212 protein-coding genes, 3 tRNA genes and 1 other RNA gene (2 of these 216 running past the window's edge) are annotated in these 230686 nt (G+C 74.2%); 121 read left to right on the forward strand and 95 right to left on the reverse strand.

Annotated elements, in window-relative coordinates; genetic code table 11:
• Both PIR53_03360 and PIR53_03365 read left to right on the forward strand, forming a co-directional pair.
• Nucleotides 1-453, forward strand: the end of a protein-coding gene (locus PIR53_03360) for a DUF4118 domain-containing protein (GenBank protein WZH53037.1). 2067 nt of this gene lie to the left of the window's left edge; the window shows 453 of its 2520 coding nt (coding positions 2068-2520); its start codon lies beyond the left edge, outside the window; its stop codon occupies nt 451-453.
• A complete protein-coding gene (locus tag PIR53_03365) occupies nt 450-1157 on the forward strand; it encodes a response regulator (protein WZH53038.1) in 708 nt (235 codons plus the stop codon). The genes PIR53_03360 and PIR53_03365 overlap by 4 nt, the downstream gene beginning before the upstream one ends.
• A gap of 13 nt (nt 1158-1170) precedes the next feature.
• Here the strand turns inward: PIR53_03365 and fdhD are convergent, their stop codons facing one another.
• Nucleotides 1171-2016, reverse strand: a complete 846-nt coding sequence (gene fdhD / locus PIR53_03370) for a formate dehydrogenase accessory sulfurtransferase FdhD (protein WZH53039.1) — start codon at nt 2014-2016, stop codon at nt 1171-1173.
• A gap of 100 nt (nt 2017-2116) precedes the next feature.
• Between fdhD and PIR53_03375 the strand changes: the two genes are divergently transcribed.
• Genes PIR53_03375 through PIR53_03385 form a run of 3 tightly spaced genes read left to right on the forward strand, consistent with a single transcriptional unit; the run spans nt 2117 to nt 3512 of the window.
• Nucleotides 2117-2455: a metalloregulator ArsR/SmtB family transcription factor gene (locus PIR53_03375; GenBank protein WZH53040.1), complete on the forward strand. Its 339-nt coding sequence runs from the start codon at nt 2117-2119 to the stop codon at nt 2453-2455.
• Entirely contained in the window at nt 2452-2952 is a 501-nt protein-coding gene (locus PIR53_03380; GenBank protein WZH53041.1) for an SRPBCC family protein, read from the forward strand. The genes PIR53_03375 and PIR53_03380 overlap by 4 nt, the downstream gene beginning before the upstream one ends.
• Nucleotides 2949-3512, forward strand: a complete 564-nt coding sequence (locus PIR53_03385) for a TIGR03086 family metal-binding protein (GenBank protein WZH53042.1) — start codon at nt 2949-2951, stop codon at nt 3510-3512. Before PIR53_03380 ends, PIR53_03385 begins: the two co-directional genes overlap by 4 nt.
• A gap of 21 nt (nt 3513-3533) precedes the next feature.
• Here the strand turns inward: PIR53_03385 and PIR53_03390 are convergent, their stop codons facing one another.
• The 3 genes from PIR53_03390 to PIR53_03400 are packed head-to-tail and all read right to left on the reverse strand — an operon-like array spanning nt 3534 to nt 7434.
• Nucleotides 3534-4175 (reverse strand): acetoacetate decarboxylase family protein, encoded by a 642-nt coding sequence (locus PIR53_03390; protein WZH53043.1) that lies wholly within the window; start codon nt 4173-4175, stop codon nt 3534-3536.
• Nucleotides 4172-5905 (reverse strand): GMC family oxidoreductase, encoded by a 1734-nt coding sequence (locus PIR53_03395; GenBank protein WZH53044.1) that lies wholly within the window; start codon nt 5903-5905, stop codon nt 4172-4174. The genes PIR53_03390 and PIR53_03395 overlap by 4 nt, the downstream gene beginning before the upstream one ends.
• Entirely contained in the window at nt 5902-7434 is a 1533-nt protein-coding gene (locus PIR53_03400; protein ID WZH53045.1) for an NAD(P)/FAD-dependent oxidoreductase, read from the reverse strand. The genes PIR53_03395 and PIR53_03400 overlap by 4 nt, the downstream gene beginning before the upstream one ends.
• Before the next feature lie 70 nt (nt 7435-7504).
• Between PIR53_03400 and PIR53_03405 the strand changes: the two genes are divergently transcribed.
• From PIR53_03405 to PIR53_03415, 3 genes are read left to right on the forward strand one after another with little or no spacing between them, the layout of a single operon-like run.
• Complete coding sequence (locus PIR53_03405) at nt 7505-8491, forward strand: AraC family transcriptional regulator ligand-binding domain-containing protein (GenBank protein ID WZH53046.1); 987 nt, start codon at nt 7505-7507, stop codon at nt 8489-8491.
• A gap of 5 nt (nt 8492-8496) precedes the next feature.
• Nucleotides 8497-9513, forward strand: a complete 1017-nt coding sequence (locus PIR53_03410) for an aldo/keto reductase family protein (protein WZH53047.1) — start codon at nt 8497-8499, stop codon at nt 9511-9513.
• A 5-nt stretch (nt 9514-9518) separates the two neighbouring features.
• Entirely contained in the window at nt 9519-10556 is a 1038-nt protein-coding gene (locus PIR53_03415; protein WZH53048.1) for a TAXI family TRAP transporter solute-binding subunit, read from the forward strand.
• Here the strand turns inward: PIR53_03415 and PIR53_03420 are convergent.
• The 3 genes from PIR53_03420 to PIR53_03430 form a co-directional block, all read right to left on the reverse strand.
• A complete protein-coding gene (locus tag PIR53_03420) occupies nt 10486-11880 on the reverse strand; it encodes a HAMP domain-containing sensor histidine kinase (protein WZH53049.1) in 1395 nt (464 codons plus the stop codon). The two genes, PIR53_03415 and PIR53_03420, sit on opposite strands and share 71 nt — an antisense overlap.
• Nucleotides 11877-12590 carry a response regulator transcription factor gene (locus PIR53_03425; GenBank protein WZH53050.1) on the reverse strand — a complete coding sequence of 238 codons (714 nt, stop codon included), beginning with the start codon at nt 12588-12590 and terminating at the stop codon, nt 11877-11879. Before PIR53_03425 ends, PIR53_03420 begins: the two co-directional genes overlap by 4 nt.
• 133 nt (nt 12591-12723) lie before the next feature.
• The gene (locus tag PIR53_03430) at nt 12724-14073 is read right to left on the reverse strand and encodes an MFS transporter (protein ID WZH53051.1); all 1350 of its coding nucleotides are present in this window, start codon (nt 14071-14073) and stop codon (nt 12724-12726) included.
• A gap of 342 nt (nt 14074-14415) precedes the next feature.
• Here PIR53_03430 and leuS point away from each other — a divergent pair, with 342 nt between their 5' ends.
• From leuS to holA, 5 genes are all read left to right on the forward strand, one after another.
• Entirely contained in the window at nt 14416-16914 is a 2499-nt protein-coding gene (gene leuS / locus PIR53_03435; protein WZH53052.1) for a leucine--tRNA ligase, read from the forward strand.
• 1 nt (nt 16915) lies between these two features.
• Complete coding sequence (locus PIR53_03440; protein ID WZH53053.1) at nt 16916-17782, forward strand: DegV family protein; 867 nt, start codon at nt 16916-16918, stop codon at nt 17780-17782.
• Between the two features lie 120 nt (nt 17783-17902).
• Nucleotides 17903-19030: a ComEA family DNA-binding protein gene (locus PIR53_03445; GenBank protein ID WZH53054.1), complete on the forward strand. Its 1128-nt coding sequence runs from the start codon at nt 17903-17905 to the stop codon at nt 19028-19030.
• 1 nt (nt 19031) lies between these two features.
• Nucleotides 19032-21452, forward strand: coding sequence for a ComEC/Rec2 family competence protein (locus tag PIR53_03450; GenBank protein WZH53055.1), 2421 nt, complete (start codon nt 19032-19034; stop codon nt 21450-21452).
• Nucleotides 21453-21494: 42 nt separating this feature from the next.
• Entirely contained in the window at nt 21495-22511 is a 1017-nt protein-coding gene (gene holA / locus PIR53_03455) for a DNA polymerase III subunit delta (protein ID WZH53056.1), read from the forward strand.
• A gap of 91 nt (nt 22512-22602) precedes the next feature.
• Here the strand turns inward: holA and rpsT are convergent, their stop codons facing one another.
• Nucleotides 22603-22863 (reverse strand): 30S ribosomal protein S20, encoded by a 261-nt coding sequence (gene rpsT / locus PIR53_03460; protein WZH53057.1) that lies wholly within the window; start codon nt 22861-22863, stop codon nt 22603-22605.
• Nucleotides 22864-23059: 196 nt separating this feature from the next.
• Here rpsT and lepA point away from each other — a divergent pair, with 196 nt between their 5' ends.
• Nucleotides 23060-24952 carry a translation elongation factor 4 gene (gene lepA / locus PIR53_03465; GenBank protein ID WZH53058.1) on the forward strand — a complete coding sequence of 631 codons (1893 nt, stop codon included), beginning with the start codon at nt 23060-23062 and terminating at the stop codon, nt 24950-24952.
• Nucleotides 24953-24956: 4 nt separating this feature from the next.
• On the opposite strand, the gene PIR53_03470 is transcribed toward lepA, so the two are convergent.
• Nucleotides 24957-25571, reverse strand: coding sequence for a TIGR03086 family metal-binding protein (locus tag PIR53_03470; protein WZH53059.1), 615 nt, complete (start codon nt 25569-25571; stop codon nt 24957-24959).
• Between the two features lie 51 nt (nt 25572-25622).
• Here PIR53_03470 and PIR53_03475 point away from each other — a divergent pair, with 51 nt between their 5' ends.
• Together PIR53_03475 and PIR53_03480 are read left to right on the forward strand one after the other, a co-directional pair.
• Nucleotides 25623-26474 (forward strand): AraC family transcriptional regulator, encoded by an 852-nt coding sequence (locus PIR53_03475; GenBank protein ID WZH53060.1) that lies wholly within the window; start codon nt 25623-25625, stop codon nt 26472-26474.
• Nucleotides 26471-27382, forward strand: coding sequence for an aminoglycoside phosphotransferase family protein (locus PIR53_03480; protein ID WZH53061.1), 912 nt, complete (start codon nt 26471-26473; stop codon nt 27380-27382). Before PIR53_03475 ends, PIR53_03480 begins: the two co-directional genes overlap by 4 nt.
• A 27-nt stretch (nt 27383-27409) precedes the next feature.
• On the opposite strand, the gene PIR53_03485 is transcribed toward PIR53_03480, so the two are convergent.
• Both PIR53_03485 and PIR53_03490 read right to left on the reverse strand, forming a co-directional pair.
• A complete protein-coding gene (locus PIR53_03485) occupies nt 27410-27718 on the reverse strand; it encodes a transcriptional regulator (GenBank protein ID WZH53062.1) in 309 nt (102 codons plus the stop codon).
• Nucleotides 27715-28197: a hypothetical protein gene (locus PIR53_03490; GenBank protein ID WZH53063.1), complete on the reverse strand. Its 483-nt coding sequence runs from the start codon at nt 28195-28197 to the stop codon at nt 27715-27717. Before PIR53_03490 ends, PIR53_03485 begins: the two co-directional genes overlap by 4 nt.
• A gap of 190 nt (nt 28198-28387) precedes the next feature.
• Here PIR53_03490 and PIR53_03495 point away from each other — a divergent pair, with 190 nt between their 5' ends.
• The 3 genes from PIR53_03495 to hemW all read left to right on the forward strand — a co-directional run bounded on the left by PIR53_03495 (nt 28388) and on the right by hemW (nt 32479).
• Nucleotides 28388-30208: a long-chain fatty acid--CoA ligase gene (locus PIR53_03495; protein WZH53064.1), complete on the forward strand. Its 1821-nt coding sequence runs from the start codon at nt 28388-28390 to the stop codon at nt 30206-30208.
• 100 nt (nt 30209-30308) lie between these two features.
• Entirely contained in the window at nt 30309-31220 is a 912-nt protein-coding gene (locus PIR53_03500) for a 3,4-dioxygenase subunit beta (protein WZH53065.1), read from the forward strand.
• 23 nt (nt 31221-31243) lie between these two features.
• Nucleotides 31244-32479, forward strand: a complete 1236-nt coding sequence (hemW, locus tag PIR53_03505; protein ID WZH53066.1) for a radical SAM family heme chaperone HemW — start codon at nt 31244-31246, stop codon at nt 32477-32479.
• A 34-nt stretch (nt 32480-32513) separates the two neighbouring features.
• Here the strand turns inward: hemW and PIR53_03510 are convergent, their stop codons facing one another.
• The 3 genes from PIR53_03510 to PIR53_03520 form a co-directional block, all read right to left on the reverse strand.
• Complete coding sequence (locus tag PIR53_03510) at nt 32514-33368, reverse strand: DUF3097 domain-containing protein (protein ID WZH53067.1); 855 nt, start codon at nt 33366-33368, stop codon at nt 32514-32516.
• A 70-nt stretch (nt 33369-33438) separates the two neighbouring features.
• On the reverse strand, nt 33439-34299 hold the full coding sequence (locus PIR53_03515) for an MBL fold metallo-hydrolase (protein ID WZH53068.1): 861 nt from the start codon (nt 34297-34299) through the stop codon (nt 33439-33441).
• A 36-nt stretch (nt 34300-34335) separates the two neighbouring features.
• The gene (locus PIR53_03520; protein WZH53069.1) at nt 34336-35037 is read right to left on the reverse strand and encodes a hypothetical protein; all 702 of its coding nucleotides are present in this window, start codon (nt 35035-35037) and stop codon (nt 34336-34338) included.
• A gap of 147 nt (nt 35038-35184) precedes the next feature.
• On the opposite strand from PIR53_03520, the gene hrcA reads away from it, so the two are divergent.
• The 3 genes from hrcA to PIR53_03535 all read left to right on the forward strand — a co-directional run bounded on the left by hrcA (nt 35185) and on the right by PIR53_03535 (nt 38249).
• Nucleotides 35185-36231, forward strand: a complete 1047-nt coding sequence (gene hrcA, locus PIR53_03525; GenBank protein WZH53070.1) for a heat-inducible transcriptional repressor HrcA — start codon at nt 35185-35187, stop codon at nt 36229-36231.
• A 76-nt stretch (nt 36232-36307) separates the two neighbouring features.
• A complete protein-coding gene (gene dnaJ, locus PIR53_03530; GenBank protein ID WZH53071.1) occupies nt 36308-37492 on the forward strand; it encodes a molecular chaperone DnaJ in 1185 nt (394 codons plus the stop codon).
• Between the two features lie 10 nt (nt 37493-37502).
• A complete protein-coding gene (locus PIR53_03535) occupies nt 37503-38249 on the forward strand; it encodes a 16S rRNA (uracil(1498)-N(3))-methyltransferase (protein ID WZH53072.1) in 747 nt (248 codons plus the stop codon).
• Nucleotides 38250-38277: 28 nt separating this feature from the next.
• Here PIR53_03535 and PIR53_03540 read toward each other — a convergent pair whose 3' ends face one another.
• On the reverse strand, nt 38278-39177 hold the full coding sequence (locus PIR53_03540; protein ID WZH53073.1) for a Gmad2 immunoglobulin-like domain-containing protein: 900 nt from the start codon (nt 39175-39177) through the stop codon (nt 38278-38280).
• 139 nt (nt 39178-39316) lie between these two features.
• Between PIR53_03540 and PIR53_03545 the strand changes: the two genes are divergently transcribed.
• From PIR53_03545 to era, 9 genes are all read left to right on the forward strand, one after another.
• On the forward strand, nt 39317-39655 hold the full coding sequence (locus tag PIR53_03545) for a histidine triad nucleotide-binding protein (protein WZH53074.1): 339 nt from the start codon (nt 39317-39319) through the stop codon (nt 39653-39655).
• Nucleotides 39656-39753: 98 nt separating this feature from the next.
• Nucleotides 39754-40812: a PhoH family protein gene (locus PIR53_03550; protein ID WZH53075.1), complete on the forward strand. Its 1059-nt coding sequence runs from the start codon at nt 39754-39756 to the stop codon at nt 40810-40812.
• Entirely contained in the window at nt 40809-41264 is a 456-nt protein-coding gene (ybeY, locus tag PIR53_03555; protein ID WZH53076.1) for an rRNA maturation RNase YbeY, read from the forward strand. The genes PIR53_03550 and ybeY overlap by 4 nt, the downstream gene beginning before the upstream one ends.
• Nucleotides 41265-41278: 14 nt before the next feature.
• Complete coding sequence (locus PIR53_03560) at nt 41279-42574, forward strand: hemolysin family protein (GenBank protein ID WZH53077.1); 1296 nt, start codon at nt 41279-41281, stop codon at nt 42572-42574.
• Nucleotides 42571-42945 carry a cytidine deaminase gene (locus PIR53_03565; GenBank protein WZH53078.1) on the forward strand — a complete coding sequence of 125 codons (375 nt, stop codon included), beginning with the start codon at nt 42571-42573 and terminating at the stop codon, nt 42943-42945. Before PIR53_03560 ends, PIR53_03565 begins: the two co-directional genes overlap by 4 nt.
• A 103-nt stretch (nt 42946-43048) precedes the next feature.
• Complete coding sequence (locus PIR53_03570; protein WZH53079.1) at nt 43049-44452, forward strand: FAD-binding oxidoreductase; 1404 nt, start codon at nt 43049-43051, stop codon at nt 44450-44452.
• Nucleotides 44449-45738, forward strand: a complete 1290-nt coding sequence (locus PIR53_03575; protein ID WZH53080.1) for a class I SAM-dependent methyltransferase — start codon at nt 44449-44451, stop codon at nt 45736-45738. Before PIR53_03570 ends, PIR53_03575 begins: the two co-directional genes overlap by 4 nt.
• Before the next feature lie 14 nt (nt 45739-45752).
• Nucleotides 45753-46580, forward strand: a complete 828-nt coding sequence (locus PIR53_03580) for a siderophore-interacting protein (protein ID WZH53081.1) — start codon at nt 45753-45755, stop codon at nt 46578-46580.
• Nucleotides 46577-47512 (forward strand): GTPase Era, encoded by a 936-nt coding sequence (gene era / locus PIR53_03585; GenBank protein ID WZH53082.1) that lies wholly within the window; start codon nt 46577-46579, stop codon nt 47510-47512. The genes PIR53_03580 and era overlap by 4 nt, the downstream gene beginning before the upstream one ends.
• A gap of 25 nt (nt 47513-47537) precedes the next feature.
• Here era and PIR53_03590 read toward each other — a convergent pair whose 3' ends face one another.
• The 6 genes from PIR53_03590 to PIR53_03615 all read right to left on the reverse strand — a co-directional run bounded on the left by PIR53_03590 (nt 47538) and on the right by PIR53_03615 (nt 52174).
• Entirely contained in the window at nt 47538-48389 is an 852-nt protein-coding gene (locus PIR53_03590; GenBank protein WZH53083.1) for a septum formation family protein, read from the reverse strand.
• Nucleotides 48386-49201: a septum formation family protein gene (locus PIR53_03595; protein ID WZH53084.1), complete on the reverse strand. Its 816-nt coding sequence runs from the start codon at nt 49199-49201 to the stop codon at nt 48386-48388. The genes PIR53_03590 and PIR53_03595 overlap by 4 nt, the downstream gene beginning before the upstream one ends.
• 43 nt (nt 49202-49244) lie before the next feature.
• Complete coding sequence (locus tag PIR53_03600) at nt 49245-49754, reverse strand: flavodoxin family protein (GenBank protein WZH53085.1); 510 nt, start codon at nt 49752-49754, stop codon at nt 49245-49247.
• A gap of 25 nt (nt 49755-49779) precedes the next feature.
• On the reverse strand, nt 49780-51288 hold the full coding sequence (locus tag PIR53_03605) for a DUF222 domain-containing protein (GenBank protein ID WZH53086.1): 1509 nt from the start codon (nt 51286-51288) through the stop codon (nt 49780-49782).
• 206 nt (nt 51289-51494) lie between these two features.
• Entirely contained in the window at nt 51495-51941 is a 447-nt protein-coding gene (locus PIR53_03610; protein WZH53087.1) for a hypothetical protein, read from the reverse strand.
• Nucleotides 51938-52174 (reverse strand): hypothetical protein, encoded by a 237-nt coding sequence (locus PIR53_03615; protein WZH53088.1) that lies wholly within the window; start codon nt 52172-52174, stop codon nt 51938-51940. Before PIR53_03615 ends, PIR53_03610 begins: the two co-directional genes overlap by 4 nt.
• A gap of 53 nt (nt 52175-52227) precedes the next feature.
• Between PIR53_03615 and PIR53_03620 the strand changes: the two genes are divergently transcribed.
• Both PIR53_03620 and leuA read left to right on the forward strand, forming a co-directional pair.
• Nucleotides 52228-52437: a hypothetical protein gene (locus PIR53_03620; protein ID WZH53089.1), complete on the forward strand. Its 210-nt coding sequence runs from the start codon at nt 52228-52230 to the stop codon at nt 52435-52437.
• Nucleotides 52438-52592: 155 nt separating this feature from the next.
• Complete coding sequence (leuA, locus tag PIR53_03625) at nt 52593-54296, forward strand: 2-isopropylmalate synthase (GenBank protein WZH53090.1); 1704 nt, start codon at nt 52593-52595, stop codon at nt 54294-54296.
• On the opposite strand, the gene PIR53_03630 is transcribed toward leuA, so the two are convergent.
• Genes PIR53_03630 through PIR53_03640 form a run of 3 tightly spaced genes read right to left on the reverse strand, consistent with a single transcriptional unit; the run spans nt 54283 to nt 57738 of the window.
• Nucleotides 54283-55386, reverse strand: coding sequence for a phosphatase PAP2 family protein (locus PIR53_03630; GenBank protein ID WZH53091.1), 1104 nt, complete (start codon nt 55384-55386; stop codon nt 54283-54285). The genes leuA and PIR53_03630 overlap by 14 nt on opposite strands.
• Nucleotides 55386-56930, reverse strand: a complete 1545-nt coding sequence (locus PIR53_03635; protein ID WZH53092.1) for a hypothetical protein — start codon at nt 56928-56930, stop codon at nt 55386-55388. Before PIR53_03635 ends, PIR53_03630 begins: the two co-directional genes overlap by 1 nt.
• A gap of 49 nt (nt 56931-56979) precedes the next feature.
• A complete protein-coding gene (locus PIR53_03640; GenBank protein ID WZH53093.1) occupies nt 56980-57738 on the reverse strand; it encodes an ion transporter in 759 nt (252 codons plus the stop codon).
• Nucleotides 57739-57790: 52 nt separating this feature from the next.
• Here PIR53_03640 and recO point away from each other — a divergent pair, with 52 nt between their 5' ends.
• Nucleotides 57791-58552: a DNA repair protein RecO gene (recO, locus tag PIR53_03645; protein WZH53094.1), complete on the forward strand. Its 762-nt coding sequence runs from the start codon at nt 57791-57793 to the stop codon at nt 58550-58552.
• A gap of 3 nt (nt 58553-58555) precedes the next feature.
• Here the strand turns inward: recO and PIR53_03650 are convergent, their stop codons facing one another.
• Nucleotides 58556-59068 (reverse strand): MarR family transcriptional regulator, encoded by a 513-nt coding sequence (locus PIR53_03650; protein ID WZH53095.1) that lies wholly within the window; start codon nt 59066-59068, stop codon nt 58556-58558.
• A gap of 13 nt (nt 59069-59081) precedes the next feature.
• Between PIR53_03650 and PIR53_03655 the strand changes: the two genes are divergently transcribed.
• Nucleotides 59082-59882: an isoprenyl transferase gene (locus PIR53_03655; GenBank protein ID WZH53096.1), complete on the forward strand. Its 801-nt coding sequence runs from the start codon at nt 59082-59084 to the stop codon at nt 59880-59882.
• 35 nt (nt 59883-59917) lie between these two features.
• On the opposite strand, the gene PIR53_03660 is transcribed toward PIR53_03655, so the two are convergent.
• Genes PIR53_03660 through PIR53_03675 form a run of 4 tightly spaced genes read right to left on the reverse strand, consistent with a single transcriptional unit; the run spans nt 59918 to nt 63187 of the window.
• Nucleotides 59918-60334: a Fur family transcriptional regulator gene (locus PIR53_03660; protein WZH53097.1), complete on the reverse strand. Its 417-nt coding sequence runs from the start codon at nt 60332-60334 to the stop codon at nt 59918-59920.
• Nucleotides 60331-61176, reverse strand: a complete 846-nt coding sequence (locus tag PIR53_03665) for a metal ABC transporter permease (GenBank protein ID WZH53098.1) — start codon at nt 61174-61176, stop codon at nt 60331-60333. Before PIR53_03665 ends, PIR53_03660 begins: the two co-directional genes overlap by 4 nt.
• Entirely contained in the window at nt 61173-62099 is a 927-nt protein-coding gene (locus PIR53_03670) for an ABC transporter ATP-binding protein (protein WZH53099.1), read from the reverse strand. The genes PIR53_03665 and PIR53_03670 overlap by 4 nt, the downstream gene beginning before the upstream one ends.
• Complete coding sequence (locus tag PIR53_03675; GenBank protein ID WZH53100.1) at nt 62096-63187, reverse strand: metal ABC transporter substrate-binding protein; 1092 nt, start codon at nt 63185-63187, stop codon at nt 62096-62098. The genes PIR53_03670 and PIR53_03675 overlap by 4 nt, the downstream gene beginning before the upstream one ends.
• A gap of 158 nt (nt 63188-63345) precedes the next feature.
• Between PIR53_03675 and PIR53_03680 the strand changes: the two genes are divergently transcribed.
• The 7 genes from PIR53_03680 (at nt 63346) to PIR53_03710 (ending at nt 71763) form a co-directional block, all read left to right on the forward strand.
• Nucleotides 63346-64743: a glycine--tRNA ligase gene (locus PIR53_03680; GenBank protein WZH53101.1), complete on the forward strand. Its 1398-nt coding sequence runs from the start codon at nt 63346-63348 to the stop codon at nt 64741-64743.
• Nucleotides 64744-64785: 42 nt separating this feature from the next.
• The gene (locus tag PIR53_03685; protein ID WZH53102.1) at nt 64786-65433 is read left to right on the forward strand and encodes a hypothetical protein; all 648 of its coding nucleotides are present in this window, start codon (nt 64786-64788) and stop codon (nt 65431-65433) included.
• 66 nt (nt 65434-65499) lie between these two features.
• Nucleotides 65500-66669, forward strand: a complete 1170-nt coding sequence (gene dusB / locus PIR53_03690; GenBank protein WZH53103.1) for a tRNA dihydrouridine synthase DusB — start codon at nt 65500-65502, stop codon at nt 66667-66669.
• A gap of 183 nt (nt 66670-66852) precedes the next feature.
• Entirely contained in the window at nt 66853-67971 is a 1119-nt protein-coding gene (locus tag PIR53_03695; GenBank protein WZH53104.1) for a hypothetical protein, read from the forward strand.
• A gap of 61 nt (nt 67972-68032) precedes the next feature.
• Nucleotides 68033-69373: a deoxyguanosinetriphosphate triphosphohydrolase gene (locus PIR53_03700; protein WZH53105.1), complete on the forward strand. Its 1341-nt coding sequence runs from the start codon at nt 68033-68035 to the stop codon at nt 69371-69373.
• 10 nt (nt 69374-69383) lie between these two features.
• Nucleotides 69384-71267, forward strand: coding sequence for a DNA primase (gene dnaG, locus PIR53_03705; protein WZH53106.1), 1884 nt, complete (start codon nt 69384-69386; stop codon nt 71265-71267).
• A gap of 7 nt (nt 71268-71274) precedes the next feature.
• Entirely contained in the window at nt 71275-71763 is a 489-nt protein-coding gene (locus PIR53_03710; GenBank protein WZH53107.1) for a hypothetical protein, read from the forward strand.
• A gap of 54 nt (nt 71764-71817) precedes the next feature.
• Here the strand turns inward: PIR53_03710 and PIR53_03715 are convergent, their stop codons facing one another.
• Nucleotides 71818-72576, reverse strand: coding sequence for a PIG-L family deacetylase (locus PIR53_03715; protein ID WZH53108.1), 759 nt, complete (start codon nt 72574-72576; stop codon nt 71818-71820).
• 73 nt (nt 72577-72649) lie between these two features.
• On the opposite strand from PIR53_03715, the gene PIR53_03720 reads away from it, so the two are divergent.
• The 3 genes from PIR53_03720 to PIR53_03730 all read left to right on the forward strand — a co-directional run bounded on the left by PIR53_03720 (nt 72650) and on the right by PIR53_03730 (nt 73961).
• Nucleotides 72650-72725, forward strand: a tRNA-Asn gene (locus PIR53_03720).
• A gap of 112 nt (nt 72726-72837) precedes the next feature.
• The gene (locus PIR53_03725; protein WZH53109.1) at nt 72838-73860 is read left to right on the forward strand and encodes a GNAT family N-acetyltransferase; all 1023 of its coding nucleotides are present in this window, start codon (nt 72838-72840) and stop codon (nt 73858-73860) included.
• Between the two features lie 27 nt (nt 73861-73887).
• Nucleotides 73888-73961 (forward strand) — tRNA-Ile (locus PIR53_03730).
• Nucleotides 73962-73979: 18 nt separating this feature from the next.
• Here the strand turns inward: PIR53_03730 and PIR53_03735 are convergent.
• The 7 genes from PIR53_03735 to PIR53_03765 form a co-directional block, all read right to left on the reverse strand.
• Nucleotides 73980-74219, reverse strand: coding sequence for a DUF3072 domain-containing protein (locus PIR53_03735; GenBank protein WZH53110.1), 240 nt, complete (start codon nt 74217-74219; stop codon nt 73980-73982).
• 130 nt (nt 74220-74349) lie between these two features.
• Nucleotides 74350-77595: a response regulator gene (locus PIR53_03740; GenBank protein WZH53111.1), complete on the reverse strand. Its 3246-nt coding sequence runs from the start codon at nt 77593-77595 to the stop codon at nt 74350-74352.
• An 85-nt stretch (nt 77596-77680) separates the two neighbouring features.
• A complete protein-coding gene (locus PIR53_03745; protein WZH53112.1) occupies nt 77681-79000 on the reverse strand; it encodes an acyltransferase family protein in 1320 nt (439 codons plus the stop codon).
• Nucleotides 79001-79044: 44 nt separating this feature from the next.
• A complete protein-coding gene (locus tag PIR53_03750) occupies nt 79045-80841 on the reverse strand; it encodes an IucA/IucC family protein (protein WZH53113.1) in 1797 nt (598 codons plus the stop codon).
• The gene (locus PIR53_03755; protein ID WZH53114.1) at nt 80838-81380 is read right to left on the reverse strand and encodes a GNAT family N-acetyltransferase; all 543 of its coding nucleotides are present in this window, start codon (nt 81378-81380) and stop codon (nt 80838-80840) included. Before PIR53_03755 ends, PIR53_03750 begins: the two co-directional genes overlap by 4 nt.
• The gene (locus tag PIR53_03760; protein ID WZH53115.1) at nt 81377-82711 is read right to left on the reverse strand and encodes a SidA/IucD/PvdA family monooxygenase; all 1335 of its coding nucleotides are present in this window, start codon (nt 82709-82711) and stop codon (nt 81377-81379) included. The genes PIR53_03755 and PIR53_03760 overlap by 4 nt, the downstream gene beginning before the upstream one ends.
• Nucleotides 82711-84252, reverse strand: coding sequence for an aminotransferase class V-fold PLP-dependent enzyme (locus PIR53_03765; protein ID WZH53116.1), 1542 nt, complete (start codon nt 84250-84252; stop codon nt 82711-82713). The genes PIR53_03760 and PIR53_03765 overlap by 1 nt, the downstream gene beginning before the upstream one ends.
• Before the next feature lie 236 nt (nt 84253-84488).
• Between PIR53_03765 and PIR53_03770 the strand changes: the two genes are divergently transcribed.
• Complete coding sequence (locus PIR53_03770) at nt 84489-85007, forward strand: DUF3145 domain-containing protein (GenBank protein WZH53117.1); 519 nt, start codon at nt 84489-84491, stop codon at nt 85005-85007.
• A gap of 91 nt (nt 85008-85098) precedes the next feature.
• Here PIR53_03770 and PIR53_03775 read toward each other — a convergent pair whose 3' ends face one another.
• The 6 genes from PIR53_03775 to PIR53_03800 all read right to left on the reverse strand — a co-directional run bounded on the left by PIR53_03775 (nt 85099) and on the right by PIR53_03800 (nt 91780).
• Nucleotides 85099-86568 carry a carboxyl transferase domain-containing protein gene (locus PIR53_03775; GenBank protein ID WZH53118.1) on the reverse strand — a complete coding sequence of 490 codons (1470 nt, stop codon included), beginning with the start codon at nt 86566-86568 and terminating at the stop codon, nt 85099-85101.
• Nucleotides 86568-87815 (reverse strand): beta-ketoacyl-ACP synthase II, encoded by a 1248-nt coding sequence (locus PIR53_03780; protein WZH53119.1) that lies wholly within the window; start codon nt 87813-87815, stop codon nt 86568-86570. Before PIR53_03780 ends, PIR53_03775 begins: the two co-directional genes overlap by 1 nt.
• Nucleotides 87816-87867: 52 nt before the next feature.
• On the reverse strand, nt 87868-88113 hold the full coding sequence (locus tag PIR53_03785; protein WZH53120.1) for an acyl carrier protein: 246 nt from the start codon (nt 88111-88113) through the stop codon (nt 87868-87870).
• Between the two features lie 105 nt (nt 88114-88218).
• Nucleotides 88219-89229, reverse strand: a complete 1011-nt coding sequence (locus PIR53_03790) for a ketoacyl-ACP synthase III (GenBank protein ID WZH53121.1) — start codon at nt 89227-89229, stop codon at nt 88219-88221.
• Nucleotides 89229-90413, reverse strand: a complete 1185-nt coding sequence (locus PIR53_03795; protein ID WZH53122.1) for an acyltransferase domain-containing protein — start codon at nt 90411-90413, stop codon at nt 89229-89231. Before PIR53_03795 ends, PIR53_03790 begins: the two co-directional genes overlap by 1 nt.
• Before the next feature lie 92 nt (nt 90414-90505).
• Nucleotides 90506-91780: a helix-turn-helix domain-containing protein gene (locus tag PIR53_03800; protein WZH53123.1), complete on the reverse strand. Its 1275-nt coding sequence runs from the start codon at nt 91778-91780 to the stop codon at nt 90506-90508.
• A gap of 114 nt (nt 91781-91894) precedes the next feature.
• Between PIR53_03800 and PIR53_03805 the strand changes: the two genes are divergently transcribed.
• Together PIR53_03805 and PIR53_03810 are read left to right on the forward strand one after the other, a co-directional pair.
• Nucleotides 91895-92914, forward strand: coding sequence for an alpha/beta fold hydrolase (locus tag PIR53_03805; protein ID WZH53124.1), 1020 nt, complete (start codon nt 91895-91897; stop codon nt 92912-92914).
• A 157-nt stretch (nt 92915-93071) separates the two neighbouring features.
• On the forward strand, nt 93072-93812 hold the full coding sequence (locus PIR53_03810; GenBank protein WZH53125.1) for a hypothetical protein: 741 nt from the start codon (nt 93072-93074) through the stop codon (nt 93810-93812).
• A gap of 84 nt (nt 93813-93896) precedes the next feature.
• Here PIR53_03810 and PIR53_03815 read toward each other — a convergent pair whose 3' ends face one another.
• The 6 genes from PIR53_03815 to aceE form a co-directional block, all read right to left on the reverse strand.
• Nucleotides 93897-94430 carry a sigma-70 family RNA polymerase sigma factor gene (locus tag PIR53_03815; GenBank protein WZH53126.1) on the reverse strand — a complete coding sequence of 178 codons (534 nt, stop codon included), beginning with the start codon at nt 94428-94430 and terminating at the stop codon, nt 93897-93899.
• A 70-nt stretch (nt 94431-94500) separates the two neighbouring features.
• Nucleotides 94501-96846: an Hsp70 family protein gene (locus PIR53_03820; GenBank protein WZH53127.1), complete on the reverse strand. Its 2346-nt coding sequence runs from the start codon at nt 96844-96846 to the stop codon at nt 94501-94503.
• A 57-nt stretch (nt 96847-96903) separates the two neighbouring features.
• Nucleotides 96904-98337 (reverse strand): dynamin family protein, encoded by a 1434-nt coding sequence (locus PIR53_03825; protein ID WZH53128.1) that lies wholly within the window; start codon nt 98335-98337, stop codon nt 96904-96906.
• Nucleotides 98334-98777, reverse strand: coding sequence for a hypothetical protein (locus PIR53_03830; protein WZH53129.1), 444 nt, complete (start codon nt 98775-98777; stop codon nt 98334-98336). The genes PIR53_03825 and PIR53_03830 overlap by 4 nt, the downstream gene beginning before the upstream one ends.
• Nucleotides 98774-100678 carry a dynamin family protein gene (locus tag PIR53_03835; protein ID WZH53130.1) on the reverse strand — a complete coding sequence of 635 codons (1905 nt, stop codon included), beginning with the start codon at nt 100676-100678 and terminating at the stop codon, nt 98774-98776. The genes PIR53_03830 and PIR53_03835 overlap by 4 nt, the downstream gene beginning before the upstream one ends.
• A 94-nt stretch (nt 100679-100772) precedes the next feature.
• On the reverse strand, nt 100773-103574 hold the full coding sequence (gene aceE, locus PIR53_03840; protein WZH53131.1) for a pyruvate dehydrogenase (acetyl-transferring), homodimeric type: 2802 nt from the start codon (nt 103572-103574) through the stop codon (nt 100773-100775).
• 235 nt (nt 103575-103809) lie between these two features.
• Here aceE and PIR53_03845 point away from each other — a divergent pair, with 235 nt between their 5' ends.
• From PIR53_03845 to PIR53_03865, 5 genes are all read left to right on the forward strand, one after another.
• Nucleotides 103810-104250, forward strand: a complete 441-nt coding sequence (locus tag PIR53_03845; GenBank protein WZH53132.1) for a DUF3052 domain-containing protein — start codon at nt 103810-103812, stop codon at nt 104248-104250.
• A gap of 122 nt (nt 104251-104372) precedes the next feature.
• Complete coding sequence (locus PIR53_03850) at nt 104373-106004, forward strand: AMP-binding protein (protein ID WZH53133.1); 1632 nt, start codon at nt 104373-104375, stop codon at nt 106002-106004.
• 67 nt (nt 106005-106071) lie between these two features.
• On the forward strand, nt 106072-106617 hold the full coding sequence (locus PIR53_03855) for a peroxiredoxin (protein ID WZH53134.1): 546 nt from the start codon (nt 106072-106074) through the stop codon (nt 106615-106617).
• 247 nt (nt 106618-106864) lie between these two features.
• A tRNA-Val gene (locus tag PIR53_03860) sits at nt 106865-106938 on the forward strand.
• Between the two features lie 119 nt (nt 106939-107057).
• A complete protein-coding gene (locus PIR53_03865) occupies nt 107058-107513 on the forward strand; it encodes a hypothetical protein (protein WZH53135.1) in 456 nt (151 codons plus the stop codon).
• Between the two features lie 70 nt (nt 107514-107583).
• Here the strand turns inward: PIR53_03865 and PIR53_03870 are convergent, their stop codons facing one another.
• The 3 genes from PIR53_03870 to PIR53_03880 are packed head-to-tail and all read right to left on the reverse strand — an operon-like array spanning nt 107584 to nt 110134.
• Complete coding sequence (locus tag PIR53_03870; GenBank protein ID WZH53136.1) at nt 107584-108258, reverse strand: response regulator transcription factor; 675 nt, start codon at nt 108256-108258, stop codon at nt 107584-107586.
• The gene (locus PIR53_03875) at nt 108243-109703 is read right to left on the reverse strand and encodes a HAMP domain-containing sensor histidine kinase (protein ID WZH53137.1); all 1461 of its coding nucleotides are present in this window, start codon (nt 109701-109703) and stop codon (nt 108243-108245) included. The genes PIR53_03870 and PIR53_03875 overlap by 16 nt, the downstream gene beginning before the upstream one ends.
• Before the next feature lie 50 nt (nt 109704-109753).
• Nucleotides 109754-110134, reverse strand: coding sequence for a hypothetical protein (locus PIR53_03880; GenBank protein ID WZH53138.1), 381 nt, complete (start codon nt 110132-110134; stop codon nt 109754-109756).
• Between the two features lie 172 nt (nt 110135-110306).
• Here PIR53_03880 and PIR53_03885 point away from each other — a divergent pair, with 172 nt between their 5' ends.
• The 4 genes from PIR53_03885 to PIR53_03900 are packed head-to-tail and all read left to right on the forward strand — an operon-like array spanning nt 110307 to nt 115009.
• Complete coding sequence (locus PIR53_03885; protein ID WZH53139.1) at nt 110307-111836, forward strand: AMP-binding protein; 1530 nt, start codon at nt 110307-110309, stop codon at nt 111834-111836.
• Between the two features lie 16 nt (nt 111837-111852).
• Nucleotides 111853-113010: a Nif3-like dinuclear metal center hexameric protein gene (locus tag PIR53_03890; protein WZH53140.1), complete on the forward strand. Its 1158-nt coding sequence runs from the start codon at nt 111853-111855 to the stop codon at nt 113008-113010.
• Nucleotides 113007-113753, forward strand: a complete 747-nt coding sequence (locus PIR53_03895) for a C4-type zinc ribbon domain-containing protein (GenBank protein ID WZH53141.1) — start codon at nt 113007-113009, stop codon at nt 113751-113753. The genes PIR53_03890 and PIR53_03895 overlap by 4 nt, the downstream gene beginning before the upstream one ends.
• On the forward strand, nt 113750-115009 hold the full coding sequence (locus PIR53_03900) for a bifunctional RNase H/acid phosphatase (protein WZH53142.1): 1260 nt from the start codon (nt 113750-113752) through the stop codon (nt 115007-115009). The genes PIR53_03895 and PIR53_03900 overlap by 4 nt, the downstream gene beginning before the upstream one ends.
• A gap of 5 nt (nt 115010-115014) precedes the next feature.
• On the opposite strand, the gene yaaA is transcribed toward PIR53_03900, so the two are convergent.
• Nucleotides 115015-115791, reverse strand: coding sequence for a peroxide stress protein YaaA (gene yaaA / locus PIR53_03905; protein WZH53143.1), 777 nt, complete (start codon nt 115789-115791; stop codon nt 115015-115017).
• Between the two features lie 97 nt (nt 115792-115888).
• Between yaaA and PIR53_03910 the strand changes: the two genes are divergently transcribed.
• The 3 genes from PIR53_03910 (at nt 115889) to PIR53_03920 (ending at nt 117385) form a co-directional block, all read left to right on the forward strand.
• A complete protein-coding gene (locus PIR53_03910) occupies nt 115889-116320 on the forward strand; it encodes a hypothetical protein (protein WZH53144.1) in 432 nt (143 codons plus the stop codon).
• A 59-nt stretch (nt 116321-116379) separates the two neighbouring features.
• Nucleotides 116380-117030 (forward strand): hypothetical protein, encoded by a 651-nt coding sequence (locus tag PIR53_03915; protein ID WZH53145.1) that lies wholly within the window; start codon nt 116380-116382, stop codon nt 117028-117030.
• An 82-nt stretch (nt 117031-117112) separates the two neighbouring features.
• Nucleotides 117113-117385: a Rho termination factor N-terminal domain-containing protein gene (locus tag PIR53_03920; GenBank protein ID WZH53146.1), complete on the forward strand. Its 273-nt coding sequence runs from the start codon at nt 117113-117115 to the stop codon at nt 117383-117385.
• 10 nt (nt 117386-117395) lie between these two features.
• Here PIR53_03920 and PIR53_03925 read toward each other — a convergent pair whose 3' ends face one another.
• From PIR53_03925 to PIR53_03950, 6 genes are read right to left on the reverse strand one after another with little or no spacing between them, the layout of a single operon-like run.
• The gene (locus PIR53_03925; protein ID WZH53147.1) at nt 117396-118055 is read right to left on the reverse strand and encodes a response regulator transcription factor; all 660 of its coding nucleotides are present in this window, start codon (nt 118053-118055) and stop codon (nt 117396-117398) included.
• Complete coding sequence (locus PIR53_03930) at nt 118052-119353, reverse strand: histidine kinase (protein ID WZH53148.1); 1302 nt, start codon at nt 119351-119353, stop codon at nt 118052-118054. The genes PIR53_03925 and PIR53_03930 overlap by 4 nt, the downstream gene beginning before the upstream one ends.
• Nucleotides 119350-120384 carry an acyltransferase gene (locus PIR53_03935; GenBank protein WZH53149.1) on the reverse strand — a complete coding sequence of 345 codons (1035 nt, stop codon included), beginning with the start codon at nt 120382-120384 and terminating at the stop codon, nt 119350-119352. Before PIR53_03935 ends, PIR53_03930 begins: the two co-directional genes overlap by 4 nt.
• Nucleotides 120381-121391 carry a D-alanine--D-alanine ligase gene (locus PIR53_03940; GenBank protein ID WZH53150.1) on the reverse strand — a complete coding sequence of 337 codons (1011 nt, stop codon included), beginning with the start codon at nt 121389-121391 and terminating at the stop codon, nt 120381-120383. Before PIR53_03940 ends, PIR53_03935 begins: the two co-directional genes overlap by 4 nt.
• Nucleotides 121388-122623, reverse strand: a complete 1236-nt coding sequence (gene alr / locus PIR53_03945) for an alanine racemase (protein ID WZH53151.1) — start codon at nt 122621-122623, stop codon at nt 121388-121390. The genes PIR53_03940 and alr overlap by 4 nt, the downstream gene beginning before the upstream one ends.
• Entirely contained in the window at nt 122620-123273 is a 654-nt protein-coding gene (locus PIR53_03950) for a M15 family metallopeptidase (GenBank protein ID WZH53152.1), read from the reverse strand. Before PIR53_03950 ends, alr begins: the two co-directional genes overlap by 4 nt.
• A 103-nt stretch (nt 123274-123376) precedes the next feature.
• Between PIR53_03950 and PIR53_03955 the strand changes: the two genes are divergently transcribed.
• Nucleotides 123377-124009, forward strand: a complete 633-nt coding sequence (locus tag PIR53_03955) for a phosphoribosylanthranilate isomerase (protein ID WZH53153.1) — start codon at nt 123377-123379, stop codon at nt 124007-124009.
• A gap of 4 nt (nt 124010-124013) precedes the next feature.
• Here PIR53_03955 and PIR53_03960 read toward each other — a convergent pair whose 3' ends face one another.
• The 3 genes from PIR53_03960 to PIR53_03970 form a co-directional block, all read right to left on the reverse strand.
• Nucleotides 124014-124700 (reverse strand): methyltransferase domain-containing protein, encoded by a 687-nt coding sequence (locus tag PIR53_03960; GenBank protein WZH53154.1) that lies wholly within the window; start codon nt 124698-124700, stop codon nt 124014-124016.
• 74 nt (nt 124701-124774) lie between these two features.
• Nucleotides 124775-125554, reverse strand: coding sequence for an MBL fold metallo-hydrolase (locus PIR53_03965; protein ID WZH53155.1), 780 nt, complete (start codon nt 125552-125554; stop codon nt 124775-124777).
• 47 nt (nt 125555-125601) lie between these two features.
• Nucleotides 125602-126369, reverse strand: coding sequence for an ABC transporter permease (locus PIR53_03970; GenBank protein WZH53156.1), 768 nt, complete (start codon nt 126367-126369; stop codon nt 125602-125604).
• Nucleotides 126370-126455: 86 nt separating this feature from the next.
• Here PIR53_03970 and PIR53_03975 point away from each other — a divergent pair, with 86 nt between their 5' ends.
• Nucleotides 126456-127466, forward strand: a complete 1011-nt coding sequence (locus tag PIR53_03975; GenBank protein WZH53157.1) for a nitronate monooxygenase — start codon at nt 126456-126458, stop codon at nt 127464-127466.
• Between the two features lie 66 nt (nt 127467-127532).
• On the opposite strand, the gene PIR53_03980 is transcribed toward PIR53_03975, so the two are convergent.
• The 5 genes from PIR53_03980 to rnpB all read right to left on the reverse strand — a co-directional run bounded on the left by PIR53_03980 (nt 127533) and on the right by rnpB (nt 131916).
• Complete coding sequence (locus PIR53_03980; GenBank protein ID WZH53158.1) at nt 127533-129029, reverse strand: DUF222 domain-containing protein; 1497 nt, start codon at nt 129027-129029, stop codon at nt 127533-127535.
• Between the two features lie 62 nt (nt 129030-129091).
• Nucleotides 129092-129511: a PPOX class F420-dependent oxidoreductase gene (locus tag PIR53_03985; GenBank protein ID WZH53159.1), complete on the reverse strand. Its 420-nt coding sequence runs from the start codon at nt 129509-129511 to the stop codon at nt 129092-129094.
• A 55-nt stretch (nt 129512-129566) separates the two neighbouring features.
• On the reverse strand, nt 129567-130364 hold the full coding sequence (locus PIR53_03990; GenBank protein ID WZH53160.1) for a hypothetical protein: 798 nt from the start codon (nt 130362-130364) through the stop codon (nt 129567-129569).
• A gap of 328 nt (nt 130365-130692) precedes the next feature.
• The gene (locus PIR53_03995) at nt 130693-131097 is read right to left on the reverse strand and encodes a PPOX class F420-dependent oxidoreductase (GenBank protein ID WZH53161.1); all 405 of its coding nucleotides are present in this window, start codon (nt 131095-131097) and stop codon (nt 130693-130695) included.
• Between the two features lie 409 nt (nt 131098-131506).
• Nucleotides 131507-131916: RNase P RNA component class A (gene rnpB, locus PIR53_04000), an RNA gene on the reverse strand.
• Between the two features lie 77 nt (nt 131917-131993).
• Between rnpB and PIR53_04005 the strand changes: the two genes are divergently transcribed.
• Nucleotides 131994-132455 carry a tetratricopeptide repeat protein gene (locus tag PIR53_04005; GenBank protein WZH53162.1) on the forward strand — a complete coding sequence of 154 codons (462 nt, stop codon included), beginning with the start codon at nt 131994-131996 and terminating at the stop codon, nt 132453-132455.
• A 49-nt stretch (nt 132456-132504) separates the two neighbouring features.
• On the opposite strand, the gene PIR53_04010 is transcribed toward PIR53_04005, so the two are convergent.
• The 5 genes from PIR53_04010 to PIR53_04030 all read right to left on the reverse strand — a co-directional run bounded on the left by PIR53_04010 (nt 132505) and on the right by PIR53_04030 (nt 137284).
• Nucleotides 132505-133344, reverse strand: a complete 840-nt coding sequence (locus tag PIR53_04010) for a transglutaminase family protein (protein WZH54395.1) — start codon at nt 133342-133344, stop codon at nt 132505-132507.
• Nucleotides 133345-133346: 2 nt separating this feature from the next.
• Entirely contained in the window at nt 133347-134282 is a 936-nt protein-coding gene (locus tag PIR53_04015; GenBank protein WZH53163.1) for an alpha-E domain-containing protein, read from the reverse strand.
• Complete coding sequence (locus PIR53_04020) at nt 134276-135895, reverse strand: circularly permuted type 2 ATP-grasp protein (GenBank protein ID WZH53164.1); 1620 nt, start codon at nt 135893-135895, stop codon at nt 134276-134278. Before PIR53_04020 ends, PIR53_04015 begins: the two co-directional genes overlap by 7 nt.
• A gap of 69 nt (nt 135896-135964) precedes the next feature.
• Nucleotides 135965-136819 carry a type I methionyl aminopeptidase gene (gene map / locus PIR53_04025; GenBank protein WZH53165.1) on the reverse strand — a complete coding sequence of 285 codons (855 nt, stop codon included), beginning with the start codon at nt 136817-136819 and terminating at the stop codon, nt 135965-135967.
• 42 nt (nt 136820-136861) lie between these two features.
• The gene (locus PIR53_04030) at nt 136862-137284 is read right to left on the reverse strand and encodes an SRPBCC family protein (protein WZH53166.1); all 423 of its coding nucleotides are present in this window, start codon (nt 137282-137284) and stop codon (nt 136862-136864) included.
• Nucleotides 137285-137341: 57 nt separating this feature from the next.
• Between PIR53_04030 and PIR53_04035 the strand changes: the two genes are divergently transcribed.
• Nucleotides 137342-137533, forward strand: coding sequence for a hypothetical protein (locus PIR53_04035; GenBank protein WZH53167.1), 192 nt, complete (start codon nt 137342-137344; stop codon nt 137531-137533).
• Nucleotides 137534-137591: 58 nt separating this feature from the next.
• Here PIR53_04035 and panB read toward each other — a convergent pair whose 3' ends face one another.
• On the reverse strand, nt 137592-138449 hold the full coding sequence (gene panB / locus PIR53_04040; GenBank protein WZH53168.1) for a 3-methyl-2-oxobutanoate hydroxymethyltransferase: 858 nt from the start codon (nt 138447-138449) through the stop codon (nt 137592-137594).
• A gap of 141 nt (nt 138450-138590) precedes the next feature.
• Between panB and PIR53_04045 the strand changes: the two genes are divergently transcribed.
• The 12 genes from PIR53_04045 to PIR53_04100 all read left to right on the forward strand — a co-directional run bounded on the left by PIR53_04045 (nt 138591) and on the right by PIR53_04100 (nt 157721).
• Entirely contained in the window at nt 138591-138845 is a 255-nt protein-coding gene (locus PIR53_04045; GenBank protein ID WZH53169.1) for a hypothetical protein, read from the forward strand.
• Between the two features lie 99 nt (nt 138846-138944).
• Entirely contained in the window at nt 138945-139154 is a 210-nt protein-coding gene (locus tag PIR53_04050; GenBank protein ID WZH53170.1) for a heavy-metal-associated domain-containing protein, read from the forward strand.
• A complete protein-coding gene (locus PIR53_04055; GenBank protein ID WZH53171.1) occupies nt 139154-140146 on the forward strand; it encodes a heavy-metal-associated domain-containing protein in 993 nt (330 codons plus the stop codon). The genes PIR53_04050 and PIR53_04055 overlap by 1 nt, the downstream gene beginning before the upstream one ends.
• Nucleotides 140130-142448: a heavy metal translocating P-type ATPase gene (locus PIR53_04060; GenBank protein WZH53172.1), complete on the forward strand. Its 2319-nt coding sequence runs from the start codon at nt 140130-140132 to the stop codon at nt 142446-142448. Before PIR53_04055 ends, PIR53_04060 begins: the two co-directional genes overlap by 17 nt.
• A complete protein-coding gene (locus tag PIR53_04065; GenBank protein WZH53173.1) occupies nt 142445-142762 on the forward strand; it encodes a metal-sensitive transcriptional regulator in 318 nt (105 codons plus the stop codon). Before PIR53_04060 ends, PIR53_04065 begins: the two co-directional genes overlap by 4 nt.
• A 46-nt stretch (nt 142763-142808) precedes the next feature.
• Complete coding sequence (locus PIR53_04070) at nt 142809-144884, forward strand: NAD(+) synthase (protein WZH53174.1); 2076 nt, start codon at nt 142809-142811, stop codon at nt 144882-144884.
• A 9-nt stretch (nt 144885-144893) separates the two neighbouring features.
• Nucleotides 144894-146231, forward strand: a complete 1338-nt coding sequence (locus tag PIR53_04075) for a glutamine synthetase family protein (protein ID WZH53175.1) — start codon at nt 144894-144896, stop codon at nt 146229-146231.
• Nucleotides 146232-147002 (forward strand): type 1 glutamine amidotransferase, encoded by a 771-nt coding sequence (locus PIR53_04080; protein WZH53176.1) that lies wholly within the window; start codon nt 146232-146234, stop codon nt 147000-147002. It begins immediately after the preceding gene.
• Nucleotide 147003: 1 nt separating this feature from the next.
• A complete protein-coding gene (locus tag PIR53_04085; protein WZH53177.1) occupies nt 147004-150036 on the forward strand; it encodes a bifunctional [glutamine synthetase] adenylyltransferase/[glutamine synthetase]-adenylyl-L-tyrosine phosphorylase in 3033 nt (1010 codons plus the stop codon).
• On the forward strand, nt 150020-152824 hold the full coding sequence (locus PIR53_04090) for a DEAD/DEAH box helicase family protein (protein ID WZH53178.1): 2805 nt from the start codon (nt 150020-150022) through the stop codon (nt 152822-152824). The genes PIR53_04085 and PIR53_04090 overlap by 17 nt, the downstream gene beginning before the upstream one ends.
• A gap of 173 nt (nt 152825-152997) precedes the next feature.
• The gene (locus tag PIR53_04095; GenBank protein ID WZH53179.1) at nt 152998-156210 is read left to right on the forward strand and encodes a glycosyltransferase family 2 protein; all 3213 of its coding nucleotides are present in this window, start codon (nt 152998-153000) and stop codon (nt 156208-156210) included.
• Nucleotides 156207-157721 (forward strand): DUF5719 family protein, encoded by a 1515-nt coding sequence (locus tag PIR53_04100; GenBank protein WZH53180.1) that lies wholly within the window; start codon nt 156207-156209, stop codon nt 157719-157721. The genes PIR53_04095 and PIR53_04100 overlap by 4 nt, the downstream gene beginning before the upstream one ends.
• Nucleotides 157722-157734: 13 nt before the next feature.
• On the opposite strand, the gene PIR53_04105 is transcribed toward PIR53_04100, so the two are convergent.
• Entirely contained in the window at nt 157735-158223 is a 489-nt protein-coding gene (locus PIR53_04105) for a metallopeptidase family protein (GenBank protein ID WZH53181.1), read from the reverse strand.
• Between the two features lie 67 nt (nt 158224-158290).
• On the opposite strand from PIR53_04105, the gene PIR53_04110 reads away from it, so the two are divergent.
• The 14 genes from PIR53_04110 to secA all read left to right on the forward strand — a co-directional run bounded on the left by PIR53_04110 (nt 158291) and on the right by secA (nt 175086).
• On the forward strand, nt 158291-158728 hold the full coding sequence (locus PIR53_04110) for a DUF3499 domain-containing protein (protein ID WZH53182.1): 438 nt from the start codon (nt 158291-158293) through the stop codon (nt 158726-158728).
• 69 nt (nt 158729-158797) lie between these two features.
• Complete coding sequence (locus PIR53_04115) at nt 158798-160171, forward strand: phosphomannomutase/phosphoglucomutase (protein WZH53183.1); 1374 nt, start codon at nt 158798-158800, stop codon at nt 160169-160171.
• Nucleotides 160168-160341: a Trm112 family protein gene (locus PIR53_04120; GenBank protein ID WZH53184.1), complete on the forward strand. Its 174-nt coding sequence runs from the start codon at nt 160168-160170 to the stop codon at nt 160339-160341. Before PIR53_04115 ends, PIR53_04120 begins: the two co-directional genes overlap by 4 nt.
• Before the next feature lie 14 nt (nt 160342-160355).
• Nucleotides 160356-161381 carry an SIS domain-containing protein gene (locus tag PIR53_04125; GenBank protein WZH53185.1) on the forward strand — a complete coding sequence of 342 codons (1026 nt, stop codon included), beginning with the start codon at nt 160356-160358 and terminating at the stop codon, nt 161379-161381.
• 76 nt (nt 161382-161457) lie between these two features.
• On the forward strand, nt 161458-162393 hold the full coding sequence (locus PIR53_04130; GenBank protein WZH53186.1) for a DUF808 domain-containing protein: 936 nt from the start codon (nt 161458-161460) through the stop codon (nt 162391-162393).
• 110 nt (nt 162394-162503) lie between these two features.
• Entirely contained in the window at nt 162504-163940 is a 1437-nt protein-coding gene (gene ahcY, locus PIR53_04135; GenBank protein ID WZH53187.1) for an adenosylhomocysteinase, read from the forward strand.
• Nucleotides 163941-164030: 90 nt separating this feature from the next.
• A complete protein-coding gene (gene mtrA / locus PIR53_04140; GenBank protein WZH53188.1) occupies nt 164031-164753 on the forward strand; it encodes an MtrAB system response regulator MtrA in 723 nt (240 codons plus the stop codon).
• A gap of 4 nt (nt 164754-164757) precedes the next feature.
• A complete protein-coding gene (gene mtrB, locus PIR53_04145; protein WZH53189.1) occupies nt 164758-166419 on the forward strand; it encodes an MtrAB system histidine kinase MtrB in 1662 nt (553 codons plus the stop codon).
• Nucleotides 166416-168167, forward strand: coding sequence for an LpqB family beta-propeller domain-containing protein (locus tag PIR53_04150; protein ID WZH53190.1), 1752 nt, complete (start codon nt 166416-166418; stop codon nt 168165-168167). The genes mtrB and PIR53_04150 overlap by 4 nt, the downstream gene beginning before the upstream one ends.
• Nucleotides 168168-168306: 139 nt before the next feature.
• Nucleotides 168307-169068, forward strand: coding sequence for a ComF family protein (locus PIR53_04155; GenBank protein ID WZH53191.1), 762 nt, complete (start codon nt 168307-168309; stop codon nt 169066-169068).
• 397 nt (nt 169069-169465) lie between these two features.
• A complete protein-coding gene (raiA, locus tag PIR53_04160) occupies nt 169466-170173 on the forward strand; it encodes a ribosome-associated translation inhibitor RaiA (GenBank protein WZH53192.1) in 708 nt (235 codons plus the stop codon).
• A 43-nt stretch (nt 170174-170216) separates the two neighbouring features.
• Complete coding sequence (locus PIR53_04165; protein WZH53193.1) at nt 170217-170912, forward strand: response regulator transcription factor; 696 nt, start codon at nt 170217-170219, stop codon at nt 170910-170912.
• Complete coding sequence (locus PIR53_04170) at nt 170909-172129, forward strand: winged helix DNA-binding domain-containing protein (GenBank protein WZH53194.1); 1221 nt, start codon at nt 170909-170911, stop codon at nt 172127-172129. Before PIR53_04165 ends, PIR53_04170 begins: the two co-directional genes overlap by 4 nt.
• Nucleotides 172130-172254: 125 nt before the next feature.
• Nucleotides 172255-175086 carry a preprotein translocase subunit SecA gene (secA, locus tag PIR53_04175; protein WZH53195.1) on the forward strand — a complete coding sequence of 944 codons (2832 nt, stop codon included), beginning with the start codon at nt 172255-172257 and terminating at the stop codon, nt 175084-175086.
• A 76-nt stretch (nt 175087-175162) separates the two neighbouring features.
• Here secA and PIR53_04180 read toward each other — a convergent pair whose 3' ends face one another.
• Both PIR53_04180 and PIR53_04185 read right to left on the reverse strand, forming a co-directional pair.
• The gene (locus PIR53_04180; GenBank protein ID WZH53196.1) at nt 175163-175762 is read right to left on the reverse strand and encodes an Rv3235 family protein; all 600 of its coding nucleotides are present in this window, start codon (nt 175760-175762) and stop codon (nt 175163-175165) included.
• Between the two features lie 10 nt (nt 175763-175772).
• A complete protein-coding gene (locus PIR53_04185) occupies nt 175773-176522 on the reverse strand; it encodes a LysM domain-containing protein (protein ID WZH53197.1) in 750 nt (249 codons plus the stop codon).
• Between the two features lie 135 nt (nt 176523-176657).
• Here PIR53_04185 and PIR53_04190 point away from each other — a divergent pair, with 135 nt between their 5' ends.
• A complete protein-coding gene (locus PIR53_04190; protein ID WZH53198.1) occupies nt 176658-177221 on the forward strand; it encodes a hypothetical protein in 564 nt (187 codons plus the stop codon).
• 30 nt (nt 177222-177251) lie between these two features.
• Here the strand turns inward: PIR53_04190 and PIR53_04195 are convergent, their stop codons facing one another.
• The 6 genes from PIR53_04195 to PIR53_04220 form a co-directional block, all read right to left on the reverse strand.
• Entirely contained in the window at nt 177252-177581 is a 330-nt protein-coding gene (locus PIR53_04195; protein WZH53199.1) for a sec-independent translocase, read from the reverse strand.
• 1 nt (nt 177582) lies between these two features.
• A complete protein-coding gene (locus PIR53_04200; protein WZH53200.1) occupies nt 177583-178746 on the reverse strand; it encodes a P-loop NTPase in 1164 nt (387 codons plus the stop codon).
• Nucleotides 178747-178756: 10 nt separating this feature from the next.
• Nucleotides 178757-179332: a DUF1003 domain-containing protein gene (locus PIR53_04205; protein ID WZH53201.1), complete on the reverse strand. Its 576-nt coding sequence runs from the start codon at nt 179330-179332 to the stop codon at nt 178757-178759.
• Nucleotides 179329-180597: a CBS domain-containing protein gene (locus PIR53_04210; GenBank protein WZH53202.1), complete on the reverse strand. Its 1269-nt coding sequence runs from the start codon at nt 180595-180597 to the stop codon at nt 179329-179331. Before PIR53_04210 ends, PIR53_04205 begins: the two co-directional genes overlap by 4 nt.
• A 43-nt stretch (nt 180598-180640) precedes the next feature.
• On the reverse strand, nt 180641-182119 hold the full coding sequence (locus PIR53_04215; protein ID WZH53203.1) for a protein kinase: 1479 nt from the start codon (nt 182117-182119) through the stop codon (nt 180641-180643).
• Nucleotides 182120-182245: 126 nt separating this feature from the next.
• The gene (locus PIR53_04220; GenBank protein WZH53204.1) at nt 182246-183970 is read right to left on the reverse strand and encodes a serine/threonine-protein kinase; all 1725 of its coding nucleotides are present in this window, start codon (nt 183968-183970) and stop codon (nt 182246-182248) included.
• Between the two features lie 119 nt (nt 183971-184089).
• Here PIR53_04220 and PIR53_04225 point away from each other — a divergent pair, with 119 nt between their 5' ends.
• The gene (locus PIR53_04225; protein ID WZH53205.1) at nt 184090-185124 is read left to right on the forward strand and encodes a MaoC family dehydratase; all 1035 of its coding nucleotides are present in this window, start codon (nt 184090-184092) and stop codon (nt 185122-185124) included.
• A 17-nt stretch (nt 185125-185141) separates the two neighbouring features.
• Nucleotides 185142-186191 carry a DUF2332 domain-containing protein gene (locus PIR53_04230; GenBank protein WZH53206.1) on the forward strand — a complete coding sequence of 350 codons (1050 nt, stop codon included), beginning with the start codon at nt 185142-185144 and terminating at the stop codon, nt 186189-186191.
• A gap of 129 nt (nt 186192-186320) precedes the next feature.
• Here the strand turns inward: PIR53_04230 and PIR53_04235 are convergent, their stop codons facing one another.
• A complete protein-coding gene (locus tag PIR53_04235) occupies nt 186321-188006 on the reverse strand; it encodes a DUF885 domain-containing protein (protein ID WZH53207.1) in 1686 nt (561 codons plus the stop codon).
• A 73-nt stretch (nt 188007-188079) separates the two neighbouring features.
• On the opposite strand from PIR53_04235, the gene PIR53_04240 reads away from it, so the two are divergent.
• The 3 genes from PIR53_04240 to PIR53_04250 are packed head-to-tail and all read left to right on the forward strand — an operon-like array spanning nt 188080 to nt 190277.
• Nucleotides 188080-188685 (forward strand): histidine phosphatase family protein, encoded by a 606-nt coding sequence (locus tag PIR53_04240; GenBank protein WZH53208.1) that lies wholly within the window; start codon nt 188080-188082, stop codon nt 188683-188685.
• A 33-nt stretch (nt 188686-188718) separates the two neighbouring features.
• On the forward strand, nt 188719-189363 hold the full coding sequence (locus tag PIR53_04245) for a hypothetical protein (GenBank protein WZH53209.1): 645 nt from the start codon (nt 188719-188721) through the stop codon (nt 189361-189363).
• A 23-nt stretch (nt 189364-189386) separates the two neighbouring features.
• Nucleotides 189387-190277 carry a PHP domain-containing protein gene (locus PIR53_04250; GenBank protein WZH53210.1) on the forward strand — a complete coding sequence of 297 codons (891 nt, stop codon included), beginning with the start codon at nt 189387-189389 and terminating at the stop codon, nt 190275-190277.
• A 75-nt stretch (nt 190278-190352) separates the two neighbouring features.
• Here the strand turns inward: PIR53_04250 and PIR53_04255 are convergent, their stop codons facing one another.
• Nucleotides 190353-191147 carry an SDR family NAD(P)-dependent oxidoreductase gene (locus PIR53_04255; protein ID WZH53211.1) on the reverse strand — a complete coding sequence of 265 codons (795 nt, stop codon included), beginning with the start codon at nt 191145-191147 and terminating at the stop codon, nt 190353-190355.
• Between the two features lie 58 nt (nt 191148-191205).
• On the opposite strand from PIR53_04255, the gene PIR53_04260 reads away from it, so the two are divergent.
• A complete protein-coding gene (locus PIR53_04260) occupies nt 191206-191979 on the forward strand; it encodes an AAA family ATPase (GenBank protein ID WZH53212.1) in 774 nt (257 codons plus the stop codon).
• Nucleotides 191980-192106: 127 nt separating this feature from the next.
• On the opposite strand, the gene PIR53_04265 is transcribed toward PIR53_04260, so the two are convergent.
• Nucleotides 192107-193660: a DEAD/DEAH box helicase gene (locus PIR53_04265; protein WZH54396.1), complete on the reverse strand. Its 1554-nt coding sequence runs from the start codon at nt 193658-193660 to the stop codon at nt 192107-192109.
• A gap of 202 nt (nt 193661-193862) precedes the next feature.
• Here PIR53_04265 and PIR53_04270 point away from each other — a divergent pair, with 202 nt between their 5' ends.
• On the forward strand, nt 193863-194585 hold the full coding sequence (locus PIR53_04270; GenBank protein WZH53213.1) for a ferritin-like fold-containing protein: 723 nt from the start codon (nt 193863-193865) through the stop codon (nt 194583-194585).
• A gap of 84 nt (nt 194586-194669) precedes the next feature.
• Here the strand turns inward: PIR53_04270 and PIR53_04275 are convergent, their stop codons facing one another.
• Together PIR53_04275 and PIR53_04280 are read right to left on the reverse strand one after the other, a co-directional pair.
• Entirely contained in the window at nt 194670-194882 is a 213-nt protein-coding gene (locus PIR53_04275) for a DUF3107 domain-containing protein (protein ID WZH53214.1), read from the reverse strand.
• A 73-nt stretch (nt 194883-194955) separates the two neighbouring features.
• Nucleotides 194956-195627, reverse strand: a complete 672-nt coding sequence (locus tag PIR53_04280; GenBank protein ID WZH53215.1) for a TetR/AcrR family transcriptional regulator — start codon at nt 195625-195627, stop codon at nt 194956-194958.
• 258 nt (nt 195628-195885) lie between these two features.
• On the opposite strand from PIR53_04280, the gene moeZ reads away from it, so the two are divergent.
• From moeZ to PIR53_04320, 8 genes are all read left to right on the forward strand, one after another.
• Nucleotides 195886-197112 (forward strand): adenylyltransferase/sulfurtransferase MoeZ, encoded by a 1227-nt coding sequence (gene moeZ / locus PIR53_04285; GenBank protein ID WZH53216.1) that lies wholly within the window; start codon nt 195886-195888, stop codon nt 197110-197112.
• A gap of 95 nt (nt 197113-197207) precedes the next feature.
• Entirely contained in the window at nt 197208-198104 is an 897-nt protein-coding gene (locus PIR53_04290) for a hypothetical protein (protein WZH53217.1), read from the forward strand.
• A gap of 207 nt (nt 198105-198311) precedes the next feature.
• The gene (locus PIR53_04295) at nt 198312-198659 is read left to right on the forward strand and encodes an MGMT family protein (protein ID WZH53218.1); all 348 of its coding nucleotides are present in this window, start codon (nt 198312-198314) and stop codon (nt 198657-198659) included.
• A 96-nt stretch (nt 198660-198755) separates the two neighbouring features.
• On the forward strand, nt 198756-199418 hold the full coding sequence (locus PIR53_04300; protein ID WZH54397.1) for a response regulator transcription factor: 663 nt from the start codon (nt 198756-198758) through the stop codon (nt 199416-199418).
• Between the two features lie 4 nt (nt 199419-199422).
• The gene (locus PIR53_04305; protein ID WZH53219.1) at nt 199423-200370 is read left to right on the forward strand and encodes a hypothetical protein; all 948 of its coding nucleotides are present in this window, start codon (nt 199423-199425) and stop codon (nt 200368-200370) included.
• Between the two features lie 182 nt (nt 200371-200552).
• Nucleotides 200553-202019: an APC family permease gene (locus tag PIR53_04310; protein WZH53220.1), complete on the forward strand. Its 1467-nt coding sequence runs from the start codon at nt 200553-200555 to the stop codon at nt 202017-202019.
• 81 nt (nt 202020-202100) lie between these two features.
• The gene (locus PIR53_04315) at nt 202101-203459 is read left to right on the forward strand and encodes a 3-deoxy-7-phosphoheptulonate synthase class II (protein ID WZH53221.1); all 1359 of its coding nucleotides are present in this window, start codon (nt 202101-202103) and stop codon (nt 203457-203459) included.
• A complete protein-coding gene (locus PIR53_04320; GenBank protein WZH53222.1) occupies nt 203456-204475 on the forward strand; it encodes a GntG family PLP-dependent aldolase in 1020 nt (339 codons plus the stop codon). The genes PIR53_04315 and PIR53_04320 overlap by 4 nt, the downstream gene beginning before the upstream one ends.
• 33 nt (nt 204476-204508) lie before the next feature.
• Here PIR53_04320 and PIR53_04325 read toward each other — a convergent pair whose 3' ends face one another.
• The 3 genes from PIR53_04325 to pknB are packed head-to-tail and all read right to left on the reverse strand — an operon-like array spanning nt 204509 to nt 208648.
• A complete protein-coding gene (locus tag PIR53_04325) occupies nt 204509-205552 on the reverse strand; it encodes a discoidin domain-containing protein (GenBank protein WZH53223.1) in 1044 nt (347 codons plus the stop codon).
• On the reverse strand, nt 205549-206442 hold the full coding sequence (locus tag PIR53_04330) for a deoxyribonuclease IV (protein WZH53224.1): 894 nt from the start codon (nt 206440-206442) through the stop codon (nt 205549-205551). Before PIR53_04330 ends, PIR53_04325 begins: the two co-directional genes overlap by 4 nt.
• Before the next feature lie 28 nt (nt 206443-206470).
• Nucleotides 206471-208648: a Stk1 family PASTA domain-containing Ser/Thr kinase gene (gene pknB / locus PIR53_04335; GenBank protein ID WZH53225.1), complete on the reverse strand. Its 2178-nt coding sequence runs from the start codon at nt 208646-208648 to the stop codon at nt 206471-206473.
• 143 nt (nt 208649-208791) lie between these two features.
• Here pknB and PIR53_04340 point away from each other — a divergent pair, with 143 nt between their 5' ends.
• Nucleotides 208792-209157, forward strand: coding sequence for an Rv2175c family DNA-binding protein (locus PIR53_04340; GenBank protein ID WZH53226.1), 366 nt, complete (start codon nt 208792-208794; stop codon nt 209155-209157).
• Nucleotides 209158-209160: 3 nt separating this feature from the next.
• On the opposite strand, the gene PIR53_04345 is transcribed toward PIR53_04340, so the two are convergent.
• On the reverse strand, nt 209161-210243 hold the full coding sequence (locus tag PIR53_04345) for a polyprenyl synthetase family protein (protein ID WZH53227.1): 1083 nt from the start codon (nt 210241-210243) through the stop codon (nt 209161-209163).
• An 88-nt stretch (nt 210244-210331) separates the two neighbouring features.
• Between PIR53_04345 and metF the strand changes: the two genes are divergently transcribed.
• The gene (gene metF, locus PIR53_04350) at nt 210332-211285 is read left to right on the forward strand and encodes a methylenetetrahydrofolate reductase [NAD(P)H] (protein ID WZH53228.1); all 954 of its coding nucleotides are present in this window, start codon (nt 210332-210334) and stop codon (nt 211283-211285) included.
• A 31-nt stretch (nt 211286-211316) separates the two neighbouring features.
• On the opposite strand, the gene PIR53_04355 is transcribed toward metF, so the two are convergent.
• Nucleotides 211317-212654 (reverse strand): FAD-dependent oxidoreductase, encoded by a 1338-nt coding sequence (locus tag PIR53_04355; GenBank protein WZH53229.1) that lies wholly within the window; start codon nt 212652-212654, stop codon nt 211317-211319.
• A 216-nt stretch (nt 212655-212870) separates the two neighbouring features.
• On the opposite strand from PIR53_04355, the gene PIR53_04360 reads away from it, so the two are divergent.
• The 6 genes from PIR53_04360 to PIR53_04385 all read left to right on the forward strand — a co-directional run bounded on the left by PIR53_04360 (nt 212871) and on the right by PIR53_04385 (nt 217855).
• Nucleotides 212871-213413: a hypothetical protein gene (locus tag PIR53_04360; protein ID WZH53230.1), complete on the forward strand. Its 543-nt coding sequence runs from the start codon at nt 212871-212873 to the stop codon at nt 213411-213413.
• 86 nt (nt 213414-213499) lie between these two features.
• A complete protein-coding gene (locus PIR53_04365; protein ID WZH53231.1) occupies nt 213500-213997 on the forward strand; it encodes an SAV_6107 family HEPN domain-containing protein in 498 nt (165 codons plus the stop codon).
• A 160-nt stretch (nt 213998-214157) separates the two neighbouring features.
• Nucleotides 214158-215048, forward strand: coding sequence for an endonuclease (locus tag PIR53_04370; GenBank protein WZH53232.1), 891 nt, complete (start codon nt 214158-214160; stop codon nt 215046-215048).
• Between the two features lie 171 nt (nt 215049-215219).
• A complete protein-coding gene (locus PIR53_04375) occupies nt 215220-215978 on the forward strand; it encodes a methyltransferase domain-containing protein (protein ID WZH53233.1) in 759 nt (252 codons plus the stop codon).
• Between the two features lie 24 nt (nt 215979-216002).
• The gene (gene dinB / locus PIR53_04380) at nt 216003-217262 is read left to right on the forward strand and encodes a DNA polymerase IV (protein WZH53234.1); all 1260 of its coding nucleotides are present in this window, start codon (nt 216003-216005) and stop codon (nt 217260-217262) included.
• 161 nt (nt 217263-217423) lie between these two features.
• A complete protein-coding gene (locus PIR53_04385) occupies nt 217424-217855 on the forward strand; it encodes a DUF3040 domain-containing protein (GenBank protein ID WZH53235.1) in 432 nt (143 codons plus the stop codon).
• 156 nt (nt 217856-218011) lie between these two features.
• Here PIR53_04385 and PIR53_04390 read toward each other — a convergent pair whose 3' ends face one another.
• Genes PIR53_04390 through PIR53_04400 form a run of 3 tightly spaced genes read right to left on the reverse strand, consistent with a single transcriptional unit; the run spans nt 218012 to nt 222749 of the window.
• A complete protein-coding gene (locus PIR53_04390) occupies nt 218012-220456 on the reverse strand; it encodes a DUF3488 and transglutaminase-like domain-containing protein (GenBank protein WZH53236.1) in 2445 nt (814 codons plus the stop codon).
• A complete protein-coding gene (locus tag PIR53_04395; protein ID WZH53237.1) occupies nt 220453-221742 on the reverse strand; it encodes a DUF58 domain-containing protein in 1290 nt (429 codons plus the stop codon). The genes PIR53_04390 and PIR53_04395 overlap by 4 nt, the downstream gene beginning before the upstream one ends.
• Nucleotides 221739-222749 carry an AAA family ATPase gene (locus PIR53_04400; protein WZH53238.1) on the reverse strand — a complete coding sequence of 337 codons (1011 nt, stop codon included), beginning with the start codon at nt 222747-222749 and terminating at the stop codon, nt 221739-221741. The genes PIR53_04395 and PIR53_04400 overlap by 4 nt, the downstream gene beginning before the upstream one ends.
• Before the next feature lie 467 nt (nt 222750-223216).
• On the opposite strand from PIR53_04400, the gene mraZ reads away from it, so the two are divergent.
• The 7 genes from mraZ to PIR53_04435 form a co-directional block, all read left to right on the forward strand.
• The gene (mraZ, locus tag PIR53_04405) at nt 223217-223645 is read left to right on the forward strand and encodes a division/cell wall cluster transcriptional repressor MraZ (protein ID WZH53239.1); all 429 of its coding nucleotides are present in this window, start codon (nt 223217-223219) and stop codon (nt 223643-223645) included.
• 257 nt (nt 223646-223902) lie between these two features.
• On the forward strand, nt 223903-224064 hold the full coding sequence (locus PIR53_04410; GenBank protein ID WZH53240.1) for a hypothetical protein: 162 nt from the start codon (nt 223903-223905) through the stop codon (nt 224062-224064).
• Entirely contained in the window at nt 224061-225089 is a 1029-nt protein-coding gene (gene rsmH / locus PIR53_04415; GenBank protein WZH53241.1) for a 16S rRNA (cytosine(1402)-N(4))-methyltransferase RsmH, read from the forward strand. The genes PIR53_04410 and rsmH overlap by 4 nt, the downstream gene beginning before the upstream one ends.
• A complete protein-coding gene (locus tag PIR53_04420) occupies nt 225086-225673 on the forward strand; it encodes a hypothetical protein (protein ID WZH53242.1) in 588 nt (195 codons plus the stop codon). The genes rsmH and PIR53_04420 overlap by 4 nt, the downstream gene beginning before the upstream one ends.
• Before the next feature lie 152 nt (nt 225674-225825).
• Complete coding sequence (locus tag PIR53_04425; protein ID WZH53243.1) at nt 225826-227592, forward strand: penicillin-binding protein 2; 1767 nt, start codon at nt 225826-225828, stop codon at nt 227590-227592.
• 37 nt (nt 227593-227629) lie between these two features.
• Complete coding sequence (locus PIR53_04430; GenBank protein WZH53244.1) at nt 227630-229288, forward strand: UDP-N-acetylmuramoyl-L-alanyl-D-glutamate--2,6-diaminopimelate ligase; 1659 nt, start codon at nt 227630-227632, stop codon at nt 229286-229288.
• A protein-coding gene (locus tag PIR53_04435; GenBank protein WZH53245.1) for a UDP-N-acetylmuramoyl-tripeptide--D-alanyl-D-alanine ligase crosses the window boundary here: on the forward strand, nt 229288-230686 show its 5' portion. The gene runs 59 nt beyond the window's last position; only the first 1399 of its 1458 coding nucleotides appear in the window; the start codon lies at nt 229288-229290; the stop codon falls past the right edge of the window. Before PIR53_04430 ends, PIR53_04435 begins: the two co-directional genes overlap by 1 nt.

The raw sequence follows: 230686 nt of genomic DNA on the forward strand, positions 1-230686 counted from the left end.
CCCACGCTGCGCGACCTCAGCCTGCTCGAGGTGCTGCCGCTCGCCGTCGCGGGCCACGCGCCCGGGGTCGTGTCGCTCGAGATGGAGGAGTCCACGCCGCTCGTCCGCACCGATCCGGGGCTGGTCGAGCGCGTCGTGGCCAACCTCGTCGGCAACGCGGTCCGGGTCTCGCGGGGGACGCCGGTCCGCGTGCTCGCCCACGCCGGTCCCGAGCGGGTCGACGTGCTCGTCGTGGACCGCGGCCCCGGCGTACCGCCCGCGCAGCGGCTCCGCATGTTCGAGCCGTTCCAGCGGCTCTCCGACACCGGTGGTGGCGGGCTCGGCCTCGGCCTGGCCGTGGCGCGAGGGCTGACCGAGGCGGTCGGCGGCACCCTGGAGGCGGAGGACACGCCCGGCGGCGGGCTCACGCTCGTGCTGTCGTTGCCGCGCGCGGGGGAGGGGAGGACCGGATGAGCGACCGGCTGAGCGACCGGACGGGTCCGAAGGTGCTCGTGGTCGACGACGAGCCGGCCCTGGCCCGCGCGCTGGCGATCAACCTCCGCGCCCACGGCTGGGAGGTCGTGACGGCCGCCGACGGCCGTGGGGCCCTGGAGGCCGCCGCCTCCACCCACCCCGACGTCGTGCTGCTCGACCTCGGGCTGCCGGACCTCGACGGCACCGAGGTCATCGCCGGACTGCGCGGGTGGACCTCCGTGCCCATCGTCGTGCTGTCGGCGCGGCAGCACGGCGAGGACAAGGTGGAGGCCCTCGACCTGGGGGCCGACGACTACGTGACGAAGCCGTTCGCGATGAACGAGCTGCTGGCGCGCCTGCGTGCCGCCGTACGGCGCGGGGCCGGCCCCGCCGCGGCCCCCGACCCGGTCGTCGAGGTCGGTGACCTCGCCATCGACCTCGCCCGCAAGAAGGTCGCGCGTGGCGGCGTCGACGTGCGGCTGACGCCGACGGAGTGGGGGTTCCTCGAGGTGCTCGCCCGCAACGTCGGTCGGCTGGTGACCCGTGAGCAGGTGCTGCGGGAGGTGTGGGGCCCGGGGTACGAGCACGAGACGCACTACCTGCGGGTCTACGCGGCGCAGCTGCGCGGCAAGCTCGAGGCCGACCCCGCGCACCCGCGGCACCTCGTCACGTCGGCGGGGCTGGGCTACACGCTCGAGCCCTGACCCCGGCGCGCCCTCACGGCGCCAGGCGCTCCTCGCCGGCGTACACGGTGAGGCGGTCCCCGCGGGAGAAGCCCACGAGGGTGAGCCCGCTGCGGCGGGCGAGGTCGACCGCGAGCGAGGACGGGGCGCTGACGGCGGCGAGCACCGGGATGCCGGCCATGACCGCCTTCTGCGCGAGCTCGAAGGACGCGCGGCCGCTGACCTGGAGCACGGTGCCCCGCAGGGGCAGGAGCCCGTTGCGGAGGCTCCAGCCCACCACCTTGTCGACGGCGTTGTGGCGCCCGACGTCCTCGCGGACCACCAGCGTGGTGCCGTCGGCGCGGAAGAGGCCGGCCGCGTGCACGCCGCCGGTGCGGTCGAAGTCGCGCTGCTCGGCGCGCAGCTTCTCCGGCAGGCTCGCCAGCAGGGCCGTCGGGATCCGCGTGTCGTCGCTGGTCAGGTCGTGCGACGACGTGGTCTCGACGGCGTCGATCGACGCGACCCCGCAGATGCCGCAGGCGCTCGTGCCGTCGACGTGCCGCTCGCGGTGCCGGGACGCCTCGAGGGCGGCGGGGGAGACCGCGGCGTCGACCACGTTGTAGGTCTGCAGGCCGTCGGGACCGAGGCCCGCGCAGTAGCGCAGCGCCGTCAGGTCGGTGCCCGCGCGCACGACGCCGTCGCCGACGAGGAAGCCCGCGACCAGGTCGAAGTCGTCGCCGGGGGTGCGCATGGTGACGGCGTAGGAGCTGCCGCCGACGCGCATCTCCAGCGGTTCCTCGACGGCGAGGTGCTCCTCGCGGGTCCTGCTCGCCCCCGGATCACCGGCCTCACCGGGGGTGACCCGCCGCGCGCGCACCCGCTTGACCCGCTTCCCCGCCATGACGTCGACCCTACGCCCGCCCTTCGGGTGCGGCTCCTCGGAACCGGCTCTTGACGCACGGGGGCGGACGCCGCATTGTTCAACCAGGAGGTTGAATGAAGTGGACGACGCACAGCTCGACCAGGCCTTCGCCGCGCTCAGCGACCCGACCCGCCGCGACATCGTGGCCCGCCTCTGCGACGGCGACGCCACCGTCACCGAGGTGGCCGCGCCGTACGCGATGTCGATCCAGGCCGTCTCCAAGCACCTCGCGGTGCTGGAGGAGGCGGGCCTCGTGCGACGCACCCCCGTCGGCCGCCAGCGCCGGTGCAGCGTCGAGCCAGCCGCGCTGGGCGCCATGACCACCTGGCTCGACCGGCACCGCCGGCTCGTCGAGCGCCGCTTCCGCTCGCTCGACCTGCTGCTCGCCCGCACCGCACCCGAGGAGGACCCGTCATGACCCAGCCCACCACCACGTCGCACCCCGAGGTCGCGATCGTCGCACCCCCCGGCCAGCCCGGCCTCACGATCACCCGCGAGCTCGACGCGGCCCCGGATCGCGTCTTCGCCGCCCACGTCGACCCCGCGCTCTTCGTGCGGTGGATCGGTCCCGACGACGTCGCCACCGAGGTGCGGTCGTGGGACGCGCGCACGGGCGGTCACTGGAGCTACGTCGGTCGCCGCGGCGACGAGGAGCTCGGTTTCTTCGGCTCCTTCCACGAGGTGCGTCCCGCGGAGCGGATCGTGCAGACCTTCGCCTTCGAGGGCGCCGTCGACGCGGTGAGCCTCGACGTGCTGACCCTCGTCCCGCTCCCCGGCGGACGCACCCGGCTGGAGGTGCTCGCCGTCCACACCTCCGTGGAGGCGCGCGACGCGATGCTCGCCAGCGGCATGGAGCGCGGCGTGGTCCAGGGCTACCGCGCGCTCGACGCGCTCCTCGCGGGCGGCGTCGCGTGACCGGCCCCGCCGGTCCTGCAGCGGCCCACCGCGCCGCCGCCGACCACTTCGGCCGGCTCGTGGCGGGGGTGCGCGACTGGGACGCGTCGTCGCCCGTCCCCGAGTGGACGGCGCGCGACGTCGTCGACCACCTCGTGACCTGGCTACCGGCCCTCCTCGCGCCCACGGTCACCCTGCCCGCGGGGCCGTCCGCGGCGGACGACCCGGTGGCGGCCTGGACCCACCACACGACCGCCGTGCAGGCCTTGCTCGACGATCCGGCCTCCGCCGACCTGGTGCTGCCGAACCCCCACATCGGCGACGTCCCGGTGCCGGAGGCGGTCGACCGCTTCTACACGAACGACGTGTTCCTCCACTCCTGGGACCTCGCCCGTGCCTTCGGGCAGCAGCACGGCCTCGACGAGACCCGCTGCGCCGAGGTCCTGGCCGGGATGGAGCCGATGGAGGAGATGCTGCGCGCCAGTGGCCAGTTCGGCCCCCGTCAGCCGGTGGCCGCCGACGCCCCGGCCTCCGACCGGCTCATGGCGTTCCTCGGCCGCGACCCCGACTGGCGCCCCTAGCCCGACCGACGGCCGCGACCGTCAGCGACCGAACCGCATCGCGAACCCGTCGACGACGACGCTGCCGCGCGCCCGGGCGCCCGCCAGCCAGCCGAGCGGGCCGTCGGCGGGCGCCGACCAGCTCGCCCGTGCCGGTCGCACGGACCGGGCCGAGGCCGCCACCGGCGTCCACACGGTGCGGGCACCCGGCAGCGCCGCCGTGCCGTCCGCCGCGAGCGGCATCGACTGCGCGATGGCGGCGGGGGCGCGCAGGGGCAGCGGGACGCCGGGCACCCGGCCCGGCCGGAACCGCGCCTCCGCGAGGGCCACGCCGTCGCGGTCGGCGTGGAGCCCGGTCGCGGCGTCGTCGTCGATCCGGAAGGCGGCGAGCTCCTTCGGCACGCCCCACAGCTCCCGGCCGCCGTCCCGGGAGGCCGGGGAGTCGACCCAGATGTCGGTGATCGCGAGGCCGACGCGTCGCCCCTGCCGCACGACGACGCCGGCGAGGAGCTCGGCGTACGCCATCTGCCCCGGCGGCCGGTAGTCCACGAACATCGTCAGCGCGAGCCGCCCCACCGGCCGCACGCCGTCCGGCATCCCGGGCAGCGGCCCCCGCAGCGACCACGCCGTGATCCAGCCGCGACCGGTCAGGTCCCAGGGTTGCGGCGGGTAGGGAGCGCTCACACCGACTCCACCGTGCGCGTCGGGCCCAGCCGCAGCGCGGCGGGTGCGCCGGCGGGCACGACCGGGTGGCGGGGTGCGACGGGGTCGACCCGCCGGTACGGCGCGCCCAGCGCCGGCCGGGGGTCGGCCTCGCCGCGGTTCGGCCACAGGGAGACCGCCCGCTCGGCCAGGGCCGTGATGGACAACGACGGGTTGACGCCGAGGTTGGCGCAGACCGCGGCGCCGTCGATGACGTGGAGCCCGGGGTGGCCGTGGACGCGGTGGTAGGGGTCGATGACCCCCTCCTCCGCGCTGGCGCCCATCCGGCAGCCGCCGATGAAGTGGCCGGTGGTCGGCACGTCGACGAGGTCGTTCCAGGCGCCGGCCGGCTCGCCGTCGATCTGCTCGGCGATCCGGCGCGCCAGGGCGTGGCCCTCGGGGATCCAGATCGGGTTCGGCTCGCCCGTGCCGGGCCGTGCGGTCAGGCGCTTCCCCGGCCCGCGACCGAGCCGCCGGCGACGGAGACCGGTGGTCAGCGAGTTGTCGAGCGACTGCATGACGAGCAGCACGATGGTGCGTTCCGACCAGTGCCGCGGGTCGTGGAAGGCGAGCAGCGAGCGGCGGTTGCGCCACATCTGGCGCAGCCCGACCCGCCAGCGCAGCACGCCCTCCTCGGGGTCCGCGAGCGTGGCCATGAGCAGCGCCATCGCGTTCGACCCCGGCCCGTAGCGCACCGGCTCGACGTGGGTCGACTCGTCGAGGTGGATGGACGACGTGATGGCCACGCCCTCGCTGAAGTCCGTGGTGCCCTCGCGGCCGGAGCGCTTCGCGCGCACCCCGAGGATGGCCTCGGAGTTGGTGCGCGACAGCTCCCCGAGCCGGGCGGAGACGTGGGGGAGCGCCCCTGACGCCCGGAGCCGGTGCAGCAGCTTCTGCGTGCCGAGCGCGGCGGCCGAGAAGACGACCTGGTCGGCGGTGAACACGCGGCCTGCGCGCACGCCGCCGGAGGGCCGGGTGGCGACGACGTACCCGCCCGTCGGCAGCGGCCGCACGTCCGTCACCGTCGTCAGTGCGTGCACCTCAGCACCCGCCTGCTCGGCCAGGTGGAGGTAGTTCTTGACGAGCGTGTTCTTCGCGCCGACCCGGCACCCGGTCATGCACGAGCCGCAGTCGGTGCAGGTGGTCCGCGTCGGCCCGACCCCGCCGAAGAACGGGTCGGGGACGTCCTCGCCCGGCCCCACGCCGTGGTCCTCGCCCCGCAGGACGCCGACGGGCGTCGGCACGAACGAGTCCTCGACCCCGAGCGCCGCGGCGGCCTCGCGCATCACCTCGTCCGACGGCGTGCGCCGCGGGTACGTCGTCACGCCGAGCATCCGCTTGGCCTGGTCGTAGGACGCGCGCAGCTCGTCGCGCCAGTCGGTGATGCCGGCCCAGGAGGGGTCCTCGTAGAACGCGGCGGGCGGCTCGTAGAGCGTGTTGGCGTAGACGAGGGAGCCGCCGCCGACGCCCGCGCCGGAGAGCACGAGCACGTCACCGAGCAGGTCCATCCGCTGGATGCCCGACATCCCGAGCCGGGGCGCGAACACGTAGTCCCGCACGCGCCACGAGGTGGCGGCCAGCTCGTCGTCGGCGAACCGGCGTCCGGCCTCGAGCACGCCGACGCGGTAGCCCTTCTCCGTCAGGCGCAGCGCGGTCACGCTGCCCCCGAAGCCCGAGCCGATCACGAGCACGTCGTAGTGGCTCTCGCTCATGCCTTCACCTCCTCGAAGTCGGCCGGCGCGAGCACCGCGAGCCGTCGCTGGTACTCGGCGACCGTGCCCGGCCAGTTGGTCGTGATGCGGCCGTCGCCGTCCGCGCGGTACCAGCTCGCGCAGCCCGCCCAGACGCTGCCGGCCAGCCGCTGCTGCACCTCGGCGTCGTACGTCGCCGCGGCCTCGGGCCGCACGTCGAGACCGAGGGCGCCCCGGTCCCGCGCCTCGGCGATCCCCGCGGCGAGCTGGGCGACGTAGTCGGCCTGGGGCTCGAGCATCCCGAGGATGCTGGAGCCGCCGAGGTTGGTGTTGGGCCCGTACATGATCGCGAGCCCCGGGAACCCGGGCACGGTCACGCCGAGGTGGGCCGTGGCGCCGTCCTCCCAGTGGTCGGCCAGCCGGCGGCCGTCGCGGCCGGTGACCTCGAGGCCGCGGAGGAAGTCCGTCGCCGCGAAGCCCGTGCCCCAGATGACGACGTCCGCCGGGTGGTGGGTGCCGTCGTCGTCGACGACCCCGTCGGGGACGACGCGCGTCACGCCCGCGGTCACGACGTCGACGTGGGGCCGGTCGAGCGCGGCGTACCAGTCGTTGGAGAACAGCAGCCGCTTGCAGCCCAGCGGGTCGGTCGGCTCCAGCCGCGCCCGGAGGTCGGGGTCGCTGACCGAGCGCCGCAGCTGCCAGCCCCAGAGGCGCCGCAGTGCGGCGGGCAGCCGCGACCCGGGGATCTCACCCGTGAGCGCCCCGTTGAGCCACTCGCTGAGGTGCCAGACCGCACGCCGCTCCACCTTCCGCGCCAGCGCGGACCGCACGAGCAGCGCCCGGACGGGGGCGGGGTATACCCCGTCGGGCTTCGGCACGACGTACGGCGCGGAGCGCTGCAGCACCGTCACCCGCGCCGCGACGTCGGCCACGCGGGGGACGAACTGGATGGCGCTCGCGCCGGTGCCCACGACGACGACGTGCTTGCCGGTGAGGTCGACGTCGTGCCGCCACGTGGCCGAGTGGAAGGCGGGGCCGGCGAAGTCGGCGAGGCCGGGGAGGTCCGGCACGACCGGCTCGCTCAGCTGCCCGACGGCCGGCACGACGAGGTCGGCCTCGAGGTGCTCGCCCGTGTCGAGCGCGACCGTCCAGCGGCCGGTGCCGTCGTCGTACGTCGCGGCCACCGCCGTCGTCCGCGTCCGCAGGAGTTCGCGGATCCCGCGCCGGTCGGCGACGTCGCGGAGGTAGGCCAGGATGTCCGGCTGCTCGGAGTAGAACCGCCGCCAGCCCGGGTTGGAGTCGAACGAGAACGAGTAGAGCGCGGAGGGCACGTCGCACGCTGCGCCCGGGTAGGTGTTGTCGCGCCAGACCCCGCCGACGTCGTCGGCCCGCTCGAGCACCACCACGTCGAGGCCGGCGTCGCGGAGCCGGAGGGCGGCGGCCAGACCTGCGAAGCCGGCGCCGATCACCACCGCGCGGAGCGGCGCGGACGTGCCGGGCGTGCCGGCCGCGCCGGGTGCGCCGGGACGGGCGGGGGAGGGAGCGGTCATGGCACGACCGTAGGGACGCGCCGCTGTGACCTGCGAGACATTCGCGGCCAGGTGATCCAGAATTCCGGCCATGTTCTCCCCGACGGTCGCGCACGACTGGCACTTCCCCCGCTCGACCACGGGCATCGGGGTGCTCCTGGCGTGGGCCCGGGCGAACGGCATCGAACCTGCCCCGCTGCTCGTCGGCACCGGGCTCGAGCCGGGCGACCTCGACGGCGCGGAGGGGGAGGTCACGGCCGACCAGGAGCTGACCGTCGTGCGCGCGCTGCTCCGCCGCCGCCCCGACGACCCGCCCGCCCGGCTCGGCGCGGCGATCGGCTCGTCCTACCACCTCGGCTCGTTCGGGGTGTTCGGGTTCGCGATGCTGGCCAGCCCGACCCTGCTCCACGCCGTCGAGCTGGCCACGCGCTACATCGACCTCAGCTTCACCTTCGCCATGCCGCGGGCCGAGCTCGAGGGCGACACCGCGACCGGGACGGTGCGGGTCCACGTCGACGGCGCCACCCTGCCGCCCGACGTGCGCCCGCTGCTGGTGGCCCGGGACGCCCGGGCGATCGGTACGGCGCTCCGCGAGCTGCTGCCCGACCTGCCCCTCGAGCTGCGGCTCGAGCCCGTCGAGGGGCCGCGTCGCGCGGTCGTCTCCTTCCCGGCGTCCCACCTGGCCCGGCCGCTGCCGCAGGGCAACCCGCAGACGGCTGCCGCGTGCGAGCAGCTCTGCGCGGAGCTGGTCGAGCGGCGCCGCTCGCGCCGCGGGCTGGCCCAGCAGGTGCGGGTGCTGGCCGCCCAGGAGGTGGCCGGCGGGGCTGCCGCCGGCGTCGTGGCCCGGCGCCTCGGCCTGAGCGAGCGCACGCTGCGGCGGCGGCTGGCGGCCGAGGGGACGTCGTACTCCGAGCTCCTCGACGAGGTGCGCAGCGGGCTGGCGGTAGGCCTCCTCGCGACGGACCTGAGCCTCGACGAGGTCGCGCTGCGGCTGGGGTACGCCGAGGCGTCGAGCTTCATCCACGCCCACCGCCGCTGGACCGGCCGGACGCCCCGTCAGGCGGCCGAGGCAGACTGAACGACATGGAATTCCGTCACCTCGGCAGCTCGGGTCTCCAGATCTCGGAGATCACCTACGGCAACTGGCTCACCCACGGCTCGCAGGTCGAGAACGACGTCGCGACCGCGTGCGTCCACCGTGCCCTCGACCTCGGCATCACCACGTTCGACACCGCGGACGTCTACGCGAACGGCAAGGCCGAGGAGGTGCTCGGCAAGGCCCTCGCGGGCCAGCGCCGCGAGTCCCTCGAGATCTTCACCAAGGTCTACTGGCCCGTCGGTCCCGACCCCAAGGGCAAGAACGACACCGGCCTCTCGCGCAAGCACATCCGCGAGAGCATCGACGGCTCGCTGCGCCGCCTCGGCACCGACTACGTCGACCTCTACCAGGCCCACCGCTACGACTCCTTCACGCCGCTGGAGGAGACCATGTCCGCCTTCGCGGACGTCGTCCACAGCGGCAAGGCGCACTACATCGGGGTCTCCGAGTGGACCGCCGGCCAGATCCGCGCCGCGCACGAGCTCGCCACCGAGCTGCGCATCCCGCTCGTCTCCAGCCAGCCGCAGTACTCGATGCTCTGGCGCATCATCGAGGGCGAGGTCGTGCCGACGTCGGCCGAGCTGGGCATCGGCCAGATCGTCTGGTCGCCGATGGCGCAGGGCGTGCTGAGCGGCAAGTACGTGCCCGGCCAGCCCCTGCCCGAGGGCTCCCGGGCCACCGACCAGGCCGGGGGCGCCAAGATGATCCAGCGCTTCATGGCCGACGACACGCTCGCCGCCGTGCAGGACCTCAAGCCGATCGCCGAGGACCTCGGTCTCTCGATGCCGGCCCTCGCCATCGCCTGGGTGCTCCAGAACGACAACGTCTCGTCCGCGATCGTCGGGGCCTCGCGCCCGGAGCAGCTCGACGACAGCGTCAAGGCCGCCGGCGTGCGCCTGCCCGAGGACGCGCTGGCCCGCATCGACGCTGCGCTCGAGGGTGTCGTGACGAGCGACCCGGCGCTGGTCGCCGAGTCCACCCCGAAGCAGCGGGTGGTCTGAGGCCCGTGCCGCCGCGCCCGCCCGCTCCCACGGCACCGACGGCCCCCGCCCCCGGGCACCGCCCGTCCCGCCGCGGGCTGCTCCTCGCCGGTGCGGGCGCGGCGGCGGTCGGCGCGGCGGGCGTGGGCGTGGCGCGGGCACGCGCGGGCGACGACCTCGCCGACGTGCGCGGCCGGCTCCGGATCGCCACGGGCAACCCCGGGGCCGTCTTCGACCGCTACGGCCGGGCGCTCGCGGCGGAGGTGGGTCGGGTGATGCCGGCGGTGACCTCGGCGATCGTGTCGACGGGTGGTTCGTTCGGCAACCTGCTCGCCGTCGTGGACGGGCGCGCCGAGGTCGCCTTCAGCCTCGGCGACAGCGCCCAGCAGGCCATCGCGGGCGCCGCGCCGGGCATCGCGGCGGTCGACCTGACGGCCCTCACCCGGCTCTACGACAGCTTCCTCCAGGTGCTCGTGCGCGCCGACTCCGACATCGGGAGCCTCGCCGCCCTGGCCGGGCGGCGCGTCACCGCGGGGGAGGCCGACTCGGGCACGCGGGTCGTCGCCACCCGCAGCCTCGAGGCCAGCGGCGTCGACGTCGCCGCCGTGGACCTCGTCGACCTGTCGCTGCGGGACGGCGTCGAGGGCCTCGCGAACGGCGAGGTCGACGCCCTCGCCTTCGTGAGCGGATTCCCCATCCCGGCCCTCGTCGAGCTGGGGCGCCGCGTGCCGCTGCGCGCGCTCGACGTCGGTGCCGCCGTGCCCGACCTGGTGGACCTCTGGGGCCCCCAGTACGTCGTGGGTCCGCTCCCCGCCGGTCCCTACGGCCTGCCCGCACCGGTCGCGACGGTCAGCGTCAAGACCTACCTCGTGGCCCTGCCGTCCCTGGCGGAGGACCTCGCCCACGGCTTCACCTCGGTCGTGTTCGACCGGCAGGAGGCGCTGGCCCGCGCCGTACCGGACGTGCGGCAGCCGACGGCGGCGGCCGGCATCTTCACGCAGCCGGTCCCGCTCCACCCGGGCTCGCTGCGCTGGTTCCGGGAGCGGGACCGGTCGGCAACGTGACCCGGACGCGCAGGCCCGGGTCGGCGGCCTCCACCCGGGCCTGGCCACCGGCGTCCTGAGCGCGCAGGAGCACGATCGCCAGACCGAGCCCCGTGCCCTCGACGTCGGCGTGCCGCTCGAGCCGCCGGAACCGCGCACCGAGCGTGGCGGCCTCGTCCGCGTCGACGCCGGTGCCGTGGTCGCGCACCGTCAGCTCGATGCGGCCGTCGCGAGGGGCGAGGGCGACCTCGACGGTCGCCTCGGGGGCGTACTTGAGCGCGTTGTCGAGCAGGACGTCGAGCACCGTCGCGACGAGGTCCTCCTCGAGCACGGCGGGCAGCGGCCCCCCGAGGAGGTCGGCGCGGAGACGGCCCTCGAACAGCGGTGCCCACAGCTCGATCCGCTCCCGCACCTGGGCGGCGACGTCGACCTGCACGGCGACCCGGTCGAACCCGCCCGCGCGGCTCACCTCGATCACCGACTCGAGCGCCCGGGCGAGGCGGTCGGTCTCGGCGAGCACCGGCTCGACCTCGGGGTCGCGGGCGCTGATGGCCTCGAGGCGCAGCCGCAGGGCCGTCAGGGGGTTCGCCAGCTGGTGGGACACGTCGGCGACCAGCTCGCGCTGCTGGCGCTGGGAGTGCTCGACGCTCGCGGCCATCTCGTTGAACGACTGCACGAGGCGACGCAGCTCGGGCGGTCCCTCGATCCGACCGGCGGGCGCGGCGCGGCCGCGCGCCAGGTCGCGGGCGCGCTCCTCGAGGTCCTCGACCGGCCGGACCACCCACCCGACGAGCGGCACCCCGACGAGCCAGGCGACGAGCGCGACGAAGACCGCCCCCGCGCCCGCGGCCACCGCCATCCGGCGTGCGACGGCGTCGCGCTGCGCCTCCGTGTCCTCGACGAGGAGCACCGCGCCCAGCACCTGGGCGTCGCGGCCGATCGGGGTGGCCACCACCATCGGGTCGTCGTTCCAGGGCCACAGGGCGTCGGGCGGCGACGTGGGCGCACCGCCCAGCGCACGCCGCACGGCGCGCTCGACCCCCGGCACGTCGGTGGGGAGGTCGGCGCCGGGCGGCGCCACCACCGTCCCGTCGGTGTCGAGCAGGAAGGTGCGGGTGGTCGCCGTGACGTCGTCGTACCGCGCGAGGTCCGCGGCCAGCAGCGCGGGGTCGCTGTCGAGACCGGGCGCCCCGGCGAGCGTCGCGAACCGGGTGGCGGCCGCCAGCCGCTCCTCGTGGAGGCGCACGGCCCGCCCCTCGGCGTACGCCGCGACGAGCGGCACCACCAGCGCCGCGAGCACCGCGACGGTCACGCTGAGGCTGAGGGCGAGCAGGCGACGCCTCACGGACCTGCCTCGGGGGCGGGGCCGGGAGCGGGGCCGGGAGCGGGGCGGTGGAGGCGGTAGCCCACGCCGCGGACGGTCTCGATCCGCGCGCCGGCGGCGAGCTTGGCGCGGAGCGCCGCCACGTGCACGTCGAGGGTGCGGGAGGCGCCGACCCAGGTCGTGTCCCAGACCTCCTCCATGAGGGCCGCGCGGCTCACGGGCTCACCGGGGGTGCGGGCCAGTGCGGTGAGCAGCTCGGACTCCTTCGCGGTGAGGGGGACGACCGTGCCGTCCGGCAGGTGCACCTCGCGGGCGGTGCGGTCGTGGTGGAAGCCGAGGTCGGTGACCGGGGGCTCGGTGGACCGTCCGTGGCTGCGGCGGAGCACGGCGTCCATCCGCGCGAGGAGGACGGCCAGGCTGTAGGGCTTGGTGACGTAGTCGTCGACGCCCGCGCGCAGCGCACCGACGACGGCGCTCTCGCTCCGGCGGGCCGTGACGGCGACGATCGGCACGGCCGAGCGTTCCCGCACCTGCTGGCAGACCCAGAGCCCGTCGTGGTCGGGCAGGCCCATGTCGAGGAGCACCAGGTCGACGTCCACGTCGGGCTCCGCGAGGATCGCGACGGCCTCGCGCCCGGTGGTGGTGTGCCGCACGCTCCAGCCGTGGCCCCGCAGGCCCTGCACGAGGGCCTCGGCCAGGCCGGTGTCGTCCTCGACGAGCAGTGCGCGCACCCGGACCTCCTCCGACCCCTCCGACCCACCCCGTCCGGACCGCGCCGCTGCGGACCCCGGGACGGCGGCCCAGCGTCGCACACGGCGGGGTGCCGGGGCACCCCGCCGTGGGAAGGGCCGTGGGGGAGGGGCGTCAGCGGCCCGCGGGCTCCGGGACGTCGGAGCGGACGGCCTGCTCCCGGTCGAGGAACGTCGGCGCCCGGTTCTTCAGCACGAACACGTAGACGACGAGCGAGACACCGATCGCGACGGTCACGTAGATGCCGAAGGCGTCGAGCACGTCGCGCGCCTTGGCGGCCTCGTAGATGAGGGGCGCCGTGCCGCCGAAGAGGGAGTTCGCCACGGCGTACCCGACGCCGACGCCCAGGGCGCGCACGTGCGCGGGGAAGAGCTCGGCCTTCACGACGGCGTTGATGGACGTGTAGCCCGTGAGGATGACGTAGGTGCCCGCCAGCAGCAGGAACGAGGCCATCGGCGTCGTGACCTGCGGCAGCAGGTGCAGGAACGTCCACGTCCAGAGCACGCCCGCGACACCGAAGCCCACGAGCAGCGGCTTGCGGCCGATCCGGTCGCTGAGCAGGCCGCCGAGGGGCTGGATGACCATGAGCAGCACGAGGGCGGCGAGGTTGATCCAGGTCGCGGTCATCGGGTCGTCGGCGTAGGTGCTCTTGACGATGAGCGGGCCGTTGACGCTGTAGGTGTAGAAGGCGACGGTGCCGCCGAGCGTGACGAGGAAGCAGACGAGCAGCTGGCGCGGGTAGGCCGTGAGGAGCTCCGCCATCGAGCCCGAGCGGCGCTCGGTGCCGTTGTCGTGGAGCGACTCGTCCATGGTGCGGCGCAGGAACAGCACGACGACGGCACCGACCGCGCCGATGCCGAAGGCGATGCGCCAGCCGAAGGCGGAGATCTGGGCGTCGGTGAGGAACACCTGCTGCACGAGGAGGGTGACCTGCGCGAGCACGTGGCCGCCGACGAGCGTGACGTACTGGAACGACGAGAAGAACCCGCGGAGGCCGGGCGCGGCCGCCTCGGACATGTACGTCGCGGAGGTGCCGTACTCGCCGCCCGTGGCGAAGCCCTGCAGGAGGCGGCACAGGATGAGGACCACGATCGCCGCCGAGCCGATCGTGTCGGCCGTCGGGGTGAGGGCGATGACGAGCGAGGCGCCCGCCATGAGCGTGATGGAGAAGACGAGGGCCGGGCGGCGGCCGTGGCGGTCGGCGTACCGGCCGAAGAACCAGGAGCCGATCGGGCGCATGAGGAAGGTGACCGCGAAGATCGCCATCGTGTAGATGCCGGCGTTGGGCTCGCCCTCGGCGAAGAAGCTCGAGGAGAGGTAGCTCGCGAACACCGTGTAGACGTAGACGTCGTACCACTCGACCAGGTTGCCCAGCGAGCCCTTCACGGTGTTGAGCACGGCCCGCTGCACGCTCGGCGGGCCCTGCGGCTTCCCGGGGGACGGACTGACGGTGGATGTGGTCATGACGCTCACCTCTCCGGCCGGTCGACGAGCGTGCGGGGACGGCCGGTGGGTCCGCCGCACAGTGGTGGACCGTAGGTGTGACGCCGGTCATGCCCGGCACGCCGGAGGGCGGTCTTTACAAACTCTTTGCACGGGACGCTCGAGCCCGTCGCCCGCGTGGGGTCCCGGCGCCGTCCCGATCGTCCCCGGCGCGCCCGAGGCGGTAGCATCCCCCTCGTGGCGACGTACCCCCTGCTCCTTCTCCCGCCGCGCTGACCGCCCCGGTCGCGCGGCAACCCTCCCTGAGCGGGGGGTTTTTTCATGTCGGGAGTCGGACGAGCAGGGAACCAGGGAGAGCGAGAGATGAGCGAGACGCACGCGGACGAGCGGGAGACCTACGACCCGGAGGCGCTGCAGGCGAAGTGGCTGCCCGTGTGGGAGTCGCTCGACCCCTTCCGCGCCGACGACGCACTCGTCGACTCCGGTGAGCGGGAGAAGCGCTACGCGCTGACGATGTTCCCCTACCCCTCGGGCGACCTCCACATGGGTCACGCCGAGGTCACCGCGCTGCACGACGTGCTGGCGCGCTACTGGTGGCAGCGCGGCTACGAGGTGCTCAACCCCATCGGCTGGGACTCCTTCGGCCTGCCCGCGGAGAACGCCGCGATCAAGCGCGACGAGCACCCGGCGACCTACACCTACGCCAACATCGAGACGCAGGCCGGCTCGTTCCGCAAGTACGGGCTGAGCTTCGACTGGTCGCGCCGGCTGCACACCTCGGACCCGGAGTACTACCGCTGGACGCAGTGGCTCTTCCTGAAGTTCCGGGAGCGCGGGCTGGCCTACCGCAAGAACTCGGCCGTCAACTGGTGCCCCAACGACCAGACCGTGCTGGCCAACGAGCAGGTCGTCGACGGCGCCTGCGAGCGCTGCGGCGCGATCGTCACCAAGCGCGAGCTGAACCAGTGGTACTTCAAGGTCACCGACTACGCGCAGCGCCTGCTCGACGACATGCAGCAGCTGGAGGGTCGCTGGCCCGACCGGGTGCTGACGCTGCAGCGCAACTGGATCGGTCGCTCCGAGGGCGCCCACGTCGACTTCGACCTGCACCTGGCGGACGGCGCGACCCGGCGGGTGACCGTCTACACGACCCGCCCGGACACGCTGCACGGGGCGACCTTCATGGTCGTCGCGGCCGACGCCGCGCTGGCCGCGGAGATCGTCGCGCCGGAGCAGGCGGACGCCCTGGCGGCCTACCTGGAGGAGACCCGCAAGGCCTCCGACATCGACCGGCTCGCGACGGACCGTCCGAAGACCGGCGTGCCGCTGGGCGTGACGGCGACCAACCCGGTCAACGGCGAGCAGATCCCCGTGTGGGCGTCCGACTACGTGCTGGCCGACTACGGCACCGGCGCGGTCATGGCCGTGCCGGCGCACGACCAGCGCGACCTCGACTTCGCGAAGGCGATGGGCCTGCCCGTGCGCCGCGTGGTCGACACCGGCGAGGAGAACCCCGAGGAGACGTTCGTCGCGACCACGGGCGACGGCACCTACGTGAACTCGGGCGACCTCGACGGGCTGGAGGACAAGGCGGCGGGCATCGCCGCGGTCGTCGCCCACCTGGAGCAGGACGGCCGCGGTCGTCGGGCGGTCAACTTCCGCCTGCGCGACTGGCTGCTGAGCCGTCAGCGCTTCTGGGGCGCGCCGATCCCCATCGTGCACTGCCCCGACTGCGGCGAGGTGCCGGTGCCGGAGGACCAGCTGCCGGTGACGCTGCCCGACCTCAAGGGCGCCGACCTGAAGCCCAAGGGCTCCTCGCCGCTGGGCGCGGCCCGCGACTGGGTCGAGGTGCCGTGCCCCGCGTGCGGCGGCCCCGGCGAGCGCGACACCGACACGATGGACACGTTCGTCGACTCGTCGTGGTACTTCCTGCGCTACCCGTCCGCCCACCTGGAGACGGCGCCGTTCGACCCCGCGGACCTGAAGCGGTGGGGTCCCGTCGACCAGTACGTCGGCGGCGTCGAGCACGCGGTGCTGCACCTGCTCTACAGCCGGTTCTTCACCAAGGTGCTCCACGACATGGGGCTGCTCGACTTCACCGAGCCGTTCACGGCCCTGCTCAACCAGGGCGTCGTCATCAACCAGGGCAAGAAGATGAGCAAGTCCCTGGGCAACGGCGTGAACCTGGGGGAGCAGCTGGAGGAGTTCGGCGTCGACGCCGTGCGCCTGACCCTGGTCTTCGCCGGTCCGCCGGAGGACAACATCGACTGGGCCGACGTGTCGCCGTCCGGCTCGCTGCGGTTCCTGGCGCGCGCCTGGCGCCTGTCGGGCGACGTGACCTCGGCGCCGGGCGTCGACCCGGCGACGGGCGACGTCGCGCTGCGTCGGGTCACCCACCGCACGTTGGACGAGGCCGCCACGCTGCTCGACGGCATGCGGTTCAACGTCGTCGTGGCCCGCACGATGGAGCTGGTCAACGCCACCCGCAAGGCCATCGACTCCGGCGCCGGCCCGGCCGACCCGGCGGTGCGCGAGGCCGTCGAGACCGTCGCGATCCTGCTGAGCCTCGTCGCGCCGTACACGGCCGAGGAGATGTGGGAGCGGCTCGGCCACGAGCCGACCGTGGCCCGCGCCGGCTGGCCGACCGTGGACCCCGCGCTGCTGGTCGAGGACTCGGTGACCGCGGTCGTCCAGGTGCAGGGCAAGGTCAAGGCGCGCCTGGAGGTGGCCCCGGACGTGTCCGAGGCGGACCTCGAGGCGGCGGCGCTGGCCGACGCCGCCGTCGTGGCGGCCATCGGCGAGAAGACGGTGCGCAAGGTGATCGTGCGCGCGCCGAAGCTGGTCAACGTGGTGGTCGGCTGACGTGGCGGCCCGGCGCACGGCGGTCGTCACCGACTCCACGGCGCAGCTCGACGCTGCGACCGTGGAGCGGCTCGGCGTCGTCGTCGTGCCGCTGCAGGTCGTCATCGGCGACGAGGTCTACGACGAGGACACCGACGCCGGCAGCGCCGCGCGCATCACGGAGGCGCTGCGCGGCCGCACCGCGGTGAGCACGTCCCGCCCGGGGCCGGCGGTGCTGGAGGAGCTGTACGCCCGGCTCGTCGCCGAGGGGCACGACGAGATCCTGTCGGTCCACCTCTCCGGCGCGGTGAGCGGCACGTACGAGTCCGCGCTGCTCGCCGCCCGCACCGTCGACGTCCCGATCCGCACGGTCGACACCCGGCAGGTGGGCCCGGCGACCGGGTACGCCGTCGAGTCCGCCGTGGCCCGCCTGCGCGAGGGCGCGACGCTCGACGCCGCCGCGAAGGCCGCCCGCGACCGGGCCGCCGCCGCGGAGTCGCTGTTCTACGTCGACTCGCTCGAGTACCTGCGCCGCGGGGGCCGCGTCGGCGCCGCCGCCGCGCTCGTCGGCGGAGTGCTCGCCGTCAAGCCGATCCTCACGATCCAGAACGGCACGGTCGCCGGCAAGGAGAAGGTGCGCACGGCGTCGAAGGCGCTGGCCCGGCTCGAGGCGCTGGCCGTCGAGGCGTCGGGGGACCAGCAGGTCGAGATCGGGGTGGCGCACCTGGCGAACCCCGACGCCGCCGGCACCCTCACCGAGGCCCTGACCAAGCGTCTCGCCGACCAGCTCGGTGGCCGCGAGGTGCGGTGCAGCGAGCTCAGCGCGGTGCTCGGTGTGCACGCCGGACCCGGCACCGTCGCCGTCTGCGTGGCCCCGCTACCGGTCTGACGCGGGTCGGGTGCGCGGTTCGGCCCGCTGGTCGCCCACAGGACGCCGGTCGGGCTGGGTCGTCCCCAGGCTGACGCGCACGCCCGACGGGCGGCACCGTCCGTTCCTAGCGTGGCCGCCATGCCTGCCCGACCGCTGCCCGCCGACGACGGCCCCCCGATCGACCTCGTTCGTGCCCGGCTCGCCCGCATCGCGGAGGAGTCCGGCCTGTCCGGGCTCCCGGGCCTGACCGGACTGTCCCCGGCCGACGACCACACGCGCGTGCGGGCGGAGCGCTGGCGTGCGGAGGTGCTGGCCCGGGCGAGCGATCGCACCGGCACCGGCATCGGCATCGGCATCGGCGTCGGCGAGGAGGGGGCCGGTGACGAGCTCCCGGTCCCGGGGCGCCACGCCGCGCGGCGCGCGGCCCGCCCCAGCGTCCTCAGCCGGGTGCGCGGGCAGCTGCCGCCGCCCGCCCTCGCCCTGCTCGAGCGGACCGGCCCGGCGTACGCCGGAGGCCCGCCGCCCGCCGGGACCGGGGGCGGTGACGGGCCGAGCGGACCGGGCGCGGGGCGTCGGGTCACGATCGGGCCGCCCCAGGTCGCCGTGCTGGCCGTCCTCGTCGCGGTCGCGCTCGCCGCGACGTGCTGGTGGGTGCTGGCGGGTCGGGCGGAGGAGCAGGTGGTGGAGCCGCTGGCGGTGGCCACGTCGGCGGCCGGGACGCCGTTGGCGACGCCGTCGTCGGAGGCCGCGCCCGCTCCCGGGTCCGCCTCGGACGCCGAGGGCGAGGGCGGCGGCGCGGGCAGCCCGACCGCGACCGACGGCGAGGTCGTCGTGCACGTCGCCGGCCGGGTCGCGCGGCCGGGGATCGTGGTGCTCCCGGGCGGCGCTCGGGTGGCCGACGCGGTGGAGGCGGCCGGGGGCGCGGTCCCCGACACCGACCTGACCGGTCTCAACCTCGCCCGCGTGCTCGTCGACGGCGAGCAGGTGCTCGTCGGTCTCGACCCGTCGGAGGGCGCGCCCGCTGCGCCCGGCGCCGCGGCCCCCGGCGGGCCCGGCGATGGGGCGTCGACCGGGGGTCTCGTCGACCTCAACACCGCCGACCTGGCGGCGCTCGACCTGCTGCCCGGCGTCGGACCCGTCACCGCGCAGGCGATCATCGACTGGCGGGAGGAGAACGGCGGCTTCAGCCACGTCGACGAGCTGCTCGAGGTCAAGGGCATCGGCGAGGCCACGCTGGCCGAGCTGGCCCCGCTCGTGACGGTCTGAGGTGGCCCGCGGGCAGGGGAGGCGTGCCCCCGCCGGGCCGGGGGACGACCCGGCGGAGGAGGCGCCCGCCGCCGACCTCCGCATGCCCCTGCTCGGCGCGACGGCCTGGGTGGGCGCGCTGGTCGGGCTGCTGGTCCCGGTGCGGGCGACCCCGGTCGTGGTCGTCGCCCTGCTCGTGCTCCTCGGGGTCGGAGCGCGGCTGCTCGGCCGTCGCGGCACCCAGCAGGTGACCGGTACCGCCCTCACCGCGGCACTCCTCCTCGCCGCGGCCGCCGGGATCGCGACGGTGCACCGGGTGGGCACGACGACCGGTCCGGTCGCGGGGCTGGCCGAGGAGCAGGCGTCGGTGCGGGGCGAGCTCGTCGTGACGGGTGATCCACGGGAGCGCAGCGGGCAGTTCGCCGACTACGTCGTGGTCCGTGGTCGGCTGACCGTGGTGGAGGGGCGGGGGCGGGCGTGGGAGGTCCGGTCACCGGTGCTCGTCGTGGCACCCACGGACTGGGCCGACGTGCCGCTCGGGGCGCGCCTCGCGGTCTCCGGCCGGCTCGTTCCTGCGGACGGCGGTGACCTCGCGGCGGTGCTCCGGGCGCGTGCCGACCCGGAGGTGCTGGAGGCCCCCGACGTGTGGTGGCGGGGTGCGGCCGCGGTGCGGGCGGCGCTGCGGGAGAGCGTCGACCACCTGCCGCCGGACCAGGCCGTGCTCGTCCCGTCGCTCGTCGTCGGGGACGACGCCGGCCTCGACCCCGCGCTGGCCGAGGACTTCGCGACGACCGGTCTCACGCACCTCCTGGCGGTGTCGGGGACCAACCTCACCCTCATCACCGCGTTCCTGCTGGTGCTGGCGCAGCAGGCCGGGGTGCGTGGTCGCGGTCGCCTGGTGGTCGCGGTCGTGGGCATCGTCGGGTTCGTGCTCCTGGCCCGCACCGAGCCGAGCGTCGTGCGGGCCGCCGCCATGGGCACGGTGGCCCTGCTCGGGATGGGGCGCAACGGCCTGCGGCGCGGCACGCGCAGCCTGGGCGTCGCGGTCACGGTGCTCCTGCTGCTCCAGCCCTGGCTGGCCACCACCGTCGGCTTCGCGCTGTCGGTGCTCGCGACGGCCGGCATCCTGCTGCTGGCCCCCGCGTGGCGCGACGCCCTCGCGCGCTGGATGCCCCGGTGGCTGGCCGAGGCCATCGCCGTACCGGCGGCGGCGCAGCTCGCCTGCACCCCCGTCGTGGCGGGCATCTCCGGCGAGGTGAGCATCGTGGCGGTCCTCGCCAACATGCTCGTGGCCCCGGTCGTCGGGCCGGCCACGGTGCTCGGTCTCGCCGGTGGGCTGGTCGGCCTCGTCTGGACACCGCCGTCGCGCATTCCCGGGACGGTGGCCGCCTGGTGCGTGGGCTGGATCATCACGGTCGCGCAGTGGGGCGCGGCGCTGCCGCTCGCCTCCGTCGGGTGGGGGACCTCGGCGCTCGCCCTCGCGGTCCTGACGGCGGCGTGCCTGGCGGTCGTGCCGCTCGCGCCCCGGTTCCTCGCCCGACCGCGGCTCGTGCTCCTCGCCTGCGTGCTGACCGCGGTCGTGGTGCTCGTGCGTCCACCGACCCCGGGATGGCCCCCCGACCGCTGGGCCGTGGTGGCGTGCGACGTCGGCCAGGGCGACGCGCTCGTCCTGCGGGCCGGCCCGGGATCGGCCGTCGTCGTCGACACGGGCCCCGACCCCGAACCCGTCGACGGCTGTCTCGACCGCCTGGGCGTCGACCACGTCGCGCTCCTGGTGCTCACCCACTTCCACGACGACCACGCCGGTGCGGTCGCGGGCGTGCTCGACGGTCGCTCGGTCGACGCGGTCGACGTGAGCCCGCTCGACGAACCGGCCACGACGGCGGCAGACGTCCGCGACCTGGCCGCCGCCCGCGGCATCCCCGTCACGGTCCCCGCGCACGGCAGCGTGCGCCAGGTGGGCGACGTCCGGCTCGAGGTGCTCGGACCCGTGCCGGGGGCCGTCCGCGCCGCCCCGTCGGGCGGCGGCCGCGCCCGCGAGCGCGACGGCGAGGGCAGCGGCGCCAACGACGCCAGCCTCGTGCTGCTGGCCGAGGTCGGCGGGGTCAGCGTGCTCCTCACCGGCGACGTGGAACCGCCGGCGCAGCGCACGCTGCTGCGCACGGTCGCGGCGCGGCCGGGGGGCCTCGACGTCGACGTCCTCAAGGTGCCCCACCACGGCAGCCGCCACCAGGTGCACGAGCTGCTCGCCGCCGTGACCGCCGAGGTCGCGCTGGTCTCGGTCGGCGCCGACAACACCTACGGCCACCCCGATCCCGACCTGTTACACGCCCTCGAGGCGGGGGGCACCCGTGTGCTGCGCACCGACCTCGCGGGTGACCTCGTCGTCACCCGGCCGGTCCGCACCGACGGTCCGATCGGCGTCGTCACCGGACGGGGGTGAGGTCGCTCCAGGGGTGTCAGCCGCCTGTGGCAGTCTGCCCCCATGCCGCCGCGCTCCCGCTCCTCCGCGCCCGCCGCTCCCCGTCCGCCGTCGCCGGCCGACGTGCTCGGTCGGGTGACGCTGGTGACGGGCAAGGAGGAGTACCTCAACGAGCGCACCGTCGTCGGCGTGCGCGCCGCCGTGCGGAAGCACGACCCGGAGGCCGAGTTCTCCGACGCCTCCGCCGCCGAGCTCACGATGGCCACGCTGGGGGAGATGGCGGCCCCGTCGCTCTTCTCCACGACGCGCTGCGTGGTCGTCCGCGCGCTGGAGAACCTGCCGGAGGAGTCGGTCGCGGGGCTGCTGGACTACGCGGCGGCCCCGGCCGAGGACGTCGCGCTCGTGCTGGTCCACGGCGGCGGGCAGAAGGGCACCGGCACGCTGGCGAAGCTGCGCAAGGTCGGAACGGTGACCGAGGTGAAGTCGGCGGAGCTCAAGGCCCACGAGCTGCCCCGGTTCGTCGCCTCCGAGGTGCGCGCGGCGGGCGGCTCGATCGACGAGGAGGCGGCCGAGGTGCTCGTGCAGGCGGTGGGCAACGACCTCCGCTCGCTGGCGGCCGCGGCCGACCAGCTCGTCAGCGACTTCACCGGCCGTCGGATCGGCACGGAGGAGGTGGGGAGGTACTTCGGGGGTCGCGCCGAGGCGACGTCCTTCGCGGTGGCCGACCACGCCTTCTTCGGCCGACAGGCTCGCGCGCTCGAGGAGCTGCGCTGGGCGCTCGACACCGGCACGGCGGCGGTGCTCGTCACCTCGGCGTTCGCGAGCAGCGCGCGCGGCCTGGCGCGGTACGTGTCTGCCCCCCGCGGCATGCGCGAGGCCGACCTCGCCCGCGAGGTGGGGGTGCCGCCGTGGAAGCTGCGCACGCTGCGCGACCAGTCCCGGGGCTGGGACGACCAGGCGCTGCGCGATGCGATCCGCGCGGTGGCGCGGGCCGATTCCGAGGTCAAGGGAGCGGGCGGCGACGTGGCCTACTCCCTGGAGCGCCTCGTGCTCACCGTCGCCGGCCTGCGCGGGCGCTGAGCCTCACCGCCGAGCCCGCCCGGAGACGCCGAAGGGCGCCGACTCCCGAAGGAGTCGGCGCCCTGCGCGTACGACGGGGGTGGGCCTGGCGTCAGAGCGACGCGGCGCGCTTGGCGATCGCGGACTTGCGGTTCGCGGCCTGGTTCTTGTGGATGACGCCCTTGGAGGCGGCCTTGTCGAGCTTCTTGGACGCGTCGCGGCCGAGCTCGATCGCCTTGTCCTTCTCGCCGGCCTCGGCGGCCTCGCGGAACTTGCGGACAGCGGTCTTCAGGCCGGTCTTGACCGACTTGTTGCGCTCGTGACGCAGCTCGTTCTGGCGGTTGCGCTTGATCTGGGACTTGATGTTTGCCATCTGGTGGTTCTCTGCCTTCGGTCGCTCGTCAGTCGGGTCGTCGTACGGTGGCGTTCGATGCACGCCACCACGAGGGCAGGCAGCATCCAGACACGCGAGGAGTCACGCTACCAAGTGCCCCGCGCGCCCGTCGAATCCACTGGCGGGGACCGCCACGGGTTCGGTGACCGTCCCGACCTCGTGGGAGAATCCGCCGGTGCCTGCTACGCCTGCGTCCGCCGTGCCCCAGCCGGGGCGCACCGACCCCGCGATCATCCGCAACTTCTGCATCATCGCGCACATCGACCACGGCAAGTCGACCCTTGCCGACCGGATGCTGCAGCTGACCGGCGTGGTGGGCGAGCGTGAGGCCAAGGCGCAGTACCTGGACCGCATGGACATCGAGCGCGAGCGCGGCATCACCATCAAGTCGCAGGCCGTGCGCATGCCCTGGACGGTCACCGCGGAGGCGGCCGACCAGCACGGCGTGGAGGCCGGCCCCGGCACCTACGTGCTCAACATGATCGACACGCCCGGGCACGTCGACTTCACCTACGAGGTGTCCCGGTCGCTGGAGGCCTGCGAGGCGGCGATCCTGCTGGTCGACGCGGCCCAGGGGATCGAGGCGCAGACGCTCGCGAACCTCTACCTGGCGATGGGTGCCGACCTGCACATCATCCCGGTGCTCAACAAGATCGACCTGCCGTCGGCCAACGTCGAGAAGTACGCCCTCGAGCTGGCGAACCTCGTCGGCTGCGAGCCGGAGGACGTGCTGCTGACCTCCGCCAAGACCGGCGTCGGGGTGGAGGCGCTGCTCAACGAGATCGTCAAGCAGGTCCCGGCCCCCGTCGGCGACGCGGACGCTCCGGCCCGGGCACTGATCTTCGACTCCGTCTACGACACCTACCGCGGCGTCGTCACCTACGTGCGGGTGGTCGACGGCTCGTTGAAGCACCGCGACCGGATCAAGATGATGTCGAGCGGCGCCGTGCACGAGATGCTCGAGGTCGGCGTGATCAGCCCGGAGCCGCTCAAGGCCGCGGAGCTGGGCGTCGGCGAGACCGGCTACCTCATCACCGGCGTGAAGGACGTGCGCCAGTCCCGCGTCGGCGACACCGTCACCAGCCAGCACCACGGCGCCACCGACCCGCTCGGGGGCTACGCCCACCCCACCCCGATGGTCTACGCCGGGCTCTACCCGATCGACGGGGACCAGTACCCCGAGCTGCGCGACGCGTTGGAGAAGCTGCAGCTCAACGACGCCTCGCTCACCTACGAGCCGGAGACCTCCGGGGCACTCGGCTTCGGCTTCCGCTGCGGCTTCCTCGGGCTGCTGCACATGGAGATCACCCGCGAGCGGCTCGAGCGGGAGTTCAACCTCGACCTCATCTCGACCGCGCCCAACGTGGTCTACGAGGTCGTCATGGAGGACGGCTCCCAGCTGACGGTCACCAACCCCAGCGAGTACCCCGACGGGAAGATCCACGAGGTCCGCGAGCCCGTCGTCTCCGCCACGATCCTCGCCCCGGCGGACTACATCGGCACCATCATGGAGCTCTGCCAGGCCAAGCGCGGCACCCTGCTCGGCATGGACTACCTGTCCGAGGACCGCGTGGAGATGCGCTACACGCTGCCCATGGGCGAGATCGCCTTCGACTTCTTCGACCAGCTGAAGTCGAAGACCAAGGGCTACGCCTCGCTCAACTACGAGCGCTCGGGCGAGCAGGCCGCCGACCTCGTGAAGGTCGACATCCTCCTGCAGGGTGAGCCCGTCGACGCCTTCAGCGCGATCGTGCACAAGGACGCGGCGTACGGCTACGGCGTGATGATGGCCGGCAAGCTCAAGGAGCTCATCCCGCGGCAGCAGTTCGAGGTGCCGATCCAGGCCGCCATCGGCGCCCGCGTGATCGCCCGCGAGAACATCCGCGCGATCCGGAAGGACGTGCTCGCCAAGTGCTACGGCGGCGACATCAGCCGCAAGCGCAAGCTGCTGGAGAAGCAGAAGGAGGGCAAGAAGCGGATGAAGATGGTCGGCCGCGTCGAGGTCCCCCAGGAGGCCTTCGTGGCCGCGCTCTCCACGACGCAGCCCGCCGAGAAGAAGAAGTCGTAGCGCCTCAGGCCGCGGTCCACCCCGGGTCGCGGCCGAGGCGGCCGAGCAGCCGGTCGCCGGGGCTCGCGTCGTCCGGCACGGGCACCGCCGCGGCGCAGACGCCCTCGGCGTACAGGGCGTCGCCCCACGCGTTCGCCGCCGCGTCGTGCCTGATCGCGTCCGCGTCGGAGATCGCGTAGGGCTGGCCCGTGGCCCGCGCGACGTCCCAGCCGTGGACGAGCAGGTCCCACGTGTAGAAGTCGCGCAGGGTGGCGCCGATCGTCGTGGGCCCGAAGAAGCCGTCGTACGTGCGGTCCAGCACCTCGTCCGTGAGCACGCCCGCCGTGGCGGCGACGTGCGCGCGCCACGCGCCGGCGACGTCGCACCGGGGTCGGCTGCCCAGGTCGGGAGCGACGGGGACCGGGAGCCCGTGCCGTTCCAGGAGCTCTCGCTGCGTGTCGATGACGTGCTGCACGACGGCCCGCGCGTCCCATCCCGCGCAGGGGCTGGGGCGGTCCCACCGCCCGTCGGCGCCGTCGAGCACGCCGGCGAACCGCTCGGCGCGCGCGAGGTGGTCGGTCCGGATCGCGGCGGCCGACGAGGGGACGGTGGGCAGCGGGGGAACGGTGGGCTCGCTCATGCGCCGCACGCTAGGCCGGAGCGGCGTCCGCCTCTTGTGATAATCGGACACGTGGCGGACGACGGCGAGGCGCAGCCCCTCCAGGAGCTCGTCGGCCCGGTCGACCGGGCCCACCTGACGGGACTCAGCCGCCCGTCGCCGCCGCTCCACCGCTACGCCCCGTCGCCCGACCTCGTCGACCTGGTCGAGCGCTACTGGATCCCCGTCTGGTCGCTCGCCGCACCGTCGACGCAGCGCACGCTCCAGCACCCGGTCTGCCTGCTGGTCGTGAGCAACGACTACGCCCGCTTCTACGGCCCCACGCGGGGCCTCTCCTCGGTCACGCTCTCCGGCGAGGGGTACGCCGCGGGCGTGATGCTGACCCCCGCCGCCGGGCGCCTGCTGCTCGACCGCCCGGTCGCGTCGGTGACCGACGTCCACCTCGACCTGGACGCGCTGACGACGCTCGACGGCGCGGCGCTGACCGGGGAGGTCCGGAGGGCGATGGACGCGGGGCCGAGCGCGCCGGAGAGCCACGCCGCGGCCATCGCGGCCTACGAGCGTCGCCTCCGCACGTTCCTCCCCGTCGACGAGCAGGGCCTGCTGGTCAACCACCTCGTCGCCTGGCTCCGCGAGCACCCCGAGGTGACCCGCGTCGACGAGGTGGCGGAGGCCGTCGGGCTGGGCGAGCGCGCCCTCCACCGCCTCACCACCGACCGGCTCGGGCTCTCGCCGAAGTGGCTCGTGCAGCGTCGTCGCCTCCACGACGCGGTGCTCGCGCTCAAGGCGGGGACGCGGTCGCTCGCGGGCCTCGCCGCCGAGCTGGGCTACACCGACCAGGCGCACTTCACCCGCGACTTCCGCACCGTCACCGGCACGACCCCGGGCGCCTACCTCGCCGACCAGCCGCGAGGCGCCACGTGAGCGGCGCCGGGCCCGTCGTCGTACCCCCGGGGCTCCTCGCCCGGGCCACGCTCGGCGAGGCGTGGGCGGCCTGGCTGGCGCTGCTGCCGCGGCGCGTCGGGGAGCTGCTCGACGACTGGGAGCTCGCGCCCACGGGGCCCGCGCTCCACGGGTTCGCGTCGCTCGTCGTGCCGGTCGCGGGACGTGCGCGCGGCGCCGAGCCCGCGGTGCTCAAGGTCGCGTTCCCCGACGAGGAGTCGGCGCACGCGCACCTCGCCCTCCAGCGCTGGGCCGGGCGGGGCGCCGTACGCCTCCTCCGCGCGGACCCCGCGCGGTCGGCCCTCCTGCTCGAGCGGCTCGAGGGCGTCGACCTCACCGACGCGTGGGACGTGGAGGCGTGCGAGGTGGTGGGCGGGCTGTACGGCGCGCTCCACCGCCCCGCGACCCCGCAGCTGCGCCCGTTGACCGACCTCGTGGGTCGCTGGGCCGCCGACCTGGAGCGCGACGCCCGCCGGGTGCCGCTCCCGCGCCGCCTCGTCGACCAGGCCCTCGGGCTCGCTCGCGACCTGGTGTCCGATCCCGCGAGCACGGGACGGATCGTGCACGCCGACCTGCACTTCGCCCACGTGCTGCACGCCGCCGACCGGGGCTGGGTGGCGATCGACCCGAAGCCGGTGTCGGGCGACCCGCACTACGAGCCGGAGCCGATGCTGCGGAACCGCTTCGACGAGTACGGCGCGGTGCCCGGCGACTCCGTGCGCGACGGCATCCGTCGCCGGTTCCACACGCTCGTCGACACCGCCGGCCTCGATGAGCACCGGGCGCGCGACTGGGTCGTCGTGCGCAGCGTCCTCAACGCGCACCGGGGCGCCGACGACCGCGACCACGTGACGCGCTGCCTGACGATCGCGAAGGCCGTGCAGGACTGACCCCCGCCCGCCCGGCCGGGCGGGGGCTCAGTCCTCGCCGAGCAGCGCCTGCAGGGCCGCCCGGTGCGCCCGGTAGGCCGTGCGCCCGGCTCGCGTGAGCTTGAACGACGTGCTCGCCCCGCGGCCCCGCCCGGACTTCTGCACCGCGACGTACCCCGCCGCCTCGAGCGCGGACATCTGCTTCGACAGGTCCGAGTCGGCGATGCCGAGCCGCTCCTTGAGGAACTGGAAGGTGACCTGGTCGGCCGCCGACAGCACCGCCATCGCGGCGAGCCGCTTCGGGGCGTGGATGACGGGGTCGAGGTCCGCCAGTCCGGAGGGGGTGGTCTCGCTCACGCGAGACGCTCCCGCACCGCGGCGGCAGCGCGCTCGTAGATGCGCTCGTAGGCCACGAGGAAGCCGTAGGCCACGACGGCGGTGACCGGACCGGTGACCCACCACGGCACGAGGAGCGCGACGCCGACGAGCGCGGCGGCCACCACGACGAACGCCAGGAAGTACAGGCGGTAGACCCGGCGGATCTCGGGCGGCTTGGGTCCGACGAGCTTGGGCCAGGCGCCGTGGTAGCGCTGGTGCCAGGAGGTGTACGCCCCGATGAGGGCGGCCATGGGGATGACGACACCCACCGTGACGAGGGCCTGCCACGCGCTGTCGACGTCGTTGGACCAGTGGAAGTCCTGCACGGCCGCCATGACGCCGAACCAGAGCCCGAAGGCGGGAGCGAACCACCAGGGCGACGGACGCTGGTCCACGTACGGCGCGGCCTCGGCGCGCTCGAGGTCGTGGAGCTGGGCACGGAGCTCATCGCTTTCCATGTCGGAAACCATAGCTATCGCTTTCCAGTTGTGCAAGCAGAAAGCGTGTCGCCGGTCGTGGAATCCGGCCGCAGTCCTGGACATTCGGCGTCGAGCGCTACCCCCGAGTAGGCAAAGTGATCTAGGTTACGGAGGCACACCCCGAGGGCCCGCGACGAGGGCACGGACCCCGAGAAAGCAGGTAGACCGCATGCCGATCAACCACGACGCCTCGTTCCTCGAGCACATGCCGCGCAACGTGGCCGTCCAGTTCCTCGATCGCGTCGAGAAGTCCGCCGACCGCGAGGCCTACCGCTACCCGGTGGGCGACACCTGGACCTCGGTCACGTGGCGCGAGGCGGGGGAGCGGGTCAACCGCGTCGCCGCCGGGCTCCTCGCGCTGGGTCTCGAGGCCGAGCAGCGGGTCGGCATCGCCTCGTCGACGCGCTACGAGTGGATCGTCGCGGACCTGGCGGTCATGGCGGCCGGCGGCGCGACCACCACGGTCTACCCGTCGACCAACGCCGCCGACACGGCGTACATCGTCGGGGACGCCGAGTGCCAGGTCGTCTTCGCGGAGGACGACGAGCAGATCGCCAAGCTGCGCGAGCACCGCTCCGAGCTGCCGACCGTCGCGAAGGTCGTCACGTTCGACGGCACCGCTGACGGCGACTGGGTGATCGGGCTCGAGGACCTCGCGGTGCTCGGCGACGGCCTGCTCGCGCAGACCCCCGACGCGGTGCGCAAGGTGGCCGAATCGATCGAGCCCGACGCGCTCGCGACGCTGATCTACACCTCCGGCACGACGGGCAAGCCCAAGGGTGTCCGCCTGCTCCACCGCGCGTGGGTCTACGAGGGCGAGGCGATCAAGAGCCAGGGCATCCTCGACGAGAGCGACCTGCAGTTCCTGTGGCTGCCGATGGCGCACTCGTTCGGCAAGGTGCTCCTCAGCGTGCAGATGGCGTGCGGCTTCGCGACCGCGATCGACGGTCGCGTCGAGCGGATCGTCGACAACCTCGGCGTCGTGAAGCCGACCTTCATGGGCGCCGCTCCCCGCATCTTCGAGAAGGCGCACGGCAAGATCGTCACGATGCAGGCCAACGAGGGCGGCGCGAAGGAGAAGCTGTTCAAGAAGGCCTTCGCGGTCGGCCTCGAGGTCGACCGGCGCAAGCGCGAGGGCCAGTCGGTCCCGCCGCTGCTGAAGCTGCAGCACGGTCTCTTCGACAAGCTCGTCTTCTCCAAGGTCCGCGACCGCTTCGGCGGGCGGGTCCGGTTCTTCATCTCGGGATCCGCGGCGCTCAACCGCGAGGTGGCGGAGTGGTTCCACGCGGCGGGCATCCTCGTGCTCGAGGGCTACGGCCTCACGGAGACGGCGGCCGGCGCGTTCGTGAACCACCCGGAGCAGTACAAGTTCGGCTCCGTCGGCCACGTCTTCCCGGGGGGCGAGGTCAAGATCGCCGAGGACGGCGAGGTCCTCATCAAGGGTCCCAACGTGATGCAGGGCTACCACAACCTGCCCGACAAGACCGCCGAGACGTTGGACGCCGACGGCTGGCTCCACACGGGGGACATCGGCGAGCTCGACGCCGACGGCTTCCTGCGCATCACCGACCGGAAGAAGGACCTGTTCAAGACGTCGGGCGGCAAGTACATCGCGCCGTCCGCCATCGAGTCGCAGTTCAAGGCGCTGTGCCCCTACGCGAGCCAGTTCCTCGTGATCGGCAACAACCGCAACTACTGCGTCGCGCTGATCACGCTCGACCCCGACCAGGTCGCCGACTGGGCCAGCCACAACGGCATGGAGGGCAAGTCCTACACGGAGGTCGTCAGCTCGCCCGCGATGCAGAAGCTGATCGACGGCTACGTCGAGCAGCTCAACACCCGCCTCAACCGCTGGGAGACGATCAAGAAGCACACGATCCTCGACCACGACCTCACCATCGAGTCCGGTGAGCTGACCCCGTCGCTCAAGGTCAAGCGGCCCGTGGTGGAGCGCAACAACCAGGAGACGATCGAGAACCTGTACGCCTGAGCACAGCGGGTCCACAGGGGCTCCACAGCGCGGGGCGGTGGCATGGGTGTCGCCGGCGAGAGCCGGCGGCACCCATGTCCGTTCCTGCGAGGAGAGCCCCATGACCCACCACGACCACGACGAGCACCGCGAGGGCCTCGAGCACGACCTCCCCGTGATGCAGGGCGCCGGCATGGTGCGCCGGCCGATGGCCCGCCGCGGCGTGCTGGGCCTGCTCGGCGGTATCGGGGCGGTGGGACTCGTCGGCTGCGCGGCCGGGTCCGACGCCGGCTCGAGCGCCACGTCGGGCAGCTCCGCGGCGGGCGGGGTGGCCGGAGGGTCGGGCGGCCCGGGCGGGGCTCCGGGCGGGGCGGGCGGCGCCGTCAGCCAGGACGGTCTCGACGAGGGCGACATCCCCGAGGAGACCGGCGGTCCCTACCCGGCCGACGGCACCAACGGCGTCAACGTCCTCACGGAGTCCGGCATCGTCCGCAGCGACATCACCCGCAGCTTCGGCGACGCCACCGGTGTGGCCGACGGTGTCCCGCTCACCATCGACCTCACGGTCTACGACAACGGCGCGGACGGGATCACGCCGTACGCCGGGGCCGCGGTCTACCTGTGGCACTGCGACCGCGACGGCGCCTACTCGCTCTACTCCTCCGGGATCGAGGGGGAGAACTACCTCCGGGGGGTGCAGGTCGCCGGGGACGACGGCACGCTGCGCTTCACCAGCATCGTGCCCGCCTGCTACTCGGGTCGGTGGCCCCACCTGCACTTCGAGGTGTATCCCTCGGTCGACGACGCCACGAGCGCCTCCGGCAAGCTGCGCACGTCGCAGATCGCGCTCCCCGAGGACGTCTGCCGCACCGTCTACGCCTCCGCGCCGGGGTACGACGCGAGCACCGCCAACCTCGAGGCGGTCAGCCTGGAGTCGGACAACGTGTTCTCCGACGGCCACTCCCTGCAGATGGGGAACCTCACCGGGTCCGTCGAGGACGGCTACACGCTCCGCCTCAACGTGCCTGTCTGAGCCGCCTCTGGGAGACTCGGCCGGTGCCGTCCACCCCGCCGCCCGGCGACCCCGTCCCCGCGGACGGGTCGCTCCCGACCGCCGCGCTCGCGGACCTGGGGAACCGGCCCTTCGCCTTCTACGTGCACGTGCCCTTCTGCCGCGTCCGCTGCGGCTACTGCGACTTCAACACCTACACCGCGGCCGAGCTCGGGGGTGCGGACGCCCCGCGCGGGGCGTCGCGGGCGACGTACGTCGACGCCGCGGTCGCCGAGGTCCGCATGGCCCGCCGCGTGCTGGGCGACGTGGGACGCCCCGTGGACACCGTGTTCTTCGGCGGGGGCACGCCGACGCTCCTGCCGCCCGAGCACCTCACGGCGGTGCTGGGCGCGATCGCGGAGGAGTTCGGTCTGGCGCCCGACGCCGAGGTCACGACCGAGGCGAACCCCGACTCGGTCACCCGCGCCGACCTCGACGTGCTGCGCGCCGGCGGCTTCACCCGGCTGTCGTTCGGGATGCAGTCGTCGGTCTCCCACGTGCTGCGGGTGCTCGACCGCACCCACGACCCCGAGCGCGTGCCGGGGGCCGTCGCCGACGCCCGGGCGGCGGGGTTCGACGAGGTCAGCCTCGACCTCATCTACGGCACGGCGGGGGAGTCAGTGGCCGACTGGCGCTCCAGCCTCGAGGCGGCGCTGGCCTGCGAGCCCGACCACGTGTCGGCGTACTCGCTCATCGTCGAGGACGGCACGGCCCTGGCCCGCCGGGTGCGGCGCGGCGAGGTCGCGGCGCCCGACGAGGACGACCTGGCCGACAAGTACCACCTCGCCGACGAGGTGCTCACCGCCGCGGGGCTGACCTGGTACGAGGTCTCCAACTGGTCCCGTCCCGGCAGTGAGTGCCGCCACAACCTGGCCTACTGGCGCAGCGACGACTGGTGGGGCGTCGGCCCCGGCGCCCACTCCCACGTCGGCGGCGTGCGTTGGTGGAACGTGCGGCACCCGGTGGCCTACGCCGACCGCCTCGGCGCGGGTCTCTCCCCGGGCCACGAGCGCGAGCTGCTCGACGACGACGTGCGGCGCGTCGAGCGTGTGCTGCTCGAGACCCGCCTGCGCGACGGCCTCCCGGTCGACGTGCTCGACGACGAGGGCCGCGCCGCCCTGCCCGACCTGGCGCGGCGGGGGCTCGTCGAGCCCCCGGGCCCCGGGACCGGGGCCCGGGTCGTGCTCACCCGCGAGGGACGCCTCCTCGCCGACGGGGTCGTGCGGGACCTCCTCGGCTGAGGGCGCGGCTGAGGGCTCGGCAGGGGCCGCAGGCTCAGCCGGCGGGGTCCGTCACGAAGTCGATGAGCTCCTCGACCCGGCCCAGCAGCGCGGGCTCGAGGTCGGCGAACGACGACACCCGGCCGAGGATCTGCTGCCAGGCACGCGCGATGTCGGCCTGGTTGCGGTGCGGCCAGCCCAGGTGCTGGCAGACGCCGTGCTTCCACTCGATGGAGCGCGGGATGGTGGGCCACTCCCGCAGGCCGATCCGGTCGGGCTTCACCGCCTGCCAGATGTCGACGAACGGGTGGCCGACGATCAGCACGTGCCCGCCCACCGCCGAGCGCGCGATCGAGTCGGCGATGCGGCTCTCCTTCGAGCCCCGCACCAGGTGGTCGACGAGCACGCCCACCCGACGACCCGGACCCGGCTTGAAGTCGACGAGGTGGTCGGCCAGGTCGTCGACCCCGCCGAGGAACTCCACGACCACGCCCTCGATGCGCAGGTCGTCGCCCCAGACCTTCTCCACCAGCTCCGCGTCGTGCCGACCCTCCACGAAGATCCGCGACTCCCGCGCGACCCGTGCCTTCGCGTCGTGCACCGCGATCGAGCCGGAGGCCGTGCGCGTGGGCCGGGCCGGTGCCGCCGCGGCCCGCACGGGCGCCGTGAGGATCACCGGCCTGCCCTCGAGCAGGAACCCCGGGCCGAGCGGGAACGTGCGGCGCTTGCCCCGCCGGTCCTCCAGCGTCAGCACGTCGAGGTCACGGTCGACCGTGACGATCTCGCCGCACCAGTCGGTCGTGACCTCCTCGACGACGAGGCCGAGGTCGGCCGGGTGCTCCACGGCGCGGCCCCGCTTCGGGGCGCGCCAGTCGCCGGACAGGACGTCGGTTCCGTAGCGGTCGTTCACGTCCGTAGACGCTAGGGGGCGCCACCGACGGTCCTGGCGAGCCACGCCGCGTCGGGCCGGTCATCGGGCGTCAGACGAGGGGGAGGCGCACCGCCCCCGGCGGCAGGTGGGCGTAGCCGCGCCGTACGGCGTGCTCCAGCGCCTCCCGGGGATAGGGCCAGTCGCCGGTGGCGAGCGCCGCCGACGCCGGTACGCCGCGGCCTGCCAGCTCCGCGATCGTCGCCGCCACGCGGGCGACGTCGTCGTGCTGCGCCGCCACGGCGCTCCGGTCGGTCACGGCGCCGTGCCCGGGGACGACGACCGAGGTGGGGGAGAGCAGGCCGAGCAGGAGCTCGAGGGAGCCGGGCCACTCCAGGGGATGGCTGTCGGGGCCGTAGGCGGGGAGGGCCTCCACGAGGTCGCCGGCGACGAGGACGTCGGCGTCGGGCACGTGCACGACGAGGTCGCCGGCCGTGTGGCCCCGCCCCGGGTGGAGGAGCTCGACGTGGCGGTCGCCGAGGTCGAGCACGTGGACCCCCGAGAACGTGGTGGTCGGCGCGACGACGCGGCTCGCGCGCATCTCCTCGAGCCGGGGGTCGTCGGGGGTGGCGACCGCCTCGGCGTCGAGCTGGGCCGGGACGCTGGTGGGGATGCGCGCCGCTGCGGTCTCGTGGCCGACGAGCGCGGCCGCGGGCCAGGCGTCGAGGACGGTGCCGTTGCCGAGCACGTGGTCGTGGTGCTCGTGGGTGTCCACGACGGCCAGCAGGGGCGTGCCGGGGGCGAGCACGCGGCGTACCCGCTCGACGAGACCGGCCGCGGCGCGCTCGGACGCGAGGGTGTCGACGAGCACGGCGCCTGCCGTGCCGGCGACGAGGGTGACGTTGACGTCGTACCAGGCGTGGCGCGCGACCCAGACGCGATCCGCGACCTCCGTGAGCTCCTCGTCCGGCACGAGGCCCACCCTAGGCGGGCGGGCCGGCGGGGCGGGTCAGCAGAGCCCGGCGTGCAGGTGCTCGCGGAGGGCGGCCGCGAGCTCGTCGGGGGTCGCCGCCGGCGCGGCGAACGCGACGCGGCGCAGGTGGGCGCCGTCGACGTCGACCCAGTGCACCTCGACCCCGGTCGCCGAGAGGTCGTGGAGCGCGGCGCCGATGAGGCGCGGGGCCGGGGTGCCGGTGCACAGCGAGACCGCCTGGCGGAGTTCGGCGTCGTGGCACTCGTTGAGGTGCTGGGTGCAGCGCCGCAGGTAGCCCTGGTTGAGGGCGTGCACGGGGCTGGTGAACAGGGCGGTGGGCACCCGGTACTGCCGCGTCGTGCCGTCCGCCTGCGTGCGGATGAGCATGATGATGGTCGGCTCGATCGCGACGGCGCTCATCGACGGGTCGCAGCAGGGGCGCGGCGTGGAGAGCTTGCCGGCGAGCACGACCGACTCCGTCGTGCCGTCCTCCTCCACCACGCCCGAGATGATGCGGAGCAGGGCCTTCTGGCGGGACTGCCCGGCCTGCTCGACGACGGAGCCGGCGCGGCACACGAGCGTCGGGACGCCGGAGCGGTCCTGCAGGCCGAGGTCGTCGCCCCCGAAGAGGTGCTCGGTGCCCTTGATGACCATGCTGGCGGCAGCGGGGCAGGACAGCGCGCTGCGCGCACGGGCAGCGAGCTGGTCGGGATCGGCCGACGTGAGCATGGGGAACACGGTTACCTCCTGAGCGACTTAGGCAAGGCTAACCTAGCGCTCCAGGTCTGTCACCCAGGGTCCCGAAATTCGTGGATGGTCGTAGCATTGGCACTCGCGCGCGAGGAGTGCCAGGCTCGGCGCGGACATCGGCGGAAGGAGCGGAGGGTGGTCGAGGAGCGTCGGCTCGCCGTGCTGCGGGCCATCGTCGAGGACTACGTCGCGACCGAGGAGCCCGTGGGCTCCAAGGCGCTCGTCGAGCGGCACGGGCTGGGCGTCTCGCCGGCCACGGTGCGCAACGACATGGCCGTGCTCGAGGAGGAGGGGCTGATCCACCAGCCCCACACGAGCGCCGGCCGGATCCCCACCGACAAGGGCTACCGGCTGTTCGTCGACCGGCTCACCACGGTGCGTCCCATGTCGGCGGCCGAGAAGCGGGCGATCGCCACCTTCCTCGAGGGCGCGGTGGACGTCGACGACGTCGTGCGGCGCAGCGTCCGCATGCTGGCGCAGCTGACGCACCAGGTCGCGGTGGTGCAGTACCCGACGCTGTCGGCCAGCACGGTCCGCCACGTCGAGGTGGTGGCGCTCGCGCCGCGCCGGCTCCTCGTCGTGCTCATCCTCTCCAGCGGCCGCGTCGAGCAGCGGCTCGTCGAGCTGCAGCACGACCTCGCCGACGACCAGGTGGCCACGCTCCGCGCGCAGGTCAACCAGGCCGTCGTGGGGGAGCGGCTGGTCGCCGCCAGCACCGCCCTGCGGTCGCTGCGCGCCGACGGCCCCGACGCCACCGGGCCGGGCGAGGTGCGCGACGCGGTGCTCGACGACGTCGTGACCGTGCTCGTCGACGCCCTCGCCGACCACTCCTCCGACCAGCGGGTCGTCGTCGGCGGCGCGGCGAACCTCGCCCGCGCCGGCGAGGGCTTCGACACGATGCTCCGCCCCATGCTCGAGGCGCTCGAGGAGCAGGTGGTGCTCCTCAAGCTGCTCGGCGAGGCCACCACCGGCGGCGGGGTGACCGTGCGCATCGGGGCCGAGGGCCCCGTCGAGGAGCTGGCGGGCACCAGCGTCGTCACCGCGGGGTACGGCGCGGGCTCCGAGGCGCTCTCGTCGCTCGGCATCGTCGGACCCACGCGCATGGACTACGCGGGCAGCATGGCCGCCGTGCGCGCCGTCGCCCGCTACATGTCGCGCATCCTCGACGAGAGCGGCAGCTGAGCCGCGACGTACCTCCCCGGGCCGGGCCCGGGCACCGACCGACACGAGAACCACGGAAGCGATGGACAGGACACACGTGAGCCAGGACCTCTACGAGCTGCTCGGCGTCAGCCGTGACGCCGACGCCGACGCCATCAAGAAGGCGTACCGGCGACTGGCCCGTCAGCTGCACCCGGACGTCAACCCCGACCCGGAGACGCAGGAGAAGTTCAAGGAGGTCAGCCGCGCCTACGAGGTGCTGTCCGACCCGCAGAAGCGCGCGGCCTACGACCGCGGCGGCGACCCGTTCGGCGGCGGCTTCGGCGGCGCCGGGCAGGGCCAGGGCTTCTCGTTCACCGACATCATGGACGCCTTCTTCGGCGGCGGTGCCGGGGGGCAGGGCGGCCAGGGCGGACGGGGCCCGCGACCGCGCCAGCGCCGCGGCCAGGACGCCCTCATCCGCCTCGACGTCGAGCTGGCCGAGGCCGCGTTCGGCGTCACCCGGGAGCTGAAGGTCGACACGGCGGTCGTGTGCGAGACCTGCGAGGGCGACGGGTCCGCGCCCGGCTCGAGCCCGCAGACCTGCAGCACCTGCCGCGGCGCGGGCGAGGTCGCCCACGTGCAGCGCTCGTTCCTCGGCGAGATCCGCACGCTCCGGCCGTGCGCCGCCTGCCGCGGCTTCGGCTCGATCATCCCCGACCCCTGCCGCACCTGCTCGGGCGAGGGACGCGTGCGCTCGCGCCGCAACCTGACGATCAAGATCCCCGCCGGCGTCGACACGGGCACCCGCGTGCAGCTCACCGGCCAGGGCGAGGTGGGCCCGGGTGGCGGACCCGCGGGCGACCTGTACGTCGAGATCCGCGTCGCCGAGCACGAGTTCTTCGTGCGCGACGGCAACGACCTCCACTGCGTCGTCACCGTGCCGATGACCGCCGCGGCCCTCGGTGCCTCGATCACGCTGCCCCTCCTCGAGGCCGACCTCGTCGAGGACGGCGCGGACACCGACCTCGAGACCCAGACCCGCATCGAGGTGAAGCCGGGCACCCAGTCGGGCGCCGAGCAGGTGCTGCGCGGCCGCGGCGTGCCCGGCCTGCGCGGCTCCGCCCGTGGCGACCTGGTCGTGACCGTCGCCGTCGAGACGCCGCAGAAGCTCGACTCCCGGCAGGAGGCACTGCTCCGCGAGCTCGCGGAGCTGCGCGGCGAGCAGCAGGCCGACGACGGGTCCGTGCAGATGCGTCGCGGGTCGTTCCTCGACCGGCTGCGCGGCAAGTTCAACCACTGAGCGGGCGCTGGTGAGCCTCCCGGTCCAGCTCTGCCCGGCGCTCGCGGACGCCCGCCCCGGCGCCGTCGTGCGCCTCGAGGGCGACGAGGCGCACCACGCCGTCGCCGTGCGCCGCACGGTGGTGGGCGAGGAGGTGCGGCTCGTGGACGGACGAGGCCGCTCCGCGACCGGCGTGGTCGTCGCGACCGGCAAGCGCGTGCTGGAGGTCGAGGTGCGCGACGTCGTCGACGAGCCCCGGCCCGGGCCCGCGATCACCGTGGTGCAGGCGCTGCCGAAGGGCGACCGCGGAGAGCTGGCCGTCGAGGTGCTGACCGAGGTCGGTGCGGAGCGGATCGTGCCGTGGGCGGCGGCCCGCAGCGTCGCCGTGTGGCGCGGGGAGCGGGCCGTGAAGTCCCACGGGAAGTGGGCCGCCACCGCGCGGGAGGCGGCGAAGCAGGCGCGGCGCGCGTGGTTCCCCGAGGTGACCCCGATGGCCTCCACGGCCGAGGTCGCCGAGCTCCTGGTCGACCTGGACCTCGTGGTCGTGCTGCACGAGGAGGCCCGGGCGTCCCTCGCCGAGCTCGTCGTGCCCGACGCCGCGGACGCGCGCATCGGCGTCGTCGTCGGTCCCGAGGGCGGTCTGGCCCCCGAGGAGGTGGCCGCGTTCGAGGCCGCCGGGGCCACGACCGTGCGTCTCGGCGCCGAGGTGCTGCGCACCTCGACCGCCGGGCTCGCCGCGGTCGCGGCGCTGCTCGCCCGCACGTCCCGCTGGGGCTGAGCCGCGCCGTACCCCGGGGGTCAGTAGGTCACTGGACCACGATGTCCTTCGTGTCCTCGGAGGGGCCGGGGCCCTCGCCGCCCGAGGGGTCGTCGGTGCGGGCGATGAACGTGTACGTACCGGGGTCGAGGTCGCTCACGTCCACGGTGACGCTCCACGGGCCGAGTCCGGTCGCCCAGTCGCCGCCGTGGGTCATGACGCCGGAGTCGACGACCTGGTCCCCTGAGCGGAGCTCCCACGGCACCGTCGCCTCGAACGAGCTGGCGCGGCCGGTGGCGGTGAAGCTGCCCGAGACCGTCGTGCCCTCGGCCGGGTCGGTGATGTTGACGAGGAGCAGCGTGTCGAGCTGCGGGGCCGCCGCCACGGGGTTGGACGCGCCGCCGAGCGCGGTCACGTCCCCGCCGTCGGCGTCGACGAACCGCACCGGGAGCGCGTCCCCGACCGCGGCCTGGAGGGTGTAGACGACCTGCTGCACGACGAGGGACGCGTCGTCGCCGCCGGGGGCCGCGCCGTCCACCGTCGCGACGATCTCGTCGCCGTCCTGGGTGGCGTCCTGCACCCACCCGCTCGCCGGGTTCGTGTAGTCCGGGTCCTGCGGTGTGCCCGAGAGCAGGTCGACCGCGGAGGCCAGGTCGGCCCCGCCGGGCTGGAACTCGCGGACGAGGCGGTCGCCGAGGGGGCCGGCGGTCACGAAGTAGACCGCCGTCGCGGCGTCGCCGCTGCCGCCCTCGCCGGTGCCCGGGTCGGACCCCGGGTCCGACTCCGCGTCCGAGGACGTGCTCACCGGCGCGGAGGGCGAGGCGTCGCTGGTCCCCCCGTCGCCGGAGGCACCGGTGCGGTCGGAGTCGTCGGTGTCGCCGCAGGCGACGAGCGTCAGGGCGAGCACGGCGCTGGTGGCGAGCGGGACGACGGTGCGACGGACGGACATGTCAGGTGCCTCCTCGGGTGGGGTCGGCTCGACGGTAGTCGTCGGCCGGGCTGCCTGGTGGGTACGACGCGCGAGCCGCCCCCGCGGTTGCGTGGGGCAGCCGGCTCGATCCCACCAGGTCCACCACTAGGTTGGGCACGTGAGCACCGACTGCCTCTTCTGCCGCATCGTCGCGGGCGACATCCCCGCCACCGTCGTGCACGAGACCGGGACGACCCTGGCCTTCCGCGACATCAACCCGGTCGCGCCGACCCACGTGCTCGTGGTGCCGCGCAGCCACTACGAGAACGCCGCCGCGCTCGCCGCCGGCGAGCCCGCGACGGCGGCTGACCTCCTGACGAGCGCCCGCGCCGTCGCCGAGGCCGAGGGCCTCGACGGCTACCGCCTCGTCTTCAACACGGGGGCGGACGCCGGGCAGACCGTCTTCCACGCCCACCTGCACGTCATCGGCGGCACGACGATGGGCTGGCCCGCCTGAGCCGGGCCCGCGACAAACGGGTAGGCCTCGAGGTGGGGCTGCGGCGTACGATGGAGGAGTTCGTCTCCCGCACCGAAAGGCCGCCCCCACGGGCCTCCATGACTGAATCGCAGACTGCCGCCCGGCACACCGTGACGGTGCCCACCAGCATCGACATGGTCAGCCTCCTCGGACCGGGTGACGAGCACCTCGCGGCGCTGGAGCAGGCCTTCGGGCTGCAGGTCCACGTGCGCGGCAACCGCATCACGCTCGAGGGCGAGCCCCCCGAGATCGCGTTGGCCGAGCGCCTCCTGGGCGAGCTGGTGACCCTGATCCGCACGGGCCAGGGCGTCTCCGGCGAGACCGTCGAGCGCGTCGTCGCCATGCTGCGCGCGGAGACCACGGAGCGACCGGCCGACGTGCTGAGCCTCAACATCCTCTCCAACCGCGGCCGCACCATCCGTCCCAAGACGGTCAACCAGAAGAAGTACGTCGAGGCGATCGACCAGAACACCATCACGTTCGGCATCGGTCCGGCCGGCACGGGCAAGACGTACCTGGCGATGGCGAAGGCCGTGCAGGCCCTGCAGAGCAAGGACGTCACGCGCATCATCCTCACGCGCCCGGCGGTCGAGGCGGGCGAGCGGCTGGGCTACCTGCCCGGCACGCTGAGCGAGAAGATCGACCCCTACCTGCGGCCGCTGTACGACGCGTTGCACGACATGATGGACCCCGAGACGATCCCGAAGCTGATGGCGTCGGGGACGATCGAGGTCGCCCCGCTCGCGTTCATGCGCGGGCGCACGCTCAACGACGCGTTCATCGTGCTCGACGAGGCGCAGAACACCACGCCGGAGCAGATGAAGATGTTCCTCACCCGGCTCGGGTTCGGCTCCAAGATCGTGGTCACGGGTGACACGAGCCAGACCGACCTGCCCAACGGGCAGTCCTCGGGCCTGCGGGTGGTGGAGAGCATCCTCCAGGACGTCGACGACGTCTCCTTCAACCGCCTGACCAGCGGCGACGTCGTGCGCCACCGCCTGGTCGCCAAGATCGTCGCGGCCTACGACACCTACGACTCCGACCGGGCTGACCGTTCCGAGCGACCCGACGGGCCGCGGGGCACGGCTCCGCGGCGTACCGGCCGGCCGCAGGCGCAGGGAGGACGACCCTCGTGACCATCGAGATCATCGACGAGTCCGACACCGACCTCGTCGACGGCGAGCGCACGGTGCGGCTCGCCCGGTTCGTGATGGACGCCATGCGCGTGCACCCCGAGGCCGAGCTGTGCATCAAGCTGGTCGACGAGCCGACCATCGCGGAGCTCAACGAGCAGTGGATGGGCAAGGAGGGGCCGACCGACGTCCTCTCGTTCCCCATGGACGAGCTGCGTCCCGGCCTGCTCGACGAGGAGCCCGAGGAGGGCGTGCTCGGCGACCTCGTGCTCAGCCCGACCGTGGCGGCCCGCCAGGGCGAGACCGCCGGGCACGGCGCGCTCGCCGAGATCGAGCTGCTGACGGTGCACGGCATCCTGCACCTGCTGGGCTACGACCACGCGGAGCCGGAGGAGCACAAGGAGATGTTCGGGCTGCAGGACGACCTGCTGGCCCGGTGGCGTGCCACCACCTGAGAGCATCGTCGTCCATGGATGACGTCTGGGTGGTCGTGGCCGCCGCGGGCCTGGTCGTCGTGGCCGGTCTGCTCGCCGCGGCCGACACGGCCCTCTCGGTCTTCTCCCGCGCCCGCGCCGAGGAGCTGCGCGCGGAGGGTCGCGGGGGAGCGCGCTACCTCCTGCGGGTGCTCGACGACCCGCCCCGCTACCTCAACTCCCTGATCCTGCTGCGCCTCTTCGCCGAGGTGTTCGCGATCGTGCTCGTGACGCTGCGCGTCGACGAGGCGGTGCAGAGCTTCTGGGGCAGCATCCTGCTGACCGTCGCCGGCATGCTCGTGGTCTCCTTCGTCGTCATCGGCGTCGCGCCCCGCACGTTGGGCCGCCAGCACCCGGAGGTCGTCGCCCTCAGCTCGGCGCTCCCCGTCTGGCTCCTCACGCGGCTGCTGGGCCCGCTGCCCCGGCTGCTGATCCTGGTCGGCAACGCGATCACCCCGGGCAAGGGCTTCCGCGAGGGTCCGTTCTCGACGGAGACGGAGCTGCGCGAGCTCGTCGACCTGGCCGAGGCCAGCGCGGTCATCGAGTCCGGCGAGCGCAAGATGCTCCACTCGGTCTTCGAGTTTGGCGACACGATCACGCGCGAGGTCATGGTGCCGCGGCCCGACGTGGTCTTCCTCGAGCGCCACCGCAACCTGCGGCAGGCGATGTCGCTCTTCCTGCGCTCGGGCTACTCCCGCGTGCCGGTCGTGGGCGAGAACCTCGACGAGGTGCTCGGCTTCGCCTACCTGAAGGACCTCGCCCGTCTCGACTTCGAGGACCGCGAGGGCGGCGCCGACATCACCGAGCGCATCGAGGACCACATGCGTCCGGCCCACTTCGTGCCCGACTCCAAGCCCGTCGCGGCGCTGCTCGCGGAGATGCAGGCGATGCGCCAGCACATCGCGGTGGTCGTCGACGAGTACGGCGGGACCGCGGGCATCGTCACCATCGAGGACGTGCTGGAGGAGCTGGTCGGCGAGATCACCGACGAGTACGACGACGAGGTCGACGTCGAGCGGGTCGACGACGCGTCGTACCGGGTCTCGTCGCGCTTCCCGATCGACCACCTCGACGACCTGTTCGCGGGTTACGACATCGAGGAGGAGGACGTCGACTCCGTCGGCGGCCTCATGGCCAAGCACCTGGGCCTCGTGCCCATCCCCGGCTCCACGGTCGAGGCCCACGGCCTCGGCTTCCGGGCGGAGGGCACGAAGGGCCGCCGCAACCAGGTCAGCACCGTCCTCGTGACGCGGCTGGCCGACGAGGACGACGAGGACGAGGAGCGCGCGTGACGACCGAGCAGGGATCCGAGCAGGAACCGCAGGCGACCCCGGGGGCCGAGGACCGCAAGCTGGTGACGCTGGCGCGTGCGACGCGCGCGCGGGCGCGGTCCGCCGAGGGCGCCGCGGTGCGCGACCAGGACGGCCGCACGTACGCCGCGGCGACCGTGGCGCTGCCCTCCCTGCAGGTCAGCGCGCTCGGCGTGTGCGTCGCGATGGCGATCGCCTCCGGTGCCCGGTCGCTCGAGGCGGCCGTCGTGCTGGGGGAGGCGGAGGCCGTGGGCGACCAGGACCTCGCGGTGGTGCGCGACTTCGCGGGTGCCGGGGTGCCCGTGCACCTCGCGGACCCGCGCGGTGCCCTGCGCGGCACCACGACCTCCTGAGGCGGCCGGCGGGGCCGCTGCCCGACCAATTGCTTGTATTCCGCAACTGGATGAGACCAAAGTCGCTACCCGGCGGGGCCTCGTTCGCACTAGCCTCGACCAGGTGGAGACCGTCGGAGCCGCAGCGCACGAGGCCGCGACGAGGGCGTTGCTCGCGTCGTACGCCGCCATCCCGCCCGGGGAGCCCGTCAGGCTGGCCAAGCGCACGTCGAACCTGTTCCGGCCGCGGGCCGCGACGACGACCCCCGGTCTCGACGTCAGCGGCCTCGCCGGGGTGATCTCGGTCGACGTGGAGGCGCGGACGGCGGACGTGCAGGGCATGTGCACCTACGAGGACCTGGTCGCGGTCACGCTCCGCCACGGGCTGATCCCCTTCGTGGTGCCGCAGCTGCGCACCATCACCCTCGGCGGCGCGGTCACGGGCCTCGGCATCGAGTCGACGTCGTTCCGCAACGGCCTGCCGCACGAGAGCGTGCTCGAGATGGACGTGCTCACCGGTGCCGGCGAGATCGTCACCGCCACGGCCACCAACGAGCACCGGGACCTCTTCGACGCGTTCCCCAACTCCTACGGCTCGCTCGGCTACGCGACGCGGCTGCGGATCGAGCTCGAGCCGGTGCCGGCGTACGCCGCGCTCCGCCACGTCCGGTTCTCCGACGCCGCCGCGCTGACCGAGGCGGCGGCCGCGATCAGCGTGTCCCGGGAGTGGGACGGCGAGCGCGTCGACGGCCTCGACGGCACGGCCTTCTCGCCCGACGAGCTCTACCTCACCCTCGCCCGGTGGACCGACGCGCCGGAGACGGCCCGCGCGGGGGACCGCCCCTCGACGTACGTCGACGACGTCTACTACCGCTCGATCCAGGAGCGCGAGACCGACCTGCTGACGGTCGAGGACTACCTGTGGCGCTGGGACACGGACTGGTTCTGGTGCTCCGGGGCCTTCGGTCTGCAGAACCCGCGGATCCGTCGGCTCTGGCCGCGGTCGAAGCGCCGCTCGGACGTCTACCACCGCCTGGTGGGTCTCGACACGCGGTTCGGGATCATCGCGAAGCTCGACCGGATCAAGAAGCGGCCGCAGCGCGAGCGGGTGGTGCAGGACATCGAGGTGCCCGTCGAGCGGCTGCCGGAGTTCCTCGCGTGGTTCGACCGCGAGGTCGGTATGCGGCCGGTGTGGTTGTGCCCGCTGCGCCTGCGGGAGCCCGAGGGGCCGGGCTCGGCACGCACGTGGGGCACCTACCCGCTCGAGCCGGGACGCACCTACGTGAACGTCGGCTTCTGGGGCACCGTGGCGGTGGGGCCGGAGGCCCCGGACGCCCCCGTCAACCGGGCCATCGAGCAGCGGGTGCACGAGCTGGAGGGCCACAAGTCCCTCTACTCGGAGGCGTTCTACGACGAGGCGACCTTCGACGCGCTCTACGAGGGCGCCAACCTCGCCCGCGTCAAGAAGACCTACGACCCCGACGACCGGTTGTCGACGCTCTACGAGAAGGCGGTGCGCAGGAAGTGAGCACGACCAGCAACGGCTCCATCACCATCGGCGAGGCGATCACCACGCTGATGAAGCACGGGATGCCGGTGCGCTTCACCGCGTACGACGGCTCCTCCGCCGGGCCCGAGGACTCCGACGTCCACCTGCACCTGGCCAACGAGCGCGGCCTGTCCTACCTGCTGACGGCCCCCGGCGACCTCGGCATGGCGCGCGCCTACGTGATGGGCGACCTCCAGATCTCGGGCATCCACCCGGGGAACCCGTACGACGGGCTGACCCTCCTGCTCAGCAACCTGTCGTTCCGACGGCCGAGCGCCGCCGAGGCGATCCGGCTGCTCCGCGGGCTGGGGCTCCAGCACCTCAAGCCGCCGCCGGTGCCGCCGCAGGAGCACCTGCCGCGCTGGCGGCGCGCCGTCGAGGGCCTGCGGCACTCGCTGACGCGGGACGCCGAGGTCATCCACCACCACTACGACGTGTCGAACCGGTTCTACGAGCTGGTGCTCGGCCCGTCGATGGCCTACACCTGCGCCGTGTTCGAGACCGAGGACGCGACGCTCGAGGAGGCGCAGACCGCGAAGTTCGACCTCGTCGCCCGCAAGCTCGACCTGCAGCCCGGCCAGCGCCTGCTCGACGTGGGCTGCGGCTGGGGCGGCATGGTCATGCACGCCGCGAGGGAGTACGGCGTCAAGGCCCTCGGCGTGACCCTCAGCCTGCAGCAGGCGCAGTGGGCGAAGGAGGCCATCGACGCGGCCGGGCTGTCGGACCTCGCCGAGGTGCGGCACCTCGACTACCGCGAGGTCGTCGAGAGCGACTTCGACGCGGTCAGCTCGATCGGTCTCAGCGAGCACATCGGCGTGCGCAACTACCCGGCGTACTTCGCCACCCTGCGCGACCGGCTCAAGCCGGAGGGGCGCCTCCTCAACCACTCGATCACGCGGGCCAACAACCTGCCCACGCGCACGGGGGCGTTCATCGACCGCTACGTCTTCCCGGACGGCGAGCTGACCGGGTCGGGGCGCATGGTCATGGAGGCGCAGGACGCCGGCCTCGAGGTGCAGCACACGGAGAACTTCCGCACCCACTACGCCCGGACGCTGCGGGGCTGGTCGGAGAACCTCGAGCGCAACTGGGACGAGGCCGTCGCCGAGGTCGGCGAGGGCACCGCGAAGGTGTGGGGCATCTACATGACGGGCTCGCGGATCGCGTTCGAGCGCAACGAGATCCAGCTCCACCAGGTGCTGGCGACGCGCACCGACGAGCGGGGGAACAGCGGCTACCCGCTGCGCCACACCTTCGGCGTCTGACCTACCGTTGGCCGGTGAGCACCCGGGCCGAGCAGCACACCGCCGTCGTCGCGTCGCGGGAGCAGCTCACGCCCCACCTGGTGCGGCTCGTGCTCACCGGCCCCGGTCTGGAGCGGTTCCGCTCGACCGGGGTGCCCGACGAGTGGGTCGGCCTCGTCGTGCCGGGCCAGTTCCAGAGCCGGTACTACACGGTGCGCTCGTGGGACCCCGCCGCACGTGACGGCCTCGGGGAGCTGGTGCTCGACATCGTCGTCCACGAGGTCGGCTTGGTCACCGAGTGGGCCCGCCGTGACTGCGTCGGGGAGACGGTGACGATCACCGACCCGAAGGCGTCGTTCCTGCCCGCCCCCGACGCGGCGTGGCTGCTGCTCGTCGGCGACCTCACGGCGCTGCCGGCCATGGCCCGGTCCGTCGAGGAGGTACGCCGCACGCGGCCCGGTCTGCCGGTGCGGGTCTGGGCGGAGGTCCCGGACGACCCCGCGCTGCTCGCGTCGTACCTGCCCGCCGGCACCGACGTCACCTGGTCCGCTCCGCCCGCCGAGGGCGAGAGCGCCCTCGCGGACATCGTGGAGGGCATCACCTGGCCCGAGGGCGACGGCTACTTCTGGATGGCGGGCGAGTCGGCGCAGATGCGCGCCATCCGCAAGCACCTGATGCGGGTCGTGAAGCTGCCGAGCACGGCGTACGACGTGATGGGCTACTGGCGGGGCGGCGGCCAGAAGCGGCAGCCCCGCGCGGTCGACCCCGGCCCCATCTACCGGGCCGGCAAGGCCGCAGGAAAGACCGACGACCAGATCTGGGCGGACTACGACGCCGCCCGGGAGCAGGAGGAGAGCCGATGAGCGCACCGGATGGCGACGGGAGCTTCCGTTCGGGCTTCGCCTGCTTCGTCGGCCGGCCCAACGCGGGGAAGTCGACGCTGACGAACGCCCTCGTCGGCACCAAGGTCGCGATCACCAGCTCACGCCCGCAGACCACGCGCACCGTGGTGCGCGGGATCGTGCACCGACCCGACGGGCAGCTCGTGCTCGTCGACACGCCGGGACTCCACCGGCCGCGCACGCTCCTCGGTGAGCGGCTCAACGACCTGGTGCTGTCGACCTGGTCCGAGGTCGACGTCGTCGCCGTCTGCTTCCCGGCCGACGAGCGGATCGGCCCGGGGGACCGGTTCATCGTCAACGAGCTGACGAAGGTGCGGCGCACCATCAAGGTCGCCGTCGCCACGAAGACCGACCTCGTGACGCCCGAGCGGCTCGCCGAGCACCTGCTCGCCATCGCCGAGCTGGGCCGGGCGACCGACACCGAGTGGGCCGAGATCGTGCCGGTCTCCGCCACGGGCGGCGAGCAGGTCGACCTGCTCGCCGACCTCCTGCTCGCCCGGCTCCCCGAGGGCCCGGCGCTCTACCCCGACGGCGAGCTCACCGACACGCCCGAGGAGGCGATCGTCGCCGACCTGGTGCGCGAGGCCGCGCTCGAGGGCGTGCGCGACGAGCTGCCGCACTCGATCGCGGTCGTCGTCGAGGAGATGAGGCTGCGTCCCGACCGTCCGGAGGACAAGCCGCTCCTCGACGTGCACGCCAACGTCTTCGTCGAGCGGGAGTCGCAGAAGGGCATCATCATCGGCCACAAGGGCTCGCGGCTCCGCGAGATCGGCAGCGCCGCCCGTGGCCAGATCGAGGCGATGCTGGGCACGCCGGTCTACCTCGACCTGCGGGTCAAGGTGGCCAAGGACTGGCAGCGCGACCCGCGTCAGCTGCGCCGTCTGGGCTTCTGAGCCCGTCCTCGGCAGCGGGCGTCCGTCAGGCGGGCGCCCAGCACAGGCCGTAGGTCTGGCCGGCGTCCCACTGCTCCTGGGTGGGCCACTCGTAGCCCCACTCGTAGTCGAGCACGTCCGCGGCCAGCTCGCCCGCGGCGGCCTGGCACTGCGCCGAGCCGGCCGACGACGCAGCGTCCTCGCCCGGGTACGACGAGCCCAGGTCCACGACGTCGATGGCGCGCCACGAGTGCTCGAGGCCGCAGGCGATCCGGCGGAATCCGTCGGCGCCGGGGGCGGCCGTGCCGCACAGGCCCAGGCTGGCGAGCCCGTCCCCGGCGAGCGCCCCTTCCATCGTCGGCGGCAGCGTGCCGAGCGTGGCGTCGTCGACGACGGCGATGACGTCGCAGCGGTACCAGTCCTCGCCCGCGTCCGACTCCTCGATCGACGGCGAGAACCACACGGCGCGGAGCACCGAGAGGCGCAGGGTGTCGGTGTCACCGCCGACGTACTCCGCCAGCGACGACTGGCAGCTCGCCGCCAGGTCCGCCTGGACGGCGGGGTCGTCGACGGCGAGGAGGTGACCGTCGGCGTACGTCGCGAGCTGGCCCACGGCGTACGTCTGCGCGGTGTGGTCGCCAGCGCAGTCGACGGCCTCGCTCGTGACCGTCGGGGCGAGCGCCTCCTCGAAGCCGAGGTCGTAGCAGGCGCCCGCTGCCGGACGCTCCGCCGGCGCGGCCGTCGTGGGCGTCGCCGTCGGGGTGGCGCTGGTGGAGGGGGTCTCCGCGGCCCCGTCGTCGCTGTCGCCGGTGCAGCCGGCGAGCGCCGTCGCCAGTGCGGTCGCCAATGCCACCCCGACGACGGTGGTCGCGGCGCGCCGCCGCGGGGAGCGGGTCACTGGTCGGTCCTCGCCCAGCAGATGGTGCGGCGGTTGCCGGCGTCCCACTGGCCCTCGCCGAACCACGTGTAGCCGTAGTCGTAGTCGAGGGGGTAGCCCAGCCACGCGCTCACCGACTCCGAGCAGTAGTCGCGGCTGCGGGCCGCCACGACCTCGTCACCGGGGTACTCGTCCTCGGCCGTCCCGACCTGGACCGTCGTGACCGCCCGCCAGGTGTGGGGCTCGGAGCACGCCACGCGGGGTGCGGTGTCGACGTCGGCGCCGTCGGCGCAGGTCATCCAGTCGTCGTTGGCGGGCAGCCCGGTCAGCAGGCCCTCGGCGGTCTCCGGGAGCTCGTCGTAGGACTCCGAGGCCTCGCCGCCGCCGACGATGTCGCAGCGGTACCAGCGGGCACCCTCCTCCCACGCCTGCTCGGACGGACGGAACCAGGCCCAGGTGACGCGGGCGCGCATGACGGTGCTCTCGTCGGCGCCGAGGAACTGCGCGAACGCGTCGCTGCAGGTGCGGTAGGCCCACGCGCCCAGCTCCCGGCTGTCCCAGGCGGCGTCGTCGAACTCGTCGGGGAGGTTGCCGACCTTGTAGGTCTGGGCGGTGTGCGGCTCGCTGCAGTCGACCGTGCGCGTCGCGTTGCTCGGCAGCGCGACGTCGTCCGGGGTGAGGTCGCGGCAGGCGCCGAGCTTCGGCGTCTCGACCGCGTCGACCTGGTCGGGGTCCGCGTCGGAGCCCTGGTCGCCGTTGCCCGAGCAGGCCGTCAGCACGAGACCCAGTGCGATCCCGACGACGCTCGCTGCCCGGCGGTGGGTCAGGGGCACGGTGCGGGACTCCTCGGGGTGTCGGGACGTCTGGTCGAACGGTTCAGGCGGTGGTCAGCGCGGCGATCGTACCGCCCAGCTCGTAGGCCGCCGCCTCCTCAGGGTCGCCCACGGCGCCGATCACGCTGAGCACGTCGGCCGACTGCCGCCACGGCAGTGCGCCGACGATCGCGAGCACCGAGCGCACGGCGCCCTCGGTGTCGTAGCGGCCGTGGACGTAGAGGCCGAAGGGCAGGCGGCCGGTGCCTCCCCGGGTGCCGTCGGTGCTCGTGCTGGGCCCGGCGGAGCCGCCCGCGTCGAGGGAACCTCCGATCTCGAGGAACGTGCTGTCGAAGAAGTGCTTGAGCGCGCCGCTCATGTAGCCGAAGTTGGCGCTCGTGCCCAGCACGATGCCGTCAGCGCCCAGGACGTCGGCGGCCGTCGCCTCCAACGCGGGCACCTCCCGCACCGCGACGCCCTCGAGCGCGTCGTCACCCGCACCCGCGAGGACCGCGTCGGTGAGCGCTCGTACGGAGCCGGTGGGGGAGTGGTGGACGACGAGCAGCGTGGACATGAGTCGAACGTAGCGCCGACCTGTCTCACTCGCGGCGGGTGAAGCGGAGCTTGCCGGTGCCGAGTCGTTCGACGAGGTAGAGCGGGTCGTGGATCTGGTGGTGGTGCTGGTCGCAGAGGAGGCAGCCGTCGCGGGTGTTGGTGTGGCCGCCGTTGGCCCATGGGGTGAGGTGGTGGGCGTGGGTCTGGTGGGGTGGTCTCGTGCAGCCTTCGGCGACGCAGCCCTTGTCGCGGATGGCCAGGGCGGTGCGCATGGCCTTGGTGTGGAAGCGGGCGGTGCGGCCGAGGTCGAGGACTTCGGATTTGGTGCCGAGGACGGCGGGGATGATGCCGGCTTCGCAGGCGAGGCGTCGGGCTTCGCCGGCGCTGATCTGGCCGCCGGTGTCGAGGGAGGCCGATGCGAGACCGCCGAGGAGCGACTCCAGGGTCATCGTCACGACGACGGTCGCACCCATCCCGCCCGTAGCCGGGAGGTCTTTCTGGTCGAGCATCTCCAGCAGCTGCTGAAAGGCCCGTCCGTAGCGCTCCGGCGTCGGACGGCCGGCGATGAATCGCTGGTCGGGGTCGTCGTTGGTGTTGAGGTGCTTCGGTGCTGCGTAGGCGTCGAGGGCTTTGCGGAGCATGGCGCCGTGGAGCTCGGGCAGGGTGAAGCGTCCGTGGACCTTGCCGTGTCCGTCGGAAACCATCGACAACCGTGACGCCGAGCGTGCCTCGCGTTCCTCGCGTTCGAGCAGCGCGGCCTCGTGGGCTTCGCCGATGTCGGGGGCGATGACGGTGAGGATCTTCTTCCCGAGCGCGCGGAGGGCGCGGGCGTCGTGGTCGGAGGCGAACCCGACGAGCGTCTCTTCCGCCTGCAGCCGTAGCTGGTCTGGTAGTTCGTCGGGGAGTGCGTCGAGGGCCTTAACGATGACGTCGGCCTGTTCGGTGTTGACCGCTCCGGCCTCGCAGGCCGGTGCCAGGTGTGTGTCGCACCGACCAGCCAGAGCGTCACCGATGCGGGCCAGACGGTAGGCGTCGCGCCGGGTCGTGGCCGTCGCGTTGGCCAGCCACACCGCCGACGTGGAGGCGCCGTTCGTCTGGTGGAGCTCGACCGCCTCGGCGTGCTGCACCAACACGGCCACCAGCGCCGACGCGCGGGCGACGAGGCGGTGCGCGTCGACCAGCGCGATCCCGGTCTGCGGTGCACTCAACCACCTGAGCCCGGTGCGGCCGTCCGCGGCGAGCACGGCCGTGGCCACCCGGATTGCCTCCAGGACCGGATGCCCCATGTCGACCGGACCGGCACCGGGACTCGAGGCGACGCCTGGCACCACCCACCCAGGCTCCGGCTCCGCGGCCGGCTCGGGCGCGTCGTACTGGCTCTCGCCGCGCGAGACGATCCGGCATCCGCGCGTCGCCTCCGCAGGCCACTCACCCGTGGCGAACGCGTGCTCCAACCAGTCCGGCTCCGGCTCGTCGAGCAGGAACTCGGCAGGGGGCTCCGGCACCGGTGGCCCGAAGCCATCGGCGTCGCCCGTTGAACCGACCCCCGTCATGGCCACCACTCAACCCGACACCACCGACAGTTCTGAACGACACCGGACAAGCCGCCGTACGAGCTGTGGACAACCCCGGGCACGGCCGCCGTTCGACCCAACTCGACGCCCCCGCCGCGGCCGTTCGACCCAACTCGACGCCCACGCCGCAGCCGTTCGACCCAACTCGACGCCCACGCCGCGCCGTACAAGCCAACTCGGCGCGCTCAGGTGCGGTCGCGGAACTCGCTGTTGGAGACGATGGCCTCCTGCCGCTCGCGTTCGCCGCGCGCGATCAACCGCACGCCAAAGCCGTACAAGAGCGCAAAGGCCGGCGCACCGACGGCGATCGACGTCCATCGCGTCACGTGCAGCTCCTCAGCAGCGGTCGTGATCGTCACGTAGGCGAGCGTCGAGACCAGCCCCGGCCCCAGGAAGTTCCGCACGGTCAGGATCTCCGGGTAGTAGCGCTCGCGGTCGAGCCGCCGTCGCCCGCCCTCGCTGAACACCATGAACCCCGCGAAGCACCCCGCGAGCCCGGACGTCACGAGACCGACCACCAGCTCCGCGGTCGGCACGTCCAGCACGAACCCGAGCACCATGATCGTCGGCCAGACCGCCACGAACAGGAGGCGCCACCGGTCGCGCCGACGCTCCCACCGCGGCTTGCTCACGAGCGCCAGCTCTCGGGCAGCTGGGCCGGGTCCTCCCACGGGAACGGCACGCCCCGGCCCCGCGTCGGGTCGGTGAGGGGGATCAGGCGCTCGCCGATCATCAGCCACCCCGTCCGTGGGTCGGCCCGCGTCAACCAGTCGTTGAACCAGAGCCCCAGGACGACGAACGGGACGATGACCGTGAAGGGCCACCGCACGATCCTGACCCAGGGGTCCAGCTCCGCCTCCGCCATGGAGCGGCCCTACCCGATCCGCCCCCGCGCAAACGGCCGCCTACCCTCCACCCATGAGCCGCTTCACCGACGTCGTCGTGGGCGCCGTGCTCGTCCTGGTGATGCTTGCCCTCGTCCTCCGCGCCGCCTCCGCGGGCGGCTGGTGGTGGGCCGTCGTGCCGGTCGCGGCGGTCGTGGCGCTGGCGGGTGTGTACGGCGCGGTCCGGGCCCTCCGGCGTCCCTCCGGCCCCGCCCGGCCGGAGCGGCCCCACGACCGGTGGTAGAGTCACTGACCGTCATGATGCGCCAGCTTCTCCTTCGCTGCCGCAGCGAGGTCTGACCCGCTCCCACAGGGAGACGCGGACGCCGGACCCCCTCGCTGCGGAGATCGTGCTGCGCCCGGCTCGCACCGCCCCACGACGCGACAGCGAGGACCCTCATGACCATCATCCCCAGCCAGCAGCCCAGCGGCATGCCGGTGCACCGATACCGCGCTTTCGAGCCCGTGACCGTGCCCGACCGCACCTGGCCCGACCGGAAGATCACCCAGGCGCCCCGGTGGCTCTCCACCGACCTGCGTGACGGCAACCAGGCCCTGATCGACCCGATGACGCCGGCGCGCAAGCGCTCGATGTTCGACCTGCTGGTCCGCATGGGCTTCAAGGAGATCGAGGTCGGGTTCCCGGCGGCCAGCCAGACCGACTTCGACTTCGTGCGCCAGCTGATCGAGGAGGACCTGGTCCCCGACGACGTGCGCATCTCGGTGCTGACCCAGGCCCGCGAGGACCTGATCGAGCGCACGGTCTCGTCCCTGGTCGGCGCCGACAAGGCGACCGTCCACCTCTACAACGCGACGGCGCCGCTGTTCCGCCGCGTCGTCTTCGGCGTCACCGAGGCCGAGTGCATCGCGATCGCGACCCGCGGCACCGAGTGGGTCATGAAGCACGCCGAGTCGCTGCTGGACGGCACCGACTTCGGCTACCAGTACTCGCCGGAGATCTTCACGCAGACGCCCACCGACTACGCGCTGGAGGTGTGCGAGCGCGTCTCCGACGTCTGGCAGCCCGAGGCCGGTCGCGAGATCATCCTCAACCTGCCGGCGACCGTCGAGATGTCGACGCCCAACACCTACGCGGACCAGATCGAGTACTTCATCCGCAACCTGTCCCGCCGCGAGCACTCCGCGATCAGCCTGCACCCGCACAACGACCGCGGCACCGCCGTGGCGGCCTCCGAGCTGGGCGTCATGGCCGGCGCCGACCGCGTCGAGGGCTGCCTGTTCGGCCACGGCGAGCGCACCGGCAACGTCGACCTGGTGACGCTGTGCATGAACCTGTTCAGCCAGGGCATCGACCCGATGATCGACTTCTCCGACATCGACGAGGTGCGCCGCACGGTCGAGTACTGCACGCAGCTGCCCGTCCACCCGCGCCACCCCTACGCGGGCGACCTGGTCTACACGGCCTTCTCCGGCTCCCACCAGGACGCCATCAAGAAGGGCCTCGAGGACCTGGAGCGCCAGGCGGAGGAGGCCGGCAAGCCGGTCGGCGAGCTGCCGTGGGAGGCGCCGTACCTGCCGATCGACCCGAAGGACGTCGGCCGCAGCTACGAGGCCGTGATCCGGGTCAACAGCCAGTCCGGCAAGGGCGGTGTGGCCTACATCCTCAAGGCCGAGCACAAGCTCGACCTGCCGCGTCGCGCGCAGATCGAGTTCAGCCGCGTCATCCAGGAGCGCACCGACGCCGAGGGTGGCGAGGCCACCCCCGAGGTCATCTGGGAGATCTTCTCGGGCGAGTACCTCCACCGCACCGCGCCCCTGCAGCTGAACTCGGTGCACTCCTCGTCGACCTCCGGCGACCAGGACGTGCTCTCGGTCAACGTGTACGTCGAGGGCGAGCAGCGGACGATCGAGGGCCGCGGCAACGGGCCGATCGCCGCGTTCGTGGACGCCGTCAACAGCCTCGGCCACGACGTGCGCGTCCTGGACTACGCCGAGCACGCGCTCTCGGCCGGCGGCGACGCGCAGGCCGCGGCGTACGTCGAGTGCGCGGTCGGCGGTCAGGTGCTGTGGGGCGTCGGGATCGACCCCAACATCGTGCGCGCCTCGATGAAGGCGATCGTCTCCGCGGTCAACCGCGCCTGACGGGTCCGGGCAGCTCGTCCGCTGTCCCCGCCGTCCCCGTCGGGTCTCCGAGGCCCGGCGGGGGCAGCGACAGCAGGGCCCCCGAGCGGGTCGTCACGGGGTGCCGCGCGAAGTAGCGCCGCTCCCAGAGCGTCACCCCGACGTGCACGACGAGGGCCAGCGCCCAGCCGGCGATCGCGTCGATGACGTAGTGCTCCCCGTAGTAGACGAGCGCGAACGCCATCGTCAGGGGATAGAGCATCAGCACCCAGCGCCAACGCCGCCCGCGAAGCCGGCTGACGGCGTAGATCGTCACCAGCATCGCGACACCGGCGTGCAGCGACGGCATCGCCGCGACGGGGTTCCCCACGGCCGCGAGGGCGTGGTGGAAACCGCCGAGACCGATGTCGCGCCAGCCGCGGCCGGTGAGCCGGGCCACCGGGTCGAGGTACCCCTCCTGGGCGGCCAGCCACGGCGGGGCCATCGGGTAGAAGACGTAGACCACGAGGCCGGTGACGTTGATCGCGACGTACCGCGTCAGCCAGCTGATCCACTCCCGGCGGTTGCGCAGGTAGAGCACCAGCGCCAGCCCCAGGCCCAGGACGAAATGGGTGTTGTAGACGCTCGTGAAGACCAGGTCGAACCAGCGCGGGTCGCTGGCGGACCGGCACGGGTCGCCGCACAGCCGCTCCTGCAGCACCTCCGTGGGCAGGTGGCCGCCGAACATCCAGCGGTCCACCTCGATCGGCATCACCCAGTGCACGGGCATGCCGATGAGCTCGTCGGAGAGGCCACGGCTGTACATGTAGAGCACCAGCGCCGCGAACGCCGGCCACCAGTCCTTGAAGAACTGGGCGTGCTGGCGCCACGGATGTCCGGCGTACCACGCGACGCTCGCCAGCCACAGGATCGCGAACATGACGAACGGGTCCTTGGGCATCCCCGCCTCGACGATCCAGACGACGAGGGCGACGGCGTAGACCGACAGGGCGGCGGGACGCCACCACCGGGGGATCGTCGCTAGGGCAGTGACCACCTCGCCGACCGCGTCGGTGGAACCCTCCGAGCCGGAGCCGTCCCGCTCGGTGTCGGCCTCCGCCCCCGCGGTCATCAGCAGGCCTCGGGAGCGGGGAGGGCGCGGTCGGCGTCGTCGCGGAGCCACACGGTGCGGCCGCAGACGACACCCGCCTCCCGGTAGTGCTCGTGCACGGCGTCGCTGAACGCCTCCGTGCGCACCGCCCAGGTGGCGAAGCCGTCCTTGCCCCACTGCACGATCCACGTCGGGCGGTCGGGGCTCTCCACGAGCGCCGTCAGGTCGGCGAGCTCCGGGTCGAGCACGCGGATCGGCAGGCTCCAGAGGTGCTCGTACGGCGCGGTGAGGCCCGAGTCGAGCACGACGTTGGGCTGGCCGTAGGCCACCACGACCGTGTCGCCCGGTTCGGCGGCCTCGCGGATGAAGGCCCCCGTGGCCTCGGCGGGTCCGTCGTCGATCGGGTGGGACAGCTCGTCGGCGAGCGAGACCGCGGTCGCGACCGGCAGCCATACCGCGACCAGCACCACGGCGAGACGGCGCGTGCGGCCGGGAGCGCTGCCTGAAGCGCCGCCCGGAGCGCGGTCGGGAGATCCCTCGGCGGCCCCGACGAGCCACGCCGCGGTGAGCGCCGCCGCCGGGATGAGCTGGGCGAGGTAGTGCAGCCAGTAGCTGCCGCCCAGCAGGGCGACCGCGGAGCCGGCCAGCAGGGTCGCCAGCGTGGCCACGACCGTGGGGTCCCGTCGGTGGCGGACCCCGAGGGCGAGCCCGACGACGGTGAGCAGCGCGAGCCCGCTCACGAGCCAGGCCAGCACCATCTCGCGCAGCCGGTCGGTCGTCGCCGACGATGCGGACTCCCGGATGACCTCGCCCGCGTCGGCCCGGAAGGTGACGACCGCGTGGAAGAGCCCGACGGGGTCCGTGCCGCGCGTCGCACCCCAGGCGACGAGCAGCGCAGCCAGCGCCAGGGCACCGCCGACGGCGGCGACGAGGAGCGTGAGCGCCTGGCGGCGCCGCTCGGGACGCGTCAGTGCGAGCACCGCGAGCGCCACCGTGCCGAAGACGAACCCGTCGACGCTGGACTGCTTCACCCCGAAGGCCGCGGCGCTGGCGGCGCCGGCGCCCAGCGCCAGCAGGTGCGGCCGGCGCGCGGTGTCGCGGAGCATCAGCACGGTGAGGACCATCGCGCCCGCCACGAACGGGGACGCGAGCAGCTCGCCGTTGACGCGCACGACGCCCAGCCACGGGGCGGCGCTCAGCAGGGCCGCGGTGGCGGCGGCCGCCACGGCCGCACGGGAGCCGCGGGCCACGTACGCCGCGAGGGCGACGAGGAGCACGACGGCGGCGACGGCGAGGCAGCCCACGACGCGCAACCACGTGATGGAGGGGACGAGCCAGAAGAGGGTGACGAGGAGCGGGGGACGGTCGACCCAGTAGTCGCCGTAGAGCGACGAGCCGTCGCGCCACTGCTGCCCGATGATGAAGAACCCGGACTCGTCCGGGCCGGGCGGGACGCCGAGGAACGGCAGCCGCAGCGCGACGCCCAGCAGCGCGAGCGCGACGACCGCGAGAGTCGTGCGGCGTGCGTTCACGCTCGTGTCGCCGAGCCCCCGTGCTGCGTTCACGCGGGACATACTCCCCGACGACCACCCGTCGGTGGGGGATCGGGTCGGCTCAGGTGTGGCGCTCGTGGTCCCTGGCCTCGACGGCTGCCCGGATCTGGTCGGTGTTCTCCTCGATGATGCCGGTCACCATGGCGTCGGTGCGGGGGTCGGCCAGCACCTCGAAGATGATCCGGAACGTCGTGTCGGCGACGAGGTCGACGACGTCGTCGTGGAAGGGCACGTAGCGCAGCCGACCGGTCACCGGGTCCTGCTTGACCTTCTCGAGGATCGTCGCCTTCAGCTCCTCCTCGCGCTCCCCGACGGCACGCGCGATGTTGGCGGTGTAGTGCCCCGTCTTCAGCACGGCGATCACCTCGTCGACCACCGCGATGGTCAGGGGAAGCTTCACGATGCGCACGATCGTGTCGATGAAGTGCTCCAGGATCGCGGCGGTGATGCGGTCGCCCAGGGCCCGGTCGGTGGCGCGGCCGAGCCGGGCGAGGATGACGACGATCCGGATCAGTCGGAACGCCCGCAGCTCCGGGTGGGCGAGGGGGATCATGCCGAGCACCTCGTACCAGTAGCGGAACGGGTACTTCCAGCCCCCGCGGTCGCGGTACCACCGGATGCCGAACTCGATCGCGAAGATGCCGCAGATGGCGGTGTCGATGCGGAAGACCCACGTCTCGGTGCGGTCGTCGACGTCCCAGATCGTCACCCACAGCAGGAGGACCACCGAGACGACCGCGAGCAGCAGCATCGCCCACTCGACGAAGCGCCGCGGGGGCTTGGTGGGGTAGGCGCTCAGCGGCGGCGTGGGCGACGACATGGGCACCAGTGTCCTGCACGGCCCATGGGGCGCGACGAGGCACAATGGTCGGGTGCCCCTCTACCGCGACGAGGCCGTCGTGCTCCGCACCCACAAGCTGGGCGAGGCCGACCGGATCGTCACCCTCCTGACCCGCCACCACGGCCGGGTCCGTGCGGTGGCGCGGGGCGTGCGGCGCACGACGTCGCGGTGGGGCTCGCGCCTCGAGCCGTTCACCCACGTCGACCTGCAGCTGGCCGACGGCCGCAACCTCGACACCATCACGCAGGCGGAGACGCTGACGCCGTTCGGGGCCGGCATGGGGCTCGACTACGACCGCTACACCGCCGGCACGGTCATGCTCGAGACGGCCGAGCGCTTCGTGATGGAGGAGAAGGAGCCGGCCGTCCAGCAGTTCCTGCTGCTCGTCGGGGGCCTCCGGGCGATGGCGACGGGCCAGCGGGCACCCGGGCACGTGCTGGACTCCTACCTGCTGCGCTCGCTCGCGGTGGCCGGCTATGCGCCCACGTTCGAGCACTGCGCGGGCTGCGGCATCGAGGGTCCCCACCGCTACTTCAGCAACGCCTCCGGCGGGGTGCTGTGCGTGACCTGCCGGATCCCGGGCTGCGCCACGCCGGCGCCTGCGACGCTCCTGCTCCTCGGCGCGCTGCTGACGGGCGACTGGCCCGAGGTCGAGCGCCTCACCACCACGGAGCCGCGCTGCGAGCGCGAGGCCAGCGGGCTGGTCGCGGCGTACCTCTCTTGGCACCTCGAGCGCGACCTGCGCTCCCTGCCGTACGTCGAGCGCGGACGCCCGCGCGGCGTGCAGGTCTGAGCCTCACTCCACCCAGCGGTCGACGGCCGCGTTGAAGCGCTGCAGCGAGCGGGCCAGCTCGTCCCGCTCCTCGGCCGACCAGTCGGCCATCATCTGCTCCAGCATCGCGCGCCGGTGCTCCCGCGCCTGGCGGATCGCGGTCTCGCCCTCCGGCGTCAGCGCGAGCAGGGCGGCGCGGCCGTCGTCGGGGTCGGGACGCTTCTCCGCGAGCCCGAGCCGCACCGCGGCCTGCGCCTGGCGGGTGACCGTCGAGGGGTTGAGGTGGTACGTCGCGGCGATCGCTCCCAGCCGCATCGGGCCCGTGTCGTCGAGCAGGCACAGGATGCCGTACGTCGAGCGGTCGAGCTCCGTGTCGCCGTGCGAGGTCTCCACGTGCACCGAGTTGGTGCGCCGGTAGAGGGTGAGCAGCTGCTGCTCGATCACCCGCTGGCTCGTCGGAGCCTGGTCCTCGGTCGTCACGTCACCTCCGTCGTCCCTGGCCTGGCTGGCGACCTTGGCGTCGTCCGGGTTCAGCATAGGCTGCACCCCTGTGAGCCGCCCCGTCCGATCGTCTGCCCGCCCGACCACGCGACCGCCCGTCCGGGCTCCTCGGCCGCACCCGTCGGGCGCCCGCCCCCCGGCGATCCCGGCGGAGCTCGTGCCCCACCACGTCGCCGTGGTCATGGACGGCAACGGGCGGTGGGCGCAGGAGCGCGGCCTCCCCCGCACGGCCGGCCACGAGGCGGGGGAGTCCTCGTTGTTCGACGTCGTCGAGGGCGCCATCGAGATCGGCGTGAAGGCGATCTCGGCCTACGCGTTCTCCACCGAGAACTGGTCGCGCTCCGCCGACGAGGTGCGGTTCCTCATGGGCTTCAACCGCGACGTCATCCGACGTCGTCGCGACGAGATGCACGAGCTGGGCGTGCGGGTGCGCTGGGCGGGCCGGGCGCCGCGCCTGTGGCGCTCCGTCATCAAGGAGCTGCAGGTCGCCGAGGAGCTGACCCGCGACAACGACGTGCTGACCCTGACGATGTGCGTCAACTACGGCGGTCGGGCCGAGCTGGCCGACGCCGCCCGTTCCATCGCGCAGGAGGTCGCGGCCGGCCGCCTCAAGGCCGACAAGGTCGACGAGCGCACCCTGGCCCGGCACCTCTACGTGCCCGAGCTGCCCGACGCCGACCTCGTGTGGCGCAGCTCGGGGGAGCAGCGGCTCTCGAACTTCGTGCTGTGGCAGGCGGCGTACGCCGAGATGGTGTTCACCGACGTGCTCTGGCCCGACGTCGACCGGCGGCACCTGTGGGAGGCCATCGAGGTCTACGCGCGGCGCGACCGCCGCTTCGGGAGCGCCTGAGCCCCGCGTCGTACCGGCCGGGGAGGCGGTTCCGCTCAGGAGCAGGCGGGACAGGTGCCGAAGATCTCCAGCGTGTGGCTGATGTCGGTGAAGCCGTGCTCGGCGGCGATGCCGGCCGTCCACCGCTCGACCGCCGGGCCCTCGACCTCCACCGTGGCCCCGCAGGAGCGGCACACGAGGTGGTGGTGGTGCGTGGCGGAGCAGCGGCGGTAGATCGCCTCGCCCTCCTCGCTGCGCAGCACGTCCACCTCGCCGGCGTCGGCGAGGAGCTGGAGCGTGCGGTAGACCGTCGCCAGACCGACCGACTCGCCCCGCTGACCGAGGAGCGTGTGGATCTCCTGCGCGGAGCGGAAGTCCTCGAACGAGGAGAGCACCTCGCTGACGGCGCGGCGCTGGCGGGTCGGACGGGTGCCGGGCACCCCGGGCGACACGCGGGCGGTCGAGTCGGTCATGCGGACAACCTACGCCCGCGCTCACGCCGTCGCAGCCAGGCCCCGAGCGGCCAGGCCAGCACGAACATGGCGAGCGCGAGGAGCACGATCGCGGGGCCGGGGGCCACCGTCGCGTGGAACGAGAGCTCCGCCGAGACCAGCAGACCGCCCACGCCCGCGACGAGGCCGACGAGCATGGCGATGAGCAACGTGCCCCGGAAGGAGCGGGCCACCTGCTGGCTCGCCGCCACCGGCACCACCATGAGCGCCGAGACGAGGAGCAGCCCCACGGTGCGCATGGCGACGGTCACCGTGACGGCCGCCAGCACGGCGATGAGCATGTTGTAGGCCCGCACCCGCAGGCCGGCCACCACCGCGAAGTCCCGGTCCTGCGCGACGGCGAAGAGCTGCGGGCTCAACCCGAGGCCGAGGAGGACGACCGCTGCGGCGAGCCCCATCGTGAACCACACGTCCGCGACCGAGATCGTGGTGAGGGAGCCGAAGAGGTACTGCTGCAGCCGCGCCGCGTTCTGCCCCGCGATGCCCGTGATCATGACGCCGGCGGCGAGGCCGCCGTAGAACAGCAGGGCCAGGGCCAGGTCCCCCGAGGTGTGCCCCCGCTCGCGGATCACCTCCAGCAGCAGGGCACCCAGCGCGGCCACGAGCACCGCGGTCCAGGTCGGCGACCACCCCGTGAGGAGCCCGATGGCGACGCCGGTCACGGCGACGTGGCCGATCCCGTCGCCCATGAGGGAGAGGCGGCGCTGCACGAGGTAGGTGCCGATCACCGGCGCGGCGATGCCGGTGGCGATCGCGGCGATGAGGGCACGCTGCATGAACTCGTAGCCGAGGAGGTCGATCACCGTCGCGCCCCCCGGTCCCCGTCGCCGCCGTCGAGCGGTCCGACCACTCCCGGCGCGACGTCGGAGTGCCCCGGCGGGCAGTCGTGGGGCGCGCGCTCGTGGGCGTGCTCGTCGCCGGGGTGGTGGGCGTGCTGGTCGTGCTCGGCGCCGTGGGGGAGGTGCTCCTCGACGGCGAGCGGGATGCCGGGCAGGTGACCGGGCAGGTGACCGGGCAGGTGGGCCGCGTGCACCTGCAGCTCCGTCAGCGGCAGCCCGTCGTAGGCCACCCGTCCGTCGCGCATGACGATGCACCGGTCGATGAGGTCGCCGACGGCGCCGATCTCGTGCACGACGAGCACGATGGTCGCGCCCCGCTGCGAGAGCAGGCCGAGGGCGTCGGCCAGCGCCCGCTGGTTGGGGAGGTCCACGCCCGCCATGGGCTCGTCGAGGAAGAAGACGTCCGGTTCCGCGGCGAGCGCGCGGGCGATGAGCACCCGCTGCTGCTGGCCGCCGGAGAGGGCGGTCACCGTGTCGCGGGCCCGGTCGGCCAGCCCGACCACCTCGAGCGCCTCCTGCACGGCGCGCCGGTCGGCCTGGCGCGCCGGCCGGAGCAGCCCGCGGCGCGAGATGCGCCCGGAGGTCACGACCTCGGCCACCGACGCCGGTACGCCGCTGGACGCGCCCGCTCGCTGCGGCACGTAGCCCAGGCGGCTGCGGTCCCGGAACCGGTCCACCTCGGTGCCGAACAGGCGCACCGTCCCGGAGGCGGCGGGCAGCAGGCCCGTCATGGCGCGCACGAGCGTCGACTTGCCCGACCCGTTCGGACCCATCAGGGCCACGAACTCGCCGGCGTCGACGCTGACGGAGACGTCGTGGAGAACGGCGCGGCCACCGAGCTCGACCGTGATCGAGTCGGTGGCCACGACGGGCGGAGCCTGGCTCAACAGCCGTTCGCCTCCACCAGTGCCTCGAGGTTGCTGCGCATGAGGGAAAGGTAGTCCTCGTCGGCCGTCTGGTCGGTGAGACCCTCGATCGGGTCGAGCACCGCCACCTCCAGCCCGGTGTCGGCGGCCAGGGCGTCGGCGTCGTGGGTCGACGCGAGCCGCTCCGCGAAGACGGTCGTGATGCCGTCCGACGCGATGAGCTCCTGCAGCTCCGCCAGCACCGCCGGCGTGGGCTCGGCGTCGGGCGTGATGCCGGTGATCGAGTGGAAGTCGAGGCCGTAGCGGTCCAGGTAGCCGAACGCGTCGTGGTTCACGACGACGACGTCGCGCTCGCAGGAGGCCAGGCCCTCGGCGTACTCCTGGTCGAGCGCCTCGAGCTCGGCGCGCACGGCGGCCGCGTTGTCCTCGTAGGTCCCGGCGTTGTCCGGGTCGATCTCGGCGAGGCGCCCTGCGACGGCGTCGCCCGCGTCGGCCAGGCGCAGCGGGTCGAGCCAGAAGTGGGGGTCGGTGTCGCCGTGGTCGTGGTCGTGCTCGCCCTCGGTGTGGCTCTCCTCGGTGTGGCTCTCCTCGGCGTGGCTCTCCTCGGCGTGGTCGTCGTGCGCGTGCTCGTCGTCGGCGTGCGCGTGCTCCTCGTCCCCGTGCGCGTCGTCCGCGTGCTCCTCGTCCCCGTGGTCGTGCTCCTCCTCGGAGGGCAGCAGCAGGTCGACGGCCGAGGCGAGGTCGAGGCTGCGGTCGCCCGCGGACTGCTCGACGGCCGCGTCGACCGACGGCTGGAACTCCGACAGGTAGACCACGAGGCCCGCGTCGGCGACCTCGCCGGTCTGGGCGACGCTCAGCTCGAGGTCGTGCGGCTCGCCGCCGGGCTCGACGAGGTTGACGACCTCGACGTCGTCGCCCGCCACCTGCTGCGTGATCCAGGTCAGGGGGTAGAACGCCGTCACGACGGTCCCGATGTCCCCCGAGGCGCTCGCGCCGCTGTCGCCGCTGTCCTCGCTCAGCCCGAGGGCGCCGCAGCCGCTGAGCAGCAGCGGGAGGGCGACGGCCGCGCCGAGGGAGCGTCGGAGGAGGGGGGAGCGTCGGATAGCCATGAGAGCGATTCTCAAGATCGATGAGAACGCTTGTCAACTCGCGACCGCTGTGACGTCCGACCCCGGGGGGCCCGACCGCCGCCGACCGCTGCTCGATAGCCTGCTCCGAGCAGCCGGCAGCCAGCTGGCGTCCCGTCCCCCCAGCAGGAGCAGCACTCGTGGCCAAGCCGCCCGCAACCACTGTCGACCACGTCGTCTCCCTCGCGAAGCGTCGAGGTTTCGTCTACCCCTGCGGGGAGATCTACGGCGGCACCCGCTCGGCCTGGGACTACGGCCCGCTGGGCGTGGAGCTGAAGGACAACATCAAGCGCCAGTGGTGGAAGGCGATGGTGCAGGGCCGCGAGGACGTCGTCGGTCTCGACTCCAGCGTCATCCTCCCGCGCCAGACCTGGGAGGCCTCCGGCCACGTCGCCACCTTCAGCGACCCGCTGACGGAGTGCCAGTCGTGCCACAAGCGGTTCCGCGCCGACCACCTGCAGGAGGCGTACGCCGAGAAGAAGGGCCTCGACGACCCCGACGCCGTCCCCATGTCGGACGTGGTGTGCGCCAACTGCGGCACGCGCGGCGCCTGGACCGAGCCGAAGCAGTTCTCCGGCCTCATGAAGACCTACCTCGGCGTGGTCGAGGACGAGTCCGGCCTCCACTACCTCCGTCCCGAGACGGCGCAGGGCATCTTCCTCAACTTCGCCAACGTCGTGACCTCGAGCCGCAAGAAGCCGCCGTTCGGCATCGCCCAGATCGGCAAGAGCTTCCGCAACGAGATCACGCCCGGCAACTTCATCTTCCGCACGCGCGAGTTCGAGCAGATGGAGATGGAGTTCTTCGTCAAGCCGGGCGAGGACGAGGAGTGGCACCAGTACTGGATCGACGAGCGCACGCGGTGGTACACCGACCTCGGCATCGACCCGGCGAACCTGCGGCACTACGAGCACGCCAAGGAGAAGCTGTCGCACTACTCGAAGCGCACCGTCGACATCGAGTACCGCTTCGGCTTCGCGGGCTCGGAGTGGGGTGAGCTCGAGGGCGTCGCCAACCGCACCGACTTCGACCTCTCCACCCACGCGCAGCACTCGGGCCAGGACCTGTCGTACTTCGACCAGGCCGCCAACGAGCGCTACACGCCGTACGTCATCGAGCCGGCAGCGGGCCTGTCGCGCAGCCTCATGACGTTCCTCGTGGACGCCTACACCGAGGACGAGGCGCCCAACACGAAGGGCGGGGTCGACAAGCGTGTCGTGCTGCGCCTCGACCCGCGCCTCGCGCCCGTCAAGGTCGCGGTGCTGCCGCTCAGCCGCAACGCGGACCTGTCGCCGAAGGCGAAGGCCCTCGCGGCCGACCTGCGCCGCAACTGGAACGTGGAGTTCGACGACGCCGGCGCCATCGGCCGCCGCTACCGTCGCCAGGATGAGATCGGCACGCCGTACTGCGTGACGGTCGACTTCGACACCCCCGAGGACAACGCGGTGACGGTGCGCGAGCGCGACACGATGTCGCAGGAGCGCGTCAGCCTCGACGGCATCGTGTCGTACTTCGCGGAGCGCCTCGCGGGGGCGTGACCGTCGACGGGCCCGACCGGGCAGCGCGTGCACAATGACCGCATGACGCGCTCGCGGTCCGCGCTCCTCGCCGTCGTCGGCACCCTCGCCGTCGCCGGGTGCGGCGGCGGGGGCGGCGCGTCCGGTCCCGGCGGACCGACCCCGGCGGACGACGGCGGCTCCACCGTGGCCGCACCCCCGCCGACCTCGCAGGCGACGTCGGCGCCCGCTCTCCCCGACGGCGTCACGACCACCGCCGCCGGCACCGAGCTGCCCCTCGGCGAGCCGGCGACGGTCGCGTGGCGGGTCGGCGCCGACCGGCAGGCCGTCGTGGACCTGACGGTGGTCGGCGTGCAGCCCGCGCCCCTCGAGCTGTTCGACGGCTGGCTCCTCAACGGCGTCGCGGACGAGGTGGCGCCGTACTTCGTCACCTACACCGCGGAGAACGTCGGCGACGACGACCTCGGAGCGGCGGCGATGCCGCTGTTCCTCGGGTACGGCGAGGACGGCGCCCTCGTCGCCGCCTCGGGCTTCGCCGCGACGTTCGAGCCGTGCCCGAGCACCCCGCTGCCCACGCCCTTCGGGCCGGGTGCCACCACCGAGGGGTGCCTGGTCTACCTGGCGCCGAACGACCAGCCGGTCGCGGCCGTCGCCTTCCAGGCCACCGGCGACGTCGCCCCCGTGACCTGGGGCGCCGTCGCGCCCCGCTGACCCCCTGCAGGGCATCGCTCGACGCCGCGATTCCGTGCCGCGCGCGCCGACGAGGACAATGGCGGGATGAGCACCGCGACGATCCCGGCCGGCACGGCGAGCCTCCCCGGCCCGCTGCACCTCGGTCCGCTCGTCGTCGACGTCCCCGTCGTGCTGGCGCCGATGGCGGGCATCACGAACGCGGCGTACCGGCGGCTCTGCGCCGAGCAGGGCGCGGGCCTCTACGTCTGCGAGATGATCACCAGCCGCGGCCTCGTCGAGGGCGACGCGACGACCCGCCGCATGCTCGTCTTCGACGAGCTCGAGACGACGCGGTCGGTGCAGCTCTACGGCACCGATCCCACCTACGTCGGGCAGGCGACGCGGATCCTCTGCGAGGAGTACGGCGTCGCGCACGTCGACCTGAACTTCGGGTGCCCGGTGCCCAAGGTGACGCGCAAGGGCGGCGGCGGCGCGCTGCCGTGGAAGCGCGGGCTGCTCGAGGAGATCCTGACCGCCGCGGTGCGCGCGGCCGAGCCGTTCGGCGTGCCCGTGACGATGAAGACGCGCAAGGGCATCGACGCGGACCGGCTGACCTACCTCGACGCGGGGCGGATCGCGCAGGAGGCGGGCTGTGCCGCGATCGCGCTGCACGGGCGCACGGTCGCCCAGGCCTACTCGGGCGTGGCGGACTGGGACGCGATCGCCGCGCTCGTCGACGCCGTCGACATCCCGGTGCTGGGCAACGGCGACATCTGGGAGGCCGGCGACGCCGTGCGGATGGTCGAGCACACGGGCGCGGCGGGTGTGGTCGTGGGCCGCGGCTGCCTCGGGCGTCCGTGGCTGTTCCGCGACCTGGCCGCCGTCTTCTCCGGCGAGCACGTGCAGGTGCTGCCGACGCTCGGCGAGGTCGCGGCCATCATGCGCCGCCACGCCGAGCTGCTGGTCGAGCACGTCGGGGACGAGCTGCACGGCTGCAAGGAGTTCCGCAAGCACGTGTCGTGGTACCTCAAGGGCTTCCCCGCGGGTGGCGAGCTGCGCCGCGCCCTGGCGCTCGCCGCCTCCCTCGCGGAGCTCGACGAGCTGCTCGCGCAGCTCGACCCGACCGCGCCGTACCCGGTGTCCGAGCTCGGTGCCCCGCGCGGCCGCCAGGGCTCGCCGCGCGAGCGCGTCGTGCTGCCCGAGGGCTGGCTCGACGACACCGACGGGCGTGACCTGTGCCTCGCCGAGGACGCGGGGGAGACCTCCGGGGGCTGACCCCGCCGGCGTCCATCGTCGCTGGTCACGGTGCCTCGGCGGGCGACCGGGCGTCCTGTGGGCGGTGCCCGACCTGGGGACACGGTCTTGCCCACCCCCGGGGTGGGTGTGCTCTACTCGTCGGCGGCTCGGCACGACCTGCGGGGCCGCATCCCCCTGCCGGCAACCGAAGGAATCAGCGCAGTGGCCGAACCCAGCCACCAGCGGGACGACCGTCTCGCCCCGACGAACGACCACCCCGAGCCCCACCTCGACTCCCACCCCGGCCCCGAGCCGCAGAGCACGTCCGGCCGCCGTGCCGCCCGTGCGTCGTCGCTGGCCGGCCGTGTCCGGGCCCTGGGCCGCGAGGCCCGCGGCGTCGTGCGCACCGCCCCCCGCCGCGTCGTCGTCGCCGGACCGCTCGCCACCCTCGCCACCGTCGGCGTGGTCGCCGTGGGCGTCGGCTTCACCGACGCCGATCCCGCACCCGCCTCGACGGCGTCCGCGCTGACGGAGATCACCGACGTCGCCTCGGCGCTCGAGGACCGCGAGGCCGCGACGAGCCGCTCGGTCGACCGGGAGGCGCTCGCGGCGCAGCAGGCGGTCCTCTCCGTCCGGGAGCAGTACGACGCGTGGCGCGCCTCCGTCGACACCATCGCCACCCAGCGGGCTGCGGCCCAGGCCGCCGCCGAGCAGCGTGCGGCCGAGGAGGCCGCCACTGCGCAGGCCGTCGCCGCCGCGGACACGACGCGCTGGGCGACGACGGACCTCAACCTGCACACGACGGCGTCGCCGTCCGCCGAGGTCGTCGGGCTCCTCGAGGAGGGCACGGAGGTGCTCGTCACCGGTCGCACGGCCAACGGCCGCGAGGAGGTCGTGCAGGACGGCGCCTCGCGCTGGGTCACGGCCGGCTACCTCGACAGCGAGGAGCCCGCCGCAGCCGGGCCCGGAGGCTCCGCCGCCGCCCGGGCGGCCGGGGGCGAGTGCACCACCAGCTCGACCCCGTCGAGCGTCTCCGCCAACATCGCCGCCCTCCACGAGTCGGTGTGCGCGGCCTTCCCGGAGGTGACCTCCTACGGCGGCTGGCGCGGCGACGGTGACCACGGTCGCGGCCTCGCGCTCGACATCATGGTGCGGGGCGACCTGGGGTGGGAGATCGCGGAGTACATCCGCGCCAACTACACCCAGTGGGACGTCAACTACGTGATCTACGAGCAGAAGATCTGGTCGGTGGACCGCTCGAGCGAGGGGTGGCGGTCGATGGAGGACCGCGGCTCCGACACGGCGAACCACTACGACCACGTGCACGTCAGCGTCTACTGACCGGCGCCGACCGGCGCCCACCGGCGCCGACCGGCCCGGGCGTCGTAGGGTCGGGCGGGTCATGACGACCCGACCCGACCCCGCCCCCACGGCCGACGCGCACGCTGCCGCGGCGTACGACGAGGCGGACCGCGAGCGCTACCTGCCCGAGCCGCCGAAGCGGGTCGACGCCCCGCAGCGGGCGCCGTTCGAGCGCGACCGTGCGCGCGTGGTGCACGCGGCCTCGACGCGGCGGCTGGCGGCGAAGACGCAGGTGATGGGACCGCAGACCGACGACTTCGTGCGGAACCGGCTCACCCACAGCCTCGAGGTGGCCCAGGTGGCGCGCGACCTCGCGCGGGCGATCGGCACCCATCCCGACGTCGCCGAGACCGCGGCGCTCGCCCACGACCTCGGCCACCCGCCGTTCGGCCACAACGGGGAGGCGGTGCTCGCCGAGCTCGCGGAGCCGTGCGGCGGCTTCGAGGGCAACGCGCAGACCCTCCGCCTGCTGACCCGGCTCGAGGCGAAGACGTTCGCGCCCGACGGCACCTCGGTCGGGCTCAACCTGACCCGGGCCACGCTCGACGCCTGCACGAAGTACCCGTGGGACCGCGCGTCCGCGCCCGCCCCGCAGGGTGTGCACGGCGACGGCTCGCCCCGGCTGGTCGTGAAGTTCGGGGTGTACGACGACGACCGGCCCACCTTCGACTGGCTGCGCCGCGGGGTGCCGGAGGCGTCGCCGCGCCGTCAGTGCGTCGAGGCGCAGGTGATGGACCTCGCCGACGACGTCGCCTACTCGGTGCACGACGTCGAGGACGGTGTCGCTGCCGGCCGCATCGACCTCACCGCGCTCGACCGGCACCGCGAGGGCCTGTGGCAGACGGTGCGCGAGTGGTACGCCCCCGGCGTCGACGACGACACGCTCGACGAGGTGCTCGCGGGGCTGCGGGCGGTCGGGTCCTGGCCGACCGCGCCGTACGACGGCACGCGACGCTCGCAGGCCGCGCTGAAGAACCTCACCAGCGACCTCGTCGGGCGCTTCTGCGGAGCCGTGCAGACGGCGACCTTCGCGGCGCTCGACGGCGACGTGCCCGTGCGGCACTCGGCGGACCTGGTGGTGCCCGCGCGCACCGGTCTCGAGATCACCGTGCTCAAGGGCATCGCTGCCCATCTCGTCATGCGCACCGACGACCGGATCGCGCTCATGGGCCGTCAGCGGGAGCTGCTGGCCGAGCTCATGGCGGAGCTCCTGCGACGTGGTCCGGACGCGCTGGAGCCCGCCTTCGCGGAGGACTGGACGGCCGCGGCCGACGACGCCGCACGGCTCCGCGTGGTCGTCGACCAGGTGGCCTCGCTCACCGACGGCAGCGCCGTCGCGTGGTGGGGACGGCTGGCCGACGGACGCGGCGCGCCCGCGTAGACTCCGCGACGTGGCGGGCAAGATCAAGGACTCCAGCATCCAGGAGGTCCGCGAGAGGGCTCGCATCGACGAGGTCGTGGGCGACTACGTCATGCTGCGCAACGCGGGCGGCGGGTCCATGAAGGGGCTCTGCCCCTTCCACGACGAGAAGTCACCGTCGTTCAACGTCACCCCCGCCCGCCAGTTCTGCCACTGCTTCGGCTGCGGCAAGGGCGGCGACGTCATCTGGTTCCTCCAGGAGCACGACGGTCTCGGCTTCGTCGAGGCCGTCGAGCGGCTGGCCGAGCGCTTCGGCGTGCGGCTCGACCGCGAGGAGGGCGGCGACCGTGAGAAGCCCGGCTCACGCGGCCCCCAGCGCAGCCGCCTGATCGAGGTCAACCGCGTGGCGCAGGAGTTCTACGCCGAGCAGCTGGCCACGCCCGCGGCCGTCGAGGCACGACGCTTCCTCGCGGAGCGCGGCTTCGACCAGGCGGCGGCCGCGCACTTCGGTCTCGGCTTCGCGCCGCGCGACGGCGAGGCGGCGACCCGGCACCTGCAGGGGCGGGGCTTCACCACCGACGAGGCCGTCGCCGCCGGCGTGACCGCGGTGGGCCGCTCGGCCTACGACCGCTTCCGCGGCCGCCTGCTGTGGCCCATCCGCGACTCCTCGAACAGCACGATCGGCTTCGGTGCGCGGCGGCTGTTCGACGACGACCGGATCGAGGCGAAGTACCTCAACACCCCCGAGACGACGCTCTACAAGAAGAGCCAGGTGCTCTACGGCATCGACCTCGCCCGCCGCGACATCGGGCGCCTCTCGCAGGCGGTCATCGTCGAGGGGTACACCGACGTGATGGCCTGCCACCTCGCCGGCATCACCACCGCCGTCGCGACCTGCGGCACCGCCTTCGGCGACGACCACGCGCGGGTGCTGCGCCGCTTCATGATGGATCACCAGCAGTTCAGGGGAGAAGTCATCTTCACCTTTGATGGCGACGCGGCCGGACAACAAGCGGCTTTGCGTGCGTTTGGTGGAGATCAGAACTTCGTGGCGCAGACGTACGTCGCAGTCGAGCCCAGTGGCTTGGACCCGTGCGACCTGCGCCTCGCCCAGGGTGATGAAGCAGTTCGAGAACTGGTGGCTCGCCGTATGCCTCTGTACAGGTTCGTGCTCGGCAACGTGGTGGGTCAATACGACCTTGAGCGGGCCGATGGCCGGATAAGGGCGGTGCGCGAGGCGGCGCAGCTCGTGTCATCGATCCGAGACCAGGCGCTTCTCCAACAGTTCGCCCGCGAGATCGCAAAATTGGTCGGCATCGATGTTGACGACAACGACGTACTCAATGAGGTGCGGCGCGCCGCGTCCCGTGCTTCGAAGAAGACCCCAGAGCAGCGTCCAGAACCGCAGCCGCAGCGCGCGGCTGGGCGGCAGCTGCCGCCGCTGCGCGACCCCCGGTTCGCGATCGAGCGGGAGACGCTCAAGCTCGTCGTGCAGCACCCTGGCTCGGTCGGTCGCACGATCGACGACGTGGATGCGGACGACTTCACGCACCCGACGTACCGGGGTGTCTGGCAGCTCACCGTCGACGCCGGCGGGGTCACCGCGGGCAGCGCCGACCCGGCGTGGGTGGCGCGCCTGCGCGACGCGACGACGGACGAGGTGACGGCCCGGGCGCTGGGGGAGCTGGCGACCGAGCCGCTCGTCGGCAACGCGAGCCCCGACCCGGCGTACGTCAACGCCCACGTCTACCGCCTGCAGGAGCTCACGGTGCAGCGCCGCATCGCCGACCTGAAGTCGAGGCTGCAGCGCACGAACCCCGTGGACGCGGCCGACGACTACAACCGGATGTTCGGCGACCTCATGGTCCTGGAGCAGCAGCGCCGCACCCTGCGCGAGCGCGCCATCGGCGGGTGAGGGGACGGTGGTCGGACTGCCGCGCCCCCGCCGGACGCCGAGCGGCGGCCGCGTGCTCGCCGCGGCCGGCGGCGTGCTGGCCGACCGGGACGCCCTCCACCTGCCGGGGGAGCACGCGACGCCGGCGCGGGTGCCGTGGGAGCGCGTCGACGCCGCGGAGTGGGACGCGGAGACCGGCACGCTGACCGTCACCGAGGTCGCCCCCGACGTCGCCGCGGCACCACGGCACGTCGTGACGGTCGACGAGACGGACCCCCGTGCCCGGGACCGCCTGCTGCAGGTGGTGCGCGAGCGCGTCACCGCCTCGGTGGTGCTGCAGCGCCACGTGCGGGTCGCGGGTCGCGCCGGTCTGCACGTCGTCGCCCGTCGGGCGCCCGGCGGGGGAGCGCTCGCGTGGGGCTTCCGCTTCGACGCCGGTGTCGATCCGGACGACCCCGCCGTACGCCGCGTCGCCGCCGAGGCGCTCGCCCGCGCGCGGGACGACGTGGGCGCCTGACGGCGGGTCGGCCTGCCGACGGGCCCGATGAGGGGTCCGTCTGACGGCTGCGGTTCAGTCGCCCCAGGCCATGGGCACGACCTCGAAGGCCGCGCCGTGCGTCCCACCGAGCCGGGCCCCGGTCGGGCGGGCCATGCCCTCGAGGAACTCCCGCGCGTCGAAGTTCTCCCACCTGAGCCCGTCGATGTAGGCCCGGTGGGCTTCCAGCGACCGCACCCCGGCGTCGAAGGTCGCGGTGGTGTCCACCCCGTGCTCGGCGTCGGGCGACCCCGCGGCCCAGACCTCGCCGACGCCGCCCCACGGCTCGAGGCCGTCGACGAGCTGCTCGGGGAAGATCCACCGGTTGCCGGCGTCGCGCACGGCGTCCACCACGGCCCGTCCGACGGCGATGTGGTCGGCCTGGTTGAAGGCGCGACCACCCCAGGTCTCGCGGAAGTTGCCGGTGATGACCACCTCGGGCCGGTGACGTCGCACGACCTCGGCGAGGGTGCGGCGCAACGGGACGCCGTACTCCAGCACCCCGTCGGGCAGCCCCAGGAATTCGACGGTGTCGACGCCGACGAGCCGGGCGGACTCCACCTGCTCGGCCTCGCGGACGGCCCGGCACCGCTCCGGGTGGAGCCCGTCGATGCCGGCCTCACCGCTGGTGACCATGACGTAGACGACCTCCTTGCCCTGCCCCGTCCACCGCGCGACCGCGGCCGCGGCGCCGAACTCGAGGTCGTCGGGATGGGCGACGATCGCCAGGGCGCGGGACCAGTCCTCGCGCAGCGGGGCGAGCGGGGGAGGGGGCGTCGACGCGTCGGGGCTCATGCCGTCCGAGCATGCCACCCCGATTCGCACCGGGGGTGCCACCTTGCTAGGCTCTGCCCGCTGTTGAGAGCGATCCCCCATAGCTCAACTGGCAGAGCAGCCGACTGTTAATCGGCAGGTTATTGGTTCGAGTCCAATTGGGGGAGCCAGCACGACGAGGGCCCGGTCGGAACACCGACCGGGCCCTCATGCGTCTCGGCACTCGGGAGGTCCGGCGCCAACCTCCCCCCGCGGTGACCGGGGAGGTGGTTGGCTGGGGCAATGACTCGTCCGACCCAGGTGCACGTGCACGTCGTGGAAGCCACTGACGACGCCGGCCTGCGCACGTTCTGGGAGATCGAGCGGGCCTCGGTCACGGACACCGACCCCGACGCGCCCCACCGCACCTTCGAGGCCCTCCGCGCGACGCGCGACGCCTGGGGCGCGGGGGAGGACGGCGTCCACCTCATCGCCCGCGACGACCGGGGCGACGTCGCGGGGGTCGCCGAGATGTGCTGGCCGCTCGACGACAACGAGCACCTGGTCGAGGCGGACATCCACGTGCTGCCGCGGCACCGCCGCGAGGGCGTCGGGCGCCTGCTGTGGGAGGCGGTCGTCGAGCGCACCCGTGCGCTGGGCCGCACCACCGTCGCGCTCGAGATCATCGTGCCGGTCGATGGGGAGGCGCCCGGCCTCGCCTTCGTCGACGGCATGGGCATCCCCACGGTGCACGTCGAGGAGCACCTCCAGCTGCCCGTCCCGGTCGACGCCGGCCACCTCGCCCGCCTGGCGGAGCAGGCGTTGGCGGCGTCGTCGGGCTACGAGGTCGTGACCTGGGTCGACCGGTGCCCCGACGAGCACGTCGAGGCCTTCTGCGCGATGCGCACCCGCATGAACCAGGACGTCCCGCGCGGCGAGGCCGACGTCGAGCCGGCGGTCGTCACCCCCGAGCGGCTCCGGCGCGACGAGGAGCGCCGCCGGGCGGCGGACTACACGGTCATCACGGCGGCGGCCCGCCGCGTGGAGGACGGCGAGATGGCCGGCTACACCGTGCTCGTGCTGCAGCCCGACGACACCGCCGTCTACCAGGGCGACACCCTCGTCATGCCCGAGCACCGCGGCCGACGGCTCGGCACCCTGCTCAAGGTGACGACGCTCGAGCTGCTCGCCGACGACTACCCGGAGCGCACGTCGGTGCACACCTGGGTGTCGACCGACAACGCCGCGATGCAGGCCGTCAACCGCGCGTTCGGGTTCGTGCTCGTCGACCGTGCCCACATGATCGAGGCGCGTGTCGACGGGTGAGCGGCCACTACTAGGCTCGTGCGCCGAGGGGCGGTAGCTCAGTCGGTTAGAGCAAACGACTCATAATCGTTCGGTCGTGGGTTCGAGCCCCACCCGCCCTACTGGTGCATCGGCCCGGCTCAGGAGTCCCGCTCCTCCTGCAGCCGCTCGATGTGCTCCGAGGCCTCGGCCTTCGTCAGCCCGTCGGCGGGGATGGTCTCCCCGGCCTCGCGGGCCAGCGTGTCGAGATAGCTCTTCTGCGCACCCGTGGCCGGCTCGTCGCCGGTCACCCAGTCCTGCGGGTCCTTCTCCGTGGCGGTCGGGTCGGCCTTCTCCGCGCCGAGCACTTCACCCTCGTTCGCATGCGTGTTCGATTCCATGGTCTGACCGTAGCCCCCGGGTCCAAGCCCGCGCTGTAGGCCGCGCAACTGTGCAGCTGGGGCAGGTGTGGCGCGGTCAGGGTGTCCCCAGCCGCACATCTCGCGCGCCCGGGTCGAGGCCACCCGGGCGTCAGGCCCCGGCGGCCAACGACCGGTACCACTCCTGGTAGGCCAGCAGGCCCTCCTCCGCGTCCTGGAGCGCCGCCTCGAAGCGCAGCAGGAGGTCGTCGGCACCCACCGTCCCGCCGGCGCGGCCGAGGTGCTCGAGGTCGCCGGCGAGCCCGCCGACCACCGGCAGCCCGATGTTGAGGGCGGACCCCTTCATCCCGTGGGCCTCGGCCGCGAGCCGCGCGGGGTCGTCGGCGGCCACGGCCGCCCGGATGCGCGTGAGGGCGTCGGCACGTCGCCCGAGGAACCCGCCGATGACGCGGTCGAGGTACGCCGTGTCGTCCGGCGAGAGCTCCCGCAGCAGCTCGAGGCGCTCGATGTCGAGGTTGCCGTCCGACGTGTCGGGTGCGTCGTGCGGTGCGGTCCTGTCCTCCACCGTCCCACCGTCCTCGCCGCCGACCTCCGTGCTCCCGGTCCAGCGTGCCAGGGCCGCCGCGAGGGTGGCGGGTGCGACGGGCTTGGTGATGAAGTCGTCCATCCCCGCGGCGAGGCACTTCTCGCGCTCGCCCGCGATCGCGGCGGCCGTCATGGCGAGCACGGGGGTGCGGCGCGCACCCGTGGCCGCCTCCCGCGCGCGGATGGCGCGGGTCGCGGCGTACCCGTCGAGGCGGGGCATCTGCAGGTCCATCAGGACGGCGTCGTACGCCGTGACCTCCGTCAGGTCCACCGCCTCGGCGCCGTCGTCGGCGGTGTCGACGTCGTACCCCATCGAGGCGAGGAGCCCCCGCGCCACCACCTGGTTGACCGGGTTGTCCTCCACGACCAGCACGAGCTTGCCGCGGGCGTCGTCGTCCGGCTCCGTCGGGCGCGGCTCGGTGACGCCGGCGTCCTCGCCCTCGACCATGCGCACGAGGGCGTCCCGCAGCTCGGCGGCCTGCACGGGCTTGGTCAGGCAGGTGGTGATGCCGATCTGGCGGAGGTCGTCGGTGAGCGGCAGGTACGCCGACGAGAGCAGCAGCAGCGGCAGGTGGACGAAGCGCGGGTCGAGGTGGAGGGAGCGAGCGATGTCGATGCCGTCCTCGTCCGGCATGGCGAGGTCGAGCAGCACGATGTCGTAGGGGTCGCCGGCGTCGTGCGCCGCCGCGAGGGCGCTGCGCGCCTCAGCGGCGTTGGACACGCCGGTCGACGTCACGTGCCACCAGCCGAGCTGCTCGCGGAGGATCAGCCGGTTCTGCACGTCGTTGTCGACCACGAGCACCTTCGTGCGGCCGAGCTGCTCGCGGGTGCGGCGCAGGCGGGCGTCGCGACGGGTGCCCGTGGGGCTGCCCAGCTGCGCCGTGAACCAGAAGGTGCTGCCCTGGCCGAGGGCGCTGTCGACGCCGATCTCGCCGTGGAAGGCCTCGACGATCTCGGCGGAGATGGCGAGACCGAGGCCGGTGCCGCCGAAGCGCCGGGTGGTGGAGGTGTCGGCCTGCGCGAACGGCTGGAAGATGTGTCGCCGCTGCTGCTCCGGGATGCCGACGCCCGTGTCCCGCACCTCGACCCGCAGCAGTGTCGTGCCGTCGGGCCCGGGGGTCGAGGTGGCGCGGATCGAGACCGAGCCCCGCGACGTGAACTTGACCGCGTTCGAGCCCAGGTTGGTGATGACCTGTGCCAGGCGGGTGGGGTCGCCGGACAGCATCTCCGGCACCTCCGGGCTGCACGACACCTGGAGGTCCAGGCCCTTCGCGCGGGCCGACTCCGCGAGCACGCTGGTGACCTGCTCGAGCACCCCGCGCACCTCGAGGTCGACGCTCTCCACGTCGAGGCGCCCGGCCTCGATCTTCGAGAAGTCGAGGATGTCGTTGATGATGCCGAGCAGCGAACGTCCGGAGACCGCGATCCCCGACGCGAGGTGGCGCTGCTGCGCGTCGAGCGGGGTGCGGGCCAGGAGCTCGGTCAGGCCGAGGACGCCGTTGAGCGGGGTGCGGATCTCGTGGCTCATCGTGGCGAGGAACTCGGACTTGTGACGCGACGCCTCGAGGGCCCGGTCGCGCGCCTCGGCGAGGTCCCGCGCCGTGCGCTCGCGCTCGGCGACCCGTGCGAGCTGCACGGCGGCCTGCTCGACGAGACCGCGGATCATGTCGTGGCGGTAGAGCGGGGCGAACGAGGTGATGGTGACGACGGCGACCACCTCGTCGGCCAGCATGATCGGGGCGGCGATGGTGAGACGGACGTCGTCGTCCCACACGGCCTCGCGCAGCTCCAGGCAGCGTCGTGCCGTGGCCAGCTCGCGGGCGGCGACGTCGGGACGGGCGAGGTCGGCCTGCCGGTCCTCCTCGGCGTAGTAGCGCGGCTCGACGTCGGTGCCGTCCTCGGCCGGGAGGAAGGCACGACCGCGCTCCCAGTCGTCGTGGAGGATCACCATCGTCTGCGCGTGCACCAGGACCTCGTCGAGGGTCGTCGCCTCGTTGGCGGCGGTCGCGATGGCCTGCATGAGGGAGTTCTGGGTGACCTGGTCCTGCAGCTCGTCCTCGGTCGCCCGGGCACGGGTGATGTCCTGGTGGGTGCCGGAGATCGACACCACCTCCCCGTCGCGGTCGTAGCTCGCGAGCGCCCGCATCCGCATCCACATCCAGCCCGTCTCGCCGCGCTGCCGCAGCTCGATGTCGACCCGGGGCTTGGTGCCGTCCATCAGCGTGGTGATCGCGTCGACCAGCCGGTCGTGGTCCTCGGGGTGGGTGATGGACTGCAGCTGGGCGACCTCCCGGGAGAGCAGCGAGCTCGTGAACTGCCCGAAGAGCTCGACCAGCCCCTCGGAGCCGTGCACCTCGCCGGTCCGCAGGTCCCACGTCCAGCTGCCCAGTCGGGCGATCTGCTCGGCCTGCTCCAGCGTGCGGCGGCTGGCGGTCAGCTCGTCGAGGAGCAGCTTGGTCTCGATGTTGTCGGTGAGCCGGAGGATGAGCCCGACGACCCGGTCGCCCTCGAACAGGCCGGTCTGCTTGAGCCGCACCCAGACGGGCGTGCCGTCGGTCGCGATGAGCAGGGTGTCGACCTCCTCGGCGAGGAGGTGGCCGCGGGCCGCCTGGTCGAGGAAGGCCTGCGAGTGCACGCGGCCGTCCGCGTCGAGGAACTCGTGCATGTGCCGCCCGGCCATCTCCTCGTGCGGCACCCGCACGAGGTCGGCGCAGGACTGGTTCGCGTAACGGATCGTGCCGTCGAGGTCGAGGACGAGGATGCCGTCGGTGAGGGACCGGACGACCTGACGGTACAGATCACCGAGCTCCACGCTGCCCTCCTCCGCGAGCACCCGCGCGTGAGCACCCGCCGGAAGCCTACGACGCGCGCCGGTCGGGCCGCGGACGAAGCCCCGATCAGCGCAGCATCCGCGGACGCCGCAGGAGGCCGGTCGCGGCGGCGGCGACGACGGGCAGCCACGGCAGCCACCAGTTGACGGTGCCGTCGGTGCCCGCGATGCCGAGGTCGGCCATGACCGCCAGCGGGGCGCAGACCGCGACGACGGCGAGCACGGGCAGGACGGCGCGGGGCGCGGGTCGGTCGTCGGCGGCGGGCTGCTCGAAGCGACCCAGCAGGGCCACCAGGGCGGTCGTGACCAGCGCCAGCACGGCGAACCACAGCGGCCGCGTCGCCCACCAGGTGCCGGTGTCGGGGGTGAGGCCCAAGCCGAACCCGTCGAGGGCCAGGGAGCCGGCGACGACGAAGGTCAGCGCGGTGAGGTGCCACAGGTAGATCGTCATGATCCGCGCGTTGACCAGGATCGTCGCCATCCACACGCGGCGGTGGGCAACGAGGCGCTGCAGTCGGGGCTCGAGCGCCATGACGACGCCGGCCTGCAGGAAGCCGAGGAAGAGCAGCGTCACGCGCGCCGGGTAGGAGTTGTCGACGCCGTGACCGTTCACGCCCACCATGCTCACCGCGTAGGGCCCCACGTTTACGAGCAGCAGCAGCCCGACGAGACCGACCGCGGCCATCGACAGGCGCAGGGCGGTCGACCCGAGGGCGCCGTCGCGCCAGGCGTAGCCGAGCTGGTGCACGGTGCCCCAGACGAGCACGTAGTTGAGGAAGCCGACGAGCAGCAGGTCCTGGCTGATGCTCACCGCGTCGACGATCCCGGCGAGCACGGTGCCGCCGAGGACGCTCCACCAGCCCCAGCGCTCCCACAGGGCGAGCGTGGCGGGGGCGATCGCGACGACGAGCACGTAGACGGCGAGGAACCACGTCGGCACGAGCGAGGCCATGCTGGCGATCCGCAGGGTGGAGGCGCTCACGCCCAGGGCGTGGGCCGCAGGGGCCACCACGGCCCAGAACAGCATGAGGGGGAGCAGGGGGAGCACGAGGCGACGGAGCCGGGCGCGGAGCCACCCGCCGTACGTCGTGCCGCGCTCCCGCGCCGCCCGCCACGAGATCGCGTTGGCGTAGCCGCCCACCAGGAAGAAGACCGGCATCACCTGTAACGCCCAGGTGACCGGGTGGATCCAGGTGGCCTGGCCGAGCAGGCCGGCGCGGTGCAGGCCACCGTCGCCGTCGACGTAGACGGCCGCCATCAGCCAGTGGCCGAGGCAGACGACGAGGATGGCGGCGCCGCGCAGGAGGTCGACGACGCGGTTGCGCGAGGCGGGCGTCGCGTCGGCCAGGGCGGCGGGCGAGAGGTGGGTGCGGGTCGTCGTGGACATGCTCCCGAGCCTCCCGCGCCGCCGCCGGGCGCGCCTGAGTACGCCTACCTGGTCCGCGGCCGGTGGGCGCTCAACGGGTTCGGCAGGTCGTCGGCCAGCATGACCGCGCTGTCCGGGTCCGTGAGGTCCACCATCTGCTGGTTGTCGCGCAGCTGCAGGCGGTTCATGCACATCCGCTCGAACGTGAGGGCGAAGAGGTCGTGCCGGGCGAACCGCTCGGCCAGCTCGGGGTGCTCGGCCTGGTAGTCCGCGACCGACCCGGCCACCACGGCCCAGAACTCCTCCGCAGGCAGCGTCCCCGCCTCGTCGAGCCGGGCGGCGAGGAACCGCAGGTAGCAGTCGAGCACGTCGGAAGCGATGGCCAGCACCTGGCGCTCGACGGGGAACTCGCCCTGGATGCGGCGCACCGCCTCGGGCAGCTCCCGCGCGGTGTCGAACAGCCCGACCTCCTCGCCGATGTCCTTCATGATCGCGCGCACCGGCACGTGGTCGCGCAGCACGAGGATCAGGTTCTCCCCGTGCGGCATGAAGACGAGCTCGTGGGCGTAGAAGCAGTGCAGCACCGGGGTCAGGTAGGCGCGGAGGTAGCGCCGTACCCACTCCTCGGCGGGCAGGCCCGAGCGGGCCACGAGCTCGGCCGCGAGCGAACGGCCGTCGGCGTCGACGTGCAGCAGCGCCGCCATGGTCGCCAGTCCCTCGCCCTCGGCGACCCGGTGCACCGGGCTCTCGCGCCAGAGCGCGGCGAGCATCTTCTGGTACGGCGAGGTGGCGTGCTGGTCGTGGATCGGGTGCCGGTAGCCCACGGCGGCGACCTCGCGGAGCACCGAGAACCCCAGCTCCTGCAGGGTCGGGTCGCCCGTCACGAGCTCGTCGACCCACGTGTTGATGGCGGGCGTGACCTCCATGTACGCCGCGGACAGCCCCCGCATGAACCCCATGTTGAGCACCGACAGGGCGGTCTTCACGTAGTGCCGCCCCGGCTCGTCCACGTCGAAGAAGGTGCGCAGCGACTGCTGGGGCTGCATCGCGTGCCGACCCGTGCCGAGGTGGACGAGGTCCTGCGTCGCGACCTGCGGGGCGAACGTGATCGCGAGCTTGTTGCGCCACTGCCAGGGGTGCACGGGCACGAGCAGGTAGGCGTCGGGGTCCAGGCCCCGCTCGCGCAGCACCTTCTCGAAGGCGTCGAGCTCGTCGGGGTCGAGCTGCCCGGCGAGCAGGGTGCGCTGGTCGGCCAGGCCCGGCTCCGCGGCGTACACCGCGTGCTCGGCCCGCACCGCCACCCACTCCAGGTGCACCCGGGGACCGACCTCGGGTGCGTAGGCGTGGTAGTCGTCGACCCCGAAGCCGATGCGCCCGTTGTTGGCGACGAAGCAGGGGTGCCCCTCCGTCATCGCCGCCTCGATCGTCTGGAAGTCGGCGTCGGCGAGCTCCGCGGACGTGGGCGCCTCCGGACGGAGCTTCCACGCGCGGCCGGCGAGGGTCGAGGCGATCTCCTCGAGGTACGTCGGCAGCACCGTCGCGCTCATCCCGAGGGTCGTGCGCAGGTCGAGCACGAGCTGCTGGGCGTCGACCGGGCGGTCGTCGCCGCCGACGGTGCGCCGCACGGAGCCCGGGTCGACCGACCAGTGGTCGAGCGGGAGGCGGCGGGCGGTGAACTCCCAGGCCACCGTGGGGTCGTCACCGCTGACGCGCCAGCGCGGCGGGCTGTCGGGGGAGGGCAGCGGTTCCGGCCGCAGGAGGCACTCGTGGCTGAGCTCGGCCAGCATCTTGGCGACCTGGTCGCGCTGGGCCCGGGCCATGCGCTCGGGGGTGAGGTGGTGGGTGGGGCTGGGCGGGGTCATCGGCTGCTCCGTTCGAAGGCCGCGCGGGTGCAGGTGCTGAGCAGGGCCGTCTTGTCGCTGAGCCGCACCTCGGCCTCGACGACGAACCCCATGGCGGCGTTGAGGGCGTGCACGGCCGTGTTGCGGGCGTCGGGCTCCACGACGACCCGTCCGACCGCCGGGTCGGCGAAGCACTCGGCGAGCACCGCCGCGATGACGGCGCGGGTGAAGCCGTGCCGCGGCCGGTCGGTGGGGGCGACGAGGAAGTGCATGCCGCGGTCGCCCGGCAGCAGGCGGAGGTGGGCGGCGAGCTCGTGGTGGCGCGGGTCGTAGGTCTCCATGAGGAAGACCGGCTCGCCGGCCTCGAGGCCGATGCGGGCCTCGTGGTGGTCGCTGGCGACGATCGCGGCGTACTCCCGGCGCACGTCCTCGACGCTCGCGTGCTCCATGCCCCAGAACCGGGCGCGGTGGTTGGTGACCCACCGGTGGAGGAGCGGTACGTCGCGGCCGAGGTCGAACGGGCGCGTGGAGAGCTCGGGGGGAGCGGTGGTCGTGATCATCGCGCCACCCCCGCGGGGACGTCGGCCCGCTCCGCGACCTCGGCGGGCACCCCGAACTCCTGGAACGCGACCCGGCGCTCGACGGGGTAGGGCTCGTGGCCCAACACCTTCGCGAGGATGACCGAGCTGCGCCAGGCGCCCATGCCGAGGTCGGGGGCGACGAATCCGTGGGTGTGCAGCTCGGCGTTCTGCACGAAGATCCCGCCGTCCTCGACGTCGACGGTGAAGTCGGGCGTCGCGAGGAACCGACCCTGCTCGTCCCACCGGATGCGGTCCGCGACGGGCGCCAGGAAGGCGGGCACCTCCGCGTGGTACCCCGTCGCCGTGACGACGGCCCCGGTGGTGAGCGCGAAGTCCTCGTCCGTGTCGCGGTGCCGCAGGCCGAGGCAGAACCGCGCCCCGTCGTACGTCGCGTCGACGACCTCCGCGGAGGTGAGGAGCTGCGGCGGGACGGCGTCGGTGAGGCTCCGGCGGTAGAGCTGCTCGTGGATCTGGTCCACGAGGTCGGAGCTGATCCCCTTGTAGAGCCCGGCCTGGGAGGCGAGGAGCCGCTCGCGCCGCCCGGGGGCGAGGGACTGGAAGTGGCGGCTGTACTCCGGCGAGGTCAGCTCGAGCGTCAGCTTGGTGTACTCGAGCGGGAAGAAGCGCGGTGACCGGGTGACCCAGCGCAGCCGCACCTCGGGCCGGGCGGAGGCGAGCAGGTCGCTGACGATCTCGGCGGCGCTCTGGCCGGACCCCACGACGGTCACGTCGTCGTGCTCGAGGAGGGCGTCGCGCACCGCGAGGTAGTCGGCCGAGTGCCAGGCCGGCCCCGGGAGGTCCTGCAGCGGCGCGGGGCGGTGGGGCCGGGTGCCGACGCCGAGCACGAGACGGCGCGCGAGACGGGTCTCGGTCGCGCCCGTGCGGACGTCCCGGGCGTGGACGGCGTAGGCGCCGGTCCCACCGGCGGCGGAACCGTCCCACTCCACGCGGGTGACCTCGCGACCCAGCACGACGGTGTCGCCGAGGCGGGACGCCGCCCAGCGGCAGTACGCGTCGTACTCGGCGCGCATCGGGTAGAAGGACTCGCGGACGTAGAAGGGGTAGAGCCGTCCGGTCTCCTTCAGCCACGCGAGGAACGAGAAGGGCGAGGTCGGGTCGGCCAGCGACACGAGGTCGGCGAGGAACGGCACCTGCAGCGTGGCGTCGGGGAGCATCATCCCGGGGTGCCAGCGCAGCTCCTCGCGGGCGTCGAGGAAGACGCAGTCGAGGTCGGGCAGGGGCTCGGCCAGGCAGGCGAGCCCGAGGTTGAACGGGCCGAGACCGACGCCGAGGAGGTCGTGGACGCGCATCAGGCCACCTCCCCGCTCGGGACGCCGGCCGGGGACGGCACCTCGGCGAGCGCGTCGCGGGCGTGGCCGCGGACGAGGTCGAGCACGTGCTGCACGTCGCCGAGCGTGGTGGCGGGGTTGAGCAGCGTCAGCTTCAGCCACGTGCGCCCGCCGTGACGGGTGCGGGCCACGGCGCCCAGGCCCGTTGCGTAGAGCCGCTTGCGGGCGGTCTCGTTCACCGCGTCGAGCGTCGCGGCGTCGACGTCGGACTCGACGAAGCGGAAGAGCACCGTCGAGAGGTCACCGTGCGGCACGACCGCGAAGTCGGGATCGCCGACGAGGTCCTCCCGCACCTGCGCCGCGAGGTCGACGACCGCGTCGAGCAGCTCGCCGATGCGGTCGGGACCGAGCGTGCGCAGCGTCGTCCACAGCTTGAGCGCGTCGAAGCGGCGGGTCGTCTGCAAGCTCTTGTCGACCTGGTTGGGGATCTCCTCGGCGACGTCGTCGACCGGGTTGAGGTAGGCCGCGTGGTGCGTCGCGTGGCGCAGCGTGCGGCGGTCGGCGACCACCAGGGCGCTGCAGGCGACCGGCTGGAAAAACGTCTTGTGGAAGTCGACGGTCACGGAGTCGGCCCGCTCGATGCCGGTGAGCAGGTGCCGCCGGCGGCGCGACGTGAGCAGCCCGCCGCCGTACGCCGCGTCCACGTGCAGCCACACCCCGTGGCGCCGGCAGGCGCGGGCGACGGAGGCGAGCGGATCGATGCTGCCGAGGTCGGTCGTGCCGGCGGTCGCGACGACGGCCATGACGGTCCGGCCCTCCGCGCGCAGACCACGCAGCACCGCGTCGAGGTGGTCGACGTCGAGACGGCCCCGCTCGTCGACGCGGGTGGTGAGCACCGCGTCCTCACCCATGCCGAGCACCATCGCCGCCTTGCGGCTCGAGAAGTGGGCGTTGGCCGACGTGACGACGCGGAGGTCGGCGAGGTCGGCGCCCGCGGCCAGTGCCTCGCCGCGGGCCAGGAGGAGCGCGTGGAGGTTGGACTGCGTCCCGCCGGTCGTGAAGATGCCGTCGGCGGTGTCGCCGAGGCCGATCCGCCGCGCGGTCCAGCCGATCAGGTGACGCTCCATGAAGGTCGCGGGGCCGCTCTGGTCCCAGGTGTCGAGCGAGGAGTTCACCGCGGCGGAGACGACGTCGCCGACGACGGCGGGCAGGGCGACGGGGCAGTTGAGGTGGGCCTGGTAGTGCGGGTGGTGGAACCAGACCGCGTGGTCGAGGTAGACGTCGCGGACCTCCTCGAGGACCGCGCGCGTGGAGGGGAGGGGGCGGTCCAGGTCGACCTGGGCGACCAGCGCGGCGGCCGCGTCCGGCGTGATGCCGGACAGGGGCCGGCGGGCGCCGGAGAACGCGTCGACGAGCAGGTCGCGGGCGGCGTCGAGGTCGTTCCGGAGCGCGTCGACGGACGACGCGTCGAGCAGGGCGGGGACGGGGGACGGGGGGGAGTCGGCGGATCCGTTGGATCCGCGGGGCGTGCCCGTGGGCACGAAGGGGAGTGCCGAGCTCACTCTGACCTCCTGGTGGGGGATAAGGCAAGGCTCACCTAACCAGAGGCTTCCACGCTGATGTCAAACGGGAGTGAGCCAGACCACGGCGCGGGCGGCGGCCGACGCACGGGGTGGCGCATCCTGGGGCGGTGCGTCACAATGGCGGGCGGAACCACACACGTGTCATCCGGTCTGCTCGTCCCGGGCTCGAGATCGCTGGGGAAGGCGTCGCTCGACGTCGGGACGAAGGAGGTCTGATGACCGCGCACAACTCTGCTCGCGTCACCACGCGGGGTGTCCTCTACGTGCACTCCGCCCCGTCCGCGCTGTGCCCTCACATCGAGTGGGCCGTCGCGGGCGTCCTCGGCGTGCCCGTGAACCTGGACTGGACCCCGCAGGCCGCCCAGGTCGGGACCTACCGCGCCGAGCTGTCCTGGACCGGCGCCGTCGGGTCGGCCGCCCAGGTCGTCTCCGCGCTCCGCGGCTGGGAGCACCTGCGCTTCGAGATCACCGAGGAGCCCACCGCCGGTTCCGAGGGTGCGCGCTTCTCCTCCACCCCCGAGCTCGGCATCTTCCACGCCGTCACCGGCGTGCACGGCGACATCCTCATCCCCGAGGACCGGCTGAAGGCCGCGGTGCTCAAGGCCGCGCTGGGCGAGACGGACCTGCTCGTGGAGGTCGACCGCCTGCTCGGCAAGCCGTGGGACGACGAGCTCGAGACCTTCCGCCACGCGGGCGACGGCGCCCCCGTGCGGTGGCTCCACCAGGTCGTCTGACCCCACGCACGTACGCCGGAGGGCGGGCCCCCCGCGGGGAGCCCGCCCTCCGGCGTACCTGCGTCCGTCCTGCCTCGATCGGCCTGCGACCTCAGAGGGGGATGTTGCCGTGCGCACCGCGGCGCACGCCCTGCGCCTGGGTCTCGGCGTCGATGGCCGCGGCGATCGCCGTGCGGGTGCGCGTCGGCGCGACGATCTCGTCGACGACGCCGATCTCGACGGCCCTCTCCACGCCGCCGGCGATGCGCTCGTGCTCGGCGGCCAGCTCGGCCTCGACCTGGTCGCGGAGGTCGGGGGCGACCTCGGCCAGCTTGCGGCGGTGGAGGATGCGGATCGCGGCGACCGCGCCCATGACCGCCACCTCAGCGCCGGGCCAGGCCAGCACCTTCGTGGCGCCCAGGGAGCGGGAGTTCATCGCGATGTAGGCGCCGCCGTAGGTCTTGCGGGTCACCAGGGTCACGCGCGGCACCACGCACTCGGCGAACGCGTGGAGGAGCTTCGCGCCGCGGCGCACCACGCCGTCCCACTCCTGCCCGACGCCCGGCAGGTAGCCCGGCACGTCGACGAGCACGACCAGCGGCACGCCGAACGCGTCGCACAGCCGCACGAAGCGGGAGGCCTTCTCGGCCGAGAGCGAGTCGAGGCATCCGCCGAGCCGGAGCGGGTTGTTGGCGACGACCCCGACGGTGCGTCCACCGAGGCGGCCCAGCGACGTGACGACGTTGGGTGCCCAGCGGGCGTGCAGCTCCAGGGCCGAGCCCTCGTCCAGCACGCCCTCGATCAGCGGGTGCACGTCGTAGGCGCGCTTGCGCGACTCGGGCAGCAGGTCCTCGAGGTCGGTGTCCTCGACCGTCTCGACGCGCAGCGTGCCCTGGTCGCCGAGGAGCGACGCCGTCGTGCGGGCCTGCGCGAGGGCGTCCGCCTCGCTGTCGGCGAGGAGGTGCACCACGCCCGAGCGGCGACCGTGGGGCTCGGGGCCGCCCAGCCGCAGCATGTCGACGTCCTCGCCCGTCACCGAGCGCACGACGTCGGGGCCGGTCACGAAGATGCGACCCTCGGGCCCCAGCACGACGACGTCGGTCAGCGCGGGACCGTACGCCGCGCCGCCGGCCGCCGGGCCGAGCACCACGGAGATCTGGGGGATGCGGCCGGAGGCCTGCGTCATGATCGCGAAGATGCGGCCCACGGCGTGGAGCGAGGCGACGCCCTCGGCCAGCCGCGCACCGCCCGAGTGCCACAGGCCGATGATCGGCACGCCGTCGGTGAGGGCCCGCTGGTAGGCCGTCACGACGACCTGGCAGCCGTCGACGCCCATCGCACCGCCCATGACGGTGGCGTCGGAGCAGAAGGCCACGGCCCGGGCGCCGTCCACGGTGCCGATGGCGGCCAGCATGCCGGAGAGGTCGTCGGGCGTCAGCAGCTCGAGGCTGCCCTCGTCGAAGAGCGCGGTCAGGCGGGTCAGCGGGTTGCGGGGGTCGTCCTCCCGCGGCAGCTTCGGCTTGACCGTGCGGTTCGCGTTGGGGGACGCGGCCGGCGGGGACGGCTGGGCGGTCTGGGTCATCAGGCGCTCCGGAAGGCGATGGCGACGTTGTGGCCGCCGAAGCCGAACGAGTTGTTGAGGGCGGCGATGTCGCCCTGGGGGAGGTCGCGCACCTTGTCGGCCAGGTCGAGGCCGACGTCCTCCGGGTCCTCGAGGTTGATCGTCGCGGGGACCGTGCGGTGGTGCAGCGCCAGGATGGTCGCGACGGACTCCAGGGCACCGGCGGCGCCGAGCAGGTGACCCGTCATCGACTTGGTGGACGTGACCACCGCGGAGCCGGCGGCGTCGCCGAGCGCGTTGCGGATGGCCAGTGCCTCCGCGACGTCGCCCTGGGGGGTCGAGGTCGCGTGGGCGTTGATGTGCAGGATGTCGCTCGCCGCGAGGTCACCCTCGACGAGCGCACGCTTCATGGCGCGGGTGGCGCCGAGACCGGCCGGGTCGGGCTGGGCGATGTCGTGGGAGTCCGCCGTGACCGCGGCGCCCGCCACCTCGGCGTACACCCGGGCGCCGCGCGCCTTGGCGTGCGCCTCGGACTCGAGCACGAGCACGGCCGCGCCCTCGCCGAGCACGAAGCCGTCGCGCCCCTTGTCCCACGGCCGGGAGGCGGCCGCCGGGTCGTCGTTGCGCTTGGAGAGCGCCATCATCTGGCCGAAGGCGGCCATGGGCAGCGGGTGCACCGCGGCCTCGGTGCCGCCGACGACGACGACGTCGGCGCGGCCCAGACGGATGAGGTCGACGCCCAGGGCGATCGACTCGTTGCCGCTGGCGCACGCGGAGACCGGGGTGTGCACGCCGGCCTTCGCGTTGACCCGCAGGCCGACCGCCGCGGCGGGACCGTTGGGCATGAGCATCGGGATCGCGAGCGGGGAGACCCGGCGCGGACCCGAGGCCAGCAGGTTGTCGTAGTTGGACAGCAGCGTCGTGACGCCGCCGATGCCGGACGCGACCGCCACGGCGAGCCGCTCGGGGTCGACGTCGACCTCGCCCGCCGGACCCGTGAAGCCGGCGTCGGCCCACGCCTCGAGCGCCGCGACCAGCGCGAGCTGGCCGGAGCGGTCGAGACGGCGGGCCTTGACCCGCTCGAGCACCTCGGTCGGCTCGACCGCCACGCGGGCGGCGATGCGCGAGCCCAGGCTCTCGGCCCAGTCCTCGGTGAGCACGCGGACGCCCGAGGTTCCCTCGAGGAGCGCGCTCCAGGTGCTCGCGACGTCACCGCCCACGGGGGAGGTGGCTCCGAGACCGGTGACGACGACACGGGTGCTGCTCATGTGGATCCTTCGCTGGCTGGGGGTACGGCGGGCGGGTCGGTCGGGCCCTGGCTCAGGCCTGGTGCTTCTCGATGAAGCTCACGGCGTCGCCGACGGTCTTCAGGTTCTTGACCTCGTCGTCGGGGATGGTGACGCCGAACTTCTCCTCGCAGGCCACGACGACCTCGACCATCGACAGCGAGTCGACGTCCAGGTCGTCGACGAACGACTTGTCGAGCTGGACGTCCTCGACCGGGATGCCCGCGACCTCGTTGACGATGTCGGCGAGGTCGGTGCGGATCTCTTCGGTGGTGGCCATGCTGGGTTCCTTCCGGTGGGTGGTGCAGGTGAGGTGCAGCCGGGTGCTGCGGGTCGAGCGGTTCTCAGGGGTGCTGCTCAGGGGGTGCTGCTCAGGGGGTGCTGCTCAGGGGACGACGACGACCTGTGCCGCGTAGGACAGGCCGGCGCCGAAGGCGACGAGGAGGGCGAGATCGCCCGAGCGTGCCTCTCCGTCGGCGACCATGCGCGCGAGCGCCATGGGGATCGATGCCGCCGACGTGTTCCCCTGCTCGGCGATGTCGCGCGCGATCCGCACGTGGGCGGGCAGCTTCATGGCCCGGGCCATCGCGTCGGTGATGCGCATGTTCGCCTGGTGCGGCACGAACACGTCGAGGTCCTCGACGCTGATGCCGGCACGGTCGACCGCCTGCTGCGCGGTCTTCGCCATGGCGAACGAGGCCCAGCGGAAGACCGCTGCGCCCTGCATCGCCATGAACGGGAACGTGGGGGAGTCGGAGGCGACGACGTCGCGCCAGTCCGCCTTCTGGCGGATCAGGTCGTACTGCTCGCCGTCCGACCCCCAGACCACCGGACCGATGGCCGGGGTCGTGGAGGGACCGACCACGACCGCGCCCGCGCCGTCCGCGAAGATGAACGCGGTGCCGCGGTCGGTCGGGTCCGTCATGTCGCTGAGGCGCTCGACGCCGATGACCAGCACGTGACGGGCGGAGCCGCCCCGCACCATGTCGGAGGCGAGGGCCACGCCGTGGCAGAAGCCGGCGCAGGCGGCGGAGATGTCGAACGCCGCGGCCTGCTCCGTGCCGAGCCGGTGGGCGATCGCGGTCGCCGCCGACGGCAGGTTGAGCATGTGGCTGACGGTCGCGACGACCACGCAGTCCACCTGCCGCGCGTCGATGTCGGCCGCGGCCAGCGCCTCGCGCGCCGCCTCGACGGACATCATCTCGACCGTCTCGTCCTCGGCGGCCCACCGGCGCTCCTTGATGCCGGAACGCTGCTGGATCCACTCGTCGCTGGAGTCGATCGCCTCGACGACCTCGCTGTTGGGGACGACGCGACGCGGGCGGTAGGCGCCGACGCCCATGATCCGCGCGTGCACCGCCCCCTCCGCGGTCCCGAGGGTCACGCCCGCGGCCATCAGGCGGCACCCGACGGGTGGAGGCGGACCAGGGGCTGGCCCGGGGAGACCAGGTCGCCGTCCTCGACGAGCCACTCGACGACGTGGCCGCCGTGGAGGGCCTTGACCGGCGTGCGGTCGCGGAGGCTGACGATCGAGCCGATGGTGGCGTCGGGGGAGAGCACCTCGCTGGCGCCCGCCTCCTCGTCGCGCTCGAAGGTGCCCTTCGCGGGCGCGACGACCATGCGCCACGTCGGGCTGGTGGTCATGAGGGAGCGCTCGCCGTGCTTGCGCACGAAGTCGCGGGCGTCGTCCAGCTGGTCGGGGGTGTTGAGCGCGAACGTCTCGACGCCCTTCATCGCCCGCTTGGCGATGCCGGTGAGGGTGCCCGCCGGCGGCATCTCCAGCACGCCGGTGACGCCGAGGTCGAGCATGGTCTCCATGCAGAGGTCCCAGCGGACGGGGTTGGCGATCTGCGACACGATCCGGCGCAGCACGTCCTTGCCCTCGTGCACCACACGACCGTCGCGGTTCGAGATGACCGGGATGCGTGCGTCGTGGGTCGACACGGCCGCGGCGAGCCCGCCGAGGTGGTCCACGGCCGGGGCCATGTGGTGCGTGTGGAAGGCGCCGGCCACGCTCAGGGGGCGCAGTCGCGCCCGCGCCGGCGCGTCGTCGGCGAACGCCGCGAGCTGCTCCATGGTGCCGGCGGCCACGACCTGGCCGGGGCCGTTGTCGTTGGCGGGCACGAGCCCGTGCTTCGCGATCGCGGCCAGCACCTCGTCGCGGTCCCCGCCGAGCACGGCGGTCATGCCGGTCGGGGTGACCTTCGCGGCGGCGGCCATGGCGCGACCGCGCTCGCGCACGAGCACCATCGCCTGCTCGGCGGTGATGGCCCGGGCGCCGGCCGCGGCGGCGAGCTCGCCGACGCTGTGGCCCGCGACGGCACCGACCCGGTCGAAGCCGTCGGCCGGGTGCGGGAACAGCTCGAGGGCGGTGACGAGGCCGGCCGCGACGAGGAGCGGCTGGGCGATCTGCGTGTCGCGGATGGTCTCCGCGTCCGCCTCGGTGCCGTAGTGGGCGAGGTCGAGGTCGGCGACGCTGGAGAGGTAGGCGAACCGCGTCGCGAACGTCGAGTCCTCGAGCCAGGGGCGGAGGAAGCCGGGGGTCTGGGCGCCCTGTCCGGGCGCGAGTACGACGAGCACACCCCTACTGTGCCTTGTGGTGTTCCCACCACTCGCTCGCGCCGCGAACGAAGTTGAGGGGCTCTGTGTTGTGGAGACCCTCCAAAACGGGGTTACTGCTCGGTCCCCTCCCGTACTCCCTCCCGCACGCCCTGCCGGCCGAGGGCCAGCGCGATCTGCAGCGTGAAGCCGTCGCGCGGGTCGATCGGCGTGCACCCGGTGACCTCGGCGACCTGCGCGAGGCGGTAGCGCACGGTGTTGGGGTGGACGAAGAGCGCCCGCGCGGTGGCCTCGATTGAGGACCGCTGCGCGAAGAAGGTCGTCAGCGTCTGCACGAGCGCCGAGCGGTGCTCCGCCAGCGGGCGGTGCACGTGGTCGAGCAGCTGGGCGGCGGCTCCCCGCTCGCCGGCGAGCAGCCGCTCCGGCAGCAGGTCCAGTGCGTGGACCGGCCGCGGGGCGTCGGGCCACGCCCCCGCGACGGCGTGCGCCGCCACGGCCTCCCTTGCGGAGAGGTGGGCCGAGGCGAGGTCCTCGACCCACGGTCCGACCACCACCGGACCGTCGTCGAACTGGCCGAGCACGGAGGCGGCGGCGCTGAGCACGCCCGGCTCGCCCTGGGCGTCGTCGGTGCCGGCTCCTCCCTCGCGTCCGACGCCGCCGAGCACCACCACGAGGCGGTGCCCCTGGATCGCGCACAGCACGTCGGAGACGCTGGTGAGGGCGCGGCGGCGTACCTCTCCCACGAGGTCCGGGGCCGAGCGGCTCGTCGCCACCTCGCCGACGACGACGCAGACGCCGCGGCCCTGCCCCCAGCCCAGTGCACTGGCCCGGGACAGCACCTCGGCGTCGGCGTCACCCCGCACGACGCTGTCGACGACGAGGGCCTCGAGGCGCGCGTCCCACGCCCCGCGCAGCTCCGCCGCCCGTGCGTACACGCGGGCGGTCGCGAAGGCGAGCTCCCGCCCGTAGTGCAGCACCCCGGCGTGGACCGCGGCGCGGTCGACCGGCTCGAGGAGGGGCTCGACGTTGGCCTCGACGACGTCGATGGCGAGCCGCACCAGGTCGACGGTCTGCTGGAGCGTGATCACCCCGGCGAGGGCCCGGGGCGCGGCGCCGAAGACGGTCCCCGCGATGACGGTGTCGGCGGGCTGCTCCTCACCGCCGTGGCGCCACCACTCGACGAAGCTGCGGATGCCCGCCTGGATCACGAAGCCCACCCAGGAGCGGTCCTCGGCCGACAGGTCGCGGAACCAGGCGACGTCGGTCTCCATCCGCTGCGTCGCGGCGGTGCTGAGGCTGCCGAGGGACCGCTGCAGCGCGTCGGCCGTGCGCGCGCGGTGCTCGGCGTCGTCCGCCGCCGAGGGGGGCGGGGGCGGAGGGGTGACCACCGTCCGAGGATAGTGGCCGGTCACGGCTGCGTGACGTCTGCGTCACGGCCGCCCGCTCCGGTGGTGGGCCTGGTTGGATGCGTGTCGTCCGGTCGTCACGCGTGAGGAGGACCCGTGGGCACGAACCCGTCCGCTCCCCCCGAGGTCCGGTACGTCGAGGTCCACGGCCACCGGCGCGCCTACGTGGTCGCCGGCGAGGGCCCGGTCCTGCTGCTCCTCCACGGGCTCGGCTGCGACCACACGACCTGGGCGCCCGTCGTGCAGGACCTGGCCCGCACGCACACGGTCATCGCGCCGGACCTCCTGGGGCACGGCGCCTCGGCCAAGCCGCGCGCCGACTACAGCGTGGGCGGCTACGCCAACGGCATGCGGGACCTGCTGACGGTGCTCGGGGTCGACAAGGTGACCGTGGTGGGCCACAGCTTCGGCGGGGGCGTCGCGATGCAGTTCGCCTACCAGTACCCCGAGCGCACCGAGCGTCTCGTGCTCGTCGCCAGCGGCGGGCTGGGGCCGGAGGTCACGCCGTTCATCCGGGCCATCACCACGCCCGGGTTCCACCAGGCGGTCGGCGCGCTCATGCTGCCCGGTGTGCGGCACGCCGTCCTGGGCTCGCTGCGCGCGCTCGGTCACGTGCCCACCGGCCACACGCGCGACCTCCCCGAGATCGCGGCCATCCTCGACACGTTCCGCGACCCCCGGGCTCGGGCGGCGGTCCGGCACGTGGTGCGGCACGTCGTCGACTGGCACGGCCAGGTGGTGACCATGGCCGACCGCGCCTACCTGACCGAGGCCATGCCGATGCTCGTGGTCTGGGGCACCGAGGACCGCGTGATCCCGGCGTCCCACGCCGCCAACGCCGCCGTCCTCGCGCCGCGGGCGCGGGTGGAGCTCGTCCCCGACGCCGGCCACTTCCCGCACAAGGACCATCCCGAGCGCTTCGTCGCGATCCTCGAGGAGTTCGTCGCGGCGACGCGTCCCGCGCCGTACAGCCGCGCCCGCTGGCGTCGCTACCTCACCCGGGGCCCGGCCGCGTCGGTGGCGCAGGCGGAGGCCGGGAGCCGTCCCGTGCGGCCGACGCCGCTGCCCCGCGGCCCCCGAGCGGTCCGCGCCGTCAAGGCCGTCCGGGGCGCCTGAGCCCTCGCCCGGCCGGGGCTCGCCGAAAAAACTTCTGGTGATCCGGGGAACATTCGTCCCCTCCGGTCCCTCCTAGTCCATGAACGACGAGGAACGGCCCCCCGGGGCCGGACCCGCCCCAGGACACCGACACCGCACCGCACCGGAGGAGACCGACATGAGCAACGACACCCCGACGCCCGCCTCGGACAGCGCCACCCCCGGCGGCGCCGGCTCGGCCTACGACACCGACGGTGACGGCTTCGTCGACACCGTCCTCGCCGACACCGACGGCGACGGCTACGAGGAGACCGCGGCGGTCGACACCGACGGCGACGGCGTGATGGACACCGTGCTCGTCGACGCGGACGGCGACGGCTACGCCGACACGGCCGTCTACGACACGGACGGCGACGGTGTCCCCGACTACGCGGAGACCGACACCGACGGCGACGGCTACGTCGACACCTCGGGCTACGTCGCCGACGCCGACGGCGACGGCGTCCTCGACACCGTGAGCGTCGACGGCGAGGGCGGCTACGTCTACGCCTCCAACGCGGAGCCCACGCCTCCGCCCGCGCCCAGCTCGATCGAGTACGACGCGGACGGCGACGGCTACGTCGACACGCGTGAGACCGACACCGACGGCGACGGCTACGTCGACACCGTCGAGACCGACACGGACGGCGATGGCTGGGTGGACACGGTCGCCACGGACACCGACGGCGACGGGTACGCCGACGTCGTGGAGACCGACACCGACGGCGACGGCTACACCGACGAGATCGCGTACGACGCGGACGGCGACGGCTACATCGACACCGTCGAGGTCGACACGGACGGCGACGGCTACACCGACACCGTCGTGCACGACGGTGCGGCGGGCGACAGCGGGCTGGAGAGCACGCTCGACGCCTGATCCGTCAGCACCAGGCTGCACCAGACCGACCCGTGTGCCGGGTCCGGAGAGCGCGGGGGGCTCGCCGGGCCCGGCACCGGTGCGTCAGGAGAGGCCGGCGACCAGCTGCGCGCGGGCGCGGTTGAGGCGGCTCTTCACCGTCTGCACCCCGACGCCCTGGTGGGCGGCGATCTCCTCGTAGGTGAGGTCGGCCAGCTCGCGCAGCACGATCGCCTCGCGGAACTGCTCGGGCAGGGCCGCGAGCGCGCGGCGCACCCGGTCGACGTCCGCCACCTGGTCGGCGTGGTCGCGGAGCACGTCGGTGTCCTCGGGCAGCTCGCTCGGGTCCACCGCGCGTTCGCGGCGACGCCGGGCGACGGCCAGGGCCGCGTTCGAGGCGATCCGGTAGAGCCACGTGTCGAACCGGGCCTCGCCCCGGAAGGAGCCGAGGTGGAGCCACGCCGCGGTGAGGGCGTCCTGGAGGGCGTCCTCCGCGTCCTGGCGGTCGCCGACGACCCGCAGGCAGACCGACCAGAGACGGGAGCGGCGAGGGCGCACCAGGGCGTCGAAGGCGGCCGGGTCGCCGGCCTGGGCCCGCTCCAGCAGCGCCGCGTCGTCGAGGGCGTCCAGGACGGTCATCCGTGCCTCCGGTCGGTGCTGCTGCTGGGGTGCGGGCAGTCTGCCACGCACGGTCGGCTCCCGGGAGGCCTCACCCGCGCCACGGTCGTCCGAGCGCGCGGGCCAGGTCGACGCCCAGGCCGACGTCGCGCGTGGCCAGGTCGAGGCGGCGTCCCAGCGGTGCGTCCGCCGGCCCCACCTCGGCGGCGAGGTCGACCACCACGCCCGGGCGCGGGTCGAGAGCGCCCCCCGGCGATCCGGGGCGCGGGGCGACGGAGGTGACGAGGTCCGCGGTGAGCACGAGCACCGGGGCGTCGCCGCGCTCCGCCACCGGGAGCAGGAGCAGGTACGGCGGGAGCTCGCGGTCGGGTGCCCCGCCCCCGGAGCGGTGGCGACCGCCCGGGAACAGGTAGGGATCGAGGTCGACCTGCCCGCCGCCCGCCGTCTGGAGCGTGACCCGCGCGCGGCGGGTCGGCAGCCGCGGGTCGCGGGCCGCGTCGAGACGCTGGCGGAAGGTCTGCGGGGCCGTGAAGCAGCCGCGCGCGGCCAGCACCTCGAGCACCTCGCGCTGGGCGCTGCTCGTCGCCGACGGCGGGCCGGGGACCGGTGCGGCGGGCGCCGTGACGACCGTCGGCACCGCCACGGTGACGCGGCCCGGGGCACGCGTGATCCACGGCGGGGGCGGGGTCGCCGGCGGCTGCCACGCCGGATCGGCGCGGACGGCGGCCTGCTCGGTCGAGGCGAGACGGGCCCACGCGGTCACCAGGCGGTGCGCCCACTCCGGGCCCCCGCCCTGGCGGGCGACGAAGTCGGCCCGCCACGCCGGGTCGTCGAGCGCGCGCGCCCACGCCGGCTCGGTGCCGAGGAAGGTGCGCACCGGCAGCACCGCCGAGTCGACGTCGTCCGGAGCGCGCAGGGCCCGCGGCCGGCCGTCGGGGGCCGGAGTGAGGAGCAGTGCCGGGTGCCGGGCCACCTGCTCCAGGAGGGCGGGCACCGCCAGGAGCGCGACCAGCACGGGGGGCTGCTCGAGGAGGCGTCGCAGCTCCGGGGCGCCGTCCGCCGCGGCCCGCAGCCGGGGGTGGCCGGCCAGCAGCAGCTCGCCCGCGGTGCGACCGGGCGGTGGCACCTCCGGTGGGGGAGCAGGGCGGGCCGCACCCCGGGGAGGCGGGCCGGGCTGGGCGGAGCCCCCAGGGCCCATCGGACGCGGACGGGCCGGCGGCGGCGCGCTCACGCGCCTCGTGGACGGGTCCGGCGGGGGCAGCGTGCCGCTGCGGGACCGGTCGGGCACCGCCTGCAGGCCCCGCAGCGTGATGAAGCGGCTCGACTCCGCGTCGGCACGTTCGACGACCCGCAGGCGCGTCGCGGTGTGCGCGCCCAGCGCGACGGCCAGGTGGGGCTCCGCCAGGTGGGCGGGGCGACCACCGAGGAGGTCGGCGGCCATCTGGTGCACCCACCGCAGGCGCGAGGATCCGCCGGTCAGGTAGAGCCCGTGGAGGGACGCGGCTCGCACGCCCGCCGCCTCCAGGCTGCGCCCGAGGAGGGCCCGCGCCCGTTCGAGCTCGTGCGCGACGATCTGGTTGAACTCGGCGATCGTCACGGTCACCGCCGTGGTCGACGCGCCTGCGGTGACCGGCACGTCGGCGTACTCCCAGTCGGCGAGCCGGTGCTTCGCCTCGCGTGCCGCGTCGTACAGGGCGTGGAGGTCGGCGAGGTGCTCGGGACGGTCGAGGGCCTCGTCGAGGTCGACGTGGCCCTGCGCCCGCACCTGGGTGCGGACCCACAGCGCGAAGACGTGGTCGATGGTGCTGCCGCCGAGGTCGTCGAGACCGGCGTGCGCGGTGATCTCCAGCGGCGCCGCGGCGCCGGCGCGGTGGTGGAGCACCGCGACGTCGCAGGTGCCCCCGCCGAAGTCGAGGACCGCGACGTCGGCGCCGTCGGGCAGCCGCTCGGCGTCCGCGAACCACGAGACGGCGGCGATCGGCTCCGCGACGAGGGTCACGGGCGCGGTCGAGCCGGTACGCCGCCAGGCCTCCTCCAGCGCGCGGCGGCGGGGACGCGCCCACGTCTGCGGGTAGGTGAGCACGACCCGCTCCGGCTCCGGGCCGGCACGGCCTGTGTCCGCCACCTCGCGCCGAGCGGCGTCGAGGACGTGCCGGAGGGTGGGGGCGACGAGCGCGACGACCTCGACCTCCTGGTCGCCCAGCAGCACGGCGTCCTGACCGATGAGGAGCTTCGGCGAGCCGACGTAGAGCTCGGGCGCGGACCGGCGCCCGGCGAGGGCCTCCGCGCCGACGACGAGGCGGTCGTCGGCCAGCAGCACCGCCGAGGGCATCGTGCCGTCCGGCCCGAGACGCACGCTCCGGGCCGGCCCGGTGTCGAGGCGCACGGCGGCGGTGGTGTTCGTCGTGCCGTAGTCGATCGACAGCGTCCACGCCACGCGTGCGCACCCCCTGTCAGGTCGACGGTCCTCCACGCCCCACGGGACCGCGGCGCGTCACGACGGCGATCCTGCCACGCGGCGCGCGAGCAGCTGGTAGGACCTCGCCAGCACCCGGGCCGCCTCGATCTCGGCGGGCACGACCGAGCGGGTCGCCTCCCCGGCCGCGTACGCCGCGGCGCGACGCAGCTCGGCCGCTGCGCCCGACGCCGCCTCGAGGACCCCGTCGGGATCGTCGACGACGGCCTCGAGCCGCGGCACGAGCGGTGACGCGGGCGCGTGGGCGCCCAGCAGGCGCAGGGCGCGCAGCTCCGCCAGCGGGTGGAGCGCGGGCGCGAGGAGCGCTGCCTCGATCCGGGCCCGGGCGTCCTCCGGGTCGGGCAGGCCCGGCGCGAGCGTCGCCGCGACGGAGAGCGCGCGGATCGCCTTGATGAGGTGGGCCCGGGGCAGCAGCTGGCGCTGGATCGCGGTGTCGAGCTCGTCGAGTCCGGAGGTCGCGGCCAACCACGTGCGGAGCGCGGCGGCGCCCTCGGGCGCGACCGCGCGCCCGGCGACGACGCCGTAGGGGCCGATCGCGTCCCACAGGCCGGTCATCTCGGCGTCGCCCACCCCGTCCGGGGCCCCGATCTGGCGCCAGAGCCGCAGGAGGACCGGATCGGCCGCCTCGAGCTGGCGCAGCGTGCGGGCGAGCTGCTCCGTGACGAGACCGGTCCGCGCCGTCTGGGCGAGCAGGCCCGAGACCGGCACGACGGCGGAGAAGTCGGTGGGGTGCTCCATCGCGATCCGGTCCGCCACGCCGCGGGCGAGGACGAACGGGTCCTCCCCGGACAGGTCCCCGTCGCCGAACAGGTCGGCCTGCGTCAGCACGCAGACCGTGTTGACCGCGGTGGCCGACAGCGATCCGGACGCCCGGTGGAAGTCGCGGAGGAAGTCGAAGTCGTCCTGGCGCTCGGCCTCGCGGATGGCGAAGAGGAGGGCGTCGGCGTCACCGGCGGCGGCGGTCGAGGACCCGTCGCCCAGCAGGGCCCGACGCGTGGCCTCCTCGTTGGCGGCCGTCAGGGTCGCGAGACCGGGGGTGTCGATGAGCGTCAGGTCGCGCAGGGCGCCGGCCTGGAGGTGCACGACGATCCGCCGCACCTCGTCGACGGGGACGTCGAGGGACGCGGGCACGGCACCGTGGTCCAGGGGGCGGGTGGAGCCGTCCCTCAGCTGCACCTCGGCCCGGTCCGGGCTGCCGTAGGTGTACCAGGTGACGACCTGGGTGCACTCCCCGGCGGCGGTCGGAGCCACGCGCCGGCCGACGAGGGCGTTGACCAGCGTGGACTTGCCCGCCTTGACCCGCCCGACCACCGCGAGCCGGAGCGGGGCGTGGAGCGTCTCCCGCACCTCGTCGAACGGTCGCCGGAGCTCCGCGGGGAGGCCCTGCGCCAGGTCGAGGAGGAGGCGGTCGACGACGTCGGTGACCCCCCTGCGGTCGGGCGTCCCCGTCACAGGTCGGAGCCGGGGTCGTGCACGTCGACGTCTGTCGCGCTTGCGTCGCCGTCGTCGGTGCCCGACCAGTCGTCCCAGTCGTCCGTCCCGAGCACGTCGAGGACGTCCTCGACGTCCTGCTCCGCCCCAGAGCCGGCGGTCGCGCCCGCGTCGTCGGCGTCGTCGCCGGCGACACCCGTGCCCCCGTCGCCGGCCCCCTCCGTGTCGGTCGGGTCGGTCGCCTCGTCGCCGAACACGTCGTCGTCGATCTCCAGCACGTCCAGCACGTCGTCGGCCGCCGTGTCCTCGGGGAGCAGGCCCGCCAGGTCGTCGGCCGCCTCCGGGGCGGCGTCGAGCGCCCCCTCGAGCGCCGACGCCCAGACGTCGTCGGGCACGTCCTCGAGCAACGCCGCCTGCAGCGCGTCGACCGTGGTCGTCGTGGTCTCGTCGGTCTCGCTCATGTCAGCTCCGCCACCTCCCGCCGGAGGGCGTCGAGCTCCTCCAGCACCTGTGCTCGTTGCGCGACCACCGTGTCGCGCCGTCGTCGTGCGTCCTTCGTGGCCTGCTCCTGCTCGGCGGCCGACCGGGCCGCCTGGGTCTCGCTCGCCTTGATGAGGGCGTCGAGCTCGCCGATGCAGGACTTCAGGTGGTCCTCCATCGCGACGTACAGCTCGGGGCGCACCTCCCGCACGACCGCGTCGACCGCGGTCGTGAGCTCGCGTCGCAGCGTCGCGACGTTGTCGTTGAGGATCGCGTTGAGCTGCGACTGTCCCTCGCGCATCCCGCGGAAGCCCATGTTGATGGTGAGCCAGCCGCCCGCGATGAGGATGCCGATCGGGCCGCCGAGCCCGACGAGGGCGGCGACGTTGGCGCCGAGGAACGCGGTGGTGGCCACCGAGGGATCGAACATCGAGCTCGTCGTCGCCGCGACGCGGGTGCGGACGCCGCTGCGCGCCGCCCGCAGGTCGATCGGCGAGCCGAACGTCCGTCCGGGGGCGGCGTCGAGCCCGGCGAACGCGTTCGCGACGACCCGCTGGATGCCGGTGTCGAGCACGTGCTGCACGTGGCGCACGAGCACCGCGAGCTCGGCCTCGAGGGTCGAGGCGAACTGCTGTTTCGCGGACTTCGTGCCGGCCCGCTTCTGCCCCCGGATCGTCGCCCCCAGCCGGGTGACGACGTCGTCGGCGCCGCGGTTGAGCACCTCGAGCGCGGCGTGCCGCACACGTCCGAGGTCGCGCTCCAGCTCGAGGCGCGAGGTGCGCAGGTCGTGGCGCAGCTCGGCGAGCCGTTCCCGCTCGCCCACCATCGCGTCGACGGCGGCGGGGGTGGCGCCCTCGAGCAGCGCGACCTCGCGCTCGAGACCGGCGACGGCACGCTCCAGCCCGGCGTCGCACGCCTCGAGCGCCTGCACGACCCGGGCCCGTCCCGCGTCGCCGACCTTGGCCTGCACCACCTCGGCGAGGCGCTCGAGACCGGAGGCCTCGACGAGCTTCGCGGCGACGGCCTCGGGGTACTGGGCCGCCTGCAACGCGAACGTGGCGGCCACGGGCACGATGGGCGCGTCCGCGAGCCGGGGGGCGTGGGTCGCGAGCAGCTGCCGGTTATCGGCGAGGACCTGCTCCCAGGTCGTGGGGTTGCGGTCGGTGCGGCTGAGCACGAAGACGACCGAGGCCGAGCCCGCGGCGACCTCGCTGACGAAGGCGAGCTCGGGCGCGGTGAGCACCTGCCCGCCGTCGGAGACGAAGAGCATGAGGGAGGCGTGCTCCACGGCCGCCCGCGCGCGTCGGCCGTGCACGGCGCGCAGGCCCCCGACGCCCGGGGTGTCGAGGACGGTGATGCCGGGGAGCCAGCGCGAGGTCACCGCGACGCGGACGCCCACCGGCGGGGCGTCGGCGCCCTCGGTGGTCGGTTCGAGCACGGGCGCGGTCGGGTGGCCGCCCGCCGACGGCTCGGGCTCCGTGGCGAGCGCCGCCAGGGCCTGGGCGACGGGGGCGTCGCGGTGGCTGCCGTCGGCGAGCTCGACCCGCGCCGTGCCCTCCGGCAGGTCGTCCGACGGGGGCACCACCGCGATGACGCCCGTCGTGACGACCTCGGCCGCCGTGGGGGAGACCTCGGTGCCGGTGAGGGCATTGACCAGGGTGCTCTTCCCCCGCTTAACCTCGCCCACCACGACCACGGACGGCGGGGGCGGCACGGCGCTCACCGGCGTCATGGCGAGGGCCACGTCCTCCGTCATGCCCAGCTTCGTCAGCAGGCCGACGGCTCCGCCGAGCGCCTTCTTCTGGCCCGGCTGCAGGCGCACCCGGATGGGGTACTCGCGGGGCTCGACCCGCGCGGCGGGCGGGCTCGGGACGGTGGTCACGTCTGTGGGATGCACGAGGGGCCGCGGAAGTTCCCGGACCGGTGGATCTTTTTCTCGGTCCGGGCTCCGCGGCCCCTCGTCGGGTGACGACGCGTCAGGCGTCGCCGCCCTCCTGCTTGACGTCCTTCACGGCCGTCGGGTCGTCGACGCGGTAGGTGTCGAACGCCTTCTGCACCACCGACGGGTCGATCTCGCCGGCCTCGGCGAGCGACTGCAGCGCCGCGACCACGACCGACTGGGCGTCGATGTGGAAGAAGCGCCGGGCCGACGGGCGGGTGTCGGCGAAGCCGAAGCCGTCCGCGCCGAGCACGCGGTAGTCCTCCGGCACCCAGCGGGCGATCTGGAGGGGCACCGCGGCCATGTAGTCGGACACCGCCACGACGGGCCCGCCGGAACCGGCGAGCTTGTCGGCGACGTACGCCGTGCGCGGGGTCTCGCTCGGGTGCAGGAGGTTCCACTCCTCGGCGGCGACGCCGTCCCGGGCCAGCTCGTTCCACGAGGTCACCGACCACGTGTCCGCGGCGACGCCCCACTCCTCGGCGAGCAGGCGCTGCGCCTCGGCGATCCACGGGAAGCCGACGCCCGACGCGAGCAGCTGCACGCGCGGGCCCTCGGCCTCCGAGGTCGACACCTTGTGGATGCCCTTGAGGATGCCCTCGACGTCCACGTCCTCGGGCTCGGCCGGCTGCGCGACCGGCTCGTTGTAGACCGTCATGTAGAAGATGACGTCCTCGCCCTGCGGGTGCTGCTCGGTCGCGCCGTACATGCGCTCGAGGCCCGAGCGCATCACGTGCGCCACCTCGTAGGAGAACGCCGGGTCGTAGTGCACGACCGCGGGGTTCGTCGTGGCCAGCAGCGGGGAGTGGCCGTCGGCGTGCTGCAGGCCCTCGCCGGTCAGCGTCGTGCGGCCGGCGGTGGCGCCGATGAGGAAGCCACGGGAGAGCTGGTCGGCCATGGCCCAGATCGAGTCGCCGGTCCGCTGGAACCCGAACATCGAGTAGAAGATGTAGAACGGGATCATCTGCTCGCCGTGGGTGGCGTACGCCGAGCCCGCGGCCGTCGCCGACGCCATCGCGCCCGCCTCGGAGATGCCCTCGTGGAGCAGCTGCCCCGAGGTCGACTCCTTGTAGGCCAGCAGCATGTTGCGGTCGACCGACTCGTAGGTCTGGCCCATCGGGTTGTAGACCTTGGCGCTCGGGAACATCGAGTCCATGCCGAACGTGCGGTACTCGTCCGGCGCGATCGGCACGATGCGGGCGCCGATCTCCGGGTCGCGCATCCAGTCGCGCAGCAGGCGGACGGCCGCCATGGTGGTGGCGACCTTGTTCTTGCCGGCGCCCTTCTTGAGCTCGGCGTAGACCTTGTCGCCCGGGAGCTTGAGCATCGTGGAGCGGTTGACACGCTTCGGCAGCGAACCGCCGAGCTGCTTGCGCCGCTCCATCATGTACTCCATCTCGGGCGACTTCTCGCCCGGGTGGAAGAACGGCGCGGCGCCCGTCTGCTCGTAGGCGAGGTCCAGGTCGCGGTCCGAGATCGGCAGGTAGAGCCGGTCGCGGAAGCGCTTGACGTCGTCCTTCGTCAGCTTCTTCATCTGGTGCGTGGCGTTCTTGCCCTCGAGGGAGTCGATCGTCCAGCCCTTGATGGTCTGCGCCAGGATCACCGTCGGCTGACCCGTGTGCTTGGTCGCGGCGTCGAACGCCGAGTAGACCTTGCGGTAGTCGTGGCCGCCGCGGGGGAGCTTGCGGATCTGCTCGTCCGTCATGTGCTCGACCATGGCGCGCAGGCGCGGGTCGCCGCCGAAGAAGCTCTCGCGGATGTAGTCGCCCGACTCGACCGAGTAGGTCTGGAAGGCGCCGTCGGGCGTGCTGTTCATCTTGTTGACGAGCACGCCGTCGACGTCGCGGGCCAGCAGCTGGTCCCACTCACGGCCCCAGACGACCTTGATGACGTTCCAGCCCGCGCCCCGGAAGTTGGACTCGAGCTCCTGGATGATCTTGCCGTTGCCTGTCACCGGGCCGTCGAGCTGCTGCAGGTTGCAGTTGATGACCCAGGTCAGGTTGTCGAGCTCCTCGCGTGCCGCGACGCGGATCGCGCCGAGCGACTCGGGCTCGGCCATCTCGCCGTCGCCGAGGAAGGCCCACACGTGCTGCTGCGAGGTGTCCTTGATGCCGCGGTTCTGCAGGTAGCGGTTGAAGCGCGCCTGGTAGATCGACCCGATGGCCGTGAGACCCATCGACACGGTCGGGAACTCCCAGAACCCGGGCATGAGCCGGGGGTGGGGGTACGACGAGAGGCCCTGCCCGACGCCGTGCTGCACCTCCTGGCGGAAGCGGTAGAGCTGCTCCTCGGAGAGCCGGCCCTCGAGGAAGGCGCGGGCGTAGACACCGGGGGAGGCGTGGCCCTGGATGTAGACCTGGTCGCCGCCGCCCGGGGCCTCCTTGCCGCGGAAGAAGTGGTTGAAGCCGACCTCGTAGAGGCTGGCCGAGGACTGGTAGGTCGCGATGTGGCCGCCGACCTCCAGGCCCTTGCGGTTCGCGCTCGACACCATCATCGCGGCGTTCCACCGGATGTAGGCCCGGATGCGCCGCTCGATCTCCTCGTCGCCGGGGAACCACGGTTCGCGCTCGGGCGGGATCGTGTTGATGTAGTCCGTGGAGCGCAGGGCCGGCACGCCGACCTGCTTCTCACGGGCCCGCTCGAGGAGTCTCAGCATCAGGTAGCGGGCGCGGTCGCGCCCACGGTCCTCGATCAGGGAGTCGAAGGAGTCGAGCCACTCGTGCGTCTCGTCGGGGTCGATGTCGGGCAACTGGGTCGGCAGGCCCTCATGGATCACGGACGGCGAAGTGGGACGCGACTGGCTGGGTCGGGGTGTCGGGTCAGCGGTCACGTCGGCCATCGTCGCACGTGTCGCAGTCACAAGAAATCTACCCACGGGTACGCGTCCGCGCTCGCGCGCGGACGCGGATGGAGCGCGTCGTCCCGGGCCCGCGCCGGCAACTCGCGGCGGCCGTTGGGCCCGAATGGGTTGCGCGGGCTGCGGAAACCGGCTGGACTACGGGGCACGCCGCGTGCAGGCACGCGGCGACAGGCAGGACCGAGAGGTCGAGACAGGCGGGGAAGTGGAGGGTTCAGTGAGCGCGACGTCGGGTGGAGGTTCCACCCAGACCGCTGGAGCCGCGGGCAACGCGGCGAGCCGGCTGGGGCTGACGGTCGGCACGGTCGTCCAGGAGCTCGGGTGGGACGAGGACACCGATGACGAGCTGCGGCAGGCGATCGAGGACGCGATCGACGGTGACATGGTCGACGGCGACGACGGAACGGTCGTGGACGCCGTCGTGCTGTGGTGGCGCGCCGACGACGGCGACCTCACCGACGGCCTGGTCGACGCCCTCGCCGATCTCGCCGCCGGCGGCGTGATCTGGCTCCTGACCCCGAAGGTCGGCCGCCCCGGGGCCGTCGAGCCCGCGGACATCGCCGAGGCCGCCGACACGGCCGGGCTCTCCCAGACCACCACGGCCGCCGTGAGCCGCGAGTGGAGCGCCGTACGTCTCGAGGCGCCCAAGCAGGCCTGATCCGAGGCGCGGCGTCGTCCGGCGGCGAGGGTGCGTGTCCTGTAACTCAGAGTGACACTTTCTGTTCACATCTGGGGCGGCCCTCGCTACTGTGACGCGCAGGCGATCGGAAGGAGCGCGGCGTGGGCGCAGTGCGGACGAAGGTGGCGGATGCGGGCACGAGCCTGCGGGTCCTGGCGGGGGCAGGGATCGTCCGGCCCTACTCCCCGCGGGTGCTCGCCGGGATGCTCGGCACCCTGCGGTCCTGGGGCACCAGCCCGGCCGGGGGCTTCCGCACCGCGGCCCTCCGGTGGCCCGACGAGGTCGGTGTCGTCGACGAGCGGGGCGAGCTCACCTGGGGCCAGCTCCACCGCCGCACCAACGCCCTCGCCGCGGCGCTGCGGCAGGAGGGCGTGCGGGCCGGTGACGGCGTGGCCGTCATGTGCCGCAACCACCGGGGCTTCATCGAGGCCTCGGTCGCGGCCAGCAAGCTCGGCGCCGACGTGCTCTACCTCAACACCGCCTTCGCCGGGCCGCAGCTCGTCGACGTGCTGGAGCGGGAGGCGCCGCGGATCGTCGTGCACGACGAGGAGTTCACCGACCTGCTCGCCGCCGCCGACGTCGAGCACCGGGTGCTGGCCTGGGTGGACGCCGAGGCCCCCGGCGGCGCGACCGGGCGGGACGACGGCGTCCGCACGCTGGAGGAGCTGATCGCCCGCGGCGACGAGGCGGAGCTCGACCCGCCGGAGCGCGAGGGCCGCACCATCATCCTGACCTCGGGCACGACCGGCACGCCCAAGGGTGCGCCGCGACCGCAGGGCGGGGTGCCGGCCGCGGTGTCCCTGCTGTCGCGGATGCCCCTGCGCTCCCGGTGGCGCTGCTACGTGGCGGCCCCCCTCTTCCACACGTGGGGCTTCGCCCACTACCAGCTCGCCATGCTGCTCGGCACGACGCTGGTGCTGCGTCGCCGCTTCGACCCGAAGGAGGCGCTCGCGGTGCTCGCCGACGAGCGCTGCGACTCCTTCGTGGTGATCCCCGTGATGCTCCAGCGGATCCTCGCGCTGCCGGCCGACGAGCTGGACGCGCACCGGCTGCCCCACCTGGCCGTGGTGGCGTCGTCCGGGTCGGCCCTGCCGGGCGACCTCGCGATCACCTGGATGGACCGCTTCGGCGACAACCTCTACAGCACGTACGGCTCGACCGAGGTGGCCTGGGCGAGCATCGCCGACCCGGAGGACCTGCGCGAGGCGCCCTCGTCCGCCGGCCGGCTGCCGCACGCCACCGTCGTCAAGATCCTCGACGACACGGGGGCGGAGGTGCCACCGGGTGAGCCGGGCCGCATCTTCGTCGGCAACGACCTGCAGATCGAGGGCTACACCGGCGGGGGCACGAAGGAGGTCGTCGACGGGCTGATGTCCTCGGGCGACGTCGGTCGCTTCGGCCCCGACGGACGGCTCTACGTCGAGGGTCGCGACGACGAGATGATCGTCTCCGGCGGCGAGAACGTCTTCCCCAAGGAGGTCGAGGACTGCCTCGCGCGCCACGAGAGCGTCGCCGAGGTGGCGGCCATCGGCGTCGACGACGAGGACTTCGGCAAGCGCCTCCGCGCCTTCGTGGTGCTCGCCGACGGCGCCCAGGCCGACGAGCAGTCGCTGAAGGACTGGGTCAAGCAGAACCTCGCCCGCTACAAGGTGCCGCGCGAGATCGTGCTGCTCGACGAGCTGCCGCGGAACGCGACCGGCAAGGTGCTCAAGCGCGAGCTCGACGCGGGCTGAGGGCGGTGCGGCCGGTCCCAGCCGGGGCCGGTCGATCCCGGCGGGGCGCGGTGGGAGGATGGGCGTCATGTTCCCGATGAGTGACGACGCGCGCGCGACGACGCCGTGCGGCGGCGCGGGCGGTGCGTGCGACGACGTCTCCGCGCTGCCGGTCGGCGCCCCGGCGCCCGACTTCTCGCTGCGCGACCAGTTCGGCCAGACGGTGAGGCTCTCCGACTTCCGCGACCGCAAGGCGGTGGCGGTGCTCTTCATCCCGTTCGCGTTCTCCGGGGTGTGCACCGGCGAGCTCGGGGCCGTGCAGGCCCGGCTGGCGTCGTTCCTCACCTTCGACACGGAGGTCCTGGTCGTGTCCTGCGACCCCGTCTACTCCCTGCGCGCCTTCGCCGAGCGCGACGGCCTCGACATGACGCTCCTCTCGGACTTCTGGCCGCACGGCGCGGTCTCCGCGGCGTACGGGGTGTTCGACGCCGAGCGGGGCGCCCCGCGCCGCTCGTCCTTCGTGGTCGACCCCCGGGGCACCATCAGCTGGGCGGTGCACAACGACCTCCGCCAGGGGCGCGACCTCGACGCCCACCTCGCCGCTCTCCAGCAGGCGGTCGGCGAGCCGGTCTGACGAGCGGGGTCGATCCGTTCGACAGGTCTGGACCACCGCAGGGGAACGTGTCGCATCGTGAGACGAAGAGCGGCGTCGACGTGAATTCGTTGTCTGCGCGATGCATGATCGTCATGTCGCGCCGCTGGAGACCCGAGACTCCGGCGGCGCGACACTTGTGTTTCCGGCCGCCCCGCCGTGCGGGCGGGCCGATGCGCGTGCCGAGGCCGACGCCGGATCCGCGGTCCCGTAGGCTGAGCGCCGCTTCGGGCGAATAGCTCAGTTGGTCAGAGCGTCCGGTTTACACCCGGAAGGTCGGGGGTTCGAGCCCCTCTTCGCCCACCTCCAGCGGACCGCATGAGAGCCCTCTCACGGACGGCTCACGCGGGCCTCACCGCCGGCGGTGACGGTTGCTCCATCAGCCGGCCCGCCGCGTGCGGGCCTCGACGAAGGAGCCCCGCATGCTCATGAAGGTCATCCTCCCCGGGTTCGTCGCCCTCATGGGCGTCATCGGCGCGGCGATGCTCGCGCTGCCGTCCGTGGGTGGTCCGGAGACGACCCGCACCGACGTGGTCGGCCCGGCGGCGAGCAGCACGCCCGGCACGACGGGTACGACGGGCGCGACCGCCTCGCAGTCCACGGAGCCCACCGCGGAGCCCACCGCGGAGCCCACCGCGGAGCCCACCGCTGACGCGACGCCGGCGCCGACCGCCGACGCGCGGGACGACGGCGACGACCGGGCCGAGGCGCGACCGTCGGCACCGGCGACGTCGTCGCCGCGTCCGGTGGGCCCGCCGCCCGCCGCCGTGCCGTCCCGCGACGACGACGGTGACGACGACCGTGACGACGACCGTGACGACCACGACGACGAGCACGACGACGACCACGACGACGGGGACGACGGGAACGACGACTGACTCACCCCGGAGTCGTGGCCCCAGCGCACCGGAGGACGGTGCGCTGGGGCCACGACGCGTGTCGGGGCCGTCAGCCGTTGAAGCGGTAGCCCATGCCGCGCACGGTGCCGATGGCCCCGGCGCCGAACTTCTTGCGCAGGTAGCCCACGTAGACGTCGACGACGTTCGAGCTCGGGTCGAAGTCGAGGCCCCAGACCGTGTCGAGCAGCTGCTCGCGGGACAGCACCTGGCCGGGGTTCCGCAGGAACATCTCGGCGAGGGTGAACTCACGGGCGGACAGCTCCAGCGTGCGCCCGCCGACCGAGGCCCGGCGGGTGCGGAGGTCGAGCGTGACCCCGCCGGCGCTCAGCACGGAGCCGCGCTGGTCGTCACCGCCGCCGGTGCCGGCGTTGCGGAGCCGCACCCGCACGCGGGCCTGCAGCTCGCTGAACCGGAACGGCTTCGGCATGTAGTCGTCGGCGCCGCCGTCGAGGGCGGAGACGGTGTCGGTCGCGGAGTCGCGGGCCGTCAGCACGATGACGGGCATGCGCGAGCCCTGGGAGCGCAGCTGGTCGAGCACCTCGAAGCCGTCCATGCGGGGGAGCCCGATGTCGAGCACCATGAGGTCGAACGTCCCGCTGAGCGCGTGGTCGAGCCCGTCGACGCCGTCGCCGACGACGGTGACGCTGTGGCCGTCGGCGCGGAGGCCCTTGGCGACGAAGGACGCGATCCGGCTCTCGTCCTCGACGATCAGGATGCTGGCCACGCGGGTTCCTTTCGGGTCGGGATCGTGAGCACGAAGATCGCGCCGGTGGGGGAGGCCGAGGTGACGGCGGCGTCCCCGCCGTGGGCGGCGGCGATGGCCGCGACGATGGAGAGCCCCAGCCCGAAGCCCTCGTCGTCGGCGGGCACGTGGCTGCGACCGAACCGCTCGAAGATGCGCTCGCGGTCCGCCTCGGGGACGCCCGGGCCGCTGTCCCGCACCCAGAGCCGCACCTGCCCGTCCGGCGCCCCGTCCGGCGTCGCGTCCCAGCCGACGGCGACCACGTCGCCCGGGGCGGTGTGCTTGACCGCGTTGTCGCAGAGCTGGAGCAGCGCCTGCGTGAGGCGCTGCTCGTCGGCGTCGAGGACGGGTGGCGCGACCTCCCCGGTGGGTACGTCGAGGGTCCAGTCCCGCGGACCCAGCGCGCGCGCCTTCGACAGGACGCTGGCGGCCAGGTCGGCGACGTCCACCGGCCCGGTCGTGAGGAAGTCGGGCCGGTCGCTCTTGGCGAGCAGCAGCAGGTCGCCCACGAGGCGAGCCATGCGGTCCACCTCGTCGAGCAGCAGGTCTCGCGTCTCGCGGGCCTCCGGGGACTCGGTCTCGAGCAGCTCGAGGTGCCCGCGGAGGATCGTCAGGGGCGTCCGCAGCTCGTGCCCGGCGTCGTCGAGGAACTGCCGTTGGCCGGTGAAGGCGGCCTCGAGCCGGGCCAGCATGCCGTTGACGGTGCGGGTGAGGTCCGTGATGTCGTCGTTGCCGGTCTCGGGCACGCGCCGCGAGAGATCGGTGCCGCTGATCTCCTCGGCACTGCGGCGCAGCACCCGGAGCGGACGCAGCAGCCGTCCCGACTGCCAGGACGCCACGGCCACGACGAGCAGCAGCGCCGCGAACGCCACGAGCGCGTAGGTGCGCACCGTGTCCGCCAGCTGCTGGTGGGCGACGTCGGTGTAGGTCACGACGACCAGCGCACCCCGCGACGTCGTCCCGCCCTCCTCCACCGAGGCGGGCTGCACCGTCAGGAGCAGCGACTGGCCCTCGATGGTGGTGCGCACCGAACCACCGTCGTCGACGAGCGGGCGGACGGCCGCGGCGAACGCGACGGTGCCGGCGACGTCCTCCGCCGAGCCCCGCTCGGCCTGGTCGATCCGCGCGCCGTCCTCCCACCAGCCGACGAGCTTCTCCTCCTCCGTGGGCACGTTGCGCTGCACGAAGCCGTAGAGGAGGTCGGCCACGCCGACCGGCGCGACGCCGGTGAGCGGGTCCTCCGCGCCGGGTAGGTGGTAGGGGCCCGACGTCGTCGCGAGCCGGCGGAACTCGTCGAGCTCCTGCTCGACGGCCTGCACGTGGACGGTGTCGATGCGGCGGTCCTCGATGACGTAGAAGCTGAAGCCCGCACCCGCCAGCGCCAGGGCGACGAGCACGGCGACCGTGGCCGTGATCCGCAGGCGCACGGAGAGGCCCGGGCGCACGGCACGGGGAGGGATGGAGGCGGGCGACGGGCTCAGTCGTCGTCCCCGTCGTCGTCCCCGTCGTCGTCCCGGTCGTCCCCGCTGCCGTCGTCCCCGTCGTCCCCGTCGTCCCCGTCGTCGTCCCCGCCGTGGTCGTCGCTGTCGTCGTCCTCGACGGGCTGCGGGCCGGGCACGACGTTCTGCGGCTCCGAGGTGGGGGCGGCCGGGGCGCTCGTCGCCGGCGCGGAGGGCGCGTCCGTGGGGGAGGGCGACGCCGTGGCGTCGGTCGTCGGGGAGTCCGCGGTGGGCGTGGCGGGCGCGACCACCGGTCCGACCTGCGGATCGGGACTCTCGGCGGCCAGCACGCTGACGCCGAACCCGCCGACGAGCAGGCCGACGGTCACGCCGAGCAGGATCTTGAGGAGGGAGGACATGGTGTGGCCGATCCTGCCGCAGGACGGTGGAGGAGCCCAGCACCATGAGAGGACTCTCATGGTGCTGGCCCCACTGCAAGGACACGCAGGCGGCAACGCCGTCGCAACCCGACGGGTCCTAGGGTGGTCGGCGTCACACCACGATGCCCGACCACGACGAGGAGGCCCACCGGTGATCGTCCCCCTGAGCGTGCGCGACTTCATGGATCGCGCGACGACCGTCTACCCGGACCGGATCGGCGTGGTCGACGAGCCCGACCAGCCGGCGCCGTCCCTCGGCACGCTGACGTACGGCGAGCTCGGGGACCTCGCGGCCCGCCAGGCCGCCCACCTCGACGCACTGGGCATCGCGGTGGGGGAGCGGGTCGCGGTGGTGTCCCACAACAGCGCCCGCCTGCTGGCCTCGTTCTTCGGCGTCGCGGGCTCGGGCCGCGTGCTCGTGCCGGTGAACTTCCGGCTGCGCCCCGACGAGGTGCGCTACATCGTCGAGCACTCGGGGGCGCGGGTGCTCTACGTCGACCCCGAGATCGACGAGGCGCTGGCCGACGTCGCGTGCGAGCACCGCTACGTGCTGGGGCAGGACGAGCACCTCTACGCCCCGGCGGGGGCCGAACCGCGGCCGTGGGAGCCCGACGAGTCCGCCACGGCGTGCATCAACTACACGTCGGGCACGACGGCGCGACCCAAGGGCGTGCAGATCACCCACCGCAACATCTGGGTCAACGCGACGACCTTCGCCCTCCACGCGGGGGTGACCGACCGCGACGTCTACCTGCACACGCTGCCGATGTTCCACGCCAACGGGTGGGGGATGCCGTTCGCGACCACCGGCCTGGGCGTGCCGCAGATCGTGCTGCGCAAGGTCGACGGGGCCGAGATCCTGCGTCGGATCGAGGAGCACGGCGTGACCTTCCTGTGCGCCGCCCCCGCGGTCGTCGCGGCGGTGCTGGAGGCCGCCCAGACGTGGGACGGACCGGTCCCGGGGCGCGACCGCGTCCGCGTCATCGTGGCGGGCGCGCCGCCGCCGACCCGCACGGTCGCGCGCGTGGAGGAGGAGCTGGGCTGGGAGTTCATCCAGATCTACGGCCTCACCGAGACCTCGCCGCTGCTCACGGTGAACCGCTCGCGTGCCGAGTGGGACGACCTCGAGCCCGAGGAGCGGGCGGCCCGCCTCGTGCGCGCGGGTGCGCCGGCGCTGGGCGTGCGGCTCGCGGTGGACGACCACGGCGAGGTGCTCGCCCGGGGCAACCAGGTGCTCGAGGGCTACTGGCAGCAACCGGAGGAGACCGAGAAGGCCCTTGCCGACGGCTGGTTCCACACGGGCGACGGCGGCACGTTGGAGGACGGCTACCTCACCATCAACGACCGCAAGAAGGACGTCATCATCACGGGCGGCGAGAACGTCTCGTCGATCGAGGTGGAGGACGCACTCTTCTCCCACCCGGCGGTCGCCGAGGTCGCCGTCATCGGCGTGCCGAGCGAGAAGTGGGGCGAGACCATCAAGGCCCTCGTCGTGCTCGCACCGGACACGTCCGCCGACGAGGCGGAGCTGATCGCCTGGTGCAAGCAGCGACTGGCGGGCTACAAGGCCCCCACGTCGGTCGAGATCCGCGACGAGCTGGCCCGCACCGCGACGGGCAAGCTGCAGAAGTTCAAGCTCCGCGCGCCGTACTGGGAGGGGCAGACCCGCCAGGTGAACTGACGGCTACGGTACGCCCATGACGACGTTGGGCGATGTGGTCGACCTCCTGCACGCGTGGTTCCCGCCGGCGACGGCGGAGGACTGGGACGCCGTGGGGCTCGTGTACGGCGATCCCTCGCGCCCCGTGCGCAAGGTGATGTTCGCGGTCGACATCGACGAGGCGGTGGCCGAGGAGGCCGCGACGTGGGGCGCCGACCTGCTCGTCGTGCACCACCCGCTGTTCCTCCGACCGGTGCACGGCTTCGCCGCGACCACGCCCAAGGGCCGCACGCTCAGCCGCCTCGCCGAGGCGGGCTGCGCGTTGCTGGTCGCCCACACCAACGCCGACCAGGCGGTCGGCGGCGTCTCTGAGGCGATGGCCGTCGCCCTGGGCCTCACGGAGCTCGAGCCGATCGTGCCCGGGCCGAGCGAGCCCTACGACAAGGTGACGGTGCTCGTGCCGACCGACGCGGCCGCTCCCGTGCGGGCGGCGATCGCGGAGGCCGGCGCCGGGGCCATCGGGCACTACGACCACTGCACCTTCTCGGTCCCGGGCCAGGGCCGCTTCCGTCCCCTCGAGGGCGCACAGCCGACCATCGGGTCGGTGGGCAGCATCGAGCTGGTGGACGAGGAGCGGGTCGAGGCGATCCTCCCGCGGCGGCTCCGCCGGCAGGTCGTCGCCGCGCTCCTGGCGGCGCACCCCTACGAGGAGCCCGCCTACGACGTCGTGGAGCTCGCCGACCCGCACGCCCTGACGAGCGGCACGGGTCGGGTCGGCGTCGTGGAGCGCACCACCTTGCGCGACTTCGCCCAGACGGTCGCCGACGCCCTGCCGGAGACCGCCGGCGGCGTGCGCGTCGCGGGTGACCCCGACCGCTCCGTGCGGCGGATCGCCGTCTGCGGCGGCGCGGGCGACGGGCTGCTCGACGGGCTCGTCGGCTCGGACGTGGACGTCTACGTGACGAGCGACCTGCGCCACCACCGGGCGGCCGAGTTCGTCGCCGACGACGGCCCGGCGCTCGTCGACGTCGCCCACTGGGCGGCGGAGTGGACCTGGCTGCCCGTGGTGGCGACGCGCGTCACGGACGCGCTCGGCGATAGTGTGGAGACGCGCGTCAGCACGCTGCGCACCGACCCGTGGCAGTTCCGCGTGGACCCCTCCGACCCGTCCGACCGCTCTGAGAGGAGCGCGTGATCAAAGCCGATCCCTTCGCCCAGCGGAAGCTGCTCGACGTCCAGGCCCTGGACTCCCGTCTCGACCAGCTGAAGCACCGTCGCACCCACCTGCCGCAGCTCGCCCGGCTCGAGGAGCTCGCCGCGACCCGGCGGGGTGTCGACGACCAGGCCCGTGACGCGCGGATCGCCGTCGACGACCTGTCGCTCGAGCAGCGCAAGGCCGACGCCGACGTGGAGCAGGTGAAGGCCCGCCGGGCCCGTGACCGGCAGCGCATGGACGCCGGTCTCGTCACGAACCCCAAGGACCTCGAGCGGATGCAGAACGAGTTGGTCTCGCTCGAGCGCCGCATCGGTTCGCTGGAGGACACCGAGCTCGAGATCATGGAGCGGCTCGAGGAGGCGCAGGGCCGGCTCACCGCCGCCGAGGCCCGGCTGGCGGAGATCGACGCGGAGGCCAGGGCGCTGGCCGCCGAGCGTGACGCCGCCTGGGCCGAGCTCGACGCCGAGCTGGAGGCGGCGGCGTCCGAGCGTGCGCCCCTGGTGGAGGACCTGCCGGCCGACCTGCTGGCGCTCTACGACAAGATCCGCCAGAAGCAGGGCGGCATCGGGGCCGCCGAGCTGCGCCGCCGGGAGTGCGGCGGTTGCCGCCTGACCCTCGACAACGCCGAGCTCGCGGTCATCAAGGCCGCCAGCGTCGACACGGTCGTGCGCTGCGAGGAGTGCTCGCGGATCCTCGTCCGCACGGGCGAGTCCGGCCTGTGACGTCCGCGGGTCTTGCCGCTGGTCCCGCCGCTGGTCCCAGCGCCGTCGTCGTCGAGGCGGACGGCGGGTCCCGCGGCAACCCCGGGCCCGCGGCGTACGGCGCCCTGCTGCGCGACGCCGCCACCGGTGAGGTCATCGCCCAGGACGGCGCGACGATCGGCCGGGCGACCAACAACGTGGCGGAGTACTCGGGGCTCATCGCCGGGTTGGAGCTGGCCGCGGCGTACGCGCCCGGCGCCCGGGTCGAGGTGCGCATGGACTCCAAGCTCGTCGTCGAGCAGATGGCGGGGCGCTGGAAGATCAAGCACCCGGACATGAAGCCGCTGGCGGCGCGGGCGAGCGCGATCGCGCCGCCCGGCACCGTGTGGACCTGGGTGCCGCGGGCCGAGAACGCCGCCGCCGACCGCCTCGCCAACCAGGCGCTCGACGGCGTTCGCTCGGGCGTGGAGGTGCTGGGCGCCGCGACCGCCGTCGCGCCGGACGAGCCGAACGAGCCGAACGAGCCGAACGAGCCGAACGAGCTGAGCGAGCCGGACGAGCCGGACGAGCCGGAGGTCACCGAGCAGGTCGACGCGGCTGAGCAGCAGGCCGCGCCCGCGGCGCCGACGACCCTCGTCATCGTGCGGCACGGCGTCACCGCCCACACCGCCGAGAAGCGCTTCTCCGGCGGGCTCGCCTCGGCGAACCCCCCGCTCGTCGAGGAGGGGCGCGCCCAGGTGCGTGCGACCGCCGCCTGGCTGGGGCCGATCGCCGGCGAGGTCGCGGCGGTGGTGACCTCGCCCGTGCGCCGGACGCGCGAGTCCGCCGAGATCCTCGCCGCGACGCTGGAGGCGCCGCTGGTCGAGGAGCCGGGCTTCGCGGAGATGGAGTTCGGGGACTGGGACGGCCTCACGTTCGGCGAGGTGCGCGCGCGGCACGGGGCCGACCTCGACGCCTGGCTCGGGTCGCTGGACGCCCGCGCCGGCGGTCCGCGCGGCGAGTCGTTCCGCGGCGTGGAGGAGCGCGTCCTCGCGGGGCTGCGCCGGGTGCTGGACACCTACCGCGGGCGCACGGTCGTCGTCGTCTCCCACGTGACGCCCATCAAGACCCTCGTGGCGCACGCGCTCGAGGCGCCGCTGACGGCGCTGTTCCGGATGGAGCTGGCGCCGGCGTCCGTGACCGTCATCAGCCACTACGCGGGTGGACGCGACGGCGAGAGCACGGCCAGCCTGCGCCTCTTCAACGCCCGCCCCGGGGACGGCCCGTTCGGGGCCTGAGGGCCTCAGAGCTCGGCGACCACCACGTCGAGCTGGGTGCCGCGGGGCGTGGGGGCGCCCTCTTCGACGTACCAGCCGAGGTCCCGCAGCTGCGTCGCGAACGCCTGCGGCGTGCGCGGGGTGCCGCCGTCGGTGAGCACCGCGCGCACGATGCGGCCCTTGGTCGCCTTGTTGAAGTGGCTGACGACCTTGCGGGTGCCCTGGTGCTCGTGGAGCACCCGCACGGTGACGGTCCGCCGCGCCACGTCGCCCTCGGGGCGCCAGAACGCGGCGTAGGTGCCCGACCGCAGGTCGACGAGCACGCCGGAGCCGACGCCCTCGGTCACCGCGTCGCCGAGGTGCCGGCGCCAGTGGGCGGCGACGGATCCGAGGCCCGGGAGGGTGGTGTCGCCGGAGAGGCGGTACGACGGGATCCGGTCCGCGAGGCGGACGAGCCCGAACACGGACGACGTCACGGCCACCCGGCGCAGGCGGCGGCGGGCCGCGGCGTCGAGGGCGGCGGCGTCGAGCGCGTCGTAGACCACACCGGTGTAGATCTGCTCGGCCCGAGCGGTCGGCGCCGTGCGGAGGTCGGCGTTGCGGGCCGCCAGGTCCGTCTGCGTCGGACCCAGGCCGAGCACCGTGGCCGCGGCCGTGGCGTCGGCCGAGCACAGCGCGACGAGGGCGTCGAGCGCCTCCTCGCGTCCCGGGGTGAGCACGGGGAAGGACAGCGAGCCGAGGTCGAGCGGCTTCCCGCGGGTCGGCGCGGACTTGCCCTCGCTGGGCGGCAGGAGGAGGAGCACGACGCGCCACTCTAGGGCCCGCCCGAGTACGTCGCGTCGCCCGGTTGAGCACGCGTGCTCAGTCCCGTGGGGGTCGCCGGGGCATAGGAATGTGCCCATGTCCACGAACGCCACCAGCGCGACCCCTGCCCGCCCTGACCGCCGCCCCCTGCGCGACCTCGCGTGGGGGCTCGGCGTCGCCGTCCTCAGCGCCGCGGCGTGGTTCGGGTGGATGGGTTGGGACGACGAGTACCAGGTCGACCCGGTGACCGACGTCGCGAGCGGGCCCTACGAGGCGTGGCAGGTGGTCGGCTGCGCGGTGACCCTGCTCGTGGTGGGCGTGGTCGCAGCGCGGTGGTGGCGGCCCTTCGCCGCGGCCATCGTCCTCTCGGTCGCCTTCACCGTCGCCTGGTCCGTCACGTCGGCCGCCGAGGACGACACCGGCCTGTGGGGGGTCGGCGCGGTCCTCGTGCTGGTGGGCACCTCGGCCGCCTCGCTGCTGGTCGCCGCCGTGGTCGCGGCGATCGCGACGGCGCGGGAACCGCGGTGACGGCTCCCGCGTCCCACCTCCACGCACGGTGGCGGTCACCGGGGACAGGAGAGCAGCAGATGCGCGGCACGCACGAGACCGGCGACCCGCTCCGGTGGGCCGACGCGGACACGGTGACGGACTTCCTGCTCGTCGGCGGCGACCTCGACGGCGACGAGGTGCGGGCCCTGGCCCAGGCCGACGAGCTCGCCGCCGCGGGTGTCACCCACGTGCTCGACGCCCGCGCGGAGGCGTCCGACGGCGACGTGTGGGAGGCGTTCGCGGGAGTGACCTACCACTGGGACGGCATCGAGGACGCCGGACAGCCGGTCGGCCACGGCTGGTTCGAGGCCGTCGCCGCCTTCGCCCGCACCGCCCTGGCCGCTCCCGGCGCCCGGTTGCTCACCCACTGCCACCTCGGCGTGAACCGGGGACCGAGCGCCGCCCTCGCGGTGCTGCTCGACCGGGGCTGGGACCCCGTGGACGCCCTCGACGCCATCCGTGCGGCCCGTCCCGTGGCGGCAGTGGCCTACGCCGACGACGCCCTCGACTGGCACCTCGCGCGCCGGGGAGCGGGGTGGTTTGAGCGGCGCCGTACCCGTGCCCGGGTCGAGGAGTGGCGCCGCGCCCACCCCCTCGACGTCCCGGAGGTCGTGCGCGCGGGGTTCGCCGCGCGGCACGCGGGGGAGCGGAGCTGGAGCCTGGGTACCGGGGTGGCGGTCGGCGCCTGAGGACGCTCGCGAGCCGGGCGGCTCGGGTCCCGACGTAACGTCGGTAGGAGCCGACCGGCAGCGATCACCAGGAGGTGCACCCGTGGCGGAGAAGAAGGGCCCCGGCCCGAGCGTGAAGGACGACGAGACCTACGAGGCGCTGCGCCGCGAGGGCGCGAGCAAGGAGAAGGCCGCGCGCATCGCGAACGCGTCGGCGAAGGAGGGGGCCGACACCGTGGGCCGCCGTGGCGGGAAGGCGGGGTCCTACGAGGACTGGACCGTCGACGAGCTGCGCAAGCGCGCCGCGGAGCTCGACGTCGAGGGCCGCTCGTCGATGACGAAGGACGAGCTGGTCGAGGCGTTGCGCGACCGCTGAGGGACGTCCCTCAGTCCACGAGGCCGTGCTCGTGGGCGAACACGACGATCTGCACGCGGTCGCGGAGCCCGAGCTTGCGGAGGATGGCGCCCACGTGGGTCTTCACCGTGGACTCGCTGACGAAGACGTCCTGCGCGATCTCGCCGTTGGAGTGCCCGCGGGCGACCGCCGTGAACACCTCGCGCTCCTTGTCGGTGAGGGAGAGGTACGTCGCGGGCGGCGGCGCCTGCGCCCGCAGCTGCCCGTCGAGCAGGGTCGCGAGGTCCTGCGGCGCGAGCACCGCGTTGCCGTGGTGGACGGTGCGGATGGCGTCGCGCAGCAGCAACGGCGTGGTGTCCTTCAGCAGGAAGCCGCTCGCTCCGTACCGGATCGCCGTCGCCGCGCGGTCGTCGAGGTTGAACGTGGTGAGCACGACCACCCGCACCGGCCGCTCGCGGCGGGCCACCCGCTCCGGCGAGAAGATCTGCCGGGTGGCCTCGACGCCGTCCATCTCGGGCATCCGCACGTCCATGAGCACGACGTCGGGCTCCACCTCGTCGACGACCTGCACGGCCCGGAAGCCGTCGCCCGCCTGACCGACCACCTCCATGTCGTCGGCGGAGTCGACGATCACGGAGACGCCGGCCCGGAAGAGCTCCTGGTCGTCGACGAGCACGACGCGGATCGTCATGCGGTGCTCCCGGCGCGCACGGGTACCCAGGCGGTCGCGGTGTAGGTCGGGCCGTCGGCCTCCCGGCGGCGCCGGACGTCGAGCCGGCCCCCGACGGCCTCGAGGCGACGCCGCATGCCGTCCACGCCGCGGCCGGACCCGTCGGCCGGGTCGCCGGGCGCCGCGGCCACCGGCACCGTCTGCTCGTCCGCCGTCTCCGCCACCACGTTGCGCACCTCGATCCTCAGCTCCTGCTCCCCGGCCCCGTCGGGCCAGTGTCGCTCGACGTGGATCGTGGCGTCGCGGCGGCCGTGCCGCATCGCGTTGGTGAGCATCTCCTGCAGCACGCGGTGGGCCACCGTCGCGAGCTCGGGCGGCAGCGGGCGCGGGGGGCCGACCTCGTGGTGCTCGACCGCGAACCCGCTGCCCCGGACGCCGGCGACGAGCGCGTCGGCGTCGCCGATCGATCCCGCCGCGGCCGTCGTCGGCGCCTGCGGTCCGGACAGCACGTGCCGCACGTCCTGCAGCGAGGAGCGGGCGGAGGTCGCGATCGTCGCCAGGGTCTCCTTGAGGCGCTCCTCGCCCGTGAGGAACTGGGCCGACTCGGCCTGGGCGAGGATCACGGCGAGCGAGTGCCCGACGACGTCGTGGACGTCGCGGGCCATCCGTGCCTGCTCCTCCTGCAGCCGGGCGATCTCCTGCACCTGCTGCGTCTCGCGGTGGGCCCGCTCGGCGTCCCGCTCGGCGGCGACCTGGGAGACCCGGGAGGCGCGGGCGCGCTCGGCCAGGCGGAGCGAGAGACCGACGAGCCAGGGCGCGAGGAGGAGCGTCGTGAAGACGGCGAGCAGGGCGACGGGCCAGGACGCCCCGAGCCGGTCGTAGAGCGTCGCGGCGATCGCGCCGCCACCCTGCCCGCGGTAGACGACGGTGTCGAACTGCCCCAGCTGCGCGAGCGTCAGGAAGACGAACCCGGCGAGCGGCATCGACCCCAGCCCGGCGAGGAGGGTGAGCCGGCTGCCCCACCGGGCGGTGCCGAACGCGACGACGGCGACGCTGGCCTGGGCGAGGAGGACGGGGATGCCGAGCAGGCCCTGCGCCAGGCAGGTGACCCACACCAGGGTCAGCGCCGCCCCGGGCAGCCGTCGCGCCAGACCCGCTGACGCCCCGGTCGCGACCGCGACGAGCAGGAGACCCGGCAGCTCCCCCTCGAGGAGCCACGGCAGGCGCAGCACCTCGACCACGCCGAGCGCGGCGACCGCGGCGCCGACGGCGAGGTCGGGCCTCCACTCCCGCCAGGGGCGTGGCTCGGCGCCGCTCACGACGGCACCCCGACCCGCGCGGGCACGGGCTCAGCGGTGCGCTCCCGGGTGCGCCACCACGCCGCGACCGGCCGTTCCACCCAGCGCCAGCTCGCCGCCGCGGCGAGCAGCGTGAGGCCGGCGGCCAGCACCCCGGCGACCTCCTCGTGCGCGAGGGCCGGGCGGAGCCACAGGGTGAGCGGGTAGTTCCACAGGTAGGCGCCGTACGACACCGTGCCCAGCCAGACGAGGGGCGCCAGGGCCCGCGGCGCGGGGGTCCACGCCCGCCACGCGAGGAGCAGCACGGCGGTGAGCGCGGCGATGGCGGGGCCTCCTGCCAGGTAGGTGAGCGCGTGACCCCGCAATGGAACCACGGCGAGGACCGTCAGGCCGACGAGCGCCGCTGGGACGGCGGCCGCCGGTACGACGAGGTGCGGACGCCGCTCGACGAGCACCCGGGCCGCGGCGCCCACGACGAAGCAGACCGCCCAGCTGGTCGGGAGCGCGTAGGCCAGGTCGGGGTCGTCCGCCAGCCGGACGAGCGTCGCGGCGCAGGCGAGCAGGCAGAGCGCGGCCACGACGGCGAGCGCAGTGCCCACGCGGCGGCGGGCCACCGCGAGCACCAGCACGGCCGGCCACAGGAGGTAGAACTGCTCCTCGGTCGCCAGCGTCCACAGGTGGAAGGTCGCGTCGCTGCCCTGGTCGAACGGCAGGTTCGCCGTCCAGGTCAGCGCCACCAGCACCGTGCGCCCCAGCTCGTCGCGGTCGTGCAACGGGTCGAGCACGACGGTCACCACGACGACCGCGGCGACCAGCACGACCAGGGCGGGGACGAGACGCGCGGCGCGCCGCGCGTAGAACCGTCCGAAGCGCACCCGCCCCGTGGTCGTGGCCTCCGCGAGCAGGACCCCGGTGATGAGGTAGCCGCTGAGCGCAAAGAACATCACCACCCCGACCACGCCCGCCCCGGGCAGCAGGTCGGGGAAGGCGTGCCGCCCGATGACCAGGCCCACGGCGACCCCGCGGAGGAGGTCGATCCCCGCGACCCTCATGCCGCGACGGCGGCGGGGCCGCCCAGCGCGTCCCGCACGAGCAGGTCGAGGAGGTCGGGGTAGTCGAGACCGGCGGCCGCGAACATCCGCGGCACCTGCGAGGTGGCCGTGAAGCCCGGCATCGTGTTCACCTCGTTGAGCACCGGGCCGTCCGCGGTCAGGAAGAAGTCCACGCGCGCGACGCCGCGGCAGCCGAGGGCCTCGTACGCCGCGAGGGCGGCGGCCTCCAAGGCCGCCAGGTCGGCGGGCCCGAGCGCGGCGGGGACGGTGAAGCGGGCGCCGCCGCCGTACTTCGCCTCGAAGTCAAAGAACCCGTCCACCTCGATCTCCAGGGCGGGGGAGACGAGGCGCTCGCGGCCGCCCGGACCGGTCGCGACCACGGCGAGGTCGATCTCGCGACCGACGACGACGTCCTCCACGAGCACCCGCTCGTCGTGGGCGAACGCGGCGGCCAGCGCCGGGCGGAGCTCCGCGGCGGTGCGCACGAGGGTGACGCCCTGGCTCGACCCGGCCGCCACCGGCTTCACGACGACGGGGTGGTCGAACGCGTACGCCGCGGCGCTCGCCCGCGTCAGCAGCACGCCCGGTGCGGTGCGGATGCCGACGGCCTCGGCGACGAGCTTGGTGGTCCACTTGTCCATCGCCAACGCCCCGGCGGTGACCCCCGAGCCGACGTAGGGCACCTGGGCGAGGTCGCAGAGCGCCGCCAGGGTGCCGTCCTCGCCGCGGGGGCCGTGGACCACGGGCAGCACGACGTCGCAGGAGCGCAGCACGTGCACGGCACCCACGAGCCCGATGGGCCGGTCGCCGGCGTCGCGCCAGGTGCCGTCGCGGTCGATCGTGAGCGGCACGACGTCGTACGTCGCCGCGTGCCGTCCCGTGCGCAGCGCGGCCACGACGGAGGCGGCCGACGCGAGCGAGACGTCGTGCTCCGCGCTCTGCCCGCCGCCGATGACGGCGACGCGGGTGCGGGTCGGTCGGGTCGGGCCGGTGGTGGTCGTGGTCATGCGAGGCTCCTGAGGGCGGGGACGGGCGTGGGGGCGGGGGCGGGCAGGACGACCCGGTGCGGACGGTGGCCGAGGCCGGTGAGCACCTCGTGGGGGAGCAGGCCCGACCAGGCGGCCCAGTCGGCGACGGTGGGGGCTGCGTGGTCGGGGCCGATCACGGTGCCGACGTCGCCCGGGGCGACGCTGGCGAGCGGGCCGGTGGCGTCGGCGGGTCCGAGGTCGAGCACGACCTGGTCCATGGAGACGCGGCCGACGACGGGGACGCGCCGCCCGCGCAGCAGCACCTCGGCGGCGCCGGAGGCGAGGCGGGGCAGGCCGTCGGCGTACCCCACCGGCAGCAGCGCGAGCCGGCTGGCGCGGGTGGTGGTCCAGGTGCCGCCGTAGCCGACCGGCGTGCCCGCGGGCACCCGGCGCACGGTGACGACGGGCGCGGTGAGGGTGACGGGGTCGGCGAGCGTCGTGGTGCCGGAGGGGTCGATGCCGGCGAGGCCGGCGCCGATGCGCACCATCGTGTGGCGGCTCGCCGGATCGGTCAGGGTCGCGGCGGTGGCGGCGAGGTGCCGGAGCCGGGGACGCAGACCGGTCGCGCAGGCGACGGCGACGCCCCACGCGAACCGGGCGCGACCGTCGGCGTTGGCGGGATCGGCCGGCTCGTCGGCCCGGGCGAGGTGCCCCATCACCCCGGCGACCCGGACCGCGCCGCGGAGCTCGGCCCGGCGGGCCGCGCGGCACAGGTCGGCCCACGCGTGGGGCTCCGCCCCGTCGCGCGCCAGCCCGGTGTCGAGGTGGAGGTGGACCCGCGCCGTGCGTCCGGTGGCGTGGGCGGCCGCGACGACCGCGTGCAGGTGCTCCTGCGACGGCACCGCGACGTCGACGTCGGCCGCGAGGGCGGCGTCCCAGGGGGCGTCGACGGCGTTCAGCCAGCTGAGCACGGGGGCGTGGACGCCGGCGGCGCGGAGCGCCAGGGCCTCCTGCAGGGAGGTCACCCCCAACCGGGTCGCGCCGTGGGCCAGCGCCGTGCGGGCGACCGCGGTCGCCCCGAGGCCGAAGCCGTCGGCCTTGACGACCGCCATCAGGGTCGCCGTCCCGGCGCGGTCCGCCAGCAGGCGGGTGTTGTGGGCGACGGCGCCGAGGTCGACGGTGAGCATGGGGGTACGCCGCGGGTCCGCCGGCGCTGCGCTCGTCGTCGCCGCCGGGAACGCGGTCGGCCGGGTCGCCACCGCCGCGCTCACGCTGCGGCTCCGGCGCGCTGGTCGTCGACGGGGCCGTAGAGCGCGGCCGGGGCGCCGGTCGTCAGGGCCCAGTAGCGGTCGCCCCAGCTCCAGTGCCACCACTCGGTGGGGTAGTTGACGAGGCCGGCGGCGCCGAGCACGGCGCCGAGGAGCGTCCGGTGGGCGCGGGCCCGGGGAGCGATCGCGGGCGAGTCGGTGAAGCAGCGCCCCTGTGTCTGCTCGGGCGTGGCGTCGATGGGCGTGCCGAGGTCGAGCTCGGTGCCCCACCCGCCCGCGCCGCCGCGCCGCAGGTCGACGAGGGTCAGGTCCACGGCGGCCCCGGCGACGTGGGGCGCCACCTCGACCGGGGCCACGAAGCGGCTCGTCAGGCGGTGGCGCTCCGCCGCGTCGGCACCGGGGTGCGCGGCGGCGACCTCCGCGGCGTACCGCGTGATGATCGCCCGCTGGGCGGCCAGGCTGCGGTGGCCCTCCACGACGCGCAGCCCGGTGCCGGCGGGCAGGGCGTCCTGCGCCTTCCGGAGCCGCACCGCGAGGCCGGCGCGCACCCGCGCCCGGGCCGGGCCGAAGGAGCGGTCGAGGGCCACGAGGGGCTCGCCGCACTCGGCGAGCGCCACGGCGGCGACGCGGGGGTCGCTGAGCAGGATCGTCATGACCACGATGCTGGTCGTCCGCGCGGTCGGGGACCTCCGCCTGAGGTGCCGACCTGCTGGCCGCGAGGATGAACCGGGGTCGGAGAGGGGCTACGGTCGCGGTGTGCTCGTCAAGATCTGCGGTCTCGACACCGTCGCCAACGTCCGCGCCGCGGTTGCCGCGGGAGCCGACGCCGTCGGTGTCGTCATGAGCCCGGGCAGTCCTCGTGACCGCACGGCCGAGGAGGCGTCCGCGCTGCTGGCGGCCGCCGCGGAGGCGGCGGCGGAGGAGGGGCGCGACGTCGCCACCGTGCTCGTCGTGAGCACGATGCCGGCCGCCGAGGCGGCGCGCACCGCGGTCGCGATCGGGGCGTCGGTGCTGCAGCTGCACGGGCGGTACGACGCGGACGACGTCGTCGCCGCCCGTGCCGTCGGACCGCGGGTGTGGCGCGCGACCTCGGTGCGGGACGAGCCGTCCCCCCGCGTCGGGGCCCTCGGCGAGGACGTGCTGCTGCTCGACGCGCCGGTGCCCGGGTCGGGCGAGCGGTGGGACACGACCGGGCTCGCGGCGCTGGGTCTCGACGGGCCGTGGCTCCTCGCGGGCGGGTTGTCACCGGCGAACGTCGCGGACGCCGTGCGCGAGGTGCGTCCCGGCGGCGTGGACGTGTCCAGCGGGGTCGAGTCCGCCCGCGGCGTCAAGGACCCCGACCTGGTGCGGGCGTTCGTCGCGCGCGCGAGGGCCGCTGCCGAAGGCTGAGCCCCTAGGCGCGCCGCCGGGCGAGCAAGGTCGAGTCGTCGACGTGGAGGGTCACGCCGTCGTGGACGGTGGGCCGGTGCCGCTGCTCGGCGACCACGACCTCGAGCTCGTCCGGCAGGGCCTCGACCAGGTCGGCGGCCACCCACATCGCCCTCCGGTGGGCGTCGCTGATCTGCAGCGACTCCGACGGGGCGTGGCCCACCACGAGGAGGTGCCCGCCCGGGGCCACCGCCTCGGCGAGGCGACGGGTCACCGCCACCATCCCCCCGTCCGGCGGGTGGAGGAAGTGGGTCGTCACGAGGTCGAACTCGCGGCCGCCGGCCGCGAACGTGCGGGCGTCGACCTGCCACCACTCGACGCGGTCGGCCACGCCGGCCTCTGCGGCGTGGTGGGCCGCACGGGCGAGACCCGCCGCGGAGAAGTCGGCACCGGTCACGCGCCAGCCCTGCTGCGCCAACCACACCACGTCGCCGCCCTCGCCGCAGCCCACGTCGAGCGCCGTGCCCGGCGTCAGGCCGGCGACCTCGGCGACGAGCTGGACGTTGGGCTTGCCGCTCCAGGTGCGGTTCGCCGCGCCGGCGTAGCGGTCCTCCCAGCCCTCGGGCTCGAAGTAGTCCGGCGGCGGCTCCGTCGCGTCCTGGCCGTGCCGGTGCTGACCGTGCTGGCGCTCGTGCTGGTGGTCCCCGCTCATGGTGCCCAGCCTGCCGGTGGGGTGGGGCCGGGGCAACCTGTCGTCTCGTCGGGGCCGATCCGTCGGGCGCTCCGTCAGGCCGCTCCCGCGGTGGCTGCACGTCCGGCGGCGGCCGCGGCGCCGTCGTACCAGGGGTCCCCGTGCCCCGGCAGGACCGTACGGGCGCCCGTGGCCCCGATCCGCTCGAGCGAGGCGACGGCGGTGGTCGGGTCGTTGGTCGCGCCGGTGGCGACGACGCGGGGTCCGCGCAGGCCCGTGTAGGGGTCGAGCGTCACCAGGGCGTCGCCCGTGACCACGGCGTCCGCGGCCGGGAAGTGCAGCACGACGTGGCCGTCGGTGTGGCCGGGGGTCAGCAGCACCTCCGGTCGGCCGGGGAAGTCGGCGACGACGCCCTCGGCGAGCGGCTCGGTCCGCAGCGGCGGTCGCACGGCCAGGGCGCCCAGGCGGGTCATCGCGGCGAGGTGGCGCCAGCCGCCCGGGTGGGTCGCGGCGAACGCGAAGCGGTTGCGGTGGGGTCGGTAGCCGTAGGGGTGTGCCGCGAGGTGGCCGTCGCCGGGGTGGACCAGGACGGGCACGTCGTGGTCCTGCTGGAGGCGGCGCGCGAACCCCAGGTGGTCGAAGTGGCCGTGGGTGACGAGGACCGCGGTGAGGTCGGCGGTGCGGAAGCCCAGGAGCCGCAGCACCTCCTCGACGACGGGGTACGTCGCCGGCAGGCCCGCGTCGACGAGACCGACCGACGTGTCGTCGTGGGCCACGTAGAGGTTGACCGGGCCGTGGGCGACACGGAGCAGTCCGTCGGCGACGTGGTCGACGACGACGTCGGGGGCGAGGGTGGGGGCGAGGGTGGGGGGCATCCCTCCCGGTACCCGTCGAGCCGGTGCCGAACGAGGATGCTCGCGTCTCAGCGGGCCAGGGGAGCGCCGTCGACCGGGACGCGCCCGGCGGCGACCAGCTCGACGAGCACCGCTGCGGCGACCGACTGCACCAGGAGGAGCCCGACGAGCACGAGGACCTGGGCGGCGCCGGCCTGCGCGGGGGAGGCGCCGGCGAGCAGGACGCCGACGAAGGCGCCGGGCAGCGTGACGAGGCCGACCGTGCGCGTCTGGTCGAGGCCCGGGACCAGGGCGAGGGCCGCGGCCGGACGCCCGACGACGCCGACCGCCTGACGACGCGTGCCGCCCAGGGCGAGCGCCCCCTCGTAGAGATCGCGGTGGTCGCGCAGCTCGTCGGTGATCCGCCGCCCCGCGAGCGTGGTCGCCGTCATGGCGCCGCCGATGAGGATGCCGGCGACCGGCAGGACCGCCACGGGCTCGAACGGCACCGCGCCGACGGCCACGGCCGCTGCCACGGTCGGCACCATCCCCGCGGTGATCGGCACGACGAGCCAGACGCTCGCGGCGCGCCGCCCGGTGATGCTCTGCCCGGTGATGCGGTGCCCGGCCGTCGCGGTCGCCACGACGACCATGAGCAGCACGAACCCCAGGGTGGCGACCATGGAGCGGAGCACCAGCCCGATGAGCAGGCTCACCGCCGCCAGCTGCACCACGGCGCGGGTCGTCGCCCACGCGGGCGCGCGCCACGAACCCAGGGCGGACAGGCGGACCACCAGGGCGGCGGTGGCCGCCAGCGCGACGACGAGGACGGCGAGGGGCCAGCCCGCTTCGACCACGCTCCGCCCCTCTCGTCGGCCCACCGGTACCGCTGCGCCGGTGCCCCGTGCTCGGGAGGATAGAACGACGGGGGGACGATGGCGCCATGACACGACTGCCGCTCGTCGCCGCGCCCATGGCCGGAGGACCCAGCACCCCGGCCCTCGTCGTCGCGGCCGCGGAGGCGGGCGCGCTCGGGTTCCTGGCCGCGGGCTACACGACGCCGGAGGCGCTCGCTGCGGAGATCCGGTCGGTGCGGGAGCGCACCGACCGGTTCGGCGTCAACCTCTTCGTGCCCACCCCGGTGCCGGCCGACCGGGGCGCCTACGCGGCGTACGCCGACCGCCTGCACCCACTCGCCGCCCGCCACGGCGTGACGGCGCTGCCCGCGGAGCCCCGCGAGGACGACGACGCCTGGGACGCCAAGGTCGACCTGTTGCTCGCCGACCCGGTGCCGGTCGTCAGCTTCACCTTCGGGTTGCCGGCGGCGTCGGTCGTGCAGGCGTTCCGGGACGTCGGGACGTCGACGGTACAGACCGTCGTGCGCCCGAGCGAGGCGGAGCTCGCCGCGCGTGCGGGCGTCGACGTGCTCGTGGTGCAGTCCCACGTGGCCGGTGGCCACTCCGGCACCTTCGATCCCGACGACCTGCCGCCCGAGGTGCCGCTGACCGCGCTGCTGCGCGAGGTGCGGGCCGTGACCGACCTCCCGCTGTGGGCCGCCGGCGGGCTGGCGACGCCCGAGGACGTCGCCGCGGTGCTGGCGGCGGGGGCCGAGGCGGCCGTCGTGGGTACGGCGCTGCTCCGCACGCCCGAGGCCGGCACCTCCGCGACCTACCGACGCGCCCTCGTCGACCCCGCGCGCACCGCGACCGGGTTCACCCGGGCGTTCTCCGGCCGGCCTGCACGGGCGCTGCGGAACGGGTTCGTCGAGGCGTACGACGCGGTCGCGCCCTCGGGCTACCCCGCCGTGCACCACCTGACGAGCCCGATCCGCAAGGCGGCCGCGGCGGCCGGGGATGCGGAGGCCATCAACATCTGGGCCGGCACCGGGTTCCGGTCCGCGACCGACGAGCCGGCCGGGGTCGTGCTGCGGCGGCTGGCGGGGGCATCGGCGTAGCACCGAGGGGGAGGGCATGCTGCGCCGCCCGGCCACGAGGCGTGGACGGGCGGCAGGGGAGCAGGTTCAGTCCCGGGCGCCTGGGTCTTCTGGTGCGTCAGCCGCTCCTGGTGGCGGCCAGGGGTGGGTGCCGTCGCGGTCGACGAGGTAGCGCAGGCCCATCGGGCTGGTCCAGATGATGGCGTGGGGTGGTTCGCCTCGTGCGGGGTCGGTGGGGCGGTAGGTCCATCTGTTGCCGGTGGTCATCTCGCGGTGGGTCTTCATGCGGTGGTGGCGTCGGCAGAGCGGGAAGAGGTTCCGGGTGGAGGTCTGCCCGGGTGGGCCCTGCTCTTGGTAGGCGTCGCAGTGGTCGAGGTCAGCGGTCCGCGAGGAGCGGGTGCAGTACGGGAAGACGCAGCGGGGCCATCGGGCCCGGACGTGCTCGGCGATCCGGTCGGGCGGGCTGTAGCCGTCGACGGCGTCATCCGTGTTGAGGTCGATCATCGGCGTGACCGTCACGCGGGTGTCCGGGCTCGCGCACCACGTCTGGACCTGCTCGACGGTGACCGCCCCGCGGGGCAGGCCGGGGGTGTCGAGCCGGGCGAGGTCGATCCCCGTCATCCCCGTGCAGGTGTCGATGCCGGGACCGAACCCGTTGAGGGTGCCGGTGATCGCAGCTTGGTCGAGGTGGACGAAGAGCACGACCTCGCGCCGGGCCCGCCGCACCGTCGGCGGCTGGTCTCCGTTCGGCGCTTCACCAGCGTCGTACTCCAACATGGTCACCCCGTCGCAGAGCCGCGCGATCTCACCGAGGGCCATGGACCGGCGGACGTCGAGGTCCGAGTCGCATCCCAGTTCCCCCAGTTGACGCGCGATGTGGGCGACGGTCCGTTCGAGGTCGAGCGCGTCGGCGAGGTCGAGGGAGCCGTGGACGTTCACGGTGCCGCGCAGACTCCCGGTCAACGGGTCCGCGTAGCCCACGTCGCCCATCTCGATCGACAGGTACCGGTCGCCGTCAGCGGCGTGCCGCTCTGCTTCGGTGGTCTCGGGGTCGAACCGGGCTGCGGCCTCGGCCACCAGTCGGTCGACCTCGGGGCCGGTGGCCTTGCCCGCGACGTACGCGACGTGCCGGTCGACGAAGCCGGCTGCCTCGAACGTGAGCGTGCGGGTGGCCTGGGCGATGCGGCGACCGCGCCAGACGTCGACCTCACCCGCGACGATCCGGGCGTGGACGCGGGGGACGCGGTAGCGCAGCTCGACGGCATCTCCGACCAGCCGCCGCGCAGCATCGAACGAACACCCACGAGCGGCGGCGATCTCGCCGATGCAGAACTCCGCCACCACCGGCGCCCCCGGGCCACCGAGCTCGAGGAAGTGATCCCCGGCGAGGGCCTCGGCGTACTCGGCGTCGTGCCACTCGCCCAGCACCGTGATCGGATCTCCGACGACCGCGTCCGAGGTGTGCGCCGACGCCCAATCGCCCACTGCCACGAACGCCGCCGCCTCCGCCACCCGAGCCGTCTGAGCGCGCTCGCGGACCGCGTCGATCAACGCCGTCGTAGTGTGCTGGGTCCCCCGATCCATGATGCCCACTCTAGTCGAACAGACGTGCGATGACCACCTCTCGGTGGTGATCTGTGGATGGGTCAGGCCTGGTCGTTGTTCTTCTGCTCGCCCCACCCGTGCACGCGGTCGACCTCGATGAGCGCGCTGACACGGCGGCGGTCGCGGCGCGGGTAGGGCTGGCCACCGTAGTGCTTCGAGAGGGCGTCGATGTCGGCGAGCTCGGGGTCGTCGTAGATCTCCACGACGCGTCCGATGAGGGTGACGTGGGTGTACCAGTTGTCCTTGTCGGTGACCGTCAGGCTCACGCGGGGATCGCGGTGGAGGTGCTTCAGGCGCACCCGTCCCTCGTCCATGTTGACGAGGACGCGGTCGTCGTCGCGGAGGAGGTACCAGGTCGCCGCCGTCACGGGCTGCCCGTCCTTGCGCACGGTCGCGATCACGGCGGGGTTGGGCTTGCGCAGCATCTCGCGGGCGGAGTCGGTGAGGTGGGTGTCGGTCACGGGCATCTCCTTCGGTGCGGCCGAGGTGTCTGTCCCCGACCGTACGGGACGGGCGTCAGCGCTCTCGCTGAGAACGCGGCCCAGCGACGAGCTCCCCGACCGCGCGGTCGAGGAGCTCGCCGACCGTCGCCACGTCGAGCACCGTCCCGGGGTCCAGATCGACGTACGGCGCGAGGTCGTCCTCGAGGCACGGGCAGTCGACGACTGGATCGACGTCGGCGCCGTCGACGTCGAAGCACCCGGCGCAGCTCGGGTCGCACGAGCAGTCGTCGAGCTCGAGGTCGATCCGGATCGCACCACCGTCGTGCACGTCCACCACCGCCCTGTCCTCGCGGCGGACCAGCTCGAAGCGGTACCAGTCGGTGCGCTCGAGCGAGGCCGGCAGGTCGGCGACGATCGAGATCACCGTGCGCTCGTTCGCGAGCGAGTCGTATTGAGCATCGTCGGCCCACACGCGGTACTGGGCGGTGTCGAGCGCGACGCCCTGCTCCTCCCAGCGGGGCAGTCGCTGCTCGACCAGGTCCGTGACTGCGGCCAGGTCAAGCAGCGGAGCACGGACGGATGCGATGCCTTGCTGCGCCCACGTCTCCGCCTCGACAGCGGATAACCCGTGCAGCAGGCCGGGGTCGTCGGTGATGAGGTGGAGACACTCGTCCCGAGCTCGCGCGAGCCATCGGTCGGCGGGGTCCACCACCGCCTCGATCCGGTAGTCGTTCGACAGCCACGCGTCGTCCCCCGACAGCGCGTCGAGCAGGGCGTCGTCCTCCGACCACACGGACGCGACGAAGTACGTCGAACGCACGTCCGGATCGTCCGAGGGGCCAGGCGTGACGACGGTCAGCCACGGCACCATGGGCCCGAGCCCGTGGGGAAGGGTCGGGACAGGAGCGTCGCCCGTGCTCCACGCGGCGACCACCACGTCTATCGACCGTGCAGGCGCCAGCCGCGTCAGCGCTGCGCGGAAGAAATGGCGCTCGAGCGGTCGCCACGAGACCCGCGGGAGGGGGTTCCGGAACTGCGGCCAGGCGTGGGCGTGCCCGTGGGACCTGTCGGCGACGGCGACGAACGCCGACGGGTCGGGTCCGCTCCACCGCGACCCCCATCGCGCTCTGAAGCGTGAGGCCTCGGGTGCTGGATCTGTCAGCAAGCAGTAGCAACCATCGAGCTCGTCCACGCCGAGATCAGCCCTCCGTCCGCTCCACCTCGAGCAGGATCCCCACGGTCCCGGCGCTCCCGCGCCGCAGCCGGCTGCCGAGCACCGTCAGGCGTCCGAGCAGCCCGTACTTGCGCACCACCGCCCGCGCGACCCGCGCCGAGGCGTCGTCGTCGAGGAGGCGCCCGACCCCGTCGTACGTCGGGCCGTGGGTGCGCTTGCCGCGCACGTCGGAGCCCTGCACCTGCACCCGTCCGCTGGCGCGGACCCGCTTGACCTTCCACGAGTCGCGGACCGTCCAGACCGCGGCGGCGCCCTCGAAGGGGACGATCCAGACCGGGGTCGGCTTGGGGCGGCCGTCCTTGGTGAAGGTGGTGAGCACGATGTACTTCTCGTCGGCGACCGGGGGAGCGGAACGCGGGGTGGGGGCCATGCCCACCATCATGCCGACCCCGGGACGACCGGCGTGCCCGCCTGCGCCAACCGACGGGTTTTCCGCAAGGGTTCGACAACTCTGCCGGGACCGCTTGGTGGCCGGGGATCCCCCACGCACGCTGGGGCAAAGGCCGCGTGCCAGCCACCCTCCCTCTCGAAGGATCTGCCGTGCAGAACCAGACCAGGCCCTCCCACGACGAGTTGCTGCTCCGGCGGTTCGACTACCACCACCTGTCCGAGGGCCCGGAGCGGGACCTGGCGGTGACGTACGCCCGGGTCGCGGACCTGATGGCCGAGACGCTGCCCAGCTCGCCGCACGTCACCCGCAGCCTCCGCGCGCTGCTCGACGCGCGGCGCGAGGTCGGCGCCGCCACGTGGGACACGCGGCGCGAGCAGGACGCGGAGTGCGGACGGGCTGGCCTGTAGGCCGGGTTCTGTCCTCGGGCCCGTTGCCGGGCACCGATGTGCGGCCATCCATCTAGGGCCGCCGTTGCCGACGACCTCGTGCAGTCCACCCGCGTGCTCGGGCGGGCAGCCCTCGAACGCACGCGCGTCCACCTCCTCGCGGAGGCGGACTTCTCGACCTTGCTCCAGGTGGGGTTTACCGAGCCGCTCCGGTCGCCCGGAGCGCTGGTGGTCTCTTGCACCACCGTTTCACCCTTGCCCCCGCCGGCCGGAGCCGGAGGAGGCGGTCTGTTCTCTGTGGCACTGTCCCGCGGGTCACCCCGGGTGGGCGTTACCCACCACCTCGCCCTGTGGAGCCCGGACCTTCCTCGACGACACCCGAGGGTGCCGCCGCGGCCGCCCGGCCAGCCCATCCGCACGGAGCAGGATAGGGGAACAACGCCCCCACCGGCGACGTTGGGGGCGGCAGGCACGACGAGAGGGGACACCATGACCGACCACACCGACTGGACCGAGCAGATCGAGCAGATCAGCGCCCCGGCGATCGTGTTCCCGGGACAGACGCAGGACGCGACGTCGGCCCACCGCGCGGCGTTCGACCTGCTCGCCCGCCGCGCCCCCGCGGAGGCGTTGGCGCTCATCGAGCCGGCGCTCGAGCTCGACCCCCAGAACTACGGCCTGCGGAGCCTGCGCGCCTGGGCGTTCCTCATGCGTGCGCAGCTGCAGCGGGCGGAGGTCGAGCTGCAGGGCCTCGTCGACGAGAACCCCAGCGACGACTGGGCGCGCCACGCGCTCGCGCGCAGCCTGGAGCGGCAGTCGCGGTTCGAGGACGCGCTCCCGCACGCGCGGCTCTCCGCCGCCATGACCGGCGACCCCGAGCACGAGTCGACGGCGCTCCGCATCGAGCGGCGGCTCGCCGAGCGGCGCGGCACGGTGGACGACCTGGTCTGAGCGGACCGGAGCGTACGGCGCGGGGGGACCCGCGCCGTACCGCTCGGTCTCACGCCAGCCGCGTGACCTCGACCTCGACGAACATCCGCGACGTGCGCGCCCCGGCGAAGATCCCGCTCAGGGGGCGCACGTCCCCGTAGTCCCGGCCCGCCGCGATGACGACGTGGCGGTCGCTGATGGGCTGGGCGTTGGTGAGGTCGAAGGCGTGCCAGCCGGCATCCCACCACTCGATCCACGCGTGGGACTCGCCAGCGACGGTGACCCCGACCTCCGGCTCGGCCGAGGGGTGGAGGTAGCCCGAGACGTAACGCGCGGGGATGCCCAGGTGCCGCAGGCCGCCGATGGCGAGGTGGGCCATGTCCTGGCAGACGCCGCCGCGCTGCTCCCACGCCTCGGCGGCGCGGCTCGTCACCTCGGTGGCGCCGCGGATGTACTCAACCTCGGCGTGCACGAGCGCGCACACCGCCGTGGCGGCGTCCCCGGGGGTGGCGGCCTCAGCACGGATCGCGTCCAGCCGGGTGACGAGGTCCTCCGGCGGGGCCACGAGGTCCGGCAGCATGAGGAACTCGGTGTGCACATCGGCGACGTCCGGCTCCGCCAGGTCCTCCCACGCGAGCGTCGGCGGCGGGAGCGGTGCACGGTTCGTGTGGACCGTCGCCTGCGCCTGCACGGTGAGCGCGTCGTGCGGGTCGAGCACCTCGAACGACGTGACCTGGGTGCCCCAGTAGTCGCGGTAGGTGTGCGTCCACGGCGTCGGGGTGATGTCGAGGCGGGTGTGGGCCACGATCTGCTCGGGCGAGGTCTGCGGCGTCAGCCGGGCCTCGTTGTAGGAGGTCACCGCCTTGCCGTCGTACTCGTAGCCGGTCGTGTGGACGATGCGCAGCTGCATGCTCACAGGGCACCTCCGTGCCACTCGGTCGCCTCGGAACCGGCGAAGTAACGGCGGGTGACGGCGTCGGTGGCGGCCGCGCACGTGTACTGCAGCCGCTCCATCTCCGCCGGCAGGTTGGCGACGACGTCCGACAGCGAGCGGTACTCCAGGTCCGCCCGCGTGCGCCCCAGCAACCGCTGGGCGTCGTTGCCGAACCCGGCGCGCGCGCCACCCGACTCGAGGTTGTCGAGGCACTGCTCGGCGCGGCTGATCGAGTGCACGATGGAGCGGGGGAACAGACGGTCGAGCAGCAGGAACTCCGCGGCGCCGCGGTCGGTCTCCAGACCCCGGTACGTCCGGAGGAAGGCCTCGTAGGCGCCGCAGGCCCGCAGGGTCGACGTCCAGGCGGAGGCCGCGCTCGAGCTCGTCAGCGCCGCGGTCGCGACGAGCCGCGCCGTCATGTCGGCGCGCTCGATGCTGCGGCCCAGCACGAGGAACTGGTAGCCCTCGTCGCGCGTCATCGTCGCCTCGGCGGTGCCGTTGACCAGGGCCGCCCGGTCGCGCACCCAGGCGAAGACCGCCGGCGGGCGCAGCGTGCGGAAGCGGCCCGAGGGCAGGGCGCGCCACGTGGTGTTGACGGCCTCCCACATCGGCTCCGACAGCGTCTCCCGGGCGCGGCGGGCCGACTCCCGCGCCGCGCCGAGGGCGGCGGCGATCGATCCGGGCGCGTTCGCGTCGTACGCCAGCAGCTCGAGGATCGTCTGCCGGGTCATGTCGGTGTCGTCGTCGTAGGGCACGCCCATGATCGACAGCAGCGTGCGGCAGGCCGCGGCCTCGTCGACGGTCGGGTCCTCGAGCATCAGCTGGGTCTGCACGTCGAGGATGCGCGCGGTGTCCTCCGCGCGCTCGACGTAGCGGCCGATCCAGAACATCGACTCCGCGATGCGGCTCAGCACGGGGCACCTCCCTCGACCGACGGGGCAGCGGCGCCGACGCCTGGCTGGCGTTGTTGCTGCTGTTGCTGCTCCTGCTCCACGAGCACCGCCACGGGCTGCGCGACGGGACCGGCCGACGGCGTCGTGCCGCCGGTGATCTCGACCTGGCGCTGCGACTGGCGCTGACGGTGGCCGCCGCCGGGACCGGCGAGCACCCAGGTGTCCTTCGAGCCGCCGCCGCGGGACGAGTTGACGATCAGCTCGCCCTCGGCGAGCGCGACCCGCGTCAGGCCGCCGGGGAGCACCCAGACGCGCTGGCCGTCGTTGACGGCGAACGGGCGGAGGTCGACGTGGCGGGGCGCCATCTTCCCGCCGACGTACGTGGGCACCGTCGACAGCTGCACCACCGGCTGCGCGATCCACGCCCGGGGGTCGTCGAGCACCTTGCCGCGCAGCTCGTCGAGCTCCGCGGCAGAAGCCCGCGGGCCGATGACGATGCCCTTGCCGCCCGAGCCGTCGACCGGCTTGAGCACGAGCTCGTCGAGGCGGTCCATGACCTCCTCGCGGTGGTCCGGCTCGCCGCAACGCCACGTGTCGACGTTGCGCAGCACCGGCTCCTCGCCGATGTAGTAGCGGATCAGGTCGGGCATGTAGGTGTAGACCAGCTTGTCGTCGGCGACGCCGTTGCCGACCGCGTTCGCGAGCGTGACGTTGCCGGCGCGCGCCGCGTTGATCAGCCCGGGGCAGCCCAGCAACGAGTCGGCGCGGAACTGCACCGGGTCGAGGAACTCGTCGTCCACGCGGCGGTAGATCACGTGGACCTGCTCGAGGCCCTTGGTGGTGCGCATCATGACGCGGCCGCGGCGGCAGACCAGGTCGCGGCCCTCCACGAGCTCGACGCCCATGGTGCGCGCCAGCAGCGCGTGCTCGAAGTACGCCCCGTTGTAGACGCCCGGCGTCAGCACGACGACCGTCGGGTCGGTGACACCAGCCGGTGCCGCGGCGCGCAGCGCGGACAGGAGGCGCTGCGGGTAGGACGCGACCGGCCGGATCCGGTGCTGCGCGAAGGTCTCCGGGAGCGCGGACGAGATCGCCCGGCGGTTCGTCATCACGTAGGACACGCCCGAGGGCACCCGCACGTTGTCCTCGAGGACGCGGAACTCGCCCGCGTTGTCGCGCACCAGGTCGATGCCCGAGACCTGGATCCGCACGCCGTTCGGGGGCGTGAGCCCGGCGGCGGCCCGGTGGTAGTGCGACGACGTCGTGACGACCGAGCGGGGGATGACACCGTCCTCGAAGACGCGGCCCGCGTCGTACACGTCCTCGAGGAACATCTCGAGCACCTTGACGCGCTGCTGGACGCCCTTCTCGATGCGCGACCACGACTCCATCTCGATGACGCGCGGCAGGATGTCGAGCGGGAACGCGCGTTCCTCACCACCGATGTCGAAGGTGACGCCCTGGTCGAGGTAGGCCGTCGCGAGCGCGTCCACGCGGCTGCGGAGCTCCGGCTCCGTCATGTCGGCGAGCGAGTCGGACAGCTGCGCGTACGGCGCGCGGAGGCCGTCGTCGGCGAACATCTCGTCGAACGCCGGACCCGCCGCACCGGTGTATCCCTCGAACATGGCCGTCATGGAGCGGACGTTACCCAGGACCTGTAACACGGGTGTTGCAGGACGCACCGGGAATCGTGCGGGAGCGGCTCAGGGCAGCGTCAGCACCTCGGCGCCGGTCGGCGTGACGAGCAGCGTGTGCTCGAACTGAGCCGTGCGGCGGCGGTCCTTCGTGACCGCGGTCCAGCCGTCCTCCCACATGTCGTGGTCGGGCGTGCCGAGCGTGAGCATCGGCTCGATGGTGAACGTCATGCCGACGCGGATCACGTCGTCGTAGTAGTCGCTGTCGTAGTGCGGGATGACCAGGCCCGAGTGGAAGTGCGTGCCGATGCCGTGGCCGGTGAAGTCCCGGACGACGCCGTAGCCGAACCGCGCCGCATAGGCCTCGATGACCCGCCCGATGACGTTGACCCGCCGCCCCGGCTTGACCGCCTTGATGCCCCGGTTCAGCGCCTCGCGCGTGCGCTCCACCAGCAGCGTCGACTCCTCGTCGACGTCGCCCGCCAGGAACGTCGCGTTCGTGTCGCCGTGCACGCCGTCGAGGTAGGCCGTGATGTCGATGTTCACGATGTCGCCGTCCTCCACCACGGTGGTGTCGGGGATGCCGTGGCAGATCACCTCGTTGATGCTGCTGCACAGCGACTTGGGGAACCCGCGGTAGCCCAACGTCGACGGGTAGGCGCCGTGGTCGCACAGGAACTCGTGACCGATGCGGTCGAGCTCGTCGGTGGTCACCCCGGGGCGTACGGCGCGCCCCACCTCCGCGAGGGCCTGCGCCGCCAGCCGCCCGGCCGCGCGCATCCGCTCGATGGTCTCCGCGTCCTTCACCTCGTCGCCCTCGAAGCGCTCGGGGACCGGACGCCCGACGTACTCCGGCCGCGGGATCGAGCGGGGCACCGGACGGACGGGGGAGACGGTGCCGGGGGTGAGCGGGGCGCGGGACATGACGCCCACTCTAGGGACGCGGGGCCGGGGGGCGTGCGTGGCTCAGCCGCGGCGCACGGCGCGGGTGAACAGCGTGAGGAGCACCCGGGCCACGCCGGCCAGGGCGAGGCCCTCGACGACGGGGAGCCGGCGCGAGGCGTGGAGCGTCCAGGCCACCTCGGTGCTGGTGACACTGCGCTCGGTCAGCCGCACGGTGCCGCCGTAGCTGCGGAACGGCACGCCGCCGAGGGCGACGTAGGACAGCGAGCGTCCCGGCTCGACGGCGGTGACGCGCTCGACGATCGCTGGCGCCGGGCCGCTCTTGATGCGCCGCACCGCGCCGACGCCGCCGGGCTCCTCGGCACCGCTGTCGTCGACGGTGACCCGCAGACCGGGCCCCCACTGCTCGATGGCGGTGTGGTCGGCGAGCGCGGCCCAGACGACACCGATCGGCTTGTCGACGACGGTCCTGGCGGTGGTCTCCACGGGTGCTCCTCGGGTGGCTGGCGGGTGTGCAGTCGGGGGCGGGAGTAGCGTGTCGTCATGACGAGCCGACTCTCCGACAACACGCCCGACGACTGGTGGTTCTGCCTCAAGCACCACACGGTCGAGCCGCGCAGCGGGTGCAAGAACAAGGACCGGCTCGGACCCTACGCGACCCGCGAGGAGGCGTCCCACGCCCTCGAGAAGGTCGAGGAGCGCAACGAGGAGTGGGAGGGCGAGAGCTCGTCGTGAGTCGCGGCCCCGGCGTTGCGTTCTCCGGGGCGCTGGGGCCACGACCTTGGGTGAGCAGTCAGAACGTGTGCTCAGGCCCCGGGAAGGTCCCGCCGCGCACCTCGTCGACGTACGCCCGCGCGCCGTCGGCCAGCACCGACCGCACGTCGGCGAACTGCTTCACGAAGCGCGGCATGCGCCCCGTGCGGAGGCCGAAGGCGTCCTGCCAGACGAGCACCTGGGCGTCGCACTCGACGCCCGCACCGATCCCGACGGTGGGGATCGCCAGCTCCTTGGTGACCTGGGCGGCGACGTCACCCGGCACCATCTCCATGACCACGGCGAAGGCGCCCGCGTCGGCGACCGCGCGGGCGTCGCGGAGGATCCGCTCCGCGGCGTCGCCGCGTCCCTGTACCCGGTAGCCGCCGAGGGTGTGCTCCGACTGCGGGGTGAAACCGATGTGGGCGCAGACGGGGATGCCGCCGAGGGTCAGCTTCTCGATGGTCGCGGCCATCTCGGCGCCGCCCTCGAGCTTCACCGCGTGGGCGCCGCCCTCCTTCATGAAGCGGACGGCCGTCAGGTACGCCTGCTCCGGGCTCGCCTGGTAGGAGCCGAACGGCAGGTCGCCGAGCACCAGGGCGCGGCGGGCGGAGCGCGCGACGGCGCGCGTCAGCGGGATCAGCTCGTCCACGGTCACCGGCAGCGAGGTCTCGTTGCCGAGCACGTTGTTGGAGGCGCTGTCACCGACGAGCAGGACCTCGACCCCGGCCTCGTCGAAGACCTGCGCGGTGTACACGTCGTAGGACGTCAGCATCGTCCACCGCTCGCCGCGCTCCTTCATCTCGCGCAGGTGGTGGGTGCGGATCCGCTTGGGTGCCGCGGCGGGCGTGCTGCCGGCCTGCGGCCCCGACCCGTAGGGGCTGGGCTGCTCACTCATCGTCGAGTTCCTTGCTGTGTGCTCTCGCGGCTCCCTGCTGGAGTCCCCGGACCGCGACCAGCGTAGGACGGACCCCCGGGTACGGCGCTGTGGTGCCCGTCACGGAGCGCTCCGCCGTCCGGTGCGTGACACGATGGGACGGTGACCTCGGTGCTGGCCCGCTACGGACGCACGCTCGCCCGCGTGCAGTCCGCCCCGACCTGGCTGCTGGTCGTCTTCGTCGTCACGGTGGCGCTGCTCCCGCTGTCGACCCCCGTGCAGGTCGGCGTGCTCGTCTTCGTCGTCCTGTTCTTCTGGCTCCCGCTGGCGGTCGTGCTCCGACGGGAGTTCCGGCGCGGCTACGACCAGGAGGGCGCCCGCCAGCGGTTGCGGGACCTCGAGCGCCGGGAGCGCTGAGCCCGGGCTCCGCTGCGTTCGCGGAATAGCCGTCGGCGGCGTACGGTTGCGTCGACGACATACCCCCAGGGGGTATCCGACGACAACAGCGGAGTTCTGATGACGACGACCGAGTTCCAGGTGACGGGCATGACCTGCGGCCACTGCGAGGCCGCCGTGCGCGAGGAGGTCGGCCAGGTCGCCGGCGTCGAGTCCCTCGAGGTGAGCGCCGAGACCGGCCGCCTCGTGGTCACCTCGTCCGCGCCCGTCGACGAGGCCGCCGTGGTGGCGGCGGTCGACGAGGCCGGGTACGTCGCGGCGCGCGCCTGATGCGCACCGCCCCGCGTCTCGCCGCGTTCGGCGCCGGGCTGCTCGTCGTGCTCGGTGGCTCCTACGCCGTGGGTGCGACCGTGGTGCCGGCGTCGGTCGTCGAGGCGTGGGGCGAGCGTGCCCCCAGCGGGCACGACGACCAGCACGGCACCGGCGGCACCGACGGCACCGACAGCCACGGCGGCCACGGCGACCACGGCGAGACCGCCGTCGGCGGCCTCGCCGCCGCGGCCAACGGCTACGAGCTCACCGACCTCGCCGCCCCCACCGCGCCCGGCACGCCGGGCACCCTGGGCTTCCGGCTGCTCGGCCCCGACGGCGCGCCGCTGGCCGACTACGACGAGAGCCACGAGCGCGACCTCCACCTGGTCGTCGTGCGCACGGACGGGCAGGGGTTCCGCCACGTGCACCCCACGCTCGCCGCCGACGGCACCTGGTCGCTGCCCTGGACCTGGGACACCGCCGGCAGCTACCGCGTCATCGCGGACTTCGTCCCGGCGGGCGGGGAGACCACCACCCTCGGCGCGACCGTCGAGGTCGGCGGCGAGGTCGTGCCCTCCCGCCCCCTCGGGGAGGTGCGGACGGCGCGGGTCGGCAGCCTCGTCGTACGGCTGGAGGGGGACCTCACCGTCGGCGGGTCCGGCGGCGAGCTCGTCGCCCACGTCGAGCGGGACGGGGAGCCGGTGACGACGCTGGAGCCCTACCTCGGCGCCTTCGGGCACCTCGTGGCGCTGCGGCAGTCGGACCTCGGCTACCTCCACGTGCACCCCGAGGGCGACGCGCCGGCGCCCGACGACCGCGCCGGGCCGGACATCGCCTTCCACGCGACCGCGCCGACCGCGGGCCGCTACCTGCTCTACCTCGACGTCGTCGTCGACGGGCAGGTCCACACGGCGCCGTTCGTTCTCGACGCCGGGGCGGGCGAGCACGACACCGGCGAGCACGACAGCGACCACGGGGGAGAGGAGCACGGGCATGACCACCAGCACTGAGCCGCGCACGGACGCGCCACTGGAGGACGTCGAGCTGCTCATCGGCGGCATGACGTGCGCCTCCTGCGCGATGCGCGTCGAGAAGAAGCTCAACAAGCTGGACGGCGTCGAGGCGAGCGTCAACTACGCGACGGAGAAGGCGCGGGTGCGCGTGCCGGAGGGCTACGACCCGGCGCTGCTCATCGCGGAGGTCGAGCGCACCGGGTACTCGGCCGAGCTGCCCCCGCCCCCGGCGGCGCCCGCCGCGTCCGGCGGCGACGCGACGGCCGACCCCGGTACGGCGCGCGCCGACGCCGAGCTGCACGCCCTGCGCGACCGGCTCGTCGGGTCGGGCGTGCTCGCCGTGCCGGTCATCGCCCTCACGATGGTGCCGGCGTGGCAGTTCACCTACTGGCAGTGGCTCTCCTTGGCGCTCGCCTGGCCCGTCGTCGTGTGGGGGGCGTGGCCGTTCCACCGCGCCGCGTTCACGAACGCCCGGCACGGCGCCGCCACCATGGACACCCTCATCTCGGTCGGCACGCTGTCGGCGCTCGCCTGGTCGGTCTACGCGCTCTTCTGGGGATCGGCCGGCGAGCCCGGGATGACCCACGGCTTCGAGCTCACCGTCGCCCCGGGCGACGGCTCGGCCAACGTCTACCTCGAGGTGGCCGCCGGCGTGACGGCCTTCGTGCTGGCCGGTCGCTACGCCGAGAAGCGGTCGAAGCGCCGCGCCGGAGCGGCCCTGCGCGCCCTGCTCGAGCTCGGCGCGAAGGACGTCGCCCGGCTGCGCGACGGTCGCGAGGAGCGCGTGCCGGTCGAGGACCTCGCCGTGGGGGACCTCTTCGTCGTGCGCCCCGGTGAGAAGATCGCCGCCGACGGCGAGGTGGTCGAGGGCGCCTCGGCCGTGGACGCCTCGATGCTGACGGGTGAGTCCCTGCCCGTCGACGTCGCGGTCGGCGACGCCGTGACCGGCGGCTGCGTCAACACCAGCGGCCGGCTCGTGGTGCGGGTCGAGCGTCTCGGTGCCGACTCCCGCCTCGCGCAGATGGCGCGGCTCGTGGAGGACGCGCAGTCCGGCAAGGCCGAGGTGCAGCGCCTCGCCGACCGGGTCTCGGCCGTCTTCGTGCCCGTCGTCATGGCGATCGCCGTGGCGACGCTCGGCGTGTGGTGGGGGGCGGGGTTCCCGCTCGAGGCCGCGTTCACGGCCGCGGTGGCGGTGCTCATCATCGCCTGCCCGTGCGCCCTCGGCCTGGCGACGCCCACCGCGCTCCTCGTCGGCACCGGCCGCGGGGCCCAGCTGGGCATCCTCATCAAGGGCCCGGAGGTGCTCGAGTCCACGCGTCGCGTGGACACCGTCGTGCTCGACAAGACCGGCACCGTCACCACCGGCACCATGACGCTCGTCGACGTGCTGCCCGGCGCCGGGGAGGACCGCGACGAGCTGCTCCGTCTCGCCGGGGCGCTGGAGACGGGGTCCGAGCACCCCATCGCCCGGGCGGTCGTGGCGGGCGCGGGCAAGGCCTGGCCGCTGCCGCCGGTCACCGGCTTCCGCTCCGCCGAGGGACGGGGCGTGCAGGGCGAGGTCGAGGGGCGCACCGTGCTCGTCGGGCGCCCGGGGTACGTCGCGGACGCCGGGCTCGCCGTACCCGCGGAGCTGTCCGAGGCGATCGCCACGGCGGGTGCGGCCGGACGCACGGCGGTCGTCGTCGGCTGGGACGGTCGGGTGCGCGGCGTGCTCGCCGTGGCCGACGAGGTGAAGCCGACGAGCGCCGAGGCGGTCGCCGCGTTGCGTGACCTCGGGCTCCGGCCCGTGCTGCTCACCGGTGACCACCGGGCCGTGGCCGAGCGCGTGGCCGCCGAGGTCGGGATCGACCAGCCGGGGGACGAGGTCGTCGCCGAGGTGCTGCCCGCCGAGAAGGTCGACGTGGTGCGTCGCCTCCAGGCCGAGGGCCGGGTCGTCGCCATGGTCGGCGACGGCGTCAACGACGCCGCCGCGCTCGCGCAGGCCGACCTCGGGCTCGCGATGGGGACCGGCACCGACGTCGCCATCGAGGCGGCCGACGTCACGCTGGTGCGCGGCGACCTGCGGTCGGCGGCCGACGCCGTGCGGCTCGCGCGCCGCACGCTCGGCACGATCAAGGGCAACCTGTTCTGGGCGTTCGGCTACAACGTCGCCGCCATCCCGCTCGCGGCCCTCGGGCTGCTCAACCCCATGCTCGCCGGCGCGGCGATGGCGTTCTCGAGCGTCTTCGTCGTCGGCAACAGCCTGCGGCTCCGCACCTTCGCGGCCCGCACCAGCACTCCCGGGAGGACGACCGCATGACGCAGCACGAGGGGCACGAGGGGCACGAGGGACCCCATGGCTACAGCGAGGACAAGAAGAAGTACCTCGCACGCCTGAAGCGCATCGAGGGCCAGGCCCGGGGCATCCACCGGATGGTGGAGGAGGACCAGTACTGCATCGACGTGCTCACGCAGATCAGCGCGGTGACCAGCGCGTTGCGGGGTGTCGCGCTGGCACTCCTCGACGACCACCTCGAGCACTGCGTCGCCCACGCCACCCATGCGGGCGGCGACGAGGCCGAGGCCAAGCTCAAGGAGGCCTCCGCGGCCATCGCGCGGCTCGTCCGCTCCTGAGCCCCACCCCGGTTGCGGCCGCCCGTCGGTGCGGCAGACTCGCCCCGTGACCTCGGCGACGCGTGACGACCAGGACTGGGCCTCGATCTACGGGCAGGGCTTCGCCCGCGTGGCGGCGGTGACGCTGCCCGTGGCCGTGGGTGACCCGGCGGCCAACGCGCGGGCGGTGCTGGAGCAGGCGCGCGCCTGCCACGACGAGGCGGTCGCGGTCGCCGTCTTCCCGGAGCTGTGCCTCACCGGCTACTCCGCCGAGGACCTCTTCCTCCAGGACGTGCTGCTCGACGCCACCCTCGAGGCGATCGAGGAGGTCGTGGCGGGCTCGGCGGACCTGCTGCCGATCCTCGTCGTGGGCGCCCCGATCCGGCACGGCAACCGGGTGCTCAACGCCGCCGTCGTCGTGCACCGCGGACGCGTGCTGGGCGTCGCGCCGAAGTCCTACCTCCCGACCTACCGGGAGTTCTACGAGCGCCGCTGGTTCGCCCCGGGCGACGACCTCGGCGGCACGATCGTGCTGGCCGGCCACGAGGTGCCGCTCGGTGACGACCTCCTGTTCGCGGCGACCGACGTGCGGGGCCTCGTGCTCCACGTCGAGGTCTGCGAGGACATGTGGGTGCCGGTCCCGCCGAGCGCGCTCGCCGCGCTCGCCGGCGCGACGGTCCTGGCGAACCTCTCGGGCAGCCCGATCACCGTGGGCCGCGCCGAGGACCGGCACCTCCTGGCGCGCTCGGCCTCGTCGCGCTGCCTCGCGACGTACGTCTATGCGGCCGCAGGCCAGGGCGAGTCGACCACCGACCTGTCGTGGGACGGGCAGACGATGGTCTACGAGCACGGCGAGCTGCTGGGGGAGTCGGAGCGGTTCCCCGACGGCCCGCGCCGCACGATCGTCGACACCGACCTCGACCGCACGCGGCTCGAGCGGCTCCGCACCGGCACCTTCGACGACAACCGCCGGGCGGTGCTCGGCGACGCCGACTTCCGGGTCGTCGAGCTCGAGCTCGACCCGCCGACCGGCGACGTCGGGCTGCGGCGCAAGGTCGACCGGTTCCCCTTCGTGCCGGACGACGCGGAGCGCCTGGCGCAGGACTGCTACGAGGCCTACAACATCCAGGTCTCCGGGCTCGAGCGGCGCCTCGAGGCGATCGGCGGGGACGCGTGGCAGCCCAAGGTCGTCATCGGCGTGAGCGGTGGTCTCGACTCCACCCACGCGCTCATCGTGGCCGCGAAGGCCATGGACCGCCTCGGTCGGCCGCGCAGCGACATCCACGCCTTCACGCTGCCGGGCTTCGCGACGGGGGACACGACGAAGTCCTACGCGACGCGGCTCTCGCGCTCGCTCGGCGTGACCTTCGAGGAGATCGACATCACCGGCGCCGCCCGGCAGATGCTCGCCGACCTGCAGCACCCCTACGCCGAGGGCGAGGAGGTCTTCGACGTCACCTTCGAGAACGTCCAGGCCGGGCTCCGCACCGACTACCTCTTCCGGCTCGCCAACCACCGCGGCGGGATCGTGCTGGGCACGGGCGACCTCTCGGAGCTGGCGCTGGGGTGGTGCACCTACGGCGTGGGCGACCAGATGTCGCACTACAACGTCAACGGCGGCGTCCCGAAGACCCTCATCCAGCACCTCATCCGGTGGGTGATGGGCAGCGGTCAGTTCGAGGAGGACACCAACGAGGTGCTCGGCGAGATCCTCGAGCAGGAGATCACGCCCGAGCTGATCCCCACGGGCGCGGACGGCGTGGCGCAGCGCACCGAGGACAGCGTCGGGCCCTACGCGCTGCAGGACTTCACCCTCTTCCACGTGCTGCGCTACGGCATGGCGCCGAGCCGGATCGCGCTCCTCGCGCGTCACGCGTGGTCGGACCGCGCGGCGGGCGAGTGGCCGCCGAACTTCCCCGAGCACCGGCGCGCCGAGTACGACCTCGCCGAGATCCGTCGCTGGCTCGACGTGTTCGTGCGACGGTTCTTCGCCAACCAGTTCAAGCGGTCCGCCCTCCCCAACGGGCCGAAGGTGGTGGCGGGCGGAACGCTGAGCCCCCGCGGGGACTGGCGCATGCCCTCGGACGCGACGGCGGCGGCCTGGCTGGCGGACCTGGAGCGGGTGCCCGGCGACGACCACTAGGGTGACGCCATGGGCAAGCAGGAAGACTTCGTTCTCCGCTCTCTCGAGGAGCGTGACGTCCGGTTCGTCCGGCTCTGGTTCACCGACGTGCTCGGTCACCTGAAGTCGGTCGCGGTCGCTCCCGCGGAGCTCGAGGGGGCCTTCTCCGAGGGCATCGGTTTCGACGGCTCGGCGATCGAGGGCTTCGCGCGGGTCTACGAGTCCGACATGCTGCTGCTCCCCGACGCCTCGACGTTCCAGATCCTGCCGTGGCGGGCGACGGGTCCCTCGACGGCCCGCATGTTCTGCGACGTGGTGATGCCGGACGGCAGCCCGTCGTACGCCGACCCCCGGTTCGTGCTGAAGCGCAACCTGGCCGCGGCGGCGGAGAAGGGCTTCACCTTCTACACGCACCCCGAGATCGAGTTCTACCTGCTGAAGAACATCCCCGAGGTGGGCGTCGACCCGGTGCCGGTGGACCGCACGGGCTTCTTCGACCACACGCCGCAGTCGATGGGCTCCGACTTCCGTCGCGAGGCGATCACGATGCTCGAGGCCATGGGCATCTCGGTCGAGTTCAGCCACCACGAGGGTGGGCCCGGCCAGCAGGAGATCGACCTGCGGTACGCCGACGCGCTCAGCACCGCCGACAACATCATGACGTTCCGCACCGTCATCCGCGAGGTCGCGCTGAGCCAGGGCATCTGGGCGACCTTCATGCCGAAGCCGTTCACGACCCACCCGGGCTCGGGCATGCACACGCACCTGTCGCTCTTCGAGGGCGACCGCAACGCGTTCTTCGAGGCGGGGGCGGAATATCAGCTCTCGCGCACCGGACGGCACTTCATCGCCGGCATCATGCGCCACGCCGGCGAGATCTCGGTCGTCACCAACCAGTGGGTGAACTCCTACAAGCGGCTCCTGTGGGGCGGCGAGGCGCCGTCGTACATCTGCTGGGGCCACAACAACCGCTCCGCGATGGTGCGGGTGCCGATGTACAAGCCCAACAAGAGCCAGTCGACGCGCGTCGAGCTCCGCACGCTCGACCCCGCGTGCAACCCCTACCTGGCCTACGCGGTGGTCCTCGCCGCCGGCATGCGCGGCATCGAGAACGAGTACGAGCTGCCCCGCGAGGCCGAGGACGACGTGTGGTCGCTCACCGAGCGCGAGCGCAAGAGCCTCGGCATCGACCCGCTGCCGAAGACGCTGTCCGAGGCGATCGAGGTCGCCGACTCGTCCGAGCTGCTGGCCGAGGCGCTGGGGGAGCACGTCTACGACTTCTTCCTCCGCAACAAGCGCGCGGAGTGGGAGGAGTACCGCACGCAGGTCTCCGCCTTCGAGCGCGACCTCATGCTCCCGGTGATCTGAGTGCCGACCCTCCTCGTCGTCCAGCACCAGGCCGACTGCCCGGCCGCCCTGTTCGGTCCGTGGCTCGTCGAGGGCGGGGTGGAGCTCGACGTGCGCCGCGTCGACGACCCGAGCGTCCGGCTGCCGACCCTGGAGGGGTACGCCGGGGTGCTCGTGCTCGGCGGCTCGCCGGGCGCGACGGACGACGAGGTCGCGCCCTGGCTCCCCGCGGTCCGCGCGCTCGTGCGCGAGGCGGCGGAGCGCGGCCTGCCGACGCTCGGCATCTGCCTGGGTCACCAGCTCGCTGCGGTGGCGCTGGGTGGCGCGGTCGCGCGGAACCCGAACGGGCAGACCGTGGGGGTGACGCCCGTCGGCTGGACCGACGCGGCGGCGACCGACCCGCTGTTCGCGGCGATCGTGGCCGCCCGTCCCGAGGCCGTCGCGGTGCACTGGAACAACGACGTGGTGACGGCGCTCCCTCCGGAGGCCGTCGTGCTGGCCCGCACGCCGGGCGGGGAGGTGCAGGCCGCGCGCCTGGCCCCGAGCGTCTGGGGCGTGCAGCTCCACCCCGAGGCCGACCGTCCGGTCGTCGCGGCGTGGGCCGCCTCCGACGCGGCGACCCACGCCGCCCGGGGGCTGGACCAGGGCGCCCTGCTCGACGCCGTCGAGGGTGCCCACGCCCAGCTGGCCGCGACGTGGCGGGTGCTGGCCGAGGGCTTCGCCCGGCTCGTCCGCACCGCGCCCGTCCCCGGCGACGGGCGGCGGGAGGCCCCGCTGTCGGAGGCGTCCTGACGTGGCCGGTGCCGTGACGGGTCGTGGCCCGAGCCGGGGTGTTCTCCTGCGTGCGGGCTTCGCCGACGTCGACACCGCGGGCCAGCGTCTCGCGGGCCTGGGCGAGCGGGCCGGCGCGGTGCTGGGGATCCTCGGCCGCACCGCCGACCCCGACGTCGCGCTGGCCGGGCTGGTCCGCCTCGCCGAGCGGGTGGACGAGGAGGACGTCGCGGGCGGCGCCGAGGCGCTCCTCGACGCCGTCGCCGACGACGAGGGCACCGCGATGCGCCTGCTCTCGGTGCTGGGCGCGAGCACGGCGCTCGGCGACCACCTCGCGAAGCACCCGGGGCACTGGCGGGAGCTGACCGACCCGACGCTGGGCTCCACGCGTCCGGCCGCCTGGGCCGTCCGCGAGGGCCTGCTGCGCGCGGTCGGGGCCGATCCCGCCGCGGCCGACCCGGTCGCCGACGTGAGCACGCCGGACCTCGACCGGGCCGCCCTGGACGGGCTGCGGGTGGAGTACCGGCGCTGGCTGCTGCGCCTCGCCGCCCGCGACCTCGCCCACCACCTCGGGGTCGACGACGTCGCGGCCGAGCTCTCCGACCTGGCGTCCGGCACCCTCGAGGCCGCGCTGGCGGTCGCGCGGGGGCGCGTGGGAGACGCAGCCGCCAGCGTGCGGCTCGCCGTCGTCGCGCTCGGCAAGTGCGGTGGGCACGAGCTCAACTACGTCTCCGACGTCGATGTCGTGTTCGTGCACGAGCCGGCGGTAGGTCCGGAGGGGGAGCCCGCCGTCGGTCCCGACGCGGCGCTCCGCACCGCGAGCCGCCTCGCCTCGCAGCTCATGCAGGTCTGCTCCGACCACACCGGGGAGGGCACGATCTGGCCGGTCGACGCCAACCTCCGGCCGGAGGGCCGCCGGGGGACGCTGTCGCGCACGCTCGCGAGCCACGAGGCCTACTACGACCGGTGGGCGAGCACGTGGGAGTTCCAGGCCCTGCTCAAGGCCCGTCCGGTGGCGGGGGACGCGGGCCTCGGCGCCGCCTACCTGGAGATGGCCCAGGGCTTCGTCTGGCGGGCCGCGGAGCGGGAGAACTTCGTCACCGACGTGCAGGCCATGCGCCGCCGGGTGCTCGACCACATCCCCGCCCGGGAGGCGGAGCGCCAGCTGAAGCTCGGGTCCGGTGGGCTGCGCGACGTGGAGTTCGCGGTCCAGCTGCTGCAGCTCGTGCACGGCCGCTCCGACGAGCACGTGCGCATGCCGACGACGCTCAGCGCGCTGGCGGCGCTGACCAGCCGGGGCTACGTGGGTCTCGAGGACGGCACGGCCCTCCACGAGGCCTACGCGTTCCTGCGCACGCTGGAGCACCGGATGCAGCTGTGGCAGATGCGCCGCATCCACGTGGTGCCGGACGACGAGGCCGACGTGCGGCGTCTCGGCCGCTCCCTGCACCACCTGCGCGAGCCGGTGAGCGGGCTCGAGAAGGAGTGGCGCCACCACCGTCGCGAGGTCCGCCGGCTCCACGAGAAGCTCTTCTACCGGCCCCTGCTCGAGGCGGTCGCGCGCATCCCGGGCGAGGCGAGCCGCCTGTCGCCGGAGGCCGCGGAGCGTCGGCTGGCGGCGCTCGGCTACCTCGATCCGAAGGCCGCACTGCGGCACCTCGAGGCGTTGACCGCCGGCGTGTCGCGCACGGCCGCCATCCAACGCGCACTGCTGCCCGCGCTGCTCGACTGGTTCGCGGACGCGCCCGACCCCGACGCGGGCCTCCTCGGCTTCCGCCGGATCTCGGAGAGCCTCGGCACCACGCCGTGGTACCTGCGCACCCTCCGCGACGAGGGCGAGGTCGCCCACCGGCTGGCGCGGCTGCTGGCGACGTCGCGCTACGCGACCGACCTGCTGCAGCGCGAGCCCGAGGGCGTCCGCATCCTCGCCCAGGACCTGGCGCCGCTGTCGGCCGAGACGCTCACCACCGAGATGCTCGCGAGCGCCCGTCGCCACGGCGACCTCGCAGGCGCCGTGCGCGCGATCCGCGGCGTACGGCGGCGGGAGCTGTTCCGCATCTCCGCCGGCGAGCTGCTCGAGGTCAACGACGTCGACACCGTCGGGGCCGCGCTGTCGCGGCTCACCGACGCGACGCTGGAGGCGACCCTGCAGTCCGTCGTCGCGCGTCTCGTCGCGCAGCGAGGGCTCGACGGGGCGCCGACGCGGATGGCGGTGGTGGCGATGGGGCGGTACGGCGGCTTCGAGCTGTCCTACGGTTCCGACGCCGACGTCATGTTCGTGCACGACCCGGTACCGGGGCGCGAGGACGAGGCCGGCGGCTTCGCCAAGGCCGTGGTCAGCGAGCTCCGCACCCAGCTCGGCGTGGCCGGACCCGACCCGGCGCTGGAGGTCGACGCCGACCTGCGGCCCGAGGGACGGCAGGGCGCCCTGGTGCGCACGCTGGACTCCTACGCGGCGTACTACTCCCGCTGGTCGCACGTCTGGGAGTTTCAGGCCCTCCTGCGTGCCGACGCGGTCGTCGGGGACGAGGGCCTGCGCGAGCGGTTCCACGCGCTGATCGACCCGCTGCGGTTCCCGGCCGAGGGCATCGACGACGAGGCCGTGGCCGAGGTACGCCGCATCAAGGCCCGCGTCGACACCGAGCGCCTGCCGCGCGGCGCGGACCCGGCGACCCACCTCAAGCTCGGCCGCGGCGGTCTCGCCGACATCGAGTGGACGGTGCAGCTGCTCCAGATGCGGCACGCCGGACGGGTGCCCGGGCTGCGGACCCCGCGCACGATCGAGGCCCTGGCCGCGGCGCAGGAGGCCGACCTCCTCGCCGCGGAGGACGCGGACACCCTCGCCCAGGCGTGGCGGCTCGTGAGCCGCATGCGCAACGCGGTCACCCTGGTGCGCGGCAAGCCCGGCGACCAGCTGCCCCGCGACCCCCGGGAGCGGGCGGCCGTCGCGTCGGTGCTGGGCTACGGGCCCGGGGAGGCGGACGCGCTCGTCAACGACCACCTGCGCACCACGCGCCACGCCCGCGCTGTCGTCGACCGTGTCTTCTGGGAGTGAGGCGGGTCCGGTCGGCCTGACCTGGCGTCAGCACCAGCGCGCGGCGTTCGCCGCCGTCCAGGCCGACCAGCGCCGCAAGCGGATCGACGGGGTGCCGCTGCGGTCGTGGGTCGTCATGCCGCCGGGGTCGGGGAAGACCTACGTCGGCCTCGGGCTCGCCCAGCTGGCCCGGCAGGCGACCGGGGCGACGGTGGTCGTGCTCGTCCCGACCACCGCCGTGCAGGGGCAGTGGATCGCCGCGGCGGCCGATCTCGGGCTGGAGGCGTCGACCGACCGGTCCATCTCGTCCGAGGTCACCGTGCTCACGTTCCAGGCGGTCGCCCACCTGGTGCCGCCGACGGAGGAACCTCCGCCCGACCCGGCCGTGGACCCCGAGGGCGACCCGCTCGAGCTGCCGGAGGAGATCGACGGGATCGCCGACACCGAGATCGGGGCGCGGCTGCACGAGAACGGCAGCGACCTCGTGGCGCGCCTGACCGAGCTGAGCCCGCTGCTCGTGGTCCTCGACGAGGCCCACCACCTACTCGAGGCGTGGGGGTCGCTGCTCGTCGAGACCCTCGCCCACCTGGGGAACGCCAGCGTGGTGGCGCTGACGGGCACGCCCCGCGGCGGGGTCGGTGGGGAGCAGCGGCTCGCGCTGACGACGTACTTCGGGTCGACGGCCTACGAGGCGAGCACCGTGGACCTGGTGCGCCAGGGCGACCTGGCGCCCTACGCCGAGCTCGCCTGGTTCACCACCCCCACGGAGGCAGAGGTCACGTGGATGGGCGAGGCGCCGCTGCGGCTCGCCGAGCTCGGGGCGCTCCTCGACGCCCCCGGGTTCGGGACGACGTCGCTGCGCGAGTGGCTGCGCAAGCGGTTCGTGACGCCGACGCGCTCGTGGCGGCGGCGGGTCTCGTGGTCGTCCCTCGCCGCGGCCGACCCGGCCGTCGCGAACGCCCTCCTGCGCCACGCCCACGCCGGCGAGGTCGACCTCCCGGGCGGCGCACGCCTCCGACGGGAGCACCGCCGACCGCCGACGCTCGAGGACCGGATGCTCCTCGTCGACGACTGGCTGCGCCGCTGCGTCGCACCGAGCGACGATCCCCGGGACGCCGAGGTGCTGGCGGTCATGCGCCGCACCCTGCCCGCCGTCGGCTGGGTGTGGACCCGCCACGGCGTGCGTCGCGGCCGCGAGATGGCCGACCGCGTGCTCGCGCGGTCGGAGGCGAAGTCGGTCGCCTGCGTCGAGATCCTCCACCACACGGTCGGCGTGCTCGGCCCGCGGATGCGGACGCTCGTGCTCACCGACCACGAGAGTGCGTCGTCGACCGTGCCCATGACGCTGCGCGGCGTGATCGACGGCAAGGCGGGCTCCGCCTGGGCGGTGCTCGACGAGCTCACCCACGACCGCGCGACCGACCTGCTCCACCCCGTGCTCGTCACGGGCCGCACGGTGGCGGGCACGCCCGCGACGATGACGGACCTCGCGTCGTTCGTGGCCGAGCGGGACCCCGACCTGGGTGCGACCCTCCGGGTGGAACCGGTGCCGCTCGCGAGCGCGGAGGCCGGCCGGGTGCCGCTCGCCCGGCTGGTGGGCGAGCGCCGCCCCGACGGGTGCCTGCCCTGGCAGGCACACCGCTGGATCGGCGAGGTGACCGCCTACCTCACCGCGGGCCGCACGCAGGTGCTCGTCGGCACCCGCAGCGTGCTCGGCGAGGGCTGGGACGCGCGGTGCGTCACCGGGATCATCGACCTCACCACCCCGACCACCCACCAGTCGGCCGTGCAGGTGCGCGGCCGGTCGCTGCGCACCGACCCGGCGTGGCCCGAGAAGGTGGCCGTGAACTGGACGCCCGTCTGCGTGGCCGAGGGGCACCCGAGCGGGGCGCAGGACTGGGACCGCCTGGTGGCCAAGCTGGAGGGGTACGTCGCACCCCACGCCGCCGGCGGGCTCGACGTCGGCCACGGGTGCCTGTGGTGGCCCCAGCCGTTCGACGGCGCGGCGCCCCCGGTCAGCCGGTTCGCCGAGCTGAACGCCGCGGCGATGCGGCGCGCGACCGACCTCGAGGCCGTCCGGGACGCCTGGTCGGTGGGGGAGCCCACCGGGGTCGGACGACGCCGCGCCTCCGACGGCGCCCTGCGCGGGTTCGTCACCCACCGCACCGTCGAGCTGCCGCCGCCGGGGACGGTGGTGGAGCCGCGGAGGCCGCCGGAGATGCCGGACCTGCCCCGGGTCCGCCTGACGTCGTCCTCCGGGCTCGCCGACGTCGTCGACCTGGCACGCGGGATCGCCCACCGTCGAAGCGACCGACGGCTCTACGGCGAGGACCTCCTCGCCCACGCCCGCCGCGGCCCCGGCCTCCAGCACGTGGTCGGTGCGGTGGCCGACGCGCTGCTGGAGCTCGGGCTGACCAACGTCCCCGCCGAGGACGTGGAGCTCGCGATCTCCTCGGACGGCTCCTACGCCCCGATCCTCCGCGGCGCGGGGCCGTCCGAGGAGGACGTCTTCTCCACCGCCCTGGCCGAGGCCGTCGGACCGCTGGAGGGTGCCCGCTTCGTCGTCTCGGTCCCGCTGCTGTCGCCCCCTCCGGAGCGCGGTGACTCCCGGTCGGTCCTGCGTGCCGCCCGGAGGGGTCAGGTGACGCCCGACGACGAGGCCTGGTTCGCGGTCCCGTCGGTCATCGGGGACGACGCGGACCGCGCCGCGACGTACGCCGCGTGCTGGGCGCGCTGGACCGGCGGCCGCGACGTGGCCGTCGCCACGGCGACCCCCGAGGGTGCCGGCGTGCTCGCAGCCCACGCCTGATACCCCTGGGGGGTATGGCACTTTCCCCGGTCAGCCGGGGAACCGACCACTTTGACCATCAAATTTGATGGTCTAAGTGGCGTGTTCCCCGGCTGACCGGGGAACCGACCGGCCCCTTCCCTGCCCCCAGCGGGTTGGCCCCCTCTCAGGCGCGGATCGTAGGGTGGCCGATCGTGACCGACGCCGTGCTTCCCCCCGACGGCCCGCCGCAGCCGAGCCACCCCAGCCTCGCCACGGGCGCCGTGCCGGTGGTCGTGCCGCCGCCCGACGAGGGCGAGGACCACTGGGCCGACCTGCGGGACCTGGACGCCCCGGCGGCGCCCACCGTCCCCGTCGACGCCTCGGCCGTCACGGTCCTCGTCGTCGCCCACGACGGCGCCACGTGGTTGCCGACGGTGCTCGACGCCCTGGCGCGCCAGACGGTCGCGGCCGGTGCGGTGCTGGCCGTCGACACGGGCAGCACCGACGGCAGCGGTGACCTCCTCGACGCCGCCCTGGGGCACGACAACGTCCTCGACCTGCCGGCCTCCACGCCGTTCGCCGACGCCGTCGACGCCGCGCTCGCGCGCCTCGAGCAGGCCGACCGGGCCGACCGGGCCGACGGCTGGCTCTGGATCCTCCACGACGACGCGGCGCCTGCCCCCGACGCGCTCGAGCGGCTCCTCGAGTGCGCCGAGCGGCAGGCCCTGGCGGGCACGCCGGCGGACGTGGTCGGTCCCAAGCTCCGCGAGTGGCCCTCGCTCAAGCGGCTCCTCGAGGTGGGCGTGACCATCAACGGCACCGGCCGCCGGGAGACGGGGCTGGAGCGGGGGGAGTACGACCAGGGCCAGTACGCCGCGACCCGCCACGTCCTGGCCGTCAACACCGCCGGGATGCTCGTGCGGCCCGGCCTGCTCCGTGACCTCGGAGGCTTCGAGCCCGCCCTCCCGGTGCTGGGCACGGACCTCGACCTGGGGTGGCGCGCCGCGTCCGCCGGTCGCCGCGTCGTCGTCGCCCCCGATGCGGTGGTCTTCCACGCGGAGGCCTCCCACCGCGGGCTGCGCACCTCGACCCTCGTGGGCCGCCACCCGCACGAGGCCGAGCGTCGCGCCCACCTCCTCGTGCTGCTCGCGAACTCGTCGAGCCGACGCTTCCTCAACTCCTACCTGCGCGTCGTCGTCGGCAGCCTGCTGCGTGCTCTCGGCTTCCTGCTGACCCGCCGTCCGGGCGTCGCCGTCGACGAGGTCGTCGCGATGGCCGCGGTGTGCGCCCGGCCGGGCGAGCTGCGTCGCCTTCGCGCGGCGCGCCGGGCGAGCCGCACGGCCCCCGACGCCCAGGTGCGCCCCCTGCTCGCGCCCTGGTGGTTGCCGTTCCGGCACGGTCTCGACGGCGCGGGCGAGCTGCTGGGCTCCCTCACCACCCACGCCGCCGACGTCGCCGACCGCCGTCGCGACGCCCGTGCGCGGGCCGAGCGCGAGCGGGCCGACGCCGGCCGTGCGGGCACGCGCGCGGCCTACCCCGGGGACCGTCCCGACCGCCCCGCGAGCGGCAGCGACGACGACGAGCTGGGCGCCGAGACCGGCTGGCTCGTCCGCTACCTGACCAGCCCCGTGGCCCTCGTGCTCACCGCCGTCGTGCTGCTCTGCCTCGTCGGTGCGCGGGAGGCGTTCGGCGCGGTCTCGGGCGGTGCCCTCGCCCCGGCCCCCGGGACGACCGGCGCGTGGTGGGACCTCCACCTCTCGTCGACCCACCCCCTCGGCACCGGCAGCGACGTGCCCGCCCCGGCGTACGTCGCGCCCCTCGCCCTGCTCGCCTGGCTCCTGCCGGGCGGACCGTCGGTCGCGGTCTCCGTCGTGCTCGTGCTCGCCGTGCCGCTCGGGCTCTGGGGCGCCTGGCGCCTGCTGGGTGTCGCGGCCCGGCTCGTCGACCCGCGGGGCGCGTCCCCGTGGCTGCTGGGGGTCGGCGCGACGACGTACGCACTCGTCCCCGTCACCAGCGGCGCCTGGGGCGCGGGGCGCTTCGGCGTGGTCGTGGCCGCCGCGGTGCTGCCGTGGTTCGTCCACGCCGCCCTCGGCTTCGCCGACCCCGAGCGCGACCGGCGGTGGCGCGCCGGCTGGCGCTCCGGCCTGCTGCTCACGGTGGTCGTCGCCTTCGTGGCCGCCGCCTGGTGGCTCGTGCTCGGCGTGGTGGCCCTCGTGGCGGTGTTCGCCGTGGTGGTGGCCCGCGGCCGGCTGCTCCGGCGCTCGGTGCTCGGCGGCGTCGTGGCCCCGATCGGGGTCATGCTCGCCACGCCCGCGGTGCTGCTCTCGCCCTGGCTCGTGCCGACCCTCCTCCAGGGCGACCTCGTGGCGCTGATGGGGGAGGCGGGCCGGCTGCCCTACGGGATCCTCAGCCCCACCGACGTGCTGGCCGGGCACCTCGCCGACCACGCCGCCCCGGCCTGGACCGGCCTCCTGCTCGCCGCCCTCGCGCTGCTCGCGCTCCTGGTGCCCGCCACGCGCCTCGCCGTCGTCGGCTGCTGGGCCATCGCCCTGGCCGTCGCCGGTCCCGCCAGCCTCCTCGCCCTCCCGGTCTTCCAGCTCGCCGCGGGCGAGACGCCCGCGGCCGTCGGCTTCGTGGTCGTCGCGCTGCAGGGCGCCGCCGTCGTGGCCGTCGTGCTCGGCGCCCAGGGCGTCGGCCTGCTCGCGACCGGGCGTCGCGACCGGCCCGACCGGCCCGACCGGCCCGACCGGGTACGACGCGTGCGCACCGCCCTCGGCGTCGTCCCTGTCCTCGTGCTCGCGCTCGTGCCCCTCGCGGGCCTGGCGTGGTTCGTCGGGCCGGGGGCCGCGGTGGCGGACGACGACCGCGACGAGGCCATCCCGGCCTACATGGCGCAGCGGTCGGAGACCTCGCCGTCGTACGGCGTGCTCGTGATCGACGGCTCCGTCCGCACCGGTCTCACCTTCGAGATCCGCCGGGAGGACGGCCTCCGCCTCGGCGAGGAGGAGATCGCCGCGCTGACCCCGGTCGACGAGACGATGGTCGAGGACGTCCGCACCCTGGTCTCGACACCGAGCGCCGAGCAGCTCGACCGGCTGCGGGAGGCGGGCATCTCCTACGTCGTGCTGCCCGCGCCGGCCGACCCGCAGATCCGCGCGGTGCTCGACTCGGTCGCCGGTCTGCAGCCCGCCTCGGCGGCCGACCCCGACACCCGTGCGTGGGAGCTCGTCGAGCAGCCCGCCGACGACGCGGTCGACGACGGCTCGACCGGTGTCGGTCGGGCGCTGCTCCTGCTCGTGCAGGGCGTCGCGGTCGTGGTCGTGCTGGTGATGGCCGGTCCGAGCCTGCCCTCCCGGCCAGGCCGTGGCCGCCCCGGAGCCGCGCCCGCGGCTCCGTCCCGTGTACCCGAGGGGAGCGTCGCGTGAGCGAGGAGCAGGCCCGCTCGACCGGTCGCCGTCGAGCCGCCCCGGCCCAGCCCGGCCGCCGCCGGATCGACCCCGCGATCGTGGCCGCCGTCGTGCTGCCCCTGCTGGTCGCGCTCGCGGTCGCCGCCGTGCGGGTCGGCGCGCCGCAGCCGCCCGCGACCGCCCCGACGGCCGAGGCGCGGACGGCCTCGACCCTCGTGTGCCCGTCGGCCGGCGTCCTCGCCGGCACGGACGACCCCGACGCGGTGGTCCCCGAGAGCGGTGTCGTGCGCCTGGCCACGGGCCCGGACGCCGACGGCTCCGTGAGCGCCGGTCCGCTCGACACCCCCGCCGCCGCCGAGGACCTCGAGGACACGGCCGACGTGACGCCCGACGCGGGCGGCGCCAGCCAGGTCGACACGGGCGCCGCCGTCGTGCTGCGTGGTTCCGGTGGCGCCGCCCCGGGGCTCGCCGCCGCACGGTTCGACGCCTCCGGCGGGATCGGCACGACCTGCCGCACCCCCGACGTCGGCGGCTGGTTCGTCGGTCTCGGTGCCGGCGGGGAGCGCTCGAGCGTGCTCGAGCTCACCAACCCCGACCCGGGCTCGGCGGTCGCCCGGCTCTCGCTCTACGACGAGTCCGGTCCCGTGGACGCGCCCGAGATCCGCTCGGTCGTCGTGGGGACCGGTGAGACGCGCCGGCTCGACCTGGCCGAGCTCGTCCCCACCCTCGGTGACCTCGCCGTCCACGTGGACGTCACCCGCGGGCGCCTCGGGATCGCCGCCCTCCAGACCATGCAGCCCCTCGACGGCTCGCGCGGCGGCACCACCTGGGCGCCGCTCGTCGCCGAGCCCGCCACCGAGACGACCGTCCTGGGCCTGCCCGGGGACGCCGGCACGTCCCGCACCCTGCTGGTGGCCAACCCGGGCGATGTGCAGACCCGCGTCGACGTGGACCTGCTGGGCACCTCCGGCCCGGTCCGCCCGACCAGCCTCGAGGACGGGCTCGTCGTCGCACCGGGCGCGGTGGCCACCCTCGACCTCACCGACGCGCTGGGCGAGGCCCTCACCGAGGGCGGCGGGGGTGCCTCCGGGGTCCGCGTCACCGCCGGCAGCGCCGTCGTCGCGAGCCTGCGCTCGGGGACCGGTGCCGCCGAGGTCGGCTCCGTGACGACCGCGCCGGTCCCCACCGACGTCGCCTCCGGCGCGCTCACGGGCCTCCTCCCCGAGGGGGCGGGAGCGCGGCGCCTGGTGCTCGATTCCCTGGCGCCGGGTGAGGTCGCCGTGCCGGTGGTGGCGCGCAGCGCGACCGGCGACGTGCTGCTCGAGGAGGACGTGGCGCTCGGGGCGGGGGCCGCGACGGCCCTCGACCTGCCGGAGGGCACGGCGCGCGTCGACGTCGCGCCGACCGACCCGCGCGTCGACGTGCGCGCGGCGCTCGTCACCGGCAGCGGGGCGCGGGCCTCCGTGCTGGCGCTGGTCCCGACCATCACCACCGACCTCGTGCCGACGGCCCGCCGCGCCTGGCAGTGACGGCAAGCGGCGCTCAGGCCTCCGGGTCGTAGTCCGGGTCGACGGTCTCGGGGCTGACGCCGAGCAGCTCGGCGAGCTGCTCGGTGGCGACCCGGCGCACGAGCTCCTCGAGGTCCAGCCGCGTCTCGCTGCGCCGTTCGAGGGGACGGCGGAAGAACACGACCCGCGGCGGGTGGTCGGCGGTGGCCGCCACGACGGAGGCGAGGGGAGCCTCGTCCGTCCAGCCGTCGGGCAGCAGCGGCATCTCCTCGACGACGTACTCCAGCTCGCCGAGCTCCGCGCGCCACGGCGCGTCGACGTGCCCGACGACGCCGAGCACGATGCGGTCGAAGCGCTGGCTGCGGGTGGGGCGCGGGTCGCGCACGCCGGGGGAGGGGACGAGGCCGGGGCCGCGTCCGCCGCGCCCGTGCCGGTCGCGCCGACGGGGTCGGTACGCCGCGGTCGCGGGCTCCTCCGGACCGGGTCCCGGACCGGGATCGGGGGCGTCCCCGTGCTGCGTCACCGACATCTCCTCTCGTCGGCCGCGAGCCTAGTCCGGTGGTGACCCAGGACGGCGTACGGTGCTCCCCGTGAGGTCAGCCCGTCGTTGTTCGCGCACCGCCTGCGGTCGTCCCGCGGCCATGACGCTGACGTACGTCTACTCCGACCAGACCGCCGTGCTCGGCCCGCTGTCGACGACCGCGGAGCCGCACGCCTACGACCTGTGCGAGCAGCACTCGGAGCGGCTCTCGGCCCCCCGCGGCTGGGAGGTGCTGCGGCTCGCCAGCGTGCCGTCGGCGCCGGTGCACACCGACGACGACCTCCTGGCGCTGGCGGACGCCGTGCGCGAGGCCGCGGTCCGTCCGACCGTCCCGGCGGCGCGGCCGCCGCACGTCGTGCCGCACGACCGCCCGACGTACGCCGAGGAGGAGCCCCGCGGGACCCGACCCGGCCCCGCGGGACGGCCCGAGCGCGGCGAGCGCCGCGGCCACCTCCGCGTGCTGGAGACGGACCCCACACCGCGCTGACCGACGGAGCGACGGGGCACCGGCCCGGTCCGCACCCGGGGGTTCCCCGCATGCCCTAGGCTCCTCGCCATGGCGCCCAGCGGATCGCTCTCCCCGTCCAACCTCGCCGCCGTCTTCAAGGCCTACGACGTGCGGGGCACCGTCCCCGACCAGCTCGACGAGGAGTTCGCCCGCCGGGTGGGCGCCGCGTTCGTGCAGGTCACCGGTGCGCCCACGGTCGTCGTCGGTCACGACATGCGGCCCTCCTCGCCCGGCATGGCCGGCGCCTTCGCGCAGGGCGCGGCCGACCAGGGCGCCGACGTCGTGCTCATCGGCCTGGCCTCGACCGACCAGCTCTACTTCGCCTCGGGCCACCTCGGCCACGCGGGCGCGATGTTCACGGCGAGCCACAACCCGGCGCAGTACAACGGCATCAAGATGTGCCGCGCCAACGCGGTGCCGATCGGCACCGAGACCGGTCTCTCCGAGATCCGCGACCTCGTCGGCGGGGACGAGCCGGCGCCTGCCGCACGCACCGGCAGCATCTCCGAGCACGACGTCCTCGCGGCGTACGCGGCGCACGTGCTCTCCCTCGCCCCCGTGACCGGGCGGAAGCTCGAGGTCGTCGTCGACGCGGGCAACGGCATGGCCGGCCTGACGGCCCCGGCCGTCTTCGAGCGCCTCGAGGACGTCGTCGACCTGGTGCCGATGTACTTCGAGCTCGACGGCTCCTTCCCCAACCACGAGGCCAACCCGATCGACCCGGAGACCCTGGTCGACCTCCAGGCCCGCGTGCTCGCGGAGGGCGCCGACATCGGCCTCGCCTTCGACGGCGACGCCGACCGCTGCTTCCTCGTCGACGAGCAGGGCCGGGCGGTCTCGCCCTCGACGCTGACGGCGCTCATCGCCGACCGCGAGCTGGCCCGCGTGCCGGGCTCCAACGTCATCCACAACCTCATCACCTCGAAGGCCGTGCCGGAGATCGTGACCGAGAAGGGCGGCACGCCGGTGCGCACCCGCGTGGGGCACTCCTACATCAAGGCCACGATGGCCGAGACCGACGCCGTCTTCGGCGGCGAGCACTCGGGCCACTTCTACTTCCGCGACTTCTGGCGCGCCGACTCGGGCATGCTCGCGGCGCTGCACGCGCTGTCCGCGCTCGCGGAGACCGACGTCCCGCTCTCGCAGCTGCTGGCGGACTACGAGCGCTACCCCATGAGCGGCGAGATCAACTCCACCGTGGCCGACCAGACCGCGGTGCTCACGCAGCTCGAGGAGACGTACGGCGCGCAGGACGGCGTGACGATCGACAAGCTCGACGGGCTCACCGTCGACGGCGGCGACTGGTGGTTCAACGTGCGCGCCTCCAACACCGAGCCGCTGCTGCGTCTCAACGTTGAGGGCAAGGACGAGGCGACGATGACCGACGTGCGCGACCGCGTGCTGGCGGTGATCCGCGGATGAGCGCCGCCATCGATCCCACCCTGCGCCGCATCATCGTCTGCCCGAACTGCCGCGGCGAGCTGGTCGACGGTGCCGAGGGCGCCGAGCTGGTCTGCACCGACTGCGGCTACGGCTACCCCGTCCGCGACGGCATCCCGGTGCTGCTCGTCGACGAGGCCCGCCGGGCCTGAGCCGGAGCACCGCCGTGTGGTTCGACGAGTCCCGCCTCGACGACGAGCGGGCGCTGGCCGGGATCGACCCGCTCCTGCGGTCGCTCGCGGAGGCGGGCTCACGCGTGCGCCGCGAGGCGCAGGTCGCCCTCGACCTGGCCCCGGAGAAGGTGCACGAGGCCCGGTCCCGGCCCCGCCCCCGCGCGGTCGTGGTCGCCGGCACCGGCTCCCGTCTGCTCCGTGACGTGCTCGAGGGCAGCTGCCCGGTGCCGTTCGTCGCGTGGCCCGGCCCCGGACTGCCCGGCTGGGTGGGCTCGCTCGACCTGGTCGTGATGCTCGCCCCGGCGGGCTCCGACGTGACCGCGGCCGCCGCGGTCGCCGAGGCGGTGCGCCGCGGGGCCGACGTGCTCGTGGCCTGCCCGCCCGGCTCGCTCGTCGCGGAGCACGCGGTCGGACGCGACGTCCTGGTGCTCCCGGTCGGCACCGGCGACCCGTTGGCCGTCGCGGTCGTGGTGCTGGACCTCCTGGCCTCCGCGGGACTGGGGCGGGCCGCCGACGCGGACGACGTCGCCGGGGCCCTCGACGACGTCGCGGTGCGCTGCTCGCCGCACCGCGACATCGCGGCCAACCCGGCCAAGGAGGTCGCGCTGGGGCTGGCGGACGCCCAGCCGGTGCTCTGGGGCGGGAGCGCCCTGGCGGCCCGGGCGGCGCGCCGGGTGGCCGAGGAGCTGCGCCGGGTCACCGGTCGCTCCGTCCTGGCCGACGACGCCGAGGAGGTGCTGCCGGTCATCGAGGCCGCCCGGCCCCGCGACGTCTTCGCCGACCCGTTCGCCGACGGGGGAGCGGTGTCCCGCCCGACGCTCGTGGTGCTCGACGACGGCGACGAGGCGGCCGTCGTGCGGGAGCAGGCGGGCCGGCTCCGGGCGGCAGCCGCGGCCCACGACGTGCGGGTCGTGGAGATCGGGAGCGAGGCCCGCAGCGACGTCGCCCGGCACGCGTCCCTCATCCTGCAGGGACGCTACGTCGCGGCGTACCTGGGTCTCGGGCTGGTCCCCGACTGAGACCCGTCGCGGGGCCGACGCTCTAGAGTCGTCCCGTGACGATCTCGCGGACGCGCCCGACCCCGGACGGTGACCGATGAGCGGCGGCCTCTTCGCCCTGCTGGACGACGTGGCCGCGCTGGCGCGCCTCGCGGCGGCGTCCGTGGACGACGTGGGCGCGGCCGCGGGCCGGGCGAGCATCAAGGCGGCCGGTGTCGTCGTGGACGACACGGCGGTGACACCGCAGTACGTCCAGGGGGTCGCGGCCGAGCGGGAGCTGCCCATCGTGAAGCGGATCGCGATCGGCTCCCTGCGCAACAAGATCCTCATCATCCTGCCGCTCGCCCTGCTGCTCAGCCAGTTCCTGCCGTGGCTCCTCACCCCGATCCTCATGGCCGGCGGTGCGTTCCTCTGCTTCGAGGGCGCCGAGAAGATCTGGGGGAAGGTCGCGGGCCACGCCTCCCACGAGAAGACGATCGAGGCCGGCCCCGACGCGGAGAAGACCCTCGTCGCCGGCGCAATCCGCACCGACCTCATCCTCTCCGCCGAGATCATGGTCATCTCGCTCAACGAGGTCGCCGAGGAGCCGTTCCTCTCCCGCCTCGCGATCCTGCTGGTGGTCGCGGTCGGCATCACCGTGCTCGTCTACGGCGTCGTGGCCGTCATCGTGAAGATGGACGACGTCGGACTCGCGCTGGCGCAGCGCCCCTCGGCCGCGGCCCAGAAGGTCGGCACGGGCCTCGTCCGGGCGATGCCGGGGCTCCTCGCGGTCATCGCCGTCGTCGGCACCGCCGCGATGCTCTGGGTCGGCGGCCACATCCTGCTGGTCGGGGTGGACGACCTGGGCTGGCACGCGCCGTACGAGCTCGTGCACCACCTCGAGGTCGCCGTCCACGATGCCCTCGGTGCGGTCGGCGCGGTCGCCGGCTGGATCGTCAACACGGCGCTGTCGGCCGTGGTCGGCCTCGTCGTCGGCGCGCTCGTCGTCGTGGTCGTCCACCTCGTGGGTCGTCTGCGTCACGCGGATTCCTGAAACGCGCGGAGGGCGGCCTACGCTGGTGCGGTCCGCGTCGGGAGATCCCGGAGATGCGCAGATGCGCAGGCGCGTGGCTCTGGCTCCACCCTGTTCGAGGAGACACACCGATGGACTTCAAGGTCGCCGACCTCTCCCTGGCCGCCTTCGGCCGCAAGGAGATCGAGCTCGCCGAGCACGAGATGCCCGGCCTGATGGCGATGCGCGAGCGCTTCGGCGACGCGCAGCCGCTCCAGGGCGCCCGGATCGCCGGGTCGCTGCACATGACCGTCCAGACGGCGGTGCTGATCGAGACGCTCGCCGCGCTCGGTGCCGACATCCGCTGGGCCACCTGCAACATCTTCTCCACCCAGGACCACGCCGCCGCTGCGGTCGTCGTCGGCCCGCCGGCCAAGGGCGGCACGCCGGAGGACCCGAAGGGCGTGCCGGTCTTCGCCTGGAAGGGCGAGTCGCTGGCCGAGTACTGGGACGAGGCCGAGAAGGTCTTCGACTTCGCCGAGGGCGGCCCCAACATGCTGCTCGACGACGGCGGCGACATCACGCTGCTGCTGCACAAGGGCGTGGAGTTCGAGAAGGCCGGCGTCGTGCCGCCGCTCGACTCGACCGACAACGAGGAGTACAAGGAGGTCCTCCGGGTCCTCGCGCGCTCCCTCGAGGCCGACCCGCAGCGCTGGACGAAGCGCGCTCCGATGGTCAAGGGCGTCTCCGAGGAGACCACGACGGGCGTGCTGCGCCTCTACGAGCGCTTCAAGGAGGGCTCGCTCCTCTTCCCGGCGATCAACGTCAACGACTCGGTCACCAAGAGCAAGTTCGACAACAAGTACGGCTGCCGCCACTCGCTCATCGACGGCATCAACCGCGCCACCGACGTCATGATCGGCGGCAAGGTCGCCGTGGTGTGCGGCTACGGCGACGTCGGCAAGGGCTCCGCCGAGTCCCTCCGCGGCCAGGGCGCGCGCGTCATCGTCACCGAGATCGACCCGATCTGCGCGCTGCAGGCCGCGATGGACGGCTACGAGGTCAAGCGTCTCGAGTCCGTCGTCGAGATCGCCGACATCTTCGTGACGACGACCGGCAACTTCAACATCATCCGCACGGAGCACTTCGAGCGGATGAAGCACCAGGCGATCGTCGGCAACATCGGTCACTTCGACAACGAGATCGACATGGCCGGCCTGGCGAAGATCCCCGGCATCGTCAAGGACGAGATCAAGCCGCAGGTCCACCAGTGGATCTTCCCGGACGGCAAGAAGATCATCGTCCTCTCCGAGGGTCGGCTGCTCAACCTGGGCAACGCGACGGGCCACCCGTCCTTCGTGATGAGCAACTCCTTCACCAACCAGGTGCTGGCGCAGATCGAGCTGTTCAGCAAGGCCGACGAGTACGAGCTCGGCGTGCACGTGCTCCCCAAGCACCTCGACGAGGAGGTCGCCCGGCTGCACCTCGACGCCCTCGGCGTCGAGCTCACCGAGCTGACCAAGGAGCAGGCCGCCTACCTCGGCGTCGACGTGGCCGGCCCCTACAAGTCGGACCACTACCGCTACTGAGGGCCCTGATCCCGCGGGGATCCAACGCCGTTCCACCTCCACGACCGCCGTCCCCGCACCTGCGGGGACGGCGGTTGTCATACTTGGCGGGTGACCAGCACTGACCGCGCGGCCTCCGGCACCGCCGATCCCGACAGCCGCGGGCGCGTGCTCGTCGTCGACGACGACGCGTCGCTGGCGGAGATGCTCACCATCGTGCTGCGCCAGGAGGGATTCGAGCCGGCCGTCTGCCTGCGGGGCGACGAGGCCCTCGCCGCGGTGCGGGAGTTCCGTCCCGACGTGCTCCTCCTCGACGTCATGCTGCCGGGCAAGGACGGCATCGAGGTCTGCCGCGAGGTGCGCGCCGAGTCGGGCGTGCCCATCGTGATGCTGACCGCGAAGGGCGACACCGTCGACGTCGTCGTGGGCCTCGAGTCGGGTGCGGACGACTACGTGGTGAAGCCGTTCAAGCCCAAGGAGCTCGTGGCCCGCATCCGTGCCCGCGTGCGGCGCCTCGACGCCCCCGTGCAGGAGACCCTCGCCATCGGCGACCTCACGATCGACGTCGCGGGGCACCAGGTGTCGCGCGGGGACGAGGTCATCAGCCTCACGCCGCTGGAGTTCGACCTCCTCGTCTGCCTCGCCCGCAAGCCGTGGCAGGCGTTCAGCCGGGAGGTGCTCCTCGAGGAGGTGTGGGGCTACCGCCACGCGGCGGACACCCGTCTCGTCAACGTGCACGTCCAGCGGCTGCGCTCGAAGGTCGAGCACGACCCCGAGCGTCCCGAGATCGTCCTGACGGTGCGCGGCGTGGGCTACAAGGCAGGGCCGTCCTGATCCCGTGCTGACGCCCCGCCTGGCCCCGCTGGCACGCCGGCTGCCGCGCCGGTCCCCCCGACCACCGGGGTCGGCGACCGGGGGCGGGATCGGCGCGGCGGTCGGCCGCGCGCTGACGATCTGGCGCCGTTCCGTCTCCGCGCGCGTCGTGGTCTCGACCGTGCTGCTCTCGACGGTCGTGGTGGGCGCCGTGAGCTGGCTGCTCGTGGTGCAGGTGCGCGACGGCCTCCTCGACGACCGGGTGCGCGCGGCCACCGCGGAGGCTGAGACGGAGACCGTGCAGGCGGTCGACCGGCTGGTCGGGGGGTCCGACTTCGACGTGGCCAGCCAGCTCGAGCTGGTCGCAGCGCCGTTGAGCCAGCGCGGCGCGGTGCGGGGCTACGAGGTGCTGGTCGCGCGCTCCGACGCCGACCCGGCCAGCGACCTGACGACGAGCGGCTCCATCTCCTCGCCGGACCTCGACCTGACGAGCGTGCCCCGCTCGCTGCGCGAGCACTTCACGGGCAGCGCCCAGCTGGCCTGGGCCTGGACGAGCCTGCGGACGGCCGACGACGGCGTCACCTCCGAGGTGCCGGGCATCGTGGTCGGCACGCAGGTGCAGCTCCCGGCCGACGGCCGCCCCTACACCCTCTACCTGCTGTTCCCCATGGAGCAGGAGCAGGAGACCCTCGCCCTGGTGACCCGCTCGGTGCTCGTCGCCGACGCGCTCCTGGTGGTGCTCATCGGCGGTGTCACCTACCTCGTCGCCCGCCAGGTCGTCACCCCGATCCGGCTCGCCCGCAAGGTCGCCGAGCGGCTCGCCGCCGGACGGCTCCAGGAGCGCCTGCGGGTGTCCGGGCAGGACGACCTCGCCCGCCTCGCGTCGTCGTTCAATCAGATGGCCTCCAACCTCCAGCGCCAGATCCAGCAGCTCGAGGAGCTCAGCCGCGTGCAGCGCCGCTTCGTGGCCGACGTGTCCCACGAGCTCCGCACCCCGCTGACGACGGTGCGCATGGCCGGCGACATGCTCCACGACGCCCGCACCGACTTCGACCCGCCCACCGCCCGCGCCGCCGAGCTCCTCCAAGTCGAGCTCGACCGCTTCGAGCGGCTCCTCGGCGAGCTCCTCGAGATCAGCCGGTACGACGCGGGAGCGGTCGCCCTCGAGGTCGAGGACGTCGACCTGCGCGACGTGGTCGAGAGGGTCGTCCGCCAGACCGCGACCGTGGCCGCGGGCTCGGGCGTCCAGGTCGACGTGCGCGAGCCCGGGCGGCCCTGCGTGTGCGCGGCGGACGGGCGGCGCGTCGAGCGGATCGTGCGCAACCTGGTGACCAACGCGATCGACCACGCGGAGTCGCGCGACGTGGTCATCACCGTCGACGCCGACGAGCACAGCGCGGCCATCGCGGTGCGGGACTACGGCGTCGGGCTGGCGCCGGGGGAGTCGGCCATGGTGTTCAACCGGTTCTGGCGGGCCGACCCGGCACGCGCCCGCACGTCGGGCGGCACGGGCCTCGGCCTGTCGATCGCGCTGGAGGACGCCCACCTCCATGGCGGCTGGCTCCAGGCGTGGGGCACCCCCGGCGGGGGCGCCCAGTTCCGGTTGACGCTGCCGCGCCACTCCGGCGACCAGCTGCGGCACAGCCCGATCCCGCTCCTCCCTGCCGACGCGGAGCCGGTCCGGTGAGGGCGGACGCGCGCCGTACGCATCGGCGTCCCGCGCTGCGCGCCCTGCTGGCCGCGGTGCTCGCCTCGGCGCTGGCCGTGCTCCTGCTGGCCGGGTGCGTGCGTCTGCCCGACTCGGGGGACGTGACGGTCCCCGACGACGTGCCCGACGGTGTCGGCGACGCGGCGGTCGACTACGTGCCGCCCGGCCCGACACCGGGGGAGACGCCCGACGAGATCGTGCAGCACTTCCTGGGCGCCATGCGGGCCACCTCGCTGCAGACGAGCGTGGCGCGGTCGTTCCTGACGGAGGCCACGGCCGAGGCATGGTCGCCGGAGCAGCGCACGATCGTCTACGAGGACGCGTCCCGCCCGACGAGCGGCACGACCGTCAGCGTCGACCTCCAGGGCAGCGCGAGCCTCGACGACCGGGGGCAGTGGGTCGGGGAGCCGAGCGGGGCCGACCGCACGGTCACCTTCGGCATGCAGCAGGAGGACGGGGAGTGGCGCATCGCCACCCTGCCCAACGCCCTGATCGTGCCGCTGACGTGGCTGGAGGCGCGCTACCAGCGGGCGGACCTCTACTTCCTCGACCCCTCGTCGCGCATCCTCGTGCCCACGCCGGTCTTCGTGCCGAGCGGGGAGCAGCTCGCGTCGCGGCTCGTCAACGCGCTCCTCGAGGGACCGCCGGACACGCTGACGGGCGTGGTCGACACCGCCCTCGGCGGGACGGGGCCCGGCACGACGGTCGAGGTGTCGTCGTCGGGCCTGGCCTCGATCCGGACGACCGGCGTCGACGGCGCGCCCGGGGCGCTGACGGAGCCCATGGTCGCCCAGCTGGCGTGGACGTTGCGCCAGGTGCCGTCCATCGTGCGGATCCGCGTGCTGGTCGACGACGTCGCGCTGCGGGTGCCCGACGGCGGCACCGACTTCGCGGTCGGTGCCGGACAGCGCTACACCCCCGACGTCGCCGGCGCCGACGCCGCGCTCTACGGGCTGGACGGCGACCAGGTCGTCGAGCTCGACGGGACCGCGACCGAGCCCGTGGCCGGCACCGAGGAGCTCCTCGGGACCGGGGTGCAGCGCCTGGCCGTCGACCTCTTCGGCACGCGCGTCGCCGCGCAGGTGGCGGACGGGTCGGTCGTGGTCGTCCCTCTCGACGACCCCGCGGCCCCGACCGCCCGCATCCCGGTCGAGGGCACCGCCCGCATGTCCTGGGACTTCGCCGGTCGCCTGTGGATCGCCGACGGGGACGACGAGGCGCGGCTGCGCGTCGTCAGCTCCGGCACGGTCACCTCGCTCGACGCGCCCGACCTGGTCGGGCAGCGCATCACGTCCCTCACGGTCTCGCGCGACGGGTCGCGGCTCGTCGCCGTGGTCGGTGTGCCGGGAGCGCAGCGGGTGGTCGTGTCGCGGGTGCGCTACGACGAGCGGGGCGGCGTCGCGGACGTCGTCGAGCCGGCCCAGGACCTCGCGGTCGACGCCGCGGGCCTCACGGTGCTCGACGTCGGCTGGCGCTCGGCGACGGAGGTCGTCGTGCTCGCCCGCATCGACGACACGCTGGTGCAGCTGCAGCGCGTGCCCGTCGACGGCTCCCCGGGCGCGGACGACGGCACGACGCTCCTCATGAGCGAGGCCGAGCGGCTCGTGACGTCCACCTCCCCGGGCACGCAGCTGCTCCTCGTCGGGCCGCAGCTCGTCGAGGAGTACGACGGAGCCCGCCTCGTCGCGTCCGACGCACGCGTCGCCGGTCTCACCTATCCCGGCTGAGTCCCGGCTGGCCCCCGGCTGGCCCCCGGCTGGCCCCGCCGGCCCGCTCGTCGTCCCCAGCCCCGCGTCGGGACGGACGTCTCCACCGGCGCGTGATCGCCCCGGACGTCGCCGGGCCGGGTGCGGTGGGATCGGTGTCGTGGGCACCGGCTGGTTCGTGGACGCGGCGACCGACCTCGTGACCGGCAGCGCGTGCGTCGGGTGCGCCCGCCCCGGCCGTCTGGTGTGTGCGCTCTGTGCGGCCACGCTGCCGGACCGGGGCGCGCCCGCGGTCGTCGACCCGTGGCCCGCCGGCCTGGTGCCGACGTGGGCGGGCGCCCCCCACGCCGACCTGGCCCGGGCCCTGGTGATCGGGCACAAGGAGCGGGGTCGCTGGGGCCTGCGCGCCCCGCTCGGCCGGCTGCTCGCCGCGGCGGTGGCCGCCGGCGTCGGGCCGCCGGGTGGTCGCCTGCTCCTCTGCGCCGTGCCGTCGCGGCCCGGCACGGTGCGGAGCCGGGGGCACGACGCGACGGGTGCGGTCGTCGCGCGGGCCGCCCGCACCCTGAGGGCGCAGGGGTACGACGCGGTCCGCGTCGACCTGCTCCGCTCGGGGCGGGCGCTCGACCAGGGCGACCTCGACGCGGCGGGCCGTGCCGTCAACCTGGTGGGCACGATGCGGTGCCCGGCGCACCTGCTGCGCGCTGCGGCGGCCCGGCACGGACGGGGCGCCGTGGTGCTGTGCGACGACGTGGTGACCACCGGGGCGACGCTGGTCGAGGCGGCGCGTGCGCTGGCGAGCAGCGGCGTACCACCGCTCCTCGCCGCGACGGTGACGTCCACGCCACGGCGAGGTGGACGGGGGACGAGGACTTCAGTGGATTCCCAGGCGCGTTCCCTTCCCCGCGTGGAGAGGGGCGACTAACGTCGTCGCATGGAGTCCGTCCGGGTCCGTGGTTGCGTCGCACCGACGCGCCGAGCCCCGTCAGGGGTGCGGTCACGGCGGTGCGGCAAGCCGATGCCAGTCGCAGGCGAAACGGCCCACGTAAGTCCGGCCCGGTCCGCCGGTGCCGGACGATCACGGTGCGGCTTAGACGTAAGTCCTGCCTCGCCCTCGTCGTCAGATGCGACGTCCGGCGGGAGAAGGTCGGTAGTGGCGGAGAAGCTGCGAACACCTCAGCAGGCGACTGTGGGGACGAAGACCAGGTCGGCCGGGCGGGCTCCATCCACCGGCGGGACGCGAGCCACCGTGGGTGGCCCGTGCGCGCGGCTGCAGGGCGGTCGCCCCCGCACCTGACACACCAACCACCAGGGAGGTTCGCATGGAGATCGTGGTCACCGGACGGCATGTCGAGGTGTCGGAGGGCTTCAGGTCCCACGTCGAGGAGAAGCTGGCTCGACTGGAGAAGCACGATCACCGCATCATCAGGGTGCAGGTGGAGGTCTCGGAGGAGAAGAACCCCCGTCAGGCCGACCGGTGCATGAAGGTGCAGCTCACCGCGTTCTCCAAGGGACCGGTGGTCCGGGCGGAGGCGTGCGCCGACCACAAGATGGGCGCTCTCGACGTCGCGCTGGACCGGATGGCCGCGCAGATGCGCCGGGCCGCCGACCGCCGCCGCATCCACCGCGGCCGCCACGTCCCGACCTCCGTCGCCCAGGCGCTCGCCGGCACCGGGGTGGTCGAGGAGCGGGCGGCGGACGACCTGGGCGACGCTCCTGCGGACGGCGCGCCCCAGCGGCGCCAGGTCGGGGGCATCGAGGTCGAGGGTGACGGCCCGCTGGTCGTGCGCGAGAAGGTGCACCCCGCCGAGCCCATGACGCTCGACCAGGCGCTCTACGAGATGGAGCTGGTCGGCCACGACTTCTACCTGTTCGTCGACAAGGCGAACGACCGCCCGTCGGTCGTCTACCGACGGCGGGGCTACGACTACGGCGTGATCGCGCTCGACCTCGACGGCGCCCTGGAGGGCGTCGACGGAGAGGTCGCCGGCGCCGGCGCCGGCGTGCTGGCGGGCCGCGCCGAGGCCTGAGAGACCGGCGGGGGAGGCGTCACGGCATGTCATGATGGCCTCCGTGACGCCCCCTCCCGCCGCCACCGACGGCACCTCGGGCACCGAGCCGGTGCGCGTGATCGTCGTCGACGACCAGGAGCTGTTCCGCCGCGGGCTCACCATGCTGCTCGGGATCGAGGAGGGCATCGAGGTCGTCGGCGAGGCGGGCGACGGCGAGGCCGGTCTCCGGCTCGCGTCGACGACCGCGCCCGACGTCGTGCTCCTCGACGTCCGGATGCCGAAGGGCTCCGGGATCGCGGCGTGCAAGGCGATCAAGGACGCGGTCCCCGCGACCAAGATCATCATGCTCACCGTCTCCGACGAGGAGGGTGACCTCTACGAGGCCGTGAAGAGCGGCGCGTCGGGCTACCTGCTGAAGGACTCCTCCATCGACGAGGTCGCGCAGGCCGTGCGGGTCGTCTCCGACGGCCAGTCGCTGATCAGCCCGTCGATGGCGGTCAAGCTCATCGACGAGTTCAAGCACATGTCGCGGGCCGAGAAGACGCCCGGCCCGTCGCTGAAGCTGACCGAGCGCGAGCTGCAGGTGCTCCGCCTCGTCGCGACGGGCATCAACAACCGCGAGGTCGGTCACCGGCTCGGCATCACCGACAACACGGTGAAGAACCACATGCGCAACATCCTGGAGAAGCTCCAGCTGCACTCGCGCATGGAGGCCGTCATGTACGCGGTGCGCGAGAAGCTGCTCGACGTACCGTGAGCCCCGCGGCCCCGGCCGGTCCCACGATCACCCTCGCGCAGGCGCGCCGGATCGCGCTCGCCGCGCAGGGGTTCGCCGACCCGCCCCACGCCAGCCCGACGATGCGCACGTTCGACCGGACGCTGCGACGCACCCGCGTGCTGCAGATCGACTCGGTGAGCGTCCTCCAGCGGGCGCACTACATGCCGCTCTACTCCCGCATGGGCCCCTACGACACCGGGCTGCTGGAGCGAGCGACGACCGGGCGTCCGCGCCGCATCGTGGAGTCCTGGGCGCACGAGGCGGCGTACCTGCCGGTGGAGCACTGGCCGTTGCAGCAGCTCCGGCGCGACGCCTGGCGGGAGCGGTACGCCGCGAGCGGCATCGGCGTCGAGGACCCGGCCCTCGTCGCGGAGGTGCGGCGGCGCGTCGCCGCGGAGGGCCCGGTGACGGCCCGCGAGCTCGACGACGGCCGCCCCCGTCGGCGCGACCACTGGGGCTGGAACTGGTCTGCCGCGAAGCAGGCGTTGGAGATGATGATGCGGACCGGCGACCTCGCCGTCGCCGGGCGCAACGCGGCCTTCGAGCGCCGCTACGACCTCCCGGAGCGCGTGCTGCCGCCCGAGGTGCTCGCCGCCCCCGTGCCGGAGCGGGCCGACGCGGTCCGCGCCCTGGTCGCCATGGCGGCCCGCAGCCACGGCGTGGCGACGGTCGCCTGCCTGGCGGACTACTACCGGATCGGCCAGCGGACGGCGGCGGTTGCGGTGCAGGAGCTCGTCGAGGCGGGCGAGCTGGAGCCGGTGGTGGTGCGCGGGTGGCCGGCCGCGACGTACCTGCACCGGGACGCCGCGCGACCCCGGCGCATCGACGCCCGCGCCCTGCTCAGCCCGTTCGACCCGGTCGTCTGGTTCCGGCCCCGCGCCGAGGCGCTCTTCGGCTTCCACTACCGCATCGAGATCTACACCCCGGCGCACCAGCGGGTGCACGGCTACTACGTGCTCCCGTTCCTCCTGGGCGACCGGCTCGTCGGGCGGGTCGACCTGCGGGCCGACCGACGCGGCCGCCGCCTCGAGGTGCTGGGAGCGTTCGCCGAGGCCGACGCGCCGCCGGCGACGGCGGCCGAGCTCGCCGCGGAGCTGCGCCGGCTGGCGGGCTGGCTCGCCCTGGACGACGTCGACGTCGCGCCGCACGGGGACCTCGCGCCCGCGCTGGCGGCCGAGATCGCCTCCGTGGCCTGACCTCGCGGGAGGGGTGCACGCGGCAGCCTCGTCGCGTGGGTAGCATGGCGAGCGCGTCCGTCGCGCCCCTGCGACGCCTGCACTGCGAAGCACCGCACACTGAACTAGCCACAGGAGTTCGATCCGTGGGGATCATCGACAAGCTGCTCCGAGCCGGCGAGGGCAAGATCATCCGCCAGCTCGAGGCGATCGCGTCCGCCGTCAACGCCATCGAGGACGACTACGTCGCGATGACCGACGAGGAGCTGCAGGGCCAGACGGCCGAGTTCAAGAAGCGGCTCGAGGAGGGCGAGACCCTCGACGACCTGCTGCCGGAGGCGTTCGCCGTCGTCCGTGAGGCCGCGAAGCGCGTGATCGGGCAGCGTCACTACGACGTGCAGATCATGGGCGGCGCGGCGCTGCACATGGGCAACATCGCGGAGATGAAGACCGGTGAGGGCAAGACCCTCGTCGCGACCCTCCCGACCTACCTCAACGCGCTGTCCGGCAAGGGCGTCCACGTCGTCACGGTCAACGACTACCTCGCGAAGTACCACGCGGAGTGGATGGGCCGGGTGCACCACTTCCTCGGCCTGACGACCGGCGTGATCCTGCCGTCGATGCGTCCCGAGGCCCGGCGCGCGGCCTACAACTGCGACATCACCTACGCGACCAACAACGAGCTCGGGTTCGACTACCTGCGCGACAACATGGCGACGTCGGTGTCCGACTGCGTGCAGCGCGGCCACAACTACGCGATCGTCGACGAGGTCGACTCGATCCTGGTCGACGAGGCCCGCACGCCGCTCATCATCTCCGGCCCCACGCAGGAGGAGGTGCGCTGGTACGGCGAGTTCGCGCGCATCGTGCAGAAGCTCGAGCGCGACGTGGACTACGAGGTCGACGAGAAGAAGCGCACCATCTCGGTGCTCGAGCCGGGCATCACGAAGGTCGAGGACCACCTCGGCATCGAGAACCTGTACGAGTCGGCGAACACGCCGCTCATCTCCTTCCTCAACAACTCGATCAAGGCCAAGGAGCTGTTCCGCCGCGACAAGGAGTACGTCGTGCAGAACGACGAGGTCCTCATCGTCGACGAGCACACGGGCCGCATGCTGTCGGGGCGCCGTTACAACGACGGCCTCCACCAGTCGATCGAGGCGAAGGAGGGCGTGAAGGTCCGCGAGGAGTACCAGACGCTCGCCACCATCACGCTGCAGAACTACTTCCGGCAGTACGACAAGCTCTCCGGCATGACCGGAACGGCCATGACCGAGGCCGCGGAGTTCGACAAGATCTACGAGCTGGGCGTCGTGCCGATCCGCACCAACAAGCCGCCGCAGCGCATCGACCAGCCCGACCTGGTCTACCGCACCGAGAAGGCCAAGTACGAGGCCGTCGTCGCGGACATCGAGGAGCGGCACCGCAAGGGCCAGCCCATCCTCGTGGGCACGGTGTCGGTCGAGAAGTCCGAGCTCCTGTCCTCGCTGCTCAAGAAGAAGAACATCCCGCACACGGTCCTCAACGCGAAGTACCACAGCGACGAGGCGAAAATCGTCGCGCAGGCCGGTCACAAGGGCGCCGTCACGGTGGCGACCAACATGGCGGGCCGCGGCACCGACATCATGCTCGGCGGCTCGGTCGAGTTCCTCGCCGACGCCGAGCTCCGCAAGAAGGGGCTCGACCCGGTCGACACGCCGGAGGAGTACGAGGCCGCGTGGCCCTCGACCCTCGAGCGCATCAAGAAGCAGGTCGAGGACGAGCACGACGAGGTCCGCGAGCTCGGCGGCCTCTACGTCATCGGCACCGAGCGCCACGAGTCCCGCCGCATCGACAACCAGCTCCGCGGTCGCTCCGGCCGCCAGGGCGACCCCGGCGAGTCGCGGTTCTACCTGTCGCTCGAGGACGAGCTCATGCGGCTCTTCAAGGCCGAGTGGGTCGACCGCGTCATGACCGTGATGCGGGTCCCCGACGACGTCCCGATCGAGGCGAAGCGCGTCACCAAGACGATCGCGAACGCGCAGGGCCAGGTCGAGGCGCAGAACTTCGAGTCGCGCAAGAACGTCCTCAAGTACGACGACGTGATGAGCCGCCAGCGCGAGGTCATCTACCGCGAGCGGCGTCAGGTGCTCGAGGGGGAGGACCTCTCGACGCAGGTGCGGGGCTTCATCGAGGACGTCGTGACGTCGTACGTGCTGTCGGCGACGCAGGAGTACCCGGAGGACTGGGACCTGCACGCCCTGTGGGGCGCGCTGCGCCAGCTCTACCCGGTGAGCCTCGAGATCGACGACCAGATCGAGAAGGCCGGCGGCTCCAAGGCGGGCCTGTCGCGCAACGAGCTGGCCGCCGACCTCGCGAAGGACGCCCTCGCGGCGTACGACCGTCGTGAGGCCGAGGTGGGCTCGGAGGTGCTGCGCGAGCTGGAGCGGCGCGTGGTGCTGACGGTGCTCGACCGCAAGTGGCGCGAGCACCTCTACGAGATGGACTACCTGCGCGAGGGCATCGGCCTGCGCTCGTACTCGCAGCGCGACCCGCTGGTCGAGTACCAGCGCGAGGGCTTCGACATGTTCGGCACCATGATGGACGCCATCAAGGAGGAGGCGGTCGGTTACCTGTTCAACCTGGAGGTCCAGGTGGAGGAGGAGCCGGCGGGCGAGGTCGTCGAGGGTGACGTCGCGCTCGAGGCCGACGGTGCGGACGGGTCCGACGGGGACGGCGCGGCTGTCGACCTCGACAAGAAGCCCGTCATCCGGGCCAAGGGCCTCGAGCCGGTGCGGCAGCCGCAGGGCCTGACCTACGCCGGTCCGTCGGAGGACGGCGAGGTCGTCGCCCGCCGTGACGCGGTGACGAAGGCCGACGACCCCTACGCGGACACCGGCCGCAACGACCTGTGCCCGTGCGGCTCCGGCAAGAAGTACAAGCGGTGCCACGGCGCGCCCGGCGGCCCGACCGGGCTGACGGCCCGCGTCAACGGCTGACCGTTCCGCACGTCCGACGGCCGCTTCCCCACCGGGGGAGCGGCCGTCGTCGTACGCGCGTCGGGTGCTGCGGCGGTCAGGCGAACTCCAGGGCCGTGCAGATCCACCGCTCCGCCCGCAGCTCGAAGCGGGCCGCGACGGCTCGGGACCGCCGGCCATAGCGCACGTGGGCGCTGACCTCGGCGACGTCGTCGGCCACGAAACCGGCGTGCACGCTGCGCACCTGGGGCCGCACGGCGTCGCGGGCCCGGCCCCCGCCGCGGACGCTGGCCCGGGCCACGAGGTGGCCCCGGCGGGTGAGGTCGGTGTGGACCGGTGCGGCCGTCCACCGCAGCAGCTGGCTGGCCGGGCGGTCGCCGCCCGCGATCTCGGCGGCCGCCTGCACGTAGCGGTGCGCCCAGCTCTCGAGACGGCGACGGCGGCGGAGGTCGACCCGCACCACGTCCGCACCCGGCCCGGCGACGGCGGGACCCGTGCGCTGCGGCGCCGGGGCCGGCGGGTCGAGCACGGGGACGAGGTCGAGGGCGAGGGTGCCCTGGACGGCGTCGCGGACCGGGCTGACCGGCCTCCGGCCCGCGAGCGGCACCACGCTGCCGCGCGGGGCGGGCTGGTGGCTGGGGTTCGTCGGGACGATCGGGCTGGTCGGGGACGTCGGGCGGCGGTCGGTCGTGGTCATCGGGTGCTCCTCACTCGCTCGGACGGGACAGGGCGCCCAGGTCGAGGCGCTGGCCGGGAAGGATCAGGTCGGGGTCGGGCCCGATGACGTCGGCGTTCGCGCGGTGCAGCGCCAGCGTCGCCTCGAGCGCGGCGGTGTCGTCCGCAGCGGGCGGGAGGTGGGCCGCTGCGATCGACCAGAGGTCGTCGCCGGTGACGACCACGTGGTGGGGGAGGTCCTCGTCGCCCGCGGGCCCGGGCCCGGGCCCGGTCCCGGCGTCGGCGGCCGTCGCCGGTCCCACCGCGGGGACGAGGCCGTCGGGGCGGTCGGGCAGCGGCAGGCCGTCGAGCAGCTCGGCCGTGGGCGAGGCGGCCCGCCCGCCGGCGAGGGCGCCCACGGCGCCTGCCGTCCCGACGGCGGTCTCACCCGTCGTGGAGGGGTCCGCCGCCGGCGCGGTCCCGGCTGTCGCGGGCTGGGCCAGGGCCACCGCGGTCGTCACGCCCAGGGCGAGCAGCACCCCGCGGCGGAGCACGACCGGGCAGCCGCGCCGGCGCCGCTCCGCGCCGCGGAGGGCGTCGATGCAGACGAGCACCACGAGCACCCAGCACCAGGGCGCCGCCACGAGGAGCGCCGTCGACGCCAGGGCGACGAGGAGGGCGTCGTACGTCGCGGGCGTGCCGCTCCCGGACAGGAGCGGGTCGACGACCGGTGCGACGCCCGGTAGGGCGAGCGCGACCGCGCTGACGAGGAGCAGGGAGGCGAGCAGCGCAACGACGGTCACCCGCCATCGCGCAACGCCGACGGTAGAGGACATCCCGAGACCTTTGCGTTTGCGTGCGTTTGCGTCATTCAACGCGCGCTCGCTCTCGTCGTCAAAGGGTTGTCCACAGGTGGCGGTGCCTGGCAGGCTCGCCCCGTGACCTCGGATGCGCGTCTCTTCGCCCTGTTCGACGAGCTCGAGCAGGAGGCGACGGCGGCCTACGACCGGGAGCGCGTCCTCGAGGTGGGGGACCGGAGCCGTGCGGAGTACCGCGCCGTGACGCTGGCCAGCCGCATCGTGGCGTCGGTGGACAGCGAGGTGGCGTTCGACGTGCAGGGCGTCGGCACGGTGCGGGGCGTCGTCGCCCGCACGGGTGACGGCTGGTGCCTCGTCCGGGCGGCGGCCGCGGACTGGGTGATCGCTCTCGCTGCCGTCGAGACCGTCCGGGGCGCCTCGGAGCGCTCGCGCCCGGAGGTCACGTGGTCACCGGTCCAGCGACTGGGCCTGGGCGCCGCGCTCCGCCGCCTCGCGGACGCCGAGACCGAGTGCGTGCTGCACCAGCGCAGCGGCGCGCGGCACGAGTGCGTCGTGCGGCGCGTGGGGGCCGACTTCGTCGAGGTCGCCGTGCGGGGCGGACGGGGTGGGCGGGAGCGCCGGACGGTGCTGGTCGCGACGTCGGCGGTCGCGGCCGTCCGCAGCGGCGTCGCGGCCGCGGTCTAGGTCGGGTCGGGTCGAGGCCCAGGCCGAGGTCTAGGTCGCGTCGGCGTCGTACGGCGGGACCTCGCCCGCAGCGAGCGGTCGCTGGCCGTCGCGCGCCGGCTTGTCCATCTCGTCCTCGGCCAGCGCCTCCATGATGTGCTTGCGCACGATGGTGCGGGGGTCGAGGTCGCGCAGCTCGAGGTCGGCGTACTCCGGGCCGAGCTCCGAGCGGAGGTCGTCCCGGGCGGTCCGCGCGAACCCGCGCAGCTGACGCACCATCTGACCGGCCTGCTTCGCCACCTGCGGGAGGCGCTCGGGTCCGAGCACCATCATCGCGACGAGCCCGATGACCGCGAGCTCGGGCAGGCCGATGCCGAACACGTCAGAACTTCGCGGTCGGCGTGAGCCCGAGCTGCATGCCCGCGAGCCCGCGGCCGCGCCCCGTCAGTCCCTGGGCGATCGCGAGCAGCTGCTGCGCCGCGGGTGTCGTCGGGTCGGACTCCACGATGGGCTTGCCCGCGTCCCCGCCCTCGCGCAGCGACGGGTCGAGCGGGATCCGGCCGAGCACGCGCACGTCGTACCCGAACCGCTGCGAGAGCGTCGCCGCCACGCGGTCGCCGCCGCCGCTGCCGAAGATCTCGAGCTTCTCGCCGGAGTCGGGGCTGACGAAGTAGCTCATGTTCTCGACGACGCCGACCACCCGCTGGTGCATCATCGACGCCATCGTGCCGGCGCGCTCGGCGACCTCCGCAGCCGCCTCCTGCGGGGTCGTCACGACGACGACCTCGGCGTTCGGCAGGTGCTGGCCCAGCGAGATCGCGATGTCGCCGGTGCCCGGGGGGAGGTCGAGGAGGAGCGCGTCGAGGTCGCCCCAGTAGACGTCGGAGAGCATCTGCACGAGCGCCCGGTCGAGCATGGGCCCGCGCCAGGCGACCACCTGGTCGCGGCGGGGCTTGAGCATGCCGATCGAGATCACGGAGACGCCCGACGGCGTCGGGACGGGCATGATCAGGTCGTCGACCTGGGTGGGGCGCGCGTCCGCCACGCCCAGCATCGCGGGGACCGAGTGTCCGTAGATGTCGGCGTCGACGATGCCCACCTTGAGGCCCTGCTGGGCCATGGCGAGCGCCAGGTTCACGGTCACCGACGACTTGCCGACGCCGCCCTTGCCGCTGGCGATGGCGAAGACCCGCGTCAACGAACCCGGCTGCGCGAAGGGGATCTCGCGCTGCGCCTGCCCCCCGCGGAGGGTCTCCTGCAGGCCCTGCCGCTGCTCGGCGTTCATCACGCCGAGCTCGATGTCGACCGAGGTGACGCCGGTGAGGCCGCCGACGGCCGCCGTCACGTCGCGGTTGATGGTGTCCTTGAGGGGGCAGCCCGCCACCGTCAGGAGGACCTTGACGTGCACGGCCCCGTCGGGGGACACCGCGACGTCGTCCACCATGCCGAGCTCGGTGATCGGTCGCTTGATCTCGGGGTCGTTCACGCGGGCGAGCGCGGCCGTGACCTGCTCGACGCTCGGCGTGCCCGTGGGGGTGCCACTCATGGACGCCAGCCTAACCGTCGCCGGGTGCACGCCGAGCGGCGTGGTCGTCCCTCGCGTCCCGGTCGCCCCGCGCGTCGCGGCTGCTGCCGCTGTCGCGCTCCTCGCGCGCCTCCTCCAGCTCGGCGAGGAGGCCGCGGAGCTCGCTGCGCAGGAAGTCCCGCGTCGCGACCTCGCCGACGGCCATCCGCAGCGAGGCGACCTCGCGCGCGAGGAACTCCATGTCCGCGTGGGCCCGGGCGTTCGCGCGTCGGTCCTGCTCGGCCACGACCTTGTCGCGGTTCTCCTGGCGGTTCTGGGCGAGCAGGATGAGCGGCGCGGCGTACGAGGCCTGCAGGCTCAGCATCAGCGTGAGGAAGATGTAGGGGAACGGGTCGAAGCGCCAGCTCGTGGGCGTCACGACGTTCCACAGCACCCACACCGTGACGAACAACGTCATGTAGGCCAGGAACTTCGCGGTCCCCATGAAGCGCGCGAAGTCCTCGGCGAAGCTGCCGAACGAGTCGGAGTCGACGTTCCGCCGACGCCGCACGAACGAGCGGCGCGGGTCGCGCGGGGTGTCGAGGCGGGCGCGGTCGCGCTGGCTCATGCTCCGGCCTCCCGTCGCTCGGCGCGCTCGGCGGCGCGCTCGCGCCAGTCCTCGGGCAGCAGGTGGTCGAGCAGGTCGTCGACGGTGACGGCCCCGAGCAGGCGGCCCTGGTCGTCGGTCACCGGCGCGGCGACGAGGTTGTACGTCGCGAGGTGCGCCGCCACCTCGTCCATCGTGGCGTCCGGGCGGAGCGGGTCGAGCGACTTGTCGATCGCCGTCGCCGCGAGGCTCGAGGGAGGCTCGCGGAGCAGCCGTTGGATGTGGGCGGCGCCGAGCAGCCGGCCCGTGGGGGTCTCGAGCGGCGGCCGGCACACGAACACGAGGGCCGCCAGCGACGGGGTGATGTCCTCGTTGCGCACGTGGGCCAGCGCGTCGGCGACGGTGGCGTCGGGGGAGAGGATCACCGGCTCGGGCGTCATCATGCCGCCGGCCGTCTCCTCGGCGTAGGCCATCATGCGCCGCACGTCGGCGGCCTCCTCCGGCTCCATGAGGGACAGCACCTGGGCCGCGGTGTCGGCCGGGAGGTCGGCGATGAGGTCGGCGGCGTCGTCCGGCGACATCTCCTCGAGCACGTCGGCGGCCCGCTCGGAGCCCAGCTGCTCGACGATCTCGACCTGGTCCTCCTCGGGCATCTCCTCGAGGAGCTCGGCCAGCCGCTCGTCGTCGAGGGCGAGCACGACGGAGCGCCGCCGCTCGTCGGGGAGCTCGTGCACCATGCGGGCGGCGTCGGCAGGACGCATCTCGGCGAGGGCCGCGAGCAGCTGGGTGGCGCCCTGCGCCTCGTCCTTCCGGCCGAGGCCCTCGACCTCGCCCCACTCCACCACGTGGGTCTGGCCGCGCCGACGGAAGCCGCGGGCAGCCTCCTGCACCGCCACGCGGCTGACGAACCAGTCGCGGGTGCGGCCCTGCTCGACCGCGATGTCGAAGACCACGCCCGTCACGTCGGTGTGCCGCAACGTCACGCGGCTGTCGAGCATCTGCGCGATCACGAGGATCTCGGTCGGGCGCTGCTCGAAGCGGCGCACGTTGAGCAGCCCGGTCGTCGCGACGTGGTCGGTCTCGATGGCCAGCACGCGGGTCATCGGGAGGAACACGCGGCGGCGACCGAACACCTCGGTGACGAGGCCCACGACCCGCGGCGCGCCGCCGTCGCTGCGAAGCACCACGACGAGGTCGCGCACCTTGCCCACCTGTTCGCCCTGCGGGTCGAAGACCGGCAGTCCGAGCAGGCGGGCGGCGTACACACGCGGGGTCGGGGAGCTCACGGGCCAACGCTACCGCTCCGCGGCGGGACCGGACGCCAGGCGGTCAGACGGTCAGCAGCACCACGATCAGCAGCACCAGGACCGCCGCCGCCGCGACTGCCAGCGCGGCGATCGCCTGGCCCGACGGCCCACCGGACGACGCGGGTCGGTTCGGTCGCGGGGCCGCGCCCACGAGGGGCGGCGGACCGACCGGGCGGGACGGGGTCGACGGGTTCGAGGGGCTCGAACCACCCGGCCGCGGCGCGGGCCGCGGCAGCGGGGTCGCGGGGTTGGACGCGCTGGAGCCGCGCGACGGTCCACCACCGGGGTGCGGGCGTGCCGGGTTCGAGTGCGCCGGGTTCGAGTGCGCCGGGTTCGAGTGCGCCGGGTTCGAGTGCGCCGGGTTCGAGTGCGCCGGGTTCGAGGGGCTGGACCCCCGGCTGTTCCCGCCTCCGGGTGGCGCGTACGGCGGGGGCGCCTTCCGCGCCCCTCCGGGTCGTGGCGCGCCGGGGCGGGCAGGAAGGCCGGCGCTCGAGCCGGCCGAGGCGGCGTCACCGCGGTACGGCGGGGGCGTCCGGCGGTGCGGGCTCGACCCGGAGCTGTGGCCCGACGACGACGGCGACGAGGGGTGGGACCCCCCGGTGCCCGACGACCCGGCGATCCCGCCGCGCTCGCCGCGGTCGGGGACCAGGCGGAGCTCGTCCCGCGTGCGGGCCCGGTCCGCGACGGCGCGCAGGTCGCGGCGCATCGCGGCGGCGTCGGGGTAGCGGGCGGCGGGGTCCTTCGCCATCGAGCGACGCAGCACGGCGTTGATCATGCGGGCCAGCGGGTCGGTCTCCTGGAACTGCGGCACCGGCTCGTTGAGGTGCGCGAGACCGACCTCGACGTCGGTGCCGGCGAACGGGGGACGCCCGGCGAGGGTCGTCCAGAGCACGCACCCGAGGGCGTAGATGTCGCTGGCAGGCGAGGCGGCCTCGCCGCGGCACCGCTCGGGCGCCATGTAGCCCATCGTGCCGGCGACGGAGCCCGCCACCGTGAGCCCGGGCTGGTCGCCCTGCGCGATGCCGAAGTCGCAGAGGTAGGCGTGGAGGTCGTCGCTCGCGTCGCGCAGCAGCACGTTGCTCGGCTTCACGTCGCGGTGGATGACACCGGCCGTGTGGGCGTCGTGGAGGGCGCCCGCCGTCTGGGCGACCACGGTCGCGGCATCGCGCACCGGGAGCCCGCCCTGGGCCTTGATGGCCTGGCCGAGGTCGCCTCCGCGGACGTTCTGCATCGCGATGTAGAGGCAGCCGTCCTGCTCGCCGTGGTCGTAGATGTGGATGACGTGCACCGAGTCCAGGCGCGCCAGCGTGGCCGCCTCGCGCACGAAGCGCTCGTGGTAGTCGTCCTGCGCGGCGTACTGCGGCGACAGCACCTTGAGGGCCACCGTGCGGCCGAGGCCGGACTGCTCCGCGGCGTACACCACGCCCATGCCGCCCTGACCGATCTGGCCGGTGATCCGGTAGGCGCCGAAATCGTCACCCACCTGGGGGAACTTCGCCACGCGGCCTCCTCACCGACTCGATGCTGCTCCGCGGCCTGCGGGTCCTTGCAGTGCCGAACGAACCTATCCCACCCGGGACACGCCCAGAAACGCGGTGGGACCCGCGGGATCGGCGGCGGTGCCCGGTCAGCGCCAGGCGAACGTGGCGAGGATGGACCCGATCTCCGCGGCGGCCTCGTCCTCGGGCGTGTCGACCGACTGGCTGAAGGTCAGGGTGTGTGCCATCCCGTCCTTGAGGGCCACGAACTGGTGGACGCGGTAGGGCACGTCGCCGGCCGCGAGGAGGGTGGCCGACTGGTAGACGGCGTCGACGCCGTCGAGCGCGTAGATGCCGTGGGCCTCGATGTCCTCGGCGCCGAGCTGCTGCAGGCTGGTCATCATCCCGATGCCGACCTGGTTGAGCGTCGTGCTGGCGGGCACGGGCTCCTCGACGGTGTTGATGTTGTGGCTGAACCCGCGTGTCGGCACCGTGGCCACCATCGCCGACGTGATGGAGGAGGACCGGTGGTCGTAGGGCTCCCAGCCCTCGAGCGCCCGGTAGGTGAAGGCGTCGGTCGTGACGACCTCGCCGCTCGCCGGGGTCGCGGTCGCGGCGGCGGGGAAGGTCGTGCCCGACGCGCTGCCCCCGGCGGGCTCGTCCGGCGTCGCCGCGGAGGTCGGGTCCTCGGACTCCCCGGCCCCCTCGGACTCGCCGGCCTCCTCGGACTCGCCGGACTCCGTCGGCTCCGTGGATGTCGACGAGCCGTCGCCGCTGCTCTCGTCCGTCGTGTCGTCGCGCGTCATCACGAGGGCGCCGACGGCGGTGGCCGCGATGAGCACGACGCCGACGAGCCCGGCGGCGACCCAGGGGAGGGCCCGCGAGCGGCGCGCCGGCGGCCGCCCCCCGCCGGGCGGCAGGCCGGTGCTCGTTCCCGGCCCGGTCCCGGCGGCCCAGCCGCCGGTGCCGGTTCCCGGCCCGGGGGAGCCGGGCGGTCCCGGCACCGGCCGGGCGGGCACCCTCAGGCTCGCGTCGCGCTGGGCGGTGACGTCGAGCGTGTGGCGGAGGTCGTCGCGGAGCGCGGCGGCGCTCGGGTGGCGGTCGGCAGGGTCCTTCGCGAGGGCGCGGCGCAGCACCTGGTTGAGCGCGGCGGTGCCGTGGTCGCTCCCGGGCAGCTGAGGCACGGGCGCCTGGAGGTGCTGCACGCCGACCTCGACGTCGCTGCCGCGGTAGGGCGCGTGGCCGGTCAGCGCCGCGACGAGCACGCAGCCCAGGGCGTAGACGTCCGTCGCCGGGGTCGCGTCCTCGCCGCGGCACCGCTCGGGCGCGAGATAGGCGACCGTGCCCGCGACGGCCCCGGTCGCGGTCACGTCCGCGCGCTCCTCCTGCGCGATGCCGAAGTCGCAGAGGTAGGAGAACGGCTCGGACCCGCCGGCACGGAGCAGGATGTTGGACGGCTTCACGTCGCGGTGGACGATCCCCACCCGGTGCGCGTCGTCGAGCGCCTCGGCGACCTGGGCCGCGATCGTGAGCGCGGCGCGCGTGGGCAGCGCGCCGTGGCTGCCGAGGAGCCGGCCGAGGTCGCCCCCCGCGACGTACTGCGTCGCCAGGTAGAGGCAGCCCTCGATCTCGCCGTGGTCGTAGACGTGGATGACGTGGGGGGAGTCGAGGCGCGCGAGCGCGCCGGCCTCGCGGATGAAGCGCCCGCGGTAGTCCTCCTGCCGCGCCAGGTGGGGGGCGAGGACCTTGAGGGCCACCGTGCGGTCGAGACCGCGCTGGCGCGCGGCGAACACGACGCCCATGCCGCCCTGGCCGATCACGCCGGTCACCTCGTAGGGCCCGAACGCCTCGCCGACCTGCGGATACCTCGCCACGCGCTCCCTGCTCCTCCCCGGCCCGCCCTCGACCGGGCCGTCGTCCCATGATGGACCACGGCACCGACGGTCCCGCCCCTCGTGGTCCACAGGGGGCGCGGTCCGTCATGATGACCCGCATGGCGAAGACCAACCCTGGCAACTTCTTCGAGGACTTCCACGTCGGGCAGGTGCTCGAGCACGCCACGCCCCGCACGATCACCGAGGGCGACCGCGCGCTGTACGGCGCGATCTACCCCACCCGCTTCGCGCTGCCGTCCTCGGCCGCCTTCGCCGCCTCCGTGGGCCTCGAGCGCCACCCCGTCGAGGAGCTCATCGCCTTCCACGTGGCCTTCGGCAAGACCGTCCCCGACGTCTCCCTCAACGCGGTCGCCAACCTGGGGTACGCCGAGTGCCGCTTCCACCGGCCGGTGCACCCCGGAGACACGCTGCGGACGCGCTCGGAGGTGATCGGCCTCAAGCAGAACTCCAACGGCCGCAGCGGCGTCGTCTACGTGCGCTCCACCGCCACCGACCAGGACGGGAACGTCGCGCTCGACTGGGCCCGCTGGGTGATGGTGCACAAGCGCGACCACGGCTCGCCCGCCCCGGAGACCGTGGTGCCCGAGCTGGCGCCGTACGTCGCGGCCAGCGACCTCGTCGTGCCCGCCGGCCTGGACTTCACCGACTACGACACCGCGGCCGCGGGCGAGCCGCACCGCTGGGACGACTACGAGGTCGGCGAGCGCATCGACCACGTCGACGGCGTCACGCTGACCGAGGCCGAGCACATGATGGCCACGCGGCTGTGGCAGAACACCGCGAAGGTGCACTTCAACACCGAGGCGCGTCCGGACGGCCGGCGGCTGGTGTACGGCGGTCACGTCATCTCGCTGGCCCGCGCCCTGTCGTTCAACGGCCTCGCCAACGCCCAGCTCGTCGCGGCCATCAACGCCGGCGCCCACACGGCCCCCGCCTTCGCGGGCGACACCGTCTACGCCTGGTCGGAGGTGCTCGACAAGGCCGAGACGTCGGCGCCCGGCGTGGGCGCGCTGCGTCTGCGCCTCGTCGCCACGAAGGGCCGCGACGAGTCGATGACGCTCCGCGGCGAGGACGGCAAGCACGCGGACGGCGTGCTGCTCGACCTCGACTACTGGGCGTTCGTGCCGCGCTGACGCGCGGACCCGGCCCGATGATGCCGTCCGAGGCGTTCCGGCAGCAGGGCGAGGCGTGCGCCGCGCTCGGCTCGCCGATGTACGCCGCGCTCTGCGCCCGCCTCGCCGACGACCTGGACGCGGGCGGTGTGGTGGCGGACGTGCTCGCCGACCACGGCCACCTCCGCGGTCCGGACGCCCTCGCCCTGCGCCTGCTGGGCGCCGTCCACCGGCTCGTGCTCGAGCGGCGGGCGGGGCTGCTCGCGACGTTCTACCCGTCCGTCGGCGGGACCTGGGTGGACGAGGCTGGGTGGGCGGCGTTCCGGGACCTGCTCGCGACGCAGCCGGGGGCGGTGCGCGCCGGGCTCGACCTGCCCCCGCAGACCAACGAGGTCGGCCGCGTCGCCGCGCTCCTCGGTGGACTGCTGCACCTGCCCGACGCCTGTCGCCTGCCGCTGCGCCTGCACGAGATCGGGGCCAGCGGCGGTCTGCTGCTGCGCCCCGACCACGTCCGCTGCACGGGCCCCGCCGGGTTGGCCGCGGGTCCGGCCGACGCCGCGGTCGTGCTCGAGGACGCGTGGACGGGGCGGCTCGACGGGTTGCGTGCCTGGCCCGGGCTCGAGGTCGTGCTGCGCCGGGGGTGCGACCTCGCCCCGGTGGACCCGACGACGACCGCGGGACGCACCACGCTCGCGGCGTACACCTGGCCCGACCAGCCGGAGCGCTGGGAGCGGCTCCGTGCGGCGCTGGCCCTCGCGGCCGCGGTGCCGGCGACGGTCGAGGCGGCGGACGCCGCCGACCTCGCCGACGGCATCGAGCTCACCGACGGCACGACCACGGTGCTGTGGCACGCCGTGACGTGGCAGTACCTCCCCGCGCGCACCGGCGCGCGGGTCGAGGAGCGGATCACCCACCTCCTCGACGCGGCCACGCCGGAGGCCCCGTTCGTGCACCTGGCGCTCGAGCCGCGGCGCCGGGGCGGGGAGCGCCCGTTCACGGTGACGCTGCGGGCGGCCTGGGGCACCGGGCGCGACGAGCGGGACCTCGGCACCGCCGCGCCCCACGGCGTACCGGTGCGCTGGGGGTGAGGGGGGCGGTCGGTTCCCCGGTCGACCGGGGAACCGACCACTTTGACCATCAAATTTGATGGTCGAAGCGGCACTTTCCCCGGTCGACCGGGGAAAGTTGTCAACTCCTGAGGCGACCGCCCGGCCGCCTCAGAGCGCGCCGAGCTCCGTCTCGAGGTCGTCGAGCCCGAGCGCGCCGAGGCCGAGCGCCGCCATGTGCCACGCCTTGAGGTCGAACGCCTCGCCGTGGCGGGCGCGCGCCGTCGCCCGGCCGGCGAGCCACGCGCGCTCGCCGATCTTGTAGCTGATGGCCTGACCGGGCCACCCGAGGTAGCGCACGATCTCGGAGTCGACGAAGTCGGCCGAGCGTCCCGTGTGGGCGTTGAAGAACGCCCGGGCGGTGTCGGGCGTCCAGACCTCCCCGGGCGCGACGGGCGAGTCGGCCGGGGCGCGGAGCCCGAGGTGCATGCCGAGGTCGATGACGACCCGGACGGCGCGCATGAGCTGCGCGTCCAGGTAGCCGATCCGCTCCTCGGGGCCGAGGAAGCCGAGCTCGTCCATGAGGCGCTCCGCGTAGAGCGCCCAGCCCTCCGTGGCCCCGCTGGTGGACCCCACGGAGACCTGGAAGGTCGACAGCTCGTCCGCGCGGTGCACCCACTGGGCCAGCTGCAGGTGGTGACCGGGGACGCCCTCGTGGTACCAGGTGCTCACCAGGTCGTAGACCGGGAACCGCGTGCGTCCCAGCGTCGGCAGCCACGTGCGTCCCGGGCGGGCGAAGCCGAGCGAGGGGCGCGTGTAGTACGGCGCGGCGGCGCTGCCCGGGGGCGCGATCATCGCCTCGACGCGTCGCAGGGGCGGCGCGATGTCGAAGTGGGTGCCGTCGAGGTCGTCGATGGCCCGGTCCATCATCTGCTGCAGCCAGACGCGCACCTCCTCGACGCCCTCAACGGCCGCGCCGTGCTCGTCGAGGTGCCGCATGGCCGCGACGGGGCCGGCGCCGGGCACGAGCTCGTCGGCGAGCGCGCGGATCTCGGCGTCGATGCGCCGGAACTCCTCCCAGCCCCACGCGTAGGTCTCGGCCGGGTCGATCGTCGCCCCGGCGACCTGTCGGGTCGAGAAGAGGTAGCGGTCCTCGCCGACCGCGTCGGGCACGCCGACCGTCGCCGGCAGGTAGGTGTCGACGAGGAACGCCCGCAGCGAGGCGACCCCCGCCGCGGCGGCGTCGGCGCCCCGCTCGAGGTCCGCGCGCAGCGGGGCAGGTCCGTCCGCCACGAGGTCGTGGAACCAGGAGCGCCCCCCGACGTCGAGCCAGGAGTCGAGCTGCCCCACCACGGTCGCCACCTGGCGCTCCGCGGCGAGGAGCCCGCGCCCCCGTCCCTCGTCGAGCGACGCGGTCCAGCTGGAGTACGCCGCGGGAACCCGCGCCAGTCGGCGCGCGATCGCCGCCCAGTCGTCGTCCGTGGCCGTCGGCATGAGCGAGAAGGAGCTCCGCACGGCCTGCGGTGGTCCGAAGATGTTGCGCACCGTGCGCAGGTGCTCGCCCCGGTCGTGCGCCTCGACCGCGACGCCCAGCCGGTCGCGCAGCAGCGCGGCGCACCGGCGCTCCACCGGGTCGTCGAGCCCGACGGCGCCGCCGGCGTCGCACCGGTCGAGGAGCCCGAGCGTGCGGCGAGCCAGGTCGGCCTGGGCCGCCGCACCGTCGGGCGAGAGGTCGGGCAACCCGTCCTCGTGCTCGCGCAGCCCGAGGCTGCTGCTGACGAGCGGGTCGAGGACCGCCAGGTCCGCGACGTAGGTGTCCGCGATGCGGCGGGGCGTGGTCGTGTCTCCCGAGAGCATGGGGTCCATCCTGCCGGGTCCCCCTGACGGGCGGGGTGCGCGCTCCGGGCGCCGGGGGTGTTCACTGCTCCCCATGGGCCTCGTTCTGGTGCGTCACGGTGAGACCGCGTGGAGCCGGGAGGGCAAGCACACCTCCGTCACCGACCTGCCGTTGACCGCGACCGGCGAGGAGCAGGCGCGCAGCCTCGCGCCCCGGCTCGCGGCGCTCGACATCGTGGCCGCCCGCGTGAGCCCGCGGCTCCGCGCGCGCCGCACCGCCGAGCTGATCGGCTTCGCCGACGCCGAGGTCGACGACCGCCTCGTGGAGTGGTCCTACGGCGAGCTCGAGGGCCGCCGCACCGTCGAGATCCGCGAGGAGCGGCCCGGGTGGACGATCTGGGACGGCCCCGTCCCGGGTGGCGAGACCGCCGCCGAGGTGGCGGCCCGCTGCGACGCGGTCATCGCGGACGCCGTCGCGACGCTCGAGCGGGTCGCCGAGGAGCGGGGCGGCGACGTGCCGGGCGAGGGGCTGGGTCCCGAGGTGCTGCTCGTCGCCCACGGCCACCTGCTCCGGGCGCTGACCGCCCGCTGGCTCGGGCTGGACGTCGCCGACGGCCGTCTCTTCCGTCTCGACACCGCCCGCCTCACCGAGCTGGGCCACGAGCGCGAGCAGCGCGTGCTGCGCCGCTGGAACGCTTGACGCCTCGCGGGCCGGACCCGCACGGTAGGCCCCATGCTCGTCGCGGGATGCCCCCGGTGCACGTCGCCGGTCACCGAGTGGGAGGGCACGTGGGCGTGTGACGTCCACGGTCCGACGCCGCCGTTGCTGCGCCCGCCGGAGGTCTCGTACGACGCGTTCGCCCACCACCTGCGTCGTACCCCGGGGTTCCCCACCTACCTGCCGTGGCCCCTCGGCCCGGCCTGGCACGTCAGCGACTTCGCGCTCGTCGAGATCGCGGACGAGGGGGAGGCCCCCCGTCCCGGGGCCACGCTGACCTGCGCGAGCGGGGTCAGCGCGCTCGACGGCCCGGTCGAGGTGATGGTGGTCGCCGAGGAGCCCGGGATCGGCCTGGGCGCCCGCTGCGCCGGGACGACCGGGCCCGACCCGGGCGACGACGTCGGCCGGGGCACGCCCGACGTGCGGGTGCGGATCGGGCAGCAGACCGTGCCCCTGTGGACCGTCTCGACCAGCGGGGCCGACGACCGCTTCGACCGCTCCGTGGTGGCGGGGGAGGCCGAGGGGCGCTGGCTCTGGCTGGTGCTGCGGCCCGCCTCGGCGATCCTCCTGCTCCGCGACGACTGGATCCTCCAGGACCTGTCGGGGGTGGGCCCGCCGCTGGTGGAGCTGCCCTTCGGGGGCGAGCGCCCGGTCTGGTGACGCGGCGGCCTAGAGTCGCCCCCGTGCGCATCGACCTGCACGCCCACACCTGCATGAGCGACGGCACCGACACCCCGTCGGAGCTCGTGCGCGCGGCCGTGGCCGCTGGTCTCGACGTCGTGGCGATCACCGACCACGACACCAGCGTGGGCTGGGACGAGGCGGTCGCCGCCGCGGAGGCGGCGGGCATCGGCCTGGTCCGCGGCATGGAGATCAGCACCCGCTTCCGCGGTCGGGGGGTGCACCTGCTCGGCTACCTGCCCGACCCGACCCACCCCGGCCTCCTCGGCGAGCTGCGGGCGGTGCTCGACGGCCGCGACGCGCGGGTCCCGGCGATGGTCGCGCGGCTCCGGGACCTCGGTCTCGACGTGACCGTCGAGGGGGTACGGCGCCTCGCCGGCCCCACCGCGGCCGTCGGACGCCCCCACGTGGCGGACGCCCTGGTGGCGAAGGGCTACGTCGCGTCGCGGGGCGAGGCCTTCGACCGCTACCTGAGCCCCGGTCGCGTCGCCTACGCCAGCCGCGCCGCGGGCGACCTGGAGACGATGCTGGCCGCGCTCCGCGCCGCCGGCGGGGTCGGCGTCGTGGCCCACCCGTGGGGCCGCCACGACCCCGGCGTCCTCGACCACGACGGCCTGGCCCACCTCGCGGACCTCGGGCTCGTCGGCATCGAGGTCGACCACCAGGACCACGACCGCGCCTCCCGCGCCGAGCTCCGCGAGATCGCCCGGTCCCTGGGGCTGGTCGTGACGGGATCGAGCGACTACCACGGCCGCGGGAAGGTCGACCACGACCTGGGCTGCAACCTGACGGCGCCCGAGGAGCTCGAGCGCCTGCTCGACGCCGCGGCCGCCTCGGCCCGCGCCGCCGGACGCGACGTGCCGGCGATGATCTGGCCCCGCTCGCCGGTGTAACGCGGTGTCCGTGCTACTTCACCCGCGGTCGACCACGTGTGCAGTAGCACGGACACCGCGTTACACGAGGAGGACCTACTGCCGCCCGAGCCGCTGCGCGCGCTGCAGCAGGCCGGACGGCACGAGGCGCGCCGCCCCGACCAGCACCCGGTAGCGCTTCGAGGGCACCACGAGCGCCCGTCCCGACTGCACCGCGTCGAACGTGGCGTCGACGACGTCGTCCACCTCGAGCCACAGCGCCTTCGGGGCCGACGTCTGCTCGACCCCCATCCGCCCGTGGAACTCGGTGCGCACGAACCCCGGGCACACGGTGGTGATGCGCACGCCCGACGGCCCGTACTCCTGCGCCGCCCAGAGGCCGAAGCGGTTCACCCAGGCCTTCGCCGCGCCGTACGTGCCCCGGGGGAGGAACGCGGCGACGCTCGAGACGTTGACGACCGTGCCCGAGCCGCGCTCCACCATGGGGCCCAGCGCCGCGTGGGTGAGCCGCAGGACGGCCGTGACGAGCACGTCGAGCATGGCCTGCTCGGCCTCGAGGTCGTTGTCGAGGAACCGCCCCTTCAGGCCGAAGCCGGCGTTGTTGACGAGCCACTCGACGGGGCGCTCGGGGTCCGCCAGCCGCGCAGCGACGCGGTCGAGGTCGGCGCGGTCGACGAGGTCGGCGGCGAGGGTCTCGACGTCGACCCCGTGCTGCGTGCGCAGGTCCGCCGCGACGTCGGCGAGCCGGTCCTCGTCGCGGGCGACGAGGACCAGGTCGAACCCGCGGGCGGCGAGCCGGTGGGCGTAGCCCGCGCCGATGCCGGCGGTGCCGCCGGTGACCAGGGCGACGGGACGGGGGCCCGGGCGGGAGGGGGCAGCGGGAGCACTCATGCGGCCATAATGCCCGTCACCTCCGCCGACGTGTGCTCCTCGTGCATGATGGGGCGCCATGGGCACCGTTCTCGCGATCGCGAACCAGAAGGGCGGCGTCGCGAAGACCACGTCCGTCGCCTCCCTCGGCGCGGCGCTCGCCGAGCTGGGTCAGCGCGTCCTCGTCGTCGACCTCGACCCGCAGGGCTCGCTGACGTTCTCGCTGGGGGTCGACCCCGAGGACCTCGAGCTCTCCGTGCACCAGGTGCTCACCCAGGGCCTCGACGCCCGTGAGGTGATCATCCGCACCGAGGACGACGTCGACCTGCTGCCGGCGACCATCGAGCTCGCCCGGGCCGAGGCCGAGCTGCTCACCCGCACCGGCCGCGAGCACGTGCTCAAGGCCGCGCTCGAGCAGCTCTCCGACGACGAGGTCGAGCACGACTGGGTGCTCCTCGACTGCCCGCCGTCGCTGGGGGTGCTCACCGTCGCGGCCCTGACGGCGGCCGACGGTGTCGTGATCCCGCTGCAGTGCGAGACGCTCTCGCACCGCGGGGTCTCGCAGCTGCTCGACACCGTCCACGACGTGAAGCGGTTCACCAACCGCCGCCTGGCGGTGTGGGGAGTGCTCCCGACGCTCTACGACGGGCGGTCCTCCCACGCCCGGGCGGTGCTGGAGTCGATCCCCGGGACGTTCGAGCTCGAGGTGTTCTCGCCGCCGATCCCCAAGACGATCCGGTTCGCCGAGGCCCCGGCCAAGGGCCGCTCGATCCTCGCCACCGCGAACTCGACGAAGGGCGCCGCGGCGTACCGCGAGGTCGCCGCCGCCCTCGTCGAGCGCGCCCGGCGCTGAGGTCGGAGCCCCTGGAACGCGGTAGTCCCTGACGTCTCGGACCTTCTGGATCGATCCAGAGGTCCGGAACGTCAGGGACTACCGCCGAGGTGGGGCGCTCACCGAGCCCCCGCCGTACGACGCGGGGTCAGCCCTCGGCGCCGGCGGGGGCCGCCGGGGCGTCGGCCGCGGCCTCGGCACCGCCGGTGCCCTCGGCGGAGCGACCGGCACCACCGCGCGAGCGGCGGCGCCGGCGACGGTTGCGCGAGGCGCCGTCGGTGCGCGGCTCGCCGTCGGCCGGGCCGTCGCCCTCGACGACCGCGGTCGTCTCGACCGCCGCGGCGGTGGGGGAGGCGGCACCCTCGAGGCGCTCGCCGTTGCGGGTGCGCGTGCGGGTCCGGTCGCGGTTGCGCGACGGGCGGTCGCCGTCGCGCTTCTCGCGGGGCTCGCGCGACGACCGCGACGACTCCCGCGGCTCGCGGGGCTTCTCGGGGGCGATGCGCCCCTTGGTGCCCTCCGGGATCGACAGCTCGGTGTAGAGGTGCGGCGAGGTCGAGTAGGTCTCGACCGGCTCGTCGAAGGGAAGGTCGAGGGTCTTGTTGATGACCTTCCACCGCGTCACGTCGGCCCAGTCGACGAACGTGACCGCCACGCCCGAGGCGCCGGCGCGACCGGTGCGGCCGATGCGGTGCACGTAGGTCTTGTCGTCCTCGGGGCACGTGTGGTTGATGACGTGGCTGACGCCGGCGACGTCGATGCCGCGGGCGGCGACGTCGGTGGCGACGAGCACGCGCAGCTTGTTCTCGCGGAACTTGGCGAGCGCCTTCTCGCGGGCCGCCTGGGCCATGTCGCCGTGCAGGGCGGAGGCCGCGAAGCCGCGCTCCTCGAGGTCGTCGGCGACGCGCTGCGCCTGACGCTTCGTGCGGGTGAAGACGATGACCTTGTCGGCGTCGTCAGCCTGCAGGATCCGGCCGATGATCTCCGGCTTGTCGAGGTCGTGGGCCTGGTAGACGTGCTGCGCCGTCGCCGGGACCGTCGCGTTCTCGTAGGAGGACTCCGCCCGGATGTTCATCGGCGAGCGCATGTGCATCCGCGCCAGCGCGACGATGGCGGACGGCATCGTGGCCGAGAACAGCATCGTCTGGCGCGACGACGGCGTCTTCGACAGGAGCTTCTCCACGTCGGGCAGGAAGCCGAGGTCGAGCATCTCGTCGGCCTCGTCGAGCACGAGGCTACGCACGTGCGAGAGGTCGAGCGCCCGCTTGTTGGCGAGGTCGAGGAGGCGGCCGGGCGTGCCGACGACGACCTCGACACCGGCCTCGAGGGCCTCGAGCTGCGGCTCGTAGCCGACGCCGCCGTAGACCGTCAGCACGCGGATGCCGCGGTCGGAACCGGCGAGCTTGAGGTCGTTCGAGACCTGGAGCGCGAGCTCGCGCGTCGGGGCCACGACGAGGGCCTGGGGCTTGCCGGCCGGCAGGGCGTCGTAGCCCTCGTCCTGCGGGCCCACGGAGCGCTGCAGCACCGGGATGCCGAACGCGAGCGTCTTGCCGGTGCCGGTGCGGGCCTGGCCGATGAGGTCGGTGCCGGCCAGGGCGACCGAGAGGGTCATCTCCTGGATGGCGAACGGGGTGGTGATGCCGGCGCGCTCGAGCGCGTCGCAGATCTGCGGGTGCACGCCGAGCGTGCGGAACGTGGTGGTCAGTGTCTCGTCGCTTTCATGATCGATCGGTGTGGCCGACCCGTTCGAGACGCTCCGGCGCGGTCGGGCCCGCAGGGGCCGCGGTCGGTCGGGCGGGAGGCGAGGAAGGTCTGCCACGCACATACGGGCGGAGTCGTTCCTCCGCCGCAGAGGCGAGCGCGGGCTGCGCTCGGCGCACGCCAGTGTATCCCCTAGGCTGCGCCCCATGACCGACTCCCCGACGGGAAGCGCCACGGCGGACCTCTCCGAGGCGTCGAGCGAGCTGGACGATCCCGCCTACCGGGCGGCCGTGGTGGACCTCCTCGGTGCCATCGCCTACGGCGAGATCTCGGCCTTCGAGCGGCTCGCGGAGGACGCGAAGCTCGCCCCGAGCCTCGAGGACAAGGTGGCCCTCGCGACCCTCGCCGCCGGCCAGCTCGACCAGGTCGCGGCGCTCCGCACGCGCCTGGAGGAGCTCGGGGCCGACCCGTTCGAGGCCATGGCGCCGTTCCGCAAGCCGATCGAGGACTTCCACCGCCACACGGCTCCCTCCGACTGGTGGGAGGGGCTGGTGAAGGCGTACGTCGGCGACGGCATCGCCCACGACTTCTACCGGGAGGTGGCGGCCTTCCTCGACCCGGAGACCCGCGACCTCGTCATCGCGACCCTCGGCGACACGGGGCACGCCGACTTCGTCGTCGAGCGGCTGCGCGCCGCCTTCGCGGTCGACCGGCAGCTGTCGGGCCGCCTGGCCCTGTGGGGTCGCCGGCTCATGGGGGAGGCCCTCACCCAGGCGCAGCGCGTCGCCGCCGAGCGCGACGCCCTCGCCGCCCTCATCGCGGGCGGGGTCGACCGGCCCGGGCTCGACCTCGTGGCGATCGGCAAGATGTTCTCGCGGATGACCGAGCGGCACGCGGCCCGCATGACGACGCTCGGACTGGCGCACTAGCGCCCGACCACCGCCGTACGACGAACGCCCGGCCCCCGCGAGAGCGGAGGCCGGGCGTTCGTGCGTCGGTCGGGGTGGGGGCCGTCAGCCCCGGAAGCCGACGGTGCCGACGGTCGGGGTGCCGATCTCGACGTAGGCGAGCTTCGCCGACGGGACGAGCACCGTGCGGCCCTTGGTGTCCGTGAACGTCAGGACGTCGGAGCCGCCGGTGACGAGCGCCGTCACGCCCTCCGCGTCCAGGTCCGTGTCGAGGACGAGCTCGCGGGGCGCGTGCTGGATGCCGATCTTGATCTCCATGCGAGGTTCCTCCTGGGGCTCGGTGGATCCGTGCGGATCCCGTGGGTCTGCGACCGTTCTACTAGGTGCTGCCTCAGCCAGCGGAGCCGGCCTCGGCGGCGTGGGCCTCGTCCGACTTCGGGTAGCCCCGGATGCCGCGCCAGGCCAGGCCGGAGACGAGGGCGACCGCGTCGTCCAGCGAGATGCCCTGCGCCTCCGCGAGCCAGAACCGCGCGCTGACCTGCGCCATTCCCACGAGCGACACCGCGAGCAGCTTGGCGGCCTCGGCCGGCAGCCCGGTGTCGTCGGCGATCACCTCGGCGACGAGGTCGGCGGTGTCGGCGGTGACGCGCTCGATCTGGGCGCGCACGGCCGGCTCGCTGGTGAGGTCGGACTCGAAGACGAGGCGGAACGCGCCGGTGTCGTGGGCGACGTAGTCGTAGAACGCCTTGACCGTCGCGGCGACGCGCAGCTTGTTGTCGGGGGTCGAGGCCAGGGCGTCGCGGCAGCTGGCGATGACCGTGGAGCACGACTCGTCGAGGAGCGCCAGGTAGAGGTCGAGCTTGCCGGGGAAGTGCTGGTAGAGCACCGGCTTGGAGACGCCTGCGCGCTCGGCGATGTCGTCCATGGCCGCCGCGTGGTAGCCCTGCGCGACGAACACCTCGAGCGCGGACTCCAGCAGCTGTGCACGACGTTCCTTGCGGGGGAGCCGATTGCCACGAGGCCGGGTGCTCCCGCCCCCGAGTGCGAAGTCTCCGATGCCCACGTGCGTGTCTCCTCGTCGTCCTGCGCTGCGCTGCGGGCGCTGAGCCTACCGCCCGGTCACCTGCGCGCCGCGTCGGGCCGCGGCGCGCCGTACCGGCCGGTGCGGTCCGGATGACGGACAGCGGTACGGCGCTGTCGGGGCCGCGCGGGAACATGGGCGACGCACCCGGTGTTGCCCGATCGACGCCCGATGTCCGACCGGTCGCCCAGCCTCCGGTCGGTTCCCCACCCAGAAGCACCACCCGGACGAGGAGAACCCGTGTCCTTCCCAGCACTCGTGGAGCCGGCCGACGAGCTGACCGTCGACGAGGTCCGCCGCTACAGCCGCCACCTGATCATCCCGGACGTCGGGATGACCGGGCAGAAGCGCCTCAAGAACGCGAAGGTGCTGGTCATCGGTGCCGGTGGCCTCGGCAGCCCGGCGCTCATGTACCTGGCGGCGGCCGGCGTCGGCACGCTGGGCATCGTCGAGTTCGACGAGGTCGACGAGTCCAACCTGCAGCGCCAGATCATCCACGGGCAGTCCGACGTGGGGCGCCCGAAGGCGGTCTCCGCGAAGGAGTCCGTGCAGGAGATCAACCCGCTGGTGAACGTGGTCGTCTACGAGGAGCGCCTCGACAACGACAACGTCCTCTCGGTCTTCGAGGGCTGGGACCTGATCGTCGACGGCACGGACAACTTCGCGACGCGCTACATGGTCAACGACGCGGCGTACTTCCTGAAGATCCCGTACGTGTGGGGCTCGATCTACCGCTTCGACGGCCAGGCGTCGGTGTTCTGGCCGCACGCGGTCGACGAGAACGGCGAGTCGGCCGACGCGCCCTGCTACCGCTGCCTCTACCCCGAGCCCCCGCCGCCGGGCATGGTGCCGTCGTGCGCCGAGGGCGGCGTGCTCGGCGTGCTCTGCGCCTCGATCGGCTCGATCCAGGTCAACGAGGCCATCAAGGTGCTGACCGGTGCCGGTGAGCCCATCGTCGGCAAGCTGATGATCTACGACGCGCTGGAGATGGAGTACCGCAAGCTCCGCGTCCGCAAGGACCCGAAGTGCGCCCTGTGCGGCGAGAACCCGACCGTCACGGGTCTCATCGACTACGACGCGTTCTGCGGCGCGGTCTCCGAGGAGGCGGCCGACGCCGCCGCGGGCTCGACCATCTCCGTCGTGCAGCTCGAGCACATGCTCAAGGAGCGCGAGGAGGGCAGCCGCGACTTCGTGCTCGTCGACGTGCGCGAGCCCAACGAGTTCGAGATCAACCGCATCCCCGGCTCCGTGCTCATCCCCAAGGGCGACTTCCTCAACGGCTCGGCGCTCGAGCAGCTGCCGTCGGTGGACTCGGGCACGCAGGTCGTCCTGCACTGCAAGTCGGGCGTGCGCTCGGCCGAGGCGCTCGCGGTGCTCAAGGGCGCCGGCTACGACGACTCCGTGCACGTGGGCGGCGGCGTCGTGGCGTGGGTGAATCAGATCGACCCCAGCCAGCCGGCGTACTGACCCCTCGGCGCCCGGCACGCCAACGGTGACGCGCGGGTGGCCCCTCGGGGCTACCCGCGCGTAACTCCGTCCGCAGGTGTGTCGTTGCTCACGACATGACCCTCTCTCGGACCCCCCTCCCCACCGCCCGCCAGGCGGCCGCCGGACTGTTCTCCGGTGCGCTCGCCGCGTCGCTCGTCGTCGCCGCCTCCTCCGCGCCGGCCTCGGCCGCCCCGCGCACGAGCTGGGCGGACGCCGCCACCGCCAGCATCCATCCCGGGGTGCAGATGTACACGGACGGTGCCCAGTGCACGGGCAACTTCGTGCTCACCGACGCCGCGGGCTCGACCTACGTCGGGTACGCCGCGCACTGCGCCGGCACCGGCGAGGCCACCGACACCGACGGGTGCGAGGCCGGGTCCCTCCCGCTCGGCACGCGCGTCGACTTCGTCGAGGGCGGCTCGCTGCTCGGCGAGGGCACCCGGGTCGGCGGCGGCACGCTCGTCTACTCGAGCTGGCTCGCCATGGACGCCGTGGGCGAGACCGACGCGGACACCTGCGCCTACAACGACTTCGCCCTGGTCAAGGTGGACGCCGCGGACGCCGGCGACGTCAACCCGTCGGTGCCCTTCTTCGGCGGCCCGGTGGCGCTCTCCACCACGGGCACCTCGCCGGGCTCGCAGGTCTTCTCCTTCGGCAACTCGAGCCTGCGCGCCGGCGTCGAGGTGCTCTCGCCGAAGTTCGGGATCAGCCTCGGCGAGACGGGCGGCGGCTGGTCGCACTCCGTCTACACCCTGACGCCGGGCGTCCCCGGCGACTCCGGCTCCGGCTTCCTCGACGCCGACGGCAACGCCCTCGGCACGCTGTCCACGCTGGCGCTCGCGCCGGTGCCGCTGTCGAACGGCGTGGGCGACCTCGCGAGCGAGCTGGCCTACGCGCAGGAGCACGCGGGCATCGACGGCCTGCAGCTGGTGCCGGGCACCGAGGAGTTCAACGGCGGCCTCGGGCTCTGAGTCCGCGGGGCGCGACAGGACGGCCGGGACGGTCCGTGGGAAGAAAACGCGGACCGGCTCCGGGCTGGGAGAAAGAGAACGCGGACCGAGACCCGCGACACGCCGATCGGCGGGGGCCTCTCGGTCCGCGTTTTCCTTCCCCGGTGCGCACTGTCGTCGTACCGCGCCCGGGCGGCCCCGGCCGCGTGCCCGCTGCATGATGGGCCCATGGCCAGCGATCCCGACCCCAACGCCGAGGAGCAGGACGCGCTCGACCACACCGAGCTCGTGCTCCGCGCGGTGGAGGCGGTCCCGCGGGGCCGGGTGACGACGTACGGCGCGATCGCCGACCTCGTCGGCGGTGGACCCCGACGGGTCGCCCGCGTGCTCTCGCGCGACGGGGCGGGCGTCTGCTGGTGGCGCTGCGTCCGGGCCGACGGCACGCTGCCGCTGCACCTGCACGAGGAGGCGCTGGCGGCGTACGTCGCGGAGGGGACCCCGCTGCGCGCGCGGCGCCGGGACGGCGGTCGGCCGGTGGACATGGCCGTCGCGTTCTGGGCCGGCTGGGACGACTGACCCGGGCGACGGCGCCGGCCGCGTGGCAGGCTGTCGCCGACCGATCGAGCAGCGGGGGAGGACGACGTGAGCAGCGAGAGCACCGGCATCCGGGTCATGGTGGTCGACGACCACCCCATGTGGCGCGACGCCGTCGAGCGTGACCTGGCGGCCGCCGGGTTCGACGTGGTCGCGGTCGCCGCGAACGGCACCGACGCGATCAACCGGTTCAGGGCGGCGCGCCCGCAGGTGGTGGTGCTGGACCTGCAGATCCCCGCGCCTGCGGGTGACGAGGTGACGGCCGCGGTGCTCGCCCACGACCCGTCGTCGCGCGTGCTCATCCTGTCGGCGTCGGGGGAGCAGGGTGACGTGCTGGCGGCGGTGAAGGCCGGGGCGACCGGCTACCTCGTGAAGTCGGCGTCCCGCGAGGAGCTGATCGCCGCCGTGCGGCGGGTCGCCGCGGGCGACACGGTCTTCACCCCGGGCCTGGCCGGTCTCGTGCTGGGCGAGTTCCGGCGCATGTCGAGCGGCGCGGCCGAGGACGACGGCACGCCGCGGCTGACGGAGCGGGAGACGGAGATCCTGCGGTACGTCGCGAAGGGCATGTCCTACAAGCAGATCGCCGAGCGGCTCGTGCTGTCGCACCGCACGGTGCAGAACCACGTGCAGAACACGCTGCGCAAGCTCCAGCTGCACAACCGCGTCGAGCTGACGCGGTGGGCGATCGCCCAGGGTCTCGACGACGTCGACGGCCCCGACGACGACCGCGCGAGCGCCTGAACCGGTGGCGGACGCCGCAGACCCCGGCGCCGCGGGGCCGGACGAGCGCCTCCTCGCCGAGGCCGACGCCCTCTACGCGCTCGCGCCCGGCGACTTCACGCCCGCGCGGGACGCCCGCGCCAAGGAGCTGAAGCGGGAGGAACCGGAGCTCGCCGCCGCGGTCAAGGCACTGCGCCGACCCTCGGTCGCCGCCTGGCTCGTCGACCAGCTGGTGCGCCACGACCCCGACCGGGTCGACGAGCTGCTGCAGGTGGGTGCGGCCCTCCGCGAGGCGCAGGACGCCCTGTCGGCCGACGACCTCCGCGCCTTCACCAAGCAGCGTCGTCAGCTGACGGCCACGGTCACCACCCGCGCCCGCGCGCTCGGCCGGCAGCTCGGCACGAAGGTGAGCGAGTCGGTCGCCGAGCAGGTCGAGGCGACGCTCACCGCGGCCATGCTGGACGCGGGGGCGGGCGAGGCGGTGCGTACGGGTCTGCTGGTCACCGCGCTGCGGCCGGCCGGGGTCGACCCGGTCGACGTCGACGCCGCGCTGGCGGTCCCGGGGGCGACCGGGCACGTCGCCGTACCGGTCGACGGGTCCGCGGATACCGCGGACGCCGCAGGGGCGGACGGCCCGGCCCTGCGGGTCGTCCCCGACGACCCGGGGGCCGACGACCGCCGCCGCCAGGAGGCCGAGGAGGCGCTCGCCGCCGCCGAGGAGGCGCTCGGGATCGCGCAGGCCGAGCTGGAGGAGATCGAGGAGGAGGTGGAGGACCTCGAGGCTCGCTCCCTCCAGGCCGAGGCACGGGTCGAGGAGCTGCGCACGCGTCTCGCCGAGGCCGAGACCCGGCAGGCGCGGGTGGAGGACCAGCTCGCCGACGCCGAGGAGTCCCGCGACGAGCAGCGCGAGGCCGTCGACGCCGCCCGTGCCGAGCGCGACGAGGCCCGGCGGCACCTCAGCCGCTGGACCTGAGCGGGGCTCTCCTCCAACTCGACGGGCCGTGCGCGCGTGAAACGCGCGCGGGCGGGGAAGGGCGCTGCTCGGCGGCGCGTCGGTGGACGTGGCCTCCGCGCGGGGGCAGAGTGGAGCGCCACGGGGCCGACGACGTCGTCGGTCCGCCGGGCGCTCGGGTGAGCCGGACGGAGGACCAGGCGATGGCGGAACCAGGCACGACCGCAGCGGCGGGACAGGCAGCGGAGCAGGGAGAGCCCGAGCTGAAGCGGGTGCTCGGCCCGGGGCTGCTGCTCCTCTTCATCATCGGCGACATCGTCGGGGCCGGGATCTTCGCGATCACGGGAAGCGTGGCCGGACAGGTCGGCGGTGTGGCGTGGCTGCCGTTCGTGGTGGCGTTCGCCATCGCGACCCTGACGGCGTGCTCCTACCTCGAGCTCGTGACGAAGTACCCCGAGGCGGCAGGCGCGGCGCTCTACGTGCACAAGGCGTTCGGTGTGCACTTCGTGACCTTCATCGTCGCCTTCACCGTCATGTGCTCCGGCATCACGAGTGCGTCGACCTCCTCCAGCCTCGTCGCCACCAACCTGCTGACGGGCCTCGACGGGGTGTTCGGAGGAGTTCCCACCGGGAAGATCGCCACCCTCCTGACGGCACTTGCGATCATCGTCGTGCTGGGTCTCATCAACCTGCGCGGCGTGGGCGAGAGCGTGAAGTTCAACGTCGTGCTGACCGTCGTGACGATGGTCGCCCTGGGGATCGTCATCGCCATCGGCATGGTGGCGGCGGCGAGCGGTGACGGCGACCTCGGCCGGATCGTCGTCTTCGAGACCGACGGCGACAGGAACATGTTCGCCGCCGTGACGGTCGCGACTGCCATCGCCTTCTTCGCGATGGTCGGCTTCGAGGACTCGGTCAACATGGTCGAGGAGACCAAGGACCCGATGCGGATCTTCCCGCGGATGATGCTCACGGGCCTCGGCATCTGCGTGCTGCTCTACATCCTCGTCGCCGTGACCGTCGTGCTCGTCATCCCGATCGAGGACATCGCGAACCCGCAGAACCCCGACGCCGGCATCCTGCTCGACGTCGTGCGCATCGGCGCCCCGGGCATCCCGGTCGACACGATCTTCCCGTTCCTCACCGTCTTCGCGGTGGTCAACACCGCGCTCATCAACATGCTGATGGCCAGCCGGCTCGTCTACGGCATGGCGCGCCAAGGCGTCCTGCCCCGATCCCTCGGGCACGTGCTGCCCGGTCGCCGCACGCCGTGGGCAGCGATCGCCTTCACGACGCTCATCGCCATGGGCCTCATCACCTACGTGCGGCTCTCGGACAACACCAGCGTCGTCAGCGCCCTGGGAGGCACGACGGCACTGCTCCTGCTCGCGGTCTTCGCCGTCGTCAACGTCTGCGTGCTCATCCTGCGCCGCGACCCGACCCCCGAGGGAGCGTTCCGGGTGCCCACGGCCGTCCCGGTCGTCGGTGCCGTGGCCTGCGCCTACCTCGTCGGTCCCTGGGCGCGCCTGCCGGAGCAGTACATCCAGTACCGCATCGGCGGCGCCCTCCTCGTCATCGGCGTCGTGCTCTGGGCCGTGACGTGGTTCGCCAACCGGGCGCTGCGCTCGGAGCGCACGGGCTTCCGGGACGTCGAGGACCTGGACGGCTGACGCGGCGGGCAGGGCGCCCGCGCCCGGCCCGGCGGTGAAACGGGTTCGGAGGGGAGGGACCCCGCGTCGTACCCTGGGTCGGTGAGCATTCCCGACCTGGCTTCCCTGCACGCTCTCGGCGCGGCGCAGCAGCCGACCTATCCCGACCGCGCGCGCCTCGAGGGTGCCGTGACGACCCTGCGGACCGCTCCGCCGCTGGTGTTCGCCGGCGAGTGCGACGACCTGACGGCGAAGATCGCCGCCGTCGCCCGCGGCGAGGCGTTCCTGCTCCAGGGCGGCGACTGCGCGGAGACCTTCGCGGGCGTGACGGCGGAGAACGTGCGCAACAAGCTGCGCGTCCTGCTCCAGATGGCCGTCGTGCTGACGTACGCCGCGAAGGTGCCCGTGGTGAAGATCGGGCGCCTGGCGGGGCAGTACGCCAAGCCGCGCTCCTCCGACCTGGAGACCCGCGACGGGGTGACGCTGCCGGCGTACCGCGGCGATGCGGTCAACGGCTACGAGTTCACGCCCGAGTCGCGCATCCCCGACCCGCAGCGCCTCGTCGACGTCTACAACGCCTCCGCGGCGACCCTCAACCTGGTGCGCGCCTTCACGACGGGCGGGTACGCCGACCTCCGCCAGGTCAGCGAGTGGAACACCGACTTCGTGCGCAGCTCGCCGGTCGGGCAGCGCTACGAGGCGCTGGCCGGCGAGATCCAGAGCGCGCTCGACTTCATGGCGGCCATCGGCGCCGACCCGGTCGAGTTCCACAAGGTCGACTTCCACTCGTCCCACGAGGCGCTGGTGCTGGAGTACGAGCACGCGCTGACCCGCATCGACTCGCGCACGGAGCTGCCCTACAACGTGTCCGGCCACATGGTCTGGATCGGTGAGCGCACCCGCCAGCTCGACGGCGCGCACGTGGAGTACTTCAGCCACATCCGCAACCCCATCGGTTGCAAGCTCGGCCCGTCGGCGACCGCCGACGACGCGCTCGCCCTGGCGGCGAAGCTCAACCCGGCCAACGAGCCCGGACGCCTCACCTTCATCACGCGCTTCGGTGCGGCGAAGGTGCGCGACGGCCTGCCGCAGCTGGTCGAGAAGGTCACCGCCGAGGGCGTGCAGGTGGCCTGGGTCAGCGACCCGATGCACGGCAACACCTTCGAGGCGTCGACGGGCTACAAGACGCGGCGCTTCGACGACGTGCTCGACGAGATCCGCGGCTTCTTCGAGGTGCACCGCGCGCTCGGCACCGTGCCCGGCGGCATGATGGTCGAGATGACCGGCGACGACGTCACCGAGATCGTCGGCGGCGGCGAGGAGATCGACGAGCACGGTCTCGCGCACCGCTACGAGTCGGTCGTCGACCCGCGTCTCAACCGCGTCCAGTCGCTCGAGCTGGCGTTCCACGTCGCCGAGATGCTGCGCGCGACGCCCACCGCCGCTCCCGCCGGGGCATGACGGGGGCGACCGCCCGGCCGGTCGACCTCCGCTCCGACACCCTGACGTCGCCGACCCCCGCGATGCGCCGCGCCATGGCGGACGCGGAGGTCGGCGACGACGTGTACGGCGAGGACCCCACCGTCCGGGCGCTCGAGGAGCGCGTTGCCGCGCTGCTGGGCCACGAGGCCGCGCTCTTCTGCCCGACCGGCTCGATGGCGAACGTGCTGGCGCTCCGTACGCTCGTCGGCGTGGGCGAGGAGGTGCTCTGCGAGGCGCGGGCCCACATCGCGCGGGCCGAGCTGGGAGCCCACGCGGCCTACACGGGCCTGACGATGCGCACGTGGAGCGACCCCCGCGGGGGCGTGGACCTGGCCGCGGTCGAGGACCTCTTCGCCCCCGACCTCGGCCCCTTCTTCGTCGCCACGCGCGCCGTCGCGATCGAGAACACCCACAACTTCGCGGGCGGCACCGTCGCGCCGCTCGCCGACCTCGAGGCGCTGCGCGCGTTCGCCGACGCCCACGGGGTCCGGATCCACCTCGACGGCGCGCGCCTCTGGAACGCCCACGTGGCGACGGGCGTGCCGCTCGCGACGTACGGCGCGCTCGTCGACGTCGCGGCCGTCTGCCTGTCCAAGGGGCTCGGCGCGCCGGTCGGCTCCCTCGTCGTCGGCAGCGCCGACGCCGTGGCCGAGAGCCGCGTCTGGCGCAAGCGGATGGGCGGGGGCATGCGCCAGGTGGGCGTGCTGGCTGCGGCGGGGCTCCACGCCCTGGAGCACCACGTCGAGCGGCTCGCGGACGACCACGAGCACGCCCGGCTGCTCGCCGAGGCGTGGGACGTCGACCCCGCCGGGGTCGCGACCAACATCGTGGTGCGGGAGGTCGGCGACGCGGCAGCGTACGTCGCGGCGGCGGCCGCCGAGGGCGTGCGGGTGTCCGCGCTGGGCCGCACCACGGTGCGCCTCGTCACGCACCTGGACGTGACGCGCGACGACGCCGAGCGCGCCGCGCGCGTGCTGGCCGCGCTGCCCCGCTGACCTGGGCCGCCGGTCGGGCCGTCAGCCGGGCCGTCAGTCGAGCTCGGCCACCGGTGCGCCGTCGAGCTCGACCTCGCTGATCGGGGTGCGGTCGGCGCCGCCGTGACCGGAGACCGCGACGATCTCCAGCTGGACCGTCGACGTGCGGGCGGCCGGGATCGTCACCGTCTGCATGGCGCGGTCGTCGGACAGGTCCTGCTCGAGCACCCGGCCGTCGTCGAACGTCCAGCGCACCTGGGTGACGTGGCGGTTGCGGACGTACCAGTCCACCTCGCCGCCGTCGGGGTCGGTGTCGACCTTGTCGTAGCCGTTGACGAGGCCGACGGTCGTCACGGCCACCTCCTCGCCGAACGAGAAGGTCAGCACCTCGCCGGTGCCGTCGCCCTCGACCCGCCAGGTGGTGCTGGTGTCGCCGTCGACCAGGTTGTCCGCGCCGTACTCCACCCGGCTGCCGTCGAGGCTCGTGCCGGGCGGGGCGGTGCGCGACGCCGCTGCGGTCGCGAGGTCGGTGATGGCGCGCGGTTCGGGCACGTCGAGGTCGGGGGTGGCCTCCTGGGCGTCGGGCGCCTCGGCACCGGGCCCGTCCGACCCGCCGGCGTCACCGGGATCGCCGGCCTCCCCGGCCTCGGACGACCGCGTGGGGTCGGTGTCGCGGGCCAGCATGATGCTGCCGCCCACGACGACCCCCACGAGGAGCACCGCCAGGAGGACGACCAGCACGGGGAGGGCCCGGGAGGGTCGCTGCTGCCGCGGCGCGGGCTCCGCGGGGGCCGCGGGGGCCGCGGGGGGCGCGACCTCGTCGGCGTAGAGCGGGAAGCGCGGACCGTCGCCGTGCCCGCCCGGGGTCCAGGCCACGGGCGGCGCCTCGGTCCCCGGCGCGGTGGGCGTCTCGTCGGTCGTCGTGGGATCCGCGGTGCCCGGCACCGCGAGCGGCGCCTCGACGCGGGGGATGCGAGCGTTGGTGCCGGTCGTGCTGCTGTTCGTGCCGGTGCCGGTGCCGGGGTCGACCGGACGGCCGCAGTGCCCGCAGAAACGCCCGCCGTTCACGGCCCCGCCGCAGCCGGCGCAGACGCTCACCCGTCGCCCTCCGGCTCGGCGGCGGCCTCGCGCAGCTTCTTGAGGAGCGGGAGGTCGGGGTCGTCGGCGTCCCGGGACCCCGGGGTCTCCAGCACGAACGGCACTCCCTCGGTCGCGGGGTGGCGGAAGAGCTCCTCGAACGCGCCCAGCCCGATGTGGCCCTGGCCGATCTTCTCGTGGCGGTCGCGCAGCGAGCCGCGCACGTCGAGCGAGTCGTTGGCGTGGACGAGCCGCAGGCGGCCCTCGCCCGCGACCTCGACGAGGCGGTCGAGGGTGGCGGTCGCGCCGCCCGGCTCGTCGAGCGGGGCGCCGGCCGCGAACACGTGGCAGGTGTCGAGGCAGACCCCGACACGCGGGTGCCGGTCGACGGCGTCGAGGTAGGCCGGCAGGTCGTCCACGCCCGCGCAGAGCGACCGGCCCTGGCCGGCGGTGGGCTCGAGGAGCAGCCACGGGCCGTCCTCGCCGAGCGCGTCGAGCACGGGCATCAGCCCCTCGCGCACCTGGCGCAGGGCCGCGGCGTACCGCTCGTCGGCCCGCTCCGGGTCCATCTCCACGAACGAGCCCGTGTGCACGACGACGCCCTCGGCGCCGATGCGGGCCGCCCGCTCCAGGTTGTGGGCGACGACGGCCACCGAGCGCTCGTACGTCGCGGGGGTGGGCGAGCCGAGGTTCACCAGGTACGGCGTGTGGACGAACGTGCGGAGGCCCGCGTCGCGGGCGCCGTCGGCGAAACCGGCGTCGACACGGGGGTCGCCCGGGGTGAGGGACCAGCCCCGCGGGTTGCCGACGAAGACCTGGACGGCCTCGCAGCCGAGCTCCTGGGCCGTGCGGAGGGCGCCGTCACGGAGGTTCCTGCCCACGGGCACGTGGGTTCCGACCGGGTTGCGCATGGGGCGCGAGTCTAGGGCGTGGCCCGCGTCAGAGCACGGTCAGCGTCACCGTGGTGCCGCGGCGCACCTGCTCGCCGCTGCCCGGGCTGACGCCGGTGACGTAGCCGATCCGGGGTCCGTCGCTGCCGATGAGGCCCTGCTCGTCGACGACGAGGCCGAGGCCCTCGAGCTGCCCGCGGACGTCCTCGATGCGGCCGCCGACGAGCCCGTCGGGGATGGTGACGAGCTCGGGTCCCTTCGACACGACGAGCGTCACGGTGTCGCCCAGGTTGAGGGTGCCGCTCGTCGGGTCCTGGCTGATCACCGTGCCCGCGGGCACGGTGTCGGAGAACTCCTCCGTCACGCTGACCTGCAGCTCGTCGCCCTGGATCTCCGGGTCGCCGGTGGTGAGCGCGGCCTCGGCCTCCTCGCGGGAGCGGCCCGTGAAGTCCTCGACCGGGATGGGGCGGCGTCCGAGGCTGAGCACCACCGTCACGGTCTCGTCCGGCCGCACCACGGTGCCCTGGGCGGGATCGGTCGCGATCACCGCGCCCTCGGGCACCTCCTCGTCGTACTGGGGCTCGGCCTCGGCGTACGCGAGGTTCGTGCTCTCCAGCGCCTCGCGGGCCTCGTCGGCGGTGCGACCGCGGAGCGAGGGCACGGCGTACCGCTCCGGTCCGCGGGAGACGGTGAGCGTGATCGTGCCGCCGCGGACGATCTCCTCGCCGCCCTCGGGGTCGGTCGCCATGACGAGGCCGGCGGCGACCGTCTCGGAGTACCCGGCCGGGCCCACCTCGACGTCGAAGCCGTCGGCCTCCGCCCGCTCGGTCGCCTCGGCCTGGGTGAGGTCGAGCAGGCGGGGTGCGGGCACGTAGCGCCACGACAGGAAGTAGAAGGCCAGGCCGCCGACGAGGGCGAGCACGATGACCACGGACCCCAGCAGCCGGGCACGGCGACGCGAGGCGCGGCGCGCGGCGAGGGCGGCGTCCGCGTCGTCCGCGGCGTCGTCCTCGTCACCGGCGTCGTCCCCCTCCGGTCCCAGGAAGAGGCGGCTGGTCAGGTCGCTCGGCGGGGTCGCCGGCGGGGTCGCCGGCGGGGGGAGCGCACCCGGTGGGCGGCGGCGCACCGCGGTGGCACCGTCGTCGGGCACGGGGGAGGAGGCCTGGGCGAGCGCGGGGTACAGCTCGGCCTCGGCGAAGCCGTCGCCGCGCAGCGACGCCAGGTCGGCGGCGTCGAAGGGCTCCGGCGACGTGTCGGTGTCGTCGGGCGTGGTGGGCCGGGGGAGCAGGTCGGCGACGAGGTCGTCGTCGCGGGTGACGCCCTCGTTGAGCGCCTGCTGCACCCGGCGGACGTGGTGGAGCAGCACACCGGCGTCCGCGGGCCGCTGCGAGCGGTCGCGGGCGGTGGCCCGCGCGACGAGGGCGTCGACGTACCGCGGCAGCCCGGGCACCAGCCGGGACGGCGGGGGGACGTCGGCGTGCACGTGCTTGTAGGCGATCTGGATCGGCGTCTCGCCCTGGTGCGGCTTCTGCCCGGTCAACAGCTCGTGCAGCACCACGCCCAGGGCGTAGACGTCGGCACGGGCGTCCGCCGTGCCGTCCACGACCAGCTCGGGCGCCAGGTAGGACACCGTGCCGATGAGGACGCCGCCGGTGGTCGTGTGGTGGGAGTCCGCGTCGACCGCCCGGGCGAGGCCGAAGTCGGCGACCTTGACGCGTCCGTCGTCGGCGATGAGCACGTTCTCGGGCTTGACGTCGCGGTGCACGATCCCGGCACGGTGCGCGGCGGTGACGGCCGCGACGACGGGCTCCAGCAGCGCGAGCGCCCGGGCGGGGCTGAGCGGCGCGCGGTCGCGGATGACGTCGCGCAGCGTGCTGCCGGGCACGTACTCCATGACGAGGAACGTCAGGCCGGCGTCGCTGCCCTGGTCGTGGACCGCCACCACGTTGGGGTGGGACAGGCGTGCCGCGGCGCGCGCCTCCCGCACGAAGCGCTGCGCGAAGCTCTCGTTGCCCGTGACGGGGTCGCCGAGCGAGGGGTGCATGACCTTGACGGCGACCGTGCGGTCGAGCCGGAGGTCGGTCGCGACGTACACGCTCGCCATGCCGCCCCGGGCCACCAGCTCGGCGATGCGGTACCGACCGTCGAGCACGCGCCCCGCGAGGTCCGGACCGACCCCTGCGGGGCCGCCGGGACCCCGGGAGGCGGGTGGCTCGTCGGGCAGCACGATGGTCCTCGTCGTCGTCGTGGCCGACGCCGCGTCCGGCGGGGCACTGCAGGTCAGGATACGGAACGCCCCGCCCCCGACCGGTGCCGCCGCGGCCGACCGGCGTGTTCGTCGTGGCCGGGCGACCTGAGACGATGGGCCGCATGAGCGAGACGACGGGAGCGCCCGACCTCGGGGCGCTGGTGGGTGACTGGATCGACTGGGCCGAGACCGCGCGCCGGCTGGGCGTGAGCGTGTCCCGCGTGCGCACGCTCATCCGCGAGAACCAGCTGCCGGCGGCCGTGCCGTCACCCGGGGCCGGGCAGCAGGTGCCGGCGCTGTTCGTCCAGGACGGGGAGCTCCTCAAGGGGCTCGCCGGCCTGACGGTGATGATGACCGACCACGGGTTCGACCACCGCGAGATCATCGAGTGGCTCTACACCGACGCCGAGCTGCCGGGTCGTCCCGTCGACGCGCTCGTGGAGAACCGCGGCGCCGAGGTCAAGCGGCGCGCCCAGGCCCTGAACTGACGCTCACGACGTACGGCGCGTGGCCGCCACCGCGAGCGCCTCGAGCGCCGCGGTGGCGGCGGCCGGGAAGCGGGCGGCGGCGAGGGCCTCGAGCGCGGTGGTCGTCAGCCCCGCGATGAGGTCCTCGACGGCCGCCTCGGCACCGCTGGTGCGGAACAGCCCCCGCAGGCGGTCCACCTCGGCGGCGTCGAGCGGCGTGCCGAGCGCGGCATCGAGGGCGGCCGCCTCGTCGGGCGGCAGGGCGTCGAGGGCCAGCGCGACGAGCACGGTCCGCTTGCCCTCCACGAGGTCGTCGCCGGCGGGCTTGCCCGTGGTCGCGGGCTCGCCGAAGACCCCGAGCTGGTCGTCGCGCAGCTGGAAGGCCTCGCCGAGCGGCAGGCCGAAGTCGGTCAGCGCCTGCAGCTGGGCGGCGTCGCCGCCGGCCAGGGCAGCGCCGACGTGGAGCGGTCGCTCGACGGAGTACTTCGCCGACTTGTAGCGCAGCACCCGCATCGCCTCCGCGACGTCGGCCCGGCCGCGCGCCTGCACCGACACGTCGAGGAACTGGCCGCTCACGACCTCGCTGCGGCAGAGGTCGAACACCTCGAGGGCGGGCGCCACGGACGCCAACGGCAGCCCGCACCGCCGCAGGAGCTCGTCGGCCCAGCTGAGCAGCAGGTCGCCGAGCAGGATGGCGGCGGCCGCGCCGTACTGCTCCGCCCCTCCGGTCCACCCTGCCTCCCGGTGCCGCACCTCGAACGCGCGGTGGGTCGCGGGCCGGCCGCGGCGGGTGTCGGAGGCGTCCATGAGGTCGTCGTGCACGAGCGCGCTCGCCTGCAGCACCTCGAGCGCCGCAGCGGCCCGCACGACCGCGCGGACCTCCTCCGGCGTGGGGTCGGGGCGCACCGCCAGGTAGCCCCAGAAGCAGAACCGCCCGCGCAGCCGCTTGCCACCGCTGACGGTGACCCTGGCCTCCGCGAGCAGCGCGGCCGCGTCGGGGCCCAGGGGGGCGAGGCGCTCGGCCTGCTCGTCGAGGAACTCCTCGAGCGCGTCGGCGATCGCCCCCGCGAGGTCGAACCGGGCGACGTCGAGGGTCTCGGGAAGCACGCCTCGACCCTAGGTCATGGGCGGCGAGGCCTACCGGCTGGTGGACGCCTCCGGTCCCGACGTGCGGCGCGACCTAGGATCGGTGATCGTGAGCGACGACCTGCCCGGCGACCGGACGCCCGGCGCCAGCCAGCCCAGCGAGCCCGGTCGGCCCAGCATCGGTGAGCTGCTGCGCCGCGGCGACCGCTCCTTCTCCTTCGAGTTCTTCCCGCCCAAGGACGCCGCCGGCGAGGAGCAGCTGTGGACGGCGCTGCACGAGCTGCAGCCCTACCAGCCGACGTTCGTCTCGGTCACGTACGGCGCGGGTGGCTCCACCCGCGACCGCACGATCGGCATGACGGGTCGGATCGCCCGCGAGACGACGCTGCGCGCCATGGGCCACCTCACGTGCGTCGGCCACACGCGGGAGGAGCTGGTCGAGGTGCTCCGGGCGTACGCCGCGGCCGGTGTCCACGACGTGCTGGCGCTGCGGGGCGACCCGGCGGAGGGCCCCTCGGCGCCCTGGACGCCCACGGAGGGCGGGCTGCACCACGCGGTGGAGCTCGTCGAGCTCGCCCGGTCGCTGGACGGCCGGCTCGGCACGCCGGGGCGGTTCGGCATCGGCGTGGCCGCGTTCCCCGAGCGGCACCCGGGCTCGGAGAGCGTGGAGCACGACGCCCGCGTGCTGGCCGCGAAGGCTGCCGCGGGTGCGGACTTCGCCGTCAGCCAGCTGTTCTTCCGGCCGGACGACTACTTCGCGCTCGTCGAGCGCACGCGGGCCGCGGGCGCCGACATCCCGATCCTCCCGGGCATCATGCCGATCACCAACCTGGCGTCGGTGCGGCGGATGGCGGAGCTGTCGGGCTGCGAGGTGCCGGCCGAGGTGATGGCCCGCTTCGACGGCGTCACGGAGCCCGCCGAGGTGCGCCGCATCGGCGTCGAGCTGGCCACCGAGCTGTGCGACGCGCTGCTCGCGGGCGGCGCGCCGGGGCTGCACTTCTACACGCTGAACCGCTCGCGGGCGACGCGCGACATCTTCGCGGCGCTGCGCATCGCGGCCTGACGGGGCGCGCTCGACGGGCTCGTCGCGGGTCCTATCCGCGGGAGCGCTCGGCCGGGCCGACGGCCTGGGCGACGAGGGCGGCCGACAGCCCGACGAACGGGAGACCGGCGCCCGGAGCGGCGTGCGCCCCCGCGGCGTACACCCCCGGGACGGGCGTGGTCGGACCGATGCGCGCGGTCACGGTGCCGCGACCCTGCCACTGCACGCCCCACGGCGTGCCGCCCCACGTCTCCACCTGCTCGCGCGGAGTGCGGTCGACGCGGCGGACGATCCGGCGGCGCAGGTCCAGGTCGCCGCCCAGGCGCGCCAGGGCCTCGACCACGTCCTCGTGGAGCCGGCCACGGCCGCGCACGGTCCAGGCGCGGGCGCCGTCGGGGGCGGTGCCGCCGGTCGTGATCGAGAAGGCCACGTCCTTGCCGTGCACCACGGTCTCCTCGGGGAGGTCCGGGAGACCGTCGGCCTCGAGCCCCAGGTGGGCGACCGGTGCCGGCAGTGCGGGCAGGGTGCGGGCGACGTGGGGAGCGAGGGTCGGGAGGCGGCGCGGGTCGATCGCGCAGACGACCATGTCGGCGTCGATCGTCCCGGCGGCGGTGCGCACGCCGGCGACGCGACCGGCGCGCACCTCCAGGTCGAGGACGCGGGTGTCGCGGACGACGTCGACCCGTCGGGTGGCGAGCCGCCGCTCGAGGGCGTCGGCGAGGGCCGCCATCCCGCCGTCGGCGGGCGCGACGGTCCAGACCCCGAAGCGCTGCTCGAGGTAGGCCGTCACCCCCACCCACGCCGGCACCTGGCGGGGGTCGTGACCCTCGGCCACGGCGGCCCAGGTCGCCACCTGCCGCAGCCGGCGGTCGCGGAACGAGCGGCGGGTCCGGCGGGCGAGCGACTCGCGGGGGAACAGCACGGCGCGGGTGGCGCGATCGGCGAGGGCGGGCAGCCAGGGGCGCTCGAGGTGCTCGCGCCGGAGCACCTCCCAGGTCTCCGCGTACGCCGCGACGTGGGCCAGCCAGTGGGCGCCGAGCCCGGGGGACAGGTCGTCGACCGCGGCCTGCTGGGCCTCGCGCGAGCTGCCGGGGAGCCGCAGCGACGAGCCGTCGGCGAAGCGGTGCTCCCGCACCAGGTCACGGTGCTCCAGCGTCAGCTCCCGCTCCAGGGGCCGCCCGGTCTTGCGGAACAGGTCGCGCACGACCGCCGGCAGCAGGGTGCTGCTCGGGCCGGCGTCCCAGGCGAAGTCGTCCCGCCTGACGCGCTCGAGAGCGCCGCCGAGCCGTGCGCCGGCCTCGACGAGGGTGACCGCGTGGCCCTGCTTGGCGAGCCGCGCGGCGCTCGCCAGCCCCCCGTAGCCACCGCCGACGACCACGACCTCCGCCATCAGCGGGCTCCGGCGGGTGGAGCGGACGAGGCGGGGCTGGGCACGCGCGTCATCGTAGAGGGGCCGATCCGGGGTGTGGCGGGGCCCACCGTCGCCGACCCCGGGAGTGGGTCGACTTCTCGGTAGCATCGACGTTTACGTCGGGTAACGAAATGGAAAGCACCAGGGGCGCCGCAGGGGCGGTGTGCGCGGAGGACGGGGAGAACGGTGACGAGCATGGCGATCGATGGGGGAGCGTCGGCGACCGAGGAGCGGGCCACCACGGCCGCGCCGGTGCCGCCGATGGTGGGTCTCGCGCTGCGGGCCGCACTGGCGCAGATGCTCGTCATGACGGTCGCGACCGTGGTCACCTACTTCCTCCAGGACACGCTGCGCGACGCCTCCATCACGGCCCACGCCGCCGCGACGGGCCAGACGATCGCCGCGGTGCGGGAGTCCTCGTTCGCGCCGTTCGGGTTCTTCCGCGTGGCGCTGACGATGCTCGCGACCTACGTCCCCCTCGCCCTGGTGCTCGTCGCGATGGTGCGCGTCGGCGCCCGGTGGGCGCTCTACACCCTCACGGCGCTCGTGGGCATGAGCGCCGTCGTGCAGCTGGTGCTGGGCACCACGCCGGGCACGCCGGTGCTGCTCATGCTCCTCGCGGCGGTCTCCGTGGCCCTCCACGGGCTCACCCTCCTGCTCCTGTGGCACCCGGCCAACCGGCGCTACTTCCAGAACGCCCACAGCGGTCACTGGGCGCGCGTCATCGACGAGGACTGACCGCCGGCGCGCTCGACGCGCCAGGACTGTCAGTGGGTCTCCCTAGTGTCCGTGGGGACAGCACGTCCCCCACCGAGGAGACCTCGATGACGCAGCACGGCGACCCGCGACGCAGCGCGGTTCCCGGCGCCCGCCCCGACGGGCTGGTCCTGCCGGCGGCCACCCACGCCTACCTGACGCGGTCGGCGACCTCGCTCCGCGAGGCGTTGCTCGCGCCCGACGCGACGACGCGCTACGCGTGTGCCCACGTCGCCGCCCTGCGTGCCGCCGCAGCGCTGCTGGCGGCGCGGACGGTCCCCGCGCCCGGCGCCCGCCGGCGGTCGCGCAACGCGTGGGTCCTGCTGCGCGAGGCGGTGCCGGAGCTGTCCGACTGGGCGGCCTTCTTCGCGTCGGGCGCCGGCACCTACGCGGCTGCGCAGGCCGGTTCCACGCGCGCGACGACGCAGGACGAGGCCGACGAGCTGGTCGGCGAGGCCGACCGGTTCCTCGCGGTCGTCGAGGCCGAGCTCGGTCTGATCCCGCACTCGTGGTCGGAGATCGTCGAGGGCGTCTCCACCCCCGAGGGCGGCACGGGCGTCGCCTGACCTTCCCCGGATCGTCGCGAGGCCGTCGCCGAAACGTGTCGTTCCACGGCCGACCGGCCGACGCTCGCACGGCCTAGGGTGCCGGGTGGACTCCGGGGTCCGCCCGGGGTCGCCTCAACGGAGCCGTCACGGCTCCCCGACCATTCGGAGCTCTGGATCCATGCAGCACGTTCTCGGGAAGCGTCGTCGTCCGACGACGCTCGTGCTCTCCCTTTCCCTCGCCCTCGGGCTCGGCGCGACACAGGCGGCGCCGTCGGCGACCGCCGACACGCCGCCGACGTCCGCGGGCGCCACCGCCGTCAGCGGCTCGACCTCTGTCAGTGGCTCGACCGCCGTCAGCGGCTCGACGAGCGCCGGCGCACCCGCCGGCTACTACGACGACGCCGCCGGGCTCAGCGGTCCGGCCCTCGAGTCGGCCCTGCACGACATCATCTCGACCGACGTCGACGCGCTCTCCTACGCGCAGGTCTGGAACGCGCTCAAGGTCACGGACGAGGACCCGTCCGACTCCTCGCGCGTGCTCACGCTCTACAGCGGGCTGTCGCTGCCGAAGAGCGACAACGGCGGCGGCGTCGACCAGTGGAACCGGGAGCACGTCTGGGCGAAGTCCCACGGCGACTTCGGCACGGCGACCGGCCCCGGCACCGACCTGCACCACCTGCGCCCGGAGGACGTCACGGTCAACTCCGACCGCGGCAACCTCGACTTCGACGAGGGCGGCACGGAGAACGACGAGGCGCCGGGCAACTACGCCGACGGCGACTCGTGGGAGCCGCGCGACGAGGTCAAGGGCGACGTGGCGCGCATGATCTTCTACATGTCGGTGCGCTACGAGGGTGGCGACGGCTTCGCCGACCTCGAGGTGAACGACCGGGTCGGCAACGGTTCGGCGCCGAACATGGGTCGGGTCTCGGTGCTGCTGCAGTGGAACGCCGAGGACCCGCCGGACGCGTTCGAGGAGAGGCGCAACGACCTCATCCAGTCCCAGTTCCAGGGCAACCGCAACCCGTTCATCGACAACCCGGCCTGGGCCGACGAGATCTGGGGCTGACCGCCCGTCGCCGCCCGTCGCCGCCCGTCGTCCCCAGCCGCGGCCGGCGCGGTGGCGCGCGGACCGGGGCGTGACGTAACCTCGACCTCGATCGAACACGCGTTCGATCGGGGTCGAGGTGCGCGGAGGGGAGGTCGGTCCGGTGGCTGGTGGGTCACTAGGGTGGGCCGCATGTCGCCAGAGCCGCTCGGTGCAGCGCGTCCAGCAGAGCGTCCGGGGGAGCGTCGCGAGGCCGCTCGGGGTGCGGTGGTGCGCGACGCCATCGATCCGCTGCTCGTCGATCCCCAGATGTCGGTCGTGGACGTCGGTGGCGGCACCGGCGGTCACGCGGTCCGCCTCGCCGGGCTCGGTCACCGGGTCGTGGTGGTCGACCCGAGTCCCGACGCCCTCGCCTCGCTTCACCGCCGGGCCACCGAGGCCGGCGTGGGGGACCGGATCGAGGGTGTCCAGGGCGACCTCGGCGACCTGGGCGACGTCGTCCCCGCCGGCTCCGTCGACCTCCTCCTCTGCCACGGGGTCCTCGAGATCGTCGGCGACGCCGCGGAGGCGCTCGGTGCCCTGGCCGGGGTGCTCCGCCCGGGTGGGCACCTCAGCCTCGTCGTGGCGCAGCGGTACGCCGCGGTGCTCGCCCGCGCGATGGCCGGCCAGTTCGTCGCGGCGCGGGAGCTGCTCGACGACGCGACCGCGGGACCGGCGGGTCGCACGGGACGACGGTTCGCCCGCGCGGAGCTCGAGCAGCTGCTCGACGACGCCGGGTTGCGGACGGTCTCGGTCCACGGCGTGCGGGTGTTCGCCGACCTCGTGCCCGGCGCGCTGCTCGACGCCGAGCCGGGATCCTCGCAGGCGCTCGTGGAGCTCGAGCGCGCGGCGGCCCAGCGACCCGAGCTGCAGCCCCTGGCGAGCCAGCTGCACGTGGTCGCCCGGCGCTGAGGCCCCCTCGCCGGGGGTGACCCGGTGAGCGACGGCAGCGAGGACTGCCCCGTGCTGCACGTCGACATGGATGCGTTCTACGCGTCCGTGGTGCTGCGCGGACGACCGGAGCTCGCGGGACTGCCCGTGGTCGTCGCCGGCGGGGGCGAACGCGGCGTCATCCTGTGCGCCACCTACCCCGCCCGTCGACGGGGGATCGCCTCGGGGACGCCGACGGCGCAGGCCCGACGGCGCTGCCCCGAGCTCGTGGTGGTGCCCCCCGACTTCGCGGCCTTCGCCGACGCGTCGGCCGCGGTGTTCGAGGCGTTCGCGACCGTCACCCCGCAGGTGGAGCCGCTCTCGCAGGAGGAGGCCTTCCTCCACGTGGGCGGTGCCCGGCGCACGGGAACGCCTCGGGCCCTCGGCGAGACGGTGCGTGCACGGGTCGTCGAGCGGGTCGGCATCACGTGCTCCGTGGGCGTGGCCGCGACCCGCAGCGTCGCCAAGCTCGCCTCCCGGCGCGCCAAGCCGGACGGTCTCGTCGTCGTGCCGCCCGCCGAGGTGCGTGCCTTCCTCGACCCGCTCGACGTGGGGGAGCTGTGGGGGGTCGGCCCCTCCACGCGTGCCCGTCTGGAACGCATGGGCGTCACCACGGTCGCCGACGCCCGGCGGCTCCCGCTCGAGCTGCTGCAGGCCACGCTCGGCCGGGCCGGGGGCGCCCAGGTCCACGCCCTGCTGCGGGGGGCGGAGGGAGGGCGGCTCCACGCGGCCTTCCGGCCGCAGGAGCGGCAGCGCTCCATCGGCTCCGACCGCACGCTGGCCCGGGACGTGGGTGACCTCGACGAGCTCCACGGCGTCCTCCTCGGCCTGACGCTCGGCGTGACGGCCCGAGCCCGGCGGGCCGGCCTGGTGGCCGCCGTGGTCACGGTCCGGGTGCGCTACCCCGACTTCACGACCGTGTCCCGGGCGCGCACCCTGCCGGAGCCGACGGCGACGACGCGGGACGTCCACGCCGTCGCCGTGCGGCTCCTCGACGACCTGCGGGACCCGAGCCGCGCCGTACGGCTCGTCGGGGTGCGCCTCTCCGGCCTGCGGGACTCCGCGGGACACGCCGAGCAGTTGGCGCTCGACGACCCGGAGCGGGGGTGGCGCCACACCGACGAGGCGGCCGACCGGGTGCGCCAGCGGTTCGGGAGCGGCGCCCTCGCGCGCGCCACCCTGCTCGAGACCCACCCCGCCGAGACCCCTCCGGTCGCGGTCCCGGAGGGGCCGCAGCCCGACCCGGCGTCGTGGTGGTCGTGGTGATCGGGGGCGGCGGCCGGGGAATTTCCACGTGCGTCTACCGTCGTCACCAGCGCCTGCCTAGAATCTGGGGTAGGTGTCACCGGTCGTCGTCGAGGGCTCTCGGCAGGGCCGGTGCAGCAGAAGGACGTCCGGCGTCGTGGTCGACAGCCATGGGAGGAAACGTGCCGCTCTCCGAGGAAGAGCTGCGGATGCTCGAGCAGATGGAGCGCGCCCTCCTGGCCGAGGATCCGAAGTTCGCGTCGACCCTGCGGGGCTCGCGCATGGCCGGCAGCGTCCGCCGCCGGATCATCCTGTCGTCGACCGGGTTCGTCGCCGGCATCGCGCTCCTGATGACGGGCGTCGTCGCCCGCCAGGAGATCGTCGGCATCGTCGGCTTCCTCGTCATGCTGGGGGCGGCCGTCTTCGGTCTCACGGCGCTGCGCGCGCGGCACGCCGTGCCCGACACCCCGGAGCAGGCGCTGCAGGGCAGCCAGGGCCTCACCGTCATCGACGGCGGCCGTCGCCCGCGCCGCCAGCGCTCCCCGCGCGGCTCCGGCTCCTTCATGGAGCGCATGGAGCAGCGCTGGCGCCGCCGGCGCGAGGGCGGCTACTGAGCCTTCTCGGCCGCGTCGCCTGATCTCGACCCCCGAACGCCCCCGGTCCTGAGACCGGGGGCGTTCCGCGTGTGGCCCCCACCCGCCTCACCCACCTCACCGGGTCGTGGTGGGAGACCTGCGAAAACCGCAGGCCTGGCACCACGACCGGGGGGGTCAGCGCCGCGCCAGCTCCTCCTCGTCGGAGCCGCCGGCCACCTCGGGTGCCGTCGTCGCGGACGTGTCGGGGGCGGGCCGGGTGTCGCCGGTGCGTCGCCGGTCCCGTGCGCCGTCGACGACGGACGCCGGCAGCCAGCGGGCGCGGCGCGCACCTCCGCGATCGGCGGTCCGTGCCTCCGCGAACGTCCGGGCGTCGTTCCACGCCTCGTCGCCCTCGGTGTCTGCGCCCGCACCGCCCGAGGGCGGGGCGTAGCGCGTCAGCTCGAGGCGGGTCACGAGCCGCTCCAGGGGCGCGAGCGCGGTGCCGTCGATCCCGGTCGGCACCGCTCCCGTCTCCGCCCGGCGCGCGACCTCGGCCTCCCAGTCCTCGACGAGGGTCCGGGCGGTGTCGGCGGGGGAGCGGTCCTCCGGCCACGGCACGCGGTGGTCGATCAGGGTCGCGCGGAGCTCGTCCCAGGCGCCCTCGACGCCACGGTCCCGTCGGCGCAGCCGCTGCCGGTCGCGGATCCGGCGCGGGGCCAGGAGGAGGACGAGCAGGGCGACCACGCCCAGGGCGCCGCCCGCCGCGGCGAGGACGACCGCGGGCTCGACCCCGGGGGAACCGTCCCGCGCGCCGTCGGCGCCGCTCCCGCCGTCGGCCGGCGCGCTGCTGCTCGGGGGCGCACTGGTCGGGCCGGTGGTGGGCGTGTCGGTCGTCGGGCGGGAGGTGGGGGTCGGCTGGTCCGTCCCGGAGGTGGCTCCGGGGCCGCTGGGATCCGGCGCGGAGTAGTCCGGCGTCGCGCTGGCCCGCTGACCGGGGGTCGGCTCGTAGCGCACCCAGCCCACGCCCGGGAAGTAGAGCTCGGGCCAGGCGTGCAGGTCGTGGGCGCTGAGCTCCCAGCGCCCCGGGGAGATGAACTCCGGCGTGAGGAAGCCGACGGCGACGCGGGCCGGGATCCCCAGCTCGCGGGCCATCACGGCCATGGCCGAGGCGAAGTGCTGGCAGTAGCCGGTGCGGGTGTCGAACAGGAACTCGGTGAGCGAGTCGTCGGACGTGGACGACGCCTGGAGGTCGTAGCGGAACTCGTCGCGGTCGCGGAAGAACGCCTGGAGCTCGGCGGCCTGGTCGGCCGGTGTGGTCGCGCCGGCGACGATCGTGCGGGCCAGCTCGGCGATGCGGGGGTCGACGTCCGGCACGTCGAGGAAGCGGTCGACGTCCGCCGGGTAGTCCTGTCCGGCGGCGTCGAGGTCCTCGCGGGTGAACGAGGGCAGGACCTCGGTGGTCTCCCAGCTCTGGCCCGCCGTGGTGCGGCCGTCGTCGCGCGTGAAGTCGTCGCCGGCCGGGCGGTAGCGCCAGCCGGAGTCGGCGTAGATGTCCGTCAGGTTGCTCGGCGTGGGCAGCCAGGACGAGCTGAAGGCGTCGGTGGCGCGGATGTTCCACGTCACCCGCGGGTCGCCGTTCCTGGCCCCCTCGGGGAGCTGCAGGCGGGCCTCGTCGAGAGCGCGATCGTCACCGCCCCCCGGGCGCCACTGCTGCTCGTCGGCGTCGAAGTCGTTGAGGCCGCCGATGCGGAGGTACGTCGGGGCGGCCGCCCCGGGGTCGTCGGTGGTGATCTCGAGGAGCTCCACGTCGTCGCCGCGGGTGAGGTCGCCCTGGAGGTCGGCCGTGGGCTCGCGCAGGACCACGGCGGAGCCCGCGCCGCCCCCGAACCCCGCGCGGTCGAGGAGGCCCAGGTCGAGCACCGGGACGGCGAGCGGCGCGGCGAGGGCCAGGGCGACGGCGGTCACCGCGACGGCGGTCCCGGCCACGGGAGGCCCGGACACCGTCGCCGCGGTCCCGTGCGGGCCTCCCGCCCGGCGCGCGACGACGCGGCGGCCCCACCGACCCAGGTCGTCGGCCTCGTGGAGGGCGAGCACGGCGACGTACAGCAGCGCCGCGGCGGCGAAGATCCACCAGGGCGCCCCGGTGCGCAGGATCGTGACCGGCAGGCTGAAGGCGGCCAGCAGGGGGAGGCCGAGCGCCGGGCCCACCCGGAAGGTCGCGGCCACGGTGTCGGCGATCCACAGGAAGAGCACGGCGCCCACGACGAGGAGCGCGCGGATGCCGCCGCCGTCGAGGGGCACGGGGGGCGGCTGCACCTGCGCGACCTCGAGGGCGGCCCGGATGCGGTCGAGGGTCTGCTCGGCCCCGCCGAGCGACGGGAAGGACTCGCCGACGAGGACGACGACGAGCACCCCCGCGACGAGGAGCTGGAGGGAGGCGACGACGACCGCCGGGAGCGGCAGGAGGCGCAGGGCGGTGCCCGTCGCGAGCAGGGCCGCCCCGGCGACGAGGGCGGGACCGACCAGGTCGTCCGGACGCACGGTGAAGCCGCGCCAGGACTGGAGCGTGACGATCGTGGCGGCTGCGGCCAGCAGGCCGAGGAGCAGCTGCCGCACGAACCGCTCGGGGCCGGGGCTCACCGGACCGCTCCCGCGGGACGGCGCGCGGTCGTCAGTGCCGACCACACCCCCGTCACCGTGTCCTCGGGCCTGACCGCGACGGCGTTCCAGCCCCGCGCGGCCAGGTGGAGGACCTCCCGTGGCGGTGCGGCGGCCGTCGCGGACGGGGACGGCGGGCGGCGGTGGTCGGGGTGCCAGCGTGCGACGTCGAGGACGACGGCGTGCGCGGCGACGGCCCGGGCACGCGCCGCGCTTAGGGCCGCGTCGTCCGCCGGCGACAGCCGGCCGAGGAGCGCGACGTGGACGTCGCGCCGCCCGGCACCGCCGCGCGGGCCGACCGGCGCGAGGTCGGTGCGGTCGGCGAGGCCGATGACGGCGAGCGCGTCGAGCGTGCGCGTGGCCCCGGTCGGCCCGGCCGGTGCGGTGACGAGCAGCCCGCCCGCGTCCTGGAGGTGGACGACGTTGCCCAGCCGGGCGAGGTGGGCGCACAGGGAGGCGGCGAGCACGACGGCGGCCTCGAACGACGAGCCGTGGCCGACGCCCTCGTGCGACGACGCCCGGTTGTCGAGGAGCACCACGGCGTGGGTCTCGCGCCGTTCCTCCTCGCGGCGCACCATGAGCTCTCCCGTCCGCGCCGTCGTGCGCCAGTGCACGCGCCGGAGGTCGTCGCCGATCCGGTAGTCGCGCACCGAGGAGTCCTCCGCGCTGCCGACGGCGGCGGCACGCAGCTGCTCGTCGCCGGTGGTGCCGGAGCCCTCGCCGAGGGTGCCGCGGGGGAGCGCGTGGGTCTGCGGGCGCACGATGAGGGCGCCGGTGTGGTGGAACTCGCGCACGAGCTCGACGGTGCCGAACAGGTCGCGGACCCGGACGACGAGGGGCCCCGTCTCGTACCGGCCCCGCACCTCGGCGCGCACCGGGTAGGAGACGTCGCCCGTCCACGCGCCGCGCACCCCCCGCACCACCATCCGGGGCCGAGCGCCGAGCACGTACGGCAGCTGGTCCTCGAGGAGGAGGGTGCCGCGCGGGACGCGGCCCGTGACGGCGAGCCCGAGGTGGACCGTGCTCGTGCCGCCGACCTCGACGTGGGTGGGGGACAGCCCGCGGCGCAGGTGCACCTCGAACCGGCTCGCGCGGGTCGCGACCAGGCTGACCAGGGGGAGGGCGACCGCGAGCACCCCGGCACTGGCCAGCGTGGCCTGGCCGAGGACGACGGCGCAGACGACGGCCGTGGCGCCGGCGGCCACGAAGGCGCGCCCCCGCACCGTCAGGCCACCCAGCCCCCGCCGCGCACGTCGTCGGTCGCTCACCGGGGCAGGGGCCCGCCCGGCGCGGGGACGGAGGCGGCCAGGCGTCCGACGACGTCGGCGGCCGAGCGCGGGGCGCCGAGGGTGTCGGACCGCACGACGACACGGTGCGCGAGGACCGGCACCGCGAGGGCGAGGACGTCGTCGGGCACCACGAACTCCCGCCCGTTCATCGCCGCGGTCGCCTTCGCCGCGCGCACGAGGTGGAGCGTGGCCCGCGGCGAGGCGCCGAGCAGGAGCTCGGGGGACGTGCGGGTGGCGCGGACGATGGCGACGGCATAGCGCTGGACCTGCTCCGCGACGTACGTCTGCGCGACGATGGAGACCAGCTTGCGGATCTCGCTGGCGTCGGTCACCGGCTCGAGGTCGCCGAGCGGGTCGCGGCCCGCGTGGTGGGCGAGCATCTGCACCTCGGCGGCCTCGACGGGGTAGCCCATCGAGACGCGCATCATGAAGCGGTCGCGCTGCGCCTCGGGCAGGGCGTAGGTGCCCTCCATCTCCACGGGGTTCTGGGTCGCCACCACGAGGAACGGGCTGTCGAGCTCGTAGGACGTGCCGTCGACCGTCACCTGCCGCTCCTCCATGCACTCGAGCAGCGCGGACTGCGTCTTGGGCGAGGCGCGGTTGATCTCGTCGCCGATGACGACGTTGGCGAAGACGCCGCCGGGGCGGAACTCGAACTCCCGGGTCTGCTGGTTGAACACCGAGACGCCGGTGACGTCGGAGGGCAGCAGGTCCGGCGTGAACTGGATGCGCCGCACGGTGCAGTCGATGCTCCGGGCCAGCGCCTTGCTCAGCATCGTCTTGCCCACGCCGGGCACGTCCTCGAGGAGGAGGTGTCCCTCGGCCAGCATCACCACGACGGCCGAGCGCACCACGTCGCTCTTGCCCTCGATCACCCTCTCGATGTTGCGGCGCAACCGTGTCGTCGTGCGGGTGAGCGTCTGCAGGTCGGCAGGAGCGGGCGGGGCCGGGTGGGGCGAGGCGGGCGTCGGCTCGGTGCTCGTCATCAGCGTGGGGACCTCGTTCTCGTGCGGGCGGCCCACGGCGGCCGCGCCCGGTACCACCGTAGGCACATCGGTGGAGCCGCGGACACCGTTCCCCCCACGCGTGGCGTCAACCTTCGCTCCTCCACCACGGTCCTCCACCTGGGCGCAGGGGAGCAGCGGACCCTCCCCGACGCCCCACCGGTGCTCCCCGTGCTCCACCCACGCTCCACCCCGCTCCACCCAGGCCCCGGAACACGGCGCGGAGGGGCGCCGCCACCGCGCCGTACCGCGTGGTTGAGCGGCCTGGCGCTCCCCACGGCTCCCCGGCGGCGGTCGAACGAGATCGGGCCGGAGCGGCCCGCACGGGGGGGTCGGGGGAGTGAAAGGACCCCTTTGGTGGAGCATGGTGGTTGACGGGGGAGGATTGTGGAGTAATGTGGAGCGCAGGGGGCAGGAGGTGTCCGCGCCCGTCGAGGTGGAGGTGACCGATGTTCTTCGGCACTTTCACGCCCAAGCTCGACGACAAGGGGCGGATCTTCCTGCCGGCGAAGTTCCGGGAGGCGATGAAGGACGGCCTCGTGGTGACCAGGGGGCAGGAGAACGCCCTGTCGATCTGGTCCGCCGCGGGTTTTCAACGGCTCACGGAGCGGATCCAGGACGCGTCGCTCACCGACAAGGGAGCGCGCGACTTCGTCCGCATGCTCTTCGCCGCCGCGTCCGACGAGGTCCCCGACAAGCAGGGCCGGATCACGATCCCGCCGATCCTGCGGCGTTACGCCTCGCTCGAGCGCGAGGTGGTGGTGGTGGGTGCGATGAACCGGTTGGAGGTCTGGAACCCCGAGCGGTGGGCGGCGTACACCGAGGAGCAGGAGCCTCGGTACTCGGCGCTCAGCGACGAGGTCTTCCCGGGCGTCTGAGCGGGGCTCGCCACCGGAGCAGGACGGCAGGACAGCAGGACAGCAGCAACTCAACAGCGACGTACGGCGAGGTCTCGGGCCCGCCTCCTACGCGCGTCTGGGGTCACTTCCCCGGTTCCAGACGCGCACTTCCCCAGGAGGCGGGCAGGGACCTGGTCGTACGTCGTTCTCGTTCCCCGGCGGGCGCCGTCGGGGAGAGCCGGCCGACGGGCCGGCCGGTGGGCAGGTGCGGGGTCGAGCAGCGAGGGATCACTTCCATGGCCGAGGTCAGGGTCGACGGAGCGGCAGGTGGCGAGGCGCCGCTGCCGCGGGTCCGCGACCTCGCCCGCGACGCGCTGGGCCGCATGGCCTTCTCGGTCGCCGTGTCCGCCGCCCTCGTCGTCGTGCTCGCGCTCCTGACGGCGGGGCTGCAGCCGTGAGCGCCGACGAGCAGTCCCACGCCCACGTCCCGGTCCTGCTCGACCGGGTCGTCGCGCTCCTCGAGCCGGCCCTCGCGACCGCCGGTGCCGTGCTCGTCGACTGCACGCTCGGCATGGGGGGCCACAGCGAGGCCGTCCTGCAGCGCATCCCCACCGCCCACGTGGTCGGCATCGACCGGGACCCCGAGGCCCTCGCCCGAGCGGGACGTCGGCTCGCCCCCTTCGGGGAGCGGTTCACGGGCGTGCACGCGGTCTACGACGAGATCCCCGACGTGCTGGCCGACCTCGGCCGCCCGTCGGTCGGCGGCGCGGGCGCCGTCCTGTTCGACCTCGGCGTCTCCTCGCTGCAGCTCGACGAGCGCGACCGCGGGTTCGCCTACCGCGAGGACGCGCCGCTCGACATGCGGATGGACCCCACCCGGGGAGCCACCGCCGCCGATCTCCTCAACACCTACGAGGCAGCCGAGCTGACCCGTGTGCTGCGCGACTTCGGCGAGGAGAAGTTCGCCCGCCGCATCGCCGACGCGATCGTCGAGCGGCGGGCCCGCACGCCGTTCACGACGTCGGGACCGCTCGTCGAGCTGCTGTACGACGTCATCCCCGCGCCCGCGCGCCGCACGGGGGGCCACCCGGCGAAGCGCACCTTCCAGGCCCTGCGCATGGAGGTCAACGACGAGCTCGCGGTGCTCCGCCGGGCACTGCCGGCCTCGCTCGAGGCCATCGGCGTGGGGGGGCGGGTCGTCGTGGAGTCCTACCACTCGCTCGAGGACCGGCTCGTGAAGCGGGCCTTCACGGCGGGCAGCCGGAGCGAGGTGCCGGCCGACCTGCCCTTCGTCCCCGAGGGGTCGGAGCCCGAGCTGCGGCTCGTCACCCGTGGCGCCGAGAAGGCGGACGAGGGCGAGATCGCGCACAACCCCCGGGCCGCCTCCGTGCGCCTCCGGGCCGTCGAACGGGTCCGTCCCGCCGGCAGCAACCCCAGCACCAGTGACCGCAACCGCAAGCAGGACGGAGGAGCTCGACGATGAGCAGTGCACCCGCACCCCGGTGGCGTGGCGTCCCTCGCATCGCGGAGGAGGCGGTCGAGCGTGCCCGGCTCCAGGTGGTCCCCCGCGTGCGGGCCCGCGCCCCGCGCGTCCCCTTCGTCATCCTCGTCGGTGCGGTGCTGCTCGCCGGCACCGTCGGGCTGCTCCTCTTCAACACCTCGATGCAGCAGGCGGCCTTCACCGGCGCGGAGCTGCAGTCGCGGGTCGACCTGCTCGACGCGAAGGAGCAGACCCTCGCCCGGCAGGCCGAGGAGCTGCGCGACCCGCAGCGCCTGGCCGAGCAGGCCACCGCGATGGGGATGGTCCCGGCCTCGTCGCCGGCGGTCATCGACCTGCGCGAGGGTCGCATCACCGTCCCCGGCGTGCCCGCGAGCCCCGAGGACGCGCTCGACGTGGCGCCCCCGGAGCCCGTCAAGCCGGCCGTGCTCGACCCGGCGCCGATCTACCGGGACGTCACCCCGCCGGCCGCGCCGGCGCAGGGCACGCCCCAGGGCACGCCGGGGGAGCAGGCGCCCGCCGACGGCCAGCAGGACCTGCCGACGGACGACGCGCCCGCCCAGCAGTGAGCCGGCAGTGAGCCGGCAGTGAGCCAGCAGTGAGCCCCGCGGGGCGACACGCTCGCGACCTCCCGCGGAGCGCCGAGCCCGCCGAGTAGACATGCACCCACCGGCTCCGGCCGGACCCGTCCCTTCCCCGATCGACCGAGACGGAGCATCCCGTGGCCCCCCGACCCGCCCCCACCGGCCCCACCCTGCGACGGAACGGCGCCCGCGGCTCGGTGCAGCTCCGGCTGCGGATCGGGCTGGTGCTCATCGCGATGGTCGTGTCGCTCTTCGCGGCGCGCCTGGTGCAGCTGCAGGGCATCGACCCGGGGCAGTACGCCGCGATGGCGGCCGAGCGGGGCACCCGCACGGTGACGCTGCCCGCGGCCCGGGGCGACATCCTCGACCGGGACGGCGACCCGATCGCGGTGTCGGTCACCGGGCTGATGGTCGTCGCGGACCCGTCGCTGACCTCCGACAAAGCCCCGGAGATCGCGCGGATCCTCGCGGACAGCCTCGGCGTCGACTACTTCTCCACGCTGGACCGGCTCCGCACCGACGGCAGCCGCTACGAGTACATCGCCCGCCGCGTGCCCGCCACCACCGCCCTCGACGCGGTCGCGGCGGTCAAGGAGGAGGGCCTCGGTGGCGTCTACACGGAGCAGGACCCCGTCCGCGACTACCCGGCGGGCGAGGTCGCCGCGAACCTCGTGGGCTTCATGGGCACCGACGAGGCGCTCTACGGCCTCGAGCGCACCTTTGACCCCCTGCTCGCCGGCGAGGACGGCTCCGCGACGTACCAGGTCAGCGGCGGCAACCGGCTGCCCCGTGGTGAGAGCTCGACGGTGGAGCCCACGGACGGGTCCGACCTGACCCTGACGATCGACCGCGACGTGCAGTGGTACGTGCAGCAGGTGCTGCGCGAGACCGTCGAGGGCTCGGGCGGCGAGTCCGGCGTCGCGATCGTGCAGGACACGCGCAGCGGCGAGATCCTGGCGCTGGCCGACTACCCGACGTACGACGCCAGCGAGCCCCTGGAGGCCGACGAGGCGGACCTCGGGTCACGCGCCCTGAGCGACGTCTACGAGCCGGGCTCGGTGGAGAAGGCGCTGACGATGGCGGCGCTCATCGACGCGGGCGAGGTGACGCCGGAGACGCGGATCACCGTGCCGTCCCACCTCGAGCGCCAGGGCCGCCGGATCGGCGACTACTGGGAGCACGACACGCTGCGGCTGACGCTGGCGGGCGTGCTCGCCAAGTCGTCCAACATCGGCACCGTGCTGGCCAACGACGCCTTCTCCTCGGCGGAGCTGCACGACTACCTGACCGCCTTCGGGCTGGGCCAGCCGACGAACGTGGGGGTGCGGGGCGAGGCGTCCGGCATCCTGCCGCCGGCCGAGGACTGGACGCAGATGGAGCACGACCGCATCGCGTTCGGGCAGTCGCTGTCGGTCAACGCCCTGCAGATGATCAGCGCCGTGAACACCATCGCGAACGGTGGCGTCTACGTCTCGCCCAGCCTCGTCGAGGGCGAGGCGACGACCGCGGACGGGCAGACGGTCGGCACTGACACGACGACGACGCGGCGCGTGGTGAGCGAGGAGGCGGCCGCGGAGACGGCCGAGATGATGGAGCGCGTCGTCGACCCCGACGCCGGAGTGGCCCCGGGTGCCCGCGTGGAGGGCTACCGCGTCGCCGGCAAGACGGGCACGGCCCAGCGCGCCGTCGACGGCGGCTACGACGGCACGTCCGTCTCCTTCGCCGGCTTCGCGCCGGCGGACGACCCGCGCTTCACCGTGTACGTCGTCGTGCACGACCCCGCCAGCGGCGGTGGTGGCTCCGTGGCGGGCCCGGCGTTCAGCCGGATCATGTCCCACGTCCTGCGGACCTACGCGGTGGCGCCCACCGGCACGCCGCCCTCCGACCTCCCCGTGGAGTGGTGACGCCGTGCTCGGGTCGAGCACGTCCTAGGCTGCTCCGATGACCTCGACACCTCCCACGTCGGCGTCGGACGACCGGGCCGCGCTCCGTGCGGCCCGACCCCGCGACCCCGCGCCGGTGCCGCTCGCCGCTCTCGCCACCGACCTCGGCGCCGCCCTCGTCGCCGGCGACGACCCGGCCGCGACCGGGCTCGCCGTCACGGGCGTGACCCTCAGCTCGGCCCGCGTCCTCCCCGGCGACCTGTACGTCGCGCTCCCGGGCGCCCGCGCCCACGGCGCCGACTACGCGTCCGCCGCGCTCGCCGCGGGTGCGGTCGCCGTGCTGACCGACGCGGACGGTGCGGCGCGGGTGGCCGGGCCCGCCGAGGGCTCCGTCGACGTACCGTCCGTGCCCGTGTTCGTCGTCGAGCATCCGCGGGCGGTGCTCGGCGCCCTGGCGGCGGCGGTGCACGGCGCCCCGGCGGCGCGGATGGCGACGATCGCGGTGACCGGCACGCAGGGCAAGACCACGACCACGCGGCTCGCGGAGCAGGCGCTCACCGGAGCCGGTGTGCCCGCGGCGGTCATCGGCACCGTCGGCACGCGGGTGCTCGGCCGGGACGTCCCGACGGTGCTCACCACCCCCGAGGCGCCCGACCTGCACGGCCTGTTCGCACGCATGGTCGAGGACGGCGTGCGGGTGTGCGCCATGGAGGTCTCGAGCCACGCGCTGGTGCTCGGTCGTGTCGACGGCGTCGTGTTCGACGTCGCCGTCTTCACCAACCTCGGGCGCGACCACCTCGACTTCCACGCCGACGTCGAGGACTACTTCGCCGCGAAGGCCTCCCTCTTCACGCCCCAGCGCACGCGCCGGGTGCTCGTCAACGTCGACGACCCCTTCGGACGCCGTCTCGTCGGGCTCGCCGCGGAGGCCGGCGTGCCGGTCGTGACGTTCGCGCTCCAGGACCCCGACGCCGACTGGCGAGCGGTCGACGTCGTGGCCGAGCCCGAGGGGTCGCGCTTCACGCTGGTGGGCCCGGGAGGGCTCCGCGTGGAGACCGCCGTGCCGCTGCCCGGCGACTTCAACGTCGCCAACGCGCTCGCGGCGGTGGCGGCGTGCGTCGAGGCGGGCGAGGACCCGGCCGAGGTCGCGGCGGGCCTTGCCGCCTCGGCGGGCGTGCCCGGCCGCCTGGAGCGGGTGCCGACGACGCAGCCGTTCACGGTCGTCGTCGACTACGCCCACAAGCCCGACGCGGTCGCTGCAGCCCTCGGCACGCTGCGACCGCTTAGCAGGGGGCGCCTCGTCCTCGTGCTCGGTGCGGGCGGCGACCGCGACCCGGGCAAGCGTCCGCTCATGGGGCGCATCGGCGCGGAGCTGGCCGACGTGCTCGTCGTCACCGACGACAACCCGCGCACGGAGGATCCGGCGGCCATCCGTGCCGCCGTCCTGGCGGGCGCGGCCGAGGTGCCGGCCGACGCCCGGGCCGACGTGCGCGAGATCGGCGACCGCCGGCTCGCCGTGCGCGCCGCCGTGGAGCTCGCCCGCGCCGGCGACATCGTCGTGCTCGCGGGCAAGGGCCACGAGACCGGCCAGGAGGTGCACGGCGTCGTGCACCCGTTCGACGACCGCGTGGTCGCCGCCGAGGAGCTCGAGCGGCTCGAGCGGCTCGGTCGTCCGGGCGCCCCCGACGTGGCCACCGTGCAGGAGGACCGTCCCTGATGCTGCCGCTCACCCTCGCCGAGATCGCCGCCGCGACCGGCGGCCGCGTCGACCCGCCCGAGGCCGCCGACGTGCGCGTCACCGCCCCGGCCTCCCTCGACTCCCGCGACGTCCCCGCCGGCGGGCTGTTCGTCGCGATCGCGGGCGAGCGGGTCGACGGCCACGACTACGCGGCCGCCGCCGTCGCCGGTGGCGCCGCGGCCGTGCTGGGCACGCGGGAGGTCGGCGTGCCGGCCGTCGTCGTGCCCGACCCGGGCGTCGCCCTGGGGCGCCTGGCCCGGGTCGTGCTCGACCGGTTGCGGGCCGAGGGCGAGCTGACCGTGCTGGCCATGACGGGGAGCCAGGGCAAGACGGGCGTGAAGGATTACCTGAGCCAGGTGCTCGCCGCGGTGGGCCCGACGGTCGCGACGGCCGGCAACTTCAACAACGAGCTGGGCGTGCCGCTCACCGTGCTGCGCGCCGACGCCGGGACGCGCTACCTCGTCGTGGAGATGGGCGCGCGCGGGATCGGCCACATCGCCTACCTCTGCACCATCGCGCCGCCCGACGTCGCCGCGGTGCTCAACGTGGGCACGGCCCACCTCGGCGAGTTCGGCTCCGTCGACGCGATCGCCCGGGGCAAGGGCGAGATCGTCGAGGCGTTGTCGGGCAGCGGCGTGGCAGTGATCAACGCCGACGACGCCCGTGTCGCCGCGATGGTGGAGCGCACCCCGGCCCGGGTGCTGCACTTCGGCGAGGGCGCCGGCCCGGACGGCGTCGCGTGGCGGGGGCTGGCGCTGGACGAGCTCGGTCGACCCGAGGTGGAGCTGGGGCACGGGGGCACGTGGCTGCCGCTGCGCCTCGCGGCCTCGGGCGCGCACCAGGTGGCCAACGCCGCCGCGGCGGCGGCCCTCGCGATCGGCGCGGGGGTGGAGCTCGAGGTCGTCGTGGCCGGGCTCGCCGCGTCGTCCCCCCGCTCGCGCTGGCGCATGGAGGTCACGGAGCGCCAGGACGGGCTCCTCGTCGTCAACGACGCCTACAACGCCAACCCCGGGTCGATGGCCGCGGCGCTGCGCACCCTGGTCTCGATCGCCGACCGTCGCTCGGTGGGGCGGAGCATCGCCGTGCTGGGCGAGATGCTCGAGCTGGGGGAGACGTCCCACGACGAGCACGTGGCCCTCGGCCGCACGGCCGGTGAGCTCGGCGTCGACCTCGTGGTCGCGGTGGGAGCGCCGGACGGCGTCGGCGGCTGGATCGCCGATGCGGCGCGGGCGGCCGGCGCCGAGGCGCACCTCACGCCGACCCGGCACGAGGCGCTCGCCTGGTTGCGACACAATGTCTCGGCTCGCGACGTGGTGCTGCTCAAGGCATCGCGGGGCGGCGGGCTCGAGGTGGTGGCCGAGGGGCTGCTGGCGACAG

The sequence above is a fragment of the Nocardioides alkalitolerans genome (assembly GCA_038184435.1).
Taxonomy (GTDB): domain Bacteria; phylum Actinomycetota; class Actinomycetes; order Propionibacteriales; family Nocardioidaceae; genus Nocardioides; species Nocardioides alkalitolerans_A.

What these genes read in the sequence shown, in the direction of transcription:
- PIR53_03770 (WZH53117.1), top strand. Translation starts at nt 84,489, where the DNA reads ATGACCGCGCACAACTCTGCTCGCGTCACCACGCGGGGTGTCCTCTAC.
- PIR53_03910 (WZH53144.1), top strand. Translation starts at nt 115,889, where the DNA reads ATGTCCACGAACGCCACCAGCGCGACCCCTGCCCGCCCTGACCGCCGC.
- PIR53_04255 (WZH53211.1), bottom strand. Translation starts at nt 191,147, where the DNA reads ATGAGTGCTCCCGCTGCCCCCTCCCGCCCGGGCCCCCGTCCCGTCGCC.
- PIR53_04260 (WZH53212.1), top strand. Translation starts at nt 191,206, where the DNA reads ATGGGCACCGTTCTCGCGATCGCGAACCAGAAGGGCGGCGTCGCGAAG.
- PIR53_04420 (WZH53242.1), top strand. Translation starts at nt 225,086, where the DNA reads ATGAGCAGTGCACCCGCACCCCGGTGGCGTGGCGTCCCTCGCATCGCG.
- mraZ (WZH53239.1), top strand. Translation starts at nt 223,217, where the DNA reads ATGTTCTTCGGCACTTTCACGCCCAAGCTCGACGACAAGGGGCGGATC.
- PIR53_03540 (WZH53073.1), bottom strand. Translation starts at nt 39,177, where the DNA reads ATGTCCGTCCGTCGCACCGTCGTCCCGCTCGCCACCAGCGCCGTGCTC.
- PIR53_04240 (WZH53208.1), top strand. Translation starts at nt 188,080, where the DNA reads ATGGGCCTCGTTCTGGTGCGTCACGGTGAGACCGCGTGGAGCCGGGAG.
- PIR53_03990 (WZH53160.1), bottom strand. Translation starts at nt 130,364, where the DNA reads ATGGTGCCGTGGCTGACCGTCGTCACGCCTGGCCCCTCGGACGATCCG.
- PIR53_03430 (WZH53051.1), bottom strand. Translation starts at nt 14,073, where the DNA reads ATGACCACATCCACCGTCAGTCCGTCCCCCGGGAAGCCGCAGGGCCCG.
- PIR53_04400 (WZH53238.1), bottom strand. Translation starts at nt 222,749, where the DNA reads ATGACGAGCACCGAGCCGACGCCCGCCTCGCCCCACCCGGCCCCGCCC.
- PIR53_03960 (WZH53154.1), bottom strand. Translation starts at nt 124,700, where the DNA reads ATGAGCGGGGACCACCAGCACGAGCGCCAGCACGGTCAGCACCGGCAC.
- PIR53_04120 (WZH53184.1), top strand. Translation starts at nt 160,168, where the DNA reads ATGAGCGCCGCCATCGATCCCACCCTGCGCCGCATCATCGTCTGCCCG.
- PIR53_03780 (WZH53119.1), bottom strand. Translation starts at nt 87,815, where the DNA reads ATGAGCAGCACCCGTGTCGTCGTCACCGGTCTCGGAGCCACCTCCCCC.
- PIR53_03965 (WZH53155.1), bottom strand. Translation starts at nt 125,554, where the DNA reads ATGCCCCCCACCCTCGCCCCCACCCTCGCCCCCGACGTCGTCGTCGAC.
- PIR53_04290 (WZH53217.1), top strand. Translation starts at nt 197,208, where the DNA reads ATGACCCTCTCTCGGACCCCCCTCCCCACCGCCCGCCAGGCGGCCGCC.
- PIR53_03500 (WZH53065.1), top strand. Translation starts at nt 30,309, where the DNA reads ATGACCCACCACGACCACGACGAGCACCGCGAGGGCCTCGAGCACGAC.
- PIR53_03395 (WZH53044.1), bottom strand. Translation starts at nt 5,905, where the DNA reads ATGAGCGAGAGCCACTACGACGTGCTCGTGATCGGCTCGGGCTTCGGG.
- PIR53_04180 (WZH53196.1), bottom strand. Translation starts at nt 175,762, where the DNA reads ATGACCACGACCGACCGCCGCCCGACGTCCCCGACCAGCCCGATCGTC.
- PIR53_04060 (WZH53172.1), top strand. Translation starts at nt 140,130, where the DNA reads ATGACCACCAGCACTGAGCCGCGCACGGACGCGCCACTGGAGGACGTC.
- PIR53_04295 (WZH53218.1), top strand. Translation starts at nt 198,312, where the DNA reads ATGGCCAGCGATCCCGACCCCAACGCCGAGGAGCAGGACGCGCTCGAC.
- PIR53_03715 (WZH53108.1), bottom strand. Translation starts at nt 72,576, where the DNA reads ATGAGCCCCGACGCGTCGACGCCCCCTCCCCCGCTCGCCCCGCTGCGC.
- PIR53_04370 (WZH53232.1), top strand. Translation starts at nt 214,158, where the DNA reads ATGCAGCACGTTCTCGGGAAGCGTCGTCGTCCGACGACGCTCGTGCTC.
- PIR53_03935 (WZH53149.1), bottom strand. Translation starts at nt 120,384, where the DNA reads ATGAGGGTCGCGGGGATCGACCTCCTCCGCGGGGTCGCCGTGGGCCTG.
- PIR53_04050 (WZH53170.1), top strand. Translation starts at nt 138,945, where the DNA reads ATGACGACGACCGAGTTCCAGGTGACGGGCATGACCTGCGGCCACTGC.
- PIR53_03490 (WZH53063.1), bottom strand. Translation starts at nt 28,197, where the DNA reads ATGGAAAGCGATGAGCTCCGTGCCCAGCTCCACGACCTCGAGCGCGCC.
- fdhD (WZH53039.1), bottom strand. Translation starts at nt 2,016, where the DNA reads ATGGCGGGGAAGCGGGTCAAGCGGGTGCGCGCGCGGCGGGTCACCCCC.
- PIR53_03365 (WZH53038.1), top strand. Translation starts at nt 450, where the DNA reads ATGAGCGACCGGCTGAGCGACCGGACGGGTCCGAAGGTGCTCGTGGTC.
- PIR53_03745 (WZH53112.1), bottom strand. Translation starts at nt 79,000, where the DNA reads ATGTCCACGACGACCCGCACCCACCTCTCGCCCGCCGCCCTGGCCGAC.
- PIR53_03380 (WZH53041.1), top strand. Translation starts at nt 2,452, where the DNA reads ATGACCCAGCCCACCACCACGTCGCACCCCGAGGTCGCGATCGTCGCA.
- PIR53_03620 (WZH53089.1), top strand. Translation starts at nt 52,228, where the DNA reads ATGAGCCGCTTCACCGACGTCGTCGTGGGCGCCGTGCTCGTCCTGGTG.
- PIR53_03600 (WZH53085.1), bottom strand. Translation starts at nt 49,754, where the DNA reads ATGTCCACGCTGCTCGTCGTCCACCACTCCCCCACCGGCTCCGTACGA.
- PIR53_03700 (WZH53105.1), top strand. Translation starts at nt 68,033, where the DNA reads ATGACGACCCGACCCGACCCCGCCCCCACGGCCGACGCGCACGCTGCC.
- PIR53_03400 (WZH53045.1), bottom strand. Translation starts at nt 7,434, where the DNA reads ATGACCGCTCCCTCCCCCGCCCGTCCCGGCGCACCCGGCGCGGCCGGC.
- PIR53_04340 (WZH53226.1), top strand. Translation starts at nt 208,792, where the DNA reads ATGAGCGAGACGACGGGAGCGCCCGACCTCGGGGCGCTGGTGGGTGAC.
- PIR53_04035 (WZH53167.1), top strand. Translation starts at nt 137,342, where the DNA reads ATGACGAGCCGACTCTCCGACAACACGCCCGACGACTGGTGGTTCTGC.
- dusB (WZH53103.1), top strand. Translation starts at nt 65,500, where the DNA reads ATGAGCACCGCGACGATCCCGGCCGGCACGGCGAGCCTCCCCGGCCCG.
- PIR53_04320 (WZH53222.1), top strand. Translation starts at nt 203,456, where the DNA reads ATGACGGGGGCGACCGCCCGGCCGGTCGACCTCCGCTCCGACACCCTG.
- PIR53_04355 (WZH53229.1), bottom strand. Translation starts at nt 212,654, where the DNA reads ATGGCGGAGGTCGTGGTCGTCGGCGGTGGCTACGGGGGGCTGGCGAGC.
- aceE (WZH53131.1), bottom strand. Translation starts at nt 103,574, where the DNA reads ATGGCCGACGTGACCGCTGACCCGACACCCCGACCCAGCCAGTCGCGT.
- PIR53_04300 (WZH54397.1), top strand. Translation starts at nt 198,756, where the DNA reads ATGGTGGTCGACGACCACCCCATGTGGCGCGACGCCGTCGAGCGTGAC.
- PIR53_04205 (WZH53201.1), bottom strand. Translation starts at nt 179,332, where the DNA reads ATGAGCCAGCGCGACCGCGCCCGCCTCGACACCCCGCGCGACCCGCGC.
- PIR53_03980 (WZH53158.1), bottom strand. Translation starts at nt 129,029, where the DNA reads ATGGATCGGGGGACCCAGCACACTACGACGGCGTTGATCGACGCGGTC.
- PIR53_03725 (WZH53109.1), top strand. Translation starts at nt 72,838, where the DNA reads ATGACTCGTCCGACCCAGGTGCACGTGCACGTCGTGGAAGCCACTGAC.
- map (WZH53165.1), bottom strand. Translation starts at nt 136,819, where the DNA reads ATGTCCCGCGCCCCGCTCACCCCCGGCACCGTCTCCCCCGTCCGTCCG.
- PIR53_04075 (WZH53175.1), top strand. Translation starts at nt 144,894, where the DNA reads ATGGGCAAGCAGGAAGACTTCGTTCTCCGCTCTCTCGAGGAGCGTGAC.
- PIR53_03810 (WZH53125.1), top strand. Translation starts at nt 93,072, where the DNA reads ATGAGCAACGACACCCCGACGCCCGCCTCGGACAGCGCCACCCCCGGC.
- PIR53_03975 (WZH53157.1), top strand. Translation starts at nt 126,456, where the DNA reads ATGACACGACTGCCGCTCGTCGCCGCGCCCATGGCCGGAGGACCCAGC.
- PIR53_03995 (WZH53161.1), bottom strand. Translation starts at nt 131,097, where the DNA reads ATGGCCCCCACCCCGCGTTCCGCTCCCCCGGTCGCCGACGAGAAGTAC.
- PIR53_03890 (WZH53140.1), top strand. Translation starts at nt 111,853, where the DNA reads ATGACGACGTTGGGCGATGTGGTCGACCTCCTGCACGCGTGGTTCCCG.
- PIR53_04310 (WZH53220.1), top strand. Translation starts at nt 200,553, where the DNA reads ATGGCGGAACCAGGCACGACCGCAGCGGCGGGACAGGCAGCGGAGCAG.
- raiA (WZH53192.1), top strand. Translation starts at nt 169,466, where the DNA reads ATGGAGATCGTGGTCACCGGACGGCATGTCGAGGTGTCGGAGGGCTTC.
- era (WZH53082.1), top strand. Translation starts at nt 46,577, where the DNA reads ATGAGCGCACCGGATGGCGACGGGAGCTTCCGTTCGGGCTTCGCCTGC.
- PIR53_03735 (WZH53110.1), bottom strand. Translation starts at nt 74,219, where the DNA reads ATGGAATCGAACACGCATGCGAACGAGGGTGAAGTGCTCGGCGCGGAG.
- PIR53_03865 (WZH53135.1), top strand. Translation starts at nt 107,058, where the DNA reads ATGCTCATGAAGGTCATCCTCCCCGGGTTCGTCGCCCTCATGGGCGTC.
- ahcY (WZH53187.1), top strand. Translation starts at nt 162,504, where the DNA reads ATGGACTTCAAGGTCGCCGACCTCTCCCTGGCCGCCTTCGGCCGCAAG.
- PIR53_03550 (WZH53075.1), top strand. Translation starts at nt 39,754, where the DNA reads ATGACTGAATCGCAGACTGCCGCCCGGCACACCGTGACGGTGCCCACC.
- PIR53_03830 (WZH53129.1), bottom strand. Translation starts at nt 98,777, where the DNA reads ATGAGCGAGACCGACGAGACCACGACGACCACGGTCGACGCGCTGCAG.
- PIR53_04245 (WZH53209.1), top strand. Translation starts at nt 188,719, where the DNA reads ATGCTCGTCGCGGGATGCCCCCGGTGCACGTCGCCGGTCACCGAGTGG.
- PIR53_03915 (WZH53145.1), top strand. Translation starts at nt 116,380, where the DNA reads ATGCGCGGCACGCACGAGACCGGCGACCCGCTCCGGTGGGCCGACGCG.
- PIR53_03560 (WZH53077.1), top strand. Translation starts at nt 41,279, where the DNA reads ATGGATGACGTCTGGGTGGTCGTGGCCGCCGCGGGCCTGGTCGTCGTG.
- holA (WZH53056.1), top strand. Translation starts at nt 21,495, where the DNA reads ATGCCGCCGCGCTCCCGCTCCTCCGCGCCCGCCGCTCCCCGTCCGCCG.
- PIR53_03790 (WZH53121.1), bottom strand. Translation starts at nt 89,229, where the DNA reads ATGGCCGCGGGCGTGACCCTCGGGACCGCGGAGGGGGCGGTGCACGCG.
- PIR53_03470 (WZH53059.1), bottom strand. Translation starts at nt 25,571, where the DNA reads ATGAGCGAGCCCACCGTTCCCCCGCTGCCCACCGTCCCCTCGTCGGCC.
- PIR53_03750 (WZH53113.1), bottom strand. Translation starts at nt 80,841, where the DNA reads ATGACCCCGCCCAGCCCCACCCACCACCTCACCCCCGAGCGCATGGCC.
- PIR53_04020 (WZH53164.1), bottom strand. Translation starts at nt 135,895, where the DNA reads ATGACGGCCATGTTCGAGGGATACACCGGTGCGGCGGGTCCGGCGTTC.
- PIR53_03405 (WZH53046.1), top strand. Translation starts at nt 7,505, where the DNA reads ATGTTCTCCCCGACGGTCGCGCACGACTGGCACTTCCCCCGCTCGACC.
- PIR53_03650 (WZH53095.1), bottom strand. Translation starts at nt 59,068, where the DNA reads ATGCTGAACCCGGACGACGCCAAGGTCGCCAGCCAGGCCAGGGACGAC.
- PIR53_03685 (WZH53102.1), top strand. Translation starts at nt 64,786, where the DNA reads ATGACGCGCTCGCGGTCCGCGCTCCTCGCCGTCGTCGGCACCCTCGCC.
- PIR53_03615 (WZH53088.1), bottom strand. Translation starts at nt 52,174, where the DNA reads ATGGCGGAGGCGGAGCTGGACCCCTGGGTCAGGATCGTGCGGTGGCCC.
- PIR53_03950 (WZH53152.1), bottom strand. Translation starts at nt 123,273, where the DNA reads ATGACGATCCTGCTCAGCGACCCCCGCGTCGCCGCCGTGGCGCTCGCC.
- rpsT (WZH53057.1), bottom strand. Translation starts at nt 22,863, where the DNA reads ATGGCAAACATCAAGTCCCAGATCAAGCGCAACCGCCAGAACGAGCTG.
- PIR53_03755 (WZH53114.1), bottom strand. Translation starts at nt 81,380, where the DNA reads ATGATCACGACCACCGCTCCCCCCGAGCTCTCCACGCGCCCGTTCGAC.
- PIR53_03760 (WZH53115.1), bottom strand. Translation starts at nt 82,711, where the DNA reads ATGCGCGTCCACGACCTCCTCGGCGTCGGTCTCGGCCCGTTCAACCTC.
- leuS (WZH53052.1), top strand. Translation starts at nt 14,416, where the DNA reads ATGAGCGAGACGCACGCGGACGAGCGGGAGACCTACGACCCGGAGGCG.
- PIR53_04130 (WZH53186.1), top strand. Translation starts at nt 161,458, where the DNA reads ATGAGCGGCGGCCTCTTCGCCCTGCTGGACGACGTGGCCGCGCTGGCG.
- PIR53_03445 (WZH53054.1), top strand. Translation starts at nt 17,903, where the DNA reads ATGCCTGCCCGACCGCTGCCCGCCGACGACGGCCCCCCGATCGACCTC.
- PIR53_03775 (WZH53118.1), bottom strand. Translation starts at nt 86,568, where the DNA reads ATGACCCAGACCGCCCAGCCGTCCCCGCCGGCCGCGTCCCCCAACGCG.
- PIR53_04275 (WZH53214.1), bottom strand. Translation starts at nt 194,882, where the DNA reads ATGGAGATCAAGATCGGCATCCAGCACGCGCCCCGCGAGCTCGTCCTC.
- PIR53_03925 (WZH53147.1), bottom strand. Translation starts at nt 118,055, where the DNA reads ATGACGATCCGCGTCGTGCTCGTCGACGACCAGGAGCTCTTCCGGGCC.
- PIR53_03940 (WZH53150.1), bottom strand. Translation starts at nt 121,391, where the DNA reads ATGACCACGACCACCACCGGCCCGACCCGACCGACCCGCACCCGCGTC.
- PIR53_03605 (WZH53086.1), bottom strand. Translation starts at nt 51,288, where the DNA reads ATGACGGGGGTCGGTTCAACGGGCGACGCCGATGGCTTCGGGCCACCG.
- PIR53_03855 (WZH53134.1), top strand. Translation starts at nt 106,072, where the DNA reads ATGTTCCCGATGAGTGACGACGCGCGCGCGACGACGCCGTGCGGCGGC.
- PIR53_04270 (WZH53213.1), top strand. Translation starts at nt 193,863, where the DNA reads ATGACCGACTCCCCGACGGGAAGCGCCACGGCGGACCTCTCCGAGGCG.
- PIR53_04010 (WZH54395.1), bottom strand. Translation starts at nt 133,344, where the DNA reads ATGCAGCTGCGCATCGTCCACACGACCGGCTACGAGTACGACGGCAAG.
- panB (WZH53168.1), bottom strand. Translation starts at nt 138,449, where the DNA reads ATGAGTGAGCAGCCCAGCCCCTACGGGTCGGGGCCGCAGGCCGGCAGC.
- PIR53_03660 (WZH53097.1), bottom strand. Translation starts at nt 60,334, where the DNA reads ATGACCGACTCGACCGCCCGCGTGTCGCCCGGGGTGCCCGGCACCCGT.
- PIR53_04375 (WZH53233.1), top strand. Translation starts at nt 215,220, where the DNA reads ATGTCGCCAGAGCCGCTCGGTGCAGCGCGTCCAGCAGAGCGTCCGGGG.
- PIR53_04360 (WZH53230.1), top strand. Translation starts at nt 212,871, where the DNA reads ATGGCGATCGATGGGGGAGCGTCGGCGACCGAGGAGCGGGCCACCACG.
- PIR53_03815 (WZH53126.1), bottom strand. Translation starts at nt 94,430, where the DNA reads ATGACCGTCCTGGACGCCCTCGACGACGCGGCGCTGCTGGAGCGGGCC.
- PIR53_03675 (WZH53100.1), bottom strand. Translation starts at nt 63,187, where the DNA reads ATGGCTATCCGACGCTCCCCCCTCCTCCGACGCTCCCTCGGCGCGGCC.
- PIR53_03630 (WZH53091.1), bottom strand. Translation starts at nt 55,386, where the DNA reads ATGACCGCGGGGGCGGAGGCCGACACCGAGCGGGACGGCTCCGGCTCG.
- PIR53_04330 (WZH53224.1), bottom strand. Translation starts at nt 206,442, where the DNA reads ATGCGCAACCCGGTCGGAACCCACGTGCCCGTGGGCAGGAACCTCCGT.
- PIR53_04235 (WZH53207.1), bottom strand. Translation starts at nt 188,006, where the DNA reads ATGCTCTCGGGAGACACGACCACGCCCCGCCGCATCGCGGACACCTAC.
- PIR53_04225 (WZH53205.1), top strand. Translation starts at nt 184,090, where the DNA reads ATGGCGAAGACCAACCCTGGCAACTTCTTCGAGGACTTCCACGTCGGG.
- PIR53_04005 (WZH53162.1), top strand. Translation starts at nt 131,994, where the DNA reads ATGACCGACCACACCGACTGGACCGAGCAGATCGAGCAGATCAGCGCC.
- PIR53_04065 (WZH53173.1), top strand. Translation starts at nt 142,445, where the DNA reads ATGACGCAGCACGAGGGGCACGAGGGGCACGAGGGACCCCATGGCTAC.
- PIR53_04430 (WZH53244.1), top strand. Translation starts at nt 227,630, where the DNA reads ATGACCTCGACACCTCCCACGTCGGCGTCGGACGACCGGGCCGCGCTC.
- PIR53_03640 (WZH53093.1), bottom strand. Translation starts at nt 57,738, where the DNA reads ATGTCGTCGCCCACGCCGCCGCTGAGCGCCTACCCCACCAAGCCCCCG.
- PIR53_04115 (WZH53183.1), top strand. Translation starts at nt 158,798, where the DNA reads ATGGCGCCCAGCGGATCGCTCTCCCCGTCCAACCTCGCCGCCGTCTTC.
- PIR53_04230 (WZH53206.1), top strand. Translation starts at nt 185,142, where the DNA reads ATGATGCCGTCCGAGGCGTTCCGGCAGCAGGGCGAGGCGTGCGCCGCG.
- PIR53_04055 (WZH53171.1), top strand. Translation starts at nt 139,154, where the DNA reads ATGCGCACCGCCCCGCGTCTCGCCGCGTTCGGCGCCGGGCTGCTCGTC.
- PIR53_03410 (WZH53047.1), top strand. Translation starts at nt 8,497, where the DNA reads ATGGAATTCCGTCACCTCGGCAGCTCGGGTCTCCAGATCTCGGAGATC.
- PIR53_03785 (WZH53120.1), bottom strand. Translation starts at nt 88,113, where the DNA reads ATGGCCACCACCGAAGAGATCCGCACCGACCTCGCCGACATCGTCAAC.
- PIR53_03880 (WZH53138.1), bottom strand. Translation starts at nt 110,134, where the DNA reads ATGTCCTCCCTCCTCAAGATCCTGCTCGGCGTGACCGTCGGCCTGCTC.
- PIR53_04200 (WZH53200.1), bottom strand. Translation starts at nt 178,746, where the DNA reads ATGAGTGGCACCCCCACGGGCACGCCGAGCGTCGAGCAGGTCACGGCC.
- leuA (WZH53090.1), top strand. Translation starts at nt 52,593, where the DNA reads ATGACCATCATCCCCAGCCAGCAGCCCAGCGGCATGCCGGTGCACCGA.
- PIR53_04365 (WZH53231.1), top strand. Translation starts at nt 213,500, where the DNA reads ATGACGCAGCACGGCGACCCGCGACGCAGCGCGGTTCCCGGCGCCCGC.
- PIR53_04410 (WZH53240.1), top strand. Translation starts at nt 223,903, where the DNA reads ATGGCCGAGGTCAGGGTCGACGGAGCGGCAGGTGGCGAGGCGCCGCTG.
- PIR53_03495 (WZH53064.1), top strand. Translation starts at nt 28,388, where the DNA reads ATGCCGATCAACCACGACGCCTCGTTCCTCGAGCACATGCCGCGCAAC.